Origin of the sequence: Haloarcula vallismortis ATCC 29715, from assembly GCF_000337775.1 — an archaeon.
GTDB classification, from domain to species: domain Archaea; phylum Halobacteriota; class Halobacteria; order Halobacteriales; family Haloarculaceae; genus Haloarcula; species Haloarcula vallismortis.
Genome location: NZ_AOLQ01000007.1, coordinates 1 through 211,027 on the forward strand (window position 1 = coordinate 1; position 211,027 = coordinate 211,027).

General features: G+C 62.6%; 216 protein-coding genes, 7 tRNA genes and 3 pseudogenes. 92 read left to right on the top strand and 134 right to left on the bottom strand.

What is annotated here, in order from left to right:
- Positions 1-371: 371 nt before the first annotated feature.
- The 8 genes from C437_RS02150 to C437_RS02185 form a co-directional block, all read right to left on the bottom strand.
- Positions 372-3,596, bottom strand: coding sequence for a UvrD-helicase domain-containing protein (locus C437_RS02150; protein ID WP_160163007.1), 3,225 nt, complete (start codon positions 3,594-3,596; stop codon positions 372-374).
- A gap of 455 nt (positions 3,597-4,051) precedes the next feature.
- Positions 4,052-4,438: a rhodanese-like domain-containing protein gene (locus tag C437_RS02155; protein ID WP_004515230.1), complete on the bottom strand. Its 387-nt coding sequence runs from the start codon at positions 4,436-4,438 to the stop codon at positions 4,052-4,054.
- 38 nt (positions 4,439-4,476) lie between these two features.
- Positions 4,477-5,019 carry an NUDIX hydrolase gene (locus tag C437_RS02160; protein ID WP_004515231.1) on the bottom strand — a complete coding sequence of 181 codons (543 nt, stop codon included), beginning with the start codon at positions 5,017-5,019 and terminating at the stop codon, positions 4,477-4,479.
- Between the two features lie 5 nt (positions 5,020-5,024).
- Positions 5,025-5,429, bottom strand: coding sequence for a hypothetical protein (locus C437_RS02165; protein ID WP_004515232.1), 405 nt, complete (start codon positions 5,427-5,429; stop codon positions 5,025-5,027).
- Positions 5,429-5,842 (bottom strand): DUF5809 family protein, encoded by a 414-nt coding sequence (locus C437_RS02170; RefSeq protein WP_004515233.1) that lies wholly within the window; start codon positions 5,840-5,842, stop codon positions 5,429-5,431. Before C437_RS02170 ends, C437_RS02165 begins: the two co-directional genes overlap by 1 nt.
- 23 nt (positions 5,843-5,865) lie before the next feature.
- Complete coding sequence (locus C437_RS02175) at positions 5,866-6,345, bottom strand: DUF5810 domain-containing protein (protein WP_004515234.1); 480 nt, start codon at positions 6,343-6,345, stop codon at positions 5,866-5,868.
- Between the two features lie 151 nt (positions 6,346-6,496).
- Positions 6,497-6,994, bottom strand: coding sequence for a ribosomal protein S18-alanine N-acetyltransferase (gene rimI, locus C437_RS02180; RefSeq protein ID WP_004515235.1), 498 nt, complete (start codon positions 6,992-6,994; stop codon positions 6,497-6,499).
- Positions 6,995-7,465: 471 nt separating this feature from the next.
- Positions 7,466-9,439 carry an aconitate hydratase gene (locus tag C437_RS02185; protein WP_004515236.1) on the bottom strand — a complete coding sequence of 658 codons (1,974 nt, stop codon included), beginning with the start codon at positions 9,437-9,439 and terminating at the stop codon, positions 7,466-7,468.
- 141 nt (positions 9,440-9,580) lie between these two features.
- Here C437_RS02185 and C437_RS02190 point away from each other — a divergent pair.
- The 4 genes and pseudogenes from C437_RS02190 to C437_RS02205 all read left to right on the top strand — a co-directional run.
- Positions 9,581-10,063: pseudogene (locus C437_RS02190) on the top strand (deoxyuridine 5'-triphosphate nucleotidohydrolase); the annotation flags it as partial.
- A gap of 222 nt (positions 10,064-10,285) precedes the next feature.
- Positions 10,286-10,945, top strand: coding sequence for a helix-turn-helix domain-containing protein (locus C437_RS02195; RefSeq protein ID WP_004515238.1), 660 nt, complete (start codon positions 10,286-10,288; stop codon positions 10,943-10,945).
- 221 nt (positions 10,946-11,166) lie between these two features.
- On the top strand, positions 11,167-11,445 hold the full coding sequence (locus C437_RS02200; RefSeq protein ID WP_004515239.1) for a HalOD1 output domain-containing protein: 279 nt from the start codon (positions 11,167-11,169) through the stop codon (positions 11,443-11,445).
- A gap of 58 nt (positions 11,446-11,503) precedes the next feature.
- Positions 11,504-11,887: a methylglyoxal synthase gene (locus tag C437_RS02205; protein ID WP_004515240.1), complete on the top strand. Its 384-nt coding sequence runs from the start codon at positions 11,504-11,506 to the stop codon at positions 11,885-11,887.
- A 30-nt stretch (positions 11,888-11,917) separates the two neighbouring features.
- On the opposite strand, the gene queC is transcribed toward C437_RS02205, so the two are convergent.
- From queC to C437_RS02225, 4 genes are all read right to left on the bottom strand, one after another.
- Positions 11,918-12,616 carry a 7-cyano-7-deazaguanine synthase QueC gene (gene queC / locus C437_RS02210; RefSeq protein WP_004515241.1) on the bottom strand — a complete coding sequence of 233 codons (699 nt, stop codon included), beginning with the start codon at positions 12,614-12,616 and terminating at the stop codon, positions 11,918-11,920.
- Between the two features lie 23 nt (positions 12,617-12,639).
- Entirely contained in the window at positions 12,640-13,422 is a 783-nt protein-coding gene (locus C437_RS02215) for a 7-carboxy-7-deazaguanine synthase QueE (RefSeq protein ID WP_004515242.1), read from the bottom strand.
- A complete protein-coding gene (locus tag C437_RS02220; protein WP_004515243.1) occupies positions 13,422-13,871 on the bottom strand; it encodes a 6-pyruvoyl trahydropterin synthase family protein in 450 nt (149 codons plus the stop codon). The genes C437_RS02215 and C437_RS02220 overlap by 1 nt, the downstream gene beginning before the upstream one ends.
- Positions 13,872-14,103: 232 nt before the next feature.
- A complete protein-coding gene (locus C437_RS02225; protein WP_004515244.1) occupies positions 14,104-14,394 on the bottom strand; it encodes a hypothetical protein in 291 nt (96 codons plus the stop codon).
- 135 nt (positions 14,395-14,529) lie between these two features.
- Between C437_RS02225 and C437_RS02230 the strand changes: the two genes are divergently transcribed.
- Positions 14,530-15,219 (top strand): hypothetical protein, encoded by a 690-nt coding sequence (locus C437_RS02230; protein ID WP_004515245.1) that lies wholly within the window; start codon positions 14,530-14,532, stop codon positions 15,217-15,219.
- A gap of 466 nt (positions 15,220-15,685) precedes the next feature.
- Here C437_RS02230 and C437_RS02235 read toward each other — a convergent pair whose 3' ends face one another.
- Both C437_RS02235 and C437_RS02240 read right to left on the bottom strand, forming a co-directional pair.
- Complete coding sequence (locus C437_RS02235; protein WP_004515246.1) at positions 15,686-17,014, bottom strand: M28 family peptidase; 1,329 nt, start codon at positions 17,012-17,014, stop codon at positions 15,686-15,688.
- Positions 17,015-17,077: 63 nt separating this feature from the next.
- On the bottom strand, positions 17,078-17,410 hold the full coding sequence (locus tag C437_RS02240) for a hypothetical protein (RefSeq protein ID WP_004515247.1): 333 nt from the start codon (positions 17,408-17,410) through the stop codon (positions 17,078-17,080).
- Between the two features lie 111 nt (positions 17,411-17,521).
- Between C437_RS02240 and C437_RS02245 the strand changes: the two genes are divergently transcribed.
- Both C437_RS02245 and C437_RS02250 read left to right on the top strand, forming a co-directional pair.
- Positions 17,522-18,589, top strand: a complete 1,068-nt coding sequence (locus C437_RS02245) for a zinc-dependent alcohol dehydrogenase family protein (protein ID WP_004515248.1) — start codon at positions 17,522-17,524, stop codon at positions 18,587-18,589.
- 38 nt (positions 18,590-18,627) lie between these two features.
- Positions 18,628-18,864 (top strand): hypothetical protein, encoded by a 237-nt coding sequence (locus C437_RS02250; RefSeq protein ID WP_004515249.1) that lies wholly within the window; start codon positions 18,628-18,630, stop codon positions 18,862-18,864.
- An 11-nt stretch (positions 18,865-18,875) separates the two neighbouring features.
- Here the strand turns inward: C437_RS02250 and C437_RS02255 are convergent, their stop codons facing one another.
- The 7 genes from C437_RS02255 to gnd all read right to left on the bottom strand — a co-directional run bounded on the left by C437_RS02255 (position 18,876) and on the right by gnd (position 24,445).
- Positions 18,876-19,193 carry a 2Fe-2S iron-sulfur cluster-binding protein gene (locus tag C437_RS02255; protein ID WP_004515250.1) on the bottom strand — a complete coding sequence of 106 codons (318 nt, stop codon included), beginning with the start codon at positions 19,191-19,193 and terminating at the stop codon, positions 18,876-18,878.
- Positions 19,194-19,215: 22 nt separating this feature from the next.
- Positions 19,216-20,613 carry a selenium-binding family protein gene (locus tag C437_RS02260; RefSeq protein WP_004515251.1) on the bottom strand — a complete coding sequence of 466 codons (1,398 nt, stop codon included), beginning with the start codon at positions 20,611-20,613 and terminating at the stop codon, positions 19,216-19,218.
- Between the two features lie 112 nt (positions 20,614-20,725).
- Complete coding sequence (locus C437_RS02265) at positions 20,726-21,628, bottom strand: NAD-dependent epimerase/dehydratase family protein (RefSeq protein ID WP_004515252.1); 903 nt, start codon at positions 21,626-21,628, stop codon at positions 20,726-20,728.
- 53 nt (positions 21,629-21,681) lie between these two features.
- Positions 21,682-22,566 (bottom strand): NAD(P)H-binding protein, encoded by an 885-nt coding sequence (locus C437_RS02270; protein WP_004515253.1) that lies wholly within the window; start codon positions 22,564-22,566, stop codon positions 21,682-21,684.
- Between the two features lie 149 nt (positions 22,567-22,715).
- A tRNA-Arg gene (locus tag C437_RS02275) sits at positions 22,716-22,788 on the bottom strand.
- Between the two features lie 45 nt (positions 22,789-22,833).
- On the bottom strand, positions 22,834-23,418 hold the full coding sequence (locus C437_RS21035) for a 2Fe-2S iron-sulfur cluster-binding protein (RefSeq protein ID WP_004515254.1): 585 nt from the start codon (positions 23,416-23,418) through the stop codon (positions 22,834-22,836).
- Between the two features lie 127 nt (positions 23,419-23,545).
- On the bottom strand, positions 23,546-24,445 hold the full coding sequence (gnd, locus tag C437_RS02285) for a phosphogluconate dehydrogenase (NAD(+)-dependent, decarboxylating) (protein ID WP_004515255.1): 900 nt from the start codon (positions 24,443-24,445) through the stop codon (positions 23,546-23,548).
- A 271-nt stretch (positions 24,446-24,716) separates the two neighbouring features.
- Between gnd and C437_RS02290 the strand changes: the two genes are divergently transcribed.
- Positions 24,717-25,814: an aminopeptidase gene (locus C437_RS02290; protein WP_004515256.1), complete on the top strand. Its 1,098-nt coding sequence runs from the start codon at positions 24,717-24,719 to the stop codon at positions 25,812-25,814.
- A 268-nt stretch (positions 25,815-26,082) separates the two neighbouring features.
- On the opposite strand, the gene flaJ is transcribed toward C437_RS02290, so the two are convergent.
- The 18 genes from flaJ to C437_RS02380 form a co-directional block, all read right to left on the bottom strand.
- Positions 26,083-27,831 carry an archaellar assembly protein FlaJ gene (gene flaJ / locus C437_RS02295; RefSeq protein WP_004515257.1) on the bottom strand — a complete coding sequence of 583 codons (1,749 nt, stop codon included), beginning with the start codon at positions 27,829-27,831 and terminating at the stop codon, positions 26,083-26,085.
- A 2-nt stretch (positions 27,832-27,833) separates the two neighbouring features.
- On the bottom strand, positions 27,834-29,507 hold the full coding sequence (locus tag C437_RS02300; protein WP_004515258.1) for a type II/IV secretion system ATPase subunit: 1,674 nt from the start codon (positions 29,505-29,507) through the stop codon (positions 27,834-27,836).
- 14 nt (positions 29,508-29,521) lie between these two features.
- Entirely contained in the window at positions 29,522-30,283 is a 762-nt protein-coding gene (locus tag C437_RS02305) for an ATPase domain-containing protein (RefSeq protein WP_004515259.1), read from the bottom strand.
- The gene (locus C437_RS02310) at positions 30,280-30,732 is read right to left on the bottom strand and encodes a CARDB domain-containing protein (RefSeq protein WP_004515260.1); all 453 of its coding nucleotides are present in this window, start codon (positions 30,730-30,732) and stop codon (positions 30,280-30,282) included. Before C437_RS02310 ends, C437_RS02305 begins: the two co-directional genes overlap by 4 nt.
- Before the next feature lies 1 nt (position 30,733).
- Complete coding sequence (locus C437_RS02315) at positions 30,734-31,171, bottom strand: flagellar protein F (protein WP_004515261.1); 438 nt, start codon at positions 31,169-31,171, stop codon at positions 30,734-30,736.
- A complete protein-coding gene (locus C437_RS02320; protein WP_049919574.1) occupies positions 31,155-32,813 on the bottom strand; it encodes a FlaD/FlaE family flagellar protein in 1,659 nt (552 codons plus the stop codon). The genes C437_RS02315 and C437_RS02320 overlap by 17 nt, the downstream gene beginning before the upstream one ends.
- Before the next feature lie 241 nt (positions 32,814-33,054).
- Positions 33,055-33,576: a chemotaxis protein CheD gene (locus C437_RS02325; protein WP_004515263.1), complete on the bottom strand. Its 522-nt coding sequence runs from the start codon at positions 33,574-33,576 to the stop codon at positions 33,055-33,057.
- Positions 33,576-34,793 carry a chemotaxis protein CheC gene (locus C437_RS02330; protein ID WP_004515264.1) on the bottom strand — a complete coding sequence of 406 codons (1,218 nt, stop codon included), beginning with the start codon at positions 34,791-34,793 and terminating at the stop codon, positions 33,576-33,578. The genes C437_RS02325 and C437_RS02330 overlap by 1 nt, the downstream gene beginning before the upstream one ends.
- Complete coding sequence (gene cheY / locus C437_RS02335; protein ID WP_004515265.1) at positions 34,794-35,153, bottom strand: chemotaxis protein CheY; 360 nt, start codon at positions 35,151-35,153, stop codon at positions 34,794-34,796.
- 86 nt (positions 35,154-35,239) lie between these two features.
- Positions 35,240-37,321, bottom strand: a complete 2,082-nt coding sequence (locus tag C437_RS02340) for a hypothetical protein (RefSeq protein WP_004515266.1) — start codon at positions 37,319-37,321, stop codon at positions 35,240-35,242.
- Positions 37,318-37,800, bottom strand: a complete 483-nt coding sequence (locus C437_RS02345) for a hypothetical protein (protein WP_004515267.1) — start codon at positions 37,798-37,800, stop codon at positions 37,318-37,320. Before C437_RS02345 ends, C437_RS02340 begins: the two co-directional genes overlap by 4 nt.
- A gap of 127 nt (positions 37,801-37,927) precedes the next feature.
- Positions 37,928-38,503: a DUF7500 family protein gene (locus tag C437_RS02350; RefSeq protein ID WP_004515268.1), complete on the bottom strand. Its 576-nt coding sequence runs from the start codon at positions 38,501-38,503 to the stop codon at positions 37,928-37,930.
- Positions 38,504-38,592: 89 nt separating this feature from the next.
- The gene (locus C437_RS02355) at positions 38,593-39,219 is read right to left on the bottom strand and encodes an archaellin/type IV pilin N-terminal domain-containing protein (RefSeq protein ID WP_004515269.1); all 627 of its coding nucleotides are present in this window, start codon (positions 39,217-39,219) and stop codon (positions 38,593-38,595) included.
- A 320-nt stretch (positions 39,220-39,539) separates the two neighbouring features.
- Entirely contained in the window at positions 39,540-40,163 is a 624-nt protein-coding gene (locus C437_RS02360; RefSeq protein WP_004515270.1) for an archaellin/type IV pilin N-terminal domain-containing protein, read from the bottom strand.
- Positions 40,164-40,519: 356 nt separating this feature from the next.
- Positions 40,520-40,795 (bottom strand): DUF7521 family protein, encoded by a 276-nt coding sequence (locus C437_RS02365; RefSeq protein WP_004515271.1) that lies wholly within the window; start codon positions 40,793-40,795, stop codon positions 40,520-40,522.
- Positions 40,796-40,878: 83 nt separating this feature from the next.
- Complete coding sequence (locus C437_RS02370; RefSeq protein WP_004515272.1) at positions 40,879-41,214, bottom strand: ArsR/SmtB family transcription factor; 336 nt, start codon at positions 41,212-41,214, stop codon at positions 40,879-40,881.
- Between the two features lie 156 nt (positions 41,215-41,370).
- On the bottom strand, positions 41,371-42,096 hold the full coding sequence (locus C437_RS02375) for an RAD55 family ATPase (RefSeq protein WP_004515273.1): 726 nt from the start codon (positions 42,094-42,096) through the stop codon (positions 41,371-41,373).
- Between the two features lie 88 nt (positions 42,097-42,184).
- Positions 42,185-42,619: a chemotaxis protein CheW gene (locus C437_RS02380; RefSeq protein ID WP_004515274.1), complete on the bottom strand. Its 435-nt coding sequence runs from the start codon at positions 42,617-42,619 to the stop codon at positions 42,185-42,187.
- A gap of 170 nt (positions 42,620-42,789) precedes the next feature.
- Here C437_RS02380 and cheB point away from each other — a divergent pair, with 170 nt between their 5' ends.
- The 8 genes from cheB (at position 42,790) to C437_RS02420 (ending at position 50,735) form a co-directional block, all read left to right on the top strand.
- Positions 42,790-43,896, top strand: a complete 1,107-nt coding sequence (cheB, locus tag C437_RS02385) for a chemotaxis-specific protein-glutamate methyltransferase CheB (RefSeq protein ID WP_004515275.1) — start codon at positions 42,790-42,792, stop codon at positions 43,894-43,896.
- A gap of 2 nt (positions 43,897-43,898) precedes the next feature.
- Complete coding sequence (gene cheA / locus C437_RS02390) at positions 43,899-45,890, top strand: chemotaxis protein CheA (protein ID WP_004515276.1); 1,992 nt, start codon at positions 43,899-43,901, stop codon at positions 45,888-45,890.
- The gene (locus tag C437_RS02395; RefSeq protein ID WP_004515277.1) at positions 45,887-46,696 is read left to right on the top strand and encodes a CheR family methyltransferase; all 810 of its coding nucleotides are present in this window, start codon (positions 45,887-45,889) and stop codon (positions 46,694-46,696) included. The genes cheA and C437_RS02395 overlap by 4 nt, the downstream gene beginning before the upstream one ends.
- A gap of 6 nt (positions 46,697-46,702) precedes the next feature.
- Positions 46,703-47,935: a HEAT repeat domain-containing protein gene (locus tag C437_RS02400; protein ID WP_004515278.1), complete on the top strand. Its 1,233-nt coding sequence runs from the start codon at positions 46,703-46,705 to the stop codon at positions 47,933-47,935.
- Positions 47,936-47,994: 59 nt separating this feature from the next.
- Positions 47,995-48,858: a CheF family chemotaxis protein gene (locus tag C437_RS02405; protein ID WP_004515279.1), complete on the top strand. Its 864-nt coding sequence runs from the start codon at positions 47,995-47,997 to the stop codon at positions 48,856-48,858.
- Positions 48,859-48,932: 74 nt separating this feature from the next.
- Positions 48,933-49,322, top strand: a complete 390-nt coding sequence (locus C437_RS02410; protein ID WP_004515280.1) for a 30S ribosomal protein S6e — start codon at positions 48,933-48,935, stop codon at positions 49,320-49,322.
- Between the two features lie 5 nt (positions 49,323-49,327).
- Entirely contained in the window at positions 49,328-49,756 is a 429-nt protein-coding gene (locus C437_RS02415) for a DUF7112 family protein (protein WP_004515281.1), read from the top strand.
- 100 nt (positions 49,757-49,856) lie between these two features.
- A complete protein-coding gene (locus C437_RS02420) occupies positions 49,857-50,735 on the top strand; it encodes a CheF family chemotaxis protein (RefSeq protein ID WP_004515282.1) in 879 nt (292 codons plus the stop codon).
- Between the two features lie 13 nt (positions 50,736-50,748).
- Here C437_RS02420 and C437_RS02425 read toward each other — a convergent pair whose 3' ends face one another.
- Positions 50,749-51,189 carry a dCTP deaminase/dUTPase family protein gene (locus tag C437_RS02425; protein ID WP_004515283.1) on the bottom strand — a complete coding sequence of 147 codons (441 nt, stop codon included), beginning with the start codon at positions 51,187-51,189 and terminating at the stop codon, positions 50,749-50,751.
- An 86-nt stretch (positions 51,190-51,275) separates the two neighbouring features.
- Here C437_RS02425 and C437_RS02430 point away from each other — a divergent pair, with 86 nt between their 5' ends.
- A complete protein-coding gene (locus C437_RS02430; protein ID WP_004515284.1) occupies positions 51,276-52,721 on the top strand; it encodes a hypothetical protein in 1,446 nt (481 codons plus the stop codon).
- A 49-nt stretch (positions 52,722-52,770) separates the two neighbouring features.
- A complete protein-coding gene (locus C437_RS02435) occupies positions 52,771-53,202 on the top strand; it encodes a DUF5807 family protein (RefSeq protein ID WP_004515285.1) in 432 nt (143 codons plus the stop codon).
- Positions 53,203-53,465: 263 nt separating this feature from the next.
- Here the strand turns inward: C437_RS02435 and C437_RS02440 are convergent, their stop codons facing one another.
- From C437_RS02440 to C437_RS02455, 5 genes and pseudogenes are all read right to left on the bottom strand, one after another.
- The gene (locus tag C437_RS02440) at positions 53,466-54,557 is read right to left on the bottom strand and encodes a DHH family phosphoesterase (RefSeq protein WP_004515286.1); all 1,092 of its coding nucleotides are present in this window, start codon (positions 54,555-54,557) and stop codon (positions 53,466-53,468) included.
- Between the two features lie 84 nt (positions 54,558-54,641).
- A complete protein-coding gene (locus C437_RS19730; protein ID WP_004515287.1) occupies positions 54,642-56,078 on the bottom strand; it encodes a PAS domain-containing sensor histidine kinase in 1,437 nt (478 codons plus the stop codon).
- A gap of 87 nt (positions 56,079-56,165) precedes the next feature.
- Positions 56,166-56,606 (bottom strand): annotated as a pseudogene (locus C437_RS21205) (PAS domain-containing protein); the annotation flags it as partial.
- Positions 56,513-57,388, bottom strand: a pseudogene (locus C437_RS21175) (response regulator); the annotation flags it as partial. The pseudogenes C437_RS21175 and C437_RS21205, both read right to left, overlap by 94 nt.
- A 92-nt stretch (positions 57,389-57,480) precedes the next feature.
- A complete protein-coding gene (locus tag C437_RS02455) occupies positions 57,481-57,945 on the bottom strand; it encodes a universal stress protein (RefSeq protein WP_004515289.1) in 465 nt (154 codons plus the stop codon).
- Between the two features lie 124 nt (positions 57,946-58,069).
- Between C437_RS02455 and C437_RS02460 the strand changes: the two genes are divergently transcribed.
- On the top strand, positions 58,070-58,504 hold the full coding sequence (locus C437_RS02460; protein WP_004515290.1) for a universal stress protein: 435 nt from the start codon (positions 58,070-58,072) through the stop codon (positions 58,502-58,504).
- Here C437_RS02460 and C437_RS02465 read toward each other — a convergent pair.
- Together C437_RS02465 and C437_RS02470 are read right to left on the bottom strand one after the other, a co-directional pair.
- Positions 58,501-59,022, bottom strand: a complete 522-nt coding sequence (locus tag C437_RS02465; RefSeq protein WP_004515291.1) for a GNAT family N-acetyltransferase — start codon at positions 59,020-59,022, stop codon at positions 58,501-58,503. The genes C437_RS02460 and C437_RS02465 overlap by 4 nt on opposite strands.
- A complete protein-coding gene (locus tag C437_RS02470; RefSeq protein ID WP_004515292.1) occupies positions 59,019-59,390 on the bottom strand; it encodes a universal stress protein in 372 nt (123 codons plus the stop codon). Before C437_RS02470 ends, C437_RS02465 begins: the two co-directional genes overlap by 4 nt.
- 115 nt (positions 59,391-59,505) lie before the next feature.
- On the opposite strand from C437_RS02470, the gene C437_RS02475 reads away from it, so the two are divergent.
- Complete coding sequence (locus C437_RS02475) at positions 59,506-60,237, top strand: DUF5806 family protein (RefSeq protein WP_004515293.1); 732 nt, start codon at positions 59,506-59,508, stop codon at positions 60,235-60,237.
- An 11-nt stretch (positions 60,238-60,248) separates the two neighbouring features.
- Positions 60,249-60,689, top strand: coding sequence for a hypothetical protein (locus C437_RS02480; protein WP_004515294.1), 441 nt, complete (start codon positions 60,249-60,251; stop codon positions 60,687-60,689).
- Between the two features lie 16 nt (positions 60,690-60,705).
- Here C437_RS02480 and C437_RS02485 read toward each other — a convergent pair whose 3' ends face one another.
- Complete coding sequence (locus C437_RS02485) at positions 60,706-61,224, bottom strand: DUF7529 family protein (protein WP_004515295.1); 519 nt, start codon at positions 61,222-61,224, stop codon at positions 60,706-60,708.
- Between the two features lie 86 nt (positions 61,225-61,310).
- On the opposite strand from C437_RS02485, the gene C437_RS02490 reads away from it, so the two are divergent.
- From C437_RS02490 to C437_RS02510, 5 genes are all read left to right on the top strand, one after another.
- The gene (locus tag C437_RS02490; protein ID WP_004515296.1) at positions 61,311-63,983 is read left to right on the top strand and encodes a dipeptide ABC transporter ATP-binding protein; all 2,673 of its coding nucleotides are present in this window, start codon (positions 61,311-61,313) and stop codon (positions 63,981-63,983) included.
- A 97-nt stretch (positions 63,984-64,080) separates the two neighbouring features.
- Complete coding sequence (locus C437_RS02495; protein ID WP_004515297.1) at positions 64,081-65,799, top strand: ABC transporter substrate-binding protein; 1,719 nt, start codon at positions 64,081-64,083, stop codon at positions 65,797-65,799.
- A 20-nt stretch (positions 65,800-65,819) separates the two neighbouring features.
- Positions 65,820-66,902 carry an ABC transporter permease gene (locus C437_RS02500; RefSeq protein WP_004515298.1) on the top strand — a complete coding sequence of 361 codons (1,083 nt, stop codon included), beginning with the start codon at positions 65,820-65,822 and terminating at the stop codon, positions 66,900-66,902.
- On the top strand, positions 66,899-67,828 hold the full coding sequence (locus C437_RS02505) for an ABC transporter permease (RefSeq protein WP_004515299.1): 930 nt from the start codon (positions 66,899-66,901) through the stop codon (positions 67,826-67,828). The genes C437_RS02500 and C437_RS02505 overlap by 4 nt, the downstream gene beginning before the upstream one ends.
- Positions 67,828-68,193 (top strand): DUF7268 family protein, encoded by a 366-nt coding sequence (locus tag C437_RS02510; RefSeq protein WP_004515300.1) that lies wholly within the window; start codon positions 67,828-67,830, stop codon positions 68,191-68,193. Before C437_RS02505 ends, C437_RS02510 begins: the two co-directional genes overlap by 1 nt.
- On the opposite strand, the gene C437_RS02515 is transcribed toward C437_RS02510, so the two are convergent.
- Both C437_RS02515 and C437_RS02520 read right to left on the bottom strand, forming a co-directional pair.
- Complete coding sequence (locus C437_RS02515) at positions 68,185-69,516, bottom strand: dihydroorotase (RefSeq protein WP_004515301.1); 1,332 nt, start codon at positions 69,514-69,516, stop codon at positions 68,185-68,187. The two genes, C437_RS02510 and C437_RS02515, sit on opposite strands and share 9 nt — an antisense overlap.
- Before the next feature lie 24 nt (positions 69,517-69,540).
- Positions 69,541-70,224: a lipoate--protein ligase family protein gene (locus C437_RS02520; RefSeq protein ID WP_004515302.1), complete on the bottom strand. Its 684-nt coding sequence runs from the start codon at positions 70,222-70,224 to the stop codon at positions 69,541-69,543.
- A gap of 236 nt (positions 70,225-70,460) precedes the next feature.
- Between C437_RS02520 and C437_RS02525 the strand changes: the two genes are divergently transcribed.
- Positions 70,461-71,318 (top strand): hypothetical protein, encoded by an 858-nt coding sequence (locus tag C437_RS02525; RefSeq protein ID WP_004515303.1) that lies wholly within the window; start codon positions 70,461-70,463, stop codon positions 71,316-71,318.
- Positions 71,319-71,524: 206 nt separating this feature from the next.
- On the opposite strand, the gene C437_RS02530 is transcribed toward C437_RS02525, so the two are convergent.
- Complete coding sequence (locus C437_RS02530; protein ID WP_004515304.1) at positions 71,525-72,097, bottom strand: cysteine hydrolase family protein; 573 nt, start codon at positions 72,095-72,097, stop codon at positions 71,525-71,527.
- A 148-nt stretch (positions 72,098-72,245) separates the two neighbouring features.
- Here C437_RS02530 and C437_RS02535 point away from each other — a divergent pair, with 148 nt between their 5' ends.
- From C437_RS02535 to C437_RS02555, 5 genes are all read left to right on the top strand, one after another.
- A complete protein-coding gene (locus C437_RS02535; RefSeq protein WP_004515305.1) occupies positions 72,246-73,706 on the top strand; it encodes an Hvo_1808 family surface protein in 1,461 nt (486 codons plus the stop codon).
- Positions 73,699-75,057 carry an Hvo_1808 family surface protein gene (locus C437_RS02540; RefSeq protein ID WP_004515306.1) on the top strand — a complete coding sequence of 453 codons (1,359 nt, stop codon included), beginning with the start codon at positions 73,699-73,701 and terminating at the stop codon, positions 75,055-75,057. Before C437_RS02535 ends, C437_RS02540 begins: the two co-directional genes overlap by 8 nt.
- 52 nt (positions 75,058-75,109) lie before the next feature.
- Positions 75,110-76,273, top strand: coding sequence for a nicotinate phosphoribosyltransferase (locus C437_RS02545; protein ID WP_004515307.1), 1,164 nt, complete (start codon positions 75,110-75,112; stop codon positions 76,271-76,273).
- A gap of 34 nt (positions 76,274-76,307) precedes the next feature.
- Complete coding sequence (locus C437_RS02550; RefSeq protein ID WP_004515308.1) at positions 76,308-76,592, top strand: DUF6360 family protein; 285 nt, start codon at positions 76,308-76,310, stop codon at positions 76,590-76,592.
- Between the two features lie 75 nt (positions 76,593-76,667).
- Positions 76,668-76,967: a CPCC family cysteine-rich protein gene (locus C437_RS02555; protein ID WP_004515309.1), complete on the top strand. Its 300-nt coding sequence runs from the start codon at positions 76,668-76,670 to the stop codon at positions 76,965-76,967.
- 9 nt (positions 76,968-76,976) lie between these two features.
- Here the strand turns inward: C437_RS02555 and C437_RS02560 are convergent, their stop codons facing one another.
- Together C437_RS02560 and C437_RS02565 are read right to left on the bottom strand one after the other, a co-directional pair.
- On the bottom strand, positions 76,977-77,831 hold the full coding sequence (locus tag C437_RS02560; protein ID WP_004515310.1) for a ZIP family metal transporter: 855 nt from the start codon (positions 77,829-77,831) through the stop codon (positions 76,977-76,979).
- A 176-nt stretch (positions 77,832-78,007) separates the two neighbouring features.
- Positions 78,008-79,144, bottom strand: a complete 1,137-nt coding sequence (locus tag C437_RS02565) for a site-2 protease family protein (protein WP_004515311.1) — start codon at positions 79,142-79,144, stop codon at positions 78,008-78,010.
- A gap of 97 nt (positions 79,145-79,241) precedes the next feature.
- Here C437_RS02565 and C437_RS02570 point away from each other — a divergent pair, with 97 nt between their 5' ends.
- Positions 79,242-79,988 (top strand): MBL fold metallo-hydrolase, encoded by a 747-nt coding sequence (locus C437_RS02570; RefSeq protein ID WP_004515312.1) that lies wholly within the window; start codon positions 79,242-79,244, stop codon positions 79,986-79,988.
- A gap of 24 nt (positions 79,989-80,012) precedes the next feature.
- Here the strand turns inward: C437_RS02570 and C437_RS02575 are convergent, their stop codons facing one another.
- The 4 genes from C437_RS02575 to C437_RS02590 form a co-directional block, all read right to left on the bottom strand.
- Complete coding sequence (locus C437_RS02575; RefSeq protein WP_004515313.1) at positions 80,013-81,308, bottom strand: NUDIX domain-containing protein; 1,296 nt, start codon at positions 81,306-81,308, stop codon at positions 80,013-80,015.
- A 77-nt stretch (positions 81,309-81,385) separates the two neighbouring features.
- Positions 81,386-82,489, bottom strand: a complete 1,104-nt coding sequence (locus C437_RS02580; protein WP_004515314.1) for an aminotransferase class V-fold PLP-dependent enzyme — start codon at positions 82,487-82,489, stop codon at positions 81,386-81,388.
- 215 nt (positions 82,490-82,704) lie between these two features.
- On the bottom strand, positions 82,705-83,322 hold the full coding sequence (gene rdfA, locus C437_RS02585) for a rod-determining factor RdfA (protein ID WP_004515315.1): 618 nt from the start codon (positions 83,320-83,322) through the stop codon (positions 82,705-82,707).
- 44 nt (positions 83,323-83,366) lie between these two features.
- Positions 83,367-85,328 (bottom strand): archaea-specific SMC-related protein, encoded by a 1,962-nt coding sequence (locus C437_RS02590; RefSeq protein ID WP_004515316.1) that lies wholly within the window; start codon positions 85,326-85,328, stop codon positions 83,367-83,369.
- Between the two features lie 302 nt (positions 85,329-85,630).
- Here C437_RS02590 and C437_RS02595 point away from each other — a divergent pair, with 302 nt between their 5' ends.
- The 3 genes from C437_RS02595 to crcB are packed head-to-tail and all read left to right on the top strand — an operon-like array spanning position 85,631 to position 86,723.
- Positions 85,631-85,978, top strand: a complete 348-nt coding sequence (locus C437_RS02595; protein WP_004515317.1) for a hypothetical protein — start codon at positions 85,631-85,633, stop codon at positions 85,976-85,978.
- A 2-nt stretch (positions 85,979-85,980) separates the two neighbouring features.
- Complete coding sequence (locus tag C437_RS02600) at positions 85,981-86,364, top strand: fluoride efflux transporter FluC (RefSeq protein ID WP_004515318.1); 384 nt, start codon at positions 85,981-85,983, stop codon at positions 86,362-86,364.
- Positions 86,364-86,723 (top strand): fluoride efflux transporter CrcB, encoded by a 360-nt coding sequence (crcB, locus tag C437_RS02605; protein ID WP_004515319.1) that lies wholly within the window; start codon positions 86,364-86,366, stop codon positions 86,721-86,723. Before C437_RS02600 ends, crcB begins: the two co-directional genes overlap by 1 nt.
- Positions 86,724-86,765: 42 nt before the next feature.
- Here crcB and C437_RS02610 read toward each other — a convergent pair whose 3' ends face one another.
- Positions 86,766-87,800, bottom strand: a complete 1,035-nt coding sequence (locus C437_RS02610) for an ATP-binding protein (protein WP_004515320.1) — start codon at positions 87,798-87,800, stop codon at positions 86,766-86,768.
- Positions 87,801-87,875: 75 nt separating this feature from the next.
- On the opposite strand from C437_RS02610, the gene C437_RS02615 reads away from it, so the two are divergent.
- A complete protein-coding gene (locus C437_RS02615) occupies positions 87,876-88,322 on the top strand; it encodes a DUF7382 domain-containing protein (protein ID WP_004515321.1) in 447 nt (148 codons plus the stop codon).
- On the opposite strand, the gene C437_RS02620 is transcribed toward C437_RS02615, so the two are convergent.
- The 4 genes from C437_RS02620 to C437_RS02635 form a co-directional block, all read right to left on the bottom strand.
- Positions 88,319-89,050, bottom strand: a complete 732-nt coding sequence (locus C437_RS02620) for a protein-L-isoaspartate O-methyltransferase family protein (protein ID WP_004515322.1) — start codon at positions 89,048-89,050, stop codon at positions 88,319-88,321. The two genes, C437_RS02615 and C437_RS02620, sit on opposite strands and share 4 nt — an antisense overlap.
- A gap of 61 nt (positions 89,051-89,111) precedes the next feature.
- Positions 89,112-89,735 (bottom strand): protein-L-isoaspartate(D-aspartate) O-methyltransferase, encoded by a 624-nt coding sequence (locus tag C437_RS02625; RefSeq protein WP_004515323.1) that lies wholly within the window; start codon positions 89,733-89,735, stop codon positions 89,112-89,114.
- Position 89,736: 1 nt separating this feature from the next.
- A complete protein-coding gene (locus C437_RS02630) occupies positions 89,737-90,390 on the bottom strand; it encodes an HVO_0476 family zinc finger protein (RefSeq protein WP_004515324.1) in 654 nt (217 codons plus the stop codon).
- Positions 90,391-90,661: 271 nt separating this feature from the next.
- Positions 90,662-91,621, bottom strand: a complete 960-nt coding sequence (locus tag C437_RS02635; RefSeq protein WP_004515325.1) for an aminopeptidase — start codon at positions 91,619-91,621, stop codon at positions 90,662-90,664.
- Positions 91,622-91,813: 192 nt separating this feature from the next.
- On the opposite strand from C437_RS02635, the gene C437_RS02640 reads away from it, so the two are divergent.
- Positions 91,814-92,878 carry a type II glyceraldehyde-3-phosphate dehydrogenase gene (locus C437_RS02640; protein WP_004515326.1) on the top strand — a complete coding sequence of 355 codons (1,065 nt, stop codon included), beginning with the start codon at positions 91,814-91,816 and terminating at the stop codon, positions 92,876-92,878.
- Positions 92,879-92,880: 2 nt separating this feature from the next.
- Here the strand turns inward: C437_RS02640 and C437_RS02645 are convergent, their stop codons facing one another.
- Positions 92,881-93,372, bottom strand: a complete 492-nt coding sequence (locus C437_RS02645; RefSeq protein WP_004515327.1) for a metallophosphoesterase — start codon at positions 93,370-93,372, stop codon at positions 92,881-92,883.
- Positions 93,373-93,478: 106 nt separating this feature from the next.
- Here C437_RS02645 and C437_RS02650 point away from each other — a divergent pair, with 106 nt between their 5' ends.
- Positions 93,479-93,733 (top strand): DUF7533 family protein, encoded by a 255-nt coding sequence (locus C437_RS02650; RefSeq protein ID WP_004515328.1) that lies wholly within the window; start codon positions 93,479-93,481, stop codon positions 93,731-93,733.
- Here C437_RS02650 and C437_RS02655 read toward each other — a convergent pair.
- Positions 93,730-94,404, bottom strand: a complete 675-nt coding sequence (locus C437_RS02655; RefSeq protein ID WP_004515329.1) for an RNA ligase partner protein — start codon at positions 94,402-94,404, stop codon at positions 93,730-93,732. The two genes, C437_RS02650 and C437_RS02655, sit on opposite strands and share 4 nt — an antisense overlap.
- A gap of 98 nt (positions 94,405-94,502) precedes the next feature.
- Between C437_RS02655 and C437_RS02660 the strand changes: the two genes are divergently transcribed.
- Complete coding sequence (locus tag C437_RS02660; protein WP_004515330.1) at positions 94,503-95,615, top strand: RNA ligase; 1,113 nt, start codon at positions 94,503-94,505, stop codon at positions 95,613-95,615.
- A gap of 14 nt (positions 95,616-95,629) precedes the next feature.
- Here C437_RS02660 and C437_RS02665 read toward each other — a convergent pair whose 3' ends face one another.
- The 3 genes from C437_RS02665 to C437_RS02675 form a co-directional block, all read right to left on the bottom strand.
- Complete coding sequence (locus C437_RS02665; protein ID WP_004515331.1) at positions 95,630-97,471, bottom strand: UvrD-helicase domain-containing protein; 1,842 nt, start codon at positions 97,469-97,471, stop codon at positions 95,630-95,632.
- An 81-nt stretch (positions 97,472-97,552) separates the two neighbouring features.
- Positions 97,553-97,852: a DUF7521 family protein gene (locus tag C437_RS02670; RefSeq protein ID WP_004515332.1), complete on the bottom strand. Its 300-nt coding sequence runs from the start codon at positions 97,850-97,852 to the stop codon at positions 97,553-97,555.
- A 28-nt stretch (positions 97,853-97,880) separates the two neighbouring features.
- Positions 97,881-98,231: an ArsR/SmtB family transcription factor gene (locus C437_RS02675; protein ID WP_004515333.1), complete on the bottom strand. Its 351-nt coding sequence runs from the start codon at positions 98,229-98,231 to the stop codon at positions 97,881-97,883.
- A gap of 132 nt (positions 98,232-98,363) precedes the next feature.
- Between C437_RS02675 and C437_RS02680 the strand changes: the two genes are divergently transcribed.
- Positions 98,364-98,861, top strand: a complete 498-nt coding sequence (locus C437_RS02680; RefSeq protein ID WP_004515334.1) for a PadR family transcriptional regulator — start codon at positions 98,364-98,366, stop codon at positions 98,859-98,861.
- A 271-nt stretch (positions 98,862-99,132) separates the two neighbouring features.
- On the opposite strand, the gene C437_RS02685 is transcribed toward C437_RS02680, so the two are convergent.
- Complete coding sequence (locus tag C437_RS02685) at positions 99,133-99,312, bottom strand: HVO_0416 family zinc finger protein (protein WP_004515335.1); 180 nt, start codon at positions 99,310-99,312, stop codon at positions 99,133-99,135.
- Positions 99,313-99,509: 197 nt separating this feature from the next.
- Positions 99,510-100,082 carry a YbhB/YbcL family Raf kinase inhibitor-like protein gene (locus C437_RS02690; RefSeq protein WP_004515336.1) on the bottom strand — a complete coding sequence of 191 codons (573 nt, stop codon included), beginning with the start codon at positions 100,080-100,082 and terminating at the stop codon, positions 99,510-99,512.
- Positions 100,083-100,257: 175 nt separating this feature from the next.
- Between C437_RS02690 and C437_RS02695 the strand changes: the two genes are divergently transcribed.
- Positions 100,258-102,540 carry a nitric-oxide reductase large subunit gene (locus C437_RS02695; RefSeq protein WP_004515337.1) on the top strand — a complete coding sequence of 761 codons (2,283 nt, stop codon included), beginning with the start codon at positions 100,258-100,260 and terminating at the stop codon, positions 102,538-102,540.
- Between the two features lie 84 nt (positions 102,541-102,624).
- Here the strand turns inward: C437_RS02695 and C437_RS02700 are convergent, their stop codons facing one another.
- From C437_RS02700 to C437_RS02710, 3 genes are all read right to left on the bottom strand, one after another.
- Entirely contained in the window at positions 102,625-104,385 is a 1,761-nt protein-coding gene (locus tag C437_RS02700; RefSeq protein WP_004515338.1) for an alpha/beta hydrolase family protein, read from the bottom strand.
- Between the two features lie 256 nt (positions 104,386-104,641).
- Positions 104,642-105,013, bottom strand: coding sequence for a hypothetical protein (locus C437_RS02705; RefSeq protein ID WP_049919575.1), 372 nt, complete (start codon positions 105,011-105,013; stop codon positions 104,642-104,644).
- Between the two features lie 82 nt (positions 105,014-105,095).
- Complete coding sequence (locus C437_RS02710) at positions 105,096-106,085, bottom strand: VOC family protein (protein WP_004515340.1); 990 nt, start codon at positions 106,083-106,085, stop codon at positions 105,096-105,098.
- 137 nt (positions 106,086-106,222) lie between these two features.
- Between C437_RS02710 and C437_RS02715 the strand changes: the two genes are divergently transcribed.
- Positions 106,223-106,750 (top strand): phosphopantetheine adenylyltransferase, encoded by a 528-nt coding sequence (locus C437_RS02715; protein WP_049919576.1) that lies wholly within the window; start codon positions 106,223-106,225, stop codon positions 106,748-106,750.
- Between the two features lie 38 nt (positions 106,751-106,788).
- On the opposite strand, the gene C437_RS02720 is transcribed toward C437_RS02715, so the two are convergent.
- From C437_RS02720 to C437_RS02735, 4 genes are read right to left on the bottom strand one after another with little or no spacing between them, the layout of a single operon-like run.
- Positions 106,789-107,601 (bottom strand): energy-coupling factor ABC transporter ATP-binding protein, encoded by an 813-nt coding sequence (locus C437_RS02720; RefSeq protein WP_004515342.1) that lies wholly within the window; start codon positions 107,599-107,601, stop codon positions 106,789-106,791.
- Positions 107,598-108,392 (bottom strand): cobalt ECF transporter T component CbiQ, encoded by a 795-nt coding sequence (gene cbiQ, locus C437_RS02725; protein ID WP_004515343.1) that lies wholly within the window; start codon positions 108,390-108,392, stop codon positions 107,598-107,600. The genes C437_RS02720 and cbiQ overlap by 4 nt, the downstream gene beginning before the upstream one ends.
- 3 nt (positions 108,393-108,395) lie before the next feature.
- Entirely contained in the window at positions 108,396-108,710 is a 315-nt protein-coding gene (locus C437_RS02730; RefSeq protein ID WP_004515344.1) for a PDGLE domain-containing protein, read from the bottom strand.
- Positions 108,710-109,348, bottom strand: a complete 639-nt coding sequence (locus C437_RS02735) for an energy-coupling factor ABC transporter permease (RefSeq protein WP_004515345.1) — start codon at positions 109,346-109,348, stop codon at positions 108,710-108,712. The genes C437_RS02730 and C437_RS02735 overlap by 1 nt, the downstream gene beginning before the upstream one ends.
- Positions 109,349-109,469: 121 nt before the next feature.
- Here C437_RS02735 and nikR point away from each other — a divergent pair, with 121 nt between their 5' ends.
- Complete coding sequence (gene nikR / locus C437_RS02740; RefSeq protein ID WP_004515346.1) at positions 109,470-109,880, top strand: nickel-responsive transcriptional regulator NikR; 411 nt, start codon at positions 109,470-109,472, stop codon at positions 109,878-109,880.
- 267 nt (positions 109,881-110,147) lie between these two features.
- Positions 110,148-111,323 carry a LolA family protein gene (locus tag C437_RS02745; RefSeq protein ID WP_004515347.1) on the top strand — a complete coding sequence of 392 codons (1,176 nt, stop codon included), beginning with the start codon at positions 110,148-110,150 and terminating at the stop codon, positions 111,321-111,323.
- A 201-nt stretch (positions 111,324-111,524) separates the two neighbouring features.
- On the opposite strand, the gene C437_RS02750 is transcribed toward C437_RS02745, so the two are convergent.
- Positions 111,525-112,517, bottom strand: coding sequence for a tyrosine-type recombinase/integrase (locus C437_RS02750; RefSeq protein WP_004515348.1), 993 nt, complete (start codon positions 112,515-112,517; stop codon positions 111,525-111,527).
- A gap of 441 nt (positions 112,518-112,958) precedes the next feature.
- On the opposite strand from C437_RS02750, the gene C437_RS02755 reads away from it, so the two are divergent.
- Together C437_RS02755 and C437_RS20050 are read left to right on the top strand one after the other, a co-directional pair.
- Complete coding sequence (locus tag C437_RS02755; protein ID WP_004515349.1) at positions 112,959-113,285, top strand: arginine repressor; 327 nt, start codon at positions 112,959-112,961, stop codon at positions 113,283-113,285.
- Between the two features lie 410 nt (positions 113,286-113,695).
- Positions 113,696-114,223 carry an RnfABCDGE type electron transport complex subunit D gene (locus tag C437_RS20050; RefSeq protein ID WP_139175264.1) on the top strand — a complete coding sequence of 176 codons (528 nt, stop codon included), beginning with the start codon at positions 113,696-113,698 and terminating at the stop codon, positions 114,221-114,223.
- 4 nt (positions 114,224-114,227) lie between these two features.
- Here the strand turns inward: C437_RS20050 and C437_RS02760 are convergent, their stop codons facing one another.
- Positions 114,228-114,482 carry a DUF7692 domain-containing protein gene (locus C437_RS02760; RefSeq protein WP_004515351.1) on the bottom strand — a complete coding sequence of 85 codons (255 nt, stop codon included), beginning with the start codon at positions 114,480-114,482 and terminating at the stop codon, positions 114,228-114,230.
- A 385-nt stretch (positions 114,483-114,867) separates the two neighbouring features.
- Complete coding sequence (locus C437_RS02765) at positions 114,868-115,341, bottom strand: type IV pilin (RefSeq protein ID WP_004515352.1); 474 nt, start codon at positions 115,339-115,341, stop codon at positions 114,868-114,870.
- A gap of 412 nt (positions 115,342-115,753) precedes the next feature.
- On the opposite strand from C437_RS02765, the gene C437_RS02770 reads away from it, so the two are divergent.
- The 7 genes from C437_RS02770 (at position 115,754) to C437_RS21210 (ending at position 121,340) form a co-directional block, all read left to right on the top strand.
- Complete coding sequence (locus tag C437_RS02770; RefSeq protein ID WP_049919584.1) at positions 115,754-116,185, top strand: hypothetical protein; 432 nt, start codon at positions 115,754-115,756, stop codon at positions 116,183-116,185.
- 5 nt (positions 116,186-116,190) lie between these two features.
- The gene (locus C437_RS02775; RefSeq protein ID WP_049919578.1) at positions 116,191-116,418 is read left to right on the top strand and encodes a hypothetical protein; all 228 of its coding nucleotides are present in this window, start codon (positions 116,191-116,193) and stop codon (positions 116,416-116,418) included.
- Positions 116,415-118,265 (top strand): hypothetical protein, encoded by a 1,851-nt coding sequence (locus tag C437_RS20435; protein WP_004515355.1) that lies wholly within the window; start codon positions 116,415-116,417, stop codon positions 118,263-118,265. The genes C437_RS02775 and C437_RS20435 overlap by 4 nt, the downstream gene beginning before the upstream one ends.
- Positions 118,266-118,270: 5 nt before the next feature.
- Positions 118,271-118,843, top strand: a complete 573-nt coding sequence (locus C437_RS02785; RefSeq protein ID WP_004515356.1) for a hypothetical protein — start codon at positions 118,271-118,273, stop codon at positions 118,841-118,843.
- Entirely contained in the window at positions 118,840-119,631 is a 792-nt protein-coding gene (locus C437_RS02790) for a hypothetical protein (RefSeq protein ID WP_004515357.1), read from the top strand. The genes C437_RS02785 and C437_RS02790 overlap by 4 nt, the downstream gene beginning before the upstream one ends.
- Positions 119,624-120,799 (top strand): hypothetical protein, encoded by a 1,176-nt coding sequence (locus C437_RS02795; RefSeq protein WP_004515358.1) that lies wholly within the window; start codon positions 119,624-119,626, stop codon positions 120,797-120,799. Before C437_RS02790 ends, C437_RS02795 begins: the two co-directional genes overlap by 8 nt.
- A 160-nt stretch (positions 120,800-120,959) precedes the next feature.
- On the top strand, positions 120,960-121,340 hold the full coding sequence (locus C437_RS21210; protein WP_004515359.1) for a hypothetical protein: 381 nt from the start codon (positions 120,960-120,962) through the stop codon (positions 121,338-121,340).
- A 13-nt stretch (positions 121,341-121,353) separates the two neighbouring features.
- On the opposite strand, the gene C437_RS20060 is transcribed toward C437_RS21210, so the two are convergent.
- The 7 genes from C437_RS20060 to C437_RS02825 all read right to left on the bottom strand — a co-directional run bounded on the left by C437_RS20060 (position 121,354) and on the right by C437_RS02825 (position 125,427).
- Complete coding sequence (locus C437_RS20060; RefSeq protein WP_139175266.1) at positions 121,354-122,292, bottom strand: hypothetical protein; 939 nt, start codon at positions 122,290-122,292, stop codon at positions 121,354-121,356.
- A 306-nt stretch (positions 122,293-122,598) separates the two neighbouring features.
- Positions 122,599-124,362 carry a DUF7845 domain-containing protein gene (locus C437_RS02805; RefSeq protein WP_139175268.1) on the bottom strand — a complete coding sequence of 588 codons (1,764 nt, stop codon included), beginning with the start codon at positions 124,360-124,362 and terminating at the stop codon, positions 122,599-122,601.
- A 2-nt stretch (positions 124,363-124,364) separates the two neighbouring features.
- Positions 124,365-124,508, bottom strand: coding sequence for a hypothetical protein (locus C437_RS20440; protein ID WP_004515361.1), 144 nt, complete (start codon positions 124,506-124,508; stop codon positions 124,365-124,367).
- The gene (locus tag C437_RS02810) at positions 124,505-124,702 is read right to left on the bottom strand and encodes a helix-turn-helix transcriptional regulator (protein ID WP_004515362.1); all 198 of its coding nucleotides are present in this window, start codon (positions 124,700-124,702) and stop codon (positions 124,505-124,507) included. Before C437_RS02810 ends, C437_RS20440 begins: the two co-directional genes overlap by 4 nt.
- Positions 124,699-124,929, bottom strand: coding sequence for a hypothetical protein (locus tag C437_RS02815; protein ID WP_004515363.1), 231 nt, complete (start codon positions 124,927-124,929; stop codon positions 124,699-124,701). Before C437_RS02815 ends, C437_RS02810 begins: the two co-directional genes overlap by 4 nt.
- Before the next feature lie 172 nt (positions 124,930-125,101).
- A tRNA-Ile gene (locus C437_RS02820) sits at positions 125,102-125,176 on the bottom strand.
- A 178-nt stretch (positions 125,177-125,354) separates the two neighbouring features.
- Positions 125,355-125,427, bottom strand: a tRNA-Asn gene (locus C437_RS02825).
- 95 nt (positions 125,428-125,522) lie between these two features.
- On the opposite strand from C437_RS02825, the gene cca reads away from it, so the two are divergent.
- Complete coding sequence (cca, locus tag C437_RS02830) at positions 125,523-126,923, top strand: CCA tRNA nucleotidyltransferase (RefSeq protein WP_004515364.1); 1,401 nt, start codon at positions 125,523-125,525, stop codon at positions 126,921-126,923.
- Here the strand turns inward: cca and C437_RS02835 are convergent.
- Genes C437_RS02835 through C437_RS02845 form a run of 3 tightly spaced genes read right to left on the bottom strand, consistent with a single transcriptional unit; the run spans position 126,902 to position 129,875 of the window.
- Complete coding sequence (locus tag C437_RS02835; RefSeq protein ID WP_004515365.1) at positions 126,902-127,909, bottom strand: histone deacetylase family protein; 1,008 nt, start codon at positions 127,907-127,909, stop codon at positions 126,902-126,904. The two genes, cca and C437_RS02835, sit on opposite strands and share 22 nt — an antisense overlap.
- Positions 127,910-128,347 carry a histone gene (locus C437_RS02840; RefSeq protein ID WP_004515366.1) on the bottom strand — a complete coding sequence of 146 codons (438 nt, stop codon included), beginning with the start codon at positions 128,345-128,347 and terminating at the stop codon, positions 127,910-127,912. It abuts the gene before it with no gap.
- A gap of 55 nt (positions 128,348-128,402) precedes the next feature.
- Positions 128,403-129,875 carry a single-stranded DNA binding protein gene (locus tag C437_RS02845; RefSeq protein ID WP_004515367.1) on the bottom strand — a complete coding sequence of 491 codons (1,473 nt, stop codon included), beginning with the start codon at positions 129,873-129,875 and terminating at the stop codon, positions 128,403-128,405.
- A gap of 798 nt (positions 129,876-130,673) precedes the next feature.
- Here C437_RS02845 and C437_RS02855 point away from each other — a divergent pair.
- Together C437_RS02855 and C437_RS02860 are read left to right on the top strand one after the other, a co-directional pair.
- A tRNA-Arg gene (locus C437_RS02855) sits at positions 130,674-130,746 on the top strand.
- A 111-nt stretch (positions 130,747-130,857) separates the two neighbouring features.
- Entirely contained in the window at positions 130,858-131,475 is a 618-nt protein-coding gene (locus C437_RS02860; protein ID WP_004515369.1) for a DUF309 domain-containing protein, read from the top strand.
- A gap of 27 nt (positions 131,476-131,502) precedes the next feature.
- Here the strand turns inward: C437_RS02860 and azf are convergent, their stop codons facing one another.
- Entirely contained in the window at positions 131,503-132,276 is a 774-nt protein-coding gene (gene azf / locus C437_RS02865; RefSeq protein WP_004515370.1) for an NAD-dependent glucose-6-phosphate dehydrogenase Azf, read from the bottom strand.
- A 74-nt stretch (positions 132,277-132,350) separates the two neighbouring features.
- Between azf and C437_RS02870 the strand changes: the two genes are divergently transcribed.
- From C437_RS02870 to C437_RS02880, 3 genes are all read left to right on the top strand, one after another.
- Positions 132,351-132,698, top strand: a complete 348-nt coding sequence (locus tag C437_RS02870) for a dihydroneopterin aldolase family protein (protein WP_004515371.1) — start codon at positions 132,351-132,353, stop codon at positions 132,696-132,698.
- Positions 132,699-132,772: 74 nt separating this feature from the next.
- Positions 132,773-133,879 (top strand): DUF7544 domain-containing protein, encoded by a 1,107-nt coding sequence (locus C437_RS02875; RefSeq protein WP_004515372.1) that lies wholly within the window; start codon positions 132,773-132,775, stop codon positions 133,877-133,879.
- Between the two features lie 105 nt (positions 133,880-133,984).
- The gene (locus C437_RS02880) at positions 133,985-134,425 is read left to right on the top strand and encodes a DUF5790 family protein (RefSeq protein ID WP_004515373.1); all 441 of its coding nucleotides are present in this window, start codon (positions 133,985-133,987) and stop codon (positions 134,423-134,425) included.
- A 152-nt stretch (positions 134,426-134,577) separates the two neighbouring features.
- Here the strand turns inward: C437_RS02880 and C437_RS02885 are convergent, their stop codons facing one another.
- Entirely contained in the window at positions 134,578-135,102 is a 525-nt protein-coding gene (locus C437_RS02885) for a DUF6789 family protein (protein WP_004515374.1), read from the bottom strand.
- Positions 135,103-135,232: 130 nt separating this feature from the next.
- Between C437_RS02885 and coxB the strand changes: the two genes are divergently transcribed.
- Genes coxB through C437_RS02900 form a run of 3 tightly spaced genes read left to right on the top strand, consistent with a single transcriptional unit; the run spans position 135,233 to position 138,838 of the window.
- A complete protein-coding gene (gene coxB / locus C437_RS02890) occupies positions 135,233-136,000 on the top strand; it encodes a cytochrome c oxidase subunit II (RefSeq protein WP_241431625.1) in 768 nt (255 codons plus the stop codon).
- Positions 135,997-138,567, top strand: a complete 2,571-nt coding sequence (locus C437_RS02895; RefSeq protein ID WP_004515376.1) for a cbb3-type cytochrome c oxidase subunit I — start codon at positions 135,997-135,999, stop codon at positions 138,565-138,567. Before coxB ends, C437_RS02895 begins: the two co-directional genes overlap by 4 nt.
- 4 nt (positions 138,568-138,571) lie before the next feature.
- Positions 138,572-138,838: a cytochrome C oxidase subunit IV family protein gene (locus tag C437_RS02900; protein WP_004515377.1), complete on the top strand. Its 267-nt coding sequence runs from the start codon at positions 138,572-138,574 to the stop codon at positions 138,836-138,838.
- Positions 138,839-138,858: 20 nt separating this feature from the next.
- Here C437_RS02900 and C437_RS02905 read toward each other — a convergent pair whose 3' ends face one another.
- The 3 genes from C437_RS02905 to C437_RS02915 form a co-directional block, all read right to left on the bottom strand.
- Positions 138,859-139,299, bottom strand: coding sequence for a hypothetical protein (locus C437_RS02905; RefSeq protein WP_004515378.1), 441 nt, complete (start codon positions 139,297-139,299; stop codon positions 138,859-138,861).
- Between the two features lie 182 nt (positions 139,300-139,481).
- Entirely contained in the window at positions 139,482-141,404 is a 1,923-nt protein-coding gene (locus C437_RS02910; protein WP_004515379.1) for an ABC transporter ATP-binding protein, read from the bottom strand.
- A 39-nt stretch (positions 141,405-141,443) separates the two neighbouring features.
- The gene (locus C437_RS02915) at positions 141,444-142,031 is read right to left on the bottom strand and encodes a DUF192 domain-containing protein (RefSeq protein WP_004515380.1); all 588 of its coding nucleotides are present in this window, start codon (positions 142,029-142,031) and stop codon (positions 141,444-141,446) included.
- A gap of 97 nt (positions 142,032-142,128) precedes the next feature.
- Here C437_RS02915 and C437_RS02920 point away from each other — a divergent pair.
- The 5 genes from C437_RS02920 to C437_RS02940 all read left to right on the top strand — a co-directional run bounded on the left by C437_RS02920 (position 142,129) and on the right by C437_RS02940 (position 144,730).
- A tRNA-Val gene (locus C437_RS02920) sits at positions 142,129-142,202 on the top strand.
- A 502-nt stretch (positions 142,203-142,704) separates the two neighbouring features.
- Positions 142,705-142,778: transfer RNA gene (locus C437_RS02925), tRNA-Phe, on the top strand.
- Positions 142,779-143,096: 318 nt separating this feature from the next.
- Positions 143,097-143,738 (top strand): class I SAM-dependent methyltransferase, encoded by a 642-nt coding sequence (locus tag C437_RS02930; protein ID WP_004515382.1) that lies wholly within the window; start codon positions 143,097-143,099, stop codon positions 143,736-143,738.
- Positions 143,739-143,809: 71 nt separating this feature from the next.
- Positions 143,810-144,379 (top strand): hypothetical protein, encoded by a 570-nt coding sequence (locus tag C437_RS02935; protein WP_004515383.1) that lies wholly within the window; start codon positions 143,810-143,812, stop codon positions 144,377-144,379.
- A 105-nt stretch (positions 144,380-144,484) separates the two neighbouring features.
- Positions 144,485-144,730, top strand: coding sequence for a hypothetical protein (locus tag C437_RS02940; RefSeq protein WP_004515384.1), 246 nt, complete (start codon positions 144,485-144,487; stop codon positions 144,728-144,730).
- On the opposite strand, the gene C437_RS02945 is transcribed toward C437_RS02940, so the two are convergent.
- Entirely contained in the window at positions 144,731-145,405 is a 675-nt protein-coding gene (locus tag C437_RS02945) for a class I SAM-dependent methyltransferase (RefSeq protein ID WP_004515385.1), read from the bottom strand.
- A 127-nt stretch (positions 145,406-145,532) separates the two neighbouring features.
- Positions 145,533-146,033 (bottom strand): Hsp20/alpha crystallin family protein, encoded by a 501-nt coding sequence (locus C437_RS02950; RefSeq protein ID WP_004515386.1) that lies wholly within the window; start codon positions 146,031-146,033, stop codon positions 145,533-145,535.
- A gap of 223 nt (positions 146,034-146,256) precedes the next feature.
- Between C437_RS02950 and C437_RS02955 the strand changes: the two genes are divergently transcribed.
- Positions 146,257-149,322, top strand: a complete 3,066-nt coding sequence (locus C437_RS02955; RefSeq protein WP_004515387.1) for an FAD-binding and (Fe-S)-binding domain-containing protein — start codon at positions 146,257-146,259, stop codon at positions 149,320-149,322.
- On the opposite strand, the gene C437_RS02960 is transcribed toward C437_RS02955, so the two are convergent.
- A complete protein-coding gene (locus tag C437_RS02960) occupies positions 149,314-149,838 on the bottom strand; it encodes a hypothetical protein (protein ID WP_004515388.1) in 525 nt (174 codons plus the stop codon). The two genes, C437_RS02955 and C437_RS02960, sit on opposite strands and share 9 nt — an antisense overlap.
- 52 nt (positions 149,839-149,890) lie before the next feature.
- Positions 149,891-151,078: an ATP-binding protein gene (locus C437_RS02965; protein WP_004515389.1), complete on the bottom strand. Its 1,188-nt coding sequence runs from the start codon at positions 151,076-151,078 to the stop codon at positions 149,891-149,893.
- Positions 151,079-151,300: 222 nt separating this feature from the next.
- Between C437_RS02965 and C437_RS02970 the strand changes: the two genes are divergently transcribed.
- Positions 151,301-151,495 (top strand): cold-shock protein, encoded by a 195-nt coding sequence (locus tag C437_RS02970; protein WP_004515390.1) that lies wholly within the window; start codon positions 151,301-151,303, stop codon positions 151,493-151,495.
- A gap of 2 nt (positions 151,496-151,497) precedes the next feature.
- Entirely contained in the window at positions 151,498-151,692 is a 195-nt protein-coding gene (locus C437_RS02975; protein WP_004515391.1) for a cold-shock protein, read from the top strand.
- A 128-nt stretch (positions 151,693-151,820) separates the two neighbouring features.
- Here C437_RS02975 and C437_RS02980 read toward each other — a convergent pair whose 3' ends face one another.
- The 3 genes from C437_RS02980 to C437_RS20445 form a co-directional block, all read right to left on the bottom strand.
- The gene (locus C437_RS02980; protein ID WP_004515392.1) at positions 151,821-152,561 is read right to left on the bottom strand and encodes a DUF429 domain-containing protein; all 741 of its coding nucleotides are present in this window, start codon (positions 152,559-152,561) and stop codon (positions 151,821-151,823) included.
- 108 nt (positions 152,562-152,669) lie between these two features.
- Positions 152,670-152,855, bottom strand: a complete 186-nt coding sequence (locus C437_RS02985; protein ID WP_004515393.1) for a hypothetical protein — start codon at positions 152,853-152,855, stop codon at positions 152,670-152,672.
- A 41-nt stretch (positions 152,856-152,896) separates the two neighbouring features.
- Complete coding sequence (locus C437_RS20445) at positions 152,897-153,052, bottom strand: hypothetical protein (RefSeq protein WP_004515394.1); 156 nt, start codon at positions 153,050-153,052, stop codon at positions 152,897-152,899.
- A 74-nt stretch (positions 153,053-153,126) separates the two neighbouring features.
- Here C437_RS20445 and C437_RS02990 point away from each other — a divergent pair, with 74 nt between their 5' ends.
- Positions 153,127-153,834, top strand: a complete 708-nt coding sequence (locus C437_RS02990) for a sugar phosphate nucleotidyltransferase (RefSeq protein WP_004515395.1) — start codon at positions 153,127-153,129, stop codon at positions 153,832-153,834.
- Positions 153,835-153,906: 72 nt separating this feature from the next.
- Complete coding sequence (locus tag C437_RS02995; protein WP_004515396.1) at positions 153,907-154,500, top strand: DUF4864 domain-containing protein; 594 nt, start codon at positions 153,907-153,909, stop codon at positions 154,498-154,500.
- Here the strand turns inward: C437_RS02995 and C437_RS03000 are convergent.
- The 3 genes from C437_RS03000 to C437_RS03010 are packed head-to-tail and all read right to left on the bottom strand — an operon-like array spanning position 154,497 to position 157,829.
- Positions 154,497-155,576 carry a sugar ABC transporter permease gene (locus tag C437_RS03000; protein WP_004515397.1) on the bottom strand — a complete coding sequence of 360 codons (1,080 nt, stop codon included), beginning with the start codon at positions 155,574-155,576 and terminating at the stop codon, positions 154,497-154,499. The two genes, C437_RS02995 and C437_RS03000, sit on opposite strands and share 4 nt — an antisense overlap.
- On the bottom strand, positions 155,576-156,538 hold the full coding sequence (locus C437_RS03005; protein WP_004515398.1) for a carbohydrate ABC transporter permease: 963 nt from the start codon (positions 156,536-156,538) through the stop codon (positions 155,576-155,578). Before C437_RS03005 ends, C437_RS03000 begins: the two co-directional genes overlap by 1 nt.
- Positions 156,539-156,548: 10 nt before the next feature.
- Positions 156,549-157,829: an extracellular solute-binding protein gene (locus C437_RS03010; protein ID WP_170832124.1), complete on the bottom strand. Its 1,281-nt coding sequence runs from the start codon at positions 157,827-157,829 to the stop codon at positions 156,549-156,551.
- A 211-nt stretch (positions 157,830-158,040) separates the two neighbouring features.
- On the opposite strand from C437_RS03010, the gene C437_RS03015 reads away from it, so the two are divergent.
- Entirely contained in the window at positions 158,041-160,140 is a 2,100-nt protein-coding gene (locus tag C437_RS03015; protein WP_004515400.1) for an alpha-amylase family glycosyl hydrolase, read from the top strand.
- Between the two features lie 91 nt (positions 160,141-160,231).
- Complete coding sequence (locus C437_RS03020; RefSeq protein ID WP_004515401.1) at positions 160,232-161,398, top strand: ABC transporter ATP-binding protein; 1,167 nt, start codon at positions 160,232-160,234, stop codon at positions 161,396-161,398.
- A gap of 226 nt (positions 161,399-161,624) precedes the next feature.
- Here C437_RS03020 and C437_RS03025 read toward each other — a convergent pair whose 3' ends face one another.
- On the bottom strand, positions 161,625-163,643 hold the full coding sequence (locus tag C437_RS03025; RefSeq protein ID WP_004515402.1) for a glycoside hydrolase family 15 protein: 2,019 nt from the start codon (positions 163,641-163,643) through the stop codon (positions 161,625-161,627).
- A 172-nt stretch (positions 163,644-163,815) separates the two neighbouring features.
- Between C437_RS03025 and C437_RS03030 the strand changes: the two genes are divergently transcribed.
- Complete coding sequence (locus C437_RS03030; RefSeq protein WP_004515403.1) at positions 163,816-164,871, top strand: TrmB family transcriptional regulator; 1,056 nt, start codon at positions 163,816-163,818, stop codon at positions 164,869-164,871.
- A 33-nt stretch (positions 164,872-164,904) separates the two neighbouring features.
- Here C437_RS03030 and C437_RS03035 read toward each other — a convergent pair whose 3' ends face one another.
- Both C437_RS03035 and C437_RS03040 read right to left on the bottom strand, forming a co-directional pair.
- Positions 164,905-165,369, bottom strand: coding sequence for a type IV pilin (locus C437_RS03035; protein ID WP_004515404.1), 465 nt, complete (start codon positions 165,367-165,369; stop codon positions 164,905-164,907).
- A gap of 108 nt (positions 165,370-165,477) precedes the next feature.
- Positions 165,478-166,476: a glutathione S-transferase family protein gene (locus C437_RS03040; protein ID WP_049919582.1), complete on the bottom strand. Its 999-nt coding sequence runs from the start codon at positions 166,474-166,476 to the stop codon at positions 165,478-165,480.
- 220 nt (positions 166,477-166,696) lie between these two features.
- On the opposite strand from C437_RS03040, the gene C437_RS03045 reads away from it, so the two are divergent.
- Both C437_RS03045 and C437_RS03050 read left to right on the top strand, forming a co-directional pair.
- Positions 166,697-167,230 (top strand): 50S ribosomal protein L16, encoded by a 534-nt coding sequence (locus C437_RS03045; protein WP_004515406.1) that lies wholly within the window; start codon positions 166,697-166,699, stop codon positions 167,228-167,230.
- Positions 167,231-167,474: 244 nt separating this feature from the next.
- A complete protein-coding gene (locus C437_RS03050; protein ID WP_004515407.1) occupies positions 167,475-167,672 on the top strand; it encodes a hypothetical protein in 198 nt (65 codons plus the stop codon).
- Positions 167,673-167,731: 59 nt separating this feature from the next.
- Here the strand turns inward: C437_RS03050 and C437_RS03055 are convergent, their stop codons facing one another.
- Positions 167,732-168,163 (bottom strand): universal stress protein, encoded by a 432-nt coding sequence (locus C437_RS03055; protein ID WP_004515408.1) that lies wholly within the window; start codon positions 168,161-168,163, stop codon positions 167,732-167,734.
- Between the two features lie 181 nt (positions 168,164-168,344).
- Between C437_RS03055 and C437_RS03060 the strand changes: the two genes are divergently transcribed.
- The gene (locus C437_RS03060) at positions 168,345-169,208 is read left to right on the top strand and encodes an ATP-grasp domain-containing protein (RefSeq protein ID WP_004515409.1); all 864 of its coding nucleotides are present in this window, start codon (positions 168,345-168,347) and stop codon (positions 169,206-169,208) included.
- A 47-nt stretch (positions 169,209-169,255) separates the two neighbouring features.
- Here the strand turns inward: C437_RS03060 and C437_RS03065 are convergent, their stop codons facing one another.
- Positions 169,256-169,642 carry an Hsp20/alpha crystallin family protein gene (locus C437_RS03065; RefSeq protein ID WP_004515410.1) on the bottom strand — a complete coding sequence of 129 codons (387 nt, stop codon included), beginning with the start codon at positions 169,640-169,642 and terminating at the stop codon, positions 169,256-169,258.
- Between the two features lie 200 nt (positions 169,643-169,842).
- Between C437_RS03065 and gap the strand changes: the two genes are divergently transcribed.
- Together gap and C437_RS03075 are read left to right on the top strand one after the other, a co-directional pair.
- On the top strand, positions 169,843-170,847 hold the full coding sequence (gene gap, locus C437_RS03070) for a type I glyceraldehyde-3-phosphate dehydrogenase (RefSeq protein WP_004515411.1): 1,005 nt from the start codon (positions 169,843-169,845) through the stop codon (positions 170,845-170,847).
- A 299-nt stretch (positions 170,848-171,146) separates the two neighbouring features.
- Positions 171,147-172,352 carry a phosphoglycerate kinase gene (locus C437_RS03075; protein WP_170832125.1) on the top strand — a complete coding sequence of 402 codons (1,206 nt, stop codon included), beginning with the start codon at positions 171,147-171,149 and terminating at the stop codon, positions 172,350-172,352.
- Here C437_RS03075 and C437_RS20450 read toward each other — a convergent pair.
- Entirely contained in the window at positions 172,349-172,492 is a 144-nt protein-coding gene (locus tag C437_RS20450) for a hypothetical protein (RefSeq protein WP_004515413.1), read from the bottom strand. The two genes, C437_RS03075 and C437_RS20450, sit on opposite strands and share 4 nt — an antisense overlap.
- Positions 172,493-172,620: 128 nt before the next feature.
- Here C437_RS20450 and C437_RS03080 point away from each other — a divergent pair, with 128 nt between their 5' ends.
- On the top strand, positions 172,621-173,199 hold the full coding sequence (locus C437_RS03080; RefSeq protein WP_004515414.1) for a riboflavin synthase: 579 nt from the start codon (positions 172,621-172,623) through the stop codon (positions 173,197-173,199).
- On the opposite strand, the gene C437_RS03085 is transcribed toward C437_RS03080, so the two are convergent.
- Entirely contained in the window at positions 173,196-174,230 is a 1,035-nt protein-coding gene (locus tag C437_RS03085; protein WP_004515415.1) for a PrsW family intramembrane metalloprotease, read from the bottom strand. The two genes, C437_RS03080 and C437_RS03085, sit on opposite strands and share 4 nt — an antisense overlap.
- 160 nt (positions 174,231-174,390) lie before the next feature.
- On the opposite strand from C437_RS03085, the gene pdxT reads away from it, so the two are divergent.
- The 3 genes from pdxT to C437_RS03100 are packed head-to-tail and all read left to right on the top strand — an operon-like array spanning position 174,391 to position 177,315.
- Positions 174,391-174,984, top strand: a complete 594-nt coding sequence (gene pdxT / locus C437_RS03090; RefSeq protein WP_004515416.1) for a pyridoxal 5'-phosphate synthase glutaminase subunit PdxT — start codon at positions 174,391-174,393, stop codon at positions 174,982-174,984.
- 36 nt (positions 174,985-175,020) lie between these two features.
- Complete coding sequence (gene hisE / locus C437_RS03095; protein ID WP_004515417.1) at positions 175,021-175,317, top strand: phosphoribosyl-ATP diphosphatase; 297 nt, start codon at positions 175,021-175,023, stop codon at positions 175,315-175,317.
- A gap of 60 nt (positions 175,318-175,377) precedes the next feature.
- Positions 175,378-177,315 (top strand): response regulator, encoded by a 1,938-nt coding sequence (locus tag C437_RS03100; RefSeq protein WP_004515418.1) that lies wholly within the window; start codon positions 175,378-175,380, stop codon positions 177,313-177,315.
- A gap of 5 nt (positions 177,316-177,320) precedes the next feature.
- Here C437_RS03100 and C437_RS21040 read toward each other — a convergent pair whose 3' ends face one another.
- Together C437_RS21040 and C437_RS03105 are read right to left on the bottom strand one after the other, a co-directional pair.
- On the bottom strand, positions 177,321-177,452 hold the full coding sequence (locus C437_RS21040; RefSeq protein ID WP_004515419.1) for a hypothetical protein: 132 nt from the start codon (positions 177,450-177,452) through the stop codon (positions 177,321-177,323).
- Positions 177,453-177,554: 102 nt separating this feature from the next.
- The gene (locus tag C437_RS03105) at positions 177,555-177,872 is read right to left on the bottom strand and encodes an ASCH domain-containing protein (protein ID WP_004515420.1); all 318 of its coding nucleotides are present in this window, start codon (positions 177,870-177,872) and stop codon (positions 177,555-177,557) included.
- A 94-nt stretch (positions 177,873-177,966) separates the two neighbouring features.
- Here C437_RS03105 and C437_RS03110 point away from each other — a divergent pair, with 94 nt between their 5' ends.
- Entirely contained in the window at positions 177,967-178,962 is a 996-nt protein-coding gene (locus C437_RS03110) for an NOG1 family protein (protein WP_004515421.1), read from the top strand.
- Between the two features lie 196 nt (positions 178,963-179,158).
- Here C437_RS03110 and C437_RS03115 read toward each other — a convergent pair whose 3' ends face one another.
- Complete coding sequence (locus tag C437_RS03115) at positions 179,159-179,872, bottom strand: SIMPL domain-containing protein (protein ID WP_004515422.1); 714 nt, start codon at positions 179,870-179,872, stop codon at positions 179,159-179,161.
- Between the two features lie 61 nt (positions 179,873-179,933).
- A complete protein-coding gene (locus tag C437_RS03120) occupies positions 179,934-181,214 on the bottom strand; it encodes a TIGR00341 family protein (RefSeq protein WP_004515423.1) in 1,281 nt (426 codons plus the stop codon).
- A 141-nt stretch (positions 181,215-181,355) separates the two neighbouring features.
- On the opposite strand from C437_RS03120, the gene engB reads away from it, so the two are divergent.
- Positions 181,356-181,973, top strand: a complete 618-nt coding sequence (gene engB / locus C437_RS03125) for a GTP-binding protein EngB (RefSeq protein WP_004515424.1) — start codon at positions 181,356-181,358, stop codon at positions 181,971-181,973.
- A gap of 210 nt (positions 181,974-182,183) precedes the next feature.
- Here the strand turns inward: engB and C437_RS03130 are convergent.
- The 6 genes from C437_RS03130 to C437_RS03155 all read right to left on the bottom strand — a co-directional run bounded on the left by C437_RS03130 (position 182,184) and on the right by C437_RS03155 (position 186,029).
- Positions 182,184-182,255 (bottom strand) — tRNA-Ala (locus C437_RS03130).
- A 141-nt stretch (positions 182,256-182,396) separates the two neighbouring features.
- Positions 182,397-182,708 (bottom strand): 30S ribosomal protein S10, encoded by a 312-nt coding sequence (gene rpsJ, locus C437_RS03135; RefSeq protein WP_004515425.1) that lies wholly within the window; start codon positions 182,706-182,708, stop codon positions 182,397-182,399.
- A 3-nt stretch (positions 182,709-182,711) separates the two neighbouring features.
- Entirely contained in the window at positions 182,712-183,977 is a 1,266-nt protein-coding gene (gene tuf / locus C437_RS03140) for a translation elongation factor EF-1 subunit alpha (RefSeq protein ID WP_004515426.1), read from the bottom strand.
- 276 nt (positions 183,978-184,253) lie between these two features.
- Positions 184,254-185,198 carry a homoserine dehydrogenase gene (locus tag C437_RS03145; protein WP_004515427.1) on the bottom strand — a complete coding sequence of 315 codons (945 nt, stop codon included), beginning with the start codon at positions 185,196-185,198 and terminating at the stop codon, positions 184,254-184,256.
- The gene (locus C437_RS03150) at positions 185,195-185,728 is read right to left on the bottom strand and encodes a hypothetical protein (protein ID WP_004515428.1); all 534 of its coding nucleotides are present in this window, start codon (positions 185,726-185,728) and stop codon (positions 185,195-185,197) included. Before C437_RS03150 ends, C437_RS03145 begins: the two co-directional genes overlap by 4 nt.
- A gap of 79 nt (positions 185,729-185,807) precedes the next feature.
- A complete protein-coding gene (locus C437_RS03155) occupies positions 185,808-186,029 on the bottom strand; it encodes a hypothetical protein (protein WP_004515429.1) in 222 nt (73 codons plus the stop codon).
- 108 nt (positions 186,030-186,137) lie between these two features.
- On the opposite strand from C437_RS03155, the gene C437_RS03160 reads away from it, so the two are divergent.
- Entirely contained in the window at positions 186,138-187,232 is a 1,095-nt protein-coding gene (locus tag C437_RS03160) for a M48 family metalloprotease (RefSeq protein ID WP_241431626.1), read from the top strand.
- Positions 187,233-187,400: 168 nt separating this feature from the next.
- Here C437_RS03160 and C437_RS03165 read toward each other — a convergent pair whose 3' ends face one another.
- Positions 187,401-189,587: an elongation factor EF-2 gene (locus tag C437_RS03165; RefSeq protein WP_004515431.1), complete on the bottom strand. Its 2,187-nt coding sequence runs from the start codon at positions 189,585-189,587 to the stop codon at positions 187,401-187,403.
- Positions 189,588-189,790: 203 nt separating this feature from the next.
- On the opposite strand from C437_RS03165, the gene C437_RS03170 reads away from it, so the two are divergent.
- The 3 genes from C437_RS03170 to C437_RS03180 all read left to right on the top strand — a co-directional run bounded on the left by C437_RS03170 (position 189,791) and on the right by C437_RS03180 (position 195,124).
- A complete protein-coding gene (locus C437_RS03170; protein ID WP_004515432.1) occupies positions 189,791-190,984 on the top strand; it encodes a trans-sulfuration enzyme family protein in 1,194 nt (397 codons plus the stop codon).
- Positions 190,985-191,050: 66 nt separating this feature from the next.
- A complete protein-coding gene (locus C437_RS03175; protein WP_004515433.1) occupies positions 191,051-191,848 on the top strand; it encodes a DUF5781 family protein in 798 nt (265 codons plus the stop codon).
- Between the two features lie 177 nt (positions 191,849-192,025).
- The gene (locus C437_RS03180) at positions 192,026-195,124 is read left to right on the top strand and encodes a PAS domain S-box protein (protein WP_004515434.1); all 3,099 of its coding nucleotides are present in this window, start codon (positions 192,026-192,028) and stop codon (positions 195,122-195,124) included.
- 22 nt (positions 195,125-195,146) lie between these two features.
- Here C437_RS03180 and C437_RS03185 read toward each other — a convergent pair whose 3' ends face one another.
- The 6 genes from C437_RS03185 to C437_RS03210 form a co-directional block, all read right to left on the bottom strand.
- Positions 195,147-195,857, bottom strand: coding sequence for an energy-coupling factor transporter transmembrane component T family protein (locus C437_RS03185; protein WP_004515435.1), 711 nt, complete (start codon positions 195,855-195,857; stop codon positions 195,147-195,149).
- Positions 195,851-196,555: an energy-coupling factor ABC transporter ATP-binding protein gene (locus C437_RS03190; RefSeq protein ID WP_004515436.1), complete on the bottom strand. Its 705-nt coding sequence runs from the start codon at positions 196,553-196,555 to the stop codon at positions 195,851-195,853. The genes C437_RS03185 and C437_RS03190 overlap by 7 nt, the downstream gene beginning before the upstream one ends.
- Positions 196,552-197,133: a biotin transporter BioY gene (locus tag C437_RS03195; RefSeq protein WP_004515437.1), complete on the bottom strand. Its 582-nt coding sequence runs from the start codon at positions 197,131-197,133 to the stop codon at positions 196,552-196,554. Before C437_RS03195 ends, C437_RS03190 begins: the two co-directional genes overlap by 4 nt.
- 74 nt (positions 197,134-197,207) lie before the next feature.
- Positions 197,208-198,590, bottom strand: coding sequence for a PQQ-dependent sugar dehydrogenase (locus C437_RS03200; RefSeq protein WP_004515438.1), 1,383 nt, complete (start codon positions 198,588-198,590; stop codon positions 197,208-197,210).
- Positions 198,591-198,639: 49 nt separating this feature from the next.
- Complete coding sequence (locus tag C437_RS03205; RefSeq protein ID WP_004515439.1) at positions 198,640-199,260, bottom strand: 30S ribosomal protein S7; 621 nt, start codon at positions 199,258-199,260, stop codon at positions 198,640-198,642.
- A 2-nt stretch (positions 199,261-199,262) separates the two neighbouring features.
- The gene (locus C437_RS03210) at positions 199,263-199,691 is read right to left on the bottom strand and encodes a 30S ribosomal protein S12 (protein WP_004515440.1); all 429 of its coding nucleotides are present in this window, start codon (positions 199,689-199,691) and stop codon (positions 199,263-199,265) included.
- Positions 199,692-200,166: 475 nt separating this feature from the next.
- On the opposite strand from C437_RS03210, the gene C437_RS03215 reads away from it, so the two are divergent.
- Positions 200,167-202,554 (top strand): methyl-accepting chemotaxis protein, encoded by a 2,388-nt coding sequence (locus C437_RS03215; RefSeq protein ID WP_004515441.1) that lies wholly within the window; start codon positions 200,167-200,169, stop codon positions 202,552-202,554.
- A gap of 56 nt (positions 202,555-202,610) precedes the next feature.
- Here the strand turns inward: C437_RS03215 and C437_RS03220 are convergent, their stop codons facing one another.
- The 6 genes from C437_RS03220 to C437_RS03245 are packed head-to-tail and all read right to left on the bottom strand — an operon-like array spanning position 202,611 to position 210,752.
- The gene (locus C437_RS03220) at positions 202,611-203,036 is read right to left on the bottom strand and encodes a NusA-like transcription termination signal-binding factor (RefSeq protein ID WP_004515442.1); all 426 of its coding nucleotides are present in this window, start codon (positions 203,034-203,036) and stop codon (positions 202,611-202,613) included.
- Positions 203,036-204,223 carry a DNA-directed RNA polymerase subunit A'' gene (gene rpoA2 / locus C437_RS03225; RefSeq protein WP_004515443.1) on the bottom strand — a complete coding sequence of 396 codons (1,188 nt, stop codon included), beginning with the start codon at positions 204,221-204,223 and terminating at the stop codon, positions 203,036-203,038. Before rpoA2 ends, C437_RS03220 begins: the two co-directional genes overlap by 1 nt.
- 2 nt (positions 204,224-204,225) lie before the next feature.
- On the bottom strand, positions 204,226-207,135 hold the full coding sequence (locus tag C437_RS03230) for a DNA-directed RNA polymerase subunit A' (protein ID WP_004515444.1): 2,910 nt from the start codon (positions 207,133-207,135) through the stop codon (positions 204,226-204,228).
- Positions 207,132-208,958 (bottom strand): DNA-directed RNA polymerase subunit B, encoded by a 1,827-nt coding sequence (gene rpoB, locus C437_RS03235; RefSeq protein ID WP_004515445.1) that lies wholly within the window; start codon positions 208,956-208,958, stop codon positions 207,132-207,134. The genes C437_RS03230 and rpoB overlap by 4 nt, the downstream gene beginning before the upstream one ends.
- 1 nt (position 208,959) lies before the next feature.
- Positions 208,960-210,525, bottom strand: coding sequence for a DNA-directed RNA polymerase subunit B'' (locus C437_RS03240; RefSeq protein ID WP_004515446.1), 1,566 nt, complete (start codon positions 210,523-210,525; stop codon positions 208,960-208,962).
- Positions 210,525-210,752: a DNA-directed RNA polymerase subunit H gene (locus C437_RS03245; RefSeq protein ID WP_004515447.1), complete on the bottom strand. Its 228-nt coding sequence runs from the start codon at positions 210,750-210,752 to the stop codon at positions 210,525-210,527. Before C437_RS03245 ends, C437_RS03240 begins: the two co-directional genes overlap by 1 nt.
- Positions 210,753-211,027: the final 275 nt, after the last annotated feature.

Sequence of the window (211,027 nt, forward strand, 5' to 3'; positions counted from 1 at the left end):
GACACGGAACACTCAGCCGGAGTGTTTGCTCTCGTCGTATAGGTATTTTATATGTTCGCTATATAGACAGCTGTAGCACTACTGGCGAAGTCAGCAGTGGTCCGATACGCTCAGGGCAGCAACTCGATGCCAGCAACGGGCTGTCGGATCATCCGCTCACGTCGTCCGCAATGGAGGAACTTTTTCTGAGCGGGGGAGTGGGACCCGCTGGCGATGACGAGATGTTACCACCGCTGAGAGCCAGTTTCTATTAATTGATTGCTTGGCCGGTGACATCGTGTTCAGATACGCAGATTCGTGGACCGATCGGAGACTGGGCTATATCGGCACCCGCTCGTTCTATGTACGCCGGTTTTTATCGACAGTCAACATTACTCAGCGGGTTCGATTCGCGTATCGCTGTGTACTATCAGGTCTGTCGTGCCCTTCCATTCGTCCAGCCGTGGGTTTATAAACTGATACGTTGTACCCTCGGAGAGTTCCGGGGAACCATTGCCACTCCAGACCGTCACATACAGTTCTTCAGAGCCATCCCAAGCGTATCCCTTCTGTTGTATATTATCCGGGAGATCGTCGAAGAGACTCTGCACCTCTGCTTCGACGATAGTATCTGTGGATTCGGGCTCGGAGTCCGCTTTCCCGAGAGGGAGTATCTCAGTCGCCTCCGTCAGGTGCAATTGTACTCGGCCCTGGAATTCGTCGACTCTGACACCACGCAGTTGGTATCTCATCTGCTGCTCTAACATTGTCACGTCGGTGCCATCCCAGATAATAAACTGGCACGCTCCGGTTTCGTCGGTAAATGTACCCTCCTGTTGTTTTGACTCGTGACTGTCATCGTTGATGGTGGTGACGACGCCCTCGACGGTTACCGTGTCATCAGCACTATCTAACGCGTTCAGTTGATGTATGTCGGTCAAGTGTGCCTCGATCTCGTTAACGAATTTGGACTGGTTCCCTCTCTGCGTGCAGATATCCAGTGTTTGCTCGGCTCGTGTAATCGCTACGTAGAACAGCCTGCGTGCCTCTGCCTCACTGTTCGTATCGACCGGCTCAACGGGGGCGAGTAAATTGTCACGGTCTGCAAGCGGAATCCCATCATCATCATCGGTAGCGTGCAAGATAATGACGTGTTCTGCCTCTCTCCCCTTCGATTGATGAATCGAAAAGACCGACACGCCGTCGTCGTCATACCCCACTGCCGACCACGGTCCGGAATTGGTTCGATACTGGTCGTCTTTGCCATCGTACGGAATCCGCCGCTGTTCAAGTTTGGTTTTGACTGCGTCGAGATACGGAGCTCCTCGGTCCAGATGGCAGAGGATCATGATATCTTCAGGAACGGCGGATTCGTCCTCGAGATAGCGCTGGGTACGCTCAGCGGCGAACTCACCAACCGATTCTTTGTACTCATATCTCGAACCGTCCGGCAAGATATGTAACTGTGGGTCCGCTTCGGTACCAGACTCAACACGCTGCTGTTTGCTAATTTGCTTGTCGTTGTGTTCGATGAGCGCCTCGCCCGTGCGCACAACCTGAGACGGGCTCCGATAGTTCTTGGTCAGCATCGTCCGCGTGTGGGGGGCGAAGTGATCCCCAAACTCTACGAAGTATTTCACCTCCGAGCCCTGGAACGAATAGATACTCTGCCAGTCGTCACCGACACAAAATAACCGTGGATTGTCAGCCCCGTCGGTGAACCGAGACAGAAGTTCAACATTCATCCCAGAGACATCCTGAAACTCGTCGACAAGAACGTGTTCGTACTGATCCGCGTATGCCGTGCCAGGATCGGCAACGGCATCTATAGCCGTCGAGATCATATCGCTGAATATCATCAGCCGATTCGCATCTATATATTCGGCAAAGTCCTCGTACAGTTTGATACCACACTGGCCGAAGTAATACTGCCGTGGATCGTCTTCTGTCAGGTGCCGCCTGATTTCGTCCCGGCTGAGATTAAACTGCCGGGCCTTCTGCACAAAGTCTTTGAATTTACTGTATATCTGACCCTCTACGTCGTTGTACTGATATGTGTCTTCGATGAGTTGTGTTGTCGATTTCGGGGTCAGAGACACGCCATTGAGTTCTAGTCGATGTGCGAGGACTTGCTCAAGCCGCCCGTTCTCGTGCTGGAATTCATATGTGTTGATCAATCCGAATTTCTCTGCGGTCTCGAACTGCTCTCGTGCCCACAGGAGTTTCTCGATGTATTCTTCGCTGGTCCACGAAAACCACGGAGCGACGTCTGCGTTTTCGTCGAGCCCCCAGTGTTCGATATAGAGGTCGTGGTCTGGCAGATAGAAATCCGGATTGTAACTACCCTTATCGGCAGCAGTCTCAGCCCAGGTAGCGAGGTCCTCATGCCGGTATTCGACTCCGTGTTCAAACAGCCAATCCGCGATTTTCTTTTCGGCGTGAGATTCGACCTCTTCTCCTTTGAGCGTCGTGTACCGTTTCTCGCGTCTGGCCTCGAAGAATTCTTCCCTCGTATCGAATTCGCTCTGCTGCAAGAGGTCGGTATTCAATCGCCGAAGAAACTCCGCATAGAACTCCCGGAACTCGGGGTCTGTCCGCCTTCGTTCGGGCACCGTGTCTTTGATAAAATTGAGGATGTCGTCGCCTACAATCAGATCCCGGGGACGATCTAAGTAGTCCATCGCAATGTTCAGCCCGAACGAATGGAATGTTGAGCATTCGACACTGTTGATATCGAACCACTCCTCGAGTCGTTGTTCCATCTCCTCTGTGGCCGAGTTCGTCAACGTAAGTGCGATAATCTCTTCGGGATCAACGCCGAGTTCATGGATTAAATACGCGATTCTAGCAGTGAGAGTTACCGTTTTTCCGGTTCCCGGGCCAGCGACGACCTGGTTTGCTCGGTTGTTCCTGACAACCGCCTGCGCTTGCTTAGTGTTGAGACTGTGATTCTCGTCGTCGTACTCTTCGAACAGGTGGCGGGAGCGTTCTATTTCGTGCGCTACGAACCCCTCGATGTTCTCACCTCCCTCGTTGTACTGCTCGACGAATTCCCGATCAGCTCTGAGTTGGGACTCGAGTTCGTCGAGTCGGTCACGAACTGCCTGTGGTGGCGTCTCCAGTTGGTTTCGTGCGTCGGTGACTCGACTGACGAGGCTCTCAAGTTTCCTAATCAGTTGTTGTTGTTCATCAGACGGGAGATATTCATCGTATTTCCGAAGCGATGTCGATGGTCGACATAAGTTTCGATGTCGACGGCGTATCGTCTCAACGTCATCACGAATCTTCACAGCAGCCTGGAGGGCGGTTAGTTGCCGTTTGAGGTCGTTGAATTGTTCCAGCTCGGATTTAGTAAGGTAGGCACACCAAAGCTGCTGACTTGTTGGAGGGGTGTGCTCGATGTCATACGCAGCTGTCCCCGTCTCAACTGCACTCTCCAATTGCTGGTTGAGTGCATCTATTCGCTGTTCGATTGGCGTTATATCGTCCAGTGGGGGGATAGCACGGTCAGTAGCGGCTTTCTTGTCGCTTCGGAGCCACGGTTCCTTGAGTGTGGTCTGGTACAGCTGGCGACAGTCCGCTACTTCGGTCTCGCTGTTCTCAGCCCACGTCGACAATGCGTCAGCGATATCCTGTCGGAGATGCTCGTGAGCAGTTTGGTCGGGAACCGAAACAAAGCGTCGTAGGAGCGGTACTCGGCTGGGGAGAGTCGACTCTTCCTCAGTGAGCCACTGCTGTGTATTAGTCCACGGCATGATGTCGAAAGCTACGAGCTGCTTGCTGACTGGTAGCGGTGGAGGCTAATAAATCACGCTTTTGCTCGGATTATCGAAATGTTTCCAGTCCCCAGAGGCAACGGTACGCGTTTGGGTGTTGGGACGTCTGTTTACTCCGGATCGGATATACGAAGGACTTCTCGGGACGAGACTCCGCGTTCCACACGTCCAGAACGAACGAGTTTTTCACGAAGGGCAGTCTACCACGCACTGGTGGCGATGACGAGATGTTACCCCCGCTGAGCCCCTTGTGACGATGGACTTTTCCTGAGCCACCATTTCACTCCAAACAGCAGCTAAAACGGTGCAGCAGGACCTTCGTCGGTGTCTCCGTCAGCAGCCGCAGTGTCTGCCGTCGCCTCCCCGTCAGCGGTTGCACGTTCCAGCGGCCCGTCCCAGCCGTTCAGCCCTGGTTCAAAGCTCACAACGTCGCCATCAAAGCCTTCATACGACGCGATAAGCCGGGCAGCCTGGACGCTAGACTTCCCCTTCGGACATACTGTCACAACCTCGTCGTCGCCGTCGAACCGTTCGACTTCGTCAACGAGCGACGGGAACGGGACGTTCTCGCTTCCGGGAATGTGGCCTCGCTCGAACGCGCCGGGCGAGCGGATATCGACCACTCGGACCGCCTCCTCGTCGAGTTTCGACCGTAGCTCGTCGGTGTCGATTTCGCCGTCCATACCCAGCCGCTAGCGGCCGATGCCTAAACCTTCACCGGCTACAGCAAGCCGTCGGCCTGTGCCAGCAGGATGCCTTCGATGGTCGCGTCGTTGGCCGGTTCGCGCCGAGCGACCTGCAGCGCCTCGTCGATGGGCACCGTCGTCACCGAGAGGAACTCGTTGTCATCGAGCTCCCGGTCGACGGGTTCGAGGCCCTCCGCGAAGACGATGCCGCGGCGGTGCCGAAGCACGCCGGTCGAACACGAGAACTCCTCGATGAGCGAGACGCCGGCAGCCTCGAAACCGGTCTCCTCGCGGAGTTCGCGCGCCCCGGCGGTCGTGTATGATTCGTCGTCCTCGACGATACCCGCCGGGAGTTCGAGGCACTGCTCGCGAATGGTCGGGCGGTACTGGTCGACCATGACGAGTTCGTCGCCGGTCGTCGCAACCACGACGGCCGCATCTGGCAGTTCAGCCCAGTAGTAGTCCTTCTCGGAACCGTCGGGCTGGCGTACCCGGTCATAGCCGCCGGTGTACCAGCCGGTTTCGTACTCGCGCTTGCTCTCGATAATGGGCCACTCGTGGGCCGGTTCGCGGGTCATACGTTCTATCGGACCGCGACGTGGTAAAACGTGCCGTTGTGCCTGACGACGACGCCGTCGTCAGTCACAGCCCCGTCGAACTGCTGTTGCAGGGCGTCGCGCTCGTCAAAGGGAGAGTGGGTGAATGCACCTTTGAATCCCAGTGGCCCGCGCCAATACGGCTCGGACTGCCCGGCCGCCGACGGGGATGCGTCTGCAAGCGCCTCGCTCGTGTACGGGAAGCGCCGCTCGGACTGGGTGCTCCAGTTGACCGCCGTGCCGTTGTCGACGCTGTACTCGCCGTCGGTCGGCGTGGCGACGATATAGTAGGGGTCACCGCTCTTGAGCAGGCCCGGCAGCGCACCCAGGGCCAGCAACAGCACGACGACGGCGATGATGCCAAGTAAGGTGTTCCGTGTGACCGGACGCATCAGACGACCTCGCGATAGATGCGGCCGAAGGCCTGACGACGGAGCGTCCCGACGGCAGCCCGGCGTTCGTCCTGAAACGTCGCTGCGACGGCCTGCTCCGCAAAGGGCGCAGCGTGCCAGACGACGTTGTCCACGTTCTCCGCGCCGACCAGCGTCACCTCACAGTCGGTGTCCTCGCGCCATGCTTCGAACTCCGTCATCGAACCGACCTGAACGGCGAGCGATTCTGCGAACAGTACGTCGCGAGCGGTTTCGACGACTTCGCTGGTGACCCGCTCCTCGTAGGTCTCCGCGTCGAGACCCATCGCCTTCGCGACTTCCTTGACGACGACCTGTGCCGTCGGCCCAAACGCATCGTATCGCTCGCGGGCCTCGGCTGCCGATGCCGGCGCGAACTGCCCCTCAGTGTCCATACGTCCCCTTGCTGCCGGCGGGACTATTCGGTTTCGTCTCCGCTGTCGTCGGCGTCGGAATCCGGCGTGTCAGCAGCGCCGGACTCCGGTACGTCACTGTCAGCGGCGTCCGAATCGCTTTTATCGCCGTCGCGCAGCATCTCCCGCGTCAGGTCCCGAGCCTCGGCCAGTACCTCGCTGTCGTGGTCGCTAAGCGCGTTCGACCCACGGTGGCGGTCCGCGCCCTGCGGGAGGTCACCGTGGTCGTGTCCGTGCTCGTGACTATGCCCGTCGCCGCTGCGGTCGACGGTGTCCTCGAACATCTGTGGGAACTCTGTCTCCTCGGCGTACTCGACGACCTCGGTCGAGAGTTCGTCCTCGCCGAGCTGGCCCCAGTCGGGGACGCGCTCGTCGAGCCACGCTTCGTGGTCGTCACCACCGGTCATCGCGGTAAATGCGAGGTGATTCGCCAGATGCACGTCGTCGGCTTGCGGGTCGTCACACACTGGACAGGCGTATCCCATGGGTGTGCAAACTGTGGCTACGGAGCCGTATATGCAGTCGGGGTCTCGGAGCGGTGGTCGGTGCGAGAGGGCTGGCTGCGAAGGGCCATCGGGCAACAGACTGCACAGTACGACCACAGCGCTCAAACAGTGACAGGCGTAGCCGACACAGTCATAATAGTCGGACCATCACAAGCGCATTCTCGCCGTTGCTGTAGTAGTTCGGAATGGTCTTTCGGTGCTCGAACCCAAAACGCCGGTAAAGCTTCCGTGCGCCGCCATTGTCGGCTCGGACCTCCAGCTTGACTGAGCCAGCCCCGGTCTCGCCGATGACCTCAAGTGCGCGCGTCAACAGTGCGCTCGCAACCCCTTGCCGACGGTACGACGGCCGAACCGCGAGGTCCTTGATGTGGCCGAGCGGGGTACCGTGGTTTGGCACCGTGTCCGCGATGACGTAGCCCGCGACGGCCGGCGGGTCGCCATCGTCGTTGTCTGTTTCGGCGACGAGAAACCCCGGTTCGCCGAGATAGCTCTCCAGTGCCGAAAACGGCCACGGCTGTGGAAACGACGCCTGCTCAATGCGGTGGACCTCGATGAGGTCTGCACGGACAGCGCGCCGAACCGCTGGTGTGCCCGGCGTCTCCGGCCCGTCAGGAGCGACCGTTGTCACGTGTGTATTTTAGTGTGGACCTACATATGTGTTACCGCCGACCGAAGGTGCCTGTGTTCTGACTGTTTGTCGATAGGTGCTGATAGTTCATGCATCGATACGACCGAGGCAAGGTTAGAAATGCGGAAGGTTCTTTAGCCTGACGAGTCTACAGCTAGGTGCACCCATTTTGGGTGCCACCACCCCCACCCCCACCCCTCTTTCCAAACTTTTCAATCGCTGTCGGGGTGTACTGGAGATAGGTTCATCAGGGTCGATTACACGCGTCGGGAACGGAGGAGTCACTTCCAACGGGTCTCAGCTGCGTCGCTGTTGCAGGAGAAACTTCTGAGAGTCCCCAGCATCTGATACAGGTAGTACTGAGACTCGATTCGTTGCTCGAAAAATCACGGGCGGAAGAGAACCGCGCTGTCTCACGGCGCGTCGCGCCGTTCGAGATATAAGAGACTCCTCGCTACGCTCGGAGTCTCTCTAGTCGTCTGCAGGCGCAGCGCCGCCGTCGTCGTGTTGCTGCTTCGTGTGCGAGAGCTTGCCACCGGCGGCGAGGATCTCGCGTTCGCGCTCGGAGGCGTCAAGCTGGCCGGTCGCTTCCCAGTCGTCGTTCACGCGGATGGTGAACTCTGTCTGGCCGGATTTGACTGCCTCGGCCGCGTCGTCGACGATCTCGATGTCGTCGCCTTCCTCGATCTTCTCGTAGGTCTCCTCGTCGATGGTGAGCGGGACGATACCGAAGTTGAACAGGTTCGCCTTGTGGATGCGGGCGAAGCTCTGTGCAAGGACGGTCTCGATACCCAGGTACATCGGGCACAGGGCCGCGTGTTCACGCGAGGAGCCCTGACCGTAGTTCTCGCCAGCGACGAGCACACCGCCGTCGGCTTCGAGTGCGCGCTCCGCGAACGTGTCGTCGACACGCGAGAGCGTGAACTCGGAGAGCTTCGGGACGTTCGACCGGTACATCAGGATGTCCTGTGTGGCCGGGATGATGTGGTCCGTCGTGATGTTGTCCTCCATCTTGAGGAGGGCCTCACCACCGACTTCCGTCTCCAGCGGGTCCTTCAGCGGCACGTCACCGATGTTCGGGCCCTTGATGAGCTCGTCGTCGACGGCGTTGTCCGGCGCGATGAGGTCCGATTCGGAGTTGCCGATGTACTGGTCGGGCATCTCCAGACCCGGCGCTTCGAGGTCGCCGAGTTCGTCGGCGAGGTCTCGCGGGTCGACGATTTCGCCTTTGATGGCCGCCGCGGTGGCGACTTCCGGCGAGCAGAGGTAGACGTTGTCGTCCTCGATGCCGGAGCGACCCTCGAAGTTGCGGTTGAAGGTTCGCAGCGAGACTGAATCGGAGGCTGGGACGTGACCGATGCCGATGCAGGCACCACACGTCGCCTCGGAGAAGTTGACGCCGGCGGCCATCATCTCCGCGGTCCAGCCCTCGCGGGCCAGCATCTCGGAGGCCTGCTTGGAGCCGGGGGCGACGATCATCTCGGTCTTCTTGTCGATGTTGCGCCCTTCCAGCATCTTCGCGGCCGGGAGGATGTCCTCGTAGGCGCCGTTCGTACAGGAACCGATCATGACCTGCTCGACGTCGACGCCCTCGACCTCGGAGACGGGGACGACGTTGTCGGGCATGGACGGCTCGGCGATGAGCGGTTCGAGGTCCGAGAGATCGACGACGATCTCGTCGGCGTACTCGGCGTCCTCGTCGGGGCCGATGTCCTCGAAGACGTCCTCGCGGCCGAGGCGCTCGAGGTAGTCCTTGGTCTGGTCGTCCGTCGGGAAGATAGAGGACGTTGCACCGAGCTCGGTCCCCATGTTGGTGATGGTGGTCCGCTCGGGGACGGTCAGCGTCTCGACGCCGGGACCGGTGTATTCCAGCACCTTGCCGACGCCGCCCTTGACCGAAAGCCGGCGGAGCAGCTCCAAGATGACGTCCTTGGCGGTGGCCCATTCGGGCAGCTCGCCTTCGAGGCGGACGTTGACGACTTCCGGCATCTCGATGTAGTAGGCACCGCCACCCATCGCGACGGCGACGTCGAGCCCACCGGACCCGATGGCGAGTTCACCGAGGCCACCGGGGGTCGGCGTGTGCGAGTCGGACCCGAGCATCGTCTTGCCGGGTGCGGCGAAGTTCTCCTTGTGGACGTTGTGACAGATACCGTTACCGGGGCGTGAGAAGTGAGCCCCGAACGTACCCGCCGCAGAGCGGAGGAAACGGTGGTCGTCGGTGTTCTTGAAGTCGAACTGATATGTCTGGTGGTCACAGTACTGTGCGGCCAGTTCCGTCTGGACCTCTTCGAGGCCCAGCGCTTCGAACTGCAGCCAGACGAGCGTCCCGGTCGTGTCCTGTGTCAGCACCTGATCGATCTCGATACCGATCTCTTCTCCGGGTGTTAGCTCCCCTTCGACGAGATGGTCGTCGAGAATTTTTTCCGTAAGCGTCTGTCCCATAACGTGCGTCAATGGATGGCGCGGCGGTATAAATCCCGCGTATTCCGTCGTATTTTTCATATAAAAACCCGCTCCGTCCGTCACTCAGAAGCGAGTCAACCGGCCGAGACGGCAGTCGGCCAGACCGGCAGGTCTTTCCACGACACTCACACAGAACCGCGTATGTTCAAAAGCGGACGATTCGTCGCCGATGCCCTCGGCGACCTGCGCGAGTCGCAAGTGCAACCGAACGGCGTCGACCTCACGCTCGGTGCGATCTACGAGCAGGTCAAACCGGGGCGCATCGAACGCGGTGGCAAGACTGTTGGCGACCGACAGGAGATCGAACCCAGCGACGGAATGTACCACCTCGACCGCGGTGGCTACATCGTCGAGTACGCCGACCGCGTCGTCATTCCAGATGGCCACATCGGCTTTCTCCTCCCCCGGTCGTCGTTGCTCCGGAACTCCTGCATGCTCGATACGGCAGTCTGGGACGCCGGCTACGAGGGGCGGGGCGAGGGGCTACTGGAGGTCCACCATCCAATAGAACTCGAAGCGGGCGCACGCGTCGCACAGCTCGTACTCGCCGACGCCGCTCACGAGGGGACGTACGAAGGGTCGTATCAGGGCGAAAATCTCTGATCCGTAACCGCGGTCCGAAACAGGTCTCGTGGCTCTAAACATGGTAGGCCATGCTGTGAATTTAAGTGGATTTCCTGAGTGCTATCCATTGGTGCTTGAAGCAACTATACCCCGGTCCACACCGCCGTCAGCCTTCAGTACCCGGAAATTACACAAGCACCGTTTTCAGGTACGACAACTGTCTGACCGGGGTTTATCACCGTTGCTGCGTGACAGTGAGACATGATAGTAGAATTTCACATCGATGCCCCCCTCTTGCAGCGAACAGCTGAAACGCTGAGTAAAGCAGCGATACGGATACAGCGACTGCACTGCGAGAGCGGCGACTGTCGTGCCGTCGCCTGGATTGGCCCCGTCGAACGGCCCGCCATCGAAGCGAATCTGGCCCAGGACGAGAGTATCACCGACTATGCCCACGTAGCGGCAGAAGGAGATGGTCACTGGTACACCCTACACACAACTGATACGACAATCGACGCGATCGGAGAAGCGCTGTTGAACGCGGACGGGTTCCTGCTCGGCGCCGCACAGACCGGCGAGGACTGGGTCTTTCGGGCCCGGTTCCCCGAGAAGAGTTCGGTGCTGTCGTTCCGTGACGCGCTCGTGTCCAGTGATATCACCATCGACATTCAGACAATCACTGACGACACAGAAGCCTCCCCTCAGTTCGGCGTGACGGACCCACAGAGAGAAGTGCTGTTGCTCGCGCTCAATCGTGGGTACTTCACCGTCCCGCGGGAGTCGTCTCTCTCGGATCTCGCCGCCGAACTCGGTATCTCCAGTCAGGCCGCTTCGGAGCGGCTCCGCCGGGGGACGCGAACACTGGTCCAGAACACACTGGCAGCCCCTGAGCGGCCGCTTGTCGGCTCACCGCCGGAGTAATCGAGAGGAGACCGGAACCCCGTCCGTAGAAAGCGAGGACGGTTGGACGCTGGCTCTCTGTGAGGGTGGGTCTGGGAGTTGTCTGTCGGCGAGCAGCCGTTTTTGCGTCATTTGAGCCGACAGTGTGGGTGGACCGTCTTGACCGTCGTCGACACGCCGGTTACTTCAGACAGTGAAATAGCTCATCCGCTGTTATAAGAGAAGGGAGCGTATGCTGGTGTATGAGCTCGAACGAGGGGACTGTGTATATGCTGCGGAGTCGGGCCACGGAAGGGTCCGACGACTGGGTGAGCCCCGAGCCCGCGGGAGATGTTATTGCCGATGCGGTGCTTGAAGCGACGGATCTGGATGCGGATGATATTGACGGGCTGGATACGTACGTCGACAGCGAGTCACTCCGTGCGGTCGTCGGAGAGGGGACGACGGAGTCGCTGACGTTCGCTGTCGAAGGACACGACGTGACAGTAACCGCTGATGGAGAGATTTCTGTCGGTGGGTAACCGGCGCTAACAGGCCCCCGTCCAAATGACATAAGTCGATGGCCAGAGAGCCACAGGTATGACCCGTGTCGCGCTCATCGCACACGACGACGAGAAGCCAGAGATGATCGATCTGGCACAGAGTTACGAATCGACACTCTCGGAGTTCGATCTCGTCGGAACTGGCACGACGAGCAAGCGTATTATGGCCGAGACCGACCTCACGGTCGAGCGCAAGGAGAGCGGGCCGATGGGCGGCGACACACAGATCGGCGCGGAAGTCGCCGAGGGCCGGATGGACGGCATCGTCTTCCTCCGGGACCCGCTGACGGCACAGCCCCACGAGCCGGACATCTCAGCGCTCCTGCGCATCTGTGACGTCCATGACGTGCCGCTGGCGACGACGCGGACCTCGGCGGAATACGTTCTCGACGGGCTGGCCCAAGACACAGCCGACGACTAGCCCGTCAGAAGGCAACCGTTCGCGGGCTGCCTACTCCGCGTACGTCGGTCGCTCCGCGTACTCGATGGGGTCTCGCTCGCCGATGCGCTGGAAGGCTTCGAGCCGGAAGGCGCAGGCGTCACACGTCCCACAGGCCGGTTCGTCGTCCCGGTAACAGCTCCACGTATCCTCGTAGGGGACGCCGAGTTCGACGCCGCGCTCGGCGATGTCGGTCTTGGACCACTCGATGAAGGGCGCGACGAGGTCGATGTCCGTCTCTGGCTTCGTGCCGGCGTCGATGACGCTCTGAAAGGCGTCGAAGAAGGCGGGCCGGCAATCCGGATACCCCGAGAAGTCCTCGCTGTGTGCGCCGATGAAGACGGCCCCGCAGTCGTTGGCCTCGGCGTAGGAGACAGCCATCGACAGCAGGTTCGCGTTGCGGAACGGGACATACGAGGTCGGAATCTCGTCGCTGTCGGTGTCGGCGTCGGCCACGTCCATCGAGTCGTCGGTCAGCGACGACGCACCGATCTGCGTGAGGTGGCCGGTCTCGACGTGGAGGAAGTCCGCCGCGTCGACGTGGTCGGCCAGTGCGCTGGCACAGTCGTACTCCCGGTCTTCGGTGTTTTGCCCGTAGCTCGTATGGAGGAGATACAGGTCGTCGTAGCCGCGGGTCTGTGCTTCATAGGCCGCCGTGGCGCTGTCCATGCCGCCGGAGGCGAGCACGACAGCGCGGGTGTCGTCAGTCATCTGTGATGATTTCAGTAAGTGCCTCAAGTGCCCGGTGCGTCGTTCCAGAGGTCGACGTGGAGCCGCGGCGTGTAGCGGTAGCCGTACTCCAGCGCGAGGTCCGCGACGGTCTCCCGGGTCGATTCGAGCTGGTCGCGGGTCTGTCCTTCCGGCATCAGTAACACGTCGTCGTCACGTACGCGAGCCGAGGCGGCGTCGCGGAGGCGCTCGATGAGGCGCTCGATTTCGGCCATGTCCTCGCGGCCCGTGACGACGAACTTCAGTTGCGTGTCGTAGGTTTCGACGAGGTCGGCCAGCGTGTCCAGGTCGAGCCGGCGCTCTTCGTGGCGGTCAGCCCACTCGCCGTCGCCGTCCGGGTCGCGGTCGGCCGTCGGCGTGCTGGAGGCCAGTTTCGGGCTGACGCTGGCGAGGTCAATCGGAGCCTCTGGAACGACAGTCCCGTTGGTCTCGACCGTCGTGTGGTAGCCCCGGTCGGCCAACCGCTCCAGCAGGACCTCGCTCGAATCGTGAATGAGTGGTTCGCCGCCGGTGAGGACGACGTGGTCGGCGTCGTACTCCGCGATAGCCGCGAGCACGTCGTCGACGGCGAACCAGTCGTGGGTCGGCTCCCACGAGGTGTGATAGGAATCACAGAACCAGCACCGCAAATTACAGCCGCTGGTCCGGACGAACACGCTCGGAACGCCGGCCAATCGGCCCTCGCCTTGCAGCGACTGGAACAGTTCGTTGATCGGGAGGTCACCCGTCTCCGCGTCGGCGTCAGTTCCCTCGATATCGACCCCGGGCGCGTCGTTCGCGACCGGCATCAGCGGATACAGAGTTCGCTGGTCTCCCGAACGGAGACGGCCACATCCGAGACTGTCTCCGGGAGGTGGTCGGCGAGACGCTGTTCCAGTATTGTGGCCATGACTTCGGCTGTCGGCGGGTGGTCGAGAACGACCACAGCGTCGCCATCGCCGCTGGCATCGAAGGCCTCGACCAGCGGGTCGCCGGCTTCAAGCAGGAAGCGGTGGTCCCATTCGTCGACCACGTCCGTGATTTCGCCCTTGTCGACGACCCACCCTTCGTCGGTGAGTTCACCGGTGACGCGGACAGTAATCTCGTAGTTGTGTCCGTGCGGGCGCGAGCATTTCCCGTCGTGATGTAGCAATCGATGGCCCGCAGAGATCCGGAGCGGTCGATCACCGCCGACAACAAGTTCGCGCTCGCCAGCGTCGGCGAGCGTGTCATCGGCCCTCGATAGTCGCTGAGACATATCACGGTATTATCGGTCGGTGGCTTAACTCTCACGGGAGCTGGCTGGCCAGTGCCTCGGTACCACGGAACTGAGACGAACGAGGGGCGAGTCGTTACTGTCCGACAGTAGGTGCGCAGTGGGAGACACGTATCGAGAGCGAGCAGACGGCGATAATCGAACGGAGTTCACCGTAAAACGGCGCTCAGCGACCGCTGACGGTCGCTCCGCGTGTTACTGAGAGTCCGCAGAGTCACTCAGAGAGTGAGTCCTCGGCAACGGCCGCAAGTCGTCGGTTCACGGCTCGGAGATACTCGGCGGCAGCGTCGGGGTCGTTGGTATCGAGCGCGGCGGACACTTGCTCGTAGCCGTGGAGCAACTGCGAGCGCAACTCACACTCCGGCAGTTTGTTCCGGCTGACCGTCTCGGCCGTCGCAACTGTCTGTCGAGCCGTATCGAACTCCGCTGCGGTAATCGCCGTCTCGCCCTCTTCAGCGAGTTGTGTCAGCACCGCGTGTACGTCGCTGGGCAGGTCTCTGGACACAGACGCTGTTAGGTGTGCACAGAGATAACAGTCATGTTGGTCACACAGCGGTGAGCGCCGGCCCGCCTCGTGGGCGACTCTCACCGCGAGGGAACCGGCGTAAGGGATAGGTCACTGTAGCCCACAGAGTCGGGTGTGACACGACGTGCCGTCGAACGGGAGTTCGAACGTTACCTCTCGCAGTTCGTCGACGAGACGTACGCGGCATTCGATGTGGCGGCCGTGCTACGCGGATCAAGTGGAGGCGGGAGCCGCGTTGCGGGCAAACTACTGAACAACAGCCGACCGCTAGAACGCCACGTCATCCGACCGAAGCTCCAGTCCTACCAGCAACAGATACTCGCCCAACTGGAGCCGGTACTGGATTACGCCGCCACTGATACGACGTTTGACACGTATGCGGACGAAGTGCTGGCCCGCGATATCTACTGGAACGCGCTCCGTGACACCGTCCGCGGCGACCAACGAGAACAGATTCGGGAGCGACTGCTGGCCCGCCAGCAATCGTTTGGAGACGACCTCGCGCCGCTGGTCGCCGCCGACAGCGACGACTTCTGGACGGCTGTCACTGACACATACGACCGGGAAACGGCGACGGACATCGTTCAGACACACTTCGAGTTCTCCGTGCCACTGCGGGAGGACCAGAACGCCTTCGCCTTCGAACTCAGCATTGACCCCGGTGAGGTGCTGGGCGGGCTCGCGCGGGCCCTGCCAACGCTCAACGTCGAATTCACCGACGAGGCGTTGCGGTCGATGCGCCACGCTGAACAGCAGGTCATTCCGTCGGCGAAGGCTGACGTAGAACAGGCTTACGAGTCATAGAGTAGCCCTGCTACTGCGCGCCGTTTTGCACAGCCCACAGTACCAGCCGGTGCTCAGAGTGGTAGCGTCCGAAAGTGGACACAACAGCCGTCTTGGCACGTGGACGGCTATTGTGTCGGATATTGGTGTTGGTGTTGACTGACGACGGCAGGTATGGTTACTCACGTCGACTCGGCCTCGGACTCCGCGAGGCCGATATAGCATGGGAGCTTGGCAGCGAACGCCGGTGACGGCGTTCACCTACGGGCTACAGTACGTAGACCAATCAACCTGCCATCGATTTCCATGTACCCATATGGTAAATAACCTACGAAATATGTTACTTCTATACCGAGTAAATCATTATAGTCCGTCTTCAGCAACCATAACGCCGGAACGCAGGAGGGGACAGAACTACTAGAAATCTGGTAATTCTTTATCGAAGGTCACGAGAGTCAAACGTGACAGTGACGGGACCGGCGTCGCGTCAATCGTCGAAGGGCCAGTCACCGGTACTCCGCATTCCTTCGGCGAGATTCTGTGCTTCGAGCGCATCGGCGATCTCCGCAGGGTCTTTGTGAGCAGGCTGTGCTGACCTGTCAGCAAGCGTCACGGCGAGTTCTGTCAGGAGGATAGCCTGCTCGCGGAACGTCCGGGGTTCCAGTTTGTCCAGCGTATCGGCATGGGTGTGACCCCAGCCACGCCCATCGCCGCCGGTTTCGCTGGTCACGTGATAGCCGGGGACGCCCCGCCGCACGAACGGCCAGTGGTCGCTGTGAGGACCCTGCTCCGGCGTGAGCGAAATGGGGTGGTCGAGACGGTCGGCCACACTCTCGGCAGCGGCGGTCAACGCGTCGAAGCCGTGGGTGTAACACTTCAGCGTGCGTCCCTGAACGACACCGTCGAAGTTGAGCACGGCCGTTACGTCGTCAAGAGCGGTTTCGGCGGCCAGCCGGTTCGAGCCGACCAGACCGACCTCCTCGGCACCGAAGGCGACGAACTCCACGCGGGTCGCCAGTTCGTCCTCGCGGCCGGCCAGCGCGCGGGCGGCCTCGACGACCATCGCCGTCCCGGCCCCGTTGTCCATTGCCCCCTCCGCGATGTCGTGGGCGTCGATGTGGCAGGTCACCAGTAGTCGTTCTTCCGTGTCCGGTCCGAGTTCGGCGTGGACGTTCTGGCTCGTCGCAGCGGGCGTCTCGCAGTCGACGCTGAGGGTGACAGCGTCACCGGCGTATCGGCGGGCCAGTCGCGCGCCCGTCTCGCTGGCGACGCCGACAGCCGGAACCTCGCCGATAGGGGCCTCGGCCGTCCCGACGCTTCCGGTCGGTGGCAACACGCCTTCGACGTGGTTACAGTAGATGAATCCGACTGCGCCGGCCTCGACGGCGCGGTAATACTTCTCCCGCCGGTGGATGTAGCGGTCGTACCAGTCAGGCACGTCAGAGCGGGCCAGCACTATCTGGCCCTCACAGTCGGCGTCCTCGAAATCCGCTGGGAGGCCGTGGCCAACGTCGACCAGTTCGCCAGTCACCTCGCCGGACGGCGACCGCGGAAGGGCGATGCATTCGTGAGCCTGCGTCGCGACCGGTGACCCCCCGACGAGGACGGCGCTGTCGCCCCGCTCCCAGCCCTGTATCTCGAACTCGGAGAGTCGTGCGTCGCGGGTGTATGCTGCCAGCGCGTCTCGGGTCGCTTCGGCGGCCCTCCGTTCGCCGTCGCTGCCCGCCATCCGGTTTCCGATGTCGACCAGCGTCTCCAGGTGGTCCCACCCGACTGTGCTGGTGAACGTTTCGCCGATCCAGTCAGTGTCGTCCATACGTCTCGGTGGGGCCGTGCCGGCTTTGAAATTAGGGGTCGCCGGGCCGGTACTCGGCCGCAGTCACGACGACGCGAGTGGCCCGTATCGACTGGCGACCCCGTACCCGATAACCGCCAGTGTAGTGTTTGCGAGGCCGAACAAGAGCAACGACAAAAGCAGATCAAGCGGCGTGACAGCGATAACCGGCTGGTTCAAGAGCCGATAGTACGCCGAAAGGAGATCGCTACCGAGGGCAGTTGCGGCGAGAAACCCGCCAAAACTGGCGATGCCGACGGTAGAGGCGGCTGCGGTGCAGTACCGCCGGGACAGGGCACGCCGTCTGGCGTCGGCGTACACCAGCGCAGTGACGGCTGGCGACACGAACAGGGCAACGGCAACCGGGAGGAGGGTCACAGTCTGGTAATTAATTGCAGAGCGATATAAAATCGGCACCTGATCGCTGGCCGGTCAGCCGTATGGGGTCGCTGTCCTCGGTATTTTGTCGGGTGCGCGCGAAGCAGACCTATGCACGCCGCAGTGCTTGAGGCGTACGACGAACCACTGGTAGTCCGGGACCGCGATTCGCCGACGCCGGACCCTGACGGGGCCGTCGTCGAAGTCGAAGCGTGCGGAATCTGCCGGAGCGACTGGCACGCCTGGCAGGGCCACGGCGACTGGGCCGACGACGACGTGCCGATAGGACAGGTGCTGGGCCACGAACCGGCGGGCCGCGTCGTCGAAACGGGCGACCGGGTGAGAGCAGTGTCATCCGGCGACCGGGTCGTCGTGCCGTTCAACCTCGGTGACGGGACCTGTAGCTACTGCCGGAACGGTCACGGCAACGTCTGTACGGACGGGTGGGCGCTGGGCTTCGAGTCCGACGTTCCGGGCGCGTTCGCTGAGCGGGTCGCCGTCCCGCATGCCGACTACAACCTCGTGGAACTGCCCGACAGCGTCGGGTTCGACGCCGCGGCAGCGCTGGGCTGTCGGTACGTCACGGCCTTTCACGCGCTGGCACATCGGGCCGATGTCGATGCAGGGGACCGCGTCGCGGTGCATGGCTGTGGCGGCCTCGGGCTGGCGGCCGTCCAGATCGCGTCGGTGCTAGGGGCGAGCGTCATCGCAGTCGACATCCGGGACGAACCGCTGGCGATGGCCCGCGACGTGGGCGCGAGCAGCGTCGTTGACGCCAGCGGTGTGGCGGACGTGCCGGCGGTCATCGAGGCCGAGACCGACGGCGGTGCGGAGGTGTCCGTCGACGCGCTGGGCCGGGCCGAGACCTGCCGGAACAGCGTTCAGTGCCTCCGACCACGGGGAACGCACGTTCAGGTCGGGCTGACGACTGCTGCTGAACGCGGCGATGTGGCGCTGCCAACCGACTGGATCACCCGCTGGGATATCGACGTGCTCGGCTCTCGCGGGATGCCGCCGTCGCGGTACGACGAACTCCTCCGTCTGGTCGCCGACGGGACGCTCAGCCCCGGAGCACTCATCACCCGCCGGGTGGCGCTGGAGGGCGTTTCGGAGCGGCTAGCCGCGATGACCGACTACCAGACCGACGGCGTCGAGCTGGTAACAGAGTTCGGCCGGTAGCGGGTACGCTTTTATCGCTTCAGCTTGATAACTCAAGCATGTCTGACATACTGCGTGACGCCGTCTTCGAACCAGTCCGGGACGCGGTCCCGTTTCTGGTCATCACCGTCCTGTGGGTTATCGTGACACTCGTCCTCTACGGCCTCTTTCTCGTGACCAAGCCGAGCGAGATCAGCTACGACGCTTGGGTGCATGCGACGGTGTTTGTCGTCCCGATGATCGGGTTCTTGGGACAGGTGCTCCAGCAGGCGCTGTCGGGCCACCAGCGGGCATAACCGGTGTCATATCACTTCCACGGGTTCGGGACCAGTTCGGCCTGCACCGTCGCACCGACGGCGAGATGTGTATCGGTCGTCGGCTCAGCGATACAGAGCAGGACGTAGCCGTCCGCCAGATGTCGGTCCTTGAGCGCCCGCGGCGGGCGGTGATGGACCACGTCGCCGGACAGCAGCCGAGCGGTACAGGTCCCGCACGCGCCAGTCCGACAGCCAAACGGCAGTCCGATATCCGCAGCCGCCGCGGCATCGAGTATCGTCTCGCCGTCCGCCACCGAAACCGTCTCCGTCCGGTCGCTGTTTCGCCAGTCCAGCAGGACCTCGGTCATCGGCTGCCCAGCCGAGCTGCCCTCATTGCCACACGTCGCTGGTACAGTCCCCGTCGGGCCACCGAATCTCGTGGGCACGAGCGGGGCCTTCAGGGAGGTCGCCGAAGTCCACGAGGAAGTCACGGTCCAGCGACATCGTTCCCGTCCGCGGGTCCACGTCGGCTTTGAGCATCACCGAGCCGTTTTCGGCCTCCTCGGGGAAGAACTGGTTGTCCCACGACGAAAACAGCGAGGTCGTCCAGTACAGCCGCTCGCCGTCGAGTGAGAGTTGGAGCATCTGCGGGCCGGCAACGATATCACGCCCCTGTACCTGCTGAATGTCGCCGAAGTAGCCCCCGATTGAGATGGAATCGGCCTTTCGGGGGTTCGACGGGTCCGAGATGTCGTACATCCACACCTCGCCGTGGAGCCAGTTCGACCCGAAGAGGTAGCGGTCGTCCATCGAGATGAGGATATCCGTCACCAGTGCCGGGACCGGCATGTCCCACCCCTCGTGCTCGCGGTCGTCGAACTCGATGACCGGTTCGGCGTGGTACTCACCGTTCGATTCATGGAAGTGGATGATGTTCGAGGACAGTGCCGCCCCGACATAGCCGTGTGTGCTCTCAGGCGTGTGCAGGAAGCGGGCCTCAAGCGGAATCAGGCCGTCCTCGCCGAGGTCGATGGTCTGCTCGACGGTGCCGGCCTCCCAGTCCCAGAAGTTGAGCCGCTGCCCGTACTTGCCGTCCTCGACATCGTCCAGATCGAAGCCGGGGTAGTACGTCTTCGGGGCCGCCCACTCCGTCGACAGCATCACGTTCTGGCGGGGCTGGTACCAGTAATCGTAGTTCATCTCAATCTCGCCGGGCGTGTCCCACCGGCCCTGCACCTCGAAGTCGTCGTTGAGTTCCAGAAAGCCGCCGGGGAGGTCGCCGTCGGCGTCGCCCAGCATGGAGATGAGAATCTCACCGTCGGGGATGCAGTGGACCGTATGCGGCGCGGAGAGGTCGTGTTCGTACACTTCCTCGGGTTCGATGACTTTCGTCAGCTCGGGGTCGCGGCGCTCCTTTGTGTCGACGATGTGAATTCGGGAGGACCGCTGGCCGGGAATGACGAGATGCTGGCGTTCCAGCCCGTCCATGTGACACGAGGAGGAGCAGGCGTTCCACCCGAAGTGGTGGAGTTCGTCGCCCTTGTTCGGCATTTTGACCCGGTTGATTATTTCGCTGTAGGTGTCCGAGTCGGGGTCCACGTCGACGACGGCTAGGAAGTCCGGCGCGTCGACGTCCTGGCCTACGTGTAGGCCCATCACGTAGGCGGTCTGTTCACGCTCGGCCTCCTCGATAGCCGCCTGCGGGGTGGCATACCCCGGTCCCTCGTGGTCGTGGTGCTCGTTATGATTGTGTGTCTCGCTCTCGGCTGGCTGCTCTGCATCACTCATGCGTGTTAGTTACATTCACATTACATTTTAGTGATGCGTTCCGGATGAAACGGCCGCTACATGCGGCGTGGTAATGGTCGCATCCGGATCGATGCACGGGCCACCGCTGGCTTCAGGCCAGTTGTCGCCAGCTCCAGATCGGTTCCCAGTCGAGTAGCTGCTCGGCTTTCGACGTGTCGATGAGCGCCGCATATGGGTCTCCGTGGTTACTCGCCTGTTCTCGGTAGTCGGCCTCGGGATACAGTGCTGCTGCGAGTTCGGCGCTCGGTGTCTCGGCGCTCGTGTCCGGGGCCGACACCCAGAGCCGCTCGTGGCCGTGAAACGACGCCTCGATGGCTGCCTCGACGAGCGTGACAGCGTCGGTAGCATGGACATACCCACAGAGCGTGTTCCGCTGGGTATGGAAATGCGCCGAGTCCCGGAGCCCAGCGAGGGTACGGTCGGCCTCGACGAACGTCTCGCGGGCCAGTTCGTCGTCGACCACCCACGGTAACCGAAGCGACGTGATGGTCTGCGGTGCGTCCGCACTTCGGCGGGCGAACCCGTCGGCAGCGATCTCCAGTGCCTGTTTCCCCATTGCGTACGGGTTTGACGGTGTAAGGCGGTGGTCCTCGTCGACCGGAAGATAGTCGATTGTGATCGGCTCCGGTTCGAACCCGCCGCCGATGGCGCTAAAACTCGACGCCAGAGCGACCGTATCAACGCCCAGTTCGCCGGCGGCCTCGAGTACGTGATAGCTGGACATGACGTTACTCTCGTAGGTCCGGTGTCCCGGCGCGCGGTCGGGCGTTGGAATCATCCCGAGGTGGACGACGGCGTCAGGGTCAGATTTTGCGAGCGCCTCGTACACGTCGCCCGCGTCAAGCAGGTCAGTCTCGACGTATGCGTCCGAGTGTGTCTCGTCGCGCCTACCACGGGAGAGATTGACCGTCCGGTACCCCGCTGCATCCAGATGTTCGAGAACGTGCGTGCCGACGCGGCCGTTACCGCCGGTGACGGCGACCGATTCGGGCATACGTACGTCTGCAGCGCACAGCGCCAAAACAGTCCCGCAGAGTCCGTCGCTGCCTACGACGCCATCAACGACCGCCGAACGGCGTCCTTGATCGGCGTCTGGTCGATCGGCACGACATCCTGCAGGTCCATCGCCGGGTCGACCGTGACCGGGTTCCGCATACTCTCGGCCAGCGGCCGGGCAATGGCGTACTGTACGTCTGTCGTGAAGCGAAGCCAGTGCGAGGACAGGCCCGGCGTCATCACCGGCACAGGGATGATGAACACCCGCTTGCCCTTCTCCGCCGCGGTGAGTTTCAGCAGCGACTCGTAGGACCACACCGATGGCCCGCCGATATCGTAGGTCTCACCGCGGGTCTCGTCGGCATCGAGTAACGCCACGAGGTAGCTAATCGCGTCGTCGACACCGATGGGTTGACACGGCGTTCGGACCCACTTCGGGACGAGCATCAGCGGCAGGCGGTCGGTCAGGTCGTTGACGATCCGGAAGCTCGCGCTCTCCGGACCGATGATGACCGCCGCCCGGAGTACTGTCAGGTCGAACGACCCTTCGGCAAGCACCGATTCGACTTCGCGCCGCGACGCCAGATGGGGCGAGAGGTTCTCCTCGTCACCGCTGATACCGCTGAGATAGACGACCCTGTCGACGCCCGCAGCCGACGCCAAGTCGGCGAACCGACGGGCGTAGCGACGGTCTAGCTCGGCAAAGTTCTCGGACGTGAGCGAGTGGATGAGGTAGTACGCTACGTCGATATCATCACAGAGCCCGTCAAGAGAGTCTGGGTCGCCGAGGTCACCCTCGAACGGCTCGACCCCATCAGGAAAGGATTCCTCGCTCGCGCTCCGGGAAAACGCGACCACGTCGTGGCCTGCGTCGTTCAGGGCACGAACCAGTCGCTGTCCGATGAATCCGGTCGCACCCACGACAAGCACACGCATGTGTTCGTACCTTGTGTCGGAACCTCAAGGACGTTGCGGCGATTCCCGTCCCGTGACAGTCAACAGAGCTGTGAGAGACAGCGCACGGTCGCGGGCGTCGCTTGCATCGCCCGTGTGTACCTACGTTCTCGCTGCCGGTTCGCTGAAAACGGGCGGCGAGGGATTTGAACCCCCGACCATCTGGTCCGGAACCAGGCGTTCTGTCCGCTGAACTAGCCGCCCACAAGAAACGCTATCAGACTGTCCGTCTTAACGATTGTGAACCCGTCAGGGCGACTCGCCAGTCTCGATCGTGAACTCGCTGGTCGGGTACGCGACACAGGTCAGACAGTACCCCTCTTCCATGTCGTCGTCCATCAGCGAGTCGTTGTTGCTGTGACGGATGTAGTCCTCGGCTGGACCGTCCTCGATATGGCCGGCACAGGAGATACACTGGCCCTCGCGGCAGGCGTAGGGGAGGTCCCAGCCTTCCTCTTCGCCGGCGTCGAGAATCGTCTCGTTGTTGGCGACCTCGATTGTCTCACCCTCCTTGGCGAATTCGATTTCGTAGTACTCGACCTCGTCGTCGGCGATGTCGTCGGGGTCGAAGCCTTTGTCCTCTTCTTCGACCTCTTCGCCCTCGCCGAGTTCGCCTTCGGCCTCACCAGCCGGAATCGCTGTGGCACCGCCACCGCCGATAGAGCGGTTGTACGGCTCCGGGAAATCTGTCTCGGGGACTGTCGCGGCTCGCTGCTCCAGAACCTCCTGAGAGATATCTTCCGGTGCCTCCCAACCGGTCCCTTTGGCGTAGTGGAGCGCGACCACTATCAGGGTAAGCGTGGCCCCGGCGGCGAGTCCAACGAGTTCTACCATGTATCCGGCTATGGAATACTGGTTTAATTAGCTGTTGTTTCAACGCGCGAGCACCGTCGACACCGCTTGACGGAGCGGCCCACGGCCCGAAACGATGACACAGAAAGTAACCGCAATCGGCGATGGTCTACTCGCGGCGCGGGACCTCGTGGCGACCGAAGCCGTATCGGAGGCGGCTGGCGAGGCGGCGCGAGAAGCGACCGTCGTCGGCCCGCGAACCGAACCGCTCTGCAAGCGACTGGTAGATGAGCGGCACTGGGACTTCCTGTTCGAGCGCCTCCTGTACGGTCCAGGTGCCGGTCGACCCGCCTTCGACGCGGTCGGCCACGTCGCCGAGGTCGTTGCCCTCCTCGCGGAACGCCTCCTCGCAGAGTTCTAGCAGCCACGAACGGATGACGGCCCCGTTGTTCCAGGTGTTGGCGACGGATTCGAGGTCGAGGTCGTACCGGCCGTTTGCCAGCAGTTCGAAGCCCTCGCCGTAGGTCTGCATCAGCGCGTACTCGACGCCGTTGTGGACCATCTTGACGTAATGGCCCGAGCCCGCCGGCCCCATCCGGTCGTGGCCGTCGGGGCCGGTCGCGACGGCGTCGAAGACGGGAACCAGTTCGTCGTAGGCCCACTCCGGGCCGCCGACCATCAGCGAGAAGCCCAGTTCCGCACCGGCGGGACCGCCAGAGGTGCCACAGTCGAGGTAGGCCGCATCAGTCGACTCGGCACGGCGAACTGAATCTTCAAAGTAGGAATTACCGCCGTCGACCACAACGTCGTCGCCGTCGAGTGTCGGGGCCAGTTCGTCCAGCGCGGCGTCGACCGGGTCCCCCGCCGGGACCATCAGCCAGATGCGTTTTTCCGAGCCGAGTTTCTCCGCGAGGTCGGCGATAGATGATGCCGGTCGAGCCCCGGCGTCTGTCGCGTCGGCAACACTCTCCTCGTCGATGTCGAAGACGACGACCTCGTGGCCGGCTTCGAGTACGCGGTCGACGACGATGCGGCCCATGCGTCCGAGTCCGATGACGCCAAGTTCCATACAGGGGGGTCGCCGACCGAACAGGTAGGGGTTGCGGTTCGACAGAAAAGCGTGGCACGAACACCACCCGTGCCGTCGTCAGTCACGGCGCCGTCACCAACCAACTGCCTTGGAAGTGGTCGTGGGAAGCAAGCAATTGCCACGTAGTGCTGTCCCGTACTGCACCGGACACTCCGGCTCTGGAACGCAAAAAATCTACGGAATACAATCACATCATACATGATATCCCGAGGACCACCGCCGTTTTGGTTCGGCCACTCCTGCTGAGAATATGGACGAACGCATACGCGAACACGCTCGTATTCTTGTCGACTGGAGCGCTCGCATCGGCGCGGGCGATGACGTGGTCGTGGCCGTCGAGGACGGCGCTCACGACCTCGCAGTCGCTGTGGCCGAACAGCTTGGCGACCGCGGCGCGAACCTCCTGTCGACGTACCAGTCCGACGAACTCACGCGAGCCTATCTGCAGGCCCACGATGAGTCGTTCACTGAGGACCCCGAGTACGAACTGGCGCTGTACGAACAAGCCGACAGCGTACTGTTCCTGAAGGGGTCGTGCAACACCACCGAGACAGCCGACGTTGGCAGTGACCAGCGGCAGGCGTACTCCAGGTCCCGACAGGCAATCCGGGAGGCCCGGCTGGACACCGACTGGGTATCGACACAGCACCCGACGCGGGCGATGGCCCAGCAGGCCGGGATGGCCTACGCCGACTACGAGGACTTCGTCTACGACGCGACGCTGCGTGACTGGGAGGCACTGGCCGAAGAACAAGCCAAGCTGAAAGACATTCTGGACGACGGCGAGGCGGTCCGTCTCATCACCGGCGGGACGGACCTCACGCTGTACATCGACGACCGCCTTGCCGTCAATTCCGCTGCCAGCGTGGCCTACGACTCGCACAACCTCCCCTCGGGCGAGGTGTTCACCGCGCCCTACGACACCGCCGGCGTCGTCACCTTCGACGTGCCGATGACGATACAGGGGCGCCGCGTCAAGAACGTCGAGCTGACGTTCAAGGACGGCGTCGTCGTCGACTGGTCGGCCGAGCAGGGCGAGGCGGTCATCGATGAAATCATCGGGACTGACGGCGGCTCCCGCCAGCTGGGCGAGCTCGGCATCGGAATGAACCGTGGCGTCGACCGCGTCACCGACAACATCCTCTTCGACGAGAAGATGGGCGGAACGGTCCACCTCGCGCTCGGGCGCGCGTACGACGCCTGTCTCCCCGAAGGTGAGTCCGGCAACGACAGCGCCGTCCACGAGGACCTCATCACGACGATGGGCGAGGGGTCGCGGCTCGAAGTCGACGGCGAAATCGTCCAGCGAGACGGCGTGTTCCGGTGGGAAGACGGCTTCGAGGGGTAGCTGTCGCAGTACCCCCGTGCGGCAGGCCGGGGAGTCGTTGTCGCAGTGCTGGGGGCCGGGAGCGCCCTGTGTGGCGCGACCCGGGGAAAGGCAGGTCTGCTGAAGACTGTGCTGATGCTGTTGTGATGTCCCGCGAGCCCAGCGAGCGGTTTCACTCCGAGCGCGGCCGCAGGCCGCGACTCGGAGGTCGTTTTTAGCGTATATTTTTGCAAGGGGGTTCCCGCAACGCCGCAGGCGCGAGGAAACCCCCTGCAGTAAAAAGGGACCCTCAGATTGAGAGAAACTGCGACACCAGCCACTTCGTGAACGTCCCGGTAACCGCGCCGATCCACGTGAGCATAACGAAGTGCATGTAGGTGTTGGCGTTGTGGCCGCCGTCGACAGTTCGAATCATCAGCGACGACAGCATCGCGCCGAACATAATAATGATAATGAGCAGGAACTCTATGAGCGGAATGTTGTAGACGCTCGTGTTGATAAGCGAGGCGGCGTCAAGACGGCTCCCGGTACTCAGGTTCAGCGACATACCGGCGAGGATGTTGACGACCTGCAGGCCGATGAAGAAGGCGAAGGTTGAGGCAGCGGTCATCCCGTAGAGGAGGCCGACGAGCGTCGTCGCCGCCTGCTTGCGCTTCTGGCGGAGCTGCAGCACCTGATTCATGTTCTCGGAGATGAGTTCGCCCAGTTGCTTTGGCGACCCACCCATCTCGCGGCCGATGAGATACATCTCTGAGAAGGTCTGGATGAGGTAGGACCGGCAGTCGGCAGTGAAAAAGCGCCAGGCAGATGTCGGCTCGATCCGCATATTCAGCCGCTTGTAGAGGTTGTCGATGTTCGGAGAGAGCGCGCCGAAGTCCTTCTTGCGGAGGGTGCGAAGCACCGCGCCGGTCGTTGACTGTTTCGCGCCTTCGGTCGCACCAAGCGCGCGGATGAAGTTCGGGAACTCCGAGTCGCGGTCCTTGATACGCTGTTCTTCCTGCCGGAAGACGAGACCGGGGATGATCATCGGCGTGATCGGCGCAGCAGCATACATCGGCAGCGGCACTTCGTCGAACATGAAAAAGAGGTCGTTCAGCGTGACCGGCGAGATACCGAGCATCCCGCCCAGCGTGATGAACACGAGCAGCATCGACAGCCCCACACCGGCAGCCATCGACTTGTTGAGCTTGGACTCGATCGGCGACGGGTAGTCGACCGGGTGGAACCACACCGGGTCGTAGGGAGCCATCGAGCGGATAGCGAGGTAGAAGCCGGTCTGGACGAACACGAACATCACAATGACGGCGCTGACGGTCATCGTCGGGTTCGTTCCGGTCAACACCGGCAGCACGACAGCGAACACCAGCGCGAACGTCATCGAGAGAATCATCGACAGATAGAGGTCTTTCATCACCTCTAAACTGTCGAGCGAGCTCTTGTACACCGTCGAGTAGTGCTGGATAATCTGTTCCTGTTCGGTCAGGAGATAGTCGTCGAGTCCTTGACCGGCCCCAAGCGTGTACGCGAGGCGGTCGAAGAAGTCCGAAACGGCGCGGCTCGGGACCTGTTTGGCACGGCGGCGGCAGGCGTCGTCGAGGCTCAGGTTCCAGGTATCGACCAGCTGGACGATACGGTGCATCTCCATCGCGAGTTCGCCGTACTCATCCTCCTTGGCCAGCGTGCGAAACACCTCCATCCGGTCGATTTTCGTCGTCGCCAGCACGGTCATGTGGGTGATAAGCAGGTGAAACCGGTTGTTGAGCTCGCGCTTGCGCTGGCTCAGGAGGATTTTCGGGTAGAAAATCGCCGACGCCATCACGAGAAAGCCAAGCAGGGGAATCGGCGCCCGGACTGCAAAGGGCTGCTCTAACAGCAGGGCAACGACCGTCGAGATGATGAAGAAGGCAACGGCTGGCAGCAGGATGAGGAAGAGATACCGCTCCAGCGGGATGGTCATCTGGCGGTAGGACTCAACGAGCGACTGGAGCGTCTCGGATATCGTCAGATCGAGGTTGCTCTCGGCTTCGCCCTGTGCCATCGTTAGTCGGGCCTTGCTATGTTGAACGGAATCCCTTCGACGCCGTCACGCTGGAAGTCCGAGATGAAGTCGTTGACCTCGTGATACCCCAGAATGCCCTCCTGAATGGCCCGTTCGATGAGGTTCGCACGGAACTCGAGGTCGTCGTAGATGTCACGCGTGTCCTCGTACCCCAGAAGGGTCGCAATCTGCTCTTCGAGGACGAAGGAGTTGTTCATCCCCTGGAAGATGATCTCGTCCTCGACGGGGTCCCAGTTGAACACCTGCCGGGTGACGACACCGTCCATCTCCTTGGAGTACCCCTCTATCTCCTGAACGCTCGTCACGCGGCGAAGGACCTGATCGCCCTGCTTGACGCGGTTCTGGAACAGGGCTACGTCAGCCACGTCCATGAACGTCTCGGGGACGTTGATGGGTTCGCCGGTGAAGCGCTGAATCATCGAGACGATGTCGCTGGCGTGGAAGGTCAGCATTACCGGGTGGCCGGTCTGGGCGGCCTGGAATGCCATCCGTCCCTCCTCGCCACGAACCTCCCCCACGATGATGTAGTCCGGGCGGGAACGAAGCGCGGCGGCGACCAGGTCGAACATGTCGATGCTGGTCCCCTCGTCTTCGCCCTCACGAGTCAGGAGTTGCTGCCAGGTGTTGTGCGGGGGCAGCACTTCGGCGGTGTCCTCCGCGGTGTAGATCTTCGCGTCGTCGGGAATGAACGAGGTGATGGCGTTCAGCGTCGTCGTCTTCCCGGACGCCGTCTCCCCGACGACGAACACGGTCTGTTCGTTCTCCAGACAGAGCCAGAGATACGCGGCCAGTTGCGGCGACAGCGTCATCCACTTCGTAATCTGGAAAATCGAAAGCGGAACGTCGTCACCCTGACGGATTGTGAGCGAGGGTCCTTTCAGGCTCACGTCGTCAGAGTAGATGAGATTCAGACGCGACCCGTCCGGGAGCGTCGAGTCGACGATGGGGTCCGAGTCGGAGACCGGGTCGCCCATCCGCTCGCCCATGTTACGGAGCCACTGGTCGAAGGCCTCCTCGCTCTGCCACTCGACAGTCGTTTCCAGCATGCCGTAGACCCCGTGGTCGACGTGGCACTCGCTGCGGCCGATAACGTGAATGTCCTCGTTAGCCGGGTCGCGCATGACCGGTTCGAGCGGGCCGAGGCCGACGATGTCGCGGTTCAGCCGGTAGAGGATGTTTTCGTAGGTCTCCTGCGTGACTTCGACGCTGCTCACATCGGTCAGATTCGACAGACGTGTCAGGACGCCGCTGTCGCTGTCTTCGTCCCGGACCTTGGTCGTCTCTTGCAGGAGTTCCTCGATACGGTCGTCGAACTGGGCCTCGTTCTCCGGCGCGGGCTTGTTGACGCTACGCTGGAGCAGACGGTTGCGGACCTTCCCGAAGACGGCCCGCTCGTCCTCGTCGAGTTCCGGCTCGATGGCGTAGTACTTCATGTCCTGACCCACGTCGCCGTAGATATGACAGAAGATGGGGCCACCGACCGGGTAGAGCACGTTCGGCCGGTTCGTCTCGTACTCGTCGTCGGCCTCGTCGATGAGCATCGGGAACTCACCGGTGATCTGCTTGAACTTCTTCAGGTGGTCCCGCAGGTGGGGCCGTCGCGCTGCCATCTGTCGAAGTTCGTCCGACGGTTTCGCACGTCCGTGGTCTGTCATATCTTATGTCACCTCTAGGCGACGCTCCGTGATTCGATGACGATGCCGGTTCCCGAACGGACCGAGAACCCGATGGTGTCACCGACCTGTTCGCCCATACCGGCGAATCGGAGGACGTTGATCTGCCGGCGCACGTCGTTGCCGACCTCGATCATCTCCAGTTCGATGAACACGTCGGCGATGGCCCGGAACGGACCGATAGCCTCCTCGTCCAGCGTCGACGGGTCGACGGTGAGCATGATGCATTTGCCCTGTGAGATGACATCACGGAAGTACGAGATGACCTCCAGAGCGGCCTGTCGTTCCTCGTTTTGCCGGACAAGGGCCTCGAATTTGGGGTCGTTCCGGAGGATGGCGTCGAAGGTGTCGATGACGACGACATCGGCGTCCCACATCACCTCGGCCTCCATCAGCCGTTTGAGGAGTTCCTTCCGGTCTGATTGTTCGTCACCGCCAGTGAGGGCGTTCGATTCGCCGATGTCGGCGTGCAGGAACAGCACGTCCTCGTCGAGGATGTGGTCGACCATGTCATAGGACAGCGAGTGCATCTGGTCGAGGAAGCTCCCGACAGTCAGCTCCGTCGAGAGGTACGTCACTTCGTGTCCCTCCTCACAGAGGCCGTAGGTGAACCGCTGGCTCATGGCGGATTTCCCGGCTCCGTAGTCACCCTCGACGAGGATGATACTGCCGGGTGGGATACCGCCGCCCAGTTCCTTGTTCAGCCGGTCGTGGTCGTCCAGTCCAAGCGAGAATAGGTCAGTACTTGCGATACTCATGTGTTGAACTCCAACACCTCCTCGTCGCCGTTGACAATCAGCTTGAGACGGTGGTCGCCGCTGCTGAGGTTGTCGTTGATGTCGATACGGACGACCTCACCGGGCCGCCAAGAGTTGCCACCGTCCGGCTCCAGTGTCACCGTGTAGTCACTGGCGAAAACCCCATCGACGAACAGGTCCAGCTGTCCGGGAACTGGGGCCAACGTTTCCGAGCCAGTGTTTTTGACGTGGACAGTGATTGTGTCGCTGCCGCTATCGTAGATGGTGTCGCTGCCGCTGTCGGAGATTATTTCCACATCGGTCCGGACGTCGCTGCTCACGTCCAGCCCCTGTTCCGAGACAGCGTTGCTCAGTTCGCCGATACTGCTCGTGAACACGCCGGCCACGCTCGCAGCGATGGCCATCGACGCGATGAACAGGATCAGGTGTGAGACGGAGACGCTCGCCATGTTAGCTCACCACCATCGTGTCGGCGATACCGTTCTCGGTGACGACTTTCACCCGGTCAGGCTGGCTACTGAGCGAGGAGACGGTAATCGTCAACCGCTCCTGTGACGCCCAGATGTCAGTCGAGCCGTCACCGTCGACGGTCGTTCCGTAGCCGGTGCGGTAGTCGTTGTCGACCAGCAGGTCGGTTGCTTCGACCGACAGCGTCTCAGAGCCGGTGTTGTCGATGGTCACGACGAGGTCTTTTTCTCCGCTGCTGTTCCACGTCGCCGACACAAGCGAGATGTCGGTGTTCTGCTGGTCGAGCAGTCGGTCACGCTGGTCCTCGCGGGCGTCGTTGACGCGCTCGAAGCTGTTCGCGGTCGCGGAGTAGAACATCCCGAAGCCGATGAACGCAGCCACGAAAATGACGGCTGCCGAGCCGCTAACGCTGAATCCCATCGGAACCACCTCCCACCAGTTTCGAGAGCGCAACGGCGTCAGCGCCGCTGTCACTGTCAAGCTGCGAGATGTAGTGCAGGCTCTCCGTGTGGTGGTCGATAGACAGCCCGTCCCCGGTATCGTTCACGTTGTCGAAGCCGCGGAGGTACTCCTTGAGCTGGTCCGCGACCGACTCGTCGATCCAGTCGATGGTCTCGTAGTAGTCGATAGCGCGGGCCGTTTCACGGTACCCCGAGTGCTGGACCAGGAACTCCAGCCACTCGACGATGATGAGGTCCGCTGCGAACCCTTCCGGCATCGTCGACAGGTACGGCTTGCCGTCGTCGTCCGCGTCTGCGTCTGAGCCGTCGTTTACCGCTGCCTCATCGTTGCTCCCAGTCGCCGCCGTATCAGTCTGTGTGGCAGTCGGTTCGGGGTCTGATTCGGGTTCTGGTTCGGGTTCCGGTTCGGGCTCAGTCTCGGTGACTGGGTCCGGTTCCGGTTCGGGCTCTGGTTCTGGGTCAGCTTCCGTAGCCGCCTCGGCGTCGTCGAGCCCGTCGTCCTCGATGACCTCGTCAAAGAGGTCGTCGTCTTCCAGCCCGCCTGCATCGCCGCCGTCATCATCTTCAGCCAGCAGGTCGTCGTCCTCGTCGGCCAGCAGATCATCATCGTCATCTGCAAGCAGGTCGTCATCATCGTCCGTTTCGTCCGCAGGTTCCTCACCCTCGGCCCACTCGGCGTCGCCGGATTCGTACTCGTCTTTGAGCTCTGCGAACGATTTGCCGCCGTCGCCGTCGTCGCTGTCCTCGTCCATACTCTCCCCGTCGTCCATACTCATCCCATCGTCCATGCTCATGTCGTCCTCCGTGTCGTCGAAGTCGTCGAACTCCTCGTCGAACGACCCGCCGTCGTCCTCAAAGCCGCCCATGTCGTCGCCACCGTCGTCGGGAAACATATCGTCGACACCGCCGTCGTCCATCGACATGTCACCGCCAGTGTCCTCGGTCAGGTCCTCGTCGAAGAACCCTTCTGCATCGGCGTTGGCGACATCGTCGTCGATATCCTCTTCAGCATCATCGCTCCCATCATCGTCGAACAGGCCGAAGGAGCCACCGCCCTCGCCCATGCCGCCCATACCGCCGTCGACATCGTCGGCGAAAGGGTTGACGCCACGGGTGACCATCTCGTAGATGTCGAGCAGCTTCCGGACGTTCTCCTCGGTTTCTTCGACAGACTCGGAGATGCTCTCGTTTTCCGTCCGCACCGTGTTGACCGTCGAGGAGAGGCTGCCGACCTCGTTTTCCAGTTCTTCGAGCCGGTGTTCCAGCTCGTCAGTGTCGGGCCCGCTGGCGTCCTCCATGTCGCCGAACTCGTCGTCACCGAACCCACCCATGTCGTCGCCGCCGTCGTCGAGCCCGCCGAGGCCACCGAGATCGTCGCCACCGCCGTCGTCAGCCATCAGACCACCGCCGTCGGCCATTTCGCCGCCACCGTCGTCCTCGCTCGTGTTCCCGCTCTCGTCGTCCGACAGAATCGAGTCGAACATATTCTTGATGCTCATACCAACCAGCCCGCCGGTCAACAGGACAAAGAGGGCGGGAGCCAGTCCAACCAGTTCTGGTGAGACGGCTGGAGCCAGTGGCACGAGAGCGGGACTACTCATCTTTTGTATCTCATGCCGTTTCTACTCTTGAATATTCCCCTTAGCGTATCATATTTGATAATAATATCCCATTTTCCCGGCTAAGATACGGTAAATTAACAACCCAAGTACTAGCCTATTACATTTCAGATTAATTTCAGTCAGACGGCCGGGGAACAGATCGATTCAGTGCGCCCCCGGCAGACGAACGGCTGTCGTCCGTCTGACGCCAAACGTCAGGCACGAGTGCCGCTCGCGACCGTCACAGTGTTATCGAATCCGTGTTCGCGCTTTTGACGATGAAATCACCGGTGTCAGCTTCGAGTTTGACTGACCGGCCGTGGTCACCGCCGAGGTCTTCGCCGACAACGGGAACACCGTGTTCGTCAAGCGTCTCGCGCACCTTCTTGGCGTTTCGCGACCCGATAGAGGAGCCGCTCTCTGAGAAATCGAGCATATCGCTCCCACCGGCAATTTTCGCTTCCATCGCCTCCGTCGACGCCCCGGCGTCCGCCATGGCTTCGATGAGTGCGTCGATCCCTGTGTCCGCGAACTTCGCATGGTTACCGCCGTCGATATCAGCTGCCGACGGAAGCATGACGTGAACGAGCCCGGCCACTGTGTTCCGGGTGTCGTATATCGCAATCCCGATACAGGAACCGAGCCCGCTCGTGGTCAGCACGGCCGGTTCGGTGGTCACCTTGTACTCGGCGATACCGACCTTGATACGCTCGGGCGGACTTTGTTCGGGGCTCTCTGTTTGGCTACCATCGTATACTTTCATTATTTGAATATCTGTTCGACATCCGCGCCCGTCTCGGTCGCCCGCTCGACATCAAGGTCGTTGAGGGCAGCGCGCAACTCTTTCTCGTTTGGCAGGGCGTGAATCTCTGCCTGGAACTCGATGTCGTCGGTCTGCATCTGTGAGTCGATGATGAACGCGTGCTCCTGATACTGTCCGACCTGCGCCGCAAGCGGGTCGATAATCGCCCGCCCCATGTCGTGGACGACCTGTGGCGGCGTGTGTTCGACCGATGTCTGAAGGACATTCGCCCAGCCGTCGACGAACCCGCTCGTCATGATGTTTCCCAGCTCCTCAATGGCAGCTTTGTGTTGGTCGGTTAGCTCGTCGCTGTCCATTTCGATGGGCATCATTGCCTCCGCGACGTTGATTGCAGAGACCTCATCGAACAGTACCATCAGGTAGCCACTGGGCGTCCCGGTGAACTCGACGACCGTCCCGACAAAGGTGTCCGTGCCGATCTGTTTCGGCACGTCTTCGATGGGGGCGAAGCTGATCTGTGTCACCTCCGACTCGGTCGGAATACCGGTCATCATTTCGACGTTGTCAGCGGCTTTCTGGGTGCCGCGGGTCGTCATCTCGTTGAACGTCTGGAGCTTGTCGATGGGGATTGCGTCGCCGTCCGTGTCGACGTGCTCTACCATCATCTCCGTGAGCGACTCGTACTCAGGGAGCATGTAGATGTAGAAGTTCACCGACTCGTCGATCCATTCGATCTCCGATTTGAACACGAACACCTGCTGGTGGTCGGCGTCTACGGGTGCATCTGGGAGCACGTCACTGCCGGACTCCTCGACATAGGTCGGCGGCGAATGGTCGATGGTCGCACCGACGTAGTCGGCCCACCCGTCGATGAACCCGCTCATCATGATGTTGCCGATCTCCTCGATACAGCTTCTGGCCATCGCCTCGTCGTCACTGCTACCGGGCATCATCTCCTCGGTGATCGTTCCAGCGCTGTCGACGTCGAAGGCAAGCACAGTATCGCCCTCCAGAACACCATCGAAGGAGAACTCGACTCCGACGAAGTCCCGGCCGGCCAGTTCCTCCCCGACATCTGCTCTGTCAAGCAGCGTGATTTTGGTTACGTCGACGACGGCATCGATACCCGTCATCTGGCCCATCGACTGCGTGGCCTGTTCAGCCCCCTCGTGAGCGAGTTGGTTGAACGTGCCAAGCGACTGAATATCGACGTTCATTTATGAGGGAACGACGTCCTCGATAGCCTCCATCACACTGGGTTTCTGGAACGGCTTGGTGATATACCCGTCAGCCCCCGCTTTCACCGCCTCCTTCATTTTCTCTTCCTGGCCAACGCTTGTGCACATGATGACGTTCGCATCCGGATTAGAAGATTTAATCTCGTCTGTGGCTTCGATGCCATCCCGGATCGGCATCACGATATCCATCATCACCAGGTCTGGACCCTCTTCTTTGAACACTTCGACAGCTTCGACTCCATTCTCGACCTCTCCAACGATCTCGTGATCTTCTTCGAGGATCTCGCGGAGGAGGTTACGCATAAACTCTGAATCGTCGGCGATCAGTACGTCTGGCATGCCTATCAAGCCTACATATCGTGATGAGTTAGATAAAGGTGTCCCGTAAATTATCGCGTGTGATATCGGTGGGTCCTGAAACCCAGTTACACCGCGGGGAGATGCGGCATGAGAACGCGAATGAAATCGAGCGCAAAGGGGCCGTACTGGAAGTACACGAGCCCCGAAAGGAGAACGTACGCTGTCGTCAGTCCCGCCGGGAGTGCCAGACCCAGAACGACCACTCTGGACGGGACCCTGTCAGGGGCAAGTGTGCGGCCCAGCACAGCCCCAGCACAGACAACAGCCCCTCCGAGATTGAGCAGTGCGTGGAACTGTACCGCCTCTCCGAGCGCCAGATCAAGTCCGGCAACGACACCGAGTCCGAGGACGAGGCCACCGATCGTACTCACAGCGTACCCGCCGGCAAGCCACCACCTCGCGTCGCTGGCGGTTTCGTGGACGGCTGGAATCCGAACGAGTCCGTACATGATGAGCGGGACCGTCGGCAGCAGATAGCGGACTGTGAGCTGTGTGTGCAGCGGCAGGCGGCTCAGATAGACGAGCGTGAATACAGCTGCGAGGGCCGCGACAAGCATATCCGTCTGTGTTCGAGGCGAATACTGCGACGGACGGACGCCCAACTGCCGTATTCGTCGACTGGCTGAGCGAACCAGAACCGCGGGAAGTGCCGCGACCGCGCCGAAAAGTGGGACGGCCTCAACCATTGTGAGTTCAATCGCCTCGTAGGAATTAGGAGCGTAGTTGATCCGTGGTGCAGCGCCGCTCCGCAAGAAGATCTGTGACAATCGCTCGGGAGTGGTCAGTACGCCGACACCAAGACGGACTGCATCCGAGACGAAGACCATCGCGGGTGCCGCGGATTCCATGATTCGTTCGAACAGGGCGAGAGCCGGTGTAATGATCGGCGTTCCGCCATCACTTCCCGTTCCGCCATCGCTTCCTGTTCCGCCATCGCTTCCCGTTCCGCCATCGCTTCCCGTTCCGCCATCGCTTCCTGTTCCGCCATCGCTTCCTGTTCCGCCATCGCTTCCTGTTCCGCCATCACTTCCCGTTCCGGTACCCCCAGTACTGCCGGACCCGCTACCGCCACCCGTTCCGGTATCGCCGCCGGTCTCGGGTGTGAACTCGACGTTCGCACCTCCGACAGCGGAGAGCAACCGCGGCGGCTTGACTGGGTTACCGGATATAAGATAGTTCGTGATGAGCATCGGGAGGGATCCGAGGAAGAGCGCGAGGCCGATAACAGCGAGGTGGATGAACGAATTTCGCCTTGCGGTGACAAGGTCCACAATGGCCAGAATCACCACGAGGAAAAATCCCTCGAAGGCATGAGTCCAAGTTACCAGGCCAGCGGCAACGTACGCACCGGCGCGAAAGCCGAGCCCACGCCGAAATCTGGCGTCAGCATACGCAACTCGGCTCCGAGCAAACAGGTACACCGTCGTCAGTATCAACAGTCCTACCAGAACGTGCCGTTTCGGAAGCGAAGCCCAGAATCCGACAGACGAGGCGATACCGATTGCGACACCAGCCGCCAAAGCGACCGGGCGGTCGTGCCAGATTCCGACGAGGCGATAGAGAACGACACCGGTCGTTGCTGCTGCAAGCATTGTCGATATCTGGAACGCAGCTATCGGGAGCGCAGTGTCCGGAAGGGCTGTCGCTGTCAGCGCACCGGTCAGAAACAGGACGGCGACGAGACCGCTACCGACCCACAGAACAGTTCGACCGGCGGTGTCGGTGTGGCGCTGCCCGAGCACGCTGACGTGAGAGACAAAAGCGAGCGCAGTGCCCGACCAGAGTCCGAGGAGCAATAGCCGGGGGGTGATGAACACGGACAGCGCCTGGAGTGCCCAGACCAGCGGGACAGCCAGCAGGATCTGGCCGTAGTTTCGCCCGTACAGCATGCCACCGGACTTGTGCAGGCCCGGTTGTGCGCCAAGTGTCAGGGTGTACGGCGTCTCCGTGATGTGGAGCTGCCCGTTCGAGACAGCGACGAGCGCGTTGGCAGTGGTGTACGTGTCCGTGATGAAAATGCCGACGCGCCAGTAGAGCCCGAACGTAACGAGCAGGCCGAGCCAGAGGACGTAGCCGTAGCGGTCACCGAACACAGTCTTTCCAAACTGTCGGCAGCTGCCAGTGAACCACTCGGCGTCTCGGGTCATCGCTCCACCTGCACTGTCACGTTTTCGGCAACAATTGTCTCAGCAGTTTCGAAGCTCTGTACCCGAAGCAGGACAGTGCCCCTGTACACGTCCCGCTCCAGTGACGACGGTGGTACCGCCCTGTCTCCGGGTGCGAGTCGGTACGTTCCAGACTGACCTTCCGAGAGGACCCGCTCATCTTCGCGGGAAATGTTGAGTGCAGGAACTGCAACCTGATATAACAGCCTTGGACGGCCCGTCACGGAGTCGACGGTCACACTGGCATCGGGTACTCGGAGATACGCAACATTCGTGCCGAACCGACCGTCCGTGATCCGTATCTCTGACGTGGGCAGTTGTACGGAACTGATAGCCGCCGTCCCGTCACCGATAGTCGTCGGCTGTGTCCTGACAGCGTCGACGCCGACGAGCGGTCCCGTCACGACGAGCGTTACCAGAACAAACAGGGCAACGACCATCGGCGGTTGGCGCGGGACCATTATCTACCCTACACACTGCCGTGCCCGGATTTAAATCCCTCGTCGGTTGGACACACTGCTGTCCCTGTCATCACGGTAGCTACCCGATTACAGGTCGTCGTTCGGCAACGACGTATAACAGGCCGTATCAGAGTTCGGCGCCGTCGGCATCCTCGACGGCCTGTAAGAGATCGGCGATGGAATCGTCCGGCGTCAGTTGTGTCGACCGGACGAGCTGCTTGATGACCGCTGGCGGGTATCGAACTGGCACGTTTGATTCCGACAGCAAGATACCCAGCACTTCTTCGACCGGTGTCGACCCGTCCATCTGGCGACCGTACCAGAGCATAAAGCTCTCGAAAACCGTGACAATGTCGTTGGAGGCAAGCTGTTGCTGGTCGACATCGCCGTCGAACTTCGCGGTCACGTCGAAGCCATATCTGGCGTTCGAGTCGGCCATCTGTTCGGCAAGCCACTCGTGGACGTTCGCATCGGAGAACTCAGGAGCCGACGGCTCCGGGTCTGGTGCAGGAGACGGCGGTGATTCAGACGCCGAATCCGATGAGACCTGGTTCCCGTAGGAGTCGTCAGTGCGGACATCCGACGAAACGACGTAGCGGCCCTCGTCGATTTCAGTGACGTGCTCGTCGTCGGCGATATCGAGCTCTTCGGGCGAAAGTACCTTGCCCTCTTCCGGATTCGGTTCATCTGACCGCCGAGCCATAGATACTAGTGTGTGAGGCTATCGTATAACTCCGTCGCTGGTCAGGGTGGAGAAAAGAGAACGGCGTCGAATCAAATAGATGACCGAGTTTAGAGGCTGACTGCGGAGTTACCAGACAGAGTCTCCGGGACGACCAGTCGGGCGGTCGTCGTGCCACCGGACTGAGTGTTCAGTCGAACCGTCGCCGTCTCACCCTCACCGAGACCGTCACCGTCACCGCTTCCGCGGATTAGCTCGGCACTGAAGACGATTGTCGCGCGGTCAGACGGGTCGTTCAGGACCTGGCTTCCCGAAATCGAGTCGTCGTCGTCCTGCACATCAGTGACAGCGAAGGAGGACCCGTCAGGATCCGGGGTGCCACTGTAGCCGGACGAGGTTAGGTCGTAAGACCCAGTAGAGTCGACCCACTGGGCGATCGTACTGCCGATGTCGATGTTCCCCGCACCGGGTGCCTTCTTCACCGTCAGCTTGACCGTGTTGATCGTGCTGCTGGACGACTGGATGTCTTCACCGACGGCGTTGACGAGCTGTAGTCGGTTCGTCACTTGGTCACTGCTCTGTTGTCCGGTTTCCTCGGCGCTGCTCTGGAGGAAGCCAGCCGTGTTAATCAGGACGCCCGCAGCAATGGCGGCGACCAGCACCATCGCGATGAACACGATGAGGGTGCCGATACCGACCTGCCCGCGGTCGTCATCATTCGTTAGTTCCGTTAGCATTGTTGATCCGGGTCTGTCTGACCCTATCTGTTGACTCTTTTCACGGGTAATAATATCTCCTCTCAAATTATAGGTATTGATAACCGAGTCACTGATAGCTGTAAGTAACAGCTTCAGCGGTTGAAACCGGTATTTGTTCGAAAATAGACGGGAACTGGATTCTATTTCTGAGAGTAGCAGTCAACAGAGTTTGTGACCAAAATAAATGACTGTGTATGTGGCGGAGCCAGTATTGTGTCGCAGCTATCTGATGGAAAGCACGCAGAAAGCAGAAATTTGCTATGAGTATGTCAGCAGTCGAAATTGAAAGGGACGATGCGTTACAGCGAGACCGCAGAGTTACCAGACAGAGTCTCCGGGACGACCAGTCGGGCGGTCGTCGTGCCACCGGACTGAGTGTTCAGTCGAACCGTCGCCGTCTCACCTTCACCGAGGCCATCGTCAGCAGCGCCACCGCGGATCGCTTCAGCGCTGAAGATAATAACAGCTCGGTCGGACGGGTCGTTCAGAACCTGGCTTCCCGAAATCGATCCGTCATCGTCTTGGATGTCAGCGACGGAGAACTCGCTCGCGCCCGGGTCGCCGTCATAGGTGCCTTCGTAGGTAAGGTCGTACGAGCCACTGGAGTCGACCCACTGAGCGATTGTACTGCCGATGTCGATGTTCCCCGCACCGGGTGCCTTCTTTACGGTAAGCTTGACCGTGTCGATCGTGCTGCTGGACGACTGGATGTCTTCACCGACGGCGTTGACAAGCTGCAGTCGGTTCGTCACTTGGTCACTGCTCTGTTGTCCGGTCTCCTCGGCGCTGCTCTGGAGGAAGCCGGCCGTGTTAATCAGGACGCCCGCGGCGATTGCGGCGACCAGCACCATCGCGATGAACACGATCAGGGTGCCGATACCGACCTGCCCGCGGTCGTCGTCGTTCGTTAGTTCCGTTAGCATTGTTAATCCGGGTCTGTCTGACCCTATGCAACCGTTCTTTTCGTCAGTAATAATACCTCCCCCCAAATTATTTGACTTGATAACGGTATTCTGAGGGGCTGTGAAGAGTATTTGCCAGAAGAACGTCTGTTATTTGGCCCAGAGAAGATGATCGAGCCGCGTCGCCTCTAAGAATCAGATTTAATCACGTCCCAAAGTCGGTATCAGCGATAGAAATAATGGTTGGCGTGTAGTTCGAAGGTGTGTTGAGTTTCGCTGGAAGGGGGCAATATAGAGAAAGGAGACCTCCAGACCATCGTCGACAGAGAGGCCCGGTCGCGGGCCGGTCGGTCAGGTGGCGTGGCCAAGACACACACTCACTCGTACGTGACGAGACTGTACATTACGAACAGATAGCCAAAGGTCGTCAAGCCACTGTTGACCAGCAGCAACGAGCGAGCACCTTCGAAGTCGTTGATGAATGCGCTAATCATTGTCGCGGCCGCGCCCGCGATTGCGAGCGAAAAGCCCACCGAGAGGTGAAGCATCGCCTGCCGCGATGTCTGGAGGTACGCACGCATGGCCATCCCGACCATTGTCAGTCCGGCCACGACGAACACCAGCGTCGATATGGCATAGAGAAGTTCTATCATCAGCACTGTACAGTGCTACAGCGAACCCGCTATTAAATCCACGCTCGAAAATATCTTTCATGATAACGCCGCGAGGAGGCGTTCTACCGCTCGGATAGAGTCCGCCACGCCTCGTCGAGTTTGTTGGTCACTTCCGACCGTTCCTCGATGTGGACCGTCAGTTCGTCGTCGAAGTCGACCCGGACCTCGTCCACGTTCCGCCGGTACACCTTGATGCGACGGCGGTCGTCAGAGAGGATATTGTCGTGGAGTTCCAGCAAGTCGTGTTCGGTCAGTTCGTCAATGCGTCGGTAGCACGTCGCAATGGGGATTCCGAGTTCGTCGCTGAGCTCCTGTGCGGAAACCGGTTCGTCCGTCGCGTCAAGGATTTCGGCACTGTATTTATTGCCAAGCGTCTGAAGAATCTCCCCTGAATCCATCGTTATCAAATCATAAATTCAGTCGATAATAAAGCTATCGCCTGTGATATCGAGTGAAAGAGAGACAAACACGAACCACAGGACGTTCGTACGGAAACGCCGTTCTGTGTCGCTGTACCCTCCGTTCTACGGAGTAATAATGGGTTTATCGTATCGCTAAATTGGTGATTCTTCCTCGCTCATCATCGAGAAGGCACTGGCGTTCTGGTGGACATCGATACCACCCCGGTCGATCTCCATCGGGTAGATGTCGGTCTCGATGTTTTGCTTTCGCATCTTGGCGACCCAGACGTACCGGTTCACACCGGTGTCAGTCGGTGTCTGGATGAGATAGATGTTGCCGTCGGTCAGATAGTTCTCCAGTCCGATTTCGGTGTCTGGGAAGACAGCCCCCTGTTCGTTGGTCATCAGCGTCGTGAGGCCGCTGTCGCTGAGGATGTCAGTGAACTTCAGGAGATACGTCCGTTTCTCCTTTTCATTTTCGAAGAACAGTTCGAACATGGCAAGGGAATCAAGCACCAGCCGGTCGTAGTCTCCGTCTTCGAGTTCCTCCAGTAGAATATCCAGCGAGGAGGTGAAGTCGTTCTCGCGCAGGAGCACCTGCTTGTCGTACACCTTGATGTCACCGTTGTCGACGTGCTCCTGCCAGTTTTCGAAGCCAAGGGATTCGGCGGCCTCCCGGAGGTCCGACTCATCCTCCTCGAAGGAGAGATAGATGCCATTCTCGTCGTACTTTTCGACGCCGTTGTAGATGTACTGGAGACAGAGGATCGATTTCCCGGCACCGGGGTTACCACTCACCAGTGTCGTCGAGTTCTTCACAATACCGCCGTTCAGAATGTCGTCGAGGCCCTCGATCCCCGTTTTGGTTTGCTCAATCATAGTTTCGGAAGGAACTGAAAGTTGATTAGATACTTCTCTGTCGGGAATGTTAAAAAGTCTTGCTGGTGTGTCGCTAAACGAACCGGAATCAGTCACCAGCGTGGACGATGGCGGGGTCCACCCAGATAACAAAACTGTCATCTCGCTTGATGACACCACGAATCGAGCCGGCGTCGTTCGCGGGGGACCGGTCGACCTGCTCCGGAGTGACCTGCACTACCTGATACACCTCGTCGACGAGCCAGCCGGCCGCGCCCTGTTCTTCGACAATTTCTGGGTCGAACACGATGATTCGCTTCTCCGCGCCCTCGTCCTCGATACCGAAGACGACCTTGGGATCGACGATCGATGTCGTGCGCCCGCGAAGATCCATGACACCACGGACGTGCGGCGGGGCGTTCGGGACGGACGTGAGTTCGCCGATGTCGACGATCTCAGTCACGTAGTCGATACTCACGCAGTACGTTTCCGAGCCGAGCTGGAACTCAAGCACTTGGCCGGTGGTGGCTGACTGTGCTGCCATTGCGGTTCTTATCCACACTGTCGCGGATAGTGGCGCATAAAGCTGCCTGCTGGGCTATCAACTTTGATTACGTGGGCGGAGTATTTATTTCGGGGCCGGACGGGAGTTGGAAGTAGGTATGAGGATGTCTCGTGCACCGATGTCTCCTATCCGACGGGAGCGTTGGTGATATGGCAGATGGTGTCCGCGCCGTGGTCGCAGACGACTCTCACTTCATGCGGAGTGTCATCTCTGATATCCTCAGTGATGGCGGTATTACTGTCGTTGCGCAGGCGCGTGACGGCGAGGAGGCAGTGTCAGCCGTTATCGAACACGAACCGGACGTCGTGACAATGGACGTCGAGATGCCGGTAATGAACGGCATCGAGGCAACGGAGCGCATCATGGCCGAGTCTCCGACACCGGTGTTGATGCTGTCGGCCCACACCGACGAAAACGCCGATGTGACGTTCGAAGCGCTCGATAAGGGTGCGGTCGACTTCTTCACCAAGCCCGGTGGTGAGGTGTCGATGGAGATGTCACGCCTGAAAGACCAGCTGGTCGAGATGGTCAGCTCCGTCGCGGCGGTCGATGTTGGCGCGACGCGCAGCCGCGGCGGGACAAGTAGTGACAGTGGGGCAGCAACAACAGCCAGCGGTTCAGCTACTGGCCGGAGAGAAACCGGGGGTCCGTCGGGGCAGACGGCCTACGTCGCGAACCCGACGCTCGTCATCGGTTCGTCGACTGGCGGCCCGAAAATGGTCGAGCAGGTGATGGAGAACCTCCCCATCGAGGCAGACCTCCGGGTGCTCATCATCCAGCACATGCCCGAAGGATTCACCGGTCGCTTCGCCGAGCGGATAAACACGCGAAGCGACTACGAGGTTCGGGAGGCCACCGACGGGGCACGCATCGGCGGCGGCGAGGGGCTCGTCGCCGCCGGCGACCGCCACATGGTGGTCAAGAACTATCGGAACGGGCGACTGCGGACGAAGCTGACACAGGACGAACCAGTCAACAGCGTCCGCCCGGCCGTCGACGTGACGATGCGGACGGCCGCGGATACAATCGACGACCCGCTCGTCGGCCTCATCCTCACCGGGATGGGTGAGGACGGTGCGGACGGGATTCGACGGATCAAGCAGGCCGGCGGCGAGACCATCGCACAGGACGAGGCCACGTCCGCGGTGTACGGCATGCCAAAGCGTGCCGTCGAGACGGGCTGTGTGGACACTGTCTTGCCTATCGACGACATTGCGGACGGCATCATCGACACGATTACTACTGAGGTGACCTGACAATGGACGACCAGTATTTAGACGCATTCATCCGTGAAAGCGAAGAAGCGATTACCGAACTCAACAACTCACTGCTCGAACTCGAGTCCGACCCCTCCAACACGGAGGCGATGGATTCGATCTTCCGGACAGCCCATACGCTGAAGGGCAACTTCGGGGCGATGGGCTTTGACAACGCTGCGAATCTCGCGCACGCGATGGAGGACCTACTCGACGAGATGCGCCAGGGCGAGATGGAGGTCACACCGGACCTGATGGACCTCGTCTTCGCTGGCGTCGACCAGATAGAGATCATCGTCGGGGAGATCGAAGAACACGGTGAATCGGGGACGGAGACCGACGAAATGGTCGAGGAGCTCCGTGCCGTCCTCGAAGAGGGGGCCGCGGCCGCGGGTGACACCGAACCGGCAGACGACAGCGACTCGTCGGACAGCGACGGTTCGCTCACCACGGACGCCAGCGCCGCCGACGCCGATATCGACGGCGATGCCGTCGACGACCGAGTTCTCCAGGCCGAAATCAGCGTCGGGGAGTCGGATATGCTCGGCGTCGACTCGATGCTTGCCGTCGAGTCCATCGAAGAACGGTTCGACATCCTCGATTCGAGTCCGAGCCGCGCCGATATCGAGGACGGCGAGTTCGAGGACACGTTCGTTCTGTATCTCGACGGTCCCGACGCGGCGACTGTCGACGCGGAACTCGGGACGACCGGGAAGGTCGACAGCTTCGACGTGACCGACGTGACCGACGAACTGGTAAGCGAGGCAGACACCGGCTCCGATGCTGTCGACGAGAGTGTGCCGGACTCTGGTTCGGATTCGGACTCCGACCCGGGTGCCGAAGAGGAACACAGCGTCGACGAGATCAAGTCCGTTCGGGTCGACGTCGACCAGCTCGACGACCTCCACGGGCTCGTCGAGCAGCTGGTCACCAGCCGGATCAAGCTCCGGCGGGGTGTCGAACAGAACAATCTCGATTCGACCAGCGAAACGCTGAACGAACTGGACAAGATCACGGCGAACCTCCAGAACACGGTGATGGACATGCGGCTCATCCCGCTGAAGAAGGTCGTCGGCAAGTTCCCACGGCTCGTCCGGGACCTTGCACGCGAACTCGACAAGGACATCGAGTTCGAGATCGAGGGCGAGGACATCGAACTCGACCGGACAATCCTCACCGAGATATCGGACCCGCTGATGCACATCCTCCGAAACGCCGTCGACCACGGCATCGAACCGCCCGAGGAGCGTGAACAGGCGGGGAAACCGCGTACCGGCCACATAACGCTCCGAGCATCCCGTGAGCGCGACCACGTTATCATCGAAGTCGAAGACGACGGGGCCGGGCTTGACGTGGACGGCATCAGAGAGAAGGCCGTCGAAAAGGGCGTCCGCTCGCCCGAGGAACTGGACGCGATGGACGATTCCGCGGTGTATGACCTCGTGTTCCACCCCGGATTCTCGACAGCCGATGAAGTGACAGACACCAGCGGACGCGGCGTCGGCATGGACGTCGTCCACGACACGGTCTCCCAGCTCGACGGGTCAGTCAGCGTCGACTCCGAACCGGGTGAGGGAACGACCGTCTCACTGCGCCTGCCGGTGACGATGGCTATCGTCAAGGTGCTGTTCGTCAAGGTCGGCGACGAGGAGTACGGCGTCCCCATCAAGAACGTCGACGAGATTACCGGGACGGAGGAGGCGAAACAGGTCAACGGTCAGGAGGTCATCAAACACAACGACGAAATCTACCCGGTCATTCATCTCGACGACACCTTCGACATCGAGGGCGAGACAGCCAACGGCGACGGGATGCTCGTCCGCATCCGTGAATCCGAGCGGCAGGTCGCGCTCCACTGTGACTCGGTCAACAGCCAGGAGGAGGTGGTGGTCAAGCCACTGGAGGGTATCCTCTCAGGGACGCCCGGGCTCTCGGGCACGGCCGTGCTGGGCGACGGGAACATCGTCCACATCCTCGACGTGGTGACGCTATGAACAAAGGTAGCGAGCGCACCTTCGAAGACCTCGTCGAGTTCATCGGCGAGGAGATGGACTTCGAGTCGGGCTTTTACAACGACTCGTATCTCGACCGTCGTATCACCGCGCGGATGCGTCGGACCGACATTGAGGACTACCAGTCCTACCAGCGGCTGCTGGAGCGCGACGACGGCGAGCGCGAGGAACTGCTCGATTCGCTGTCAATCAACGTCACCGGCTTCTTCCGGAATCCGGACGCGTGGGAGCGCCTGCGGCCAGTTCTTCGGGAACTCACGGAAAACAACCGCACGGTCAGGCTCTGGTCGGCCCCGAGCGCCGACGGCCGCGAGCCGTATTCGGCGGCGATGCTGGCACTCGACGATCCCGATATCAACGCCCGGCGGGTTGAGATAACGGCAACGGATATCAATGCCGACATCCTCGAAGAAGCTCGTGACGGGACCTACGCGACCTCCCAGACGACCGACATCGCCGATGAGCTGGAGCCGCTGGACGATTACACGAAGTACATCCAGCAGGACGGCAACACGTTCCAAGTTCGAGACCGCGTCAAGGAGATGGTCACGTTCGAGCAACACGACCTCATCCGGGGCGACCCCAAACGCGATTTCGACCTCGTGTTCTGCCGGAACCTGCTCATCTACATCGATTCGGAGTTCAAAGTCCCCATCTTCGAGACGATCCGCGGGTCGCTTCGGGAGGGTGGGTACCTCATGATCGGCATGACCGAGACGCTGCCCGCGGAGTGTCGGGATTCCTTCGAAGCGGTCGATAAGCGACACCGCATCTACCGGCGTGTGTAGCGACCAATGAGCCTCTACGAACTGGAACGTGACGGCAAGGCACAGGAACTCATCCGCCTCCTCAGGGAGAGCGACAACGAGCGGGTCAAGACCCGTGCCGCGGAGCTGCTGGGGAACTTCGACGACCACGACGACCGACGCGACGTGGTCAACGCGCTCGTAGACGCCGCCCAGAGCGACAGCGACGCAATCACCGGCGCGGCTATCGATTCGCTTGACGAACTCGGGGACGACGCGATCACACAGCTCATCGGCAGCATGGCCGGGGTCGACCTCGAAGACGACGCCGCCGACTGGGTGAAAGCCAAGGCGTACATGCAGGTACTTGATTCCGATGTACCAGAACTGCGGATGGCAGCGGCCAACGGGCTCGGGAACCTGGATCAGGCCGACGCGGTCCCGAAGCTGGCTGAGCGCTTCGAAGACCCAGACCCACGAGTGCGGGCGCGGGCGGCCCGGTCGGCCGGAAAAATCGGCGATTCGCGGGCGACGACGCCGCTTGAGTCAGTCCTGTCGGACCCGAAAGCCGGCGTCAGGCGTGAGGCCGCCGACGCGCTGGGCAACATCGGGAACCGACAGGCGCTTCAGGCGCTGTTGCCGCTGTACGAGGACGACGACGAGCGGGTCCGGCGTATCGCCGTCGGCGCGTTCGGGAACTTCGGCAACGACCGGCCGGTCGATTATCTCATCGAGGCGCTTTCTGACGAGTCGGCCGCCGTGCGGCGGACAGCCGTCTACTCGCTCATCGAACTCCTGTCGAACGTCCCAACAAACCAGAGCCACGAAATCCGGGACACCGTCGTCGAGAAGCTCTCGAACACGGACGACCGGAGCGTCGTCGTGCCGCTGGTCGAGATTCTCGAAGAGAGCACGCAGGCCGCACAGCGGCGCAACACCGCCTGGATGCTCGGTCGGGTCACCAGTCAGGAGGAGCGGGACCGAGTCATCGAATCGCTCGTCGACGCACTGAAGGAGAACGACCAGATGCTCCAGCAGTTCGCCGCCACCAGCCTCGCCGAACTCGGCGACGACGACAACATGGTGGAGCGTCGGCTGCTCAAAATCGTCCAGGACGACGCTGTCGACCCCGAGGTTCGGGGCCAAGCAATCTTCACGCTCGGGAAAGTCGGCGGCGAGCGCTCCCGGAAGACGCTGGATAAACTCATCGACGAGACCGAACACGACGTGGTCCGAAAGAAGGCCTTCTCCGCCATCTCGAAGCTCGGTGGCCGCGGATGAAGCAGCCGAGTGGATTAAGACGCGGCGGGGCATACACGAGAACGATAGCTGGCTAACCGATGAGCGACGGAGAACACGCACTGGTCGATACCAAGGGGAAGTTCGTCCAGGTTGTCTCGGACGGGCGCAAGCGAAACGACATCGAGTGGCTACCCGGTCGGATTCTCCTCTCGAACAAGCGACTCGTCCTCGCAACCAACGACGGCAAACGAACCATCCCGCTGTCGAAGGTCAGCAGCGTCACGGCAAGCCAGATGAACCAGCCACTCGCACAGGTAGACAGCTACATCAAGGTGCAGGCTGGCCGGAACGTGACGCTCATCTCGGCGAAACAGGCCGAGGAGTTTCAGGAAAAGCTCTACAGCACGCTGCTCGACCAGACCGTCGTCCTCGTCAACCACCCCGCAGTCAAGGGTGGCGTCGTGCAGGACGGCGGCTGGGAAAAGGGACGGCTCAAACTCGACGGCGACTGCATCAATCTGGCCATCGCCAGCGGCACGTTTGTCGAGCTGGACATCGACGACGTGGGGACCGTCGAGGCCAAGGAGAAGACGATCCGCGGCGACGAACGACCGCTGTTAGAGGTCGAACATACCATCGAAGGCACCAGCGTCGAGACCCACATCTCGGGAACGCCTCGACATGTCTCGCTCATCGAAGGGCTCGTTCGGCAGGGCGAGCAGCGCAACATCGCCGACGACGTGGACCTCTCGGATAAAGAGACACAGGTGCTGATGGCGCTGTACTCTGGTATCTCACCGTTCAAGATTCCGGACTTCGTCGATATGGAAATCGAGGAAGTCGAAGACGTGTACGACCGGTTGATGGAGGCCGATATCCTCGAACCGGTCCGGACACGCCGGGAAGTGCAACTGGAAGCCCGCGGCCGCTCAATCGCGAGCGATGCAATGGCCGACCAGTAACCGAGACGCTGTAACGGTTCGACCGGGACGGACGGTTCGACGCGTTTTTGAAGCGCGGTTGATTGAGAACAGGTATGGCAGAATTCACGGTCGCCGTCTCCGACCCGGAGGACGGCCACACCTACCAGATCGACGTTGACGGACAGGACGCAAACCGCTTCATCGGCCGCGAGCTCGGCGACGAGGTCGACGGCGGCGCTGTCGGCCTCGACGGTTACACACTTGAACTGACCGGCGGCTCGGACACCTCCGGCCGACCGATGCGATCCGACGTTCGCGGCGTCATGACGAAGGAGATCATGTCCGACGGCGGCGTCGGCTTCGAGCCGACCACCGACGGCGAGCGCAAGCGGATCACCGTCCGCGGCCGCGAGGTCAGCGACGACACGCGCCAGATCAACGCGAAAATCACGGCCCGCGGGAGCGACGACGTGGCCGACCTCCTCGGCGACGACGACGAGTAAGTCACGTGCCGGACCGCGTTCCCAGTGACCACGAGACTGTCGAGACGCATCGCGTTCCCGTCGAGTCGGTCGGCCGAACCGACCGACCACGGGTTGTGCTCCCGGCGGAACTGGAGTTCGAGGACGGCGACACCATCCGTCTCGCGCTGGACGGCGACTGGTACCACGCTGTTGTCGAGACGAACCTCGACGGTAGGCCGGTGATCTCACACGTCGCCGACAACCGCCGACTGGCCCGCGAGCGGGACGGGACGAACCGCCTCGCCGAGTGGGTTGCCGACAGCGATGTCTCACTCGGCGGGTCGGTACACCTCGACGTGGTCACCGACGGAACGGAGTACGGCCTCCGAACACCGGGCAAGCGCGTCGTCTATACAGCGACCGGCGGACCGGACGCCTCGCTGTCAGATATCGCTCGAAATCTCGATAACTGACGCCGGTCGCCCCTGATTTCCCGAGCAGCTCCGATTTTTGCTGCTGATACTCGCGCGAAACGCTCAATATCAGTGCTGATGTACATCAGGTAACGGACGAATGTCGGAATCAGTGATCGCGGATTTCGTCGGCAAATTCAACTCCGAAGTGGCTGGTCGGGGCGACCCCATCAAAGGTCGGATCGTCCTCTCCCAGAAGCGGCTGGTACTGGCCGCGAGTGAGGACGACAAGCTGACGATTCCGCTGGAGTCAATTTTCGACATCGCCATCGGGCAGGTCCCGCCCGACCTGGGCGATTTCTTCGACTCGACAGTGACAGTCGCCTTCGAGCGCAATGGAAAGCGACTCGTCGCTGCTATCGAAGCCGGCGACGAAAAAATCGAGAAGTTCGGCACGGTGCTGTTCAAGGCTGTCATCAACGGCACCGAAACGACGGTCAAAGAGCGCGCCCGCGTCGGTGGTCGCGTCACCGACGAGCCGTTCAAGACGGCGAAGCTGTTTCTCACGCCCGGTAACGTCGAATTCCGGCGTAGCGACGGGTCGTTCGCTGTCGATCTTAAGACGGTGTCGGACTTCGACCGGAACACGCGGGAGATTAACGGCAAGAGCCGGCCGGTGCTGACAGTCCGGCATATGAAAGACGGAACGGCCATGACGACGCTGGCCGCGATGGCCTCGAACCGAAAGATGTCGATTCTTGGGCGCTATCTCCGCCGCGAGTACGCCGAGCTCATGGAGGAGCTCAAAGACGTCGAGCTCACCAAGGACAAGAAGGAGGTGCTGGTCGCCATGTACTCGACCGGCGACATGGACGGGATGCCGCTGGCGAGTATTCTCGGCAAGGACTCCTCACAGGTGTCGATGATTCTCCAGGACCTCGCCGACGACGGGCTCGTACAGGACGGCTCTGACGGCCCGACGCTCACGCCGACCGGCAAGGTCGTCGCCAGCCGTCACCTCGAAGACGTAAACGCCTGAGCGGGCCGGCGTCTCACTCGCTGTTCGACGGCATCTCTTCGGTCTCGACAATCGTACTGACCCGCGCATTTTCCTTGAGCTTCAGCCCCGCACCGCCGACCGACAGCGGCACGCGCGGGAGCGCCGCGACGTGCAGCGTCGGGTGGGTCGCCCCGCGTTCGAGCAGTTCTGTCCGCGGCTGGAGTGTCACCGTCGCCTCGCCGGTCAGCGATTCGTTGTACTCGATGAGATACTGACCGGCCCGCAACGTCCACCATTCGTAGTCGTCGTCCGGGTTCCGCTTCTCGCTCGTGTGAGGCGCGACGCCGGCGGGGTCGAGCTCGCCGCCACCGAAGTCGATCCGGCCCGGTTCGACGACCTCATACACGTCGGCGACAGTCAGGTCGAACCCCGGGCTGTCGGCTTGGGTCGGTTCGTGGACGATATCCGTGACGTACTCGGCGAAGTCGGTCATGTACGGGTATACCGGACGAATAGGCCTAAAAGTGAGGCTGGAAGCGGCGGCACAATGCGTATTGGCCTCGGTTGCGAAGCACGGCTGTGTCGTACTCGTGGCCGCTCTCGCCGAAGGTGACGCTGGTCGCCGCGATTACCATCGTGCTGCTCGCCGGTGCAGTGACGATAGTCGAGCCGGGGACACCGGGAGCGCCGGCCGAGCGCGGGCAGACGCCGACGAAGCTGGTCGAACCTAAATCCGGGGAGAACGTGTTCTGGCCATACACCAGCCGGTCGCGGTCAGCCTCGGGACGGACGCTGGCGATAAACGTCGTCGTGTACGGCGACACGGCGACCGTTCGTGGGTACCTGACCCGCGGCCAGAACCCAGACTGGAACCTGACCGAAGCCGACGAGCAGGACATTGATCCCGGCGAGGGACCGGTAACCGAGGGCAACGCTACCAACGGTACGCTCGTCGAGTGGGGGGCCGCCACGGGGTCGACGCGCTACCTCTACGTCCACGACCGGACGCTCACCGAAGACCGGGCCGGCGAAGTGATCCGCCGTCCGTACCGCGCGAGTTCATACACCGGACCGCTGGGGAGGGAGGCGGCCGGGGCCTGGATTGAGGAGACCGACCAGCTCCACGACGGCACGTATCTGGGGGCACGTCACCACATCCGCCTGTACGAATCGCCCTACGAGTCGGACAATTGGGTCGCTATCCAGGCCCACAGCGAGCACTGGGACTGGTTCCGGCTCCGGCACACGGTCCACGACACCGAAGCGGCCCAGAACCGAGTGGAACACGAGTTCATGGGCGAGCCGTTCGCCGACGGCGTCTGGCGGCTCTACCTCGACAACGGCCGGGGGACCCGCTCAGACGGCTGGGCGACGGTCATCGACCTCGAAGGGGAGCCTGAGCCCGTTGGGCCCGGTCCGATGACACTGGGCGTTGCTGGACTGGCACTGGGAACGGCGGTCCGGCGACACCGGCGGCGGCACCGACGAACCGACACCGCGCAACCGCCGCCGCTGTCGGGCACGCCACTGCCGCGATGGCTCCGGTCGCTGGACCAGCTAGACCAGCGGCTGGTCGGCCGCCTCGTGCGCGGTCTCTCGTACCTGCTGTTGTTCGCCGTCCTCCTCGGGCTCTACCTCGGCATCCGGTTCAGCGGCGTCGCGCTCGAACAGGCGTTTCCCGCGGTGGACCCGAAGCTCATCGCCGCGTCCCTGTACCCGGTGCTCGCTTTCGGTCTCCCCGGTGAGGCGTACCTCGCCGGCCGGAACCTCGACCCGGTCCGGAGCTTCGCAGCGGCGGCGACCGGCATCGGGACCGCGTTCGTGCTGGACTACCAGTACGTCGCCGTCACGGTGCTGCCGCTGAACGTCGTGCTTCATCGGCTCGGCCTGGTCGTCGCACTCGGTACGGTCGCCGCCGGGGCGGTGACCCGTGGTGCCTCAGTGAAGACGGTGAACCGAGTCATCGGTGCCGGCCTCGTTCTGTGGGTGTCTCTTCTGGTCGCGGCGCTGGTGGGCTGGCTGTAGTGAGTGGAAGAGCGCGGCACTTTTGCCCGGCGAGTGACTCCCTCTCTGCATGACCAAACACACGGAGTTTCTGGCGGGCGAGCGGCCCGAAGACGTGCTGTTCTTCCTGCATGAGGACGCCGTCTCGAACCCCGGCGCGCTGGCCGAGTACGCCGACGAAGTCGAGGACGGCCACGTCCTCGTCCTGCCGGGCGACGACGGCCGCAGCGCGTTCCAGTCGGCGACCGGCATCGACCCGATGGGGCTGGCACAGCAGGCGATGGGGACCGAGGGCGACATCCACGACGACCTGACCGGCGCTGTCTGTCCGGTCGCCGAGGAGGAACCCGAAAGCGACCACACCACTCGTTTCGTCTTTGCCTTCGCCGAGGAACAGAACGAAGACGTGGGCGGGCTCTACGCCGAGGGCGACGTGGTCCACGCCTACGCGGTGTGTGCCTGCGGTGAACGGTACAGCGACAAGTGGGTCGTCGGGGAGTAGCGTAGAACCGCATCGCGGAAACCGCGGTCTCGGTCACGGAGTCTGTCTTACCGCTCGGTGTCCATCCCTTCGTCCGCGTCCTCGGGCAGGCGGCGGAACGCGTCCACGATGGCCTGTTTCGCCACTGCACCTTGTGTCGTCCGAGTCCACCGTTTTATTCTCGGCGGCGCTCACTTCGTTCGCGACTCACTCGAATAAAAACGTGGGCGAAAAAGCCGCGCTCTCACACGATTCGAGCGCGGTAGGGATAGCCCACAGAAAAACTACCGTTCGGTGTCCATCCCTTCGTCCGCTTTCTCGGGCAGTCGGCGGAACGCGTCCACGATGGCCTGTTTCGCCACTGCACCTTGCGTCGTCCAGTGGTGCGCGTAGTCCATCATGTCGTCGTAGATGTCGGGCTTGCAGCCCGCTGCTTTCGGGTGGCCGCCGCCGTTGACCTGCTGGGCGACCTCGTGGGCGCGCTCAAAGCTGTCCGTCCCGCGAATCGAAGCGGAGCCGGCGGGCTTGACGATGACAGCGGCGTCCGCGCCCTGCTCGCGGAGGGCTTCGGCGACCTCGTTCTGCGAACAACGACCGTAGGTGACGCCGACGGTCCACTCACCCACGTCGCGGAGTTCCGCCCGGTCGACGGCCTTCTCGATGAGCGCCTCCTTCTCGACGCGCTTCTCGTCGAGGAACTCGTGGAACTCCGGGGAAAGGTCGGGGCCGTGGTCGCGGACCGCGTCGATGTACTCCTCGGGTTCGCTCCAATAGGACAGGTCCGCGAGGTCGTCGCTGCGGGGGTCGTCGCGGATCCAGAGGTCGTGGTCGCGGGTGACGGCGGCGAGGTCGGCCCACTGCTCGTCGAAGTCGTAGTCGAGTTCCGAAAGCGCCACGTCGGCGGTACACACTTCGTCAGAGTCACCAACAGTGCGCTCGACGCCGGCCGCGTCCACGTCGGCGGCGAGGTCGTCGGGCCACTGGTGGTGGTCGAACCAGACCACACGTTCGACGCGCTCGATCAGCGAATCGAGGGGGGCGATGTCGGATTCGCGGTCGGGACAGAGGTCGCAGATGAAGACGGTCGCGTCGGGGTCGGCGTACTCGGCAGTCCATTCGAGCGCCTCCGTGAGTTCGTGCGGACCGGCAGGCAACAGCGCGCCCTCGCCGTGGGCCTCACGGATCAGTGCGGTACAGGCCAGCCCGTCGGCGTCCGGGTCGGCGATAACAATGACACCAGCGTCGTCCAGCGTCTCGGCGGCTTCGGCTTCGGCCTGCTCTTCCTCGTAGGAATCCGGAATAAAGAACCCCTCACCGGGGAGTACGGATTTGCGGCCGATAGAGAGGCGGTCGTCGTCGATGAGCCAATCGTCCATGCCACAGCAAGCGGACGTGGCGTCAAGAAGCCGTCGGGTTCGACTGTGGCAGAGTGCTGTCACGGCGGTGCGTCGGCGCGTCGGTCACGCCACCTCGATGCCGCGAACTTCGAACCGCGCGCCGCCGTGCTCGCCGTCAACCACGGTGACTGTCCACCCGTGGGCATCGGCGATTTGCTTGACGATGCGAAGCCCGAACCCGGTTCCGTCCGCAGCAGTCGAGTGGCCAGCCTCGAAGACCTCGTCGCGCTTCTCTGGCGGTATTCCGGGGCCGGTGTCCTCGACGTAGAACCCGTCCGCAAGCGCACCGACAGTCACCGTTAGGTCGTTTACGGCCCCATCTGCGTCGGCCGGCGACATCGTCGACTGGGGGCGTGCGTGTTCGACGGCGTTTCCAACGAGGTTTTCGAGTAGCTGTTCGAGCCGCCCTCGGTCCGCGACGACCGTCTGTTCGGTCCGGACCGTATCAAGTAGCGTCGTGTTATTCATCGTTCCTGGGTCCGCGACGACCGTCTGTTCGGTCCGGACCACGAGCGTCGCGTCACCGGTCGGGACGTTCTGCCAGCACCCCTCGGCGACTGCTCGGAGGTCCAGTGACTCCGTCTCGGTGACCTCGTCCCCGCTTCTGGCAAGCGTCAGCAGGTCGTCGATGAGCCTGTTGCTTCGCTGGATTGCCGCGGCGACGTTGTCGAGGTGGTCGCTCTCGCACTCCGCCCGAGCCAGCTTGAGCTGTCCTTGCGCGACGGTGAGCGGGTTCCGCAGATCGTGGCTGACAACGCCAGCGAACTCCCGGAGGCGTTCGTTCTGTCGCTCAAGTGTCCGTTGACGCTCTCTCCGCTCCGTGACATTTTCCGACACCGCCAGCCCGGAGATGACATCCCCGTCGTCGTCCCGAACGGGAACCGTCTGAACCTGATACTGTCTGTCCTGGTACTGCTGTTCGAACCTGTTCGAGCGGCCGTCCAGCGCCTCGCAGTAGTAGTGTTCGAGTTCGTCTGCAATCGCCTCGGGGAACAGGTCGTGTGGCGTCGACCCCTCGAAATCCTCCGACGTGAGCCCCACAGAGCGGAGTTCGCCGCCGCCGGCGACGGTGTACTGGCAGTCGTGGTCGAAGAGGAACACGCCCATCTCGGGGATGTTCTCGACGAGGGCCTCGTACTGTGCCTTGAGCCGTTGGAGTCGCTGCTCGCGCTCCGCACGGGCGGTGATGTCACGGCCAATGCCGACAAGCAGCGGCGTCCCGTCCGGGTGGACAATGCGGTTGGCGACGTACTCGTAGGGTATCTCGGAGCCGTCTTTGGTCAGGAGCGACGCCTTGAGACGCGCGTGGCCCGTTTCGAACACCTCGTCGATTGCCGCGGCCGCGGCCGTCTGGTCTGCCTCGGTGACGAAGTCGGTCCCGTCCATCGCCGCGATTTCGTCGTCGTCGTAGCCGGTCACCGCGGCGAAACTCTCGTTCCACCGCTGGAGCGTCCCGGATTCGTCGTGGACGAACAGCACGTCCTCGATAGCGTCCAGCATGTCGTCGGTGTACTCGTGGTAGCGCCGGAGATTCCGCTCCCGCTCCTTCCGCGCGGTGATGTCCCTGACGAGCCCCTGAACGAACCGGACCGACCCGTCGTGTGTGACCGGGCTGGCGCTGACCTCCACGTCGACGAGGTCCCCGTCGGCGTCGATGAGACGTAGTTCGAGTTCGCGGACGGTCTCGCCGGCCGCGACCCTGGAGAATCCGTTGAACGCAGTTTCCATGCTCGCTTCCGGAACGTAGGTCTGGAACGGCGTATCGATGAGTTCCTTGGGCGTGTAGCCGAGAAGCGATTCGACGACCGGGAGACGAATCGAAAGATGCCGTCGGTGTCCAGACGGAATATCGTGTCCGGGCTCACCTCCGCTATCTCGCGGAACCGGCGCTCGCTCTCCCGGCGGCGCTGTTCGGAGCGGTGGCGCTGGATGGCGCTCCCCAACAGGTTGGCGACGTTCTGGACGAACGTCACGTCGTCGGCAGTAAAAGTGGACTGGCCGGTCGAGTGCGTGCCCAGGACGCCCCAGGGGTCGTCAGTGTTGCCGATGACGATGCTGATGCCGCTCACCACGTTGTGGTCCAGCAACAGCGGCGGGCCGCTGAAGCGCTCCTCCGTGGCCAGGTCGTCGACGACGACCGCCTCCTCGGTCTTGAGCGTGAAGCCGGCCTGTGAGTCCAGTCCGGCCCCGACAGCCGCGGTGCCGACCAGTCCGTCCTGCCAGCCGACGCCGGCCCGCAACAGGAGGTCGGAGCGGTCGGGGCGGTATTCGAGCACTTTCGAGTACTCCGTACCCAGCGTGTCCGAGACGAGTTCGACCGCCTCCTCGAACAGCGTCTGTAGCCCACTCCCGGAGAGAGCGTGTTTCCCCAGCGCCGCCAGTGCGGGCTGCTGTTCGATTCGCGCTTCCAGTCCCACCTCCGCGCGCCGCTGTGCGACGAGGTTCTCGATTCGGTTCGCCAGCAGTGTGTAGCGGTCGGTGCCGTGCCCCTTCTGGAGGTAATCGCTGACACCCTTTGAGACGGCCTCGCTGGCTACTTCCTCGCTCCCTTTCCCGGTGTAGAGGACAAACGGGAGGTCCGGATACTGCTCGCGGACAGCTTCCAGAAACTCGATGCCGTTCGTCTCGGGCATATCGTAGTCCGAGACGACACAGTCGAAGGAGGCCTCGGAGAGCCGCGCGAGCCCCTCGCTTACGTCCGTTGCCGTCTGGACGCTGAAACCGTCGCCCTCACGCTCCAGAAACGTGCCGGCCACCTCGGCAAGCCCCGGGTCGTCGTCGACGTGGAGCACACGGACTTTGCGGTGCATCTCTGGAATTATATGCGACCGAGAAATATAAACATACTGTCAATTTTGTGGGCAATCGGCCGGTCGTACCCACATCGGCTCGCGCGGCGTCATCAGACCCCTTCGCGCTCGGGGTTGGGTTCGCCTTCGAGCTGGCGGACCGTCAGTACCGGCATCGGGGCCTCCCGTACGAGCTCCTCGGCGACGCTCCCCAGCAGGTACCCGTGTTCGCCGTGGCGGCCGCGGGTCCCGCTGACGATGACATCGGCATCGTGTTCCACTGCGTACGTGGAGATTTCGTCGGCCGGGTCACCCTCCCGAACGGCGGTGACGAGCTCCTCGTCTGCCTCGGCGTCAGCGGCCTCCAGAATAAACGAGAGGGCGCGGCCGCCAGTGGTCGCCAGCGCGCGCTCCAGCGCCTCGCGAACCTCTTCCGGCGTCGTCTCAACCTCGCCGGTGTCGACGACGTACAGCCCGTGGACAGTTGCGTCGAAGCGTGCTGCCAGGTCCAGCGCGGCTTCGACGGCCCGCTCTGCGCTGCCGGAGCCGTCCGTGGCGATGACCACCGTATCGAACATACACCACGCATCGAAGCCGCGACTAAATACACTGTTGGTCACGGCGAGGGACGCTCCGGATGACACCGCGCGGTCGGCGCGAACCTCGGTGGATTTTTGCCGGCCGGGGTCACAGTGGCGAGTGATGGACATCGACCTCGTACTCGCGCCGGTCGACGGCAGCGACCAGTCGGAACGAGCGGCCGAGTACGCGATCGCCGTCGCGGAGCGGTATGACGCCGATCTCCACCTGCTGTTCGTCATCGACGAACGGCTCCACCGAGATATCGACAGCGGCACCGTGAGCGCGACCGCGATCGCCGAGGAGCACCGAGCGTTCACCGAAAGCATCCGAGAGCGGTTCCACGACGCTCACGACGGCGTGTTCGAAACGTCGTCCGCGACCGCGTTCTCCGAGACGCGGCTGATGCAAACACCGGGAAGCGTCGTCCTCGACGTGGCTGAAGACCTCAATGCGGATTTCATAGTCGTCCCGCGCGAAGAAGGAAGCGAAGAGGCCGTCGGGCGCGCGGCGACCTACGTCATCGAGTACGCCAGCCAGCCGGTTCTCACCGTTTAAAGCCGGATCGCCATCTCTATCTCGAAGCTCTCAGCGCTACTGATCTCGAATCCGACCTTCTCGTACAGCGATATCGCCGGGTCATTCCACCGCTCGACGGTGAGCCAGACGTGATCGATGCCCTCGGCCTGGCCGTACCCAAGCAGCGTCTCGACCAGCGCCGTCCCGATACCAGCACCCTGGTAGGCCTGTAACACGAAGATGGCGAGTTCGTGCTCGTCCTCGTTGTCCGGGACCAGCGTCGCGTGGCCGGCGACGGTGTCATCGTGTTTGGCGACGACGTTGACACAGTCGCCGTCGAGGATCGTTTCGAGCCACTCGCGGATGGCCTCCTCCTTGACCGGTGGGATGCCCTGCGCCCGGTCGGCGGGATCGAAGTCGAGATACATCTCGACTAAGCTCTCCGTGTCGGCGTCGTCGGCAGGGATGACGTCGATGGAGCGGTCCTCGCGGTCAGTAATCGTCTGCGGTGGCTGTGGAAACGCTTCGGCGGGTTCGTCTGGATACGTGCGGGTCATCGGATGAGAGTCACCGGCGTCTGTGCGTTCAGGAGGACGAACTCGACGATGGGGCCGAGCTGTATCTTCCCGAGCGGCGAGCGACCGCCGCCACCGAGGACGATTCTATCGAACCCCTCGCTCTCGGCGATGTTCACCAGTTCGCTTCCCGGAGAGGAGCCCTCGACGCGTCGAAGCGGCGGTTCGAGCCCGCTTTCGTCGATACGCTCCTGTATCCGTTGGTGAACGGTCTCAACGTCGGCATCGGTGTCTTCGTTTTCGAAGAGAGCGACGGTCAGCTCGTCGCCTGTTTCCGATACGCGTTCGAGTGTTTCAGTCAGTGCCTGGTAGGACAGTTCGCTGCCCCCGACACCGAGCAGTATTTTCATACTCGGGCCATGCATGGGAGCGGTAAAAAAGCCACCCGGCTGAACTGTTAGGAGAGGACAACGACAGCGGGACGGCGGCGATACCCTTTTTCACCGCGGGCACGCATGCTCGGCTATGACTGAGGGCGCACCGCCGGACGAGAGGGATGTCGAGGCGGCAGACGACGAATCGGCCGGACACCAACCGGATGAGCCGGCGGCCGCAGATGACAGAGCCGACGACGCTGACGCCACGGAGAGTGATACCGCTGACTCGGCCTCGGAAGAAACAGTCTCGGCCGAGTCAGGCAATGAGACAGCGGTGTCGGAAGCCAGTGACGTCCCGTCCGACGTACAGAAATACGACCGCTTCAAGAAAATCGAGGGAGGGACCTACGACCGCGCGAACGACTTCCTCCGGGACCGAACGTACATCACCGCCCGCGAGTGGGCCATCGCCCGCCTCTGTGCTGACTTTCGTACCGAAACGGGCGTCGAGATGACCAAAATCGGGGAGAACCTCCCCGAACTCGTCCCGTTCATGACGGACACGTACACGCCACAGGCGGTCAATCAGGCCCGCGCTGCCTTCGAGGACAAGGTCCGGAAGGCCGGCGCAACCTTCCTCTACGGCGCGATGTGTGACTTCTTCACCGCCGAGGACCTCGACGACGTGATGTACGAGGCCACAGAGGTCGCGAAGTTCCTGCTCGAAGTCGAGGGCGTCGACCTCGCCGTCGAGGACGAGATGGAGGCCGAAGACCGAATCTCATCCGTGATGCGGGAGGTCCGCGAGCAGTCGGCGGCGCTGCGACACGACGAGGTGTGTTGTCCTGAGTGTGGCAATGAATTTCAGGTCGACGAGTAGCCACGGCTGAGATGGACGACTTCGACCCCGACACACAGCCGTCGATGTCGGTCCACGAAGCGACACAGAAAGTGCTGCGGACCGATCTGGCGATTGGTATCGGCGGCGCGGTGCTTGGCTACGCTGAGGCGGGGACAGCACTGGTCGACGTACTGCCGGTGGTTGTCGGGTTCGGACTCCTGACTGGGACCACAGTGGCTGTCGTGGAACACGAGGCGGTCCCGGGCGTCTACCCGGAGGTCGCCGCACTGGCAGCGTTCATCGTGCTCGCTGGCACGGTTGCCGGCCTCGTGACGCTTTCAGAAGCGTCAGTGACGCTCGTGCTCGCGGCCGTTCTCTCGGGCTTTGGGGTCGGCGTCATCGTCAACCGGGCGCTCTATGGCCTCGTCTTCGACGTGCCGGCGTACCGGCTGACCCGGGTGCGAGAGGGGTCACAGTCGCGCAGTCAGTGATATCCAGAACTGGATTTCAGTCTGGGAAGAACGGCTCTGGGTCCTCGTGGCTGACGGTGACCACCTCGTCGTCGGTGAGCGGTCTGATATGGGAGTACAGTCCGTGGTCGGCGGCGACCTGCGAGAGGTCCGCGCGGTCGGTCTGGTCGTAGTACAGCGGCACGAGCACGGCGAGGTCGTCGCCACATTCCAGCGCGACAAGCAGGAACACCATCCCGTCGCCGGTCGCCCGGAACACCTCGGAGCGGTCGACGGTGCGGTCTTCGAGCGCGTCGGCGACCCGCCGGAACTCGTCGCCGGGAACCACGACATCGAAGCCGAGTCGCCGGGTTTCTGGCTCGTATTCGCCGTTCCGTTCGGCCATCGTCCGCGGTTCGCCGGTCAGCACCGCCACGTCTCCGGGGTGGAGTTCGATTGCTTCGTGCCCGTCGTCGCGGTACTGTGTTGCCGTCGCCGCCATATCGTCGATGACCTGCTCCCAGTGACCGGCGACACGGCCGAAGGGGTTAGATTCGGGGTCGGCAGGGTCGTTCATACGTCGAGTGTGGCGGCGACCGGGATAAATTGTTGGTGGGATAGTGGCACAACAGTTTTACTGGTATTTTGAGAAGTGGGGGACAGATGCGCGACCTCTTAACGTTATCTGACCTCCGAACCCAGTTCGAGACGGACCGCGGCACCGTCAAAGCCGTCGACGGCATCGACCTCACCGTCAGGGAGGGGGAAACCGTCGGTCTGGTCGGCGAGTCCGGCTCGGGGAAATCCGTCACAGCGTTATCGGCAATGGATATCGTCGATGACCCTGGTCACATCGCCGGTGGTGACATCCGGTTCGGCGCACTTGAGACAGTCACACGGCTGTCCCGGCAGTATCCGAAGGCAGTACGGACAGCCGACGAGGGAAGCGGGTTCATCACCATCGACGCGGCAACGGTTGACCGGGGCCGTCTCCCCAAATCACTTGAGACGACAGCCGACGACGCCACGCTGGCCACGCAGTTCATCCGGGAAGCCCCGAAGAAGGCCCTCCCGGAAAGCGGCGACGCACCCGTCACGATTACCGACGGCTACGTCGATCTGACGGCAGCCCCGGAGCGAGTGATGCGGGACATCCGTGGCGGCGACATGGGGATGATCTTCCAGGACCCGATGACATCGCTGAATCCCGCAATAACGGTCGGCGAACAGGTCGCAGAGAGCCTGCGGCTCCACCGCTACGGGAACAAGCGAAACGACTCGTGGTTCAACGCCGTCCGTGAAATCACGCCCTCGATCAGCCGGAGCGGCGAGATGGACGAGGAGATCCGGTCTGACGTCATCTCGCTGCTGGAGGAGGTCGGTATTCCGGAGCCGGCCGACCGCGTCAACGAGTATCCCCACGAGTTCTCCGGCGGGATGCGCCAGCGCGTCCTCATCGCTATCGCGCTGGCGTGCCGACCGAAGCTGCTGGTCGCCGACGAGCCGACGACGGCGCTCGACGTGACCATTCAGGCACAGATTCTGGACCTCATCGACGACCTCCAGGCGGACCTCGGGATGTCGGTGTTGTTCATCACGCACGACCTCGGTGTCGTCGCGGAGACCTGCGACCGCGTCGCCGTGATGTACGCCGGCGAAATCGTCGAGGAAGGACCGGTCGAGGAAATCTTCCAGAATCCGTCACACCCGTACACGTACACGCTGCTTGAGTCGATACCCGGCGAGGGGACAGACCGGCTGACGCCAATTGAAGGGAACGTCCCCAGCCTCATCGACATGCCCAGTGGCTGCCACTTCGCCGACCGGTGTCCGTGGGCCGAGCCCGAATGTCGGGAGGGAGAAATTCCGTACCTCGAACACGGTCCGGACGACATTACCCATCGCTCGAAGTGTATCCTCGAATCGTTCGATACAGACGAATACGGCACTGGTGAAACCGGCGTTGCCGCGACGGAGACGACGCGAACGGACAGACAGCTCATGGAGGTTGACGGGCTGAAGAAACACTTCTCGCGGGCCGACGACCTGCTGGACAAGTACATCGGGCGCGAACCGGAGTCGGTCAAAGCCGTCGACGGCGTCTCGATGGACATCTACGAGGGCGAGACGCTGGGACTCGTCGGCGAGTCCGGGTGTGGGAAATCGACGACCGGCCGGACAATCCTCAGACTGCTGGAACCGACAGACGGGACAGTAGTGTTCGCCGGACAGGACCTTTCGGAGCTAGATAAGGGTGGCCTGCGGGAAGTCCGTCGGGACCTGCAGATGATCTTCCAGGACCCGATGTCGAGCCTCGATCCGCGGATGACCGTCGGCCAGACGATTATGGAGCCGCTGAAGATTCACGACCTCCCGGAGGATACCGGCGACGGCTCCCGCCGCGAGCAACGGGTCGAGCGAGTGGCCGACCTCATGGAGGCGGTGGGGCTCGACCCAGACCAGTACGACCGCTACCCGCACGAACTGTCAGGCGGACAGCGCCAGCGGGTCGGCATCGCTCGCGCGCTCGCCGTCGACCCCGATTTCATCGTCTGTGACGAACCCGTCTCGGCGCTGGACGTGAGCGTCCAGGCCCAGATAATCAACCTCCTGGAAGACCTCCAGCATGAGTTCGGCCTGACGTACCTGTTCATCGCCCACGACCTCTCCGTGGTGCGCCACATCTGTGACCGCGTCGCGGTGATGTACCTCGGGGAAGTGGTCGAAGTCGCCGACACGCCGGACCTGTTCGCGGACCCGAAACATCCCTACACGCGGGCACTCATGTCGGCAATCCCGGAGCCGGACCCGACCGTAGAGGCCGACCGAATACTGCTGAAAGGCGACGTCCCGTCGCCGATTGACCCGCCGTCGGGCTGTCACTTCCGGACCCGCTGTCCCGAGGTCATCCCACCGGATATCGATATCGAACAGGAGACGTACCGCGAGGTAATGGACTACCGGCAACGGGTCGAGGACGAGGCCATCGCCATCGATGCAGTCCGGGAGCAGGCCGAACAGGCCGACAGCGCCACAGCGGCGACAGACGGCGGCGCGGACCTTACCGAGCCGCCGAGCGGCCGGGGAGAGGTACCGATGGCAGCGTTCAAGCAGGCGATGTTCGACCGGTTCTTCGAAACGAGCCTGACCGGGGAGAACCGCCGCGTCGTCGAGGAATCGATCGAACACCTCGCGGACGAGGACTGGGATACTGCCGCGTCTGTGCTACGGGACCGATTCGAGAGCGTCTGTGAGACACAGCACCCAGAACTACAACCGGGCTCCCACCCAGCAGCGTGTCACCTTTACGATCAGGCGGACAGCGGCAGTAACTGAATAATATTACTTGGCTGCACATAACTCTCAGGAGATATATAGCAGAATCATTGTTCTATCCGGTACAATTATAATAGATCTGTTTGAACAAAGTTCCATGTCATCCGGTGATTCTCTGGACAGACGGAGCTTCCTTACTGCGGCCGGCAGTGCCGCGGCAGCCGCAACGCTCGCAGGTTGTTCCGGCGACGGCGGCGATGGTGGCGGAACCGAGGGTGGGGACGACACTGGTAGCGACGGTGGGGACGGCGGAAGCGACCAGACGCTCGTGTACGCCCGCGGTGACCACCCCGAAAGCTACGACCCACAGCAGTCAACCAGCGGCGAGGTGGCGAAAGTCACAAACCAGGTGTTTGACACTCTCATCCAGTTCGCGGCCGGGAGCGGCGGCCAGCTGGAAGACGCGCTCGCGACCGACTACACTCTTGAAGGGAGTACCGCGACGCTAACGCTTCGCGAAGGTGTAACCTTCCACAACGGCGAAGAGTTCACCGCATCGGACTTCAAAGCGACCTGGCAGCGGTTCACCCAGAGCGACTACGAGTACTACCTCGGCGACGATACCCGGTCGGGATACGGCCCGTTCACGCTCGGCGACTGGATCGAAAGCGTCGATGCGAGCCAGGACTACGAGCTGACAATCGAGCTCACACAGCAGTTCGCGCCGTTCCTGCGGAACCTCGCGATGTTCGCTTCGGCAGTCCTCTCGGAAGCCCAGATCGAGTCGCTGGGCGACAGCCAGGCCGACCTCGGAGACGAGCCCGCGGGCACCGGGGCCTTCCAGTTCGACACGCTCGACAACCCGAACGAGCGCATCCGACTGACGGCCAACAACGACTACTGGGGTGACGGCCCGAACGTCGGGACGGTCATCTTCAAGACCATCACCGAAAACAGCACGCGAGTGCAGGACGTCATCAACGGGGCCTCACACATCACGGACAATCTCGACTCCTCCGGATTCCAGCGCGCCGAGGAAAGCGAGACGGCGACGCTGTTGCGAAAGGACGGCATCAACCACGGCTACATGGCGATGAACATGGCCCGGTTCGAGCCGTTCCGGGACCAACAGGTCCGCCAGGCGATTGCTCACGCCGTCAACACCGAGGCCATCGTCAACCAGATCTACCAGGGCTTTGCAACGCAGGCCTCTCAGCCGCTTCCGCCGGACGTACTCGGGCACAACGACGACCTCGATCCGTATCCGACAGACAAGGAGCAGGCCCAGTCGATGCTCGAAGAGGCGGGCTACGGCGACGGCTTCGAGTTCGAACTCGCGACGTTCTCGAACCCGCGTGGATACAACCCCAGCCCGGTCAACACGGCGAATCAGGTGAAGTCGGACCTAGAAGAGATCGGCCTGACGGTCAACATCAACCAGTTCTCCAACTTCGGGCCGTATCTGGACTACACCTCGGCAGGGAAACACGACGCCTGTTTCCTCGGCTGGTACACCGACAACGCCGACCCGGACAATTTCCTGTATGTCCTGCTTGACCCGCAAGTGGAGATGGACGCCGTTCCCGACGGACAGGACTGGGTCAGCTTCGACACCGACGGGTACAACACCCTCAACGTGTCCGGCTGGGCCAACACCGACTACATGGAACTCGTCCGGGAAGCCCAGCGGACCTACGCGGAGGGCGACCGCGAGACGATGTACGAAGAGGCCAGCCAGATAGCCTACGACGAGTCCCCGTGGGTGTTCCTCGACTACGCCGAGACGCTCCGGGCAGTCAACGAGACTGTCGTCGAAGACTCCTACACGATTAGCTCTGTAGGCGGCCCGTATCTTAATACGGTCGAGCTACAGTAGCGCTTCAAGAGACTTTCCGAATGAACTGGACACAATTTCTTTTCAGGCTGATAGAGCCAGTTGTACCGCCACGGTTCGTCATCAAGCGGCTGCTGTTGCTCATCCCGGTACTGTTCGGCGTGGCGTCGGTCGTCTTCGCGATTCTCCACCTGGCTCCGGGTGACCCGGCGATCATCATCGCCGGCCAGCGAGCATCGGCCGAACAACTCGAGCAGATACGTGTCGAGCTGGGACTTCGGCGCCCACTGTGGGAGCAGTACCTGAGCTTCCTGTGGGACGCAGCGCGGTTCGATTTCGGCCAGTCCTACAGTATTAGCCGCGGGAACAGCGTCCGCTCGGTCATCTCTGACCGGCTCCCAATCACGCTCGAACTCGCGATTTACGGCCAGGCAGCAGGCATCCTGCTTGGCCTGCCGCTCGGCATCATCTCCGCGGTCAAGCAGGATTCGCTGACGGATCACGTCACCAGAATCGGGGCGTTGACAGGCATTTCCGTCCCGATCTTCTGGTCCGGGCCGCTGCTCATCCTGCTGTTCTCGACGTACCTCGATGTGTTCCCGACGAGCGGGCGTATCGCCTCGACGCTGTTCCTCCCCGACACCTGGACGCTGTTCGGCCGTGAACTGCCCTTGACCGGAATGATAACGGTCGATACAATCCTCCTCGGAAACACCGAGGCGTTCCTCTCGGCAGCGCATCACCTGTTCCTGCCGGCAGTGGTCATCGGCGTCTACTCGACGGCGCTGATTTCCCGGATGATGCGCTCCTCGATGCTCGAAGTTATCCGACAGGACTACATCCGGACCGCGCGGGCGAAAGGGCAGGGCGCGAAAATTACGCTGATGAAGCACGGCTTCCGGAACGCGCTGATTCCGGTCGTCACCGTCATCGGCATCCAGTTCGGGACGCTGCTGGGTGGAGCAGTCCTGACCGAGACCGTGTTCGGTATCAACGGGATGGGGCTGACTATCGTCACCGCTATCGGCGTCTCGGACTATCCGGTCGTGCAGGGAACGGTGCTCACCTTCGCGCTGCTGTTCACCCTCGTGAACCTCTTCGTTGATGTCACTTACAGCTACCTCGACCCACGGATTCAACAATGAGTACGGATACCGAGACACGGGGCACGCTGGGACGCCTCCGGGCATCCCCGTTCCTCGCCGACCTGCTGACGAACCGCCTCGCCGTCGTCGGGCTGACGATCATCTTCAGCATGGCCGCTGTTGCCATCTACGCCCGCGTGACATACGACCTCGGCGCGCTAGCCAGCTCACAGCTTGGCACTGAAGTCGCTGACCGCTCGCCGCCCGGCTGGCTCGGTTCCGCAGCGGCGAACCAGCAACTGTTCGGTACCGACGCGGCGGCCCGAGACATTTACAAACGGTGTCTGTACGGCGCGTGGCTGGCTCTGAAGTTCGGGACGATCACGGTCGGCCTCTCGACCACCGTGGGGGTCGGCCTGGGCATCATCGCGGCGTACTACGGCGACGTGACGGACAACGTCATCATGCGGACGATGGACGTCCTACTGGCGTTCCCGCCGCTGTTGCTCGCGCTCGCGCTGGTCGCCATCTTCCCGCGAGACCTCGGGCTCTGGCGGGCCGTGGTGGCGCTCGTGCTGGTGTACACGCCGCGGTTCGCCCGGGTCGTCCGCGGCGCCGCGCTCAAAGTGCTCGAAGACGAGTACGTCGACGCCACGGTCGCACTGGGCGCGACCGACCCGCGGGTGCTCATTCGGCATATCCTGCCGAACACGCTTGCACCGATCACCGTCCAGTCCACGTTGAACTTCGGTCTTGCCATCATCGATCTCGCGGCGCTGTCGTTCCTCGGGTTCGGTGCACAGGCAGGGACGCCGTCGTGGGGCCTGATGCTGTCCCGCGGCGTCGAAAACGGCCTCCTGACTGGAGAGTGGTGGCTCTCCTTCTTCCCGGGGCTGTTCCTCGCTATCACCGTGCTGGGGTTCAACCTGCTCGGTGATGGGATGCGCGACGCGCTCGATCCGCGGATGCGCGAAGCAGTCGACTGATGACCCAGCGCGGTGAGCCACCTAGGCTCCGGCAGTACGTCGCGGCCCGGGCGCGACTAGTTGGGAGCGGGCTGGTCGTCGGGCTCCTACTTGGCGGCCTCGGCATGGCGGGCTGGACCCTCTACACAGGTGATGCGCGGTCGAGCGAAGCGACAGTGTTCGCCCTCGGCGCACTCGTGTTCGGTTTTGGCCTGCTGGGCTGGTCTGGGTCAATACTCGCCGGCCGCGGCATCGAAGCGATGCAGGAACACATGGACACGCGAAGTAACTGGACTGAGCGTGATTCACGGCGGGCAATGGCCCGTCTCTGTGGCAGCGGCGGCGGAATAATGATTGGGACGTCTGTCGTGGCGGCGTTACTCTAGCCGCTCGCTGTCCGCGCCACGGACATTCTGGCCCTGATGGTCGTAGAACACGTCTTCCTGGGCTGTTGTGTCGGCAGCGTCCAGTGCGTCGCCACGCTCGTAGACAACCGTCCCCCGGACCATCGTCCATTCGGGGAACACCGCGTCGTAGCCCTCGAACGGTGTCCAGCCACATTTCGAATGGAGCGTCTCGCCGCTGATCTCGCTCGTCTCGGTCGTATCCACGAGCACGAGGTCGGCGTCGTTGCCGGCTTCGATAGCGCCCTTCTGTGGGATGCCAAACACGTCGGCGGGGTTGCGTGCGGTGAGGTCCCGAACGCGCTCGTAGGTGAGCCCGCTGTCCGCGTCTCGGGCTTCGGCCAGTAAGAGCGGGAGGACCGTCTCGACGCCGGGGACGCCCGACGGCGCGTCCCAGATGCTAGCGTCTTTCTCCTCTCGGGTGTGTGGCGCGTGGTCCGTCGCGACCATCTCGACGGTGCCGTCGACCACCCGCTCGTAGAGCTTCTGGCGGCGTTTTTCACGGCGCAGGGGCGGGTTCATCCGCCCGAACGTCCCCAGCTCCGAGAGATCGCGTCGGGAAAGCAGCAGGTGATGTGGCGTCACCTCAGTCGTCATTCCGGCCTCGCTCGCGATGTCGACGCCCTCCGGTGTCGAGGTGTGGGCGATGTGTATCGTCGTGTCGTGTTCCTGGGCGACCGCACACGCCCGCTCGACGGCCTTCGCTTCGGCTTTTGCGGTCCGGAACGCACTCCATGCGTCGGCGTCGTCGCGGGCCTTGGCGTCGTCGTTGAAGTAATCGGCGTCCTCGGCGTGGACCGTGACCGGCACGTTGTTGTCAGCAGCGGCCTCCAGCGCGTCGGCGAACAGATCAGCCTCGATACCCATGTCACCCGTCGAGTCTGCGAGGAACACCTCACCGAGCGCGAACAGCCGACGGCGCAGAAGAACGTTCGGAATCCAGTCGGCCGTGACGCCGCCGTTAATGCCCCAGTCGACGACGGAATCGGCGGCGAACTCGGATTTTTCATCAAACGACTCGCCGTCGATGGTCGGTGGGTCGGTGTTTGGCTGGTCAACGACAGTCGTGACGCCACCGGCTGCCGCTGACCGCGAGCCGGTCTCCCACGTCTCCTTGTGCGGGTAGCCGGGCTGGCGGAAGTGGACATGGGCGTCAATCATTCCCGGAAAGAGCCGTTTGCCGGTCGCTTCGATGATGTGCTCATCAGGCGTGTCGAGATCGCGACCGACTTCGGCGATTGACTCACCGCGCACCCGAACGTCGCGTTGGCGGCCGTCCGGCAGCGTCGCGTTACGAATGAACATACGCCCTGTCGGCCGGGCGCACCCCTAAGTCTCTCGGATAGTGCTCACCGACACGTCTCGGCCGTCAGCCAGCGACTGCTCCAGCGCCGCGATAACTCGGTCGGGGTCGTCGGTTCCCCCAGCGTTGGCGACGCTTCCGACGCTCTGTGATTCGAACGGGACATCAATCGCCTCGTAGATGGGAGCCAGCGCCTCGGCGATAGCCTCGTGGTCACGAACGACGACGATACCGCCGACGACAGCCACGGACTGGCGGACGCGCTGGGCGAGTCCGGCAATCTTGCCGTCGGCCTGAAGCGAGTGACTCCCCGGACAGAACGCGGCGTCCGGTTCGCCCGTCACAACGGTGATGCCGCAGTCGTCGAGCGCACGCTTCACAGCGGCTTTGGCCCATTCGTAGCGGTCATCGATGGTCCCGCGCGGGTCATCGGTCGGCACGGCGAGGGAGAAGGAGACAGTCGACCCGGTGTAGGCGACGGCGCGACCCCCCACGGCGCGCTCGATAACGGTGTACCCCCGGTCGCGAGCAGCGCGGCACGCCCGGTCGTAGCCGTCGCTGTTGGCGTCGCGGCGACCGAACGCGACCTGTCGTTGCGGTCGCCAGGCTCGGAGGGCTGGCTCGCGGTCTTCGGCGACTGTCTCGGCCATCTCGCGGGTCCGTTCGAAGTCGGTTTCGGGGTCGGCGGCGCGGCCCCGTAGCAGACGCATAGTCGAACCGTACGGACCCGTAGGGCTAAAACGGTCCGCCAGACCAGCGGGTGGCAAGCCTGTCAGCGACGAAAGGCGTACAGGCGACACATGGCCGTCGCGGCGGGACGTGTCGCGCTCCCGCTGCCCCCGCCGCGGTCGTCGTCAGGTCACGAGGGTGGCTGGTCCCGGCATGGGTCTTGAACCCTTGGACGTTGGACGACAGAGCCATACCGGTACACCCCTAATCGCCGCCGATGGTCGTCACGATATCGCGAGACGTGCTCTTCCAGTACTACCGGTTTTCCCTGTACAACTCGCCGTTTGACGCCCATGACGAGGGGTGTGCCATCGACCTCTATCCCGACAGCGAGCGCGCGCCATCGCCGGTGGCTGGTGAGGTACTGGACACAAAGACGGTCCAGGCCCCGCCGAAGGCCTATGCCGCCGAGCACGACCACCTCATCCTGATTGATACCGGCGATACTGTGGCGCGGCTGCTGCATGTTGACCCGGCCGTCGAACCCGGCGACACGGTCGCCGTCGGCGACGACCTCGGGGCGCTGGTCCGGGCAGGCTTTTTCGCACCGTGGGTGCCGAACCACATCCACCTCGGATTCCGGGAACCCGACGTGAACCCGTACCGTGCGTCAGGGTCGCTGCCGGTCGACGTGGCCGTCGACGTGACGCCGCTGTCCTGGGATGGGACCGGCAGCGTCGTTGCGGGTGGCGAGACGTGGATCCGACTCGGTGAACCGGCCCATCCAGCACCCGGTGAATCCTTCGTCGGCATCGCTAACGATGTCGTCGGCGACGGTTCGGGCGTTCTCGACGGCGGTCTCCCTCACTACTCGGGCGGCGGATTGCTTGGCGGGGATGAAAGCGAAATCGCGGCCCTTGCAGGACAGCACGTCGGGGCAACAAACGGCCGCACGGTCACATGGGACGACCTGACCGTGCTGGCGAACGGTGAGCCGATAACTGGCATCGCGCTGTTCTGTGGCCGCGAGCGTTTCGGCGCGAAACTCGTTGGCGAGGGCATCGACCTCGCCGTCGGCGACGAAGTGCAGGTGACGATCAAACGCGACCCCGCCGGCGACGACGCGATTCCGTAGCTACGACTCGCTGTACTGTTCGGCGTGGGCCTGTTTCGCTTCTTCGTAGGCCTGGTCTTCCCGACTGCGTCGAGGTGGTCCTTGTACGTCAGGGCTATCTCACGTTTCTCCGGGTCGTACCACTCTTTGGGCGCTCGCTGGTCGCCGTTCTGGTACCCATCCTCGACTTCGGCTACGTCGCCGGGAACGGGGTCTCCAGCCAACCGTCAGGCGAAGGTGATTTCGTCGCGGTCGGTCACCTCGCCGAACAGCCAGTCGGCGTGCTCCAGGGCGTACTCGCGGTGGTCCTGTTCGATGTAGCCGACGGCGTCCTCAACGAGGATTGGGCGGAAGTCACGAAGGCCGGCACTGGAGGCGGTGTGGAGCACACAGACGTTTGCGAGGGTGCCACAGATAGCCAGGTCCTTCACACCGTGGGCGTCGAGCCAGCCCTCCAGTTCCGTCTGGTAGAAGGCGTCGTAGGTGTGCTTGACGACGACCAGATCCTCGTCTTTCGGGTCGAGGTCCTCGACGAGTTCGGCTTCCCACGAATCTTCGACGACGTGTTCTCCCCACCGGTCGAACTCGTCGTAGTAGTGGGTGTCCTCGAACTGGTCAGGCGGATGCACGTCGCGGGTAAATACGACCTTTGCGCCGGCCTGGCGGGCACGGTCGACGAGTTCGGCGCACGGCTCGGTGGCTGCTTCGCTGTCCGGTGCGTAGAGGCTTCCGTCAGGGTGACAGAAGCCGTGCTGCATATCAACGACGACCAGAGCGGTCTGCGCTGGATCGAGTTCCATGCGGGAACCTTGGCGGGGCGCGACTACCAAAGTTACTCCGACGGTGGGGTCCGGACGGCGCAAACAGACGCAGAAAATCCGTCTGACAGACGAATGTGCTCACGCTTAGCGTGTGACTTTTCACTCTGGTAACCTACCGTCATAGTAGATGCGCCGCCCTTTCGCCCTCGTCGTTCTCTGTGCCGTTGTGCTGTTGCTGGCGGGCTGTCAGGCACCCGGTGTGTCGCCTGACCAGGCGGAGTCAAGCAGCGACGCCCTGACGCCGAGCGAACCCGCGACCGACTACGGGACCAACGGCTCCGCCCCGAAAGCGCCTGCGACGGACAGACTGGGCTACGAGAACGGCTACTGGTACAACGAATCGCTGTCGGTAACGACCGAGGACGGGCTGAACGAGACGGAGCGAGAAGCCGTCGTTGCCCGGACGATGGCCCGTGTCGAGCGGATTCGCGGTCTGGAGTTCGAGGAGACAGTCCCAGTTTCCGTCATCTCGCGAGCCGAGTATCGAAACAACACGGGCGGCAGCGAGACCGGTGATTCGCTGCGCCGGTTTGACAACGTGAAATTCGAGGCGCTGTTTTTCATCGGCGAGGACCGCGATTCTATCGCGGTCCAGAACAGCAACCGCGGCGAGAGCGTGCTTGGCTACTACAGCAGCCAGCGCGGTGAAATCGTCATCGTCAGCGGCTCCGAGACGCCGACGATTAGCCGGGGGACGCTGGCCCACGAACTCGTCCACGCGTTGCAGGACCAGCACTTCGGCCTCGAAAGTGACGCGCGGACGCGGGACCAGGTGCAGGGTCGAAACGGAATGGTCGAAGGCGACGCCGTCGCCGTCACCCAGACCTACACCGACCGCTGTGGCGAGGCGTGGCGCTGTATCGACAGGCCCGCCCAGAGCGGCGGTGGTGGCGGTGATCGCCACTTCGGCATCAACTTCATGCAGTATTTCCCCTACAGCGACGGTCCCGGTCTGATCGGGGACCTCCGAGAGCGCGGCGGCTGGAGCGCCGTCAACGACGCCTACGACGACTATCCAGACGGAGCCGCTGAAGTGACCTACCCCGAGCGCTACCCCGGATGGGAACCCGAGTCAGTCTCGCTTGCGGACCGGTCCAGCGACGACTGGGAGCGGGTCAGACCCTCGACTGACCGCAATCGACCCGACTACGCCGTCGTCGGCCCCTCTGCTATCGCCGGGTCGATGGCCTACACCATCGCCGATGACTACAACGAGTCGAGTGTCGTCCGGACGCAGGACGTCATCAACTACGAGGACGGGTCACTGGACAGCGACGACCCGTACAACTACGACCTGCCCGCGACCGACGGCTGGCAAGGTGGTCGGATGCACGTCTACGACGACGGCGAGGAGACGGCCTACGTCTGGAAGACGACCTGGGCCAGCGAGGCCGACGCCCGCGAGTTCGCTAATACCTGGGAAGCTGTAATCGCCCACTGGGGCGGCAGTAAAACCGCAGAGGGGAACTGGGTCATCGAGGAAGACAGTCCCTACGCCGACGCCGTCGCCGTCAGGGTCGACGGGGACACGGTCACCGTCGTGAACGCGCCGACGGCCGACGAACTGGACGAGGTCCACGATGCGTAGGGCACTCCTCATCGCGCTGGCAGTCGTCCTCGCGGGCTGTACGGTCCCCTCCTTCGGTGGCAGCGACCACCCCGAGACGCCGGCCGGTCAGGATGCAATCGGCTACGAGAACGGTTACTGGTACGACGACCCGGTGTCGGTGACGACTGACGACGGACTGAACGAGAGCGAGCGAGCGGCTGTCGTCGCCCGGACGATGGCCCGCGTCGAGCAGGTCCGCGACTTGGAGTTCAAAGAATCGGTCCCGGTTTCGGTTATCTCCAGAGCCGAGTACCAGAATCGCTCGGGGGGCAGCAGCGGCGGCAACAGCCGTCCACAGGACCCCTGGAACGACCAAGTGTGGGAAGCGCTCCTGCTCATCGGCGAAGATTCCGGCAGCAGCGACGAAATCGACGACACGCTGTCGACGACGGTACAGGGCTACTACTCGCCGAGCAAAGACGAGATCGTCATCGTCAGCCCGACGGAGACGCCACAGATCGACCGGCGCACGCTCTCACACGAACTGGTCCACGCTCTGCAGGACCAGCACTTCGGGCTGAACGGCTCCGCAAAGACGCAGGACACGCAACTGTCACGGCAGGGCGTCACCGAGGGCGAGGCCAACTATGTGCGTATCCTCTACGAGCGTCGGTGTGGTGACGGCTGGGGCTGTATCGCCCTCCCGGACCGGACGAACAGCGGGGGAGGCAGCGATGACGGGGACGGCGGGAGCCAGCAGTCGAACTACAACGAGGGGCTGTTCACCGTCCTCTACCAGCCCTACGTCACCGGGCCACGGTTTGTCGATCAAGTACGCTCCGATGGAGGCTGGGACGCCGTCGACGCGCTCCATGACGACTTCCCAGACAGCACCGAGCAGGTGCTCCACCCGGAGAGGTATCCCGGCGAGAAGCCGGTAACCGTCAGTGTCACTGACCGCTCGGCCGACGAGTGGAGCCGCTTCGACCACGACCCGGTCGGCGACACGGTCGGGGAAACGTCGATTTACGCGACGATGTACCACAACGGCCAGACGCAGGGGGACCGCTACAGCTACGAGAGTGAGATATCTGCCGGCTGGGGCGGTGACCTCGTCGTGCCCTACCGCAACGGCTCCGGCGGCTACGGCTACGTCTGGGAGACACGCTGGGACACCGAAGAGGACGCCAAGGAGTTCGAACAGGCGTATCGGGCGGCGCTGACGGAAGAGCACGACGCCGTCCAGCCGCGCAGTAACGTCTACGTCGTCCCCGACGAATCGCAGTTCAACGACGCCTTCCGCGTGGTCCGGTCGGGTAAGACCGTCCGCATCGTCAACGGGCCGACAGTGAGTGATCTCGACGAGATTCACCAGCAGGCAGGTTCCTGAAGGGCAGTCGCCGACCGGACCGCTTTTTTCGTCACACTGAAAACACCGTGCCATGACCGAGGAGTTCGACATCGTCTCGCCAGAGGCGATTCGCGAGGGGCGGGCGACCGACGCCTACTTCGACCGGACGATGGAGGCGCTAGAACACGCGGGCAAGAACCCGGACGTTGTCGCCGAGGTGACGGCGAACCAGTTCGCGACAGATCGGTGGAAGCTGCTGGCGGGGCTGAAAGACGCCGCCGCGTTGCTCGAAGGCCGGCCCGTCGACGTAGACGCGCTTCCCGAAGGGCAACTGTTCGACGGCGGCCCAGTGATGCGAATCGAAGGCCCCTACCGGGAGTTCTGTCGCCTAGAGACCGCGCTGCTTGGCTTTCTCTCGCATCCGACAGGCATCGCGACGCGGGCGCTGGAAGCGCGGTACGCCGCCCCGGAGTCGACGGTGCTATCCTTTGGCTCGCGCCACGTCCACCCATCGATAGGCGCGATGGTCGAGCACTCAGCGCTACTGGGCGGGCTCGACGGTATCTCGAACGTCGCCGCGGGTGAGGTCATCGGCCGTGAGGCCGGCGGAACGATGCCACACGCGCTGATGATCTGTTTCGGCCGCGGGAATCAGGAGGCGGCGTGGCAAGCCTTCGACGCCGCCGTCCCCGAGGAAACGCCACGCATCGCATTGACCGATACCTACAGCGACGAAACTGACGAAGCGCTCCGCGCGGCGGAGGCCATCGAAGACCTCGCGGGCGTCCGGCTGGACACGACCGGGTCCCGCCGCGGGGACTTCCGCCACATCGTCCGGGAGGTACGGTGGACGCTTGACGCCTACGGCCACGAGGACGTGGACCTGTTCCTCTCTGGCGGTATCACCCCGGCGACGCTTCGGGAGCTGCGGGACGTGGCCGATGGCTTTGGCGTCGGGAGCTACGTCGCCAACGCCGACCCGCTGGACTTCGCGCTGGACATCGTCGAACTGGACGGCGAACCGGCTGCCAAGCGGGGGAAGCTCACGGGGAAAAAGTCCGTGTACCGCACCACCGATGGCGGCCACCACATCAGGCTGGCCGACCGCGACGGGCCGGCAGACGCCAAGTCGCTCATGGAGCCACTGATTCGGGACGGCGAGGTCGTCCGGGAGTTCGACCTCGATACCGCTATCGACCGCGCGGCGACGGACGCCGAGCGGGTCGGCTACGCGGGCGTGACTGGCGACGAGTAACCGGCGTTAAGTCGCCGGCCCGCAAAACTGCGGTATGGTCGACCGCATCATGAAGGTCAACGCGTACACGACCTTCGACCTGCTCGACGGTGAGGTAGAGGGTCACGGCTTCGAGGAGGAGGCCCTGGCTGTCCTGAACGTGACCGCGCCACGAAAGAACCCGGACCACGTCGAACTCCAGTTAGAGATGGACAACACCGACCTCGACGCGGTGAAGCCACACGCGGACTCGGTGACGCTGTCGGCGGCCCAGGCCCGCGAACTGGCCGCTGAGCTGGAGGAGTACGCGGAGAAAGTCGAAGACGCACAGTCGGAGTAGTCCGCCCGCTCCAGCGAGAGTCATCCGTCGCGACGGGTCGGTAATTCTATGATGTGTAGACACATACCACGAAATATGTCAACCGAGACGCCCGGTAATCCAGCCGCACGGGAGCTGGGCTACTGCCCGTGCTGTGGCTACCAGACACTCCCGGAAGGCCAGCCCGGGTCCTACGAGATGTGCCCAGTGTGTCACTGGCTCGACGACCCCATCCAGTTCGGCGACGCGGAGTTCGTCAGCGATACGAACCACGTGTCACTGACGGAAGCGCGCGAGAACTTCCGCGAACACGGGGCGTGTTCCCCCGACGAGGCCGAGGACTGCGAGGAGCCGACCGGCCTCGACCGCGACCCGAACTGGCCCTACGAGGGGTAGCGCACGGGCTCAGGCCGCGAGCGAGATATCCAGATACAGCATGACGATGACGCCGGCCATCAGGCCGAGCGTCGCGATACGCTCGTAGCCGCGCTGGTGCGTCTCAGGGATTATCTCATCAGAGATCACGAACAGCATCGCGCCCGCCGCAAAGCCCATCGCGTACGGCAAGAGTGGTTCGACGGTCACGACGGCGACAGCGCCAAGCACCGCGAGGGGGATCTCCACGACGCCGGAGCGAATTCCCGAAAAGACAGCGTAGAGCCGACGATCCAGACCTGCGTTGATTGCCGCCACAGAGACGGCCAGCCCTTCCGGGATGTTCTGGATGCCGATGGCAAGCATCAGCGAGAGCGCGCTACCGATCTGGAGCGGGTCGCCGGCGGCCGCGCCGAAGCCGACGCCGACGGCCAATCCTTCCGGGATGTTGTGCAGCGTAATTGCGAGGATGAACAGGATGACACCTGTCAGTTTCGACTCGTCGACAGAGAGGTCCTGACTGGGATTGGCCGCGTCCGACCGCCGGCTTCCGGTCAGGAGGTAATGTGCGTGGGGAACGAGGCCGTCCGCCTGGTCGAGAAACAGCGCCCCGAGTGCGACACCGACGAGCGTCGGAATCGGATTCCCGCCCGAGTACTCTTCGATGCCGGGAATGATGAGGCTCGTGAACGCGGCGGCCAGCATCACGCCGGCGGCGAACCCAAGCGCCGTATCAAGCGCCCGCTCTGAGGGGTCACGCCAGACCAGCACGAGTGACGCGCCGAAGAGGTTCATCGTCGCAATGATGACCCCGCCGACGAGGCCGTTTATCAGCGGGTCGGTGCCGACGAGGTCGACGAACAGGTCGACGTACCCGGATTGCATTGTCCAGTAGTGTACGTCGCCCCCTCTTGGATGTACCGGCAGTCGGGAGGGGGCGTCTCAGGTTCTGGTGTCGTTTCCGTACAGAATCGGAAACCCGACTCACTCAGGTTGTCCAGCCAACTTCAGGTAGCGCCTTCTAGCTGGTAGGAACCGTATTCGAGCGAGTAAACGCTGTGTTAGAACGGTTCCCCGGACCCGACGAGCCGCTGCATCTCCATCGCGCTTGCGAAGTCCTCCCGAGAGACAACGCGGGTCCCCTCAGGTCCGTCGACAAAGGCGGCAGTGGCTCTGGCGGTGTCGAGTTCGACGAGCGCATCGAATGCGGCCGTCTCCGAGGCAAAGCGCGGCAGGTCGGTGTCCATCAGGTCAGCAACAGTATCAGCCTCGCGTTCGGCCTTCGAGAGTTCCCTGAAATCGCCGACTGTGACGACGCCGACCACGTCGCCGCCGCGCGTGACAGCGAACTCGGTCCGCCGATCAGCGAACATCCGGTCGACAAGGTCCTCGACGGTTGCGTCGGCCTCGATAGTCGCGTCGAGCGGGCTGGCCACGTCATCGACGGTCAACCCCTCAAGTAGCGCTGCCAGCGCGACGGTCCGGGATTCACTCGACGCAGCACCGTAGACGAACAGCGCCAGCAACAGTAACATCGGACTGAAGTAGAGAACGCCGACGACGGCGAACACCACGGCGAAGGCAGTGCCGATTCTGGCGGCGATTCGGGTCGCCGTCGCGTAGGGTCGCTTTCGTGCGAGCAGTGCCCGGAGCACGCGGCCGCCGTCCATCGGGAACGCCGGCAGCATGTTGAACACGGCAAGGAAGAGGTTTGTGACGGCCAGCCAGCCGACGACGAACAGCGTCACCTGCGCGCTCGCCGGCAGGGCAAACAGTGCGGCGTAACAGGCGAGTCCGGTCAGAATACTCACAGCGGGGCCAGCCAGCGCGATAACGAGTTCCCGGTTCCACTCCTTCGGCATGGCTTCGAGGCTGGCGAGGCCGCCGAGGATCCAGAGCGTAATGGACTCGACTTTCAGGCCGTAGCGCATCGCCGCCCAGGCGTGGCCCAGTTCGTGGAGTGCGACGCTGGCGAACAGGCCCACCGCCGCGGCGGACCCGATAATCCACGGCGTCTGGCCCGCAGTCAGGACCGTAAGGTCAAGCGGCACGCCGGAGAGGGAACTGACGATACCGGCGTACACCGATATCTGGGCCCCGCTGCCGATAATCCAGGCCAGCACCGGCAGGAAAATCAGCAGCGAGACGTTGACCCGTATCGGGATCCCCCAGACCGTCGTGATGTGGAAGTTTCGCACGGGAAGTCCAACGAACAGTGGCCGGGTATAGCTTCTGACTGGGGACGGCGCCGACGAGTAGCGGCCTTATTCAGGGTGTAGCGAGTACGGACACCTAATGACAGTTCGACACGACGGGCTGACCGTCGACTGGCTGGGGTACGCGACGCTCCGGTTCGCCGGCGACGACACGGTGGTGTACGTCGACCCGGGCCGGTACGGCGTGCTCACCGGCGAGTGGGAGCCCCACACAGACGGTATCGGCCATCCGTCGAGCAGCGACTACCGACCGGAGGACGGCGACGTGGTCTGCGTGACACACGTCCACCACTACGACCCGGACGGCATTGAGCGCGTCGCGAGCGAGGACGCCACCATTGTCGCCTACGAGGGCATCGACGAGCGCGTCGGCGACCGGGACCTCCCGCCGCTGTCCTCGCTTCCGTACGAGGTCGTCGAGGTCGGGATGAAATCGCAGACGACGGTCGGTGACGTCCCGATCTGGTCGACGCCGGCGTACAACGAGCCGGACGGGCCGCATACGCTCGACGACGGGACGCCGTATCATCCGGAGGGCTTTGGCTGTGGCTTCATGATTGCCGTCGAGGGGACCAGAGCGTTCTACCCGGGCGATTCGGATGTGCTCCCGGGCCATCGGACGCTTGAGGTGTCGTTGCTGTGTCCGCCCATCGGCCCGCGAGCGACGATGGACCGCCACGAGGCCGCCAGCCTGGCCGCGACCATCGACCCGGACCTCGTGATGCCGGTCCACTACAACACCTTCTCTAACCTCGAAGCCGACTCCCGCGCGTTCGCCGCCGACGTGGCCGGAGCCGGCGTCCCGGTCGTGCTAGACGAGCGATGAGCCAGCGCTCGCCGGCCACGGCTATTACCGGCGTTCGGCCCACTCGCTCCGGTCCCGGTGGGCGTCGGCAATCTCCTCGATATCGGTCGGCTCCAGAACGCCGCGTTCGGTGATGACCGTCACTGCCGACGCCGGCGTCACGTCGAACGTAGGGTTCGATACGACGATTTCGGCGTTGCCGTCGTACACCTCACGAGAGTCCCGTTCCTCCCGGTCCCACTCAGCCTGTGGCGCGATTTTGTCCGTCGCACACACTGCGTAGCAGTCCACGTCAGCGGCGGCCGCCGACAGGGCCGCCGAGCGAGTGCCGGCTTTGTTGATTAGGCGACCGTCCGCAAAGACGCGGTCAGCCCCGACAACCAGCGTGTCGGCGCTCCACGCATCCAGTTCATGGCCGAAGGCCGCATCGGTAGTCAGCGTCACCGCGGCGCTCTCAGCAAGCGTCTCAGCGATGCCGACGCCTTCACCGCCGGGCCGTGACTCGGCGACGAGGACGGCTTCGGGAGCAGTGGCATCGACCACTTCGCGGACTGTTCCGGATCGAGACAGCGTTGCGAGGCGGTCGCCGGCGCGCTCGGCGGCGACGGCAGCGGCGACCCGGTCAGCGGTTATCGCGTGGTTCAGCGCCTCTGTCCCGGCTCGTTCGACCGCCGTGGGCGACGCCTTGGTGACGGCGGCCATCGCTCGGTTGATGCGGTTGGCGACGACGACCATCGAGGGGCGTGCCTCGCGGAGTTCGACGGCGAGTGCAGCGAGCGCGTCCCAGTCGTCGCCGTCCCGTTCGGCCGTCTCTAAGTCGTCACTCCGCCCGGCGTCGGCCAGGGCGGCTTCGTCGCGTAGCACCTCAAGCGCCCGGAGCGAGAGCCACGCCGACCCATGGGTTCGGTCTTCGCGGACGGTCGCTACCCGCGGACGAACGCGGTCCCAGGAGGTCCACAGTCGCGGGACCGTCTTACGAGTCAGTATTTCAGGTGGGTGGACCCACACGGTCTCGGTCGTCTCCTCGTTCGTTGTGACTGTACGGGCCCCGCAGTCGAACAGAAACGGATGAACGACCCATCGGACGCCCCGGTCGTCGTCAGGGACCTGAAACGAGTCGCCTCGCCGGACAAGCGTCACCGCGTCAGCCATCCCAGTCTCCTCATCGATTTCGGCCCGAGCAGCCGTCTCCGGGTCCCGGTGTCGCCCGTCGTCGGCGGCGACGTGTCCCGCCACCCCACCCCACTGGCCCCGATACGAGCCGACCGCGTCGCTCCGGCGCAACAGCAACACCTCGCCCTCGCTGCGCAGGAAGCACGTCACGACGGGGCGTGTCTCCATGCGAGAAAGAACGACCGGTCAGGATAAGAAAGTCCGGGCGCGAAAGGCGGAAGCCGGATGTAGCAGCGCCGCCGGGCCTACAGCGCGTTGAGCAGGCGGTCGACGTCGTCGGCAGTATTGAACGCGTGGACCGACGCGCGGAGCGCCTCAGGATAGGAAAGTGATCTGATAATGACACCCTCAGCCGCGAGTCGCTCGACGGTCGCCTCGGGGTCGTCGGCGGTGAACGTCACGAGTCCAGACTCGTAGTTCCGGGGACTCAGCAGCCGGTCGCCGAGGCCGTCTTTGAGCCGGTCGGTCAGTCGTTCGACACGGGGCTGGATTGTGTCGAATCCGACGGCTTCAATCGTTTCGATGGCATTTGCGAGCGCGACGTAGGGAACTGGCGAGGTGGTTCCGACCTCGAATCGGCGCGCGCCCTCGTGGTACTCATACCCGTCAGCGCCGGGGTCTTGGACGCTCCGATACCCGATTCGGGTCTGGTGCAGTCGGTCATACGCGTCCGGGTTGACGTAGAGGAACCCACCGCCCCAGATGCCTAACAGCCACTTGTGCCCCGCCGCGGCCACGAAATCAGCGCCCCAGTCAGTCACGTCGACGGGGTGTTGCCCAACAGACTGGACGGCGTCGACGAGCACCTGCGCGCCGGCGTCGTGGGCCGCGTCGACGACATCTGAAACCGGGAGTCTGGTCCCGTGGGTCCAAGAGAGCGAACTCAGCGTCACCAGTCTGGCGTCGGCCACGGCGTCTTTCATGTCTGCCATGTCGAGCCGACCGCCGGCTGTCTCCAGTACTCGGACCTCAATGTCGTGGGTGTCGGCCAGTCGGTCCCATGGGAGCGTGCCGGCAGGGTGTTCGAGGTCTGTCCGGACAACCACGTCGCCGGGTTGCCAGTCGATAGCCCCGGCGACTATGTTGACCCCGTCGGCGGTGCTGCGAGTGAACGCGACGTTTTCGGCGTCGGTCCCGAGATGGCTGGCGACAACTTCGCGGGCCGCCGCGATAGCGTCCCACGCAACCGTATAGGGCCCCTCAGCCGCAGGCGCGTCGAAAGCGTGTCGTTCGAGAAACGCCGTCGCGGCGTCGACCACTGGGCGCGGCGTCGGCCCGCTCGCCCCTGTGTTGAAATACGTACACCGTTCGAGTGCTGGAATCGACGCTCGGAGCTCGGCTGGGTCCATGTCCGTTTCAACGAACCCCGATGTCTTCAGCCCTGTGTGACCGAACAAGCAACTGGAACGACGGATTCACGAGACGGCAGTACGGTTCTACCTCTACGGCCGCCCACCGTCGGCGAATCACCATTTTTGTTGGGCTTCACAACCGTTATCGATTGCTGAGTTGATTTTGTGTTGTTGCAGGTGCCTCGGCGCAGTGTACAGTCCAGAGTGGCGACTCAGTCCTGCTGACACGCACAGCCGCCCTGTTCGAAGAACTCTGCGACGGCGTACTGGCTACCACAGGACTGACACAGCACCTGTGCGTCCAGAAATACCTCGAAGTCCTCGATATCGATACGGCCCGTATCGCGCAGTTTCTCGATGCGCTGGTCAGTGACAGAGAGCGTCCGGGTCAGGAGTCGCTGAATGCTTTCGAGATCCTTTTCGATCTTCTCGTCGTCGGACAGCCCCTGATACTCCGCGCCGCGCCATTCCTTCAGATATGACCGAATAGCCTGATAGGTGATGAAATCGGTTTCGAGACGGTCGACGTCGACACCGTTGCGTTCGAGTCGGTTGACCGTGTCAGTCCGAACGCCCGTGCTGATGTCGTCACCGGTGAGGTTCTCGTATGTCGATTCCACGTCGCTTTCGAGCGCGCTCAGGCCCGCATCGACCAGCTCACGTTCAAGCAGCCGCTTGTTGAAAAACTCCGCAAGATCACGGAGACTCATCCGCTCTTCGCCGTCACCTGTCCAGCGAGCCTCCATCTCCGCACCGAGTCCATCAAGTTCATACTCGTCGATGAGTCGAGCGACCTTGCTCGACGGCCGGCCGTCTGTCGTATTCGCCATCTGTTGCTCCCACGTACGGTAACCGGAACTAAAAGACTACGGGGTTAGATCGAGGTAATGCGGTTGAAGTCGTCGTCAAGCGCCTGCGCGTCCTCCGGGAGGAGGGCGACGACGAGATGCTCGGCGTAGTCAGCAAAGTACTCGACGAGTTCGGCAATCCGCGCCGAGTCGATGGCTTCCAGCGAGTCAAGCAGCATGAACGGAACGCTCTCGTGGAGGTCGTGGACCAGATAGCCCGCCAGTGCGAAGATGAGCCCCGTCACTTCGCGCTCGCTCTCGCTGAGGTGCTCGATGGTGTCCTCGTAGGCCGCGCCGTTTTCCGTGGTCCGGACGATGTGGAGTTCGAACACCGTTCGGTCGACCTTCTGTCGCCCCTCGCGGACGGTCTGCTCGACGCGCTCGATCCAGATGCGTTCGAGGTTCTCGTACTCCAGGATGCCGAGGATGGCGTCCATATGCTCGTTGAACTGGTCGACGGCGTTGGCTTCGATCTGGTCGATTTTCGTCCGCTTGTCAGTGAGTTCCTCGATGAGGGCGTCACGCTCGTCACGGAGGTCGTCGGCCCGATTGACCATCTCCTCTATCTCCTCTATCTCGGCGGACACGTCGTCGAGGTCGGACTCCAGGCTGTCAATCTCGAACTCGAGCTGGTTTGCCTCCCGGTGTAGCGCAAGGATCTCGTCGAAATCCTCGGATTCGAGGTTGTCGACCTCGTCTTCCAGCGACTCGACGTCTGCAGTCAGTTCCTCTCGCCGGTTCTTCAGGGAGGAGATCTGCTCTTCGCGGCGTTCGATCTCCGTTTCGGTCTCCCGTATCTTCCGTTCGACGTTCTCGCGACGGCGCTGCTTCTTTTCGGCTTCGCGCTGGTCGGTCTTGAGATCGTCAAGTTCTGACTTGATGTCGTTGAGATCCTCGACTTTCTGCCGGCGGAGGTCCTGCAGGCGGTCAACAGTGTCTTCGATCTGCTCGCGGTCGACCGTCGAGCCACACGTCCAGCAGACGACGGATTCCTCGTCCTCACCTTCGAGCAGTTGTTCCGTGACATCGGCGTCTGAACCCTCGGGCGCGTCGTCGAGGGACTGGATGACATCGTAGTCTTCCTCTTCGAGCCGTTCCTCGTTGTACTGGATCAGGCTCTGGAGGTCGGATATCTCGCTGTTCAGCCGCTGACGCTGGTCACGCAGGGTTGCGATTTCGTCTTCGAGGTGCTGCTGGTCGCCCATCGGCGTCTCCGGCAGTTCGTCGAGTTCGTCTTCGAGATCAGACCGTTCGCGTTTCAGCGAGGAGATACTCTCCTGCTGTGCCTCGATGTCCCGCCGGACAGATTCGAGATCCGACCGTGTCGAGCGAAGTTCGTCGAGCTTCTCTTCGAGGACATCCTGCTCCTGACGGCTCTCCTCGATATCCCGGCTGCTGTTGTCTATCTCCTCCTCGCGCTCGGCCAGTTTCTCGCGTTTCTCCTCGATCTGCTCGCGGAGTTCGGTCCGGCGCTGTTCGAGGTCCGGAAGGTCACGCTGGCGGGACTCAACCGTGGCGAGTTCGTCGTTGATGTCGCTTTTCTCCGCTTCTAGCCGCTCGACCTCCGAACGGATGGCGTCGATGTCGACTGGCCGCATGATGATTTCGCGGAGATCGTCGCCGCGGGCCACTGACCGACGCGCTTCGTTGGTTTCGAGGAGGAACGCGAACAGGTCGGCGACCTCGGGATCAGCAAGGTATCCGTCGCCGTCGAACTGCACAGCGTCTCCCGCCCGTGTGAGCGTCCGTTCGTACACCTGTTCTCCGTACGTGAGGGCAACGCTTCCCTCGTCAGCATCGCCTTTCAGCGTCGCCTGTGTACTCCCCATCGCCGCCATAATAGATTGCAGAAAGGACGTCCGGTTTGTGGCGTTTTTCCCCGTTAGAACTGTCACACCCGGAGGAATATCGACTGTCGTCTCGTCGATCCCACCGATATTGGTGACATCGAAATGGGCGACACTAGATTCTTGCTGTGATTCTGGCATTGGCTGCTGTAGTCGGAGCGGATATAAAAATAATTTCATTGCCGAAAACCATTTTAGCCACTGACGCCCTACAGTGGGTCGCTACGGGAGACGCGAAACGAGAGGATACAGCAGATGGTCGATAAGCCGACAACCGCGTCCGGAATAACACCTGTACCAATATTATTCCGGGACTGAGCTATTGACAAGGAGAGAGTGGCTGTTTCGTCAGTACTGCTGTTTTGTTGTGTATATCAATGTTTCCCGCTTGTAACCATAATCATATGGCAATCTATAAGACAGCGTGATTAGAATCGGGCTGTATGACGCGTTACGAAACGCTACTTGAGGTCGAACTGGACGAGTGGGACGGTGGACACGGCGTCTTACAGATTGTCGACCCGGACGACAGTGACACCGCCGAGCTACGGTTCTGCTATTTCAACGAAAACGGCAAGTTCACCAACCGGCCGCTAACACTGCGTCCCGATGAAGAGACACTCGACCGGACGACGCAGATGGTGGAGAACCTCGGGTACGTCGCGCGGACGTTCGACCCGACAGAAATCCGTGAACTCGTCGAGATGCTGGGCGAAGAGCGGGTTATCGAACTCGCACAGCTCGTCGACACGCTCGGTGAAGCACGGCTGGCGGAGATACTCGGAGAGTAAGGATGGCAGACACTCACCCACTGGTAACGGTCGAAACTATCGTTCTCGTGGCTCTCGGGGGCTTTGCCGGTTCGAATCTCCGGTACTTCGTCGGCCTCTTTTTTCCGGGGGTACAGGGGACGCTGCTGGTCAACGTCCTCGGCAGTTTCGCGCTCGGGGTGCTCGTGTACGAGGGGCTGCAGGTCGGTGCGCTGGCAAGCGAGACGAAACTGGCCGCCTCGACCGGCTTCATCTCGTCGTTTACTACCTACAGCACGTTCGCGGTGGAAACAGTATTGACGCCCGAGTGGGCTGTTGCGAACGTCGTCGGGAGCTACGCGTTGGGGTTTGCCGGCGTCCTCGTCGGCCGTGAAGTCGTCCGGCTGTTCGCCGGAGGTGACCGCTGATGGTCGCTATCGAGCCGGCGCATCTGGTCGGGACCGGCGGCGCTATCGGCGCACTCTGTCGCCATTATCTGGCGGGGGCTGTCCAGCGAGAACGGTTCCCGGTTGGGACGCTCACAGTGAACACTGTCGGGAGCTTCGTTTTGGGACTGGTGACGTTCGCTGGTGTGACCGGTGACGCGGCGTTGCTTGTCGGTGTCGGTGCGTGTGGATCGTTCACGACGTTTTCTTCGTTTTCTGTAGAGACAGTCCGGCTGTGGGAAGACGGTTACGCGGGGCTGGCTGTGGGCAACGCTGTCGGGAACCTAGCCTGTGCGCTGGCTGGAATCGGGCTGGCCTGGGGTGTCGTACAGGTCGTTTGACTCAGAGAGTCGTTATTTTCCAGAACTCACCGCAGGGCAGCCCTACTCTCTGCCTGCTCCGATGTCGCTTGCCCGCGGAGTCTCGCCGCCGTGGGGCGTCCGCCGCTCGCGGACGGTTACGTGATGGACAGATTCGGTGCCGTCGTCGACGACGAGCGCGTCACCGGTCGTCTCCGGTAGCCGGGCCGCGAAATCACCGTCGAGATACGTCGGATGGGCGGCGTGTAATGCGTCAATGTCAGCTGTGCTCGTCAGCCGGTGGGCGACGAGCAGGTCGGTCTGGGAGACTGTCGTCGCCGGCACCGCGCTGGGTCGCTGTGTCGCCAGCACACAACTCACACCGGGCTGGCGGCCGCGGGTGACGAGACGGCGGAGCGGACGCCGGGCGACGCCGTCGGTAAACGCGTGTGCTTCGTCGATCAAGAACCACGGCAGTCGGCACGTCTGTTCGGCCATCCGAACGTCGTACAGCGCAGTCGCGACAGCGGCGAGAACCGCGCCGGCTGGTCGGGAAGCGAGTCCCGACATATCAAGCACCGTCAAGCTATCGCTGCACAGCGTTTCTGTCTCGATACCCGCAGCATCGAAGATGTCCCATGACGCGGCGAGCGCGAGGTGGTTCGATGCCGCGCGGGCGGTACTCGCAACGGCATCCACATCGGCTACCCACGAGCGCATCCCATCGAGGGTCGCACACTCGCTCGCCGCTCGCCACACGAGCGCTCCTGCGCCTCGTTCCGGGTCGAGGCCGAGCACCGTACACCACTGGCGCGGGTCGAGCGCGTCCGCGCGAACGCGAGGATGTACGACCGTCGCAGGCACATCCGCAGTTTCGAGCGGCGTGAACGCCCCCATCGGGTCGGCGACAACCGGGGCGACCCCTTCGGCGGCAAGCAGCCCTTCGGCGAGGACGCCGAGCGTGTACGTCTTCCCCGACCCGCGTTTGCCGACGACGAGACCGATATGTGGCCGGTCAACGTCGACGTCGACTGGGGCACCGCGGCTTCCGTCACGGGCCCGATAGTGGCCCAGCCGTGTCGTTGCCCCCGTCGCTTCCTCTCGTCCGATAACGACCATGCCGGCGGTTGTCCCGTTCCAGTACTTGAACGTTCATCCGAGAGTTCAAGTACCAGTTCGAAGCCACACCTGTCCATGTCAGATTCGCTGTGGCGCGACGAGCGTGCGATCGAAGGACTGCCGATTCGTCTGGTCATCGCGCTGGTAGTCGGTGTCGCCTGTCTCTCCGTGATGATGAGCACTATCTCCGGAATCGAAACGCTGCAGGTGACAGAGGTCGATGTTGAGCCACACCCAGAAGTGGCTAATCCGGGGACACAGGACATCGTTGTCACTGTCGTCGACTCGAAGGGATCACCCGTCTCCGGCGCGACGGTCGTCGCTAAAAGTGGGACGGCAACGCTCTCGTCGGTCAAGACTGGCGAGACAGGTAGCGCAGGGAACGCGACCCTCTCGCTGTCGCCGTCGCTCGGCCCGAATCAACAGGACGGCACTGTCACGTTCGAAGTGAAACCACCAGCGGGGAGTAACTACGAGGACGCTCGCTCGAACACCGACCTGCTCGTCGTCGACTCTCCCTAGCCGTCCCAGTCAATCCACTCCCGCTCCCAGCCGGCGCGGGACTGTGCTGCCCGGCGGGCGCGTTCGCGGTCCTCGCGGTGGGTCCGGTTCCGCTCGACGGTGTCGGCCTGCTCGCCCTCGACGAGCATCGGCTGGAATGCGACGGTCCCATGTCGCTTGATCGACCCGTCGGCCTCGACGACAGCCAGTGACTGTTCGCCGGTTCCCAGCGGCATCACGAGCCGGCCGTCCTCGGTCAACTGCTGGAGGAGCGCTCTGGGCGGGTCAATTGCAGCGGCTTCCAGAAGAATCCGGTCATACGGTGCGTATTCGGGGAGTCCGTCAGCCCCGTCGCGGCGGTCGACGAGGACGGCGTCGTAGCCTGCTTCTGCCAGATTTTGCCGCGCTTCAATAACGAGGCGGCGCGTGATATCTATCGCATGAACGTTCGCTGCACCGACGTGTTCTGCCAGCACCGCGGCCGTGTAGCCGACGCCAGCGCCGACCACGAGCACATCGTCGTCTTCTGCGGGTGACAGGGCTTCGAGCACCCGGCCGGCGGTACTGGGCGAGAGTACGCGCGTTCCGAGGCGCTCAAACGGGCGGTCGGAGTAGGCCTGTTGCTCGCCGACGAATGCCTCCCGGGGGACGGCACGCATCGCTGTCGACAGCCACGCGCTCCGGACGACACCCTTACTCTCGTGTTGGAGGCTGTCGACCATGTCGTCTCGCAGTACCGCCGGGTCCATACCACTATATTCGGCCAGAGCTATATCAATGGCGCGACAACGGCCATGTCTGTCGAAAACGCTACTGGAGCGGAACGAATCGAACCCCACCGTGGTCCTCGCTGTCGAGCGTGCCGTCGGCCTGTTTCTCCGCCCGGATAAGACGCTGTTGTCCGTCGTCAATTGGAGCCAGCAGAACGCCACCGACGCGGGTCTGTTCGACGAGTAAGGTGGGGAAGTCCGGCGCGGCACAGGTCAGATACGTCCGGTCGTAGGGCGCGTGTTCGGACCACCCCTGCTTGCCGTCGCCAGCTCGAACCGAAACGCCGCCGTAACCGGTCGCATATAGCGTCTCCCGTGTCTCGTCGGCCAGCGACGCGTGGTACTCCACGCTGTAGACGTTCTCGGGGCCGACCAGTTCAGCGGTCACCGCCGCGTGGTAGCCACAGCCGGTCCCGATTTCGAGCACCCGGTCGCCCGGAGACAGGTCAAGCAACGCAGCCATGATTGCGACCATATGCGGCGCAGAAATGGTCTGGCCCGACCCGATTGGGAGCGGGCGGTCGGCGTAGGCAGCGTGTCGCTTGTCTTCCGGGACGAACCGGTGGCGTGGAACCGACGCTATCGCCGCGAGAACGTGCTCGTCGACGACCCGCTCTCGGAGACGGTCAGACAGCCGCGACCGTTGCCGGTCCCAGTCTGCCATCCTACCACGCAGACCATGCCGTGGTCGACTCGTCTCTGACGTACAGTCGGTTGATATCTTTCGCGATACCCATGTCACCGTCGTGGTCCATGTTCTCGTGGTCGTAGCCGTGGGCGTCGTCGCGGACGTGAATCCCCTCGACGGTGAACTCCTCCTCGCCGAACTCCTCGGTCTCGCCGACGACGAACTCGTAGTCGCCCGGGACGTGGAGCTTGAAGCTCTCAGTCTCGTCATGAGTCCCGTCTTTCGGGTGCATCGTGACGTTGACCGAGACGTTGCCGACGGCCCGGGACCAGATGGTCTCGACGTCCTCGGCGGCCGCCTCGTCTTCGCGGCCGTCCGAAGTCTCTAAACTGGTGATACGGGCGGTCACAACGGCCTCTTCGGTCTCCAGCAGGAACTCCTCGCCGACGGACAGTTCTTCCTCGGCCGGGACATCAACCTCTGCGGTGAAGGAGTCACCATCCTGCGAGACGACGACGCTCCGCTCCAGCGTCTCCGCCTCCGGCAGTTGTTCCTTGTGGACGTGGTCACAGTCCGTACAGCGAATCGTCACGTGGCCGCCCGGCTTCAGCACCTCGTGAACCGTTTCCAGGTCCGGCGAACAGGCCGGACACGGGAGGGCGATGCGGTCGCCCGGTGTAGCGTCTGTCATATGCAGCCGTTGACTGCGCTCCCGTAAATGGTCGTCGCCACGGCGCTGCTCGTGGTTCTGTCTCGCACGGTCACACAGAACTTATTGAACCGCCGACCAGACCGTCGGGTATGGTCCCCGGCAGAACCACGCCGGGATAGCCAGCGGCTGCATCATCGCCCTGACGGCGCTGGCCACCGTCACAGTCTGGCCCCTCGCTGTTCGCGGCCCGGAGCGGGCTGCTCACTCAACGCGAGGAAGCGTTACTTCTTCGCCTGCCTCGCGGTTCATTTCACTCACCGCTCGGCTTCGGGAGGTCTACGACCTCCCCATCCGCATACACGGTCGGTTCCGTCAGAATCCCGTCCAGATGGATCGGGGCGTGGACATCGCCGCCCATCGCGTGGTCGTCGCCGATAGCGATGTGGACAGTGCCACCGGCCTTCTCGTCTAAGAGAACGGATCCGACCAGTTCAGTCACAGCGACGTTCGTGCCGATGCCCAGCTCTGCGAGATTGTACGCGTCTCGGCCGACCTCTTCAGCGGCGTCCTCGACCTGCGCGCGGATGTCGGGGTCGTCGATATCTGTGACGTAGCCGTCCTCGACCTCGAAAGTGAGTCGCTTACCGTCGAGTTTTCCGTGGGGGCGCATCGTTCCGTCGACGACGAACGTGCCGTCGGCCGTCTCCGGAGCGAGGAACACCTCGCCGGCGGGGAGGTTCGACATCGTGCCCGCCTCGTGGACGATGCCAGTGTCCATGTGCCACTCGCGGGCACCGATACCGAACGTAATGTCGGTCCCCTGTGGCGACGTGACCCGGATTTCTTCGGCGTCTTCGACCTGTGCCAGTACGTCCTCACAGTGCTGTTCGATGCGGTGGTAGTCGGCGTCTAATCCCATCAGGAACACGCCTTCGCTGATGCCGGGCAGGGTCGCGACGCGAGCACCGGCGTCGTTAGCGTCGGTCCGGGCCTGGGTGTGGCTCAGGCTCTTTGTCGTCGGTGCGAGCACGACGTCGGCAGTTTCCATCGCGCCAGCGACCGGCGCGGGCGGTTCCGCACCGTGTTGCTCGCCCGGCGGATAGCGCACGAAAACCGAGTCGTCAGTAATCTCCGCGGCGACGCGATACAGCGCCTCGCCGATTGATTTCCGCTGGTCATCAGTGACAACCGCACACGATTCGTCGGGCTGGAGGTTCAGGCACTGTCTGACAGCGGTCTCCGCGGGCGCGCGAAGCGACGAGTTGTCCATACAACTGACTGCGTACTCCGGCTGAATAACTCTTGGTAGACAGCCGGTATGATGCGTCGAAACACGCCACGGCGAAGTGTTTTCGACGAGATTATGCTAAAAGTTCACAATCGCCAGTGGTACAACGATCTGAGTTAATTTCTCCGAATATTAATCACAAAGAATATACTCTCCCCGGAGGTATGGACGTGTATGCTCCACGTGGGCATCAACGGCTTCGGCACCATCGGGAAACGCGTCGCTGACGCGGTACGTGTCCAGCCAGATATGACAGTTGCGGGCGTCGCAAAGCGCTCGCCGAACTTCGAGGCAACTATCGCAGACGACCGCGGCTACGACCTCTATGCCGCGGACGGCCGCGAACCGTTCGATGAAGCCGATCTCGCAACGGCTGGGACGGTCCATGACCTCATTGAAACGAGCGACGTGGTCGTCGATACTACGCCAAGTGGCGTCGGCGCGGCCAACGCGTCGCTGTACGCTGAACACGACACGCCGGCCATCTTCCAGGGTGGGGAAGACGCCGATGTGGCAGACGTGAGCTTCAATGCTCGCGCCAACTACGAGAACGCGGTCGGGGCGGACACGGCCCGCGTCGTCTCGTGTAATACAACAGGCCTTTCACGCCTTCTCGCGCCGCTCAAGGACACATACGGCGTCGAAAAATCACGTGTGACACTGGTCCGGCGCGGTGCCGACCCGGGCCAGACCGGTCGCGGCCCGATCAACGACACACTTCCTGATCCCGTCGAAATCCCCTCCCACCACGGTCCTGACGTCCAGACTATTTTTCCCGACCTCGATATCGACACGATGGGGATGAAGGTCCCGACGACGCAGATGCACACCCACAGCGTCAATGTCACGCTGGAAAGCAAGCCAACGACAGAGGAGGTCACGTCGCTACTGACCGACGAATCGCGGCTGTTCCTCATCCCGGAGACGCTCGGTATCGACGGCGCGGGCAAACTCAAGGAGTACACCCGCGACGCCGGTCGCCCACGCGGTGACGTGTGGGAAAACTGCATCTGGGCCGAATCCATCACCGTTGAGGGGCGAGACCTCTACCTGTTCCAGGCGATCCACCAGGAAGCCGATGTCGTGCCGGAGAACATCGACGCCGTCCGCGCGCTCTCAGAGCGGACCGCAAGTGCCGAGAAGAGCATCCGACGCACCGACGAAGCCCTCGGTGTCGGCCGCGGACTCGTCGAACACGACGGCAGCCCACAGCGCGTCGACAGCCACGCAGACGACTAATTTTACCCCAGTTCGTGGAATTCCACTTCGCCGGTGTCCGTCGAGAGCGTCGCGACAGAGAACGGGCCGGGGGCCGGTGGAATGGAAATACCGCCGGGGTTAATTCGTACCGTGTCCCCGCGCTTCTCGTGCCCGCGTTCGTGCGTGTGCCCGTGGAACACGTAGTCGTAGGTCCCACAGTCGACCAGCGCATCGACGATCTCCTCGCTGGTCCCGTGATACACCGCAATAGCGTGTCCGTCGACGGTCAGTTCGCCCATCTCGCCGAAGTACGTGCCAAAGTCGTCAACCGTAGACTGGACCGCCCACTCGCCGTCGTTGTTGCCACGAACAGCATAAAACGACCAGTCGCCGTCGAACGGCGTCACCGAGAACGGCGCGACGAAGTCGCCGCAGTGGACGACTGTCTCACAGCCCGCGTCCGTGAACGTCTCGACTGCGGCTGCAACCTTCGACGCGTTGTCGTGCGTATCCGAGACGATGCCGACCTGCATACCAGCGATTTTCAGACGGCAACGACTTGAACGTGTGCACCTCACACCGGTAGACGGTCGTCACGCAGGCGCGATGCTTTTGTTTAGTCGCCGCCTACGACGGCTGATGGCACGGGGACTCATCGGGACAATCGAGCTGATGGTCGCGGTCGTGCTCGCCGCGCGGGTCACCCTCCTCGGCGTCGACAACCTCGCTCGCGGCCAGACGGCGGTCGGCGTGGTCTTTCTCGGCTTAGCCGCCGCCTTACTGGTCATCGAGTGGGTCGCGCCCTCCCCGACGGACATTCCCGGCGCAATCGCCGGACGGGCGCGCGGCGTGCTCCCCGGCGGGAACCCACCGGACAGCGGCGACGACGACTAGCGCTCGTCGCGCCAGCGGTCCGGGTCGTCGGCGGCGAGATACTCCCTGAGCAGCGGGGGGAAGTTCCGGCCCTTGAGATATCGCAGTCCGAAGTCCTCCGCCCAGTTGATGATGCCCCGATCCTCCGTGACGACGCCGGCGTCCAGTTCCTGTGCGAGGATCAAGAGGTCGAAGTCCTCGCGGGAGTCGAGCACGCCCTGCCGGAGCGTGTCCCGGTACTCGTCGCGCAGGTCCGAGATGACCTTGTCTACCTCGGTCATGTGGTCGTGTTCCTCGACCGTGTCGGCCCGGGACTCCTCGGCCTTCCGGACGGCCTTCTCCGAGACGCGGAGGCCGCGGTCGACCCGCTCTGACATCTCGTCGATGAACTCGTACACGAGATCCGCCGGAATCCGCACCTCGTGGTGGGCCGGGGACTTCGTGATGACCCACGTGTCCAGTTTCGTCAGCACCTCGTCGCTGATAGCCCGGTCTTCGAGCATCGCCGTCAGTTCCGACTTGATCGACGGCGGCATGTAACAGGAGATGTTGTGGACCAGTTTCGCCTCCGAGATGAGGTCGAGCAGTTCCAGACAGGCCGCCTCCAGGTCCTCGTCGCTGCTTCTGATTTCGGGGGTGAGAAACAGCGACGTGTCGAGGACGAACCGTTGCTTGAGCGGGCGGTCGACCATAGCGGTGCTTCGGCAGCCGGTAACTAAGGCTCTCTGGCGAGTCCCGCCGGGCGAGACGCGCCAGCAGTATTTTAGTCACATGTCAACAAGAACCACGTATGTCGAGAGACTGGGGGTCGCTGTTCGACGTCGACACCGACCCCGAGGACCTGCTGGAACACTTCGACACCGAGTGGTTCCGCGGCCAGCGGTACCACCATCTCAGCGACGAGCGCCACGGCATCGAACGCGGGACGGCGCTGATCGGTGACGTGGTTGTCCGGGGCTACCCGTCGATGCCGCGCGCGCTCGTCCTCGAACCGGCGGTCCGGGAGACCTTCGACGGTCCCGTCGCCATCGAGGAGAAACTCAACGGCTACAACGTCAGGGTCGCGCGAATCGATGGGGACCTCCTCGCGTTCACCCGGAGCGGGTTCGTCTGTCCCTACACCACGCGGAAAGTCGAAGCGTTACTGGACGCCGAGGCGTTTTTTGACGACCACCCAGAGCAGATGTTGTGCGGTGAGCTCGTCGGGCCAGAGAACCCCTACACCGACCACGATTACAGCGAAATCGATGAGATCGGGTTCTACGTGTTCGGGATCCGCCATCGCGAAAGCGGGACGCCGATGGGCGTTGAGCGGCGGCTCGACCAGTGTGCGACCTACGGCCTCGACAGCGTCGACCACTACGGAAGCTTCACTCCGGCGGCGGCCGTCGACGCCGCCCGCGAGCGCATCGACGACCTGAACGCCCGTGGCCGGGAGGGGGTGGTCCTGAAATCGACAGACGGAGAGACGGCGCTGAAGTATACGACGAGCGCCATCCACCGAGCCGACCTCGAACACGCGTTCGAACTGCCCTTCGACTACGGGCGAGACTTCGTCTTCACGCGTGTCATCCGGGAGGCGTTTCAGGCCGTCGAACGCGACGAACCGCCGGAGTGCGTCCGCGAGCGAGCACAGGAGTTGGGCGAGGCGATCCTCGAACCGGCGGTCGAAACGATACGGGCAGTGGAAGCAGGCGACCCAGTCGGGGAGACACACACTGTCCGCGGCGACCCGAAGGTGCTTGACAACCTGCTGTCGTACTTCCGCGACCAGGGGCTGGAACTCCGCGTCGAGCACGACGAAATCGACGGCAAACAGCGCATTGTCACGTTTACCAAGATCGCCCAGTCGACGCGTGACAAGACAAGGTACTATCTAGAGGGAGGGACCATCGACGAGTAAGGAAATCGGCGGTATCAGTCGGCTGCGATTGTCTCGCTGGCGTCGTCAAGCAGTTGTTCGATGGAGCGGTCACTCGGCTCGTTTTCCAGCAACACGTCGATAGGAAGCGTCGGCGCGCCGTCGACGAGATTCTCGAGCAGGACGAGTCGCTCGCGGGCCCGGGACATCCCGACGTAGAACACGCGCCGTTCGTTGTCGGTCAGCGTCGGCACGGGGCTGGTGTGTTTGGTGAACTCGTCCATACCGGGCACCTCGATGCCCTGCTGGTCGACGGTCGCGGCCATCTGCTCGACGACCTTCTCGGTGAGGTCGGTCGCAACGAACACGTGGTCGGCCTCGCGACCTTTGGCGGAGTGGATGGTCCCGACGCGGACCCGGTCGGCGTCCATCCCGGTGTAGTCGCCGGTGAAGTAGGCGTCGACGGTCCGCTCCTGGAAGTTGGTGACTTTCCGGAGCATATCACCGGCGGAGGCCGCGTCAGGAAGGAACGGAACGTGCTCCCGGACCACATCGGGTTCGATTTCGATGTCGGCGATGTCCTCGTCTTCGTGGGACTCGTCGATTTCTTCGAGCGCGTCGAAGAGGTCGTCGCGCTCGCCGGTCCCGAAGGCTGAGTCGACAAGCATGTCGGCAAGGCGACGGGCCTCCAGCACCGTGAGCGGCTCGTCGGCCTCGACGGCTTCGAGCCCGTTGACGTACTGGGTGAGCCGGTCGGTCCACATCCGCTGGTCGGTGAGACAGGAGAAGGGAATCCCGTTGTCGATGAACTCGTCGATGAACTGGAACATCTGGTACCGGGCCCGGAACAGCACCATCACCGTCTCGTCGGACTGCTCGATGGTCCGCGTGACGTTCCGGGAGAGGTCGAACATCGAGGGGTTCTGGACCGCCTCGACGCGGCCGCCCTCCTTGCGCGGATTGAGGTCTTTCTCCTGGCGCTTCTCGATGTGGCGCACCTCGCGGTTGACGACGTTCAGGATGCGCGAGGGGAGCCGGTAGGAGTTGGGCAGGACCTCGTCCTGAGTGACGACTTCCTCAAGCAGGAGGTCCGGGTCTGCGCCCTGCCAGGCGTAGACGACCTGGTCGTCGTCGCCGGCGATGAGCACCCGCTCCATGTGGGGCTTCCACTCGTCATAGACGTCGTACTGCAGCGTCGTGATGTCCTGAAACTCGTCGATGATGAGGTAATCGACGTTGGGGAGCAGCGAGCGCTGGGCCACGCGTTCGAGCATGTCTGCGAAACCAGTCAGGTCGTTCTCGCCCTTGTAACTCCGCCAGCCGCGGATGGCCGCGGGCACGTCAACGCGGTCGTCGTCGGTCGGCCAGGTCGGCGTGTACTTGTTGCCGGTCTGGGCGTTGTCATCGATTTCCGGCGGCAGTCGGACCTCCTCGTCGTCCCACTTGAACGGGACATCGTACCAGTCGGCCACGTCGCGGCGGGTCCGCTGGAGCCACTGGCTCGTTGCGATAATCTTGTTCCCGAGGGTCGTCGAGCGGGCAGAGCGGCGACGCGAGCCCTCGTACTCGTCCTCGTAGTCGATGCCGAACTCCTCGCAGAAGGCCTCCTTGTCGTCCTCGCCGACGACATCGCCACGGGAGAGGTTCAGCAGTTCGTACGCCTTCGCGTGCATCGTACAGACGTTCCCGCGGAGGGCACGAGGAGACAGGCCGAGTCGGTCCGCGAGCCGCTCACGGATCTCGGCGGCCGCCGCACGCGTGTACGAGACAACAAGTACGTCACGGAAGTCCACGTCGTCGTCTTCCAGCAGTTCGTCCACACGGTCGAGCAGCGCCGTCGTCTTCCCGCTACCGGGCCCACCGAACAGGCGGACAACCTCGGTGGTCGAATCAGTCATTGAACATGTAGTGGAACCGCGGCCAAATAAACAACGTGCTTTACGGGGACAACAACTGACAGGTCCACCTGAGCGGATTTCTCATCTGTACAGCGACACGTACAGCATCGCGAACCCGATGATAAAGGGGATCGTCTCTGCCATCTGGAAGAACACGCGAACGATGGCACCAGTCTCGCCGGCGCTCAGTTGTGTGATAACGCTGGAGATAGCGACACCCATACTGATGAACGCAAAGCCGACGAACGCGTACTGGAGGCGTTCCGACGGCCGTTTCCGATAGGCCTGAAAGCTAATCAGCGTGATACCAAGTGTCAGCCCGAACACCACCATCCGCATCAGGATGAGCGCGCTGCGTGCGATAGCCACACCGGTCGTCATGCTGTCACCCGTTCACTGGTCGGCAAACTCATTCCGGGTTCAGCTCGTCCCAGAGCTGACTGAACCGGTCCGGGAGGTTCTCCTCCCGATAGATGCGTACTTTGTACTCCTCGTCTTCGAGCGAGATGACCGTCGACTCGAAGTTGGACTCGTACACCTTGTAGTGGTTCCCGTCCTCGGCGACGAGTGTCCGGTCGGTGACGAGGTCGTACTCGTCGAGCAGTTCGATACGTCGATACACCGTCGGCAATGAGAGGTCACACTCCTCCGCGAGTTCCTTCGCCGACTGCGGTTCTCGACTGATCGCGGCGAGTACACGGCGTGCGTGCTGGTCGCCAATCGTATCGAGAATCTCCTCGATGCTCTGTTCCTCAGCCACTACACCAAGATTCGCGTCATATTATATAAGCGTTTTCGAGCACTGTGGTGGTTTCACGCTCAGAAAACACTGCCCCGTTTATATCATGACAGCCCCTGTAGCAGTCACTGCGGATTGCGTTCAGGTGAGACGATGTCCGGAGACAACCTCCGTCGCGTGACGACGGGCAAGATGCAGGGCCAGAGCGCCGATGAGCGAGTGACCCCTCTCGGCGATGCAGAGTGCCCAGAATCGCATGACCCACCCAGTCGTGACGCCATCACGGAGTCGGTGTTGGACCCGGTCATTGACGACGTCGTCAACGGCGAGACCGCGGTTGATGACGGCCTGGTCACACAGAGTCTGGAAGAGATTCTACTGGCGATGATCGCAGTCGCCGATGGTGGTACCCACGGGACCGGACTGATGGAGGAGCTGGAAACCCAGTTCGGCGCCAAACTGAGTCCGGGGACAGTGTACCCCCGGCTGCACGAGTTAGAAGCGGATGGCACGCTCCAGATGCACGAACTCGTTCAGACGAAACAGTACGGAATCGCGGACGATGCGGCTGCAAGAGAGCAGATCGCAACGTCGGCGTACCAACATCTCGCGGTCGGGCTGTTCCTCCATGCGTCGCTCGATGCGCTGTAACCACCACAAGCCGGTCAGTCCGCCGACACACCACCCCCCAATTGTCGGCTACGAACCGGTCGGCCTGCCGACACATCACCCCCCAACCGTCGGCTGGCCACGCACAGACTCCCCCACTTCCTTTGTGCACAACGTGACGCAGGTCGGACTGTCTGGGCTGTTGCTGTCTCAAGAGACAGAGTGACACATCCTGTCGGAGAGCGAACTGTCGGCTCTGCTTGCCGGTACTACCGCTATGGAGTCAGGTGAAAGACCGAAAACCGGAGTATCCTTACCGTACCGGTGTCCAGCCACACACCGAGCACTGTGCCGCTGTCGACTCGTGAAGACCGCCGCAATCAGGGCACTGCTTCTTGTTATAGCTCTCTTCCCAACCACTCTGGTCCACGTCGTGGCCACGCTGGGAGAGGAACTCGTCGAACATATCGTCACTACTCGGTGCGGACGCCATACATGATATGGTATAACACAGCAGTATATAGGTTTAATGGTATTGTGAAACATTGTCACAAGTAGCGGTGTCTCACACACGACGAACTGGACAGTCACAGCGAGCGGTATCCTTCAGAAGGTTCGATCAGCGGACAGCAGCAAATAGGCAGTCGTTCAGACGGTGTACTGGATTCGCGTGTGCAGAGGCCTCACTCGTTAGCTGTCAGTCCCAGCCGGGCGAGTGTAATCAACAGTGAGACGGGTGCTTGCGATGAGCGCGTTCGCGATGGTTTCTGCCGCCGCTTCCTGCTCGGTTCCACCCTCGATAGAGAGCTCCTCGCCGAGTGCGTACACCTGAAACCGGTGTTCGTAGGCCTGTCCAGCCGGTGGACACGGCGGTTCATACCCCGGTTCGTTGGCGGGCTGTGTTCCCTGTCGAGCGCCGCCGAGCGTATCGAGGGTCGGTTCACGAGGGAGGCCGGCTGGAATCCGCTCTGTCTCCGGCGGGACGTTCCACAGCGTCCAGAACACGGGCTGACTGAACACGCCACCGTCGTACTCGGCTGTCACGGCAAGTGCTACCGTTGGCTCCGGAACACGCTCAATGACAAACGGTGGCGATACGCCCTCGCCGTCACAGGTGAACCGGGCCGGAAGCGCGTCCCCGGAACTGAACGCGGGGCTCGACACTTCGAAGGCCGATGTCGTGTCGTCAGACTGCTCGGTACAGCCCGCGCTCCCGACCAGTGCAGACACTCCGAGCGTCTGGACGAAGTGGCGACGGCGCATACCAGAGTGAGAGGGGCAGATAGTAATCTACCTTGTGATACCCCGCCATGTACCACGTCGAATCCGGGGACAGGAGACCACTGGTCCCTATCAGGGCGAACATGTTCCCTCGCATCGCCAGCGACTGAGAACGTCTTTACCCCTTCTTATTTTGGGATACTGGAGTTCCAACCACATGGAACTCAAACGCAAAACAATCGCGAAGGTGATCGCCGCCGCGTTCGTCTTCAACCTCGTCGTCATGGGGGCCGGCGCGTGGGTGGCCTACCAGGAAGCGCCACCCATCCCCGAGGAGGTCGTCGGACCCGACGGTGAGACGGTCATCACGGGTGAGGACATCCGTGACGGCAAAAAGACGTTCCAGAAGAACGGGCTGATGAACCACGGGTCGATTCTCGGCAACGGCGCGTACTACGGCGCGGACTACACCGCCGACTCGCTGGAGTTGAAAACCCAGCATATGCGGACCTACTACGCCGAGGAGCGCTACGGGACCGAGTACGACTCGCTGTCGACGGCCGAGCAGGCCGCCGTCGACGATGACGTGAAACAGGACCTCAGTGGGGAGTACGAGGGCGGGAACATCGAGTACTCCGCCGCCGAGCTATACGCCCACCAGCAGGTCCGCCAGGAGTACGTCGAGCGGTACCACGAGGGGAGCCACGAGCGCGGCGTCCCCGAAGAGATGATTGATTCTGAGGCTGACGCCCGGCAGTTCGCCGACTTCGCGCTGTGGACGGCGTGGTTCTCCCACACCGACCGCCCGGACGGGGAGCACTCCTACACGAACGACTGGCCATACGAGCCTGCCGCGGGTAACGACGCGACCGGCGCGGCGATGACCTGGAGCGTCATCGCGATGGTCCTCCTCGTCGCCGCCGCCGGTGGCGGCATCTGGCTGTACCAGTCTGTCAGCCTCCCAGAACCCTCCGCAGACGGCCTCTCGGTGCCCGACCCGGGCGACGTGAGCATCTTCCCCAGTCAACGGGCCGCCCTGCGGTTCATCCCGGTCGCCGCCGGGTTGTTCCTCGCGCAGGTGCTGCTCGGTGGGTTGCTCGCCCACTTCTACATCGAGCGGGCCGGCTTCTTCGGCATCGAGGAGATATTCGGCGTCCACATCCTCCAGCTACTGCCCTTCGCCATGGCGAAGACCTGGCACATCGATCTGGGCATCCTCTGGATTGCCGCGACGTGGCTCGGTGCGGGACTGTTCCTCCCGCCGCTTTTGACCGGCCACGAGCCGAAACGCCAGTCGACGTACATCAACATTCTGCTCGGGGCCATCGTCGTCGTCACCGTGGGCGGCCTCGGCGGCATCTGGCTCGGCTCCCACGGCTACTTCGGCGACCTCTGGTGGGTCGTCGGCAACGAGGGGCTGGAGTATCTCGAAGTCGGGAAGCTCTGGCAGGTCGGACTGCTCGTCGGCTTCGGCCTGTGGGCCGTCCTCTCGATCCGGGGTCTGAAGCCGCTGCTGGACCGCGAGCCGGTGTTCGGCCTCGCACACATGATCCTCTACGCCGGCGGCTCCATCGCCCTGCTGTTCACCGCCGGGTTCTTCTTCACCCCCGAGACCAACATCGCCGTCACGGAGTTCTGGCGCTGGTGGGTCGTCCACATGTGGGTCGAAGGCGCCTTCGAGTTCTTCATCGTCGCCATCATCGGGCTGACGCTGGTGTCGATGAACCTGCTCAGCCGCCGCAGCGCCGAGAAGGCTGTCATGCTCCAGGCGTTGCTGGTGATGTCCACCGGCGTCATCGGCGTCTCCCACCACTACTGGTGGGTCGGCATGCCCGACATGTGGGTCCCAATCGGGAGCGTGTTCTCGACGCTTGAGTTGCTTCCGCTGGTGTTCATCCTCTACGAGGCGCTGGGCCAGTACCGGGCGATGTCCGAAACCGGCGGGTTCCCCTACAAGCTCCCGTTCATGTTCATCATCGCCAGCGGGGTCTGGAACTTCGTCGGGGCCGGCGTGCTCGGCTTCTTCATCAACCTCCCGCTGATCAACTACTACGAGCACGGTACCTACCTCACGGTCGGCCACGCCCACGCCGCGATGTTCGGGGCCTTCGGCTTCCTCGCGCTGGGGATGGTCACCTACATGCTCCAGCTCGCTATCAGACCCGGGCGCTGGGATGGTTCCTGGCTCCGGGCAGCGTTCTGGTGCTGGAACGTCGGGCTGGCGCTGATGGTGTTCGTCTCCGTCCTGCCCGTTGGCTTCCTCCAGCTGGAGGCGGCGTTCACGGGGAGCTACGCCGCGGCCCGGAGCGTGGCGTTCTACAACCAACCGCTCGTCCAGACGCTGTTCTGGGCGCGCCTGCCCGGTGACACGCTCATCATCCTCGGGACGGCCATCTACGCGGCCGACCTGATCCGCAAACGGTTCGTCCTCCGGGCGTCCGAGGACGACCCCACGGTCGAAGACATGGCCGTCGCGGAGGGTGTCATGAGCGACGACTGAGGCGACGCCGGGTTTCGGCCGTACGTCGCCACGGCCGAAACACGACTTGGCCGGCAGAAACGAAAAGAGAGCGAAACGCGGGGTCTAAACGGGGAACTGCGTCGCCGTCCCGGCGACGATAACCCACGTCACGAGGACAGCGTTGATTGTCGCGCCGACCCAGACACGACCGGTCTTTCTGAAGAAGTAGGTGCTGACGAAGGCCACGATGCTGAGCAGAGCGACGAACTGCAGCGCCAGGATTGTCAACAGCGGGTGGCCAAGCGGCAGGGGCTGTCCGGTCAGCAGTGGGATGTACTGAACTGCCAGTAGCACGACGAACCCACCGACGACGATGAGCCAGTTCGTGGCCATCGCGCGGCGGAGCGACCGGGACTCGCCCTCGGGACGGAGTTGGCCGTGCAGGAGCGCGCCGAGGACGACGAAGAAGGCAAACAGCGGCAGGAGATACGAGAAGCTGATGCGGAACTGAGCCGGAGACAGGAGTTTGATGGCGAACACCCAGATGCGGAAGTCCGTCTGGAATAGGAATGCCACGACGGCTTCCAGCAGGTACAGTACGGCAACGGTAGCGACGCCGGCCAGAATCGAGACGCCGACCGTCCGCGCACCGTCGCCCGTATCGAGGCCGTAGTTCGCCAGCGACACCGACGGATCGTCCGCGTTACTCGTGTAATGCCACACCGCGAACAGGACCGCGGTGATGACCGTGTTCCCCAGTGCCCAGACGATGACACCGTTGTTAATCTGCTGTGGGAACAGCCAACCGAGGCCGATAATCGCCGGCGCAGCGTCCTGCAGCGGGAAGTAAGTCACAATCGGAATGGCAGCAGCGAGTAATGACGCCGCGTACCGCTTGCCGCCGGTCATCCCCTTCCCTTCGGGGTACTCCCGTCGAAGCCTGTCTGTCGATGCCCGTTCGATGAGCAGCCCGCCAGCCGGGAACAGCGATAGGACGCCGCCGAGAAGGGCGATAAACGTCCCCATCGATTTCCAGTACCAGACCTGATTGCTGGGGTCCATCTCGTCCTCGCCATCAAGCGTCAGCTGAAGCCACTCGATGGACGCGCCGATGGCTGCGGTCGAGAAGTGGTCGCCGGGGTGAGTCGTTGCCGGCGTGTACAGCTGCCGTGCAGTCCCGTCCGCAACGCTGCCGTAGGTGCGCCCCTCCTCGACAGCGCTGTCCGTGCCGAACACCGTCTGAAGCTTTTCGCTCTGCTCAACATCGGACGCACTCGCCGTCCCCCACATCAGCGGGGAGAACTCGTCGTACTCGCTGAACACGACGGCGAAGTTCCGCGGGAACGAGTCAGTGCCTTCGGGGGCGCGGTTCGATCCCGTCGAAGAGCCCTCGATGACCATCGATTCGTACCCGTCCGGGTGGGCCGCGGCCGCCGTGACGACGGTCCAGCCGCCCATCGAGTGCCCTTCGAGGCCGATGTTTTCGTTGTCAACGTAATCCAGCGACTGGAGATATTCGAGGCTATCGGGGCCGCCGTAGCCGTTCTGGAACGCCGGGGCGTCCGAGTAGCCGTGGCCGGTCTGGTCAATCGCGAGAACGACGAAACCCCGCCTCGCGTACTCGATGGCGAACGGCGATTGGGTCTCCTTCGAGTTGATGTACCCGTGAACGGCTAACACCCCCGGTTGCGGGGAAGCACTGCTCGCCTCTTCAGGGATGTACAGCGTCCCGCTCATCATCGTCCCGTTGGTCCCGGAGAACGTCACGTCGCGAACCTCTACGGAACCAGCATCAGTTTGTACTGTCCATGCGAGTCCGCTCCCGCTGAATATCAGGAGTAGCGACACTGCAGCTACGAACCACAGTCGTGTATCATCGTTCATGATAATACTACGGGCGCAGGTGAGACACTCAGGGAATTAAAGTTACTGTAAACTCCGAGCCAGCGGTAAAGAATTGGTGGTAAATTCGGAAACGGTATTCTAACCCGCCGGGACGGGAATTTGAGTCCGGCCTGTCTGTTGTACGCGCTCCGGTCGCCAATTCATTACCAATTATTCGTCGCGGCCAGTAAACCGCTGTATCGGCCATCTGCGGGGACAAATAGCCACTTCAGTCTCCACTCACCGATAGACGAAGTTACGCGCTGCCGAGTTCGTTGGTCCAGAGGTGTTCGATGTCTGCTTCGAGATCGGCCGTATCGAGCGCCTCGACGCCGGACAGGTACTCGCGGGCGTCAGTGAGATGCTGCTGGACAGCGGCCACGTTGTCGACCGACTTCGCGGCACAGAGCGAAATCCGGGCCCGGTTGATCTCCAGTCGCTCCCCGAGCGCCTGCGTCACCGGGATGTTGTGCTCGTCGCTGAGCTGTGCCATGCGGTCTAACACGCTTGTCGGCACTTCCAGTTGAGCTGCAAGGTCTCGGGACGGCAAGTCGACCGTAACGTCGGTCGTCTCACACTCACTCTCCCCCCACGGCGCGATAACGTACTCCTGTCCCTCTGTGGACATGTAACACTGGACATTCCGGCCACCCATATTTACTCGCAGGCTAACAGAAAGAATGAATCGGATACCGGTCGGTCCGTGGGCGTTAGTCGTCGGCTTCGGCGGCCTCTGGTCGGGGAATCGTCACATCCGTGAGCCCCGCTTCGATTTCCTCGCGTCGGTCCTCGAACTTCCCGGGTAGCACCAGCCGGCCGCCGAGGTCATCAAGCGGTTCGTCGCTATCGTAGCCGGGGTCGCTGGTGGCGAGTTCGAACAGGATGCCACCGAACTCCCGGAAGTAGACAGACCGGAACCAGTGGCGGTCAATCTGTGACGTGGGGCGCAACCCCGCGTTGCGGACGGCTTCGCGCATCGACTGCTGGTCCTCGTCAGTCGGCGTCTGGAAGGCGACGTGATGGACCGTCCCGTGGCCCTGCCGGCCCCCCTCGATAGTCGGTAACACGTCGACGTACTTCCCGACGGTCCCCGTCGCGGCAAAGCGGGTCCGCTCGTCGCCGGGCGTGTCGCCCTGTGCCTGCTCGGTGCCGACTTCTTCAAGCCCCATCGTCTGGAGCAGGTCCTCAGTGGGTTCGGGGTCGGCGAGCCACAGCGTCACGGAGTGGAAGCCACGAATGGCGGCGTCTTCTGGGACGAACTCCGTCCATGGCTCGGTCGGGTCGTCGTCGGGAATCTCGACCGCGACCAGTTCGACTGGCAGCCCGTCCGGGTCGCGAAACGGGAGGACGGTCTCGCCGAACCGCTCGACGCGGTCGTCGTAGTCGACGCCGTACTCGTCGAAGCGGTCCTCCCAGTAATCGAGGCTGCCGTCGGGAACGCGGAACGCGGTGCGTGAGACCTGTCCAGAGCCGACCTTCCCCTGTGCGTGGTTCTCCCACGGGAAGAACGTCATACTCGTCCCCGGGTTCCCCTCGGCGTCGGCAAAGAAGAAGTGGTACGTGCTGGGGTCGTCCTGATTGATCGAGCGCTTGACGAGCCTGAGCCCGAGTGTTTCGACCCAGAAGTCCATGTTCTGCTGTGGGTCGCTGGCGATGCATGTGACGTGGTGAATACCCGGTGTCGGAGTGCCTTCGGTCATTAGCATCGATACGTGCCGAAACTACTTGAATGACTGCTGACGCGAGTGTTACCGGGTCACTGTCGGTAGAAACGGTTGGGACTAACGAGTTATGTGACGGACAGCAATTATATATGACGCTGGTGGGACATTCGCGTATGGCAGACGCGGACCGGACAGCGATTCTCGGCGGGACGTTCACACCGATTCACAACGGCCACCGGGCGCTCCTGCACAAGGCGTTTCAGACCGCAAGCCACGACGGGAGCGGCGATGGCCACGTCATCGTTGGTTTGACCAGCCCAGAACTGGCCACAGAGACGCGCAGTGACCCGACACACGTCGAACAGTTGGGTGCGTACGATGACCGGCGAAGCGCGCTCGCTTCAGAACTCGACCAGTTGGGTGAGCCCTACAGCGCCACGTACGAGATTGTCCGGTTAGACGACACACAGGGACCGGCCGCGACACGGGCAGACGTGGATGCGCTCGTCGCCTCGCCGGAGGCGAAGGCACAGCGCCGCGCCTACGAACTCAATCAACAGCGGCGAGACGCGGGGCTTCACCCGCTGGAAATCCACACGCCGCCGTTTGTCGTCGCCGAAGACGGCACGCGAATCAGCAGCACCCGGATTCGGAACGGCGAAATCGACGTACACGGACGCCTGCTTGATGCCGCAGAGTGACAGCGGCCAGATAGAAGTTCGCCCCCGGAACCAGACTGTCACTCCACGGTATCCGAACCGTCCGTATCCAGCCGTTTGGCGGCCCGGTCAACCGTCAGTGGCACGTCCGCTGTTCGACCCTCGAACAATCTGACGACCTGTGGCGGGCGCAGGTCACAGTCCGCCAGCAGGTCGATGTCGGTCAGGATGTTTCGGGCGGTGTCCCTCGCAGCAATCGTGCCGGTATCGCCGAGCAGCACCACCCGGTCCGCGACGTGTGGGACGAGCTCGGTGTCCGGCGTCGAGACGACGAGCGTGACGCCATCGGCCGCGAGCTCGTCGAGGAGGCCGAGAATCGTCTCCCGGTTCGCGGCGTCGACGTTACTCACAGGCTCATCGAGCAACAGCACGTCCGGCTCGACGGTGAGTGCGCTTGCGAGGGCGGCTCGGCGCTGTTCACCGCCGCTGAGTCGGAACGGCGGCTTCGACAGGAGACCCTTGAGGTCAAGCCGGTCCGCGACTCGCTCGACGCGGCGCTCGACTTCCGCACGGCCACAGTCGAGTTGCGCCGGCCCGTAGGCGAGGTCCTCGCGGACGGTCGGATTGAACAGGTAGTCGGCGGGGTTCTGCGTGAGAACACTGAGGCGACTGCGGACGGTGTCTGCGTCGGTCGTCTCCCCGAAGTACCGCACTCCCCCGCTGTCAGGGTCGACCAGACCGCCCAGTAGTTCCAGCAGCGTCGACTTGCCGGCCCCGTTCGGGCCGAGCAACGCGACGCGCTCGCCGCGTTCGATGGATACGTCCACACCGTCGACGGCCAGCGTCCCATCAGGGTACGCGTACCGGAGGTCAGTGGCCTCAATAGCAGTCACGCGACCACCACCACCGCGACGGCAAGTGCGACGATCAGACCAAAAGCGAGGTCGGCCCGTCCGAGCGGTTTCCGGGCCTGTACCGGCGTCGGGCCAGTCCCGCCGCGGGCGCGGGCGGCCCGTTGGACCCGTTCGCCGCGTTCCAGGCTCCGGACGAGAAACGAGCCCACGAAGTGCCCCGAATCACGCCAGTTCCGGCGGAGACTTGGCTCGGCGATGGTCCGACTCCGTCGAGCCCGAACCATGCGTTCGAGTTCGGCGAAAAACAGGAGCAGATAGCGATACGTGATTCCGAGCAGCGAAACGACAATCGACGGAACCTGAAGCCGACGAAACGTTGCCAGCAGGTCGGCGAAACGAGTCGTCAACAGCAGCACGGACAGGAAGCCGACACAGGCAGTTACGCGGACGGCGAACGTGAGCACGTAGTCGACGCCAGCGGCCGAGAGCGGGAGCGAGCCAAGCGAAGGGCCGCCCATCAGGACGGCTTGTGGCGCAACGACGACGAACGCGAACGCCGGTGGGCCGGTCAGGCGACCCAGAAACGTACGGATAGGGACCCGAGAAATGGCTGCAAGCGCCGTAGCGAGGAGCGCAAGCGCGCTGACAACTACCAGCGCCTGCTGTGTCACGGTCAAGGCGACGAGTGTCGTGATACCGACGAGCTTGACCGTCGGCGTGACGGCCTGGAGGAATCCGTCCCGGTTCGGCAGGTCCTCCGCGAGCAGGAACCACTGTGCGCTGGCCGCGATGGCTGCGATGGTCCGGTCGAGCAGGTCTCTGCCGGACATCAGCTACTGCCGCTGGTCGGTATCCGCCCCGAGTAGGTGACCGATGCCAGCACCGAGGAGGAGCGTCAGCGCCGTCCCGACGACAGCCGACACGAACGTCCCGGTCGCGCCGCCGAGGCCGGGGACGCCGTAGTCCGGGAACAACGCGGTTCCGATGGCAGTGGCGTGTTCCGTCGCACCTGTCGTCTCGGCAGCGTTCTCGAGCGGTTCGGCGTAGCCAACCTGGCCAGCCGCCCACCCGAACACCGGCGCGAGCAGCGTCAGGACCAGTAACGCGGCGAGCGCACGAGGCAGCCAGTCGGGTCGATTCAACGCCATCACGCGCTCACCTCCGGAGCGGCGTTCGGCCGGAGGTCGGGGCGAGCGCGGGCAAGGTAACGGTAGACCGAAGCGGTGATGGCTCCCTCAATCAGCCCCAGCACGAGATGCCCGACACCCATTATCGACAACGTCGTCAGCAGCTGGTACTGGAACGCCGAGGAGAGCCCGAGCTGGAGGGCAGCGGTCAGCGCGCCGGCCGTAATTCCCAACCACCCTGCGACGAAGGCAGCACGGAATTCACCGTAAGGGACGAGCAGGCGATAGATCCCGTAGCCGACGTACACCTCGACGACAGCCATGTTGAACACGTTCGCGCCAAGCACAACGAGCCCGCCGTCACCGAACACGAGCGCCTGAATCGTGACGACAGTGGCGACACAGAGTGCGCCCAGATGCGGGCCGAGGAGAATCGCCGCGAACGCACCCCCGACAAAGTGGGCACTGGTCCCGCCCGGAATCGGCCAGTCGAGCATCTGTGCGGCGAAGATGCTCGCCGCGACGACGCCGAGCAACGGTGCGCGAGCGTCAGATATCTCACCGTTGACGCGCTTCGCAGCGACGCTCAAAACGACGACCGCAAGCGCACCGAACAGCAGTGCAAGCGGCAGATCGATGTATCCATCGGGAATGTGCATACTACTCAGGTCTGGTCCCGGCGTCGTAATAATACTTTTTCATCGCGCAGTATTACTCTCGGTGGGTGAGTATTACCGAAGCCCGGTATACCCATATGCGGGCCCGTCCCTATCGGCACACATGAGTGAGGATCTCGACCGGATCAGCCTGACACTTCCGTCGTCGATGGTCGACCGGCTCGATGGCATCGTCAACGAGTGGGAATACGCGAGCCGGTCGGAGGCGATACGCGACTCGCTACGTGACTTCTTTGCGACCTACGAATGGGAATCCGGTGACGAGCAACACCACCACGGAACCATTGTTATCGTCCACGACCACCACGTCTCGGGCATCGCCGACGAACTCCAGACGGTCCAACACGAGATGGCCGACATCATCACCTCCGTCCAGCACATCCATCTCTCCCACGACACCTGTATGGAGACACTGGTCGTCGAGGGCGCAGGCGATACAATCACCGAGCTGGCCAATCGGCTCAGAGCGATTGGCGGCGTCCAGCAGGTCAAGGTCGTGGTTGTGGACGAGTGACACTGACTGTTCACACAATGTACCGGTGTCCGCCGACCCCAGCGGTCGAGGCAACTCGGAACTACGCTACAACAATCCGTATGAGTAGCGGGGTGCAGATTGGGGCATCACAGGGCTGCAATCTGTCGGTATTGCGGATATGAGCCGTCAGAGCGGTTCGGCTGCTAGAGAGTCTTTTATGAGCACTCGCTTGCTACGATGGCGTAACCTATGCACAGGCCTGCAGGGAGCCAGCTAGCCAGCTTGCGGAAGCTGGTATGTGTGTTTATGACCCTGGCTCTGGTTGCAGCGAGCGGCTGCAGCACGATCGGAATCACAGCCAGTGAAACTGCGGAGCTTCCGTCGGAAACTGAAGCAGCGGACCGCTACGCGTCGCTCGAAACCGTCAACGCGACAGTGACGACAGTGCAAACGCGGAACAATGAAACGACAGTGACGGTGACACAGAAGCAGGAACGCGTCGGTTCGTTCGCGTATTTTGAACGGGTGCTGTCCGTCAACAGGTCTGCGGGCGCGCGACAACCACTGGTCTCAGAGGGCGGGTTTGTTGTCGCGAACGGGTCAGAGCTCGTGTTCTACGATCCAGCGTCGGATGAACTCCAGCGGGTGTCGTTCCAGACAGAGAATAGCTCCACGGAGGCCAGGTACCCGGCGCTTGTCAGCGCAGCCAAAAATAACCGCCCGGTCTCTCAGCCGACGCCGACACCGGGAATTTCACCCCTGCCGGCAGTACCACCGGAAGAAGAGTCCAATCAAAACGATTCGGCTGCATATCGCGATGGCAACGTGACAGTGGTCTACAACGGGACGGAAACAGTTGCTGGACAGGAAACGTACCGATTAGAGCTGGCCCCGACCAGCCAAAGCATGTCGCTACAGTCCCAGACGCTCTGGCTCGATACCGACTACCTGTTCCCGGTCAAGCGACACACGGCGTTTGTTGCCACCGGTGACAGCTACGAGTACACAACCACATATCGGAACGTAACGTTCAATCCGACGTTCGAACCCGGAACGTTCCAACTTGAACCCGACGAGGTGCCCGACAGTGCACAGCAGATTCAGCTCAATAGCTACGAGTCGCGTGCGACACTGGCTACCGCTGTGTCACTCCCAGTACCTGATCCGACTGTCCCGGCGGGATTCGAGTTCGCGGGAGCCTCACATCGGTCCGTTGATCCGGAGGTTGCGACACTCAGATATGAAGCGACTGACGGTGACGCCCGCTACAGGGTTGCTGTTTTCAACGAGACGCAGAACGTCACGACAGGAACACTCGTACAACTGGGCGAGTACGAAGCGAGGCAATCACGGGCGAACGGAACCGTCAGTATTGCCTGGAGCACCGATCGCACCACGTATTACGTGAGCGGGTCCCCAGCGGACGGGATTGACAATAGCACGCTGCGTCGCGTTGCACGCTCGGTTGCCGAGACGACGTGACCTCTTAGCAGCCAGACTGTCGTGCCCGAGTGGTCCCTGTGAGAAACGACATCGTCCAACGAACCAACCTGGCTGTGGCGAATGGAGCAGAATCTCCGACTGATGTATGACTCCGTGTAAGAAGCGTTCGGCGTCTAAATGGGCCCTGCCGGTTTCGCGGTTCCGTCTTGCGGTTACTAAAAGTAAGTCGGTGAGTCATTGTTACACTTCAGGGAGGTAATCGCGGCGCTGTTCGGACTTCTCACGCTCGCCACGACGGTCGTAATGCTTGTCGAGAATCTGGTCACTCGCATCCAGTCGGTCCGATACCACACGGCGCGGGACATCCTCACGCCGATACGCCGTTACCCTGCCACTCCGAACGTCGTGTGGTGACCGAGCGGACGGACACGTTGAAGCCTTCTTATTGGACGTAGCTTCGCACTCTTCCGGGTCCCGGTCATGCGGGCATTCCGCTCCCCGCCAGCACGGCCGAGTGACTCTGTACATCGCCATCCGGTACGTCGATGTGGAGGCACGCCCCTGCTGAGTCGTGATGAGCGGACGGCGGCCGTGTTCGTCGAAAACCGACTCACGAGGGCCGTTGATGTAGTCCTGTACGACATTGGCAACGTGTTCACTGATGGCGTTCCAGCGTTGTCCCTTCTCTCCGTTCTTCAGCGGCGTATCTGACTGTGGGCGATGGACGAACTCGATACCTGGATCACTTCCTTCGAGTTCGCAATCATCGATATCCAGCCCACGGATCGCGCCCATGCGCGCCCCGGTATGCCACAACAGGAGAACGATGACGTGCGTTCTCGACGCGTACTTGTACATCTGGAGGTAGTCGAGAATCACATCGGCACGCTCAGGGTCGAGCGTAGATGCACTCACCTCACCAGCGCCGTTGATTGTCGGGAGCGGGACTTTTGTTCGAAGATTCTCCGGAACGGCATCCACTTCGGCGGCAAAGCGAAGGAACGAGCGGACCGTGGCCAGCTGGCCTCGAAGGGTGATGGGCTCGATGCCCTCCCGTTCTTTCCCGTTCCCTTCTCGTCGCCAGACACGATAGGCGTACAGGTCCCGCCCCGAAAGGTCGTTCAGGTTCTCAATGCCTTCTTCGCTGCAGAACTGTTCGAATGCTTCCAGCCGGTACTCCTGTGACTGTATCGTCGATTCGGTCAGTTCGTCCTGCCGGGCCTTGAGATACATATCGACGGCTCGGCTCGGTTCCAGTGGTTGGAGATCGTTACTCAAGCCTTCTCACCCCCGCGCACTGGCGACCCATCGTCAAAGCTGCGGGCCGCACAGTCTGAACAAGTCGGCTTGAGGGTCCGTGCATCAATCCCGTCAGCGTCAGCTTGACAGGTGGCGCAACTGCCGTCGTCAGAACTATTCGATTGCGATGCTTCGGTGTTCGTGCGGGGCTGTAGCCCCGTAATGGTGGATTCGCTCATGACCTACAGAGCGCGAAGCCACCTTTTCGGGCGGTGTACCAGACCGCCCGTTCTTCACGAACCAAGGAGAGTCATCTTCAACCGAATCGGGTGCTTCGCATATCCATAAACAGGCCGGTTATGCATAAATGCATTGATGGCCTTAATTTGAATTGTTAGTGAGAAATAAGATTGTCTATACTCTTGTGGGAATTGAATGCGTCAGTCAGGATCTTGGATGACTATCTGGGATGACCGAATACTGGAGATAATCCGGGAGGAGGAATCAGGAACCTCAACAGAGCTCGCAAAGCGGGATGAAATCCATATTGCCCAGTCAACGGTTTCTCGCCGGCTACAGAAACTTGGTGAACACGATCTCCTCCGCCCTCTCGGAAATGGAGTTTACGTCCTCACTGACGAAGGAGAAGCATATCTCGAAGAAAAATACGACGCTGAAAGAGAACGCTACATCAACGGTGGCGGATCTTCCGACGGAGAAAATGGTGCTGATGCGGCTGACGGTCCCGGAATCAATAGCTGACGACGTTGCCCTGAACCATGTCACGCAAGCCCGCTAAATGGATGGTCCCGCTCGATGAACGAATCCTAGAAATACTGAAAGCCGAAGGGTGGTCATCACCGCGATACATCGCACAGAAAGTATCGCTCCGTGCTTCTGTGGGCCGCGTGCGTGAGCGCTGCAAGATGCTCACCTACGCGCAGATGATTGAACCCCTGACGCCGCAGTTCCAAAACTACGATATTACGGGTTACGGACTGCGGTATCTGCAAGGAAGACTGGATGCGAGTAATCAGCCGCGGCCATCCGCTAAGAAGGTATAATAAGAGTAGGATAGGTTTCGTGAATGTGTCAATTTCAGGTCACGATTTACCCCGTATCGACAACTGAGTTTGGGGCTACCTACAAGACATCTCGCTGCTCCAAATCGAATGATGGGAGCCGTCTCTGAATCAGAGAGTCGTGTACTTGAGCCCCACATCCCAAGTGGTGAGCAACTGGTTGATGCACATACCGATGACTACCGGACCGTTGCAGTCACTGACCGCCGAGTTATCGAATTAGAACATCATCAGGATGACCGTAGTCAGGATACCTCTCTTACGAGTGTTCTATTGACTAGCGACTACATCGTTGGTACGGAGTACGGGCGTAGCGAGGACACCGAAGACCCAATCGCTGAGTGGATCATTGCTGGGATATTGGGTACTGTAGGCTTCATGGGACTCATATTCGGGGCAACTGCTGGTACGGGCTTCCACCTCATTTCAGGAGCCGTACTGCTTATAATCACAGCTGCTGTCCTTTATTTCGCTCAAACTCAAACCAGTGGTGAAGTGTCTGCAACTGTTCGTCGAGCTGGTGATCTTCCTGACCGCTCATGGTCATTCCCGCAGGGCGAGGCTGCTGTCGCCCGTGCAATATCAGAACAGGTTGCTAAATTAAACAAACCGCAGTAGCTATTCATTTCTTAATCTCAACTGTTTCTCCGATATTGATTTCGTAGATATTGGGGACATGCAGTGTTTTGGCTATCTCTAGCTTTTGTCGGATGGTTAGATCGTCTCGGCTCAATACCCCTCGAATTCGCTCGTCGATTCGCCAAGAAAACTCGGCAGAACGCATGAGTGCCTTCGTCTTGTTACAGTCCCAGAACTCGGCAGCCTGCTCGATGGTGTCCGTGCGGTGCGCGTGCTTACCGTCTTCGCGGATTCGCATACCACCTGCTCGTGAACACGAGGGCAAAAGAGAGGTATTCTCGACTAACTCGAAGCTCGATTACTGATAAAGACCGCCACAGCCCATGCCCATCGCTCACCGACACCCTTCATTCAGTCCACGACACCCGCCCGAATATGCACACGGCCAGTTCCTCCTCGTGTGCATATCGCGCCGAGTCCGATCTTCGAGCTGCGACCCCGTGGGGATGGAATAAAAGACTGCTATCTGGTTAGCGTAAGGACAGTCAATGTGGTCGTCAATATTGTTGATATTCGCGGCACGGGGGTACTACTCGTCAGCTGAAACTGCTACGGGTCTACGTACTCATTATGTGCCGCCGGAGACGCCGGTTCCGCTGTAAAAGACGAAGTCTGCAGGTCAGTTACGCACCAGGCCCAGTGTCTTGAGCGAGCGTCGCTGAGCTGTCACCCTCTTGCGTCTCGTAGACAACTCGGACATCGTAATCCGCTGGGACATCGTCCGAACTGCCAAGGGTGACGCTATTGCCAGCAGTAACATCGCTCCCGGAACCCGGAGAGGAGTTTGGCAAGTTATACCAGACGCCAGTATTTGAATCTCCCCCGGCAGTCCCACGAACATACAGCTCATCAGAGAGAATACTGTCCCCGCCATCGTGGGTGATCTTCAGATTGCTATCACTCTCGCTATAATCAAACGAGAAACTCGCCTGCGGCGTTGCCTGCTGGGCCTGGTCGCCAAGCCCGAGCACGAAGGATGCGATTACCGCGGCCAGAATCACAGTGATCGCCACCATCAGGATAACCCCAATCACTGGGGAGACCGCGTCATCTTCAGTAAGCAATTCTTTCAGCTTTGTCAGTTGCATACGAATCATCCATTGCCATTGCTTGTAATAAAGGGGTCAGACAGTTTTAGTGTACTTACCACTTTCAAGCCTGCCTTGTAGCCTCCAATGAAACCTTGAAACCGCCTATCAGAAACTGCATGGATATCAGGGGCTGTATCCAGCAGCCGGAGGGGTCATGCTCCTATTATCCTGTCAGGACAGGGCAGTATTCCAGCCCCGATCCCTTGCCAACGTTTACAATTGAGTGTACATTAGGATTGCGTCGACAGTGTTTGACAGAGAATTACACTTTTACGGGTTCTTGTACCCATATTTCGACGACCTGAGGGGGATGACCAGTAAAACCTTCTGTCGATTTTGAATAAGGGGTACAACAACCTGACTTTTACCGAACCTCCCGAGATCGGCGGGCATGGCCGCACTCGCGGCCAGCCAAACCATGTTCGGAAAGATCGACATTGAAGACGCCTTGGCTGGTGTGATTTTCACCGCCAGCGCGTTCGTCACCAACGGCATCGCTTCGATCAGTATGCTCGGCTACGACCTCGGCGCATCAGTCGCCACGGTCCAGAACACAAGCATTGATCTCGCCTTCCTGCTGTCGCTCGGTGCGCTCGCCGCCGCCTACGCGACTAACCGAGTCAATGAGAGTCGCAACAAGTCCTACGAACTTGACACCGACCTCGCGAACATCGCCAAGGGATCGGCCACTGTCGAAACCTACCTCGCGCTCGGAACGCTCGTCATCGTTCTGTTCACAGGCTTGAACATCCTCGGTGCGCAGGATATCGTGGTTGGTTCGGCCGCTATCGGTCTTGTTGTCGTTGCCGTCGAGGCCGCCGGCTACTACGTCATCAGCTACCTGGGGTGAATCCGATGGACCAAATACTCAGCTATGGGCTTATGGGCGTCATCGGCGTCTCTGCGTCGACTATCGCCGCCGCGGTCATCGGCTCCCCGCTCCCTGTGGTGAGTCCCGCCGTCGTCGCCGGCGGCGTGATCGCCGCGCACCACGTCCGCGAACAGGAGACCGACGAGGCCAGCGACCAGGACGTGCGCGATCACGTCGAGCAGGTCGAGGCCGACGGAGGCCGCGAACTGTGACCCGCGCGCGCTCGGTCCTGCTCGCCGCGCTCATCGTCTGTTCGGCCGTCGTCGGGACCGTCGGCCCCGCGCTGGCACAGTCGACGGCGACGGCCACCGACTCCGGGCCAGTGACCAAGACCTTCGAGACAGGCCCTCACAAGGTCAAGATTGACCTGTTCGATGTGTCGTCAGAAACCACCATCACGGTGATTACCGACGAATCGCCTGCTGGCAACAACACGGCGATTCTGAAAAAGACCGTCAGCGGGTCTCAGAACAGCGCACACTTCCGAAACGCAGGTGCGTATGAGTCCTTCACCATCCGCGTCGAAGGCGCGGACGGGCCGGTGTCATTCAGCAAGGGCGGACCGGCCGCCGCGTGGACGCCGGGCGATGACGGCAAATTCTTGGGCGACACGGGCGGAGACGCCGGGTTCACCTACGACCTGTCTGAGAGTATCGGGGAGTCCGTCATGCCCTCTGTTGTCCAACTCGACAGGACCGGGCTACCGGGCAGTACGACCGTCAACACCACAGGTACAGACGCCGAACAGACGAAAATCGACATTTATCAGTCCGCTCAGAACAGCAAGGCTCAGTCTGAGAGCTACCAGACGACGCTGGATAACTACCTGTCGGATACAAAGACTCAGGCCCGGATTATCGGCAAAAACGCCTATATCAAGGCCCTGAACAACGGCAGTAGCAAGGCCGCCGCGAAGACTGAGGCTAAGTCCGCTGTGGCCGACTATTACGCTGTAAAGCAGGTCAACCTGGCGAACCAGTGGAATGCCCAGGTGGATAACCTCGCCTACCTCCAGTCAACTGCTGATAGCGAAACCTCGTCCTCGAAGGTAGTGAACATCAAGGACCACGACGTTGGTGATTCGGCAGAACCCGACGACACTGATTCGTCCTCGATTGGGTACGACCCGACCAACTTCGATGCTGGTACTGAGCAACTCAGTCTTGTCAACGGGTCGTCTACGTCCACCGGCTTGATTGACCAAACTGTAAAACTCGGTGGTACTGATAACCCCAAAACCCACACTGTCGGGCTGACGACTGGCCCTCTGCTGAACATCCATTACAGCAACGCTAACGACGGTGCTGCCTACGACGGCGACATCCGGTATGTCCGGGTGACTGCCCCGAACTCGAACTACGATGAGCTTGAGGTTCTCCGCTTTGAGGGCTACGCGAACAAGTGGTCTGAGATTCAGTCTCAGAACACGCAGGTCCAAAACGACATGGACACGCTGGCGGAGAATACGTATAGCGCCTATCAGCAGGGCGAAATCAACAGTAGCGACCTCGTGGACCCGTACGTTCTGGCCTCCCAGCAGTCGGCAGGGGAGGACTTCCAAGGCTGGACCGCCGCGCAGTTGACGCTGATGGGTACGAACTCCCCGGAGAACTTCGACCAGATCGGGAGCTTCAACATCACCACCGAAAGCGGTACGCAGTACGAGGGCGTCCTGTTCTCGCAGGAGAACCCTGCCAGCGGGCAGTTCGAGAACGGCACGACCTACAACACGTCCAACATCGGCGGCACGCAGTACGTCGTCACCAGTGACCGCATTGTCGAACTGGACGGTGAGTTCACCATCGACAGAATCACCACTACAAGCGGTGAGACGACCGAGAACGTCACCATCCAGAAAACCACCTACGAGACGACGAACGTTACCGAACTCAAACAGCAGTACGAAGATCTCGCCTACAAGCGCGCACAAATCGAAGCCCGCGAACAGGCCATGCAACAGTCTGCTGGCGGTGGCTTCCTCGGTGGCGGCAGTGTCCCGCCTGTCGTGGCACTCGCAATCATCGGCACGCTGCTGGCTATCGTCGTCTTGCAGAACTAACACCCATGCGCTCCATTTTCTTCGCCGCGCTGCTCGTGGTCAGCCTCGGCTGCGTCAGCGCCCCGGCCGTCGCACAGTCCGCCGGCAATCAGCCGGCCGAAGTACCCAGCCCACAGCCCACGGCCCACAACTCGGAACAGACAGCCAACGCCACCGAAACCACCCGAATTGACGGGAACACCGAGATTGTCGCCTCGGAATACCGACCGGATGAGGGAGTGGCCCGCATCACCCTCCGGTCGAGCGCGGTCCAGACGGTGACGATCTCCGACGCCGGCCGCTTCCAAGAAGGCGGGAAAATTCCCGTCCGCACCGTCGCACTGCGCTCAGATGATACTGCCACTATCGAGATTCCCGTCACCGAGAAAGACGGCTACGTGGGTGTCGCCATTTCTACTGAGAACACCCCACTGTACGCCGAAATCGTCCAGCAGCCCTCTGGTGGTGGACTCGACATCCTCCGCGCACTCTCGTCGTTGCAGGCGTGGCTGGCCGGTGCTACTGTCGCGTTCATCTGGATGATCATAGCCGGCTACAACGTTATCCGCGGCGAGAGCGGCCGGCCGGAGGTAGCATGAATCCCGCACCGACCTTCCAAAACAACCGCGACCGACTCGTCTACCTGCTGGCTGAGTACAAATTGCTCATCGGCGGGATATTCGTCGGTGCAGCCGTACTGTTCGCCTACTACCAGCCACAGCTGCCCACACTACCGACATGGATTCCCGCTATTGCCGTCGGCTGGCTTGTCCTGGCAATCCCGTGTTATCTCGTCGGAGCGAAAATCGCCCGGTGGCTCCGCCGCCGGAACTGGGTCGAAGTCCATCACGTCAACGCCGTCGAGGACACCACCGAGAAGTACTACGTCCCGCCGGAACTCTGGCGCGAGAAAGAAATCGACGGCCCCGACCCCTACCCCGTCAACGGCGGCAGTGCGTGGGCCGTCCGCGAATACGAGTATCTGGAAGACATCGACCAGCTCCGCGTCGAGGGCGTCTGGCTCGAAGGCTGTCAGGATACGCAGCTGATGACCAGCAAGAAGCAGATGCAGGACATCCACGGGTGGCTCATCGACCGCGCCGAGGAACTGGCGGCCATTCGCGGTCGCTGGTCACGTGGTTCGGTCGAACTCCAGCAGAAGCTCGTCACGGCCGAAGCCGAGGCGAACGAGCGCGGCCAAATGATCCAGAAGACCGCGGCGAAGGACACCTTCGGCGATCTCATCGAAGACGGCGAAGACTTCGAAGACGCCCCAACGATCCACGACCTCACCGACGCACCCGACCCCACGGCAGACGCCGCTGTGGGCGATGGGCCGGCAGTCCCGACCGATCACAACCAAGACCCGCAGATGAACGATGACTGACGACAGCACCGACCTCTACACGCCCGCACAGTTCCGCGAGTATCAGGACGGCTACGGACAGCGTGACCCCGAGGAAGTACACGCACACGCCGGTATCGTCCGCGATGAGAAGCTATCTCGCTACCTCTCGATTCTGGAAACGCACTACGATCCGCAGCGCTGTGACCGCCCGGAGAAGATGCCCGGCCAGGCCAAAGACCTCCGGCACGTCCGTGACATCATCCGTATCGAAGGGACCGAAACCGCCCGTCGAGCGATGGCAAATGGCGATATGCAATCGCTCAAGCAATTCACCGGCGATGCCGGCCAGCGGGCTGATATCTCCGGTATCAAAGCCATCGACCAGCTCCGGGCACAGATGACCGGCCCCGCGCCGATGTTCTACCAGTGGGCCGAACCCGGCACGGGGAAATCGAACTTCGCCTGTCTACTCGGCCAACTCTGGAAAGAACAGCAGGGTTCAGACGCGCTGGTGGCTTCGAACATCCGAACGCTCGAAGAGACTGACGAGTGGACGGACAAGCAGGGAGATCGTCGCGACGGCTGGCTCGCCAACTACGGCGAACTGAACGAGTGGCTCAAACAGGACGGCGACCCAATGCACAACGAGCAGTCGCCGAAACTGTTCATCTTCGACGAGGCCAGCAGTAACGCTGGTGGCGGTGGGAAGGACGGCTACGATACGAAACAGAAGCTCGGACCACTCACGTACAAGATCCGGAAGTACGGCGGCTCACTCATCGTCATCGGTCACGACGGCCGAGACGTGCATCCGCTGGTTCGGGAACTCGCCGTCTGTGTCCACAAAGAAGGCCTGAAAGAGGCCACCTTCTACGAGGATGTGAAGGGACGGAAGGGCGTGAACCCGATCTTCTCGGTGTCGGGAATCCCCGAGACGGACTGGCGCTACGACGATAAGGAACCGACTACGTGGTCCTGGTCCAGCGGCGAGGAAGACGGCGATGAAGTGGACCCGGCGGACCTCTCGCGGAAACTCGCGATCTACACGGTCATCACGGCGAAGGAGGCCGACCCGGACAGACCAAACCACGAGATTGCTGATTTCGTCCCGTACAGCGCCGAATGGGTCCGACAGCGCTGGAACGAGTACGAACACGACGGCAAGCATCGAAACGTGGTTGGTGAAGTGACGGAGCTAACCGCATGACAGCGGCAGGATACACAGAAACCAACAACAACCAACCCCCCGGCGTACCCTCCCTATTGGCCCATAGCCGTCACTCGCTATCGCTCGCTTCGATAGCCATGGGCAACGCCCGAAAACAGGCCGGAGGTGTATCTATATATGACGCACGCGAGGTGCGCAAATGAGTCGAAGCCACAAGGCCAATCACTACGGCACGCTCGTCGAGCGGAAAGCCGCCGAGCGGTACAACCTCGAATTAGATCGGTGCAGCTGGCACGACGCGAAGCGACCGGATGGAACGCCGGTCGAAATCAAGTCCGCGATGCACTGCCACGCAGACGGGCAGCCCGGTACATTCAAACTCTATGATCAGTACCACGAGAAGCTACGTGCCGCGAACGGATGGTATGTTTTTGGTGTGTATCGGGTTCGTGGGCAAGGTGTAGAGATACTGGAGTGGGAGATACGTCACTCCTCGCGGCTACCGAGGTTAGACTGGCATGGAGGCGGACGGCATCGACAAGCAATGCAATCAAAGATCCACATAAATAACATACTCTAATACTAGGTTTAATTCACTCCAATTTTCTGAGTTTATATATTACAAATCCCATACACAATGCAACTAATGTTCCAAATAAAACTAGAATATGTCTGATAAATACTACACCGAAATCAGTGACATTGTTGATAAAAGCCAGAGCAGCTGATAGCCCAATTGCTCCAAAGAGCGTTCCAATCCAAGATCCGAAAGACCGCCAGTTATTGAAATGCCTATCCAGCTTTTTTTCATCGCCATCAATAGTGATTGGTTGAGACCAAATTAGAGTGGTAAACGACAGGATACCACCTTGTAAAAATAGTAGTGTGTAAAATGAGGGATGCGCATTCCCCCATTGCGAGATCGCTTGTCCGCTGGAGTTGTAATAGTAGATATTTGGATGTATATTGAATATCAATATCATACCCATAAAATAGACGATCAACACGGTGAGGAATAACATGAGGGATATCTGTAAATTACTCAACAATATGGATTGATACCGGAGATATCTAGCAGCAAAAACAGCAGACAGAATCGTGATAGCTAAAATAAATGTGTATGGTAATGCAACAATTGGACCAATTAGAGGGACGGTGAACTGGACCTGCTGAGCGAGATAGTTACTGGGATTTCCATACGTCCATCCAAATTGGCTTGAACTGGCTGTTGAATTACTTTCACTTTGCAACTCAGAGGTTGCTTTTGTTGTGTTATTGGGTAAGTTGTCGAATGATAGATCATCATATGTATTCACTGGACTATTATGTGCCATCAAAACAGTATTTGACACAAGGATAGTTGTAGCTAATAAAATACCAATAGCTAAAATTAAACAAAGGGTTGCTGTCATGCCTATTTTTTCAAAACAACCATTATTGTCTGTTTCATGGATATTTTCCGCGAAGGACTGCCATCTCTGTTCCCAGTCACCCGTCTGATCCACTTTTGATTGGTCGTCTGAATTTGCCAAGATCTTTTCCTCCGCAGTAGATGATTGGTTATTGATGATTCTTTTCGATAACAAAGCTTCTGGTTAAGATATAGCCTCTAGATGATTTGCGTAGCTACGCGGTGTATTTTGGAAAGGTGGCCTTAGCCACACGACTAAGGGGAACCCGGAAGCTCGCTTTCCGGGTTCCCCTTGGTCGCGCGGCTGGGTGACGTGACCAGCGGGAACGAACCCAGCCGCGCGACACGCGATTTTCGGGAGAAAAACGCACAGTGTTGCCGCTAAAACAGTGTGAGAGACAGTGATGCCTCTATCCAGGGGGCGGGGCTACCCGCCGCGCCACTCGTCGGCCGGCGGACAGCCGGCCGCTTTCCACGCCTCGAAGTCGAACCCGTCGCGGGCCTTCTCTGCGGCGCGTTCCTGCCGTCGGTAGTCACCTGACCGGTAGGCCGTCCGGAACGCCTTCGACAGGTCACGGAACCGCTCACGGCCGCCGTCAGCCATCTCAACGATCACGTGGATGCCGTAGGTGTTGTCTTCGACACACTGCGTGTACGCCGTTTGAATCTCACGCAGGATGTTCCGCGCTTCCTCGAAGTCAGCCGGCGTGTAGCCCACCTTCAACAGCTTCCGGCAGTCGTCAGCGTCCGTCTCCGTGATAGCGTACTCGCGACGAACCCGAGCCCATCGCGACCGGGCACGTTCCTCCGCGGCGTCGGCCAGTTCCATCGCGGCGCTGCCGATCTCCTGTTCGAACCGATCACCGGCGGCGCGAACTCGCTTCAGGAGTTCCTGCTGGATCTTCTTCGAGGACAGTTCCAGTTCGCCGTAGGTGTGTTCGATCAGCCCTTCCATCCGGTCGATCACTGTCCGGATCGTCCGGTACGTGTAGCCCGTCCGCTCGGCTGCCGCCTGGGGCGAGACCTTCCCGCCGTCGGTCAGCAACAGCTCCGTCACGTCACGGTCTGCGGCGGTCATGTCGCCCCACAGCTGCATCACGCGGTGTTCCTGGTCGTCTTCGATCTTCGGCAGCGGACACTGCACGAACTTCCGCGCTTCCGTCGTATCCCGTACGTCCCAGAACGGATCAAAGTCGACGAACACACTGCTGTCGGCGCTGGTCGCAAGCCCACACCAGTCCAGGCAGTTCAAGATCGTCTCTTCCAGCTCGCGCCGGGCGTCGTCGAGGTCGTCCCATCGTACGGTCTCCTCGGTCCGGCTGGTCTGGTAGGCGACTTCGAACTTCGGGTGGTACATCGGATGATCCGGTTCGTAGTTCTTCGGGTGGTTCGGGTAGTAGTGCTTGAGTTCCTTCCCCAGCCCATGCCCACGGACCAACTGGTCGGCCTTCTCGTCTTCCACCGTCGCGGTGACGTAGTAGCCCGGCAGTTTCGTGTTGTCTTCGACGTGCTTCCGGTAGCCCGACCGGTCACCCTGAATCAGCGTGTGACACCGCGCTATCGGACCGTCTGGCGCGTACAGCGGCCCGCTGTCTTCCCGGTACAGTCGGACGTAGTACGCGAGGTCGCTGATGTGGCTGTCCGGGTGTGGCTGGTCGAAGTACCGCGCTGCAATCCCGTAGGCATCCATCACGCGCTTGACCAGCGTCAGATACTCTTCGTGGGGCAGGTTCGACGCCTGCACCTGCACGTCGATGTACGGCGCGCCGTAGTCCGGCACAGACACGGGTTCGCCGTCCGACGTGAGGTTCGGCCACCGTGGGCGGACGGTAATCGTTCCACCCTTCACGCGCTTGTCCCGATCTGCCCGCTTCCCCTCGTAGGTGGGCGAGTTCTTCGCGACGAAATAGAACTGGAACTCACGGACGTTCTGGATCTGGAACTCGGGATTGTCCCACGCATCCAGGCCGCTCTCAGAGTAGTCGAAGCAGGTGGCCCACGTTTCGCCGTTGAACTCGATGTCTCTAGTCGGCTTCCCTTCGGTTTCCCAGCGGTCGCCCCACTCCTTGATGAGCGAATCCATCGCGTAGTAGGGCTTCAGCCCATAGTCTGGCACGCCAGGGTCGGGATGCACGCCAATCGTAAAGCGCACGTCGCCCTCATGAGGGGCGCACTTGAGATGCCGCGACATCCCTACCTCCCGCCCTCTATCTCCGCGACGGCCTGCTCGACTTCCGCCTGACTCTCCGCGAGTGGCTGGTGCTTTGTCCAGTCGAACTGAAGGGGTTCACCTGCTTCTACGTCGTACAGTTCTGAGGCCCGAACGAACCCTCTCACGCGCTGGTCACCTCGATTTTCTCGCGGGCTCGCCGAAGCAGATTCCCGACTGTACCGGGTGCGCGGTCGGTCTTCCGGGCGTACTCACGGGGCCCATACTGGCCCATGCCCACAGCTTCGAACACCTCGCGTTCGGCGTCAGTCAGCGGCGACAGGTCCGGTTCGTAGTCGAAGAGCGACGACTGCGGACTCACCGCCAGTCACCTCCGAAACACTCCGGGTTCCCACAGAGTTTGTAGTGGGGCCGATACGCGGCGATAGGAACGTCCGTGAACTCAGCGTCACTGCGGTACTCGGCTTCGGGACAGGCGGGTTGTGGCTCGTCAGCGTCCTGATCGAGGCGATGGAGCGTGTCCGCGTACTGCGAACGGTTCCGTACGCCCTTCTCAGGGAGCGTAGCGGGCGCTGACGCCTTACTCATCGTTCGCACCTCCGAATCGCAAAACCGCCAGACAGCGGCGACCCCCAACAAGAGGCTTGTTGAACTCAGGTTTCAGCGGGGGTGTTCGAGAGCGGCGGAAACGCGGATTACCGCACTCTCGTGTACCTGATGCTGCCGAACTGTTTCGGTCACGGAACGGGCAGAAGCGGGATGGGCCCTGCCGGATTTGAACCAGCGCTCAATCGGTTATGAGCCGATCGCTTTAACCAGACTAAGCTAAGGGCCCTCAGAATGGTGTTGATGAGTCCGCATCTTTAGCCTGTCGGGTTGGAGTGGTGGGATTCGGAGAGACGAACAGGTCGATGCAAAGAGTCATGCATCGCTTGTATGTTCACCATCCAGCAACCGGAAAAGCCGACAGCAGCAGAGTCTCAGTGCTTGTCGGTTTGTGAGTGAAAGAACGACGCCACCGCCAGGGCTCGAACCTGGGACAACCTGGGTAACAACCAGGTGCTCTACCAACTGAGCTACGGCGGCGCGAACGCATTCAGTCATTGCCAGAGTTGGTAATTAGGGCTTTCGTTTCCAGTCGGCATCGACACGCTTTCACGCACTTGTGCGCAAGCGGCAGTATGAGCGATGAGTTGGATGTCGTCGTCGATGCGGTGCGAGCGCGGGTCTCGCCCACTGACGACGAACGAGCGCAGTTACAGCGGGTCGCCAACGCGGTGATGGCCGACGCCGAAGCAGCCATCGCCAATCTTCCGGTCGAAGCGGACGTGGTGCAAGTCGGCTCGACGGCACGAGGGACGTGGACCGCTGGGGACCGAGACGTGGATGTGTTCGTCTGCTTTCCGCCGTCTCTGGACCGCGAGCAGTTAGAAGAGTACGGGCTGGACGTCGGGCACGATGTCCTCCCCGATGGGCGCGAGGAGTACGCCGAGCATCCCTATGTCGTCGGAGAGCGCGAGGGATACGCCGTTGACCTCGTGCCCTGTTATGCGGTCGAGGACGCCACCGAAATCCAGTCCGCGGTCGACCGGACGCCGTTTCACACCAGATATCTACAGGCGCGACTGGACGACGACAGCGCGGGCGAGGTCCGGGTGGCAAAGCAGTTCCTGAAAGGCATCGGCGTCTACGGGAGCGACCTCCGAACGCGTGGGTTCTCGGGCTATCTGACGGAACTACTGGTGCTTGAGTACGGCGGCTTCCGGGCGTTCGTCGAGGCAGTCGCAGACTGGCACCCGCCGGTTCGGCTGGACCCTGAGGACCACGGAACCGAGACGTTTGACGACCCGCTGGTCGTCATCGACCCGACGGACCCGGAGCGCAACGTCGCGGCGGTGCTGTCCGTCGCAAACGTCGCCACGCTCCAGCATCACGCCCGGGACCTCCTTGCCGAGCCGCGGGCGTCGCTGTTCACCAAAGATGACCCGGACCCGTTTACCACAGCAGACATCGAGGCCGCGGTGTCACGGCGCGGGACAACGCCGGTCGCGCTTCGCTTTGCGGCCCCGGATGTCGTAGACGACCAGCTCTGGCCACAGCTCCGGAAGTCCCTCAGCGGGCTCTGCAGCGAGCTCGACCGACGGGGGTTCGAGATTCTGCGGTCGGCCGCGTTCGTCGAGACCGACAGCCGTGGGGAGGAAACGCTGGACAGGGAGAGTCAGGAACGGGACGCCGTCCTGCTGCTCGAATTTGCCGTCGCCGAGCGGCCGGCCGTCGAGCGCCACGAGGGGCCGCCGGTGCACGTCCGCGAGCACGCGAGCGGGTTCTTCCAGAAGTACGACGACGACCCCGAGGTGGCCGGCCCCTTCATCGACGACGACCGCTACGTCGTCGAGCGGCCACGGGCGGTCACTACAGCTACTGGGTTCCTGTCGAGTGATGCCGTCTTCGACGTGGGACTCGGGCCGCAAATCGAGTCGGCACTTGAGAGCGGGTACGAAGTACTGGTCGGCACAGACATCGCAACGCTTGCCGACGGCTTCGGCACCGATCTGGCGAGCTACTTCGCGCCGAAGCCCTGATCCGCGAGGGCATCGAGAACATCGCGGGCGTCGTCGCTGACATCGTCGTCCGGTTCCATCGGCTGGTAGCCGTCAAAGACCTCGTGAACGGTCGTAACCGAGTCTGAGAGCGTATCAAGCCCGTAGCCGCCTTCGAGAATGATTCCCAACGCGGCGTCACAGGCGTCGGTGAGTGAGCGCATCCGGTCGGTCATCGCACCGTACCCTTCCGTCGAGACGCGCATCCGTGAGATGGGGTCGTGTTCGTGCGCGTCGAAGCCGGCGCTGATGAGCAACAGGTCGGGGTCGTAGTCCTCGATCGCCGGCGCGATGCACTCGTCGATTGCGGCGAGGTAGTCGACGGTGTCAGCGCCGGGCTTGTACTTCACGTTGAGGTTCGTGCCGTCGGCGTCGCCCGTGCCGGTCTCCGAAATGTCGCCGGTACCGGGGTAGAGCCCGTCCTCGTGTATCGAGGCGTAGAACACGTCTGACCGGTCGTAGAAGATATCCTGTGTGCCGTTCCCGTGGTGGACGTCCCAGTCGAAGATGGCGACGCGGTCTGCGTCGGTTTCGAGAGCCGCCTGTGCCGCGACGGCCGCGTTGTTGATGAAACAGAAGCCCATGGCGTCGTCACCCACGGCGTGATGGCCGGGCGGTCGGCCGAGGGAGAACGGCGTGTCGCGGCCGGAGTTGCCATCGAGCGCCGCTTCCGCCGCCCAGACGGCGAGGCCGGCCGAGGCAAGCGCGGCGTCCCACGTCTCCTCGACCGCGACGGTGTCGGCGTCCCAGTTCCCGCCGCCGTCGTCACAGAACTCGCGGAACTCCGAGATGTAGTCGGTGTCGTGGACCTCGCGCACGAGGTCGATGTCGGCGTCATCGGCGGCGACGTACTCGACACCGTGGTTCTCTTTAAGCGCGCGCCGTATCGCTCGAAGTCTGTCGGGACTCTCCGGATGTCGCGGCCCGGTGTCGTGGTCCAGACAGACCTCGCGGTAGCCGAAGTTCATTCAGTAGTACTGGGCGAGTTCGAAGTACGTTTCGACGTCAGCTGCCTTGATAGTCCGACGGTCAGCGTGACGAGCCAACGTGGCAGCCGCAGCGGCCGTGTCGTCGGCATACGTTTCAAGCAGCGACGCGAGCGCGACGCGAGCATCCATGGCGACGCGGTAGTCGTCGTCGATGTCGAGCCGTGCGATGCGGTCGACCGGCGCGACGGGGAGTTCGAGGCCGTCCTTCTCCGGGACCTGCTCGATACCGAAGTCGGCCGGCATCAGCGTCTTTCGGCCGTCCGTGGTGGCCTCCGTGGCTGCCGTGACGGCAAGCGAAGCGCCGTGGTCCTGTATTCGACGAGCCAGTTCCTCCGCAGCGTCGGCACTCACCCGGAGCCCGTCCGCGTTCCGCCGAATGACCGCATCCACCGGTGCGAACGGTAGCTCGACACTCATACCCAAACCCGGGAGTGTTGCGGTCTTAAGAGTTTCCGTAGCGTCGCTCGGCGACTCAGAACACGTCCTCAGCGTGGAGCCGGTCGTCGCGGAGTTCGCCACGGACCGTTATCTCCTGTCCTAACTGCACGCGCTCGCCGGTTTCGACGCTCATCGTCTGCTCGCCGTCGTCGAGTACGACCGGGTCGCCGGTCTGGACGACGGTGCCGGTGAACTCCATCTGCTGGCCGGTGCTCTGCGCGCCGCCGTCCGGCGACGTGTTGCCGGTGCCAGCGCTGACTGCGGCCGCGTCGTCGCCACTGCTGTCAGCGTCTGTGCCAGCGTCGTCCCCACCGTCGCCGAAGGAGGAGAGGCCGGCGTGTTCGGCGTCGGTCGTCTCGGCGCTGGCTCCCCCACCTACGCCACCAGTCGCCAAGTCCGCACCGTCGTCGAGCACGACAATCGTCGAGTTCCAGCTCGCCGACGCTTCCTTGTCGTCCTGCCAGCCGTCCTGTATTTCGACGTCGGCCGCGAGGACCTCATCACCCGGTGCGATGTCCTTGTCCGCCTTGTCGCCCCACAGCGCCACGCGGATGTCGCCCGTCGCGTCCTGAATGCGGACGTTCCGGACCTGTCCCTCGCTGCCGTCGTCCCGGTCAAACGTCCGCTTGGGGTCGGCCGAGCGGACGACGCCGGCGATGTCAACCGTTTCTTCGAGTGCAACCTCCGCAATCGGGTCGGCATCGGGCTCGAAGGCCACGTCGTCTTCCACTTCGTCGACGGCCCCTTGATCGCCGACGTGGAGTTCTAGCGAGCCATCCCGCTCCCGGACGTACCCGTCGATAATCTCGACGGCTGCACCGGAATCGAGTTCTTCGGCGCGGTCAGCGCGGTCGTCCCACAGCGTCACCCGGATGCGCCCCGTCTCGTCGCCGAGCGTAAGGTTCGAGACGCGGCCCTCGCTGCCGTCGTCGCGGTCGAAGGTCCGAATCGTGTCGGTATCGAGCACAAGCCCGCGCAACGTCACGTCGGACTGGCCCATCGTCAGCGCGTCGATGGACGAGCCAGCGCCCGGCTCCACGTCGATTGTGGCGTCCTCGTCCGGCTCTGCCTTGTCGACGGACACCTCTAGCCCGTTGTAGCCGTCCTTCGGTCGTCCCTTGACGCGGAGCACGTCGCCGACTTCCAGTTGTCCCTCGTCGATGTCGACGGCCTGGCCGTCCCAGAAAGCGAGCCTGACGCTGCCGCTCTCGTCGGCAGCCTCGACGTTGATGACCCGCCCATCCTCGTCCTCGTCGTCGCGTTCGAATGTCTTCAGGTCGCCGACGGCCATCACCTTGGCGAGGAACTTCACCTCGTTCATTCCGGGTTCGATATCGGCGATGGCGTTGACCTCGTTCTCGTTGAGTTCGTGGGCCAACAGCATCGCGGCCGTCTCCTCGTCGGCGAGCCCACCCATCTGCTCGACCTTCTCCTCGACGGCCTCCCGGAATTCCTCCTCGGAGACGTCCGTCTCTAAGTCCTCGTAAATGTCCTCTATCGCACCCATCTATCTATGGGACGCTGGGCTGGGGCGCGCTTAAGCGTTGTCGTTGGGCGAGCGAGCGGCCGCTGTCGGTCGATTTCGGGGGTCTTCCGTCCATTGCTCGATGGTGGTCATGCGATGGGATATAAATCCTCGTCGACTGGTCCGGGGGTAGACGCCACCATTCCACCACGGTGACAGCAGCACAAGGAGCCGTTAGCGTATCGCTGTTGTTACACTGCTCCGACCGTCACCAGTGTCGTGAGAAACGACCACTGTGCCCGGGAGTCCGTTCGCAAACGTCACTGTAGCCCGGTAGTCGATTTCCATAATCGCTTGCGTACACATATCACCAGCATCTGTCTGCTGCTTTGTTCCAACGCTAATGCGCAGTTCATCGGACGCAGAATCATACGCTGCCTCTGTCATTTCGGCCGTTTTACACCCGTCAGCCCCCCAGATAGTGCCTTCGACGACAACCTGATTGCCGTCGAAAGCCACTGTTGCTGAACTCGTCTGTGACCCGGACTGCCGCCTGGTAACACTGAATGTCGCTTCGCTCACACTCGGGGCTTCACTCGCACCCCCTGTGGATGTTTCCCCGTTACCGGGAGCATCATCAAAGCAGCCGGCAAGCGCTATCGAGCAGCCAAGACCACCGTATTGGAGGAGTCGTCGCCGTTTCATATCCGCCCAAATGTATTTCAGTTGAAATGGATTTTCGGTCACTCAAACCAGCGTTGTAGCGACGTGTGCCGACACGTCGCGTGACGGCACACGAATCGTCACCCTTTTTAGGTGCACCACCCTCTCTCGATATGAGTCCGGATAGGGTAGTGGACTATCCTCTTGGCTTGCGGAGCCAGGGACCGGAGTTCAAATCTCCGTCCGGACGTTTCTGTCGACACCTAACCGCGAGCGACAGCGAGCGGCAGTAAACGGCCGCGGTGGCGAAACGCTGCACAGACGCCGATGTGGTTTTCTGGCTACGAATGCAACCCAGCGTGTGCGCGACCATCTCCGTGCCGGCATCGCAGTGTACAACGACGGTCGCTACCACGCCGCTCACGACGCGTGGGAGGAGTACTGGCTGGACCTTGAAGCGGGAGACGACGAGCGGTTCCTGCACGGCCTCATCCAGTTCACCGCGGTCGTCCACCACGCCCGCGAGGAAAACTGGTCGGGTGCACAGGGATTGGCCGAAAGCGCAACAGAGTATCTTGAGGGCCTGTCCGACCCGTATCACGGCGTGGCACTAGACGAGGTTCGGTCGTTTCTCGTGGCGACAGCGTCGGACCCACACCACGCAGCAGTGGACCCGCCGGCGTTGACCCACGACGGCGAAGCCATTGACTACAACACGCTGGATTTCGACGCCACCGCCATTGCCGCCGAGGTGCTGGCGGAGGCCGGCCAGTACGACGCGGCGGTCATCGCCGACGCGGTTGACCGAGCCCGGAGTGAACTGGCGGGCGACGGCGGCTCACAGTTCGTCGGGATGGTGTTCTCCTTCGTGCGCGAGCGCGAGCAGCGGCCCGTCGTCTACCAGCGACTCCGAGACCACGTCGAACTGGAACAACAGAAAGACGACGACGTTCGAGGGTTGTTCGGCGAGTCCGAGTGACGGGCGACGTTGAGGGGAGAGTGGCTGTTACGGCTCCGGTTCGGCGACGCGCTCTTCGCCGTCGAAGTGCGCGGAGTTGTCCCGCGGCTCGTAGCCAAGCACCTCTTTGGCGCGCTCGATGGAGTAGTACTTGCGGTCGTTGTCGGAGATGCCGTAGACGATCTCGTACTCGTAGTCGGCCTGCAGCGCGCAGTCGTGGATGTGGGCACAGTCTCGGTACGAGAGCCACATCGCCTGCCCACGCTCGTAGTCGATTGGCGGGTGGCCACGCGTGAGGTTGCCGATGCGGATGTTGCAGATGGAAAGTCCGTACTCGTCGTGATAATAGCGGCCCAGCACCTCGCCGGTGGCTTTCGAGACGCCGTAGAGGTTGCCGGGACGGGGGAGTTCCGTCCCGTCGAGGCGATACTGGTCGTCCGGGCGGTACATCTCGGGCGTGCGCTCGTCCGTTTCGAAGGAGCCGACGGCGTGGTTCGAGGACGCGAAGATGAACGTCTCGACGCCCTCGTCGACGGCGGCTTCGTACATCTTCTGGGTGCCGTCGATGTTGTTTTCGAGGACGGAGTCCCAGGGGGCTTCCGGCCGAGGGTCGCCCGCCAGGTGGATGACGGCGCCGACGCCGTCCATCGCCGCGGCCACGTCGCCCTCGCTCGATACGTCCCCGACGAGGTACTCGTGGTCGGGCTCCTCGGCGGGTGGGCTGTGGAACATGAGTTTCCACTCGTAGGCGTCCTCGAGGCCTTCGAGGATAGCCGCCCCGACAGCGCCGCCAGCGCCGGTGAGCAGAACCGGGTCGTCCATTCGTATGAGACGATACGTCGCACGCAATAGGTAGCTTGCGGTTCGCTTTTGTGTCGCCCAGCCGGACCGATTGTATGGAACCCACAGCTCCGCAGGAGGCGTGTTTCGAAGCGGGCGTCAAGTTCGGGTCGCTGTATCACCAGTTTGCAGGGACACCAATCAGCCCCGACAGCGCCGATTCGCTCGCGGCGGCGATGGAGGAGGCCATAGAGAACCAGCCGTTCTGTGAGGCGGTCACCGTCAGCGTCCGCATGGGGGTACTCGAAGACGCTATTGCCGAGGGCGGAGCGGATTATACGGAACTCACCGGGCGGTTCATCGATGTCGAGATGCGCATCGAATACGAGGGAGTCACAGTCGAGACGAGCATGGCGATGGAAGACGGGTACCCGCTGATGCAGGTCGACGCGGTGCGAGACTGAAATAGCCAGAGAGCGGCCTGAATCCCTGGCACAGCCCCGAAAATTTTACCAGAGGGGGCTGTGAGACTTCCGACATGGCCCTCCACGCAGTCGACGATATCGACGATGCAATCGACGCGACCAAGTCGTTTCTGTTCCCGTTCGAGAAATGGACGTGGCTCCGGATGGCGTTCGTCGTGTTCTTCATCGGTGGTGGCGGTGTCGGACTGAACAACGTCCAGTCGTTCAGCAACCTCGGTGATTTCGGCGGGAACGGTGGACCGAGCGGCCCCGGCGGCCCGGGGAGCGACTTCCAGCTTGCTGCGCCACTCGAAAGCGTGGCGTCCCTGCCGGGGAACCTCGCCTTGCAAGTCTCAGGGCCCGGTGTCCCGTCCGGCGCGCCGGACGAGCTACTCGCTGGGGCCGGGCTCCTCGTGCTCGCCGTTGTCGGCCTTTTGATTCTGCTCGCACTCGCGTATGGCATCCTGAGCAACTTCATGGAGTTCGTGTTGACGCAGGCGCTTATCGACAGGGAGATTCACGTCCGGCAGTATTTCAACGAGCACGTCGGGAACGGGATACGGCTGTTCCTCTTCCGGCTTGCGCTTGGCGTTATCTGGCTCGGCATCGCACTCGTAATCGGTGCGGCCGTGTTCTTCCTGGCGCTCGGTGGAGAAGCCGCGAACGTCGGGGCATCAAGCATTCTCGCGCTCTCAGGGCTGGTCATCGCCGTGTTCGCAGTGTTTGCGATCAGCTACGGGATCGTCTTCGGCTTCACGACGGTGTTTGTCGTCCCGCTGATGACGGCAGATAATGACGGCGTTCTCTCCGGTTGGGCGCGGCTTTGGGGCTCCATCAAAAGCCAGCCGAAACAGTACCTCGCCTACCTGTTTTTCTCTATCGTCCTCCAGATCGGTGTCGGTATCGTCGGTGCGATTCTCAGGATTATCGCGTTCATCGTCGTCGCGATTCCGGTCGGACTCGGTGCGTTTGCGCTGTATCTTGCCCTGCAGAACACTATCGGGATCGCCTTGGCCGGCGTTCTCGGCCTACTGGGCGGGCTGGTTTTCCTCGTCCTCAGCGCGCTGATTCAGGTGCCGCTGACGACGTTCCTGCGGTACTACGCGATGCTTGTGCTGGGAGACATCGACGCCGACATGGACCCGATTCCAGAGGTGCGCTCGGATATCCGGACCAAGTAATCACAACGGCTTTTCGGTTTCAGGATTGGCCGGGCGGTCGCGTCCTGCGGTTTCACTTTCACTTTCAGGCGGGCTTTTAATCCCTCACCACACCAATTGTTCTGTATGAGTCAGTCAAGTCTGGACGACGACGAACTGTTCGGCGAGGCGGCAAACGAGATGCGAACCGATGTCGAGGAATCGCTCTCGAAGGCCCGCGACGCGCTCCCCGAAGCCGATTCAGTCTGGGACGTGGAGGCCGACAACACGCTTGGCGTGCTGAACTCGCTCAAGACGGCACTCGACGTGGGCGACGCCGAAGACCACCTCCGCGACGCGAAAAAGTGGTACACGATGGGTGAGCGCGCCGACGCTTTCGAGGACGCCGATGACCTCGCTGAGGAAATCGAGACCATCGCGGACCTCATCGACGACGTCGACGACGCCCGTGAGCAGGTCGGTGACCTCACAGCGACGATTCCACAACTCCGCAGCACGCTCGAAGAGTTCGAGGGCGAAGACGGGGCGGACACAGAGGCGGACGCCGACGCGGAAGCGGAAGCCTGAGTTTCCGAGCGGAGCGCGCCACACCCCGTGAACAGCGCTTAGCCCGTGCGTCGTCCAGCGGCTTTTTATCCATCAGTATCACATCGTAATCGGACCCGATACGGCGGGAGTCGCGACGCCGTTCTCTCAATAGAACACGGCGATAAGCCGTCTCAGACGATTGAATCCGGCCGCGTCGAGAAGTAGTGAAACACCGCGCCGAGGCCGATCCCGTAGACGACGTGAGCCACGAGCGTCAGCACCGCGTACAGCACAAGCGCCAGTCCGGACTGGCCGGTGTAGAAGGCCAACACGAACCCGGTCCACATCGCGGCGCCGAAGAAGGCCCCGCTGATGTGGTCCGACTGGCCCGGGAGGTACGCCTTCAGTGAGGCGAACAGCAGCGGCCACGGGAACATCCCGCCACCGAGGAAGATGAAGAATCCAAACAGTACCTCGGGGACGTAGCCGGTCAGACCCACGAGTTCGGTGAGGATGGCGAAGTCGTCGAGGCTGAACGCGCCCAGCGACTGCGCGATGAGGAAGACGACCGACATCATCGCCGTCCCGACCAAACCGCCGGCGGCACCGACGACGCCATCAGCGAGAATCCCAGCCAAGCTATCGAACTCTTCGACCTCTGTGAGGCCGTCGTCGTTGACCGGCGGGTCCTCGACGCCGGGTGACGTGTCTTCCATGGTGTGCCGTAACATACCAATAAATAAAAAACTTCCCGCACACGTTTGGGTCCCGAAGTATATATGTCATAAATCCGTCCCCAATACCTATTACAGGGTGGGAAGAATCATGAAGATAATGGCGGAACCCATGGTAGTATATACCGCGGCTGTGTTCCCCTTGCATGGCGGCGACGTGCGCGCACCCAGTGCGGTGTTCGACCAGATATTCGAGGTGTTCCTGCTTCTGGGGACGGCCGTCGGGGTTGTCGTCGTGGCCTACACGATGTACCACGCGCTCAAGTATCGCGACGACGGCGGCGGAACGGACCCGTACGCCGACAAGGTTGAGCGGCCGCAGATGGGCGAGATGCCGACCGGCGGTTCGGGCGGGCGGAAGGTGTTCTACTCGTTCAGCATCAGCGCTATCATCGTCGTCTCGCTCATCGCCTGGACGTACTCGCAACTGCTGTACATCGAGGAGGGGCCCGATCCGGCACAGGAGGAGGCACTGGAGATCGACGTCGAGGGCTACCGCTTCGGCTGGGACTTCATCTACCCGAACGGGCACACGACCAACACGCTCTACGTGCCACAGGACCGGGTGGTCAGATTACAGGTGACCGCGACGGACGTGTTCCACAACTTCGGCATCCCGGAGTTACGGGTCAAGACCGACGCCGTCCCGGGCCAATACACGTCGGCCTGGTTCACGGCCAACGAAACGGGGACCTACGCCGCCAAGTGCTACGAGCTGTGTGGCAGCGGCCATTCGCTGATGACGACGGATGTGGTTGTGATGCCACAGGACGAGTACGAGGAGTGGTATGCGGAGACGAACGGGACAGCGGCGAGCGGCAACGAGACGGACAAGCGAATCGCGCCTGAGGCGACTGCCCTCGGAGGTGTCCCGGCATGAGCCAGGAACACGAACACGGGCTACCGCCCAAATCATCTGTCAGCCGGTGGTTTCTCACGACCAATCACAAGGACATCGGCGTCCTGTATCTGATTACCGCGCTGTTTTTCCTCGTCTTCGGCGGCGTCCTCGCCCTGCTGTTCCGTCTCGAACTGATCTCCCCAGGCGCTGACCTGCTGGGGTCGATGGGATACAATCAGGCGGTGTCGACCCACGGCCTGCTGATGGTGTTCTGGTTCATCTCGCCGTTTGCCTTCGGCTTCGCGAACTACCTCGTCCCGCTGCAGATCGGCGCGGACGACCTCGCCTTCCCGCGGCTGAACGCCCTGTCGTACTGGCTGTACCTGTTCTCGGGTATCCTGATGGGCGTCTCTTTCTTCCAGGGGACCACCTTCGCGGGCGGGTGGACGATGTACGCCCCGCTGAACACGCCGGCGTACATCCCCGGCGAGGGACTTGGCGCGACTTCGGTCGTCCTGGCGCTCATCATGTTCACCGCCGCCGTGACGCTGGGGTCGGTGAACTTCCTGACGACGATGTATCGCATGCGCGCCGAAGGGCTCCGGATGCGGGATATCCCCATCTTCTCGCTGTCGATCAACCTCACCGTCTGGATGATGCTGTTCGCGTTCGCGGCCCTGCTCGCGGCGCTGATGATACTCGCCTCCGACCACATCCTCGGGACGACCTACTTCCAGTACTCAATCGACGGGACGACGATGGCGACCGACGCGGACAATCCGGGTGCATCGCTGTTGTGGGCCCATCTGTTCTGGTTCTTCGGCCATCCGGAGGTGTACATCGTCTTCTTCCCCGCGTTGGGCGTGATGGCCGAGTGCTTCCAGACCTTCACCGGCCGGCGGCTGGTCGGCCGTAAGTGGTTCATCATCTCGATGGTGCTGGTGGCGCTCCAGAGCTTCGTCGTCTGGATGCACCACATGTTCCTGACCGGCATCAACCTCCCCATCAAGACCATCTTCATGGCGACGACCATCGGGATATCGCTGCCCTTCGACCTGATGGTGTTCTCACTCATCTACACGATGGCGAAGGGGCGAGTCCGGTTTACCACGCCGTTCCTGTTCTCGCTGGGCGCGCTCATCCTGTTCATCATCGGCGGCATCACCGGCGTGTTCCTCGGCGCAATCGTGCTCGACTACCAGTTCCGCGGGACCTACTGGGTCGTCGCCCACTTCCACTACGTGATGGTCGCGGGCGCGACAGCCCTCTTTGGCGGCCTCTACTACTGGTATCCCAAGATAACGGGGAAGATGTACAACGAGACGCTGGGGAAGATACAGTTCGGCGTCTACTTCCTCGGATTCAATCTGCTGTACTTCCCGATGTTCATCGCCTGGGAGACGCCGCGGCGAGTGTTCGTCTACCCCGACGGCCTGCAGATCTGGCACTCGATGGCGACCGTCGGCGGGTTCATTCTCGGTGCGAGCTTCCTCCTCATGTTCTACAATCTCTTCGTGAGCCTCTGGCGCGGTGAAGACGTCGGCCCAAACCCCTGGGAGTACGCCACCTCCGCCGAGTGGGCCGTCTCCTCGCCGCCGTCGCTGGAGAACTTCCCCGGCGTGCCGAGCTACGCCACCGGCAAACTGGAGTTCCTCGACGACGAGACGGTGGCCGAGCGGACCGAACGTACGCCCGGGGCCGCAGCCCACGGCCACGCAGCGACCGACGGCGGCACCGCGACGGACGGCGGTGCAGTAACGGCGAGAACTGCGGTGACAGCCACCGCGATGGAGACGGCCCACGAAGTCGGCGGCGAGGACCACGCCAGCCACGCCAGTTTCTGGCCGTTCCTCGTCAGCCTCGGCGGGTTCATCGCCTTCCTCGGGCTCTCGGGCGTGCGAACGGGAAGCGTGTTCTACCTGTCGATAGCGGCTGTCGGCAGCCTAACGATGTTCGGCTCGCTCGTCGGGATGACCCGCGAGCCGTTCCACGCGCCGGAGATGGCCATCGCCGAGCGATGGCCCTTCTCCGAGGTCGAGAAGATGAAACTCGGGATGTGGACGTTCCTCGCCAGCGACATCGTCCTGTTCGGGGCGTTCATCGGCTCGTATGCCTTCGTCAGAGTGGCGTACGGCTGGACGGCCTGGCACCACGACCTCATCCCCGCCGAGCACGTGACGATGCCCGGCCTCATCAACACGTACCTGTTGCTCACGTCGAGTTTCCTCGTCGTGCTGGCGATGGTCGCCGCCGAACGGGAGAGCAAACGGGGGACCGTCGCGGCGCTGGTCGGGACGTTTGCGCTCGGCGTCGGCTTCCTCATCAACAAGGGAATCGAGTGGAACCACCTGTTCCACATCAGCACAGAGACGTTCCCGAACGGCTGGAACCTCTCGACGAACATCGCGTCGTCGACGTTCTACCTGACGACTGGGCTGCACGGGGCTCACGTCATCATCGGGCTCATCATCTGTGCGTACATGACCGTCAGGGCCTGGAACGGGGCCTACCAGGGCGACGACAGAGCCATCGAGTACTTCGGCCTGTACTGGCACTTCGTCGACATCGTCTGGCTGTTCCTGTTCCCCCTCTTCTACATCCTCTAGAACAATGGACTGGAAAGGCTACACCGTCATATACGTCGTGTTGTTCGTGTTCGCAACCGCACAGGCCGTCGTCGAGTTCGCCGGCCTCGTCGACAGCGCCTACTGGGCCGCCTTCGGGCTCATCATGGTGCTGTCGGTCATCAAGGCCGTCGGCGTCGCCGCCTACTACCAGCACCTCCGCTGGGAACCCCGCGCCGTCACGTACCTCGTACTGGGCGGCACCGTCGCCGCGCTCGCGCTGACCGGCGCAGCGGCGTACTCGATACTGTGAGTAGCAAAGCAGCCTGAAAATCAAGCCACCAACTGGAAGCCAATGGCGATGAGAAAGAGCACGCCGGCGACGGTTGCGGATTCCGCGACGGCCAGCGAGCGGGGGTGGCCGCGGCGCGTCGCCGACAGGTAGACGCCAAACAGCAGGTAGCCACAGAGGCCCGCCCCACCGACCACGGCGACCACAAGCCCCGCTGTCGCCTGCGTCTCGACGGGGCCGGAGATAGACGCGACGACGCCGATCAGGAGGCCGACGGCCAGCACCGCGAACCCGGCGACCCAGACCAGTGGCTGGTCAGCGTACGCCTCGAACCGGCTCTCGCGGTCGCTCGCCGGAGACTGGCTGCTCGTCGACGCCCGCGGGCTGTACTGATACCAGCCGTGCCCGCGGACCATCCATGTGACTACCGCTATCACCAGCACCCCCATCAGTGCCGTGCTAACGAGGTACGTGGTTGCCATGTGATAGCAGTACAACACAACGCGTAATAATCATTTGTACTCGGTCGACCAACAGTCGATGTTTTCGCCGGGTCAATCGTCGACAGGTGCTGATTTCTGACGGCTTGGACATAGTATCCTCGCCGAGTCAGTCGTCGGCAACTGCTACTAACTGACGGTTCGAACATTGCGTTCTCACGGCGTCAGTCATCAGCATCTGTCCGCGCCCGTCGCTGGATCGCCCGCTCGACGAACTCCGCTGGGAGCTCATCGATCTCGCCGGCCTGAACCGCCCAGAGGTTGGCGTAGAGGCCATCGGCGGAAAGCAGTTCGTCGTGGGACCCCCGTTCGACGATGCGGCCGTCCTCGACGACGAGAATCGTGTCTGCGTCTTTCACCGTCGAGAGGCGGTGCGCGATGGCGAATGTGGTCCGGTCGGCGGTCAGGTCGTCGAGCGACCGCTGGATGAGCATCTCCGTCTCCGTGTCCACGTCGCTGGTCGCCTCGTCGAGGATGAGGACCTCCGGGTCTTTCAGGATCGCCCGCGCGATGGCGATGCGCTGGCGCTGGCCGCCCGAGAGTTTGACGCCCCGTTCGCCGACCATCGTGTCGTAACCGTCCGGAAGATTGCGGACGAACTGGTCAGCTTCGGCAGCCTCCGCAGCGGCGACGATCTCCTCGTCGGTGGCGTCGAACGTCCCGTAGGCGATGTTCTCGCGGACGGTACCATAGAAGAGGAACGTCTCCTGGCTGACGTAGCCGATAGCTCGCCTGATGCTCTGGATCTGGACGTCCCGGACGTTCTGGCCGTCGATGCGGACCGCGCCGGCGTCTACGTCGTACATTCGGAGCAGGAGCTTCAACACGGTGGATTTCCCCGCGCCGGTCGGGCCGACGAGGGCGACCGTCTCGCCGCCGTCGGCCTCGAAGGAGATATCTGAGAGCACCGGATCGTCGTCGCTGTCGTAGGAGAACGACACGTCGTCGTACTCGACTCGCCCCTCGGTCACGGCAAGTGGTGGTGCGTCCTCGGCCTCTTCGAGGCGGCCAGGGGTGTCCATCAGCCCGAACACGCGCTCGGCGGAGGCGTAGGCCCTTTGGTACATGTTGATGATCTGCCCGAACTGCGCCATCGGCCAGACGAAGCGCTGGGTGTAGATGATGAAGGCGACGAACTGCCCGGGCGAGAGACTCGCCGTCAGCGGCCCCGGCGGCTGGCCGACGACCATGAGACCGCCGACGACGAACGTCGCCACGAACCCCAGCCCGGACACCAGCCTGAGCCCAGGGAAGAAAGTGATGCGCGTCTCGATTGCGTCCCAGTTAGCGTCGAGGTAGTCCTCAGAGGTGTCTTCGACCCGGTCGGCCTCGTACGGTTCGGTGTTTGCCGTCTTGATTATCTGGATGCCGCTGAGATTGTTTTCGAGCCTGGAGTTGAGTTTCCCGACGGTCGACCGCACTTCGGCGTATTTCGGCTGGATCGTTTCGATGAACCGCTTGGTGAACACGGCGATGAGTGGCACCGGCAGGAGGGCCACGAGCGCCAGTTGCCAGTTCATGTAGAACAGATACGCGGCGATGCCGACGACCATGATAATCATCCGCGAGGCGGAGTTCAGGCCGTCGTTGAGGAATTTCTCCAGCCGGTTCACGTCGTTCGACAGAACGGACATCATTTCGCCGGTCTGCTTGTCGGCGAAGAAGTCCATGTTCAGCCGTTGCATCGTCTCGTAGGTGTCCGTCCGCAGGGCGTGCTGGACGTGCTGGGCGAACTTGTTCCAGCCCCAGTTGCGACTCCAGTGGAAGACGGCCCCGAGGCCAAAGGACGCGGCGATAATGCCCGCCGTAAGCCACAACTGTGCCCCTTGCTCGCCAGGGAGGAGGCTGTCGGGCACCAGAAAGAGACTGTAGGCGGTTTGCTGCTGAATGACGGCGTCGATAGCCAGCGCTAAGAGGAGCGGCGGCAGCAGGTCCAGCATCCGAGCCACGATAGAACTGAACAGGCCGACGACGAACGCTATCCACTGGCCCCGACCGTAGCCGGTGAACAGTCGGAGCATCGGCCGGTCGACGCGATCTCTGGCGTCCTCGAACACGTCGTCGTCCGAACCCGCGTCGAAATCCATTATCGAATTCAGGGGCTGAACCCGCAAAAGGCCGTCGGGCTACGTGGCTTCGGGCGGCAGTTCGACCCGGTCACCGACCTCGACGCCGGTCCGGTTGGTCCACCCGCGGTTCACTTCGAGGACGTACTTGCCCTGCCCCTCGTAGCCCGTCAGGTTACTTTCGCTGGTCCCCTCTGGTGGGAGCGGCGCGTGGTGAATAGTGGTGATGGTGCCGTTGGCGTCGATGAAGATGATGTCGAGTGGAAACGACATGTTCCGCATGACGTAGGTGTGCTGGCCTTCCTCCTCGTGGACGAACAGCATCCCTTCGTTGGGCCCCAGCGACTCCGTCTCGCTCAGTCCGACGTACCGCTGATTGAACGTTTGTGCGATGCGAACTTCTACCGTGCCAAGCGGTTCCCCCGCCTCTTTTTCACGCACCGCGACGGTCGTTCCCGGCGTCGAAGCATCCGTCTCGGGCTGTGTCGCAGTCGTCGCCGCTTCCTCCGACCCCTCCCGGACCGTCACTGTTCCCTCCTCGTACTCGCCGGTCCCGAGCACCTCGACCCAGAGCCCGGTCTGGAGGACCACAGCAGCGGCGACAAGCAGGCCGACGAGTCCGAGGACAATCACAGCGGGGCGCTGCATACCCCGTGTGAGGGGCAGGCCGTGGGTAATACTGTCGGTGCCCACTGTCGACCGAGAGAGAAAGCGTTATTCCTGCCGATGGAAAACGGTGGGATACGGGTCCGTGGTCTAGTTGGTTATGACGTGGCCTTTACAAGGCCGAGGCCGGTGGTTCGAATCCGCCCGGACCCACTTCTGACACCGGCTGCGACGAGTGTAACGAGGAGCCAGCGGTGTCTGTGTGGAACAGCGGATTCGATTCCTGCCAGTCGCGCGCAACGCAGTGAGTACGTCTGGCTTCGGTTCGAATCCGCCGGGAGAGTACTCTCCCGAGCCCTCGTTCGCTTCGCTCGCAAGGACGCCCGGATCGATAAATTCTATCGCGGCCACTCGTGAGCGGCGAGTCCAACCCCAGAGATCAGGGCTTCTATCTCGATTGATAGTCGCCCGTAACCCATATATCCGGAGTGGTGGTACTGCGTGGCATGATAGATGGTTCGACGTGTCCGGCCTGCAACGGGCACGTTTCGACGACCAATGGCACTGAGTACGAATGCGACGACTGCGGCGAGACGTTCGATAGCGCGGACCTATTTCTCCCGTAACCGGCAGTCGAGTTCGCCGGCAGGTCCCACAGAACCTGCGCTTGCTTTCGAAATGCTTTTTTCTACCCTCGCCATCGCTTGGAGTGCACGCCGCCTTAGCTCAGACTGGGAGAGCACTCGACTGAAGATCGAGCTGTCCCCGGTTCAAATCCGGGAGGCGGCATTTTCCCGCGAACAAAGTGAACAGTGAAAACACTCCCAAGCCGATTGGACGAGGCCAGAAGAGCGGAGTGAGCGTTTCTAGACGGGGTTAGCGCTCCAAGACCCGACACGCCACCTTTTCACATTCGCTAGAAGCGAACCACTCGGCAGCAAAAGTGGGTAGAAGAGTCGGCGGTCCCACCGATACCGCCCGGTGAGACCGTTACTCGTTTCGCTTGTCACAGGCCGTGGATTCTCTGTGACCCCGTCCACACGTCAGTGGATGAGGAAGAGTGACCCGAACATATTTCTACAGTGGAATCAGTGACGAAACAAGGTCATGGCCAGGGGCGATATTCAGTTCCATCCAGTCGTTGCGGCACTCTACGACCCCATACAGTGGTACTTCGAGCGGTGTCAGGTCCCGGAGCATCGAGAGTATCTGGCGGCTGGACTGGACGGGGCGGTTCTCGAAATCGGCCCCGGAACCGGGCCGATGCTGCCGTACTACGAGTCAGAGGCCGAGGCGACGGCATCATTTCATGCTGTCGAGCCGGACCCGGGGATGTGGCAGCGAGCAGCGGAGAAAATCGCGGACAGCACGGTCGAAATGGCACTGGTCAGTGGCCGCGGCGAAACGTTGCCGTACAATGACAATACCTTCGACTACGTTGTTGAGTGTGGGGTGTGCTGTTCAGTGTCGACTATCGATCCGATGCTCGCAGAGATAGCCCGAGTGCTCCGGCCCGACGGAGAGTTTCGGTTTCTGGACCACATCCGGTCGGACGGGTGGGTCGGTCGGAGTCAGGACCTGTTGACGCCGCTGTGGCGCAGAATCGGCGGGAACTGCCACCTGAATCGGCGTCTGCGGCCGAGAATTAGGGCATCAGACCACCTCCAGTTGACCGAGTGTACGACGCCGACGATTGGTATCTGGCCGATTCGCGAGTTCGCTCGCGGGACCGCGACAGCGAGCGATTAGGCGGCGATCCTGCATTGCCCCGGGCAGTTCGACACAATCGCCGGAACAGGTAATTCCGTGGCGACGAGTGCATGGGTATGACAGCAGAACCAGCACACGAGCAGATGGAGCGCCACGAGAGTTTGACAGCCGAACTTGCAGACCTCAGTGCAGAGCGGGACGCCGTGGCGGCATCGGTACAGGACCAGCTTGCTGACGCGGTTTCGGCGGCGATAGCAGAAGCGGGCACGAACGTTGGGAGTCTCGGCCAGTCCAAAGACGGCAAGCGGTTTCGGTTCGAGGCGCGACTCGACCGGGCAGCGCTGGTGGCGGCGGTCACGGAAACGTTGCCGGACGGGTTCGTCGTCTCGCACGTCAACGAAGACGGGACGCTGAGCGTGGACTGGACCGGCGACGGCACCACGCCGTCGAAGCGGGAACATGGGGCTATCCTGAAAGCCATCATCGCGGAGGAGACGGAGACAGACAGCGACGGCTTCATCGAGTCCGTGCCCAGCCGCGACCGCGTGCTGGCGCGGGCGGTGGAACTGGACATCGACGAGAGTGACGCGGCAGACCGCCTCAGCCGGCTGGCGACGCTGGACGTGGTGGATATCGCGGACGATGGGGTCTATCCCGACGAGAACTTCTCGCGGTACTAGCGAGCGAGAGTGGATGCAAGTCGACGGCAGGCGACAGAAACATCGGGGGTCGGCGTCGGCGTGACCGACGTTTATTACTTGGTACAGTCAGTGGTGTCAGTCGGAATGGCAGTATTATCGACAGAAGACGAGGGGAAGTTCCTCATGGACGCTCAGGGAGAACAGATCGGCATTGTGACAGAAGTTGACCCGAAAGAACAGGTCGCGTACGTCGAACCGGACCCGGACCTCACCGAGGCTTGGGTGCAGGGACTCGGGTTCGGTGACGCCGACGAGGACGACATCGAGGTCGCGGCCGACGCCATCGGGACGATAACCGACAGCGAACTACGCGTGATTGTCGACCTGTAGTCAGGCCACAGACTCGGGACGCTCGCCCACCACGAACGTCCACCATTTGACGAACTGCGTCCGTTCGTAGAAGTCGAGGAGCCGCGCCGACGCGTCCGACTCGGAGATACTCGCGAGCATCAGCGGCGAGCCGAGCGTCTGTTTCTCGACGACGTCGAACGGGCCGGAGACGAGGTCGATGACGGCGTCCGCCGAGAGGTGGCCGTAGATATCTGTGTCTTCCTCCAGCAGGCCCAGTCGGAACGCGGCATCCTTGGTGAGTTTCCGGTACAGCCCCGGCGTTCCTTCCAACAGGACCACGCGGCCGCCGGGGCGGAGCACACGAGCGGTTTCCTGAAGGATTTCGGGGCGGTCCGCGGGCGGAACGTGATGGAGGAACCGGCGACCGACGACGGCAGCGAAGGAGTTGTCGGCGAACGGGAGCGCCCGGGCGTCGCCGGCCAGCGCCGGCTGGGGAACGGTGTCGACATTGGACGGCCAGCCTTCGAGTCCGACATCGGCCCGGGGGTGCATATGCTGGCCGAACGCGATTTCGAGGGTTCGGCCGACCGGAAGCTGCTCGGCGATCAGGGCGTCGTGTCGCTCGTAGATTCGGTGCAACAGCGGGTGTTTCCGGACGTTTCGCGGCCGCTCGACGATAGCGCCGTCCTGAACGTCCCAGGTCGCTTCGGACATGTTACGGCCTCACGACGTACAGTCGACGGCGGCGCTACGAGACTATAGAGAGGATAAGGACGTTTATACCGGAAGTAAGCAGCTGATGATAACAGATTAATAGCCTGATAAAAGACGGCTGCGAACCCTATTCGATATCGATTCGACGCGAATCATCAGCGTCGTCCGCGCGCGGCAGCGTTATTTCGAGGACCCCGTTGTGGTAGGTGGCGGTGATGTCCTCGTCCACGACCGGCTCGGGAACGGTGACGTGTTCGGCAACCCGGCGGCTGTGTCGGCGAGCGCCGCCATCGGTGTCCTCTGTGACCGCGGTTTCACCCTGAATGCTGAGGACGCCGTCCACGAAGCGAACGACGAGTTCGTCTCGCTCGAAGCCCGGGAGGTCGACCATCACGGCGTATCCGTCGTCGGTCTCGTCGACGTGGAGGTTCGTGTCGATGCCGTGGCTGTGGTGGCGGTCTCGGCGTGCAGCCGTGGCTGGTCGGTCGGCGCGGGGCACCGGACTGTCGTCCATCCGGCGGCGCGAACTGGTGTCCATCAAGCGGCTCGGACTGTCCTCCAGCATTGTCTGTCGCGTCTGGGCGAAGAGTCGGAGCATCGTCTCGAACGGGTCGTTGCTGTGTGTCATAATCACCGTATATACGCTAGTACAGATAGTAACAGTTGCGTAACACGTGCTATCACGGTCGGACAGTCGAACGCGGGACGCCGGACGGCAGACAGCCGGATCGAAAGTGCGTGATGGGATACCGTAGCGGAACTGTTTTGACAGGCGTACAGCTAGAACAGCCATAGATAACCGCCGAGTGCCCGGTCCGTCGGTGGCCGGGCGACTGGACACGAAACACACCATGGCAACCGATTCCGGCACCCGAACAGACCCGTCGGCCGACGAGGTATCGAACTACGACTATCAGAACGACAGCGTCGCCCGGTCGGGGCTCGTCGACGACCTGCAAGCGCGCATCGACGGCGAGGTCCGGTTCGACGAGTACTCGCGGCAGTTGTATGCGACCGACGCCAGCCTCTATGAGGTACTACCAATCGGCGTCGTCTACCCGCGGTCGACCGAGGACGTGGCGGTCGTCATGTCCTACTGCGCCCAGCGTGAGATACCGGTCCTACCCCGCGGTGGTGGGACAAGTCTCGCCGGCCAGACCGTCAACGAAGCCGTCGTGCTGGATTTCTCGCGGTACATGAACGACCTCGTCGAAGCCCGGCCGTCCGACCGGCGAGCGCGGGCCCAGCCAGGCATCAAGCTCGGTGACTTGAACGGCGAACTGGCCGAGCACGGGCTGAAGTTCGCGCCGGACCCCGCGTGGGGTGACAAGAGCGTCCTCGGTGGCGCTATCGGGAACAACTCCACTGGGGCCCACTCCCTGCAGTACGGCAAGACGGACGCCTACATCGAGGAATGCGAGGTCGTTCTCGCGGACGGCACCGTCACCACCTTCGGTGAGATCACTCGTGAGGAACTGCGCGACTGGGCGGACCCCGACGGTGACCTCGAAGAGCGAATCTACGCCGAAATCGAGCGGATACTCACCGAAGAGGGCGAGGAAATCGAGAGTCACTACCCGGACCTGAAGCGCAACGTCTCGGGGTACAATCTCGACTGGGTTCTGGAGGATGCGCAGGACGGGACCATCAACGTCGCGTCGCTGCTGGCCGGCAGCGAGGGGACGCTGGCCATCGTCACCGAGGCCGAGGTGTCCCTGGAGCCGATTCCCGAGACCAAGTCGATGGCCCTGCTCGCCTACGAGGGGCTCATCGAGGCGATGGAGGATATCGCGGACATCCTCGAACACGACCCGGCGGCCGTCGAGGTGCTCGACGACGTGCTCATCGACCTGGCACGGGACACCGCCGAGTTCGAGGACGTGGTTGGCATGTTGCCCGACGGGACCCGGGCGGTCCTCATCGTGGAGTTCTACGCCGACGACGAGGAGAGCGGCCGGCGGAAGGTCGCCGACCTGCTGGCGGACCGAACCGAGGGCGTCGATTCGGTCGCCGAACCGACAGAGGGGCGGACCGTCGTTGACGCGCCGATTCGGGCCTTCGACGCTATGGAGGCCCACGACGAGGCGAAACGCGAGAAGTTCTGGAAGATGCGTAAATCCGGCCTCCCCATCCTGCTCTCGCGGACGACCGACGAGAAACACGGCTCGTTCATCGAAGACACCGCCATCCCGCCGGCGAACCTCCCGGAGTACGTCGCTGACTTCCAAAAGATTCTGGAGGAGCACGACACCTTCGCCTCCTTCTACGCCCACGCCGGCCCCGGCGTGCTCCACATCCGCCCGCTTATCAACACCAAGACGGTCGAGGGCGTCGAGACGATGGAGTCTATCGCCGACGCGGTGACCGACCTCGTCGTCAAATACGGCGGGAGCGTCTCGGGCGAACACGGCGACGGCCGCGCCCGCACGCAATGGAACGAGAAACTCTACGGGGCGGGTCTCTGGGAGACGTTCCAGAAACTCAAATCGGCGTTCGACCCCGACTGGCTGCTCAACCCCGGGCAGGTCGTCGGCGTCGACAGCGCCGCGGTCGAGTCCGGTTCAATGCCCGAGCGGGCGCGCACAGTCGACATGACCGAAAATCTCCGATTCGACCCTGAGTACGAGTTTGACGCCGGCTTCGACCCCGCGCTGGAGTGGGACAACGATAACGGGATGCAGGGGATGGTCGAGCTCTGCCACGGCTGTGGCGGCTGTCGTGGCCCGCAGGAGACCACCGGCGGCGTGATGTGCCCGACCTACCGCGCATCCGAGGAGGAGATGACGACGACCCGCGGCCGGGCGAACATGCTCCGGCAAGCGATGAGCGGCGACCTGCCGGACGATCCCACCGATGAGGAGTTCATGCACGAGGTGCTCGACCTCTGTATCGGCTGCAAGGGATGTGCGAAGGACTGCCCGAGCGAGGTCGACATGGCGAAGCTCAAGGCCGAAGTGACCCACGCGTACCACCAGGAACACGGCTCCAGCCTGCGGGACAAGGTGTTCGCCAACGTCGACGCGCTGGCCGGTCTCGGGAGCACCTTCGCGCCGCTGTCGAACCTCGCAACCAAAGTTCCGGGCGCTCGAACGGTGCTGGAGAAGGCGGTCGGCATTGCCCCGGACCGCACACTGCCGAGCTTCCAGCGGACGACGCTACGGGACTGGTTCGACGAACGCGGTCCGCAAGTCCCGGCCGAGGACGCCGAGCGGCAAGCGTTGCTGTTCCCCGACACGTACACGAACTACAGCCACCCCGAAGTCGGGAAAGCCGCCGTACGCGTGCTCGAAGCCGCGGGCGTCCACGTTCGACTCGCCAATCGAACCGACAGCGGGCGACCGGCCCACTCGAAGGGATTTCTCGACCAGTCCCGGGCGACTGCGCGAGATAACGTCGACGCACTCGTTCCCGCAGTCGAGGAAGGCTGGGACGTGGTGCTGGTCGAACCAAGCGACGCCGTGATGTTCCAGTCGGACTATCTGGACCTGCTTTCCGGTGAAGACGTAGAGACGCTTGCGGCCAACGCCTACGGCGTCTGTGAGTACCTCGACACCTTCCGGCTGGACGAGAGCGCTGACTGGGATGCCGGCCGCGAGACGCTGACCTACCACGGCCACTGTCACCAGAAGGCGACGAAGAAGGACCACCACGCCGTCGGCGTCCTCCGGCGGGCCGGCTACGACGTCGACCCGCTGGATTCGGGCTGCTGTGGCATGGCCGGCTCCTTCGGCTACGAGACCGAGCACTTCTCGATGAGCAAAGCTATCGGCTCCATCCTGTTCGACCAGATAGGCAATAGTCGCGGCGACACCGTCGTCGCGCCCGGTGCGTCCTGTCGCACGCAACTGGACGACTGGGACGAGAGTGACGGCGAACCGCCGCATCCAGTCGAGAAGCTCGACGCAGCCCTAGCCTGACGAGTCGTCGGGCTGGCGAACTGCCTGAACGATGCCGACCGTCTGGCCGACCAGCGCGAGCCCAATGCCGGCGAGCAGTGCAGTTTCCGCCGCCGGGAACAACGCGGCGGCATAGACCGCCGCACCGAGAATACTCAGCACTGCGCCGGCCATGTACATCCGCTGGCCTGCCGGAACCCGCTTCCCGGTGTAGTAGAGGCCGACGCCCGGAACGACCATCCACCCCAGCAGTGTCGTCGTCAGGAACGGGACCCGAAGCGGAGAGTGGAGCAAGCCGACGATACCACCGACAGTGAGTAAGAGCCCGACGAGGAGAATGTCGCGCCAGATCCGGAGGACGCCAGTCACCATCTCGTCCCACGAGAGGGCGGCAAAAGCAGCGATGAGGACGGCGGCGACGACGTGAAAGACTAGAACTGTTCGGTCGGTGACCACATCAAGATGTGCCAACCCCACAAGCAGCCACGCGAGCGGGATGAGCACAGTCGGGCCCTGTGCGCGCAAGCGGGAGAACATACGCCTCACTGTGCCGCCCACAATCAAGAAACGTCGGTCGTGCGGATGGGTGTCATGCCCGCGGGAGTTCGACGATGAAATGCGCGCCGTCGAGATCGGTGTCGAGGACGGCTCTATTGGCGGCGTCGGCGAGGTAGATGTCGCCGCCAAAGCTCGTAACGAGCGTCTCGACGAGATGGAGTCCGCCGCCGTGCGTGTCGCCCACCCGCGGATCGAAAACGCTGTCTCGCTGGTCGCGGGGAATCCCTGGCCCGTCATCGACAACGTGGATCTCGACGACATCGTCGGCTTCGCGGATCGCGACGAACACCGACGGGTGATTGTGTCCGCTGCCAGTCTGCTGGGCCGTCTCCGCCCGCTGTGGCTCGTCCTGCAGCGCTGCCCCGTCCATAGCGGTCCCCTCTGCGGAGAGTTCGGCTGCCGGCGTCCCGTGTTCGACGGCGTTTTCCAGGAGATTCCGGAGAACCGGGCGGGCGGCTTCGTTGGCGCAGACCACTGCGCTGTCCGGAGCCTGAAGGTCAATAGCGATGGTGTGTGTTTGCTCGATGCGCTGTATCACCGTCTCGGCGATCTCTACGATGTCAGTCGGTTCGAAGGACGGGTCGGTACCAAGCGTTTCCGCGATAGCACCAGCATTGTTAACCAGGCTGTCGAGTTCAGTTACCTGCTCGTAAATCGCGTCCGCTGCCGTCTGTACGACCTTGGAGTCAGCGTTACGCTGGATGATTGTCGCCCGGCCGTCGATAACGACCAGCCCGTTCGCGATATCGTGTCGAAACAGGTCGTTAACGAACGATAGCGTGTTGCTGGTGCGGGTCGCACGGCGGGCATCCTCCCGGGCTCGAACCGCGAGCGCACCTGCGACGAGGCCCATGATAGCGCCCGTCTCTATCGCCAACAGGGTGACGAACACCGGTTCGGCGATTGTTCGGCCCTCTATCATGCGGATGAAAACGCTCAAGCCGATGACAGTCCCGACTGCGAGACTGCTAACGACACTCCAGACGAAAACGGTCCAGATCTGCTCACCCGGTGTCGACGACGAGACGAGGCGATAGCTGCCATACACCAGCACCAGCGGCAATAGCCCGTCAAGGCCCAGGGCGAGTGCGGGGCCGCCGATCTGTCCGATTCGCTGTGTCTCGATACCGAGGTGCCAGACGACGGCCACCCCTGTGAGAGCGAGACCGAAGCCGGCGAGCAGCCACGGCGCAAGGCGGGCCCGGACACCACGGAACATAGTTACGGCTTGTGCTCGAATGGCTAATTCCATTCGGTTAGTGAGCTAGTAAGACCGAACGCGACACCGCAGCCTCTACAGCCAGCAGGAAATCAGTCGGCGTATGTGGCATGACAGTATTACACACTCCATAATCGCAAGACTGCGACCGGATATCTCTGTTTCCCACCAGAGCATCGTACCGACACTGTTATCCGTGGTGCTGGCATCTCTTTGGTTGCAATGGCGAAAGGAACGGTTGATTTCTTCAACGACACTGGCGGTTACGGTTTCATCGACACTGAGGACGCGGACGAAGACGTCTTCTTCCACATGGAAGACATCGGCGGCCCGGACCTCGAGGAAGGACAAGAGCTCGAATTTGACATCGAGCAGGCGGACAAGGGTCCGCGCGCCAACAACGTCACACGGCTCTAACAATGGCGGAAGGCACTGTCGACTTCTTCAACGACACTGGTGGTTACGGCTTCATCGAAACCGACGATGCGGACGAAGACGTCTTCTTCCACATGGAAGACGTCGGCGGCCCTGACCTCGAAGAGGGGCAGGAAGTCGAGTTCGACATCGAGCAGGCGGACAAGGGTCCGCGTGCGACCAACCTCACGCGACTGTAAGACGGCTTCTGTCTACAGTCTAGCACTATAATCACTTGTCAGCGGTCGCGGTGTACCATAGCGTACACGACAGTTCGCTGGCACGCACATAACTCACGGCGAGCGACGGTACTCGCCGGGACACGCCACTACGTGAGCAGTGGCGACGCCGCCCGATAAACGACCTCCATCAGCAGTCCCGCCGCGTCTCGCGGCGGTTCGGGTGGAAGCGTGTGTAGCTCTCCGTCACCCGGGACGGCCGTGTACGCGAGGACGACCGCGTCCAGCACGTCGTCGATGGCCACTGCCGTGCCGCCAGTCGCTTCGGCGGCCTTCTGGACTGTCGGGGCAGCGTCACGGTCGTAATGTGCGAGTATCCGCATTCGCTCGGCGTATCCCCCAGCAGTGTGCTTCGAGTAGCGAAGCGGCTCACCGGCAAAGGCCCGGAAACAGACTTCTGGGTGGGACGCCCGGATAGCGGCGGCGGCCTCGGGGAGTTCCTGCAGGAGTTCGTCGACCCGGGCGAGGCTGTCGCTGCGTTCGAACGCTCGCTCGGAGAGGTCGTGCCCGGTCTTGCGCTTGTGGACGCGATTGGCCGTCGAGTAGCGCTGTTTTCGCGTCGCTTCCCGTACCGGCGGTGTGTGGATAGCCGGACTGCGGGCACCGAGGACTGACCGGGCGAGTTCGTCACACCGGCGTTCCGGCTCGCCGGACTCGACGAGTCCAATCGGCACCCCGACCAGAATCCGGCGTGCGCGCTCGTCGTAGGCTGACCAGCACGCACCGATGCTGTCGAACACAGACGCGTGGTCGAAGCCGTCGCCAGTGAACGCGACAGCAACCCAGGAGTCGTCGCTCCGGTCGACACCGACGTACAGCGATTCCGCCATTACCTGTACTCGTTCCGACGGGCGCAAAAGTGTATCCCGAGGTGTTCGCTGTCCAACCGGTCCAGCGCTCAAGTCATCAGCTGAGGCGCTGCTTCCACCACCGAGTCGTTACGAGCGCCCGAACTTCGTGAGGTCTTGCAACGGCACCAGCCGGTGTTCCATCGCCGGCTTCGTGTAGCCGGCTGACTCCTCGGAGACGCCGCTTGTGAACACCAGCAGCTTCTGCTGGAGGACGTGGGGCACGCCGTCGTTGTCCCGGATGATGTCGACCGAGCGCCACGCTTCGTCTTCCATGCCTCAGAGTCACACACTGCTGGCACCTGTCTCTTTCCCCGCTAGTCCGGCCGGACGAATATCGTCCGGAGCCGCGCACCACAGTCCGGACAGCACAGCGTCTGCCAGCGGTCGCTGTCGAGGTCGCCAAACGTCTCCCGGCGGATCGCCTCGTCGACGCTGACCGACCGGCCGCAGGTGTCACACTCCGCAGCCATGCAGAATCTTTGCGAGCCACGGACAAAGCCCGCTCGCCCACAGGCATTTAGCCGGCCCGAGCGTGCGGCAGGATATGGATGGCGTCGTACTCGCTGCCGGCGAAGGGACGCGGCTGCGACCGCTCACCGCCGATAAGCCAAAGGGGCTGGTCGAGGTGGCCGAAAAGCCGCTACTGACACACTGCTTCGAGACGCTGCTGTCGGTCGGCGTTGACCGATTCGTGGTCGTCGTCGGATACCGCGGTGACGACATCGTATCCTACTACGGCGACCAGTACCGGGACACGCCGATAGCGTACGTCCGGCAAGACGAGCAGTTGGGACTGGCTCACGCGCTCGAACAGGCCAACTCAGCCGTCGACGGGACCTTCGTCATGCTGAACGGCGACAACATCTGTCGAGCGAACGTCGGCGACGCGCTCGACCGCCACCGCAGCAGCGACGCCAGTGCCACGCTACTGGTCGAGGCCGTGTCGCGGGCAGAGGCAAGGTCGACCGGCGTCGTCACGACAGACGAGGCGGGACGGGTGACCGGCCTCGTCGAGAAGCCGTCGGACCCGCCGTCGACGCTGGTCACGCGAGGCTTTTTTGTGTTCGAGCCGGCCATTGGTCACGCCTGTGCGCTGACATGCCCCTCCGAACGGGGCGAGTACGAACTCCCCGACGCAATCGACCTGTTGCTGAGTGCCGGTCATCGCGTCGAGGCGGTCGAACTGGAGGGGTGGTGTCACAACGTCAACGAACCGAGCGACATCGAGGCGGTCGAGGACCGACTCAGCTGACGGTGTCGACTGGGAAGCAGCGAACGGACACAGTGACAGAACACCGAAGGGGCTCCACCCCAATACAGGGGTATGACAACCGTTCGGCCGCTGGCGCTCGTCGCGCTCGCTGTCCTCGTCTCACTGGCGGGCTGTGGGGCGTTTTTCGGTGGTGGTGACTCGGCAGGGTCGGAAGCGACGATAACGCCCGCCGCCGTGCCGACGGACGAGCCGGAAGCGACGGGGACGACGGGCGAGTACTGGGGGAACGTCTCCGTCGACGCCAACAGGTCGGTTGTGACACAGCCGCGGGTCCTCGGACTGCGACCGAACTGTGAGCGGCCGCCGGGACTTGTCATCCACATTCAGGTGCTGGCGCTGCAGAACAACGACCCGGCGACGAACGAGGGCATCAACACCACCTGGCAGTTCGCGTCCCCATCGAACCGGGACCTGACGGGACCGTACTCGAACTTCGTCCGGACTATCGAGAGCGGGTTCGAGCCGCTCCTGAATGCGACGGGGGTGCGGTACGGGCCGCTCGACCGCGACGGCGATACCGCGTCACAACCAGTGACGGTCGTCGATGGGAACGGGACGACGACGAGCTACCAGTGGACGGTCGAAAAGCAGAGTGATGCTCCCTACGAGGGCTGCTGGATGACGGCGGGCGTCGCGCCGGCTTAGCCTTCCATCCCGCTGAAGGAGAGGCCACCCTCGATGTAGCGCTGGGCGAACAGATACGCCAGCATGATCGGCGAGGCGAAGGTGAGCGCGAACGCGGAGAAGCGCGCCCACGGGATGGAGTACTCGTCGACCATGGCGTACAGGCCGACCGGCAGCGTGTAGTTCTCTGTCCCGAGTAGCGTCTGGGCGACGACGAACTCCGTCCAGCCGGTGAGGAAGACGAAGATGAACACCGTCGCCAGCCCGGCCGTCGACATCGGGATGATGACCTCCGTGACGACCCGCCACGGCGGCGCACCATCGACGACGGCCGCCTCCTCGTAGGAGACGGGAATGCCGTCCATGTAGGTCTTCAGCAGCCACGTGTTGAACGGCACGGCGGTCGCCGCGTAGTACACCGCAAGGGCGAGTTTGCTGTCGTTGATACCGAACTGAACGTACAGCGCATACATTCCGATGAGCAGAGCGACACCGAGGCCGCCCCCGACTTGCGTCATCAGGACATAGAGAAACAGAACTTTCCGACGGAAGAGGAACTCACGGCGGGAGAGAGCATAGGCCGCCGGAACGATGAGCGACATTGCGATGAGGACGGTCGGAATCGCCACCATGAGACTGTTCCAGAGGAAGCGCTTGAACTCCGACGGGCGGTCGACACCGTAGTCGGAGGCGTCCAGAATTTCGATCCCCGGCGTTTGGAACACGAAGGCGAGATCGGTGAACGGGATGGCAGCGGAGATTGAGTACGACGGCACGACGAGGTCGCCGATAACCCAGATGAACGGTTTGACCGTTGGGTTAGAGGGAAACAGCGAGAAGCTCTCTGAGGTGTACAGTGAGCTCCCGGAGCCGGAGAGGGCCGCCATCAGAATCCAGTAGATGGGAAAGAGGAGTGCCAGCACCACCAGCGTCGCCCCGATAGTCGAGAGGATTACCTTCAGGACCTCCGAAGCGGGCAGCTCGCCCCGACGGACCGCCTGCACGGTATAAGACCACTTTCGGACCGTCCGCACGGGCATCGTCGCGAACGTCTTGATGTCGTCACTGAGTTTCCGTGCAATTGCGCCGAGCAACATCAGTCGTTCACCCCGTCGGCGAGCTTGCCTTTCTTGACGTTGAGCCACATGAACGCGCCGATGAACACGAGCGCGATGATGCTGATAGCCGCACCACGGCCGTACTGCTGGAACGACAGCGCCTCGCGATAGCCGTAGACGACGATGAGTTCGTTCGCCCGTGCTGGGCCGCCCTGGTTAAACACGAACGGGATGAGGAACTGCTGGAACGACGCCGCCGAGGTCAGAATCGACGCGAACAGGACCGGTCGTTTGATCGACGGGAGGGTGATGTGGGCAAAGCGTGCGAGAAAGCCCGCACCGTCGACGACGGCCGCCTCGTGGAGCTCTTCGGGCACGTCCTGCAGCGCGCTGACAGTGATGATGACCATGAACGGGTACGCCAGCCACGCCTCCGTGACGTTGTACGCGACGAAGGCGGTCCAGCGGCCCGAAAGCCACGCGACTGAACTCACTCCGAACGCGGTCAGCAGTTGGTTCATCAGCCCGAACTCGGCGGAGCTAAAGATGCCGCGCCACACCGTGATGGTGAAGATCGGCGGCAGCCCCATCGGGAAGATGATGAGCGAGCGCAGGACGCGTTTGCCGCGGACGAGGTCGCTTGTTACAATAAGCGCGATAGCCAGGCTCGCCCCGATTTTGAGCGTGACGCTCGTGGCGACGAACAGCCAGGTGACCCCGAAGGAGTTCCAGAACTGGCCGTCGGTCAATACGTCGGCGTAGTTCTCTAGGCCGACGAACAGCGCGTCACCGAACGTGAGCACGGCGACAATGCCCTCACCAGCGAACAGGTTCGCCGGTTCGGCGTTGGTAAAGGAGATCCCCAGCAGGTAGAGGACCGGGAACAGCATGAACGCCGAGAAGACGAACAGTCCCGGAAGCACTAGCAGTAACGACGCGTCGTCTCGCGTCAGAAACGGGACCGACTCAATGCGGTCCGCCGCTCGTGAAACGGTACTCATGGGTCAGTGCTCACTCCCAGTTGCTGCGGATTTCCTCGGCGGCGGTCGTCAGCGCGTCTTTGGCGCTCGAATCGCCGTTGAACGCCTCGATGAGGGCGTTCTCCAGTGGCGACCACACCTTGTTCATGCGCGGGTCGGTCGGCATCGGGACGCCCTGGCTGACGGTCTGTGAGTACGTCTGGACGTGGTCCGGGAGTTCGTCGCTGCCGACGAGGCTGTCGAGCACCGGAATCGCGCCCTGCTCTTCAGCGAGTCGCGTGGCGTGATCCTCGTTGGTGGCGAACCACTCGACGAAGTTCCGGGCGGCCGTGGCGGCGGCTCCGCCCTCGTTCATCGCGTCCGCGAAGTACCACATCGAGATGCCGGTGTACGGCGTCACCTCGCCGCCGTCGATTTCAGGGAACGTCGCCACCTCGTAGTTCAGGTCGCTCTGGTTCAGTGTCGCCAGGTACCACGGCCCGTTGACCGCGAAGGCGGCGTTGCCCTCCGAGAACGTCGCGGCCTGCGGTTCGTAGTTCGGGTCGTCGGGCATGTACGGACGGAGAGTATCGAGCGCGAACTGGAGCCCTTCGATGGCTTCGTCGGCATCCAGCCCGAGCGCCGGGTCCTGCTCCGGGTCGAAGTAGTAGCCGCCAAAGGCCTGTATCCACCCGCTGGTGAAGTACGGGTCAAACGGCGCGGCGAGCCCATACTGGCTGCTGCTCGGGTCGTGGTAGGCCTCCATTGCCGCCACCATGTCGTCGATAGTCTCAGGCGGTTCGTCGACGATATCTGCGTTGTAGATGAGCGTCACCGTCTCCGCCGAGTGCGGGAGGCCGACGACGGCGTCGTCGAACTGGACGGCCGAGGCGGCAGCATCCGTGAACTGGTCTAAGCTCACGGAGAGTGCGTCGGACTGGTCGACGACAAACTCCCGCTGGTAGTAGTCGCCGACCCAGTCGTGTGCCCACTCGAAGATCTCCGGCCCCTGGCCGGCCGGAATCGCGCTTGTGGTCTTCTTCTCCATGTTGGAGATATCCGACCCCTCGACGCCGAACTCCGTCTCGCTCTCGAAGGCCTGCATCGCGGCCTTGCGTGCAGGAATCTCCGAATCCTGCAGCTGGTACCACGCCGTCGCGGTCCCGCCGGACTGCTGACTCCCGCCGCCGGACCCATCGCCCGAACCGTCGCCGGTTGCCGTTCCCCCGTCCGAGCCGCCGCTTCCCTGCTCTTGCACGCTACAGCCAGCCAAGGCTGCAGCCGCCCCGATACCGCCGATTCGTTTGAGCACCGCCCGTCGTTCCATTGTCATTGATAGATATGGGATGAAATAGTCCTTCACAACTTAAATCATTCGGAAATCGAAGGAGACAATGATGATAGATTCCGGGGACCGACCTGTGATAGCCCCGCTGTGTGTCGGTTCAACGAAGTCGAACGTTGGCCGATAAATGAGGTAATAGTCATTCTCAAATTCAACTGGAAGCGTAACACTCACGGCACCAACCCCGCACCGTAGGCGTATGCATCACCCAGGTCCGCCGCGGTTTGTCACCGTCGGCGAATCGGTCGAACTGGCACCGCGCCAGCCCGACCCCGACATGACTGCCGAGTGGCAGTTAGTCGAGCGGCCAGCGGCAAGTACGGCGACGCTCGGCGACGGTCCGGTCTGTCACCTCGAACCAGACGCTCCGGGCGCCTACCGGGCCGAGCTAACCGCCCCTGACGGGACACACGAGCAGGTCGTCCGGGCGTTCCCGGGCGTCACCGAGACAGCACAGTTCAGCGTCACGCAAGAGGACTTCGAGCACGACGACGACACCGATGCCCTCGCTGTTGCCGACCGTGCCATCGTCATCGGGAAATTCAACGATTTCACGATGGGGACACACTGGGCTGAGCGCGAGGGCGACGAGTGGGTCATCGAGACAGACCTGCCGCCGGGAACCCACCACGCCATCTTCAGCTTCGACGGCTCCTTCGAGTCGACCGCGACCGACGAGGTCACTGTCGACGGTCCCGGCCGACCGCGGGTCGAACTCACCGGTACGACAGCAGACGGCGACCTCGTCGTCTCGGCGGACGCCCACGCGGCTCCGTCGGGGAGCGAACCGGAAGTCGAGTTCTATCTCGACGGCCGAGACGCGCTGGAAGAGTCGGCTGTGCTCATCGACGGCGACGAACTCCGGGTTCCACGGGAAGCACTACCCGGAACGGCCCGCATTCACGCGGTTGCCGTCGCCGAGCGCCACAGCGTCGCGGATACGCTGGTCGTGGAATGCGGCAGGGAAAGCGGGGAGACGGGCACAGGCAAGACGGGTTCCGTCTCGCGACCGGCAGACCCACCGTCTTGGGCCAGCGACGCCACCATCTACGAGATATTCGTCCGGTCGTTCGCCGGCGAAACCGTCGACACCACCTTCGAGGCCATCGAACGCCGAGTCCCCTATATCGAGTCACTGGGCGTCGACGTGGTGTGGCTCACGCCCGTCCAGGCGAGTCCGACCCGGCACGGCTACCACATCACGGACTTCTTCGACACTGCCGCGGATCTGGGGACGCGCGAGGAATTCGAATCGCTGGTCGACCGACTCCACGACGCAGGAATCCGAGTCGTCTTCGACCTGGTAATCAACCACAGCTCGCGGGACCACCCGGCCTTCCAGCTCCACCGGGCCGGCGTCCCCGAGTACGCCGATTACTACGAGCGAATCCCGGCGTCACAGGACGTCTCCGACGTCGATTGGGCGGGGGAGGATGCCCCGGGCTACTACTTCAACTGGACGCGGATTCCGAACCTCAACTACGACTCGCTTTCCGTCCGGCGCTGGATGCTCGACGTGGTAGACGAATGGCGCGACGTGGTCGATGGGTTCCGCTGTGACGTGGCCTGGGGCGTACCACACGGGTTCTGGAAGGAGGCCCGGGAGCGGGTGAAAGCCGACGACCCCGGGTTCCTGCTGCTCGACGAGACGGTCCCGCGTGACGCCGCCTTCGCCGAAAACGAGTTCGACGTCCACTACGACACAGACCTGTTCGACACGCTCCGCGACATCGGAACCGGCGACGAACCGGCGTCAGCACTGTTCGAAGCGCTTGACGCGACTGTCGAGCACGGCTACCCCGACCGCGCCGGCCACATGCGATACGTCGATAACCACGACGAGGACCGCTACATCGACGAGTGCGGGGGTGCGTCGCTACGGGCGGCTGTCGGGGCTACGTTTACGCTCCCCGGAACGCCGATGATATACGCCGGACAGGAACGGGGCGTCGAACAACAGCGCGGGACGATGCGCTGGCATGACGGCGACAACGCGCTGACCGACTTCCACCGGCGACTGGTAGCGCTGCGATCGGACCACGCCGCACTCCGCGCGCCCGGGGTGTATCCGGTGTCCCACACCGTCGAAACGGGCGATTCGGACAGAGTCGTCGCGTACGAGCGCACCGACGGCGACGAGACGCTGATAGTCGTTCTGCACTTCGGCGACGGCACGGTGAGTGTCTCACTGGACAGTGCAGTTGGGGACACTGACCTTCTCAGCGGTAATCCGGTCGGTAGCGACGGAACGGTTGCGGTCGAAGATATCGTCGTGTTACCGGCGGCGAGCGGCCGCTGACAGCGGCCGGTCCCACACCCGCATCGGCCCGCTAGAACTTCTATGAAAAATCCCATCAAACTTATTAGCGATGGGTGTGAGACTCTGTGTAATGGCGAGTCTCGAACTAGACGGTCTCCGCAAGGAGTTCGACGGTGGCTCCATCGTGGCGGTCGACGACATCGACCTGTCCATCAACGATGGAGAGTTCGTAACGGTCGTCGGCCCCTCGGGGTGTGGGAAGTCGACGACACTGCGGATGATTGCCGGCCTCGAACGACCGACGAGCGGCCGTATCCGCATCGGCGACGAGGACGTGACGGATGTCCACGCCCGCAAGCGCGACGTGGCGATGGTGTTTCAGAACTACGCGCTGTACCCGCACAAGTCCATCCGGCAGAACATGGCGTTCGGTCTTCGGATGAGTACGGACCTCTCAAAAGCGGAACGGCAGGAGCGAGTCACTGAGACGGCCGAGATGATGGGCATCGGCGACCTGCTTGATGACACGCCGGACCAGCTCTCCGGCGGACAGAAGCAGCGAGTCGCGCTCGGGCGCGCTATCGTCCGGGAGCCGGACGTGTTCCTCTTCGACGAGCCGCTCAGCAACCTCGACGCGAAGCTCCGGACGACGATGCGGACGGAGATACAGCGCCTGCAAGAAGAACTCGGAATCACGGCCGTCTACGTCACCCACGACCAGGAGGAAGCTATGACGATGGGCGACCGCATCGTCATCCTCAACGACGGAAAACTCCAGCAGGCCGGCCAGCCAAAGACGGTGTACGAGAACCCGACGAACCAGTTCGTCGGCGGCTTCGTCGGCTCACCCTCGATGAATTTCCTCGACGTGACCGCGGAGCCAGTCGGCGACGGCGTGCGCCTCACCGGCGTGAACAATGAGTTCGCGTATGACCTCACGGGCGGCCGTGCCGGTTCGTTCGGAGATATCCAGCGCGGGTCGTACGTGCTGGGTGTCCGACCGGAACACGTTTCGGTCAGCAGTGGTGGCGAACAGAATGCCGTCCCGGCGACAGTCGACGTGCTCGAACCCATCGGCAGCGACAATTACCTCTATCTCGATCTGGGCGGATCGAAAACCGGGTTCGAGGGCGACAGTGCACCGGATTTCATCGCCAGAGTGAGCACCGACGTGGAGCCGGCCATCGGCGAGCAAGTTCGTGTGTCGTTCGACGAATCCGCCGTCCACCTGTTCGACCCGGAGACCGGCGAGGCAGTTACGGCCGGCGAGGACGCGCCCGTTGCAACGCCACAGTAGGGCCATAGCCAGTGACTCACGGTCAGGCGTAGTCGCTGTTTTCGACTCGTTATAGACCGCCTACGGCCATCCACGACGTTGTCCACCGTCAAGCATCCCGGTCTATCTAAAACGGTTACTCGCAGGCGCCCGGTTACTCATACTGTTGGACGTAACTTCGTGAAGATCTTCGCTACTCCGGGGTGGCGAAGTTCTTGAAAGGCTTACGTCCGACAGTATCAGCAGTTTACTCGCGGACGCTCAGCGGCTCGGCAGTGAGCTCCCCGGTGTCAGCGAGGTGGGCCACAGTTGCCAGCCGGAGCGCGTGGGGCCAGCCGAGCGGCGTGCCACAGTCCGGCGTCCCGTCGTCGAACAGTTGCTCGGGGAGATAGCCGCTGGACTGGACGAGCGAGCCACCGGGAAGAATCTCGTCCAGCAGATCACGGGACCGGGCGTAGGCCGCCGCCGCCCGGCTGTCGTCGGCAGCACGTAGAAGCGCACCCAGTTGAGCGGCGCTGTTTGCGCCCCATGCCGTCGAGACGGTCCAGATTTTTTCGCGGTCTTGCGAGCCACGCCGCCAGTCGTCGCCCTCGAAGCGGATGAGGCCGCGGATGTCGCCGGTGTCCCGTTCCAGCCCGTCGAGTGTCGTCTCGACGTGGGTCCAGAGCCGGTCGAGGGTCTTCGCCGGCAGGTCGATGCTCTTGGCGGCGACGCGACAGGCCGCAGGGAGGGCCAGCGTCGCGGAGTCCAGCCGGTCATCGATTGCGCCGTCGTGTTCGCGGAGGGCGTAGCAATCACCGGTCCAGAGTGCATCCAGCGCCGACAGCATCGTTTTAGCCTGTGCTCGGGCGTGGTCCCGGAGCGTGGCACAGACGGGCGCGCGGGCGACGGCCGCGTAGGCGTGCAAGAAGGTCGCAGCGGTGTGCGTGAACCGGCCCTGCATGTTCTCCCATGCGTTCTGGCAAGCGATGGGGAGGCCGTCGTCGCCCAGTGTGTCGTCGATGCTCTCGACGGCGCGCCCAAGTGTGGCTTCGATTCGGTCCGAGTCTGCCGGCTCGCCGGTCCGGAGGAACGTCGCGAGGAAAGTAGCGACGCTCGCGGTCTGGTCGGCCTGATAGTCCGCGTCGGAGCCGCTTTCGAGTCGGGCGTTCGCCCAGCCCGGCGCGAGCGTCTCGTCGCCGGGCCAGACGCGGTGGGGCCAGCTCCCGTCCGGCTGCTGAGTGCGACAGTAGAATTCGGCGGAGCGCCGGTGCCAGGAATCGAGCCCGAGGTCGAACGCCGAGTCGGCTTCAAGCAGGAACGCCGAGATCTCAGCGTCGTCACGGAACCATGTGTAGCCATAGCCGCCAGAGGTGACGTAGTACGGGTCGAAGTCCGGCGCGGCGATTCTAGCCCCGTTTGCGGCCGATAGCAGCGAGAGGACGCGGAGGTCGGCCACGACGCTCTCGCGGCTCGGCGTGTCAGCGGGTACGACCCATCGCCGCTGTGCCTGTCCCGCTTCAAGCAGCGTCTCCGAGGTGTAGTGGTCGCTCACCAGCCGGTCGATAGTCGATAGCGCCGCGTCACGGTCGATATCGTTGGTGTCCGTCAGCAACGTCGCCAGCGTGACGCCGCCGTCGACGAACGGCGCGGCCAGCACGACGCCGCCGGTCAGTGTCGTGTCCTCGTACCGCCGCGCCCCGGTAGCCCGAGGGAACGAAACCGGGTCGTCGTCAACGAGTTCGGGGAATCGCTCGGGAATCTGTCCACGGACGGTGTCGAGTTCGGTGGAGACGCCGGCAAAGTCGTGTTCGGACCGGTGGTAAGCCTCGATGGTGTTTCCGTGCATCAGGAGGCTCTGCTGGCCGTCCCGCCCGTCCGGTGCGAAGTCGAGGAACGCCCGCAGCGACACCCTCTCGGGCGCGTCGCCGCGGAGTTCGAACCGGGTGACGTGGGCCTGCTCGATGGTGCGGTCCGTCTGGACGACGGCCCAGTCGCCACAGTCGTGGACTGTCTCGACAACACCGGTGTCGCCGCGATATCGCTGGTCGGTGTTGGGCCCGAACCACGTCTTCGAGTCCGCCTCGACGCCGAACCGCGAGCGGTCGATACCAGTGAGCCCACACAGCGGATAGGAGTAGTCCCGCAGCGAGCCATCGCTGTCGACATGCACCAACCGGCCGTCGAGTCCGGAGAACATGCCCGTCGTAGAGCGGAACTCGCCCGGGAACTGATGGCGGCGGTCCCGCGTCCGCTTGAAGTCGTTGAGTGCCGTCCGGAGCGTCATTGGAGAGAGACACCACTGCAGGGGATATAAAATATGGTGTAATAGTTTTTCATTCTTGTGACCGCCGGCGCGAGACGGTCGACGGTACGTCCCCCGCCGGCGGCTCCAAGGCATTTCCGGGCTACACAGCACCGAAACACAGTTATCCGCCGCCCGTACCAGATGTGAACAGATGGACGATTCGACTCTCAGGGATAGGCTGGGGCAACTGGGCCTGTCGGAGAAGGAAGTCGACACGTACCTGTCGATTCTCGGCAGCGGCGAGGCCACAGCCAGCGAAATCGCCGACGACACCGGCGTCTCCAAACGGTACGTCTACAGCATCAGCGAATCGCTCGAAGACCGCGGGTTCGTCGAGGTCAACGACCACGTCGTGCCCACGACGATACGCGCCCGGCCGCCCGAGGAAGTCATCGACGCGCTGACCGACCAACTCGAAGAGATGGGCGGGGCGCTCGACTCCCGGTACTCCGCGAGCGCGCGGGAACCCCAGCAGTTCGACGTCATCAAGTCGCGGGTGACAGTCATCAAGCGGCTCACCGAGTACATCAGGAACGCGGAGCGCGAGATTATGCTGTCGGTGCCCCAGCAGTACCTCCCGGAGATATCGGGAGAGCTAACCGCGGCCGTCGACCGCGGCGTCCTCGTGATGCTGGTCGTCAGCAGCGCCGACGGCATAGTTCCCGAGGACGTGAGCGGGCTGGCCTCTGTCACCCGGTCCTGGGACCAGCCGATGCCGATAATGCTCACCGTCGACGCCCAGTTCGGCCTCGTCTCACCGACCGAAATGGTGATACGCACCAACTCCGACCAGCGCGCAATCGCCTTCGTCCAGCAACAGCTCGTCCCCGTGCTGTCGGGGTCGTTCCTCGGCAACTACTGGCTGATGGCCACCGAGGAAACCGTCGCCGACCCGACCACGCTCCCGGCCACCTACCACGACTTCCGTCACGCCGTGCTTCAGGCGACGCTGCACCTGCGCGCCGGCCACGACATCCACGTCTCCGCGGGCGTGCGGGCTGTACAGGCCGACGACGACACCACGACCACCATCGAGGGGACCGTCGTCGAGACGAAACAGGGGCTCGTCGAGCCGGGGACCAACTCCTACCCTATCGAACACACGCTGATCGTCGATATCGGCGACCGGACTGTCTCGCTGGGCGGCCCCGGGTCGTTCATCGAAGACTACGAGACCGACGAGGTTACGCTCTCACAGCCGGAGTAACGGACGCCGTCCCGCCGACGCGAGCCGAGCGGCTCAGTTACGCTGGCTCGGGTCCGGCCAGCGGTAAATGACGTACGTTTCCGACTCCGGTTCGTCCGCAGGATTCCAGACCAGGCGAAGCGTCGCGTCGCGCAGGTCCAGAGCTGTCCCGCTACCGGTGAACTGCCCCTGATGTATCGTAATTTTCGTCCCCGACGTAATCCGCGTCGAGGCCTGTTGTATCGGGTCGGTGTCCAGTGTCACGTCGCTGCCGTCAGCTCGCTTGGCACCGGAGACGACAACGGTGAGGTTGTCCCTGTAGACGGTTTCACCGCTTTTGAAGCTGAGGTTCAGGTACTCTCCGTTGCCGGTGGTTCGCTCGCTGTAGTCGGCCACGATTGCGACCTGCGGTGCCTGTGTGGGTCGTTGCTCGCTGAAGCCGAGCGCGAACACACCGATGGTGGCAGCGAGAATTGCGGCAATTCCGACGAGAATAACTACCCCGATGACTGGGCTCACGGCCCGACTTCGCCCATCTACCCGACTCATTGGCCACAGGTGGGAACTGGGTATATAAAAGGAGCAGTGTCGACTCAGCGTTCGATATCTGACAGCGATACCACCCGGTTACGCTGTCGGGAACAGCGTCTCGGGGAGGTCGCCCGGCAGTTCGTCCCGGTGGTGGTCGGCCTCGAAGTCGGGGTCGGGACCCATCGGAACGATACGCTTCGGGCTCACGTCGGGGTGCGTGGTGTAGTAGTGTTCCGTGATGTGGTCCATATCGACCGTCTCGGCGACGCCGGGAAGCTGGTAGAGGTCCCGGAGGTACGGCCAGAGGTTGTCGTACTCGCGGATGAGCTTGTGGTTGCACATGAAGTGGGTGTGATACACTTCGTCGAAGCGAACGAGCGTCGTGAACATACAGATGTCTGCCTCAGTCAGGCGGTCGCCGGCGAGGAAGCGCTGGTCTTCGAGCACGGCGTCCCAGTGGTCCAGAGCATCGAACAGTTCTTCGACAGCCTCGTCGTAGGCCGACTGGCTGTCGGCGAACCCACTGCGGTAGACGCCGTTGTTGATGGGCTCGTAGATGTCGTCGATGATGCGGTCGACCTCGTCCTGATAGCCCTCGGGGTAGAGGTCGACGTCGTTGGTCGACACATCGTCGAACTCCGTGTCGAGCATCCGGAGGATCTCCCTGGACTCGTTGTTGACGATGGTCTCTTCTTGCTTGTCCCACAGTACCGGGACCGTCACGCGACAGGTCGCGTCAGGGTCGGCTTCGACGTAGACCTCACGGAGGTAGTCCGACCCGTTGACCGTATCCGGCGTACAGCCCGCCTTCTCGGGCGTGAACTGCCAGCCGTCCTCACCGCGATACGGGTCGACGTAGTCGACGGTAATGGCGTCTTCGAGCCCCAGCAGCTTCCGGGCGACCAGAATCCGGTGGGCCCACGGACAGGCCCGGCAGGCGTACAGGTGGTACCGGCCGGCCTCGGGCTGAAACCGTGCGTCGGGGTCGTCCTCAATCCGGCCCCGGAAGGTCGTGTCCTGCCGGTCGAAGGCCCCGTCCTCGTTCGTTGTTTCGTACGCGTCGGTCCGCCATTCGCCGTCAACGAGCATATTCATCGGTACCATTTGTAGGCGCGCGAAGCCTAAAAGAACGCGGTGACAGCGGTGTTACCGGGGTCGTACCGGTATTCTCCAGACGACTGGGAACAGCTACCCGGCCACCACAGCGACGGTCAATTTTGGACCGTTCGGGGTTGTGTGAGACACCACGGCACGCCGCCGGGCGGGTTCGAAGCCCTTATTGGGCCGCTCGGCGACGTATTCTCCAAGAGTACCTATGTCGGACAAACCCGCCTCAATGTACCGGGACATCGACAAGCCCGCGTACACCCGACGCGAATACATCACAGGCATTCCCGGTTCAAAGATCGCACAGCACAAGATGGGCCGCAAACAGAAGGACGCCGACGACTACCCCGTCCAGATCAGCCTCATCGTCGAGGAGACCGTCCAGCTCCGCCACGGCTCGCTGGAGGCCTCCCGCCTGTCGGCCAACCGCCACCTCATCAAGGAGATCGGCGAAGAGGGCGACTACAAGATGACGCTGCGGAAGTTCCCCCACCAGGTCCTGCGCGAGAACAAGCAGGCGACCGGTGCCGGGGCCGACCGTGTCTCCGACGGGATGCGCGCTGCCTTCGGGAAGATCGTCGGGACCGCCGCCCGCGTTCAGGCCGGCGAGCAGCTGTTCACCGCCTACTGCAACGTCGAAGACGCAGAGCACGTCAAGGAAGCGTTCCGTCGTGCCTACAACAAGATCACGCCCTCCTGCCGCATCAAGGTCGAGCGTGGCGAAGAACTGCTGATCGCGTAACTCGGCCACCAACGTCTTCTGGCCGTTCATAGCACTCGGCAAAGAGCAACTGCTCGCGTCACTCGGACAGCAGCGGTCCCCCGCCGTTCGTACGGCAGACCGACCGCCCCAGCTTCGTTTGTATCCGCCGCTGGAAAAGTATCGAGTGACGTCTCTGTCGGTGAGTAACTGAACGCAATCGCTTTCTTGAGTTGTGCTACCAACACCCAGAATACTCTTGCCCCCATCCAACGTAGTTCGACGTATGGTACTCCGACTCGCACTCCTGGCCCTCGGCGTTCTCGAACTACTCCGGCCCCGGAAAGTCGTCAACTTCTGGATGGGGCTCGCAACGACAGATACCGACGAGATAGACCTTCGTCCGTGGGTGTACACTGCCGCCCGCGTCGAGGGCGCGCTCCTCGTGTTGTGGGTACTCCGGCGGCGTCGCACCAGCGGGTGACTCGCCAGGCCGGTTGTGAAACGGCCCGGGCACCACACGACCGGTACTGCTGGCAGTTGCTACGTATCGCCGGACAGCCTGACAGTCAACACCGGTGTGTCTGCCGTCCGAACGACCTTCTCAGTGACGCTCCCCAGTAGAAACCGATCCAGACCAGTCCGGCCGTGGGTTCCCATGACGATCATGTCGACGCCCGTAGTCTCGGCGTAGTCGATAATCTCCTCGTACGGGTCGCCCATGCGGTGCTCGGCGACAACAGCCGCGCCGTGGTCGGCGATATCGTCGACAGTCTCATCGATGACCTGTTCGGTCTGTTCCTGCAGCGATTCGATGGTCGTTGCTTCTGCCGCAGCGCTCCCGAGATACGTCGAGTCGACGACAGAGAGCACGTGAATCGTCGCGTCGTGCGTCGCTGCCAGTTCGAGTGCGTGTGCAAGCGCCTCGTCCGCGCCGTCACTCCCGTCCGTCGGGAAGAGAATGTCGTCGTACACGTATGACCCGTTTTCCCGCAGCGTACTTAGTATTTGTCTGACAATTTCTCTAATCAGTGTGTATTCATCGATTATACACTGTGGTTGGCGGCAAACAGTGCGCAATACCGAACAGAGTTCGGTCAGCGTGTATCGAAAGCGGCTGCGAGCGTGTTTTATTCCTTCAAGACAACTACACGCTATGCACAGGCTGGCCGTCGCCACGAACGCCGAGACCTTCAAGCGGATGCAGCAGCCGCTGGCGGCCCGGGACATCGAGGTGGGCCACGTCGAGACGGCCGAGCGGACACTGGCGCTGGGCGAGAGTCCCTTCGCCGAGTACGACGTAGGCTTCGTCTACCCCTCCCGAATCATGGAGGGAGCAGTCGCCGACGCCCTGCTTGACGTGCCGTGGGTCAACGACCGCGAGGCTATCCTCCGCTCGCGGAACAAGGCCGACGTGCTGGCGCGTCTCGGCCAAGCGGACGTGTCCGTCCCTGAGACTGTGGTCGTGTCGAACCCGGCGAGCGAGGCCGAGCTGACCGCGGCGTTCGAGCGGTTCGACCCACCCGTGGTCGTGAAGCCGAACTCGACGACCCGCGGTGTCGGCGTCGCAAAGGCCCACGATCTGGACTCGTTTCTCGGCATCGTCGACTATCTGGATCTGGTCCACGACTACCGCGCGGTCGGCGACCAGTCGTTTCTTGTTCAGGAGTACATCGCCGACGCCACAGACTACCGCGTGATGGTCATCGACGGCGAGTACGTCGGCGCGGTCGAGCGCCGCCTCCCCGAAGCGAGCCGCGAGCAGGGCCGGTGGAAGCACAACGTCCACCGTGGGGCTGAGGCCGAAGGGCAGGAACTGCCGGCAGCGTTGCGCGAACTGGCCGAAGACGCGGCCGAGACACTGGACATCCCGTACCTCGGCGTCGACCTGCTGGTGACCGAAGGCCGCGCAGTAGTCAACGAAACGAACGCCCGACCGACAATCGACTCGGCGACGAAGTACGAAGACGGCTTCTGGGATGATCTCGCGGCGTTGATACGGCAAACCGCGGAGCGGTAGCGAAGGGAGTGCGCTGTTCTCGCGTACCAACAGCAAGAGCGTGCGCGCTACAGTTCGATGTCGGCGGAGTCTTCTTCAGGGTCGAAGGTGACCTCGAGGATACCGTTGTTGTACGTCGCGGCGGCGGAGTGCTCGTCGACACGGGTCGGCAGCGTCAGTCGTTCGTGGTACTCGCGCTCTGGACTTTCGGCGTTGATCGTGAGGACAGACCCGTCACACTTGAGGTCGATTGCGTCCTTGTCGACACCCGGAACGTCGGCGACGACCCGAATCTCCTCGTCGGTTTCGTGAACATCGACGTGGAGGTCGGCCCCGCCGCCACCGGTGTCCCGGTCAATGTGAACGTCGCCTTCGGCCCCCATCATCTCGTCCATCATCCGCTCTATTTCCCGAAAGAACTCGTCGAACGGGTCGTCACTGTCATCGCGTCTCATTCCTATCGGTCAGTACGTCCGTCCGTTTCAAAAGCCTTCGGACGAATCTAGTATCTGCCAACAGCTACCATCGAGGGGCATCATCAGCCGAGATAGCACCCTCACTATTAATCATTCGAGCTCGAACACGCATAAACAAACACAAATTTACAACAAATCCGAAAACACTTTACACTGACCGACTGCCTCTCTAGACACCAATGAGTGAGCCAGTCCGCGTCGGCCTCAACGGCTTCGGCCGTATCGGCCGCAACGTATTCCGCGCATCGTTACACAGCGACGACGTCGAGATCGTCGGTATCAACGACGTGATGGACGATTCGGAGATCGACTACTTCGCCCAGTACGACAGCGTCATGGGCGAACTCGAAGGGGCAAGCGTCGACGACGGCGTCCTCACGGTCGACGGCACCGACTTCGAAGCGGGCATCTTCCACGAGACCGACCCCACACAGCTCCCGTGGGACGACCTCGACGTTGATGTGGCATTCGAAGCGACCGGCATCTTCCGCACCAAAGAGGACGCGAGCCAGCACCTCGACGCCGGGGCCGACAAAGTCCTCATCTCCGCGCCGCCGAAGGGCGACGAGCCGGTCAAACAGCTCGTCTACGGCGTCAACCACGACGAGTACGACGGCGAAGACGTCGTCTCGAACGCCTCCTGTACGACCAACTCCATCACGCCGGTGGCGAAGGTCCTTGACGAGGAGTTCGGCATCAACGCCGGCCAGCTGACCACGGTTCACGCATACACCGGCTCCCAGAACCTGATGGACGGCCCGAACGGCAAGCCCCGCCGTCGCCGCGCCGCCGCCGAGAACATCATCCCGACCTCGACCGGTGCCGCGCAGGCGGCCACAGAGGTCCTGCCCGAACTTGAGGGCAAACTCGACGGAATGGCTATCCGCGTTCCGGTGCCGAACGGCTCTATCACCGAGTTCGTCGTCGACCTCGACGACGACGTGACGGAAAGCGATGTCAACGCCGCCTTCGAAGACGCCGCCGCCGGCGAACTCGAAGGCGTGCTGGGCGTTACGAGCGACGACGTCGTCTCCTCGGACATCCTCGGGGACCCGTACTCCACGCAGGTCGACCTGCAGTCGACGAACGTTGTCTCCGGGATGACGAAGATTCTCACCTGGTACGACAACGAGTACGGCTTCTCGAACCGGATGCTCGACGTGGCCGAGTACATCACGGAGTAAGCGCTGAAACGGTTTGGGACGCCAGTAAAGTTTATAATTATTATTCGCTAAGAATAGGGCACACATAGAGTCCGAACCAGCACCTGACCCCTGTTCGGCTCTGTGTGTCGACACAGGCCCGTTTTCCCAGCCGGCGTGCTGTGTCCCGGCGCCGGCTGTGTACGGCGCAGGTGTCCCCACCACTCTCCGACCCCATTTTTTACGTTGGCAGCAAGGCAGACCGCAGTGTTACCCCCAGCAGGTCGCTCGCTGTTCGGACTCGGAAACCGTTAAGCGGGCGGCAGGTTTCCTCTCGAATGATGACTTTCCAGACGCTCGATGACCTCGACGATGGACAGCGCGTCCTCGTCCGACTCGACCTCAACTCACCGGTCGAGGACGGCACAGTACAGGACAATCGACGGTTCGACCGCCACGCGGAGACTGTCAAGGAACTCGCTGACCGGGGGTTCGAGGTCGCAGTGCTGGCCCATCAGGGCCGCCCGGGCCGCGACGACTTCGTCTCGCTCGACCAGCACGCCGACATCCTCGCCGACCACATCGACCGCGACGTGGATTTCGTCGACGAGACCTACGGGCCACAGGCGATTCACGATATCGCCGACCTCGATAGTGGCGACGTGCTCGTTCTGGAGAACACGCGGATGTGTGACGACGAACTGCCCGAGGAAGACCCCGAAGTGAAGGCCCAGACGGAGTTCGTCAAGACGCTGGCCGGGGAGTTCGACGCCTACATCAACGACGCCTACTCCGCGGCCCACCGCTCGCACGCCTCGCTCGTGGGCTTCCCGCTCGTGATGGATGCCTACGCCGGTCGCGTGATGGAGACCGAGTACGAGGCCAACACCGCCATCGCCGAGAAGGAGTTCGACGGGCAGGTGACGATGGTCGTCGGCGGGACGAAGGCCACCGACGTCATCGACGTGATGACCCACTTAGACGAGAAGGTCGACGACTTCTTGCTTGGCGGTATCGCCGGGGAACTGTTCCTGCGGGCCGCCGGCCACCCAGTCGGCTACGACATCGACGACGCGAACCTCTACGACGAGCAGTGGGAGGCAAACAGTGAGAAGATCGAGTCCATGCTCGAAGACCACCGGGACCAGATTACCCTCGCGGTCGACCTGGCCTACGAGGACGAGAACGACGACCGCGCCGAGCAGGCCGTCGACGACATCGACGAGAAAAGCGTCTCGTACCTCGACGTGGGCAGCGAGACCCTCATGGAGTACTCGCCGATCATCCGCGAGTCCGAGGCCGTCTTCGTGAAGGGCGCGCTAGGGATGTTCGAAGACGAACGGTTCTCGGTCGGGACTGCCGGTGTGCTCGAAGCCATCGCCGACACCGACTGTTTCTCCGTCGTCGGCGGCGGCGACACCTCACGCGCTATCGAGATGTACGGGATGGAAGAAGACGAGTTCGGCCACGTCTCCATCGCTGGCGGGGCCTACATCCGGGCGTTGACCGGCGCACAACTGGTCGGCGTCGAAGTCCTCCAGCGCTAACTGCGGCCTTTCGTCTCGGCGTGTCGCAGGTCCCAGTCGTTGCGTTCGTCGGGAACGTCGACGATCCGCCGCGTCTCGGTCGACTCCGTCCGTGCGTGGCGGGCAGTCCAGTCGTGGTCAGCGTCGGGCGTGGCTGCCATACACTGCGTTACCAGCGGCGAGGGTAAATTCCTTCTGTCCAGAGTGTGTAAGTAATTACTCGATTCCGAGTCTATATTACGTCTCCGGGAAGCGAAGTGCTTTCCGCCAGCCGCGACGTATCTGGAGTATGTTCACCGGAATCGTCGAGACGACCGGCGAGGTGCAGGCAGTCATCGATGACGAAGGCGGGCGTCGCATGCGGATCGGCGCGCCGTTCGAGGGACTCGACCACGGCCAGTCGATCAGCGTCAGCGGCGTCTGTCTCACCGTCGAGAAGGCGGCCGACGGCGAGTGGTTCGAGGTGTTTCTCGCGCAGGAAACCCTCGCCCGGACGTTCTTCGACGACCTCGACGGCGGTGACCGGGTGAACCTCGAACGGGCAATGCCCGCCGACGGCCGGTTCGACGGCCACATCGTGCAGGGCCACGTCGACACGACAGCCGAGGTTGTCGGTATCGAACAGGAGGGCGAGGACTGGACGTTCACGTTTTCCCTCCCGGAGGCCCACCGGGACTATCTGGTACAGAAGGGGTCGATAACGGTCGACGGCATCAGCCTGACCGTCGCCGACCGGCGCTCCGAGGAGTTCGACGTGGCGATCATCCCGACGACGTACGCCGAGACGACGCTGTCAGAGAAGTCGGTCGGCGACCCGGTGCATCTGGAGGTCGACGTGGTCGCGAAGTACGTCGAACAGTTGGCTTAAGGGTCGAACTCGGTCTGCTCCGGGCGAAGCGCAGTCTCGTCCGGGTCCTCGTGAGCACGGTTGTACGCCTGCCGATAGGCGTGAATCTTCTTGAGCAACAGCAGGCCGAAGATCGAGTCGTACACGATAACGAATCCGAAGAACGCGACGAGGAAGTCGACGTTGTATATCGTGGCCGCGATGGCGGTGACCGGGCCGGCCAGCGTGTTGTAGACGGCGTGGATGAGCGAAGCAATGATCAGTCCCTTCAGGACGATGGGGCCAGAATCGTCCGGGTTGAATTTCGCCAGCCCGAGATAGTAGCCGGCGAACGCCGAGTAGATGACGTGGCCTGGCCCGGCGAGCGCTCTGACCGCAGTGATATCGCTGCTGGCGGCGAGTAACTCCACTGTCCCGCCGACCATTTCGGTGTTCTGAGTGATGTACAGCGCGTTCTCGATGGTCGCAAAGCCAAGGCCGGCGATAGCCCCGTACACCGCACCGTCGACGACGGCGTCGAAGCGGTTGTCGCGGAAGGCGTACAGGCGCACCGCCAGCAACTTTACCGTCTCTTCGACGGGCCCGACGATGAGGAAGAAGAAGAACACCTGGCCGAGAAACGGTACCAGGCCGAACCCGGAGCCGATAGCCTGAATCGGTGCGCCAAGGAACCCATTGAGAATACCGGCAAAGCCGGCGAACAGCACGCCGAGGAGGAACGTTCCCACGAGCAGCGTCAGCGGTTCCTGCGTGGTCACGTCGGCGTAGTAGATGTACGCCGCGAGGCCGAGGGCCGGCACGGCCGAAAGGATAGCCATCCCGGCAAACAGGGGCTGGTCGCCAAGTGCGCCAAGGCTCCCGAACGCGACCTGCAGGAGGAGAATCGCGATCGCTGTAATAACGACTAGATACCGCAGCGTCCGTATTCCGATGTGGTAGAGCCAGTGGGCGAACCGGTCCAGCCTCGACCGGGGCTCCCAAGTCGATATCTCATAGAGGTCTGCCGACCCGTCCGCGTTTACCTCGACCGGGTCCTGCCGTCGCTTTCCCATGTGCCACGTCTACAGTCCGTCTCACCTAACCGTTTGGTTCGGTTATATCCGAGCGAGCACTGGGTGGCGGGGCGGCTGACACTGTGCTCAGTCAGGACCGCCGGAACGGACACTTGCAGGAGACGAGAGGCTTTTCGCACGGGGCCACCAACAGAGAGATATGACGCTACGCGCGGGTGTACTCGCGGTTCAGGGCGATGTCTCTGAACACGGGGACGCAATCGAGCGGGCAGCAGCGGCCCACGACCAGACCGCGGAGGTCGTCGAGATACGCGAGGCAGGGCTGGTCCCGGACTGCGATGTCCTGTTGTTACCGGGGGGAGAATCGACCACGATTTCGCGGCTTATCCACCGGGAAGACATCGCGGAAGAGATCGAGTCGCACGTCGAAGCCGGCAAGCCGGTGCTGGCGACGTGTGCCGGGCTCATCGTCAGCGCGACCGACGCACAGGACGACCGCGTCGATACGCTGAACATCATCGACGTTTCCGTCGAACGCAACGCCTTCGGGCGACAGAAAGACAGCTTCGAAGCCCCGCTTGATGTTGACGGTCTCGAGGACTCGTTCCCGGCGGTGTTCATCCGGGCCCCGGTCATCGACTACGTGGGCGATGACGTCGAAGTGCTGGCGACGTGGGACGACCGCCCGGTCGCGGTCCGTGATGGTCCCGTTGTCGGGACATCGTTCCATCCCGAGCTGACTGAAGACCCACGCATCCACGATCTGGCCTTTTTCGACTCCGTGGAGTCGTAGCGACGGCCTGAAGGCCCCGCTGGCCGAACGGCGGCTATGAGCGACGACACCGCCGACGTTATCGACGAACTGTTCGCTGTCATCGAGGACCGCAAGGCGAACCTTCCCGACGACTCCTATACGGCGTCGCTGTTCACCCACGAGAAGGGCGAAAACGCCGTGCTAGAGAAGCTCGGCGAAGAGACGACAGAGCTGATTCTGGCAGCCAAAGACGACGACCGCGAGGAGCTAGCCCACGAATCAGCCGACATCGTCTATCACCTGCTCGTCCTGCTGTCGATGAAGGAGATGGATGTCGACGATTTGCGGGCGGAACTGGCGAAACGACGGTAAGTTCTCCTCGTCAGAGAGAGGCACGACAGATTGACACCGATACGGTGCATATCGACGCCCATGGGCCATGTGGCGTCGGGCGTTACAGTCCTCTGTGTCGATGACGAACCATCGTACGCCGATCTCATCGCGACACATCTCGAACGCAAGGACAAGGCGATCAGCGCCACCGGCGTCACAAGTGCTACAGACGGGCTGTCGTATCTGGACGAACACGACGTGGACTGCATCGTCAGTGACTACAATATGCCGGGCACCGACGGGCTGGAGTTTCTGGAAGCAGTCCGCGCCAGAGATCCGGACATACCGTTCCTGCTGTTTACCAGTCAGGGGAGCGAAACGCTCGCAAGCGAGGCAGTCACCGCCGGTGTCACCGATTACATTCAAAAAACGCACGGGGCACAGCAGTACGCCGTACTCGCACAGCGAATCCGAAACGCCGTCGAACGAGTCAGAGTGAAAGCAACAGCTGACGCCGCACAGAAACGGACAACGCGGATTCTCGATGCGACGAGCGATGCGGTCCTCGTTAGCGTGGGTGACACTGTCGTGTATGCGAACCCGGCGGCGGTGGATTTGTTCGGCGCAGCCGACAGCGACGAACTCTGTGACCGGCCACTGACCGACCTCGTTGAACCGACATCTGACGGTGGGACCGAAACCGTCGAACGCGTCGTCGAGAACGACCAGACGGCCGGTCAGGCCGGACGGATGATACGGACACTAGCCGGCAACAGTGTCCAGACCAGCATTACAGCGTGTGACGTGACGTGGGACGGCGAAGACGGCACAGTGTCGGTCATCAGCGACCAAAGCGATACCGACGAGCGCGAGCACCGACTCGAAGCGCTACACGAGGCCACGCGGGAGTTGATGGCTGCCGAAGTCCGCAACAAGGTCGCCGGCATCGGGGTCAACGCGGCCGCGGAGATTATTGGACTCGACGCAAACGCTGTCCACCTCATCAACGACGATGGCCAGTTAGAGCCCGTCGCCGCGACCGCGTCAGCCCGGAAGCTGGTCGGTGATATCCCGACGTTCGAGCCGAGCGATAGCATCGCCTGGCGAGTGTACGAGAGCGGCGAGGCAACCGCAGTTCCCGACGTGCGGCTGGACGAAGACGTACAGAACCCCGAGACGCCGACACGCAGCGAGCTGTATCTGCCACTGGGGGGACACGGCATTCTCATCGCCGCGTCGACGACCGTCGACGCCTTCAACGAGGCAGACATCGTCGCCGGGCGAATCCTCGCAGCGAACATGGAGGCCGCCCTCGCCGCCGTCGAGCGCGACAGGCAACTCCGTGACCGTGAGCAGGAGCTGTCGGCGCAAAACGACCGGCTGGAGCAGTTCGCCACGGTCGTCAGTCACGACCTTCGCAACCCCCTGAACGTCGCTATCGGCCGGCTGGATGCGCTGAAAAAAGAGTGTGACGACGACAACATCGCTGCGATAGAACAGGCACTCGACCGGATGCAGGCACTGATTGACGATCTCCTGTTGCTGGCTCGAACCGGCGACAGCATTACCGAGATGGAAACGGTGGCACTGGCAACGGCAGTCAGGGACTGCTGGGAAGTAGTCGATACCGGTGACGCGAGGCTTGTGGTCGACACCGACCGCAAGATACAGGCGGACATGACGCGGCTCAAACAGTTGTTGGAAAACCTGATCCGAAACGCCGTGGAACACAGCGTACCGGACGGTCAGGGACAGTCTGACGATGCCGACAGACACGATGTTTCAGCCGTGACAATAAGGGTCAGTGCAATTCCGAACGGGTTCGCCGTCTCGGACGATGGCCCGGGAATCCCCGAAGCCGACCGGGAGACAGTGTTCGAGAGCGGCTACTCGACGACGACTGACGGCACCGGGTTCGGGCTCTCGATAGTCTCACAGATCGCTGCTGCTCACGGGTGGACAGTCACGCTCACCGAAAGTGACAGCGGCGGTACACGCTTCGAGTTTACTGGTATCGACGTGGTATCGGAACAATAGGGCGCTCAGTCGTCGGCTTCGTCGCGGGCTTCGCTCATGTGCTCCCAGATTTCGGTACAGCCACAGCCATCTTCAACGTCTGCGAGATGCGCCCGCTCCGGGTCGTCTGCCTTCGGCTTCGTCGTCATTTCCGTCATGTAGTTACTGAGAGTTACCGGAGTTGATAAGGATTGCCTGCGACGCGGTGGCAGCCCGCCTGCGGCGCGTGGGGCTGCCGGGAGTCGCTACTCGTCGCGGTGTTACTCGTCGACGGGCGCAAACCGGTGGCGGACGACCTCGCTGTCGTCGTCCCACTCGAAGCTCCCGTGAACTTTCTTCATGCGTTCCTTGTACGCGTCGAGGTCTTCGGACCCCTCACGCTGGGCGTCCTCGTCGGTCATATCGCCAAGCGTCCGGTGGGTCACATCCGTCACCTCGAACTCTGTGCCGTCGATTTCGAACGTGTCGCCCTCGTCAGCGTACTGGTGGCCGCGGTGCATCTGTGTGACCCGTCCCTCGGCAGCCATCTGCTGGACGTGGTCGTTGGGCAGAATCTCGCCGGCATCGATGTGTGCCATACCGGACCTGTGTCCGGGACAGGCAAAAACGTGACTCGTAACAGTTTGGGGCGCGATTGAACGCGCTTTTACGCTCCGGCCGTCAACGAAACCTATGAGCCATCCCTTCGAGGGTCTGCCGACGACGCCTACCGCCGAGGAGCTCGTGGACAAAGCCTTCTCGCGGGCGTCGCGCGCCGGCGGGGCCAAGGACGGGAACGAAGCCCAGCAGTCGATGCTGATGACGGCGTCGAACATCGCCTCCGACAACATGGAGAACGTGGTGACCGCGTGGCCGACGATTGATGACCTCGACCCCTTCTACGTCGAACTCGCCGACGCCGTCGTCGGCGAGGCCTACCCCGCGGACGACGACCCCGGTATCGACGCGCTGAAACAGCACCTTTCGGAGATCTCGTGGGCCGCAGACAAGGTCGTCGAGATCCGCCAGGAGTACGAGAGCCGCGTCGCCCGCGGTGATATCGATACCGCCCGGAAGCTCCGAAAGCAGGCCTTCGCCCGTATCGCCGACGTCGTCGAGGAAGTCGAAGACGACCTCGCCGCTGTCTCGACCGCCCACAACGCCCTCAAAGACATTCCCGACATCCGCCCGGACGAACCGGCCATCGTCGTTGCCGGCTACCCGAACGTCGGCAAGTCGTCGTTCGTCAACCGTGTCACGCGTGCCGACAACGAGATCGCCTCGTACCCGTTCACGACGACCCAGATTCGGGTCGGGCACTTCGAGGACCAGCGTATCCGATACCAGCTCGTCGACACGCCCGGCCTGCTCGACCGGCCGCCGGAAGACCGCAACGAAATCGAATCACAGGCCGTGAGCGCGCTCGAACACCTCGCCGACGCCGTGCTCGTGTTCGTCGACCCCAGCGGCGAGTGTGGTTACCCGCTGGCGGACCAGCTTGAACTGCGCAACGACATTGAAGCGCGTTTCGACGTGCCGGTGCTGACCATCGCCAACAAGAGCGACCTCTCGACGGACGTGGAGGCCGATCACTACATGAGCGTCACCGAGGACGACAACGTCGACGGCGTTCTGCAGGCCGCTATCGACGCGGTAGACTACGAGCTCGAACTGCCGTTTGACGAGTAGCGAGGCATAGCGAGACGCCGACCATCGGGAGGCGTCTCGAAACGCCGAGCGGGGAGCGACGCGACCCGCGAGGACTGCGGTCACCATCGGGAGGCGTCTCGAAACGCCGAGCGGGGAGCGACGCGACCCGCGAGGACTGCGGTCGCTACCGGGCGATGTTTTGAGACCGCGAACGGGGAGCGGCGAGAAAGAAGTCTCAGTCCAGCTCGTAAGTCACACTGACGGAGGCGTCGACAGTGACATCGCCGGGTTCGATGTTCGTCCGCCCGCCGGCATCGCCGGCGTAGGCGGCCGTCTCGTACGCGACGGGCCGGCCGCGGTCGCTAGTCTGGACCGTGACCGCGTCACCGACGGACCGCCCCTCGGTGGCGGCGACGACTTCGGCGTCTGTCCGGGCGTTGTCCATGGCGGTCGTCAAGGCTTCTTCGCGGGCGTTCTGTCGCGTCTCCTCACTCAGTGAGTAGCGAACGCCCTCGACGCGGTCCGCGCCGGCGTCGACTGCGGCATCAATGAGTGTCCCGGCAGTCGAAACGTTGCTCGTTTCGGCTTCGACGGTGTGGATCGCCACGTAGCCGACCTGTTCGCGCCCTTCCCTACTCTCCTCGTACTCAGGGCGTATCTGGAACCGCGAGGATGTCACGTCTGCGCCCTCGTCTTCCAGCGCCGACGTGATGGCGTCGGCGTCACCGCTGAGGTTGTTTCGCGCTGCTTCGGCGGTCTCACCGCGGCCCACCGCGGCGACGGTGACAGTTGCACGGTCGGGCGCGCGTTCGACGGTCGCGTCGGCGCTGACGCTCACAGTTGAATTCGACGACGGCGCGACGGTGCCGGTGTCCGCGAGTGCGAACCCGGCGCCGCCGACGATGAGCAGTGCCAGCACGCCAGCGATTGCAAGTGGTCGTGATACCATACCGTCTCCGACACGCCCGACGGTATTTATGTCACCGAACGCTCAAAGTCGCCTTTGAGCGTCAACCATTCCGTTCGACGGTGACGTAATGAACTTCTGTCGCAACGTCCCGACCGGCCGCATCGTCGGCCACGGTGTCAAGCTGGTCGACAAGCAGTGGCTGCTCTGCGTCCGGCGGCAGACCGACAGTGACGACGACGCGGCGCGGCTGTTGGAAGATCGCGGTGTTCGTCGACTCGACTTGGACCGACAGGACACTCGCTGGCGGGTCGACGCTTTCTTCAATACCCTCGCGGATATCCGATTCCGTCGTCGCTCGCTGGTATGAGTCCAGCGTCACGCCGCCCAGAAACGCCGACAGGACGAGTATCGAGACGACGAGGACGCCGATTCGTTTGACAGTTGCCGACCGTGCGTTGCTCTCCTGAAACCAGTGTTCGGGGCGATAGCCCTGATACCAGAGGCCGACGAGCACAGCGAGGTTGATCGAAAGAACGTTCACCAGCAACAACACGGCGGATCCGAGACTGACGAGCGGTTGGCCCCAGGCGATGCCGATTCCGACCGTGGCCGCCGGTGGAATGAGCGCGACGGCGATCATGACGCCGACCAGTGCCGTCGAGACGCCGCTGGTGAGGCTGACGACACCCGCTGCGCCGGCTCCGAGTGCGACGACTAAAGAGAGGAAGTCAGGGGCGACCCGCTCGCGTATCTGGCCGACCGCAGTCACGTCAGCGAGCGGCGGGATGACGTTGGCATACCGGACGAGCAGGGCGAAGCCGGTGGCGCTCACGACGGCGAGTCCAAGCCCGATAGCCTGAAGTTTGACGCCGCGGACGAACATCTCCTGATCATCGACGACAGTGCCGACGTTGGCGGTCATCGCCGGGCCGATGAGCGGTGCGATAACCATTGACCCGACGACGACGGCTGGGGAGTCGAGCAACAGCCCCGCGGTTGCGATAATCGCGCTGATAACGGTCATGAGCGCATAGTTCGACATCGAGGGGGCGAGGTCCTTCGCCTTCGAGGTGAGTTCCTCACGCGCGATACGGTCCTCGTCTTCTTCCTCGGCGTACGTCTCCTCTAGCTCGTCGAACTGGCTGGAGATGACAGTGTTCGCGTCCACGACGACGGTATAGCCGTCATCGTTGATGCCGACATCCCGCAACTCTTCGAGGACTGGTTCGAGTGCGTTGGTCGGGACCGGAAAGGTGACCACAGCGGTGAACTCCCGCCCGCTCGTCTCGTCAGTGAGCACGTAATCGATGCCCTCCTCGGCCAACACGCCCAGGACGGCGTCGCGCTTCCCTGTCGGAATCAGTAGCTGTACCAACCGCACGCCTCCGGGTGGGACTCCCGAGGGTAAAAAAGCGGCTGGTCACCGGGTCTCAGGTGCAAGGCAGGAAAAACACGGTTGCCCCAGACCTGTCGATCCTCACAAAACGGACGCGCTTTTCCCCGCTGGCAGAGTACACGAGGTATGTTCGAATCACGACCGGACCGGGACGCCGAGGTGGTACTCGTCGGCCGGTCAAACGTCGGGAAATCGACGTTGATGCGCGAGATAACGGGCCACACGTTCGACACGGGCCAACGGCCTGGCGTCACCCGCTCTCCCAACCACTTCGACTGGGCCAGCGCCGACTTCGTCATCAGTGACCTGCCCGGCTTCGGGTACATGAAAGGCGTTCCTGCGGACGTCCGTGAGGAGATCAAGACCGACGTGGTCCAGTACGTCGAGCGCCACGCCGAGCATATTCTCCTCGGTATTCTCGTCGTAGACGGCAAGTCCGTCATCGACATCATCGACCGCCACTCCGGCCCCGACGAGATTCCACACGATGTAGAGATGTTTCACTTCCTCCGAGAGGTCGGTGTCGAACCGGTCGTCGCCGTCAACAAGATGGACAAAGTCGACGACAAGGATGAACGGCTGAACGAACTCTGTGACCGGCTCGGATTGCACCCGCCGTGGCAACAGTGGCAAGAGACTATCGCACCGATCACCGCGAAACGCGGCTCCATCGAACCGCTGAACGAGGCCGTCCGACACCACCTTCACGAAGCCCAGCGTGACGATCTGTTCCAGTTCTTCTGAACAGCGCACCTGCTCGGACCGCTCCCTAACCGAAACTATGAGTAATACTCCAGTAGTTTCGACTGCCCTCTCGAGACGGGTTCTCCCTTCGGGCGCCTCATCAAACTACTACCGGTAAAGCTACCGCTGACAGAGCAGAGACATGATCCGAACGGGTGGTATGTATAAAACAGCGACGCGTTTGCAAGCACTGAATGCACAGAGCGCGTATGGACTCGCCGGGATTTGAACCCGGGGCCTCTTCCTTGCGAAGGAAGCGATCTGCCACTGATCTACGAGCCCGCGTGGTCTGCCACTCGAACGCGGAGTTATAAAAACCCTGCGCGTGAGAGCGGCCTTCGATAGCGATTCACACTGTCCCGGCCAGCGGTTCGGACGGGCGTACACAACGACGCTGTCGCAAAGCGACAGTTCCCCCGAGGTTCAGTCCTCGAGGACGATCTCGATGGAGACGTCGTTGGGAACCTGGATGCGCATCAGCTGGCGCAGTGCCCGTTCGTCGGCGTCGATATCGATGAGCCGCTTGTGGACGCGCATCTCCCAGTGTTCCCACGTCGCGGTCCCCTCACCGTCGGGGGACTTGCGGGTGGGAACCTCAAGCGTCTTGGTGGGGAGCGGAACCGGACCGGAGAGTTCGACACCGGTCTTGTTCGCGATCTCCCGCACGTCGGCGCAGATGTCGTCGAGGTCCTCGGGGCTTGTGCCCGCGAGCCGAACGCGTGCCTGCTGGGACATACGTTATCGCTCGTTGACGCTGAGGACTTTGCCGGCGGCGATGGTCTGACCCATGTCGCGGATGGCGAACGAACCGAGCTCCGGAATCTCGGAGGACGGCTCGATGCTGAGCGGCTTCTGTGGGCGGACCGTCACGACGGCAGCGTCCCCGTTCTGGATGAAGTCGGGGTTCTCCTCGGCGACCTCGCCGGAGGACGGGTCGATCTTCTTGTCGATGGACTCGACAGTACAGGCGACCTGTGCCGTGTGAGCGTGGAAGACCGGGGTGTAGCCCTCGGTGATGACGCTTGGGTGCTGCATCACGACGATCTGGGCCTGGAAGGTTTCAGCGACCGATGGCGGGTCGTCGGCCGGACCACAGACGTCACCGCGCCGGATGTCGTCCTTGCCGACGCCGCGGACGTTGAACCCGACGTTGTCACCGGGCTCGGCCTTCGGGACTTCCTCGTGGTGCATCTCGACGGTCTTCACTTCACCGGAGACATCAGACGGCTGGAAGCTGACGTTGTCGCCCGTGTTCAGGATACCAGTCTCGACACGGCCAACCGGGACCGTACCGATGCCGGAGATGGTGTAGACGTCCTGAATCGGCAGTCGGAGCGGCGCGTCCGTCGGCGGCTCCGGTGCCGGCAGTTCGTTGAGTGCTTCGAGCAGGATTTCGCCATCGTACCAGCCCGTGTGCTCGGATTCGTCGGCGATGTTGTCGCCTTCGAACGCGGAGACCGGGATGAACTTGGCGTTATCGGGGTCGAAGCGGACCTGGGTGAGGAGGTCCTTGACCTCTTCGACGACCTGCTTGTACTCGGACTCGCCGTAGTCGACGAGGTCCATCTTGTTGACGGCGACGATGAGTTCACCGATGCCCAGGGTACGGGCCAGGAACACGTGCTCCTGGGTCTGCGGCTGGACGCCGTCGTCGGCGGCGACGACCAGGACGGCGTTGTCGGCCTGGGACGCGCCGGTAATCATGTTCTTCACGAAGTCGCGGTGACCAGGACAGTCCACGATGGTGAAATCGTAGGTGTCGGTGCTGAACTCCTGGTGGGCGATGTCGATGGTGACACCACGCTCACGCTCTTCGGCGAGGTTGTCCATGACGTAGGCGAACTCGAATCCGCCCTTGCCCTTCTCCTCGGCTTCTTCCTTGTGCTGTTCGATGACGTGCTCCGGTACCGATCCTGTCTCGTACAGGAGTCGGCCGACGAGCGTGCTCTTCCCGTGGTCGACGTGGCCGATGATGGCCAGGTTCTGGTGTTGTTCGTCGCTCATTGTTATCTCTCACGCGCAGAGGCGCTGTATCGGATTTATTAGCTGGTGGTTCATAAAACGATTTCGAAAGCGTGTAAGCGTCAGGCCGTCGCTTTCTTGCGATTCGGCACGCCATGGCATGGTAGTGTGGCACCCGATAGCTCGACCGCCCGGAGCGGTCAGTACCGACAGTCACGGCCGGGTTTGTGTCCTTCGGAGTGACAAACGGGACTGGTGGCTGGGAAACGTGATGAATACGAAGAACGACGCAGCCGCGTCGGAAGTCCTGCTGGCCCGTTACAGTCGGCCGATATCGGCAAGCACGGCGCTTGCCGTCTCCGGACCACCAGCACCGCGACCGGAGATGTTGAGCTGGCCGGCGTGTTCGGTCTCTAGCTGGGCGATGTTCCGAGTGCCTGAGACGGCGAGCGGGGCGTTGTCCGGAACAAGTCGCGGGCCGACGCGGACGGACCCTTCGACGACCTCGGCGATGAGCCGGACGGTCCGACCGTCCGCACGCGCGAGTTCGAGCGCGCTGCCGGAGATATCTTGAATTCCCTCTACCACAGCGTCATCAAGGGTGTACTCTGTTTCGTCGCCGGACAGAACGTTCGCGATGATGACGCCTTTCAGCGCCGCATCGGTGCCATCCACGTCGAAGGTCGGGTCGGCCTCGGCGACACCGAGGTCCTGTGCCTCCGCGAGGACGTGCTCGTAATCGAGGCCCTCGGTCGCCATCCGGGAGAGTATGAAGTTCGCGGTCCCATTCAGCACCCCGCGAACGGCGGTGATATGGCTCGGGTCGAAGTCGTTGATAGTCGAGAGAATCGGCATCGCGCCGCCGACGGTCGCCTCGAACAGCACTGACCCATCGCTTTCGCGCTCCAACGAGCGAACGTCCGCGTACCGTTCGGCGACCGGTCCCTTGTTCGCCAGCACAGCGTGGCGGTCACGTTCGAGTGCGGTCTGAACGTGGCCGAATCCCGGCTCGGCGTCGCCAAGCGTCGTCGGCGTTGCCTCGACGAGGACGTCGTAGTCGGCCGAGAGCGCGTCCGCAGGTTCGTCACTGCCGACGACGCCGTCGGTCCGCTTCCGGTCGAGTGCTTCGGCGGTATCGATGCCGGCGCTATCGATAACGGCGCTGCTGGAATCGGCAAACGCAGTAACCGAGTGGCCGTGGTCGCTCGCCAGTTCGACGACAGAGGAGCCGACTGCGCCGGCACCGATGACAGCGAGTCTCATGCCTCACCTCCCGCAGCGAGTGGCTCAATTACGTGGAGTCCCTTCTCATCGGCGACAGCACGAATGGCAGACATCGTCTCGTCGACCGCCCCTTCCTCCGTGGCCAGTCGGATGCGCGCGCTGGAGGCGTCGTCGGTCCCCTCCGGTGCCGACAGCGAGAGGTCGGTCACGGTCGCGTCCGTGGACTCGTGAATCCGCGAGAGCGTGTCGGAGAGATCGGTGTTGACGAGGTGACCGGTGAGGATGATCGTCAGCGCCTCGCTGTACTGCTCGGCCCCGGCCTGGATGACGTTGATGCCCGCGTCCCGGAGTGCGTCGACGATCCCGTCGAACCGCTCGGGGGTCGCCTCCAAGTCGACCTCCACGGGGATGTGGCCCCGCGGGGTCACGTTCCCCCGCTCGTGGAAGATAGAGAGGAGGTTCCCGCCGTTGTTGGCGATGGGGTCGAGCGCCCGCAGCAGTTCGCCCGGTTCGTCGACCAGTTCCAGCCGAACTGTGTAGGACCGTACCTCGTCGGTCGAGTCGCTCATCGCCCGCTCACCTCCTGGGTATCTCGGCTCATTGTAGATGACTCAGCGGGGGCACGTATAAGAAACCGTTCGTTTGGTCTCAGGGCAGAAAGCGGTCGTACAGGTCGTCGATCCACTCGTTGTACGCCTCGCCGCGGGTCGACCCCCAGGGATTTCGCGAGAAGTAGTACATCGCCGCGAACATCCCTGCAAGCGTCAGCGCCAGCCCCGTCGGCAGGACGAAGCTCCAGATGAACGTCGACGTGCCGGCGATAACAGCAGCAACGAGAAGATCCACAATCTGATGCAAGCGGTCGCTCATACCCTGCCGTTCGGTGCCGGGTGACCTAAGCGTGGGGTCCGCCTCCGTCGTGACAGCCAGTTTCAGGGGAACGCTACGTTTTTTTCCTGCCGGTGAAGCGTGTCGTATGTGTACGCCCTCCAGTCAAGCCCGATATCGATAGGTACGGCGGTGTTCGTCGTCAGTGTCCTCGCCGTCGTCGGAATTGCCCTCGGCGCGCTCGGAAGCGCAGTCGTACAGCGACTCTCGAACCCTGTCGCCAGGTATCGACAGTTGTACCTCGGCGTCCTGCTCCCGTTCGCCCTGCTGTCGTACGTCGTCTTTCGACTGCTCGGATTCGGCTACGTGGTGGTCGGCGGCGGGGCCGGAACGGTCGAGGCGTTGCTGGCGACGTTCACCGAACTGCTCGCCGCCGGTGTCGTCGGACTGACCGCCTACGCCCCGACCGTTCGGGGTGTCCGTAGCGTCCGGGACATCGACCTCTCGACCGGTCGAGCGCTCGTCCGTATGGGGCGGTACGTGCTCGGGCTCTCGGTTTTCGCGGCCCTCATCACCGCACCGCTTGAGACCGGACTGTCGCCGGTCGTCCTGCTCGCCGCCGTCGCCGCGCTCATCGTCGCCGCGCAGGCCGCGGCACCCTGGATTATCCCGGTAGTTCGGTCGGTCCGGACACCGGACGAGTCGACAGAAGCGACGCTGACTCGACTCCGGGAACGGGCAGGATTGACCGTCCGTGACGTTCGGATTCTCGACACCGACCGGGAGGGGACAGCGAACGCGACCGTCCGCGGCGTCCCCGGATACCGCCGCCTGTTCGTGACGAGTACGTTCCTGAATACGCTCGACGACGAAACGGCGACGGCTCTACTCGCGGTCCAGGCCGGCCGCCAGGACGCCCGGGTGCTCGCTCGGGTCGTCGCCGGTCTGTTGCTCGCGCTGGTCCCGCTGTTCATGACGCTGGCCGACCGCGGCCCGCTGTGGCCCCTTTTCGGGGCGAGTCTTGGGGTTTTCATTGTCAGTCTGTGGACCGCTCGCCGCGGCGTCCGCGCGGCCGACGACTATGCGGCCGAGCGCGTCGGCCCGGACGCCGTCGCCGACGCGCTCGAACGGTACGCCGACGTCCACGACATGGAACCATCGAGACGACGAGTATCGAATCCCTTCTCGCAATCGCCGCCGCTGGGGAACCGAATCGACCGACTGCGGGAACAAGCAGGTAAATAAGGCAGTCCTGTAGCGAAGCGAAGACAAGAGAACGGCAGACAAGCATACCGCGCGCCGCAGGCGCGTGGTTTCCCGCGAATCGCTCCGCGATTCGCGCCTTTTTCGCCCACGTTTTTGCGCGGGGGTTGAGGGCGCGTAGCGCCCGAACCCCCCGTGGAAAAAGGTGGTCTAGAAGTAGTCGATAGCCGGGTTCAGTTCCTGCTTCATGCCCTTGCGCTCGCGGATCTCGCTGATCTTGTCGGGCTGGAGGTTGTCGGCAAGGACCTGGAAGCCGGCGTTCTCAGTGTTCCAGGAGGCACGGCCCTCGGTAGCCGAGCGGATGTCGGAGGAGAAGCCGATCATCTCATCGACCGGCGCGACGCCTTCGACGACCATCAGGTCGCCTTCCTGGTACATGTCGTCGACGCGGCCACGGCGGCCCTGAATCTCACCGCTCGCAGCGCCCATGTGGTCGTTGGGCACGTCGATGCGGACCTGCTGAATCGGCTCAAGCAGCTTGATACTGGCGTCGATGAGCGCGTTGTGGACGGCCTCACGCACCGCAGGGATGACCTGGGCCGGACCGCGGTGGATAGCGTCCTCGTGGAGGCGGGCGTCGTGGAGACGGATGAGCGACCCCTGGACCGGCTCGGACGCGAGCGGACCGTCGTCGAGGGCTTCTTCGAGACCCTCGATGACGAGTTCCATCGTCTCGTTGAGGTGCTGGATACCCTTCGTCTCATCGAGCAGGATGTTGGTCCCGTGGATGTGCTCGATGTTCTGGGAGTCGTCCTTGTCCATGCCGGCTTCCTGCAGCGCCTCACGGCGCTCCAGTTCTGGCATGTCCATCGACGCCTCGCCCATCTTGATGGTTTCGACGATGTCGTCGCCGAGCGGCTCGATGCTGATGTAGAAGCGGTTGTGGTTGTTCGGCGACCGACCTTCGACTTCGCGGCTGTCGCCCTGGGGGGCCTCGCGGTAGACAACAATCGGCTCACCGGTGTTGATCGGGATGCCCTGATTGCGCTCGATACGCTGGCCGATCACTTCCAGGTGGAGTTCACCCTGCCCGGAGATGAGGTGCTCGCCGGTGTCCTCGTTAATTTCGACCTGAATGGTCGGGTCTTCCTTGGCGACCTGCTGGAGCGTCTCGATGAGCTTCGGCAGGTCGTCCATGTTCTGTGCCTCGACGGACTTCGTGATGACCGGCTCCGAGATGTGCTCGATAGACTCGAACGGCGTCATCTCCTCGCTGGAGACGGTGGAGCCGGCGATGGCGTCCTTGAGGCCCGTGACGGCGGCGATGTTCCCGGCAGGAACGCGGTCGACTTCCTCGCGCTCGCCACCCATGTAGATGCCGACGCTCTGGATGCGGTTCTTGCCCGCGGTCCCGGAGACGTACAGCTCCTGACCCTTCTCCAGCGTGCCGGAGAAGACACGGCCGGCGGCAATCTCGCCGGCGTGGGGGTCGACACCGATGTCGGTAACCATCAGGACGACTTCGCCATCCTCGTTGACCAGTCGCATGTCGTCGGCGAGCTGGGATTCGGCGTCGCCACGCCAGATACGCGGAACGCGCATCGGCTGGGCGTCGACGGGGTTCGGGAAGTGCTCACACACCATGTCGAGCACCACGTCGGACAGCGGCGTGCGCTCGTGGAGTTCCTGACGGTTGTCGTTGCGTTCGAGCTCCATGATTTCGCCGAAGTCCATGCCGGTCCGCTGCATCGACGGCATCGAGACGCCCCACTTGTACAGCGCGGAGCCGAAGCCGACGGTCCCTTCCTCGACGGAGACCGTCCAGTCCTCGATGTCGTCCATCTCCTCGGTCATGCCGCGGATGAGGTCGTTGACGTCCTGGATGACCGCGAGCAGGCGCTCCTGCATCTCCTGTGGCCCTTCCTGGAGCTCGGAGATGAGGCGATCGACCTTGTTGATGAACAGCGTCGGTTTGACGCCCTCGCGGAGCGCCTGCCGGAGCACCGTCTCGGTCTGGGGCATCGCGCCCTCGACGGCGTCCACCACGACGAGCGCGCCGTCGACGGCACGCATCGCGCGGGTCACGTCGCCACCGAAGTCGACGTGGCCGGGGGTGTCGATGAGGTTGATGAGGTGGTTCTGGTCCTCGTACTCGTGGGTCATCGAAACGTTAGCCGCGTCGATGGTGATCCCACGTTCCTGTTCGTCTTCCTCAGTGTCCATCGCCAGCTGTTCACCGGCGGTGTCGTCGGAAATCATGCCGGCACCGGCCAGCAGATTGTCTGTCAGCGTCGTCTTTCCGTGATCGACGTGAGCAGCGATGGCGATGTTCCGGATGTGCTCCGGATCGTCCATCAGTGTCTCACATTCTTGGACGATTTTCTTACGTCGGCCCATTATACAGCTTTCTATCAACAGCAGGGTCAAAAGGATAGTGTTTCACTACGGCCGTGACCGCTCGAAATTCGGCCGTTCGCGTGGCATGGTCTGGCATTCCGCTCGGTCGGTAGTCGGGAATGTATGCCCGGCGATTATAATTATTTGCATGCAGATGAGTAATGATTGCAAAGGTATTAGCGCCAGCCAGCGGACGGGAGCGTATGACTCGGCGTCCACACCTCGACACGATTGCGGTCGATACCGAGGCGGCGACAGCGGCAGGGGATGTCACGCTCCCGATACACCTCTCGTCGACCTACGAACTGGCCGGACTCGACACAGATCTGGCGCTGGAGGACATCGACCCCGGTGAAGGGGAGTTCCTCTACTCGCGGCTGTCGAACCCGACACGATACGGCCTCGAGCAGGAGTTAGCTGCGCTCGAAGACGGAGAGCGGGCCTATGCCTTCAGTTCTGGGACGGCAGCCGTTGCAACAGCGGTGCTCTCACTGGTCGAGCCGGGCGATCACGTCGTTGCATTTGATGACCTGTACGCGGGCACGCGACGGATGTTCGAAACGCTGTTCCGGGACCAGCTTGGCGTTGACGTGGAGTTCGTCGACGCAACCGACGTCGACGCCGTCGCGGCCGCGATGACGCCGGCAACGGAGTTGGTCTGGGTCGAAACACCAACGAATCCGGGCATCAAACTGTGCGACATCGACGCGATTGCGGCCGTTGCCGCCGACTACGACGCAACGGTCGGGGTCGACAACACCTTCGCGAGTCCGTACTTCCAGCAGCCGCTGTCGCTCGGTGCGGACCTCGTGGTCCACAGCACGACGAAGTATCTCAACGGCCACAGCGATGCCGTCGGCGGCGCGCTGATTACCGACGACCCCGAGGTGGCCGAGCGGGTAGAGTTCCGCCAGCAGATCGCGCTCGGGAACATGCTCGCCCCGTTCGACAGCTATCTCATCTCGCGGGGCATCAAGACGCTGGGCGTCCGGATGACCCGACACGAGAACAACGCCATGGCCCTTGCGCAGTACCTCGACGACCACGAGCGCGTCAAAACAGTCCACTACCCGGGGTTAGAGAGCCACCCACAGCATGACCTGGCTCGCGAGCAGATGCAGGGCTTTGGCGGCGTGCTCTCGTTCGAGCTGACCGGAGACATGGCCGACGCCAAGCGCTTCCTCGAAGCGTTAGAGACGGTGACGCTGGCAGTCAGCCTCGGCGGCGTCGAGAGCTTGGCGGAGCTCCCAGCGGCGATGACACACGAACCACTCTCACCGGCGGCACGGGACGAACTCGGCATCTCTGATACGCTCATCCGGTTATCCGTCGGTATCGAAGACGTCGAGGACCTCCGTGCCGATCTTGAACGCGGTTTCGCGGCGCTTGAGTCCTGAGCGCTGCGTGCGAACGCTGCCCCCACCCGTGCATTAATAGCGCTGCGTCCCGTGACATAGTGACACATGGACGTGCACGTGCAGGGTGGGCCGGCCGAACCGTTTCTCGGGGCGCGGGACCTCTTCTCGACGGAACACGACCTGAAGCGACCAGTGACTGTCCGGGTCCGGGCGGACCCTGACGAGCGCACCCGCGTCAGCCACAGCGACGACGCTCACCAGCTGACAATCTCTCGGCAAGCCGCCACAAGCGCGATGGCACGCGAACTGGCGTTACACGAGTACGCACACATGCATCACCACGAACGCGGGCATCCGTCACACACTCAGTCGACGCGGGAAGCCATCTATCTCGCGCTGGCGGGGCGTTCGGTCGAACAACGAAAGCTCACCCACTGCTACCAGATCGCAAACCACATGAAAGATGTCTACGCCGACGATATCTGGATGCCGGTGGTGCCCGGTGACAAGCTGGTGCCGTTTCTGGAAGCCAGTCTCGCAGCTGCCGTCGCAGACCGGCCTGGTGACCCGCCGACCTGGGGCCGCTCGACATCGACGACCCGGATGCACCACCCCAGCGGACCGGCCGCACGGCTGACGCCGGCCGCGGACCCGGACATCACGGCCGTCAACGCGGCGTTTGCCCTTGCGCTGTGTGAGCGCCACGACCTAGTCGGGCCCGACCACCGGCTGTACGACCTCGCCCACGCCGCGGCCCAGGACGCCGAAGCGGTCGACCTCTCGGAGTTCAAGCGCCACTTCGCGTCGCTCTCGCCCGAGCCGGACGAGTCAGAGTTCCGCAAGGCACTGGTAGACGTAACCCGCGCATACGCCGGTGGTGGCGGCGACCGTGCGGCGGACTGAAGCTGCGTATCCTACTGCTGTCGGGTCACTGGCGGTCGGTGTCAACCAGCTCGCTCACAGGGGCTGTTATTACGGGTGGGCAGCGGTTTCACAGCTGTCGACTGCTGGTGTCACTCAGAGCCAAACGCGAATTACCCGGCAGAACTGTTTTTGCAGGGACTTGTGAACTAGTTGACTATGAGCGAGGCGCTTCGCGGCCGACATCTCGATGGCGAGACAGATGTCGTCGGCGAACGAATTCGGGTGTTACACATCGATGACGACCCTGACTTCGTGGCTGTCGCAGCGGATTCTCTGGAGGCTGCAGACGACCGTATCTCCGTCGAAACCGCGACCAGCGCACGCGACGGGCTCGACCGGCTCGCCGAAAACGGATTCGACGCTGTCGTCTCCGACTACGACATGCCAAAGATGAACGGCATCGAACTGCTCGATGCGATTCGGGAGACGAACCCGAGCCTGCCGTTCATTCTGTTCACCGGCAAAGGCAGCGAGGAGGTAGCCAGTGAAGCGATCTCGATGGGCGTCACCGACTATCTACAGAAGTCATTCGGGGTTGAGGTGTACGAACTGCTGGCCAACCGCATCGAAAACGCGGTCTCCGAGTACCGCGCGAAGCAACAGGCCGCCGAGTCAGAGCGCCGCGTCCGTGAGCTCACCGAGGCGACTAACGACATCCTCTGGGAGTTCACGGCCGATCTGAGCGAAGTACTTGTGATAAACTCCGCCTACGAGGACATCTGGGGGCGGTCAGTGGCCGCTCTTCGGGACAACCCCTATGACTTCCTAAACGGCATCCATCCCGAAGACCGCGAACTGATGAAAGACGCGATGCGGCGTCTCATGGACGGCAAGTCGGCCGACATAGAGTGCCGTGTCAATGCAACCGAAGGGTATCAGCGCTGGGTCTGGATACAGGGCGAGCCGGTCACGAACGACGACGGCGAGATGGTTCGAGTGGCTGGATTCGCTCGTGACATCACCGAGCGCCGGAACCACGAGCGCGAACTTGAAGCCACCAAGAACCAGCTCGCGGAACACAACAAGACGCTCCGGAAGCTCTACGAGATCAGCGCTGACCCCGACGCCTCGTTTGAGGAAAAGATTCAGGCGGTGTTAGATCTGGGCCGGGAGCGGCTGGGGACCACTGGCGCGTTCCTGTCCGCGAACGATGCTGACCGCGACGAGTTCACCATCCGCTATGCGAGCGGGAGCGACAAGCGGCTCAAACCGGGGACTATCACACCGCTGTCGGAGGCGTACTGCCGGAAGATGATCGACGCAGGGAGCGTCATGGCAATCGCGGAGGCGTCCGAAGAAGGCTGGGCATCAGACCCGGCATACGAACGGTGGGACTACGAGACGTACATCAGCGGCGAGGTCCGTGTCCGTAACGCCCATTCAGGCAGCCTCTGTTTCGTCGACCGGGAGGCCCGCAAGACCCCCTTCACCGAGGACGAGAAGACGTTCGTCCATCTCGCGGCACAGTGGGTGAGCTACGAACTCGAACGGAAGCAACGCGAGGAGCGCCTCGAACGGTACAAGGAGTACACCGACGACATGCTTGACGCCATCGACGACGTGTTCTACGTCCTCGACAGCGACGGCCGCTTCCGGCGCTGGAACGAGAGCCTGCTGAACGTGACTGGCTACTCGGCCGCCGAAGTAGCCGGGACTCACGGGTCTGAGTTCTTCCCGGAGACGCATCAGGACCTCGTTGGGGCCGCTATCGAGTCGGTGTTCGAGGGGGGTACCACCCGTGTCGAGGTACCGTTTATTACGAAATCGGGGGACCAGATTCCCCACGAGTTCACGGCGACCCGCGTCGAGGACCCCGACGGGAACCCGATGCTGGCCGGCATCGGCCGTGACATTACCGACCGGAAGCGCCGCGAGCAGGAGCTTACACGCACGAAGGAGCTCCTCGACCAGGCCCAGCGAATCGCGAGCGTCGGCGGCTGGGAGATAGACGTGACGAGCGAGCCGCCGGAGATGACGGCGACGAGCGAGTTCTACCGGTTACACGGACTGTCGCCGGACGACGAGCTGAGCGTCGAATCCATCGTCGACCTGTACCACCCCGACGATAGGGAGACTGTCCGGTCGGAGTTCCAGCGGGCGATAGAGACAGCCGAGGGATACGACATGGAGGTGCGTATCGGAGACGACGAGCACTACCGATGGGTGCGCGCACTGTGTGAACCGGTTACTGAGAACGGCGACGTTGTCAAGCTCAGGGGCTCTATCCAGGACATCACCGACAGAAAACTCCGTGAGCGCGAGCTGGAGGAGGCACGCGAGCGGATGGAGATCGCGCTAAAAACCACCAATGCGGTCGTCTGGGACCGCGAGTTCGAGTCGGGCGATCTGGCGTACTACCCCGGGTCCGAGACGCTGTATGGCACTGACATCGAGTCACTGGACGAGTTTCTGCCGCTGGTCCATCCCGAGGACCAGCCGGACGTGGCGGCCCGCATCGAATCGGCAACTGAGACCGGCATGTACGAAGCCGAGTTCCGGATCATCCGTGACGGCGAGGTCCGCTGGATGGAAGCGAAGGGCCGCGTCGAATCCGACGGCGACGGGACGCCGGTTCGGGCAATCGGCATCGACCGTGACATCACCGAGCGAAAGCGCCGAGAGCAGGAACTGGAGGAGACGAACGAACGCCTCGAAGAGTTCACGAGCATCGTCAGCCACGACCTCAGGAACCCACTCTCCGTCGCCGAGGGCCGCATCGAGCTGGCCCGGCAAGAGGACGACAGCGAACACCTCGACAGCGCCAGCGACGCACTCGCGCGGATGCGAACACTCATCGACGACCTGCTCGCTGCCGCACGCGACGAGCAGTCGGCAGTTGAGGCCGGCGTAGTGGCGCTCGCGGACACGGCCAGACAGTGCTGGCACAACGTCGAAACCGGCGACGGTGAACTCATTGTCGAGGGGGACGCCGTCATTCGCGCCGACGGGAGCCGACTGGAGCAACTGCTCGAAAACCTGTTCAGCAACAGTATAGAGCACGGCGGCGACGATGTGACAGTTACCCTCGGGGAGCTTGACGACGGCTTCTACGTCGAGGACGACGGCGAGGGTATCGACGAGGAAAACCGGTCGCGCGTGTTCGAGACCGGCTACTCGACATCGGACGACGGGACTGGCTTCGGGCTCTGGATCGTCGCGGAGATCGCCGACGCCCACGGCTGGACGGTGACCATCGACGAGGGGGGCGAGGGCGGGGCACGGTTCGAGATTACCGGTGTCGATATCGCGGAGTGAGAGAGCACGCTGTGTCAAACCGCTACACTGTGGCGAGCGGCGACACCGCCAGCGCGATGCCGAGGACGAGCACCGGGTAGTCACGCCGGGCGAACGAAAGCGGCGGAAGCGTCGGGTTCCACGCGAAACAACGGGCCCGAAGGGCGACCGAGAGCCGGTCTGAGCGGTCAAGCGTCCGTTCGAGTGACCGGACGGCGAGCAGCCGAACGCGGTCCTGTAGCGAGCGGGCCTCGCCCCCACGAGCGTGGATTGCGTCGCGCACCTCCCGAACGTCCGCGAGTACAAGGGGGAACAGACGGACGACCAGCGCCATCCCGATGCCGAGGATCTGACCGGGCTTGCCGGGAATCAGGCGCTGGACCGCCGCTCGCGTGTCCCGGACCGGCGTCGACGTGAGGTAGGCGGCACTGACGAACAACACCGGGAGGATGCGCCCGACGTACAGCGCTGAGCGGAGCGCCGGTTCGACCCGAAACCACGGCGGGCCGAGCGCCACACCAGCGACGAACGGGGCCAGCGCTAACACGGCAAGGACGACCCGGTACGAGCGCAGGACGGCTAGCGGCGAGAGCCCGGCCGCCGCGAGCGTGCACAGCGCGAGCGCAGTCGTCCCGGCGAGCCACGGGAGGGTGGGATGCGCGACCGCGGCGATGGCGAGCCCGAACTGAACCAGCAGCTTCGACCGCGGGTCTAGCCGATGCGCAAACGTCGAGCCGGGTCGGTAGCTCAACATCGCGGATCTCGGATGCCGAGGTCCGGGAGGCTGTCGAGCGCTTCGGCTGGCGGCGCATCGAGAACGACCCGCCCCTCGTGCAGCGCAACGAGGCGGTCGGCCCGCTCATGGAGGTCCCGGAGGTCGTGTGTGACGACGATGATACCCGTTCCATCGGCGGCCAGCGCGTCGAGGTGATCGAGCACTGATTCTCTGGCCGGCCAGTCCAGCCCGACGAGTGGTTCATCGAGCACGAGGTAGTCAGGCTCCATGGCGAGCGCCCCGGCGATGGCGACGCGGGCTTGCTCGCCGCCGGAGAGGGCGTCGATACGGCTGTCAGCGGCACCGCCGAGGTCGACAGCGTCGAGCGCCGTTTCGACCCGGCGGTCGATCTCGGCCCTGTCGAGACCAAGGTTCTCCGGGCCGAAGGCCACGTCAGCGCCGACGGTCGCGGCGACGAACTGGTCGCGAGGGTGCTGGAACACCATGCCGATGCGCGTCCGGGCGACGACGGGGTCGTCCGTCACGTCGGTGCCGTCGACGGTGACGGTTCCAGAATCCGGTGTCAGCAAGGCGTTGAGATGCCGGACGAGCGTCGTCTTCCCGCTCCCGTTCGGCCCGACGAGCAGACAGTACTGGCCGTCGGGTATCGACAGCGAGAGTCCATCGAGGACATCGACATCGCCATACCGGTAGCGCAGGTCGCTGGCCTCGATCATCGACCGGCGAGGTACCCACCCTGCACGACGCCGACCGCGATACCGAGCTTCAGGAGGTCAAGCGGGATATACGGAGCCATCACGGCCGCAGCGCGGGCGAACGGCAGCCCGGTGACCACTGCCAGCCACGGGACGCCGATAGCGTAGACGACGGCGACTGCCGCGGCGAGGGCGACGACCTGCACCGGGACAGAGAGGTCAGCGACCGGTTTCGGTGTGAGGCTCCGGTGTGCGATAGCGCCGGCGACGACCGCACCGACGAGGAAGCCGACGAGGAAGCCGCCGGTCCCCTGCCCGGCAATGACATAGCCTAAGCCCGCGTTCGCGTTGGAGAACACCGGCGCGCCGGCGATACCGACAAGGACGTACAACAGCAGGGCGACACCGCCCCACAGCGGCCCCAGCAGTAGGCCGGCGAAGAACATCCCGAACGGCTGCAGCGAGAACGGCGGCAGCGTCCCCGGGAGCGGAATCGATATCTGTGCGAGCGCCGCGGTCAGCGCCGCGAGCAGCACCGCCTTGGTGAACCAGCCCACGGTGTCGTCATCAACGAGGTCGACGGATTGCTCTGTTGCCATGGGTCTCCCTCTCTCGTCAACCGAAATATAGCCAGTGGTTCACAGAACGGAGTCGCGACGGCCGCCCGCCGAACTCACTCGGCCGGCGTGACCCGAACGAGCACGTCGTCGCGCTCACGCGGGAACCCGTCGCCGGCCCGCCCGTCGCGGTTCGACGTGACGAGGAACAGCCCGCCGTCGGGCCCCTGCTCGACGTGACGAATCCGGCCGAGTTCGTCGGCCAGCAGAGAATGCGTCGTCGCAGTGTAGGCGTCATCGGTCCAGTCGGCATCGTACACCTCGGCGTCGTCTCCCGGTGGCAGGTCCTGACCGGCCGGCGTCAGCGTCGTTGCGAGGAGTTTCTGGCCTTTCAAGCCGCCGGTGAGCAGGCGGTTCCGGAGTGATGGAACAGCATCACCGGTGTAGAACAGCGAGCCGGAAGGAGCCCAGCCGCCGACGTTGCCCGTGTTTGCGAGCGGCCGCCGGACCTCCGGCCCGGCATCGAGATACTCCGCGTGTTCGCGAGTGTCGGGCCAGCCGTAGTAGCCCCCGGCTTCGAGGCGGTTGAGTTCGTCCCGTCCGGTCGGGCCGTGTTCGGAGGCGACGACGGTCCCGTCCGGGAGCCAGGCCAGCCCCTGAGGGTTCCGGTGGCCGTAGGTGAACACCCGCGGGTCGCCCCCCAGATCCGGGTTGCCGGGCGCGGGGTCGCCCGCAGGCGTCACGCGAAGGACCTTCCCGCCGGGCGAGTCGGTGTCGGCGGACAGTTCGCCGTCGCCCGCGTCCCCGGTCGTAATCCAGAGGTAGTTCTCGGGGCCGAACGTGAGCCGGCCGCCGTTGTGTATCTTGCTCCCGGGAATGTCGTCGACGAGGACGGACTCCGTGGCGGCCGGGTCCTCGGCCGAGACATCCATCGCGACGACCCGATTGAACCGCTCATCGTCCTCGGTCATCGTCGTGTAGTAGACGTACACCACCGGCGGGTCGGGGTAGGTCGGGTGTGCAGCGACGCCGAGCGTCCCGCCTTCACCGCCCGTTACCCACCAGCCGTCGTCGCTCGATTCCGCGTCGATGACCTCGGCTGGCTCGGTAACCGTCCGGACGCTGCCGTCGACAAACGAGAGGACGCGACCGACACGTTCAGTGAGAAACAGCGTTCCGTCCGCAGCAAACGAGAGGTCCCACGGGATTTCGAGATCCTCGATGAGTGGTTCGGTGGCGAGCGGCGTGTCTGTCGGGGACGTGGTCGGAGCCGTCCAGTCGGTGTCCGGTGCCTGGCTCCGCTCGTGGCTGACGGACACGTCGTAGCGGTCCAGCGTCCGAGCTTGGCCTGTCGTCGTTGTGGCTGTCGGCGTCGGGTCCGGAAAGTCGGTCTGCGTCTCGGACTCACCGCGACAGCCGGCCAGCCCGGCCGCGCCGAGTCCGGCAAGGGCGGCGAGATACTGGCGACGAGAGCTGGCGTCGCGGCTGGACTTTCGCATAGATTTCACTGACGGGTAAAGAAGAATAAAGATGTCGGAGACGGCCGGGTTAGCGAGCGGCAGCCGCGACGCGTTCTTTCTCTTCTTTCTGATTGACCGCGTAGGTCTGGACGTCGTCGTTGGCAGCACCGACGAGCTGCTGGGCGAGCGCCTCGGCGGCACTCGTGGTGGTCTTGAACGAGCCACCGTAGACGCCCTCGGCGAGGAACTTCAGGGCCTGGTCGACGCGGCGCTGTGGCGCGACGTCGACGGCCTTCGGGACCGAAATCCCACCGTATTTCAGCCGGACGGTCTCCTCTCGGGGGGCGCTGTTCTCGACCGCACTGACGAGCACCTGAATCGGGTTCTCGTCGGTGCGCTCGTGAACGATTTCGAACGCCTCAGTGACGATGGAGGTCGCAAGCTGTTTCTTGCCAGTGTTTTCGTCGGTCTGCATCAAGCGGTTGATCAGCCGTTCGACGATGCTGATCTCGCTTTTCTTGAACTGCTTGTCCGCGTGTCGCCCCATGGTGTGGGCGATCGGCGTGACGGTGATGTAGCGCTCGGTCGAGGGGTCGGCGTACTCGATGTCCGTGATTTCCCACTCGCCGAACAGCTTCGCACGGGCCGTCTCGGACTCGCTTTCCGCAGCCGCGTCAGCGTCAGCCTCGGGTGTGTCTTCGGCACTCATGGTTATCGGACCGGTTTCTCCGCGTTCCCGCGAACGAGTTCGATGAGAGAGACGCCGTTGACCTTCTCGACCTTGTAGTTGACACCGGAGAGGTCGCCCATCGCGCGGCCTTTCGCCCCGCCGATACCCGCGATCGTGACCTCGTCGTGCTCGTCGATGAAAGAGATAGCGCCGTCACCGGGACAGAATGCGGTGACCTGCTTACCGTTCTTGATGAGCTGGACGCGGACACACTTCCGGATAGCGGAGTTAGGCTGCTTGGCCTCGATTCCGACTTTCTCCAGTACGATACCTCGTCCCTGGGGCGCACCCTCGAGCGGGTCAGACTTCTTGCCCAGGCCGCGTTCGCGACGCGCGTAGTCAGTGTCAGACCACCGGTGCTTCTGGCGGTCCTTCTTGAGCTTGCGCGCGGCGTACTTGCCGTTCGCCATAGTAGGCACTGGTACCTTTCGGAGGTACTTAAGACTCCTCTTTCGGACTCAGCCGGTAGCGTCGCCGTGTGTGGCGTTCTATGGCATAGACCGATGAGGAAGTGCGGTAGATAACACTGAGAGAGTGCCACGACAACGACAAAGAGACTGTCAGCAAGGTGTATCGGTCGGTGTATGGCGCTCACGACAACACTCCCACCGGTCGCCGAGACCCACTCTCCGCGAGATCAGCCTCGCATCGGTGCTGACTGCCACTATCGGCTGCAGGCATTGCGATGGAGCCACCGCCCGAGAGTAGCGGGAGGCTACGCAGTCGTACAGCCGACGAGAGACATATCAGGGGCCACGAATGTCAGTGCCGAACTCCGTCAGGTCGGCAATAGCTCGCGCACACGCGGAATCAGGTGTGATAACTGGGCAGATGGTTTCTAGTACCGGCGATTAAGTTATTCAGACAGACCTGCGGGTAGGATCTATGAAACTCGAACAACGCCTCCCAGATATCGTCCGGCAAACGTATCTCCGGAAGTTGACGCTTATCATCCTCTGTATCGCCCTGCTCGTTGCAGGTGTCAGCGTCACTGCGGAACGGACGGTCGCAAACGAACTGACCGAACAGCGCGAGAACGAACTACAAACGGGTACCAGCCAGACGGCCACGACAACAGCAGACTGGGTCCGTAGCCAGCGAAACGCCGCTCGAACCCTCTCGACGCTGTCTGACGTTCAAGAGGGGAGTCCGACGATGATTCGTGGCGCGTTACAGCGGCAAGCGTTCTACCAGCCGGAGTCGGTGTATGCCATCCACTACGTTAACGAGGAAACGCTGGATATCAAGGAGTCGTCGCTGAGCGACCGCCGCGAGACGTCGCTCCGGACAGACGACTTCGAGTGGGAAGGTGGAAGCCTCTCGGTCACTGGGTCGAACTCCGTCGATATGTCGAAAGTGTACACCTACGACGGGGGGAAGTACATCGCCTTCGCGAGCCCGGTCGCCCGGAGCGACAAGCTGGTCGTCGTGGTCCACAACGTGACCGCGCGGACGGCTCAGTTCCGTAACTCGATTGAGGGCGGTGAAACGCGGATTGTCCGACAGGACGGGACGGTCCAGTTCGCCGAGGACGCATCGACTATCGGCACGCAGTACAACGTCTCTGCCAACCTGACCGCACTCACAGCAGGAGAAAGCGACGTGGCCCGGAGCGGACCGTATCTGGTCGCTGCGGAGTCTGTGGATGACACACCGTGGATCGTCGTCAAGCAGGCCCCGAAGTCGGCTGCTTTCGCGCTACGTGACAGTATTCAGGGGAGCTTCATCGCCATCATCGGCGTCTCACTGGCCGGGTTCGCTCTCATCGGCGTCCTCGTCGGCCGTGGCATCATGCAGTCACTCAGACGGCTCTCGGCACAGGCGGAAGCCCTCGCAGTGGGCAACTTCGACACCGACATCGAACAGTCTGACCGCCTCGACGAGGTCGGCGATGTACAGAACGCATTCTACGAAATGAAGACGTATCTCGATACCGTCGCCGCACAGGCCGACGCGCTCTCCAGACAGGCGTTCGACGACCCGGCGCTCGACAAGGACGTGCCCGGCCAACTCGGAGCGTCGTTATCGAGCATGCACGGCAACCTCGAATCGTTCATCAGCGACCTCGAACAGGCCCAGCAGGAGGCCGAAGCGTCCAAAGCGGAAGCCGAAGAGCTGGCTGGGACGCTCGAACAACAGGCCGAGGAGTTCTCGGCCGTAATGCGGAAAGCGGCCGATGGCGACCTCACGCAGCGCCTCGATACCGACACAGATAACGACGCGATGGCCAACATCGCCACCGCGTTCAACGATATGCTCGCCCAGCTCGGCCAGACAGTCATGCGTATCCGTGAGTTCGCCGACGACGTCGACGGGTCCGCCGACCAGATCACCGCAAGCGCCACCGAGGTCCGTAGCGCCAGCGAAGAGGTCAGTGAATCCGTCCAGGAGATCGCCGACGGCGCGGAGACGCAGTACGAAAACATCGAGGAGACGGCCGACGAGATGTCGGGCCTCTCCGCAACGGTCGAAGAGGTCGCAGCACAGGCCAACGAGGTTGCGGCTACGTCAGACGAGGCCGCCGATATCGGCGAAACCGGCAGTGAGCGTGCATCTGAGGCCATCGACGTGATGAACGACATCGAGACGCGGGCCGACGAAACAATCGACCGCGTCGAGTCACTCGACGAGGAGATGGAGCAGATCGGCGATATCGTCGACCTCATCGACGATATCGCAGAGCAGACGAACATGCTCGCGCTGAACGCCTCCATCGAGGCCGCCCGCGCCGGTGAGGCGGGTGAAGGGTTCGCCGTCGTCGCCGACGAAATCAAGGGCCTCGCACAGGAGACAACCGAAGCCACCGAGGAGGTCTCGACGGTTATCGAAGACGTGCAAGACACCACCGGTGACGCTGTAACCGACATCAGACAGATGGGTGACTCCGTCACTGACGGTATCGATACTGTCGACGACGCCATCGAATCGCTCGAGGCCATTGTCGACCGCGTCGAGGAAGTCAACGACGGCATTCAGTCCATTAGCGACGCCACCGACGAACAGGCCGCGACGACGGAGGAGGTCGTCGCAATGACCGACGAGGTCGGGACGATCAGCGAGGAAACCGCTTCCAGCGCTGAGAACGTCGCCGCCGCCGCTGAGGAACAGACCGCGACGATCAACGAAGTCACCAGCGGCATCCAATCCCTGTCCGATCAGGCCGGCGACCTCAGCGAACTCCTGCAGACGTTCGACGTCGATAGCGGAACCACACACAGCGATACCGACGTGTACGAACACGGAGCCGACGACTCGGCCGCTGGCGACGACTGAGCGCAGTCGCTCTCGGGTACGGTTTCGAAAACAGCGAGACGGCCGAATAGCCCCGTTCAGGTCAGTTCGATGCCGTCGATTTCGAAGTGTCGCTTGGCCAGTTGCCGGGCGGCATCGATGTTTCGCCCTTCACGACCGATTGCGGCCCCGCGATCCTCCTGTGCCACTTCGACGTAGGCGACGGTATCGTCGTTCTCCGAGACGGTGACGTTGTACACCGCGGCCGGTGCGAGCGCGTTGGCCACGAAGTCCTCGGCCGTCTCGGCGGCTTCGACGAGTTTGACCTCGCGGCCGAGGCGCTCTTCGACGCGCTCGACCGTCTGGCCGCCCGGGCCGATGGCGTCGGCCATCTCCCCGCGTTTGACCAGATACACCACCTGATCGTGGTCCTCGTCGACGACGCAATCCCGGACGGTGACGGCTGCCTCGTCCTCGAAGAGGGCGACCAGTCGACGTGCTTCGTCCGAGAGTTCGACCCGCATCAGTCCTGAGTCGTACCCATCCGGAGGTTGACGTCACCGGTGCCGAGCTTGATCGGCTTCCCGACGATGACGTTCTCCGTGACGCCGTCGAGCTCGTCGACCTCGCCGTGGATGGCGGCGTCGAGCAGGTGATTGACCGTCACCTCGAAGGCGGCACGGGCGAGCACGGAGTCTTTCGAGCCCGAGATGCCGTGGCGGCCGATGGACTCGATGGTCCCCTCGTTGGTCATGATGTCGGCCACGAGCATCAGGTGCCGGACGTTCACGTCGTCGAGCCCCTGTTCTTCGAGGGTGTTCATCGTCTCGTTGATGAGTGTCTCACGAGCCGCTTCGACGCCGAGTTCCCGGTAGATCTCGTGGATGTTGTTACACGTCGTCCGGGAGGCGTCGACGCCTTCGATGTCCAGCACTTCGCCGAAGTCCGACCCTTCGGTGTAGAGGACGAACTCCTCGCCGTTGTCGGTCTCCTCCTTGCGGATGACGACACGGGTGATCTCCTCGATCCCCTTGAAGACGATTTCCCGTAGCTCCTCGACCAGCTGTAGCAGGTCGCGGTAGCTGGGTTCCTCCGGACCGAACTCGATGACCGTCCCGACCTGCCGGGTCGAGACGCCGAGGTTCGACTCGATGGTCTCGGCGATCTCCTCGGCGATGGCGTCCGTGTCGTTGACCGTCGGCCACCGCTCCAGCAGGGTGTCCTCGTTTAAGTCGATCTCGACGAGCATGTCCGCGACATTCGTCGAGATATCGCCGAGCGCGAGGATACGCGTCGCCTCGATCTTCCAGACGACCTCGTGAGCGCGCTCGCGGTCGTCCGCGTACTCCTCGTCGAGGTGGACCGTCATCATCGGCGTGTCCGGCGTCTTCCGGGCGTCCACCAGCTCGATGAGCCGCGGCAGGCCCTGGGTCACGTCGATCTCGGCGACCCCCGCGTAGTGGAACGTGTTCATCGTCATCTGCGTTCCCGGTTCGCCGATGGACTGGGCCGAGACGGTCCCGACCGGGTCCAGCGGGTCGACACGGGTGTCGAGGTAGCGTGACTCGACGGCCTTGGCGATGCGGTCGGCGTCGTCGACGCCGACGCCCCGTTCCTCGACGGTGCTGTACACTTCGTTTTTCAGCCGTCGCGGCAGCTCAGTGTCCTCGACGACGGCCTCGATGTCTGCTGATACGTCGTGTGCTGTCATTGTTAGTCGTCACCCTCGGCCATCCACCAGTCGTCGGCGTGCTCCGAGAGGTTGGTCCGCTCGGTCCGCGTGCCGAGGAAGCTCTCTTTTTGCTTCTCGCTCTCGAACTCCTCGTCGAGGACGCTGTCGGCGATCTGCTCGACATCGACGGCGTCGCCCTCCTGGCTGGAGGAGACATCGACCGGCGACGTGCCATCTTCGCCGAATTCGAACTGGACGATAGTGTCGCTTGTGTCCCGGACGGTGCCGTCGTACTGCGTTTCGAGTTCGGACAGCGCGTTGATGAGCCGGCGCTGCAGGTACCCGGACTTCGACGTCCGGACGGCCGTGTCGACCAGGCCCTCGCGGCCGCCCATCGCGTGGAAGAAGAACTCCTTCGGGCCGAGCCCGGAGCGGTAGGAGGCCTCCACGAAGCCGTGGGCGTCCGCCGAGAGGTCGTTCTCCTCGAAGTGTGAGAGCGTACGGTTCTCGTAGCCGCGGTTGATCCGCTCACCACGGACTGCCTGCTGGCCGACACAGCCGGCCATCTGGGTCAGGTTCAGCATCGAGCCACGCGCACCGGACTCGGCCATGATGACGGCCGGGTTGTCCTCGCCGAAGTGGTCTTCGGCGATGTCACCGGCTGAGTCACGGGCCTTGCCCAGCGTCTGCATGATCTTCATCTCCAGGGTCTCGTCGACGGTTCGGCCCGGCAGCGATTCGAGTTCGCCCCGGTCGTAGGTCTCGATGAGTTCCTCGACGCGGTCGTACGCGCTGTCGATGGCGTCGTTGATCTGCTCCTCCGCTTCACGCGGGATGGACTCGTCGTCGATGCTGATGGAGAAGCCGAAGTGCATGATCGACCGCATCGCCAGCGCCGAGACCTCGTTGACCAGAATCCGGGCACGGGTCCGCGAGTAGTCCTTGGCGATGGTGTCGACAATCTCGCCGCCGAAGGCCCCGACGGCGTCCTCGTCGATGGTGCCGCCGGTCATCTGGCCGTCCTCGACGACGACGGTGTCGCCAGCCGAAGAGGTGAATTCGAGGTTCAGGTCGTCTGGCAGCAGTTCCGAGAACAGCGACCGGCCGGTCCAGTACTCCTCGCCGTCCTCGTCGATGCCGTCTGCCTCGGGCAATTCGTCGATTCGCGTCGCCCGGAGCAGGTCCAGCGCCTGCGTCTCATTGAACTTCGGATTCGTGTGGGTCAGCAGGTAGGTCCCGCTGATGTGGTCCTGAATCGCGCCGATGATGTTCTCGCCGAAGCGCGGGGAGAGCATCTGTTCCTGCACGCGCATGAGGACGCGGGCTTCGGCCCGGGCCTCCTCGTTCTGGAGGGCGTGCATGTTCATCTCGTCCCCGTCGAAGTCAGCGTTATACGGCGGACAGACCGTCGTGTTCAGCCGGAACGTCTTGTACGGCATCACGACGACCTCGTGGGCCATGATGGACATCCGGTGCAGCGACGGCTGGCGGTTGAAGATGATGATGTCACCGTCGACCAGATGGCGGGACACTTCCCACTCCGGTTCGACCTTCTCCGCGAGTTCCTCGCAGTTCTTCTCGGTCACCTTCAGTCGGCGGCCGTCGGGCCGTTTGACGTAGTTCGCGCCGGGGTGGGCCTCGGGGCCGTTGGAGACGTAGCGGCGGGCCTCTTCGAGGTTCCGGTCGGTGACGTTCATCGTCTGTGTCATCTCCTTTGCGACCCGGTCCGGCACACCGACCTCGTTCAGCGAGAGCGTCGGGTCCGGCGAGATGACGGTACGAGCCGAGAAGTTCACACGCTTCCCGGACAGCGAGCCACGGAAGCGCCCCTCCTTGCCTTTCAGGCGCTGGGAGAGGGTCTTCAGCGGGCGGCCGGAGCGGTGTCGCGCCGGCGGTGTGCCCGAAATCTCGTTGTCCATGAACGTGGTGACGTGGTACTGCAGCAGCTCCCAGAGGTCCTCGATAATCAGCTGTGGCGCACCCGCCTCGCGGTTCTCCATGAACCGCTGGTTGATGCGGATGATGTCCACGAGCTTGTGGGTGAGGTCGTCCTCGGAGCGCTGGCCGTTGTCCAGCGTAATCGACGGGCGGGCCGTCACCGGCGGCACCGGCAGCACCGTCAGAATCATCCACTCAGGGCGGGAGCGGGCCGGCTTCATTCCCAGCACTTCGATGTCCTGGTCGGGGATGTCCTCGAACCAGTCCCGGATGTCGCTGGGCATGAGCTTGTTCATGTCCTCCTCGGTCAGGTCGACCGACAGCGCCTTCTCCAGGGCGCGGCGGTCCTCCTGCCGGGGGCGGAACTCGCCGCTGAGGATCTCCTGGACGCGGCTGCTGTCGATGCCGGTCTCCTCGGAGAGGTCAATCGGCGAGATCGGGTCCTCGGCCTCTTCCATCGCGGCGGCGATCCGCTCGGGGTAGTCCGAGGCCAGCACGTCCTGGACCTCGTAGTAGGTGGTCGGCTTCTCGTGTTTGATGTCGTACTGCTTCTCGCCACAGAACGGACAGCGGTCCTTCTTGCGGGCCTGCCGGATGGCGGCCTTGGTCACGTCGTTGAGGTCGCGACCGAGGTCCTGGGTCCGGGTCAGCCGGTCGTCGAACTCCTCGCGCTCGTGCTCGTCGAGACAGAGCCGGGAGCAGTCCCGGCAGGTCCCGCGCAGCAGGCGGCGGATGAGCTTCGCGAAGCCGACGTGGATGACGGGCGCGGCGAGTTCGATGTGGCCGAAGTGGCCGTTACACGACCCGCTGTGTTTCCCGCAGGTCTTGCACTCCAGTCCGGGGTCGATGACGCCCAGACGGGGGTCCATCAGCCCCATATCGATGGGGAAGCCGTCGTCGTCGTACGTGTCGGCCGTAATGACCTTCGTGGCCGACATCTCGCGGTACTCCTCGGGGTCCATCAGCCCGAAGCTGAGCTGACCGATTTCCTGGGGTGTCTGTTGTGAGCTCATACTGCGTCCTCCAGTTCGATCCGCGGCGCGATACCGAGCGCCTTCATCTCGTCGAGCAGGAGCTTGAACGCGTAGGACATCTCGACCTCGTGGATGTCCGTCTCCTCCTCGCAGTTCGGACAGTAGATGCGCCGTTGCTCGACGTTCTCGACAGCGGTCATCCCACACTGCCCGCAGACGTTGATCCACTCGCGGTCGGATTCATCGAGCAGACGCTCCTTGAGCGCCATCGCTGCGCCGTGCCCGATGAGCACGTCCCGCTCCATCTCACCCACACGGAGGCCACCCTCGCGGGCGCGCCCTTCCGTCGGCTGGCGGGTGAGCACCTGCACCGGCCCGCGCGAGCGGGCGTGCAGCTTGTTCGAGACCATGTGGTACAGCTTCTGGTAGAAAATGTCGCCGACGAAGATTTCGGCGTCGATCTTCTCGCCGGTGACGCCGGAGTACATCGTCTCCTTGCCGGAGGAATCGAAACCGTGCTCTTCGAGCGAGCCACGGAGTTCCTCCTCGTCCTCGCCGGTGAAGGCGGTACCGTCGACGCGCCGGCCTTCGAGTGCGCCGACTTTCCCGCCGATCATCTCCAGAATGTGCCCGACGGTCATCCGCGACGGCAGCGCGTGCGGATTGATGATGAGGTCCGGGACGACGCCCTCCTCGGTGAAGGGCATGTCTTCCTGGGGTGCGATGTGGCCGACGACACCCTTCTGGCCGTGCCGCGAAGCGAACTTGTCCCCGAGTTCGGGGATGCGTTCGTCACGCACGGAGACCTTCGAGAGCTTCGAGCCGTCCTCGCCTTCCATCAGCGTTACCGTGTCCACGACGCCGGATTCGCCCGAGCGCATCGTGACGCTCGTCTCCCGGCGCTTCTGCGGTGACAGACCGCCCATGTCGTCCGGCTCTTCGAGGAACCGGGGCGGGCTGGTCTTCCCGAGCAGGACGGCGTTCTCGCCGACCTTCGTCTCTGGATTCACGAGGCCGTCGTCGTCGAGGTGTGTGTACGCTTCCTCGCCGCGTGCGCCGCGGACCTCGTCGTCTGGAATCTCGAAGCGGTCCTCTTGACCGCCGGGGTAGCGCCGTTCCTCGCCCTCGTAGGTGCGGAAGAAGTGCGAGCGGGCGAGCGCGCGGTCGACCGACCCCTGGTTCATCACGAGTGCGTCCTCGATGTTGAACCCCTCGTAGCTCATGACGGCGACGACGAAGTTCTGTGCCGCTGGGCGGTCGTCGTAGCCGATCTGTTCGGTGGTCTGTGTCTTGACCATCGACAGCTGCGGGTAGTGCAGCAGGTGCTGGCGCGTGTCCGGGCGAATCCGGTAGTTCGCCGACGGCAGGCCAAGCGACTGCTTGATCATCCCCGACCCCATCGTAATCCGGGGCGAGGCGTTGTGTTCGGGGTACGGAATCATCCCCGCGCCGATACCGAACATCAGCTGCGGGTCGACTTCCAGGTGCGTGTGGTTCTCTGTGAGTTCGTCCTCGTCGACGCCGACGAGGATATCCTCCTCTTCCTCGGCGTCGATGAACTCGACGAGGCCGCGTTCGACGAGTTCTTCGAACTCCAGTTCGCCCTCTTTGACCTGCTCGACCTCCTCGTCGGTCATCAGCGGCTCGCCGTCCTCGACGACCAGCAGCGGGCGTCGGGCACGGCCGGCGTCGGCGTTGATGATGACTTCCCCGGTCCGGTTCTTCACCGAGACGTTGACCATCTGGGAGACATCACCCCGTCGTCGCGCCTGTCGTACCTGTTCTGCGAGCTGTTCCGGGTCGGGGTGTGTGCCGACCAGACTACCGTTTACGTATACCTTGGCTTCGCGTCCCTGACTCATGTTAATCGTCCGCGGGCTGCTGTTCGATCGACTCGATACCGGGGATGCCCTGAACCCCCATCTCGGCAAGCTCCTGTTTGAGACCCTGTGGGTCCGATACGTCCTGTGACAGCTCCATCGCCTGGGCGAAGTTCTTCACCAGCCCACAGTTGGGGCCTTCAGGCGTCTCGGAGGGACAGATGCGACCCCACTGGGTCGCGTGCAGGTCCCGTGCCTCGAAGTGAGGCTGGGAACGACTGAGCGGCGAGCGCAGTCGACGGAGGTGTGACAGCACTCCCATAAAGTCGGTCCGGTCGACCAGCTGGCTCACGCCAGAGCGGCCGCCGACCCAGTTCCCCGTCGCAATCGGGTGTTCGAGCCGCTCGGTCAGCACGTCCGAGCGAACGACCGTCGAAACAGAGAGCTGACGGTTCCGCATATTGGCCCGTTCGAGCTGGTATTTCACGTCCCGGGCGAGCTTGTTCAGCGCCGTCCGGAACAGGTCGGTCATCAGGTCGCCGCTGACCTTCAGCCGCTTGTTGGCGTAGTGGTCCTTGTCGTCGGATTCGCGTCGTTCGAGTGCCAGTTCGAAGCACGCTTCGGCCATCCGGCAGAGGTAGAACGCCTTGTTGATTCGGACTTCCTCTTCCTCGACGCCTTCCTCGTGTAGATGCGGGAGGAGATAGCGGTCGATAACGTAGTTGGCCCGTTTGAGCTGGTAGTTCTTGCCCTGTCCGGAGGCGACACGCTTGCCCAGCGTCTCGATGGCTTCCTCGGTCGTCTGGACCTCGGCCTCCTCTAGATTCTCCAGCATGAACTTCACGATTTCCGGGTCCTCGCTGACGCGGTGGACGATCTCCTCGTCCGATTCGAGCCCGAGCGCGCGGACCAGCGTCACGAAGTCGATACTGCCCGAGACGGACGGGAACGAGACTTCGAGCAGCCCGTCTCGCGTCCGTTCACACAGCACCAGAGCACGGTACCCGCGGCGCTGGGAGAACGTCTTGGCGACCTGCACCTCGTCGCCGTACTTGGTGTCGTACTCGGCCAGAATCTTGTTCGGGGCGAGGTCCTCGCTGGTCATCAGCACCCGCTCGGAGCCGTTGACACAGAAGTAGCCACCGGGGTCTGCGGGGTCCTCGCCGATGTCGATGAGCTCCTCGTCGGTGAAGCCCGCGATGTTGCACTTGTTCGACCCGACCATGATGGGCATCCGCCCGATCTTGGTCTCGGTCCGGTCGACGACTTCCTCCGGTTCCTCCTCGCCACCGCGGACGATGGCCATCTCCATGAACACCGGTGCGGAGTAGGTGATGTTGCGGAGGCGGGCTTCCTGCGGGTACAGCAGTTCCTCGCTGCCGTCGGCCTCGCGGACCCGCGGGGTGACGACGCGGACGTCGCCCAGTTCGACCCACACCGGTTCCTGCCCTTCTTTGTCACCGATATCGGTCTCGATGGTCTCTTTCTCGTCGACGACCTGCTGCATCCCTCGGTCGAGGAAGGCGTTGAAAGAGCGGAAGTGGTGTTCGGCGAGCCGTTCCTTGGCGAAATACTCACGCGATATAGCGCGGCGATCTTGTGTGTTCATTATTCTACCACCAGTCGATAGACAACTGCGGTGTCGGTCGTCCGGGAGTCACGTTCGATCCGAACCACGTCACCGACTTCGGCGTCATCGGGCAGCGCCTTGTCGGTGCGCTTGATTTTCGGAAGGTCCGTCTTCTTGATGTCATACTCCGTGAGTACTGCTTCGAGGTCGTCCTCGTCGACGACACTGTGGTCTGGGACGAGGTCGTGTTGACTTACATCTACCATGTGTGTGCGTGTGCGTTTGGCCTGCTGCTGGAGAAGGTGGCTGTCACGAGATACTACAGGGCCATACCGCCGGGGCGCATATAACACTTGCCAAGTCGCTCTGCCGTGGCTATCGGACCCGCCCACCCTCACGAACTGCGGGCGTGTTTGCTCCTACCACTCACATGAATCAGGCCGGACATAGAACTTTGGGTCCCGTCATGTGCACTCATCCCGGGGCGGATTTCTTTGGAAAGTCTTAATACCGACACCAAGGTACGAAGAAATGCAACGAA

Bases quoted from the DNA above. Each gene is read 5' to 3' on its own strand.
- C437_RS02155 (WP_004515230.1), bottom strand. From the start codon at position 4,438: ATGGACGGCGAAATCGACACCGACGAGCTACGGTCGAAACTCGACGAG.
- C437_RS02160 (WP_004515231.1), bottom strand. From the start codon at position 5,019: ATGACCCGCGAACCGGCCCACGAGTGGCCCATTATCGAGAGCAAGCGC.
- C437_RS02165 (WP_004515232.1), bottom strand. From the start codon at position 5,429: ATGCGTCCGGTCACACGGAACACCTTACTTGGCATCATCGCCGTCGTC.
- C437_RS02170 (WP_004515233.1), bottom strand. From the start codon at position 5,842: ATGGACACTGAGGGGCAGTTCGCGCCGGCATCGGCAGCCGAGGCCCGC.
- C437_RS02175 (WP_004515234.1), bottom strand. From the start codon at position 6,345: ATGGGATACGCCTGTCCAGTGTGTGACGACCCGCAAGCCGACGACGTG.
- C437_RS02185 (WP_004515236.1), bottom strand. From the start codon at position 9,439: ATGGGACAGACGCTTACGGAAAAAATTCTCGACGACCATCTCGTCGAA.
- C437_RS02195 (WP_004515238.1), top strand. From the start codon at position 10,286: ATGATAGTAGAATTTCACATCGATGCCCCCCTCTTGCAGCGAACAGCT.
- C437_RS02200 (WP_004515239.1), top strand. From the start codon at position 11,167: ATGAGCTCGAACGAGGGGACTGTGTATATGCTGCGGAGTCGGGCCACG.
- C437_RS02205 (WP_004515240.1), top strand. From the start codon at position 11,504: ATGACCCGTGTCGCGCTCATCGCACACGACGACGAGAAGCCAGAGATG.
- queC (WP_004515241.1), bottom strand. From the start codon at position 12,616: ATGACTGACGACACCCGCGCTGTCGTGCTCGCCTCCGGCGGCATGGAC.
- C437_RS02215 (WP_004515242.1), bottom strand. From the start codon at position 13,422: ATGCCGGTCGCGAACGACGCGCCCGGGGTCGATATCGAGGGAACTGAC.
- C437_RS02220 (WP_004515243.1), bottom strand. From the start codon at position 13,871: ATGTCTCAGCGACTATCGAGGGCCGATGACACGCTCGCCGACGCTGGC.
- C437_RS02235 (WP_004515246.1), bottom strand. From the start codon at position 17,014: ATGGACGACACTGACTGGATCGGCGAAACGTTCACCAGCACAGTCGGG.
- C437_RS02245 (WP_004515248.1), top strand. From the start codon at position 17,522: ATGCACGCCGCAGTGCTTGAGGCGTACGACGAACCACTGGTAGTCCGG.
- C437_RS02250 (WP_004515249.1), top strand. From the start codon at position 18,628: ATGTCTGACATACTGCGTGACGCCGTCTTCGAACCAGTCCGGGACGCG.
- C437_RS02255 (WP_004515250.1), bottom strand. From the start codon at position 19,193: ATGACCGAGGTCCTGCTGGACTGGCGAAACAGCGACCGGACGGAGACG.
- C437_RS02260 (WP_004515251.1), bottom strand. From the start codon at position 20,613: ATGAGTGATGCAGAGCAGCCAGCCGAGAGCGAGACACACAATCATAAC.
- C437_RS02265 (WP_004515252.1), bottom strand. From the start codon at position 21,628: ATGCCCGAATCGGTCGCCGTCACCGGCGGTAACGGCCGCGTCGGCACG.
- C437_RS02270 (WP_004515253.1), bottom strand. From the start codon at position 22,566: ATGCGTGTGCTTGTCGTGGGTGCGACCGGATTCATCGGACAGCGACTG.
- C437_RS21035 (WP_004515254.1), bottom strand. From the start codon at position 23,418: ATGGTAGAACTCGTTGGACTCGCCGCCGGGGCCACGCTTACCCTGATA.
- gnd (WP_004515255.1), bottom strand. From the start codon at position 24,445: ATGGAACTTGGCGTCATCGGACTCGGACGCATGGGCCGCATCGTCGTC.
- C437_RS02290 (WP_004515256.1), top strand. From the start codon at position 24,717: ATGGACGAACGCATACGCGAACACGCTCGTATTCTTGTCGACTGGAGC.
- flaJ (WP_004515257.1), bottom strand. From the start codon at position 27,831: ATGGCACAGGGCGAAGCCGAGAGCAACCTCGATCTGACGATATCCGAG.
- C437_RS02300 (WP_004515258.1), bottom strand. From the start codon at position 29,507: ATGACAGACCACGGACGTGCGAAACCGTCGGACGAACTTCGACAGATG.
- C437_RS02305 (WP_004515259.1), bottom strand. From the start codon at position 30,283: ATGAGTATCGCAAGTACTGACCTATTCTCGCTTGGACTGGACGACCAC.
- C437_RS02310 (WP_004515260.1), bottom strand. From the start codon at position 30,732: ATGGCGAGCGTCTCCGTCTCACACCTGATCCTGTTCATCGCGTCGATG.
- C437_RS02315 (WP_004515261.1), bottom strand. From the start codon at position 31,171: ATGGGATTCAGCGTTAGCGGCTCGGCAGCCGTCATTTTCGTGGCTGCG.
- C437_RS02320 (WP_049919574.1), bottom strand. From the start codon at position 32,813: ATGAGTAGTCCCGCTCTCGTGCCACTGGCTCCAGCCGTCTCACCAGAA.
- C437_RS02325 (WP_004515263.1), bottom strand. From the start codon at position 33,576: ATGAAAGTATACGATGGTAGCCAAACAGAGAGCCCCGAACAAAGTCCG.
- C437_RS02330 (WP_004515264.1), bottom strand. From the start codon at position 34,793: ATGAACGTCGATATTCAGTCGCTTGGCACGTTCAACCAACTCGCTCAC.
- cheY (WP_004515265.1), bottom strand. From the start codon at position 35,153: ATGCCAGACGTACTGATCGCCGACGATTCAGAGTTTATGCGTAACCTC.
- C437_RS02340 (WP_004515266.1), bottom strand. From the start codon at position 37,321: ATGACCCGAGACGCCGAGTGGTTCACTGGCAGCTGCCGACAGTTTGGA.
- C437_RS02345 (WP_004515267.1), bottom strand. From the start codon at position 37,800: ATGGTCCCGCGCCAACCGCCGATGGTCGTTGCCCTGTTTGTTCTGGTA.
- C437_RS02350 (WP_004515268.1), bottom strand. From the start codon at position 38,503: ATGGCTCGGCGGTCAGATGAACCGAATCCGGAAGAGGGCAAGGTACTT.
- C437_RS02355 (WP_004515269.1), bottom strand. From the start codon at position 39,219: ATGCTAACGGAACTAACGAATGATGACGACCGCGGGCAGGTCGGTATC.
- C437_RS02360 (WP_004515270.1), bottom strand. From the start codon at position 40,163: ATGCTAACGGAACTAACGAACGACGACGACCGCGGGCAGGTCGGTATC.
- C437_RS02365 (WP_004515271.1), bottom strand. From the start codon at position 40,795: ATGATAGAACTTCTCTATGCCATATCGACGCTGGTGTTCGTCGTGGCC.
- C437_RS02370 (WP_004515272.1), bottom strand. From the start codon at position 41,214: ATGGATTCAGGGGAGATTCTTCAGACGCTTGGCAATAAATACAGTGCC.
- C437_RS02375 (WP_004515273.1), bottom strand. From the start codon at position 42,096: ATGATTGAGCAAACCAAAACGGGGATCGAGGGCCTCGACGACATTCTG.
- C437_RS02380 (WP_004515274.1), bottom strand. From the start codon at position 42,619: ATGGCAGCACAGTCAGCCACCACCGGCCAAGTGCTTGAGTTCCAGCTC.
- cheB (WP_004515275.1), top strand. From the start codon at position 42,790: ATGGCAGATGGTGTCCGCGCCGTGGTCGCAGACGACTCTCACTTCATG.
- cheA (WP_004515276.1), top strand. From the start codon at position 43,899: ATGGACGACCAGTATTTAGACGCATTCATCCGTGAAAGCGAAGAAGCG.
- C437_RS02395 (WP_004515277.1), top strand. From the start codon at position 45,887: ATGAACAAAGGTAGCGAGCGCACCTTCGAAGACCTCGTCGAGTTCATC.
- C437_RS02400 (WP_004515278.1), top strand. From the start codon at position 46,703: ATGAGCCTCTACGAACTGGAACGTGACGGCAAGGCACAGGAACTCATC.
- C437_RS02405 (WP_004515279.1), top strand. From the start codon at position 47,995: ATGAGCGACGGAGAACACGCACTGGTCGATACCAAGGGGAAGTTCGTC.
- C437_RS02410 (WP_004515280.1), top strand. From the start codon at position 48,933: ATGGCAGAATTCACGGTCGCCGTCTCCGACCCGGAGGACGGCCACACC.
- C437_RS02420 (WP_004515282.1), top strand. From the start codon at position 49,857: ATGTCGGAATCAGTGATCGCGGATTTCGTCGGCAAATTCAACTCCGAA.
- C437_RS02425 (WP_004515283.1), bottom strand. From the start codon at position 51,189: ATGACCGACTTCGCCGAGTACGTCACGGATATCGTCCACGAACCGACC.
- C437_RS02435 (WP_004515285.1), top strand. From the start codon at position 52,771: ATGACCAAACACACGGAGTTTCTGGCGGGCGAGCGGCCCGAAGACGTG.
- C437_RS02440 (WP_004515286.1), bottom strand. From the start codon at position 54,557: ATGGACGATTGGCTCATCGACGACGACCGCCTCTCTATCGGCCGCAAA.
- C437_RS19730 (WP_004515287.1), bottom strand. From the start codon at position 56,078: ATGCTGGACGCTATCGAGGACGTGCTGTTCGTCCACGACGAATCCGGG.
- C437_RS02455 (WP_004515289.1), bottom strand. From the start codon at position 57,945: ATGTTCGATACGGTGGTCATCGCCACGGACGGCTCCGGCAGCGCAGAG.
- C437_RS02460 (WP_004515290.1), top strand. From the start codon at position 58,070: ATGGACATCGACCTCGTACTCGCGCCGGTCGACGGCAGCGACCAGTCG.
- C437_RS02465 (WP_004515291.1), bottom strand. From the start codon at position 59,022: ATGACCCGCACGTATCCAGACGAACCCGCCGAAGCGTTTCCACAGCCA.
- C437_RS02470 (WP_004515292.1), bottom strand. From the start codon at position 59,390: ATGAAAATACTGCTCGGTGTCGGGGGCAGCGAACTGTCCTACCAGGCA.
- C437_RS02475 (WP_004515293.1), top strand. From the start codon at position 59,506: ATGACTGAGGGCGCACCGCCGGACGAGAGGGATGTCGAGGCGGCAGAC.
- C437_RS02480 (WP_004515294.1), top strand. From the start codon at position 60,249: ATGGACGACTTCGACCCCGACACACAGCCGTCGATGTCGGTCCACGAA.
- C437_RS02485 (WP_004515295.1), bottom strand. From the start codon at position 61,224: ATGAACGACCCTGCCGACCCCGAATCTAACCCCTTCGGCCGTGTCGCC.
- C437_RS02490 (WP_004515296.1), top strand. From the start codon at position 61,311: ATGCGCGACCTCTTAACGTTATCTGACCTCCGAACCCAGTTCGAGACG.
- C437_RS02495 (WP_004515297.1), top strand. From the start codon at position 64,081: ATGTCATCCGGTGATTCTCTGGACAGACGGAGCTTCCTTACTGCGGCC.
- C437_RS02500 (WP_004515298.1), top strand. From the start codon at position 65,820: ATGAACTGGACACAATTTCTTTTCAGGCTGATAGAGCCAGTTGTACCG.
- C437_RS02505 (WP_004515299.1), top strand. From the start codon at position 66,899: ATGAGTACGGATACCGAGACACGGGGCACGCTGGGACGCCTCCGGGCA.
- C437_RS02510 (WP_004515300.1), top strand. From the start codon at position 67,828: ATGACCCAGCGCGGTGAGCCACCTAGGCTCCGGCAGTACGTCGCGGCC.
- C437_RS02515 (WP_004515301.1), bottom strand. From the start codon at position 69,516: ATGTTCATTCGTAACGCGACGCTGCCGGACGGCCGCCAACGCGACGTT.
- C437_RS02520 (WP_004515302.1), bottom strand. From the start codon at position 70,224: ATGCGTCTGCTACGGGGCCGCGCCGCCGACCCCGAAACCGACTTCGAA.
- C437_RS02525 (WP_004515303.1), top strand. From the start codon at position 70,461: ATGGTCGTCACGATATCGCGAGACGTGCTCTTCCAGTACTACCGGTTT.
- C437_RS02530 (WP_004515304.1), bottom strand. From the start codon at position 72,097: ATGGAACTCGATCCAGCGCAGACCGCTCTGGTCGTCGTTGATATGCAG.
- C437_RS02535 (WP_004515305.1), top strand. From the start codon at position 72,246: ATGCGCCGCCCTTTCGCCCTCGTCGTTCTCTGTGCCGTTGTGCTGTTG.
- C437_RS02540 (WP_004515306.1), top strand. From the start codon at position 73,699: ATGCGTAGGGCACTCCTCATCGCGCTGGCAGTCGTCCTCGCGGGCTGT.
- C437_RS02545 (WP_004515307.1), top strand. From the start codon at position 75,110: ATGACCGAGGAGTTCGACATCGTCTCGCCAGAGGCGATTCGCGAGGGG.
- C437_RS02550 (WP_004515308.1), top strand. From the start codon at position 76,308: ATGGTCGACCGCATCATGAAGGTCAACGCGTACACGACCTTCGACCTG.
- C437_RS02555 (WP_004515309.1), top strand. From the start codon at position 76,668: ATGTCAACCGAGACGCCCGGTAATCCAGCCGCACGGGAGCTGGGCTAC.
- C437_RS02560 (WP_004515310.1), bottom strand. From the start codon at position 77,831: ATGCAATCCGGGTACGTCGACCTGTTCGTCGACCTCGTCGGCACCGAC.
- C437_RS02570 (WP_004515312.1), top strand. From the start codon at position 79,242: ATGACAGTTCGACACGACGGGCTGACCGTCGACTGGCTGGGGTACGCG.
- C437_RS02575 (WP_004515313.1), bottom strand. From the start codon at position 81,308: ATGGAGACACGCCCCGTCGTGACGTGCTTCCTGCGCAGCGAGGGCGAG.
- C437_RS02580 (WP_004515314.1), bottom strand. From the start codon at position 82,489: ATGGACCCAGCCGAGCTCCGAGCGTCGATTCCAGCACTCGAACGGTGT.
- rdfA (WP_004515315.1), bottom strand. From the start codon at position 83,322: ATGGCGAATACGACAGACGGCCGGCCGTCGAGCAAGGTCGCTCGACTC.
- C437_RS02590 (WP_004515316.1), bottom strand. From the start codon at position 85,328: ATGCCAGAATCACAGCAAGAATCTAGTGTCGCCCATTTCGATGTCACC.
- C437_RS02595 (WP_004515317.1), top strand. From the start codon at position 85,631: ATGACGCGTTACGAAACGCTACTTGAGGTCGAACTGGACGAGTGGGAC.
- C437_RS02600 (WP_004515318.1), top strand. From the start codon at position 85,981: ATGGCAGACACTCACCCACTGGTAACGGTCGAAACTATCGTTCTCGTG.
- crcB (WP_004515319.1), top strand. From the start codon at position 86,364: ATGGTCGCTATCGAGCCGGCGCATCTGGTCGGGACCGGCGGCGCTATC.
- C437_RS02610 (WP_004515320.1), bottom strand. From the start codon at position 87,800: ATGGTCGTTATCGGACGAGAGGAAGCGACGGGGGCAACGACACGGCTG.
- C437_RS02615 (WP_004515321.1), top strand. From the start codon at position 87,876: ATGTCAGATTCGCTGTGGCGCGACGAGCGTGCGATCGAAGGACTGCCG.
- C437_RS02620 (WP_004515322.1), bottom strand. From the start codon at position 89,050: ATGGACCCGGCGGTACTGCGAGACGACATGGTCGACAGCCTCCAACAC.
- C437_RS02625 (WP_004515323.1), bottom strand. From the start codon at position 89,735: ATGGCAGACTGGGACCGGCAACGGTCGCGGCTGTCTGACCGTCTCCGA.
- C437_RS02630 (WP_004515324.1), bottom strand. From the start codon at position 90,390: ATGACAGACGCTACACCGGGCGACCGCATCGCCCTCCCGTGTCCGGCC.
- C437_RS02635 (WP_004515325.1), bottom strand. From the start codon at position 91,621: ATGGACAACTCGTCGCTTCGCGCGCCCGCGGAGACCGCTGTCAGACAG.
- C437_RS02640 (WP_004515326.1), top strand. From the start codon at position 91,814: ATGCTCCACGTGGGCATCAACGGCTTCGGCACCATCGGGAAACGCGTC.
- C437_RS02645 (WP_004515327.1), bottom strand. From the start codon at position 93,372: ATGCAGGTCGGCATCGTCTCGGATACGCACGACAACGCGTCGAAGGTT.
- C437_RS02650 (WP_004515328.1), top strand. From the start codon at position 93,479: ATGGCACGGGGACTCATCGGGACAATCGAGCTGATGGTCGCGGTCGTG.
- C437_RS02655 (WP_004515329.1), bottom strand. From the start codon at position 94,404: ATGGTCGACCGCCCGCTCAAGCAACGGTTCGTCCTCGACACGTCGCTG.
- C437_RS02660 (WP_004515330.1), top strand. From the start codon at position 94,503: ATGTCGAGAGACTGGGGGTCGCTGTTCGACGTCGACACCGACCCCGAG.
- C437_RS02665 (WP_004515331.1), bottom strand. From the start codon at position 97,471: ATGACTGATTCGACCACCGAGGTTGTCCGCCTGTTCGGTGGGCCCGGT.
- C437_RS02670 (WP_004515332.1), bottom strand. From the start codon at position 97,852: ATGACGACCGGTGTGGCTATCGCACGCAGCGCGCTCATCCTGATGCGG.
- C437_RS02680 (WP_004515334.1), top strand. From the start codon at position 98,364: ATGTCCGGAGACAACCTCCGTCGCGTGACGACGGGCAAGATGCAGGGC.
- C437_RS02685 (WP_004515335.1), bottom strand. From the start codon at position 99,312: ATGGCGTCCGCACCGAGTAGTGACGATATGTTCGACGAGTTCCTCTCC.
- C437_RS02690 (WP_004515336.1), bottom strand. From the start codon at position 100,082: ATGCGCCGTCGCCACTTCGTCCAGACGCTCGGAGTGTCTGCACTGGTC.
- C437_RS02695 (WP_004515337.1), top strand. From the start codon at position 100,258: ATGGAACTCAAACGCAAAACAATCGCGAAGGTGATCGCCGCCGCGTTC.
- C437_RS02700 (WP_004515338.1), bottom strand. From the start codon at position 104,385: ATGAACGATGATACACGACTGTGGTTCGTAGCTGCAGTGTCGCTACTC.
- C437_RS02705 (WP_049919575.1), bottom strand. From the start codon at position 105,013: ATGTCCACAGAGGGACAGGAGTACGTTATCGCGCCGTGGGGGGAGAGT.
- C437_RS02710 (WP_004515340.1), bottom strand. From the start codon at position 106,085: ATGACCGAAGGCACTCCGACACCGGGTATTCACCACGTCACATGCATC.
- C437_RS02715 (WP_049919576.1), top strand. From the start codon at position 106,223: ATGGCAGACGCGGACCGGACAGCGATTCTCGGCGGGACGTTCACACCG.
- cbiQ (WP_004515343.1), bottom strand. From the start codon at position 108,392: ATGTCCGGCAGAGACCTGCTCGACCGGACCATCGCAGCCATCGCGGCC.
- C437_RS02730 (WP_004515344.1), bottom strand. From the start codon at position 108,710: ATGGCGTTGAATCGACCCGACTGGCTGCCTCGTGCGCTCGCCGCGTTA.
- C437_RS02735 (WP_004515345.1), bottom strand. From the start codon at position 109,348: ATGCACATTCCCGATGGATACATCGATCTGCCGCTTGCACTGCTGTTC.
- nikR (WP_004515346.1), top strand. From the start codon at position 109,470: ATGAGTGAGGATCTCGACCGGATCAGCCTGACACTTCCGTCGTCGATG.
- C437_RS02745 (WP_004515347.1), top strand. From the start codon at position 110,148: ATGACCCTGGCTCTGGTTGCAGCGAGCGGCTGCAGCACGATCGGAATC.
- C437_RS02750 (WP_004515348.1), bottom strand. From the start codon at position 112,517: ATGTATCTCAAGGCCCGGCAGGACGAACTGACCGAATCGACGATACAG.
- C437_RS02755 (WP_004515349.1), top strand. From the start codon at position 112,959: ATGCGTCAGTCAGGATCTTGGATGACTATCTGGGATGACCGAATACTG.
- C437_RS20050 (WP_139175264.1), top strand. From the start codon at position 113,696: ATGATGGGAGCCGTCTCTGAATCAGAGAGTCGTGTACTTGAGCCCCAC.
- C437_RS02760 (WP_004515351.1), bottom strand. From the start codon at position 114,482: ATGCGAATCCGCGAAGACGGTAAGCACGCGCACCGCACGGACACCATC.
- C437_RS02765 (WP_004515352.1), bottom strand. From the start codon at position 115,341: ATGATTCGTATGCAACTGACAAAGCTGAAAGAATTGCTTACTGAAGAT.
- C437_RS02770 (WP_049919584.1), top strand. From the start codon at position 115,754: ATGTTCGGAAAGATCGACATTGAAGACGCCTTGGCTGGTGTGATTTTC.
- C437_RS02775 (WP_049919578.1), top strand. From the start codon at position 116,191: ATGGACCAAATACTCAGCTATGGGCTTATGGGCGTCATCGGCGTCTCT.
- C437_RS02785 (WP_004515356.1), top strand. From the start codon at position 118,271: ATGCGCTCCATTTTCTTCGCCGCGCTGCTCGTGGTCAGCCTCGGCTGC.
- C437_RS02790 (WP_004515357.1), top strand. From the start codon at position 118,840: ATGAATCCCGCACCGACCTTCCAAAACAACCGCGACCGACTCGTCTAC.
- C437_RS02795 (WP_004515358.1), top strand. From the start codon at position 119,624: ATGACTGACGACAGCACCGACCTCTACACGCCCGCACAGTTCCGCGAG.
- C437_RS21210 (WP_004515359.1), top strand. From the start codon at position 120,960: ATGAGTCGAAGCCACAAGGCCAATCACTACGGCACGCTCGTCGAGCGG.
- C437_RS02805 (WP_139175268.1), bottom strand. From the start codon at position 124,362: ATGTCGCGGCATCTCAAGTGCGCCCCTCATGAGGGCGACGTGCGCTTT.
- C437_RS02815 (WP_004515363.1), bottom strand. From the start codon at position 124,929: ATGAGTAAGGCGTCAGCGCCCGCTACGCTCCCTGAGAAGGGCGTACGG.
- cca (WP_004515364.1), top strand. From the start codon at position 125,523: ATGAGCGATGAGTTGGATGTCGTCGTCGATGCGGTGCGAGCGCGGGTC.
- C437_RS02835 (WP_004515365.1), bottom strand. From the start codon at position 127,909: ATGAACTTCGGCTACCGCGAGGTCTGTCTGGACCACGACACCGGGCCG.
- C437_RS02840 (WP_004515366.1), bottom strand. From the start codon at position 128,347: ATGAGTGTCGAGCTACCGTTCGCACCGGTGGATGCGGTCATTCGGCGG.
- C437_RS02845 (WP_004515367.1), bottom strand. From the start codon at position 129,875: ATGGGTGCGATAGAGGACATTTACGAGGACTTAGAGACGGACGTCTCC.
- azf (WP_004515370.1), bottom strand. From the start codon at position 132,276: ATGGACGACCCGGTTCTGCTCACCGGCGCTGGCGGCGCTGTCGGGGCG.
- C437_RS02870 (WP_004515371.1), top strand. From the start codon at position 132,351: ATGGAACCCACAGCTCCGCAGGAGGCGTGTTTCGAAGCGGGCGTCAAG.
- C437_RS02875 (WP_004515372.1), top strand. From the start codon at position 132,773: ATGGCCCTCCACGCAGTCGACGATATCGACGATGCAATCGACGCGACC.
- C437_RS02880 (WP_004515373.1), top strand. From the start codon at position 133,985: ATGAGTCAGTCAAGTCTGGACGACGACGAACTGTTCGGCGAGGCGGCA.
- C437_RS02885 (WP_004515374.1), bottom strand. From the start codon at position 135,102: ATGGAAGACACGTCACCCGGCGTCGAGGACCCGCCGGTCAACGACGAC.
- coxB (WP_241431625.1), top strand. From the start codon at position 135,233: ATGGTAGTATATACCGCGGCTGTGTTCCCCTTGCATGGCGGCGACGTG.
- C437_RS02895 (WP_004515376.1), top strand. From the start codon at position 135,997: ATGAGCCAGGAACACGAACACGGGCTACCGCCCAAATCATCTGTCAGC.
- C437_RS02900 (WP_004515377.1), top strand. From the start codon at position 138,572: ATGGACTGGAAAGGCTACACCGTCATATACGTCGTGTTGTTCGTGTTC.
- C437_RS02905 (WP_004515378.1), bottom strand. From the start codon at position 139,299: ATGGCAACCACGTACCTCGTTAGCACGGCACTGATGGGGGTGCTGGTG.
- C437_RS02910 (WP_004515379.1), bottom strand. From the start codon at position 141,404: ATGGATTTCGACGCGGGTTCGGACGACGACGTGTTCGAGGACGCCAGA.
- C437_RS02915 (WP_004515380.1), bottom strand. From the start codon at position 142,031: ATGCAGCGCCCCGCTGTGATTGTCCTCGGACTCGTCGGCCTGCTTGTC.
- C437_RS02930 (WP_004515382.1), top strand. From the start codon at position 143,097: ATGGCCAGGGGCGATATTCAGTTCCATCCAGTCGTTGCGGCACTCTAC.
- C437_RS02935 (WP_004515383.1), top strand. From the start codon at position 143,810: ATGGGTATGACAGCAGAACCAGCACACGAGCAGATGGAGCGCCACGAG.
- C437_RS02940 (WP_004515384.1), top strand. From the start codon at position 144,485: ATGGCAGTATTATCGACAGAAGACGAGGGGAAGTTCCTCATGGACGCT.
- C437_RS02945 (WP_004515385.1), bottom strand. From the start codon at position 145,405: ATGTCCGAAGCGACCTGGGACGTTCAGGACGGCGCTATCGTCGAGCGG.
- C437_RS02950 (WP_004515386.1), bottom strand. From the start codon at position 146,033: ATGACACACAGCAACGACCCGTTCGAGACGATGCTCCGACTCTTCGCC.
- C437_RS02955 (WP_004515387.1), top strand. From the start codon at position 146,257: ATGGCAACCGATTCCGGCACCCGAACAGACCCGTCGGCCGACGAGGTA.
- C437_RS02960 (WP_004515388.1), bottom strand. From the start codon at position 149,838: ATGTTCTCCCGCTTGCGCGCACAGGGCCCGACTGTGCTCATCCCGCTC.
- C437_RS02965 (WP_004515389.1), bottom strand. From the start codon at position 151,078: ATGTTCCGTGGTGTCCGGGCCCGCCTTGCGCCGTGGCTGCTCGCCGGC.
- C437_RS02970 (WP_004515390.1), top strand. From the start codon at position 151,301: ATGGCGAAAGGAACGGTTGATTTCTTCAACGACACTGGCGGTTACGGT.
- C437_RS02975 (WP_004515391.1), top strand. From the start codon at position 151,498: ATGGCGGAAGGCACTGTCGACTTCTTCAACGACACTGGTGGTTACGGC.
- C437_RS02980 (WP_004515392.1), bottom strand. From the start codon at position 152,561: ATGGCGGAATCGCTGTACGTCGGTGTCGACCGGAGCGACGACTCCTGG.
- C437_RS02985 (WP_004515393.1), bottom strand. From the start codon at position 152,855: ATGGAAGACGAAGCGTGGCGCTCGGTCGACATCATCCGGGACAACGAC.
- C437_RS20445 (WP_004515394.1), bottom strand. From the start codon at position 153,052: ATGGCTGCGGAGTGTGACACCTGCGGCCGGTCGGTCAGCGTCGACGAG.
- C437_RS02990 (WP_004515395.1), top strand. From the start codon at position 153,127: ATGGATGGCGTCGTACTCGCTGCCGGCGAAGGGACGCGGCTGCGACCG.
- C437_RS02995 (WP_004515396.1), top strand. From the start codon at position 153,907: ATGACAACCGTTCGGCCGCTGGCGCTCGTCGCGCTCGCTGTCCTCGTC.
- C437_RS03000 (WP_004515397.1), bottom strand. From the start codon at position 155,576: ATGTTGCTCGGCGCAATTGCACGGAAACTCAGTGACGACATCAAGACG.
- C437_RS03005 (WP_004515398.1), bottom strand. From the start codon at position 156,538: ATGAGTACCGTTTCACGAGCGGCGGACCGCATTGAGTCGGTCCCGTTT.
- C437_RS03010 (WP_170832124.1), bottom strand. From the start codon at position 157,829: ATGACAATGGAACGACGGGCGGTGCTCAAACGAATCGGCGGTATCGGG.
- C437_RS03015 (WP_004515400.1), top strand. From the start codon at position 158,041: ATGCATCACCCAGGTCCGCCGCGGTTTGTCACCGTCGGCGAATCGGTC.
- C437_RS03020 (WP_004515401.1), top strand. From the start codon at position 160,232: ATGGCGAGTCTCGAACTAGACGGTCTCCGCAAGGAGTTCGACGGTGGC.
- C437_RS03025 (WP_004515402.1), bottom strand. From the start codon at position 163,643: ATGACGCTCCGGACGGCACTCAACGACTTCAAGCGGACGCGGGACCGC.
- C437_RS03030 (WP_004515403.1), top strand. From the start codon at position 163,816: ATGGACGATTCGACTCTCAGGGATAGGCTGGGGCAACTGGGCCTGTCG.
- C437_RS03040 (WP_049919582.1), bottom strand. From the start codon at position 166,476: ATGAATATGCTCGTTGACGGCGAATGGCGGACCGACGCGTACGAAACA.
- C437_RS03045 (WP_004515406.1), top strand. From the start codon at position 166,697: ATGTCGGACAAACCCGCCTCAATGTACCGGGACATCGACAAGCCCGCG.
- C437_RS03050 (WP_004515407.1), top strand. From the start codon at position 167,475: ATGGTACTCCGACTCGCACTCCTGGCCCTCGGCGTTCTCGAACTACTC.
- C437_RS03060 (WP_004515409.1), top strand. From the start codon at position 168,345: ATGCACAGGCTGGCCGTCGCCACGAACGCCGAGACCTTCAAGCGGATG.
- C437_RS03065 (WP_004515410.1), bottom strand. From the start codon at position 169,642: ATGAGACGCGATGACAGTGACGACCCGTTCGACGAGTTCTTTCGGGAA.
- gap (WP_004515411.1), top strand. From the start codon at position 169,843: ATGAGTGAGCCAGTCCGCGTCGGCCTCAACGGCTTCGGCCGTATCGGC.
- C437_RS03075 (WP_170832125.1), top strand. From the start codon at position 171,147: ATGACTTTCCAGACGCTCGATGACCTCGACGATGGACAGCGCGTCCTC.
- C437_RS20450 (WP_004515413.1), bottom strand. From the start codon at position 172,492: ATGGCAGCCACGCCCGACGCTGACCACGACTGGACTGCCCGCCACGCA.
- C437_RS03080 (WP_004515414.1), top strand. From the start codon at position 172,621: ATGTTCACCGGAATCGTCGAGACGACCGGCGAGGTGCAGGCAGTCATC.
- C437_RS03085 (WP_004515415.1), bottom strand. From the start codon at position 174,230: ATGGGAAAGCGACGGCAGGACCCGGTCGAGGTAAACGCGGACGGGTCG.
- pdxT (WP_004515416.1), top strand. From the start codon at position 174,391: ATGACGCTACGCGCGGGTGTACTCGCGGTTCAGGGCGATGTCTCTGAA.
- hisE (WP_004515417.1), top strand. From the start codon at position 175,021: ATGAGCGACGACACCGCCGACGTTATCGACGAACTGTTCGCTGTCATC.
- C437_RS03100 (WP_004515418.1), top strand. From the start codon at position 175,378: ATGGGCCATGTGGCGTCGGGCGTTACAGTCCTCTGTGTCGATGACGAA.
- C437_RS21040 (WP_004515419.1), bottom strand. From the start codon at position 177,452: ATGACGGAAATGACGACGAAGCCGAAGGCAGACGACCCGGAGCGGGCG.
- C437_RS03105 (WP_004515420.1), bottom strand. From the start codon at position 177,872: ATGGCACACATCGATGCCGGCGAGATTCTGCCCAACGACCACGTCCAG.
- C437_RS03110 (WP_004515421.1), top strand. From the start codon at position 177,967: ATGAGCCATCCCTTCGAGGGTCTGCCGACGACGCCTACCGCCGAGGAG.
- C437_RS03115 (WP_004515422.1), bottom strand. From the start codon at position 179,872: ATGGTATCACGACCACTTGCAATCGCTGGCGTGCTGGCACTGCTCATC.
- engB (WP_004515424.1), top strand. From the start codon at position 181,356: ATGTTCGAATCACGACCGGACCGGGACGCCGAGGTGGTACTCGTCGGC.
- rpsJ (WP_004515425.1), bottom strand. From the start codon at position 182,708: ATGTCCCAGCAGGCACGCGTTCGGCTCGCGGGCACAAGCCCCGAGGAC.
- tuf (WP_004515426.1), bottom strand. From the start codon at position 183,977: ATGAGCGACGAACAACACCAGAACCTGGCCATCATCGGCCACGTCGAC.
- C437_RS03145 (WP_004515427.1), bottom strand. From the start codon at position 185,198: ATGAGACTCGCTGTCATCGGTGCCGGCGCAGTCGGCTCCTCTGTCGTC.
- C437_RS03150 (WP_004515428.1), bottom strand. From the start codon at position 185,728: ATGAGCGACTCGACCGACGAGGTACGGTCCTACACAGTTCGGCTGGAA.
- C437_RS03155 (WP_004515429.1), bottom strand. From the start codon at position 186,029: ATGAGCGACCGCTTGCATCAGATTGTGGATCTTCTCGTTGCTGCTGTT.
- C437_RS03165 (WP_004515431.1), bottom strand. From the start codon at position 189,587: ATGGGCCGACGTAAGAAAATCGTCCAAGAATGTGAGACACTGATGGAC.
- C437_RS03170 (WP_004515432.1), top strand. From the start codon at position 189,791: ATGACTCGGCGTCCACACCTCGACACGATTGCGGTCGATACCGAGGCG.
- C437_RS03175 (WP_004515433.1), top strand. From the start codon at position 191,051: ATGGACGTGCACGTGCAGGGTGGGCCGGCCGAACCGTTTCTCGGGGCG.
- C437_RS03180 (WP_004515434.1), top strand. From the start codon at position 192,026: ATGAGCGAGGCGCTTCGCGGCCGACATCTCGATGGCGAGACAGATGTC.
- C437_RS03185 (WP_004515435.1), bottom strand. From the start codon at position 195,857: ATGTTGAGCTACCGACCCGGCTCGACGTTTGCGCATCGGCTAGACCCG.
- C437_RS03190 (WP_004515436.1), bottom strand. From the start codon at position 196,555: ATGATCGAGGCCAGCGACCTGCGCTACCGGTATGGCGATGTCGATGTC.
- C437_RS03195 (WP_004515437.1), bottom strand. From the start codon at position 197,133: ATGGCAACAGAGCAATCCGTCGACCTCGTTGATGACGACACCGTGGGC.
- C437_RS03200 (WP_004515438.1), bottom strand. From the start codon at position 198,590: ATGCGAAAGTCCAGCCGCGACGCCAGCTCTCGTCGCCAGTATCTCGCC.
- C437_RS03205 (WP_004515439.1), bottom strand. From the start codon at position 199,260: ATGAGTGCCGAAGACACACCCGAGGCTGACGCTGACGCGGCTGCGGAA.
- C437_RS03210 (WP_004515440.1), bottom strand. From the start codon at position 199,691: ATGGCGAACGGCAAGTACGCCGCGCGCAAGCTCAAGAAGGACCGCCAG.
- C437_RS03215 (WP_004515441.1), top strand. From the start codon at position 200,167: ATGAAACTCGAACAACGCCTCCCAGATATCGTCCGGCAAACGTATCTC.
- C437_RS03220 (WP_004515442.1), bottom strand. From the start codon at position 203,036: ATGCGGGTCGAACTCTCGGACGAAGCACGTCGACTGGTCGCCCTCTTC.
- rpoA2 (WP_004515443.1), bottom strand. From the start codon at position 204,223: ATGACAGCACACGACGTATCAGCAGACATCGAGGCCGTCGTCGAGGAC.
- C437_RS03230 (WP_004515444.1), bottom strand. From the start codon at position 207,135: ATGAGCTCACAACAGACACCCCAGGAAATCGGTCAGCTCAGCTTCGGG.
- rpoB (WP_004515445.1), bottom strand. From the start codon at position 208,958: ATGAGTCAGGGACGCGAAGCCAAGGTATACGTAAACGGTAGTCTGGTC.
- C437_RS03240 (WP_004515446.1), bottom strand. From the start codon at position 210,525: ATGAACACACAAGATCGCCGCGCTATATCGCGTGAGTATTTCGCCAAG.
- C437_RS03245 (WP_004515447.1), bottom strand. From the start codon at position 210,752: ATGGTAGATGTAAGTCAACACGACCTCGTCCCAGACCACAGTGTCGTC.